The sequence below is a fragment of the Streptomyces sp. CA-288835 genome (genome assembly GCF_050936385.1).
GTDB lineage: Bacteria > Actinomycetota > Actinomycetes > Streptomycetales > Streptomycetaceae > Streptomyces.
In genome coordinates this window covers 3,364,030-3,589,380 of the sequence record NZ_JBNJMW010000001.1, presented here as the reverse complement: position 1 = coordinate 3,589,380, position 225,351 = coordinate 3,364,030, and the positions used below count along the sequence as shown (strand labels likewise).

The following is a 225,351-nucleotide window of genomic DNA, read 5'->3' as shown; positions in this document are numbered from 1 at the left end:
ACTGATCCAACTTAGGTCGGTTTATGTGTCGAATTGCTGCCGGGACACGCGCTTTGATCGACCTTGGCCATGCGTTCGATACGTCGCCGGTCCGGGGCGACACACGCCGTAGACTGGTGGATCGGTCCGCCCGGGTCTCCTCCAATCTCAGTTACGGGAAGTCGCAACGTGTCGCTCACGATCGGAATCGTCGGTCTGCCGAATGTCGGCAAGTCGACCCTGTTCAACGCCCTGACCAAGAACGACGTGCTGGCGGCCAACTACCCGTTCGCCACGATCGAGCCGAACGTCGGCGTGGTCGGCGTTCCCGATGCCCGGCTGGCGAAGCTGGCCGAGATCTTCGGGTCGCAGAAGGTCCTCCCCGCCACCGTCGACTTCGTCGACATCGCGGGCATCGTGCGCGGCGCGAGCGAGGGCGAGGGGCTGGGCAACAAGTTCCTGGCGAACATCCGCGAGTCCGACGCGATCTGCCAGGTCATCCGTGCCTTCAGGGACGAGGACGTCGTACACGTCGATGGCAAGATCTCGCCGAAGGACGACATCGAGACGATCAACACCGAGCTGATCCTCGCGGACCTGCAGACCATCGAGAAGGTCCTGCCGCGTCTGCAGAAGGAGTCGCGGATCAAGAAGGACGTGGCGCCGAAGGTGGCCGCGGTCGAGGCGGCCAAGGAGATCCTGGACGCCGGACAGACCCTCTTCGCCGCGGGCATCAAGCAGGACTCGGACCAGGAGGCCCTCCTCCACGACCTGCACCTGCTCACCGTCAAGCCGTTCCTGTACGTCTTCAATGTCGACGAGGACGAACTGACCGACGAGACCTTCAAGGCCGAGCAGCGCGCCCTGGTCGCCCCCGCCGAGGCGATCTTCCTCAACGCCAAGCTGGAGGCGGACCTCGCCGAACTCGACGAGGAGGACGCCCTGGAGCTCCTCCAGTCCGTCGGCGCCGAAGAACCCGGCCTCGCCACACTCGCCCGAGTCGGCTTCAACACCCTCGGCCTCCAGACCTACCTGACGGCCGGCCCGAAGGAATCCCGCGCCTGGACCATCAAGAAGGGCGCCACGGCCCCCGAGGCCGCCGGAGTCATCCACACCGACTTCCAGAAGGGCTTCATCAAGGCGGAGATCATCTCCTTCGAGGACCTGGTGGAAACGGGCTCGGTCGCCGAGGCGCGCGCCAAGGGGAAGGCGCGTATGGAGGGCAAGGATTATGTGATGCGGGACGGGGATGTGGTGGAGTTCCGGCACGGAGGAACCTCTGGAAGCGGGAAGAAGTAGTCCCCCGCAGCAGAGAACGATGGCTGACGATCCTCTGAACCTTGACGAGGCCGGCGAATGGGCTGGCCTGTGGTGGCTGCCGGACGACCCTGACGAGCAGGTCCCGGGCGTGCTCCGTACGACCCTGAGAGCGGCCTCTCCCTCTCGTTGATCGGCGCGTTCTAGGACCGCATCACGTCGAACCCTGCTCCTGGGGTGACCGCGTACCACGAGGGCACCAGGACGTGGGACGTCATCCCCGGCGCGGCCGAGCAGCGCGAGATCACCCTCCTCGGCTGCGTCCCCACCGGCGGGAAGCGGACCATGTTCGCGCGGGTGAAGAGCCCCGACAAGCAGACCGTGGCGGCGACGACAGCGATCATCGGCGCGCACGTCAGCGGCGAGGAAGACGCCGCATTCTCCGCGGCCGGGGTCTCGGTCGAAGACCTGGGGCTCTGGGCGGCATCGTCCGTGTTCGAGGGCTTCCTCGGTGCTCCCGACGGAAAGATCGACGGGACGAGCCGTTCGACCTGAGCGCGGCTCTGGAGACTGCCAGCCGGGTGCAGGACCTGATCGCCCTGGCGACGCACCGCGCGGCCGGCGTCATCTGGCTCCGGCTGGAGGTGGCCGGGACCGAGTCGGTCCTGCCGAACGGCCGGCCCGTGCCGCGCCGGCACGCGGCCGTGCTCTACTCGCCCGCCGCGCTTGGCCACCACGACGCAAAGGCCGCGGACCACCGCCGCGTCTTCTTCACCTGCGAGTCGCTCCCGTTCAAAGAGGTCGTGCCCCGCTGGTGCGAGGCGCACGGCCGCCTGCAGACGGCGACCAACATGATCTTGGGCCTGCGCTACGCGCCGACCAGCTTCGTCGAGAACAACCTCCTGACGGCGGTGGGCGCTGCCGAGGTGCTGCACCGCGGCCTGCGCATCGACGAGAAGCCGTTCCCCAAAGCGGAATTCAAGGAGATGCGCGAGGCGATGCTCGCGCAGGTGCCAGAAGAGCATCGCGACCGGTTCCGGGGTGCGATCCGCAGCAACCCGACGCTCCGGGACCGGCTCCACGCGCTCGCCGAGCGCCCCGACCAAGAAGCGATCGCGCTCCTCATGCCGGACCGGGGCCGGGGGCGGGATCAGGTAGTTCGCCGACGTGCAGGACATCGACGGCCGGGCCCTGGTCGTCGTACCAGGAAGCAAGCATGGGGGTACCTCCGTGGGCAGTCAGCTCTCGGCAGCGGCGGGCGCATGTGGATCGCTGTCGGTGCATGCGGTGTCGAATGCGGGCGGTTCCTCGCCGAGGGTCTCGCGCAGCCAGGTCCGTTCGGCGCGGCTTGTGGCGCGGGCGGTGAGCAGCATGCCCCGCCGGTAGGGGTCGGCGATCTCCTCGGCACGCAGGGGCCGCTCGTTGTCGTAGAAGAAGCTCGCCGGTTCTTCCAGGAACTCCAGCCGTCTGCGCAGCACCGCGTGCTGTTCGGCCACGTCGGGCAGGTGGGAGAGGAAGGCCAGGACGACGTAGAACCGGGTGAAGTCGGTGATCTCGTGGTCGGCGGGCTTGCGTAGGCGCTGAAGCATGTCGGCCCGTCCGGCCGCGGTCAGGCTGAGCACGTACCGGGCCGCCCCCGCGGCCGGGTCTGCGCGCCGCTCGATCAAGCCCGCCCTGGTCAGACGGTTGATCGCCGGATACAGGCTGCCGTCACTGACCGGCCGCGTATAGCCGGTCAGCTGTGAGACGCGGCGGCGCAGCTCGTGTCCGGGCAGGGGTCCCTCGGCGAGGAAGCCGAGTATCGCGAGTTCCAGCATGAGTCCATCTTCGCACGCGTAACATCGAATCGATGTGAACATCGATTCGATGTTACGCTCGCAAGTACCCGCTCAAACGTCTCTGGAGAGGCACAGCAAGATGCCATCGCAGTCCACCGAGTCAGTGATGAACCGTTTCGTCGAGTTCATCAACACGGGCAACGAGGATCTCGCCCGCGAGGTCATTTCTCCGGACGCGGCGTTCCACGCGCCAAGCCACCCGGAACCACTGCGGGGGCCCGATGGGTACTTGGAAGTCCTCGGGATGATGCGCGGCGGCTTCTCGGATGTGGAGTGGACGCTGGAGGAGACGGTCACCGAAGGCGAGACAGTGGCCGCGCGGTTCACCATGCGGGGAACCCACGACGGTGAATTCTTCGGGATCCCGGCGAGCGGCAACAAGATCTCGGTGCAGGCCATGAACTTCTATTACCTGGCCGACGGCCGGATCGTCGGCGAACGGGGCCAGCCCGATCTCCTCGGGGTGATGCAGCAGATCGGTGCCGTACCGGCGCCGTGAACCTCGTAGCGCCGAGTGAGCCTTCTGCTGCGCGGGATTGCCGCTGCCGGGAGGGGCCCGTACGGCGCGGTGGCAGAGGGCGAAGGCCCGCACCGGAGCGCGGGCGACCGGCGCGGGTTCACCGCAAGAGGCCGGTCTTCTTCTTGATCCGGCGTCTTCGCGCAGACAGCGCCCGTTCGGCGAGAGCCGGCCTGGTTTTCACATCACCGACCCCGCCCTGAAAACCTCAGTAACTGCGCCGGCAACCAGACGGGACACCAAGCAACGAAGGTCCGACAAGCCCAGTGGTCACACCTCTTCGGAATCGCTTTCGAGCTGGGTCGTCTGGGCCCGCAGCCATGCCGTCAGCCGGCGGACGCGTACGTCTTGCTCGGGTGGTTGACGACTGAGGAGGTGGTAGCTGGTGCCGTCGGGGACGAAACCGAAGGGTGCGACGAGTTGCCCTCGCTCCAGGTCGTCGCGGACGACGGCATACGGGGCGATCGCGACCCCGACGCCGGCCGCGGCAGCCTGGAGAGTCAGGTAGAAGTGCTCCAGGGTCTGCTGGGAGGCGGGCTCTGCTTTCATGCCGGTGATGCCTCGCCAGTCGTCCCACGCCTGCGGTCGTGTACCGGTGTGCAGAAGGGCTACCTCCGATATGCCGGCGCCGGTCAGGCGGGCAGCGAGATCGGGTCGGCAGACGGGTCCGATCCTCTCTGCGAACAAGCGGGTCCGGCTCACCTTTTCGGGAAACGGGAAGTCGTCTCGGCGGATCGCGAGGTCGATGTCGTCCCGCTCGAAGAAGACGGGGCCGCCGCCTGCGGACAGATGGACGGTGACGTCCGGCACGTTTGCGGCCAGATCGGGCAGCCGGGGAATGAGCCACCGCATCAGGAGTGTCGGTTCGCACGAGAGGGTGAGCGGTCCTGCGGGTGTGCGCTGTGCGATCTGCCGGGCGGCCGCATCGATCTGATCGAGTGCGTCTCTGACGACGGCCGCCAGCTGGCGCGCCTGCGGGGTCGGGCGCAGGGCGCGTGTCTGCCGCTCGAACAGCGATATCCCAAGGGACCGCTCCAGGTTCTGGACCTGTCGGCTCACCGCGCCGTGCGTCACATGCAGCTCCTGCGCCGCCGCGGTCATGCTCGCGTGCCGGACGGTCGCTTCGAAGGGCAGCAGAGTATTCAGAGGAGGTAGACCCGACCATCGCATACGTGAATTTTACTCACAGGTCTTGTGAGAATGAATCGCTTGTCCAGCTCTTTTGCCTGCCTGACTATAGATCCAGTCACGGAAACGCTGACCAAGGGAGAGGTGGGGCATGACATTCCGCAACGACGAGCGGTCGGGCATCGCCATCCTGGCGGATGACCTCACCAGTGCAGGGGACGGTGCCGCGCCGTTCCGCCGGGCCGGGCACGACGCCCGGATCCTGCTCTCCGCCACGGCAGGCGTGCCGGGGCACGCCGTGGGCGTGAGTGCGGTTGACCTCGGGAGCCGGGTGCTGGACGAGGAGGCTGCCGCTTCGCGTACGTGGCGGGCGGCCCGCCTGTTTGCCGGCTCTGAGTTGCTCTTCAAGACGGTGGATTCCACCTTGCGCGGTCATGTCGCGGCAGAGGTCCGGGCCGCATGGGCGGGATCGCGGAGGCGGACCGTCGTCATCGCCCCGGCCTTCCCCGCGGAGGGCAGAGTGACGGTGGAAGGGGTCCAGTACGTGCGGGGCGTACCGGTCCACGAGAGCGACTTCGCACGCGACCCGGTACACCCTGTGCGGTGCTCGGACCTCGCGACGCTGTTCCCGGAGGCCGTTGTGGCAGGGCCGGGCCGGGCGGCCGAGCTGCCCGAACTGATCGGCAACGGTGGCCTGATCGTCTACTCCGCCGCCGAAGACGGCGACCTCGACCGCCTGGTCGCAGCGGTGCCGCGACTCGACGACGTGCTGTGGGTCGGCTCCCCAGGGCTGGCGGCCGCCCTGGCCCGAAGGTGCGCACACGCTGCCGGCAGCGCTACTTCGGTGCCTGCGCCCGCCCGACGCCCACTGATCGTCGTCGGCAGTGCCAACCCGGCGACCCGGCGGCAGCTGGCCGCGCTCCGCGCCCGGGCGGATGTCCAAGGGATCACCGTCAGCGGCGATCCGGCCACGGCAGTGGAGACGCTGCGCGGCCTGACGGCCCCCGTCCTCACCCTGCAAACACCCGAAGAACGCCACACGCCACAGACCGCACAAGCACTCGCCCGCTCGCTGGCAGCAGTCGTCCAGGCTCTCACCGAAGAGCACACGATCGACGCGCTCATCGTCACCGGGGGAGAAACGGCCGCGACCGTGCTCCAGACCCTTGGTGCCACCGGCATCGGCCTGCTCGACGAACCCGAACCCGGCGTCGCCCGCGGAACGCTCCTCGGGCAGCTCCCCCTCCCCGTGCTGATCAAGGCGGGCGGCTTCGGCGACGACGCCACGCTCCTGCGCCTGTGCCACCTCATCCGACATCCCCTCGACCCAGGAGAGCACGCATGACCCCGATCGCCATCACCATGGGCGACCCCTGCGGAATCGGCCCCGAGATCACCCTCAAGGCGTGTGCCGATCCCCGGCGCACCGTGCCCGTCGTCGTCATCGGCGACGTGGGCGTCCTCGCCCGCGCCGACCGGGTCGCCGGAACACACCTCACCGTTCGCCCGATCGCATCCGTCGACCAGGCGGCGTTCGCGCCCGGCACGGTGGACGTCCTCACCGAGAACGGCCTTCCGGCCGACCTGCGCTGGGGCACACTCGACGCCCGCGCGGGAGCGGCGTCCTTCCAGTACGTCCGCCGCGGTATCCAGCTCGCGATGGCCCACGAGGTACGGGCCCTGGTGACCGCGCCGATCAACAAGGAAGCGCTGCGCATGTCCGGCGTGCCCTACCCCGGGCACACCGAGATCCTCGCCGACCTGTCCGGCACGAAGGACTACGCGATGATGATGGCCACCGACGAGCTGCGGACCGTCCTGGTCACCGTGCACCAGTCCCTGCGCACCGCGATCGACGCGATCACCACCGCACGCGAACTCGACATCATTCGCCTCACCCACCGCACGCTCCAGCGCGGCGGTCTGCCCGCCCCGCGCATCGCCGTCGCCGGCCTCAACCCCCACGCAGGGGAGAACGGCCTGTTCGGCCGCGAGGACCTGGACATCATCACCCCCGCCATCGAAGCCGCGCAGAGCGAAGGCATCCAGGCCAGTGGGCCCTGGCCCGCCGACACCGTCTTCATGCGAGCGCGCGCCGGGGCCTTCGACGCCGTGGTCGCCCAGTACCACGACCAGGGCCTCATCCCCGTCAAGTACCTCGGGATCGAACACGGCGTCAACATCACCATCGGCCTGCCGTTCGTCCGCACCAGCGTCGACCACGGCACCGCCTTCGACATCGCGGGTCTCGGCACGGCCGACCACACCAGCCTGCTCACCGCCCTGACTCACGCCGACCGCCTGTCCGCAGGGGCACCGGCCCGCCCCTGACCACCGACTCACACCCCGGAACCGAAAGCCGAAGGACACCGTGGACTTCATCTTCATGCTCACCCGCGACGACCGCACCGTCACCGACTGCCTCGAGGTCCTCGACACCATCAAGGACCTCGGCATCACCCACATCGGATTCAAGGACATCGGCGTCGACCGCGACACCCTCACCCAACTGCACGCCCGCATCAAGGACATGGGCGCCACCACCTACCTCGAAGTCGTCAGCACCGACCGGGACCAGGCCCTTGCCTCCGTACGGACAGCCACCGAACTCGGCGTCGACTGGCTGATGGGAGGGACCTGGATCAAGGAGACCCTCGATCTCCTGCAGGGCACGTCCATCGGCTACCTGCCCTTCGCCGGAGAACCCCTCGGGCACCCCACCCGCCTCGCCGGCGACCCGGACCGCATCGCCGACGACTGCCGACGAGCGGAAGCGGCGGGCTGCGCCGGCGTCGACCTTCTCGCCTATCGCGCCACCGATGCCGACCCACTCGACCTGGTCCGCGCCGCCCGCGCCGCCACCACCGGCCGCCTGGTCATCGCCGGCTCCATCACCAGCACCGACCAGATACAGGCACTCGCATCAGCCGGAGCCGACGCCTTCACCATCGGATCCGCCGCCTTCGACGGCTCTCTGCGGCCCCACGCAGGAACCATCCGATCCCAACTGGCCCCCGTGGTCGTCCTGTAGCGAGAGCCGCCCCCGGGAGCCCAGAAGAAGCGACCGAGCAAGGTCACGGGCGGGGTGAGGTCGAGTCACACGGCCATCGGCTGGATCTCTTGACTCCCCCCTGAGCCGCTGCCACTCTTTGTGCCAAATACCAGCACGGTGTACCACAATGTGGCACGGCGAAGGGGTCTGAGGGGTGGGGTGGGGGTGGATCCCCGCACCCGGGACGAATGCGAGCGTTGGGGCTCCAAGGGCGCGCCCCCTCCAAGTCGCCACCAGGCATCCTCACGCTCGGGACCCAGCTTGCGGCCCGGCGATACGAAAGGAAACCCCCGTGTCAGCTGCCAGGAAGCGTGTCGCCGTGGTCGGTGTGGGAACGATGGGCAGCCAGGCCGCTTGGCGGCTGGCGGCCCGGGGCGCGGAGGTCGTCGGCTACGACCGGTTCGCGCCTGGCCACGACCGCAGCGCCGCAGGCGGTGAGACCCGGGTCTTCCGCAGCGTGCAGACCCACGACAGCCGCTATGTGCCGCTCGTCCGGCACGCCGACCTTCTCTGGAAGCAGCTGCAGGCGGAGACCGGACGGGAACTGCGCCGCCTGACCGGAGCCCTGGTCATGGGGCCGGCCGACGACCCCGAGATGCGTACCGTCATGGACGGCATCGCCGAGCACGGCCTCGAACACGAGGTGATCGACGCCGAGGCGATGGCCAAGCGCTTCCCGCAGTTCCGCGTCGACGACGGAGACCTGGTGCTCCTCGACTCCCACGCGGGCTTCATCCGCCCCGAGCTGACGGTCCAGACCGCGGCCCGACGTGCCGAGGAACTGGGCGCCCAAATCCGCCGCTACACCCCGGTGCGGGAAGTCACTCCCGTCCCCGGGGGAGGCGTGGAGATCCGCACCGACACCGACACCGAGCGCTTCGACGCCGCCGTCGTCACCCCCGGCCCCTGGGCGGGCGACCTGCTGCCCGACCTGCCGTGGGAAGTGAACGTCTACCGCGCGATCAGCGCCTGGTTCCTGCCCCACGAGGACCACCCGGCAGACACCGAGCGTCCCGCCTTCATCCGCTGCGGCGACATCCCCTTCTACGGCATCCCGTCCCCAGACGGCCTGACCGTCAAGCTCGGTCTGCCCCAGCCCCACCACAAGCCCGTGGACGACCCGAACCGCCTGAACCGGACCGTCGCACCGGAGGAACTGAAGTCCTTCACCACGGTGGTGCGGCGCCACCTGCCCGGACTGAACCCCGATCCGGTACGCCTGTCCGTCTTCATGGAGGGCTACACCGACAGCACCAGGCCGCTGGTCGGCCCCCTGCCGGGCTGTGACGACATCGTCCTGCTGGCCGGTTTCTCCGGCCAGGGCTTCAAGCTCTCGCCCGCCATGGGCGACATCGCCGCGGACCTCGCCCTGGAAGGCCGCACCTCCCAGCCGATCGACTTCATCACCACAAACGGCCGCACCACGGCCTGAGCCCGAACGAGGAAAGCCATGACCCTGACCATCGGCGCGCTGAGGGCTGAGCCCGGCCAGAAGACCCGCGGGAGCCTGTCGGCCGACCTCGGCTCCACGACAGTGGAGGTGCCCCTGATCCTCGTCAACGGATCCCGACCCGGCCCCCGGGTGGTGATCACCGGTGGCGTCCACGGTGGCGAGTTCATCGGCGTCGACGCGGCCACCCGCCTGGCCGGGCTGCTGGAACCGGACGAGGTGGCCGGCCAGCTGGTGATCTGCCCCGTGGCCAACCCCCCGGCCGTCTACGGAGGCAGGCTCAACATCTCCCCGCTGGACGGCGTCAACATCAACCGCGTCTTTCCCGGGGACAAGGACGGCGGCCCCACCGACCGGATGGCGGCCTGGCTGTTCGAGTACGTGATCGACGGCGCCGACGCCTACGTGGACCTGCACAGCGGCGGCATCGACCAGCATCTGCTCGACTTCGTCGGCTACCGCCTGACCGGCGACGACGAGCTGGACGCGAAGAACAAGGCGATGGCCCACGCGGTCGGTTACGAGCGCGTCATCTTCGGCACCAGCCCGGCCGGCGGCAACAGCCACGCCGCGGCGAACCGGCAGGGCCTCCCCGCCATCCTCGTCGAGACCGGGCAACTCGGCGACCGCGACCCCGCCACCGTGCGCAGGCTGCTCGACGCCCTGTACCGGATCCTGCACCACCTCGGTGCCATCGAGGCGCCGCAGCACCTCGCACCGGTGACCGTGCAGCCGCGCGACTGGATCTGGACCGGCGAGGTCGAGTCTGCGGTCGCAGGCCTCTGGTACCCGGACGCGGCCACCGGTGACGAGGTGACCGAGGGACAGACCATCGGCCGCATCATCGATCCGGTCGACGGCGCCGAGCACAAGATCACCGCCATCGCCACCGGAAAGATCATCTACAACATGAACGGGCTCTCCGTCCGCCCCGGCACGCACCTCGCCGCCATCGCCACCCCCCACGACTGACGGGCCTCCTACCCGTCCGAACTCACCCTCTGATCTGTGTTTGTGCAGGTCAGAGGGTGATTCGCTCCCGGGTCCATGCGTTGTGGCGGAACGTTCAAGGTCTGGGTTCGTGAGATGCGGCGCAGTGCGGCTCGTGTTCTTCGGTGCCCAGGTGCCGTCTCGGGCTTCCTTCAGGGGGCTTCGCATCCCCAAGCGGTCGCCCGTGATGGGCACCACACAGGGTCGGGAGCTCCCCCCGTGCTCCCGACCCGTCCCGTCCCCCGTGGCCCGCCCCCCGTTGTAGATGGGTGCCGCATGCGTTCCCCCGTTTTGGACCGCACGCGGCGCCCATCTACTTTGTTTTACGGGCACTCCCTCAGCATGCCGAGGTGCCTTCGGCTTGTCAATCAGACTTTACGTACTCGCGCCGCTATCCTCCTCCGTAAACTTGGGTGCACAGTGAAGGCGCGCAGTGAAGGCGTGGCCGCGATGAGCGACCAGTGTTGTCGACGGTGTCAGCGGCAAGGGGTGATCGGGTGGAGAGCCGGAATCCGGCGAGCGGGCGCACCATCGCCCAGAAGCTCGACCACCTGATCGGCACGGTCCATCCCGCCGACCGGGGCCCGCTCAGCTATATGGAGATCGCCGAGGGGATCCGCACAAAGGCCGGGCCGGACGGGCCGACGGTGTCGCATGCCACGATCCAGAAGATCCGCAAGGGCGAGATCGTCGATCCGAAGGTCAGCACCCTCACCGTGATCGCGGGCTTCTTCGGCGTCCCCGTGACCTACTTCTTCGACGACGCGGTGGCCGAGCGGGTCGACGCCAAGCTCGCCCGGATCAAGGAACGGGTCGAGCTGACCCGGGCTCAGCGGGAGCTGGTGAAGATCCTTGAGGACAGTGACGTACGGGATGTCGCGCTGCGTATGAACGGCCTGTCGGCCGGCAGCATCCAGGCGATCCGCGGAGTCATCGATCAGGCACGCAAGCTGGAGGGGCTGCCGGAGCCGTCGCCCGGCCGCGGCACCCGGGATGCGAAGTCCTGAGGGACCATGCGCCCTGATCGGGCGCTCATACCGCAAGGACCCCCGAGGGTCTGGGGTCGGGCCTGGGGCCCGGGACCCCTGGCGCACGAGGGACGCGATGTCCTGAGGCCCGGGTCTCCTGGTACACGAGGGACGCGCGGTGCTGAGTGGTCGGCACGCTCCGTGCTGAGGTGCTAGTCGCCCGCGGCCGGAATGCGCCGGTGCGCGGGGTGGTCGCCTCGGTGTGACTTGAGCGTGTGCACACCATCGCTTAGGCTCGCGCGGACATCTGTTCGCTCCGTTTGGCGGACAACGCTTCGGCGGAATGTCATGGACACCCGGGACGTACGGCCAGCCAAGATCTGCTCGGCCAGCGAGGACCGCATGTACATCACGCGCCGCCGCGCCCGTTGCGAGGCCGCCGCCGACGTGGTCGCCATCCCGCGCCCCTTCGACCTCGACGCCCTGTGCGAGGGGATCGCCGCCCAGCGTGGCCGTCCGTTGCGCCTGGTCGCCCTGGAGGGCGCCCCGGACAGCAACATGCCCTGCGGGGTCTTGGTGGCCACCGAGAGAGCTGACCTCATCTTCTACGAGCCGGCGACCAGCGCCCTGCACAAGCTCCAGATCGTGCTGCACGAGCTCGCCCACCTGCTCCTCGGCCATGGCGGGCCGGACTCCGAACGGCCCGCGTACGCCACCCGGTTGCTGCCGGGCGCCACGGACGGCCAGGACGACGGGGGCGCCGGCGAGGACGAGGACGACGATCTCGGGATCGACCTCGACCAGGTGCTGCACATCCTCGGGCGCACGAGCTACAGCGACAACGAGGAGAAGGACGCCGAACTTCTCGCGACGATTCTCAGCCATCGCATCCTCGATCGCGAAGCCACCACGAACCCCGTGCTGGAACGGCTCGGCGATGCCCTCGGCCACCCCATCCGCACCTCCTCGGACACTCCCCGGGACCACAGGGACCACAGGGGCCACAGATCGTGAGGGCACGCGTATGACCACCGTGGTTCTGGTCCTGTTGTGGACGGTCGCCGTCTGGCGTGCCCCCTCGGCCGTACGGTCATCGAAACAGCGCACCCTGTGGATCGCCTTCGCTGCGCTGACGCTCGCCATGACCCTGCGCACTCCGGCCGTCATGGACGCCATCGACGGCGGCACCGGCATCAACAACCTGTCGACCCTGTTCAAGCACTACTTGGGCATCACGGCGGCGGGCGCCGTCCTGGAGTTCGTCTACGTCATATCCCGGCCCTACAGCCGCACCGGAGTACGGCGCCGGATGGCCGCCACCGGGGCGACCATGGCCGTCCTGACCGTGCTGTTCGCCTTCGTACCGCGCCGGACCGAGGCCGAGGACTTCTTCGACCGCGCCGCCGGGTCCGTCCCGGCCACCGCCTACTTGCTCGTCTGGTTCGCCTATCTGGGCACGGCGATGGCCATGGCCACCTGGCTCTTCTGGGGCTCCAGCCGGCACGCGGGCGCGGGCTGGCTGCGCACCGGCCTGCGGCTGCTCGGCGCGGGCACGGCGGCCGGGGTGGCGTACGCGCTGGCCCGCGCCGTCTACCTCGTACTGCGCCTCACCGAGGTGACCGGACCCGGCAGCGACGCGGACGCGAGCGCGGTCACGGACGTGATGAAGCACGCCGCCATCGGCCTGATCCTCGTCGGCAGCTCCGTACCGGCCGTCGGAGTGGCCTGGCGGGCGGCTCGGCACTGGCGGTACCTGCGCGCGCTGCGCCCCCTGTGGCAGGACCTGACCGAGGCCGTCCCCGAGGTCGTGCTGGGCGAAGAGCTGCGCCGCCGGGAGCTGCGGATGCGGCTGCACCGCCAGGTCGTCGAGATCCGCGATGCGATCCTCGCTCTCCAGCCGTACGTCTCGGCCGCCCAGCGGGACGCCGCCGAGGCCGCCGTGCCCGCGGGGCGGCGGGATCTCGCGGAGGCCTGCTGGATCGAGACCGCCCGCCACGCCAAGCTCGCCGACCGGGCCCCCGACGACGCCGTCCAGCGCCGTACCTTCGGCTCCGCGGGCGACGACGCCGACGACGCCGACCTCGATCTCGAAGCCGAGGCCCAGTGGCTGGAGCGGATCGAGGTGGCCCGGGCGGGCGACACCGTACGGGACTTCGTCCGTGCCCACAGCGCGTCCGGGCCCAGCGCGTCCGGGCCCAGCGCGTCCGGGCCCAGCGCGTCCGGGCCCAGCGCGGCCGGACACAGCCCGTCCGGACACAGCCCGTCCGGGCACAGCGCGCATGACAGCGATCTCGCCTCCCAGTAGAAAGTCCCCCAGTGACCAGCACACCAGCGACCAGCACCGAACCCGGTTCCGCCGCACCGCCGGAGTCCCGCGCCGCCCGGCTCGTCACCGACCACCTCGAGCCGAAGAACTGGATCCTCGCCGTCACCCTGCTCGTCGGCTGGCACACCGACGGACTGGCCGGCGTCGGCTGGGGGCTGTTCGGCGCGCTGTTCGCGGCCGTCATCCCGGTGCTCTTCATCAAGCTCGGTATCCGGCGCGGCACTTGGGCCGACCGTCACCTCGGCAAGCGGCAGCAGCGGCTCGTGGTCATGGTCTTCATCATCTGCTCGGTCTCCACCGGCACCCTGCTGATGAGCGTCCTGGACGCCCCCTCGGCCATGATCGCGCTCATCGCGGCGATGGTCAGCACACTGGTCGTCCTCATGGCCATCACCTTCACCTGGAAGATCTCCGTCCACGCCGCCGTCTCCTCCGGCAGCATCGCCATCCTCGCTCTCGACTACGGCCCCTGGCTGCTGGCCGTCTACCCTCTGGTCGCCCTGGTCGGCTGGTCCCGCATCGCACTGCGCGACCACACCCCGGCCCAGGTCGTGGCGGGAGCGGTGCTGGGCGCGGTGGTGGCGGGGGTGACGTTCGGGCTGCTGCGGTGACGGGGAGCATCACGGGAGGCGCAGTTTCGTGTCGAAGTCGCCCCCTGATCTGCAATTGTGCAGGTCAAGGGGCGATTTGCTGCCGGACTCCCGCGTGCGGGGCCCCGGCCGACGCGTGACCGCCAGCAGCGGCGGCCGGGACCGTGTCCTGCCCGGACGTCACACGGCGACCCTCGTCAGACCGAGGCGGCCCGGCTCTCCGTACTCGCGCGCAGATAGCCCGAGTTCGCCACCTGACCGAGGTAGGTCAGCCGGGTGTCCGTGGCCATGTGCTTGTCGTAGGCCTCTTTGATGCCGGGCCACTTGGGGTGCCCGAAGTCGTCGAGTACGACGATGCCGCCGGGCGCGATGATCTGCTCGGCCCATGCCAGGTCCGCGAGGACGCCGGGGGCGGAGTGGTCGCCGTCGATGATGATCACTCCGTAGGAGCGGTCGGAGAGCAGGGCGCGCACCTCGGGGTCCTCGGAGAAGCCCTGCTGGATGCGGGCCGCGGTTCCGGCCGTGCCCGCCAGCGCCAGATTGGTGCGCACCGCGGGCCCGCGCACGGGTGTGCCCGTCGGGTCGCCTCGCTCGGTGGTGCCAGGCTGGAGCTGCAGGCCGGCGAGCGGGTCGACGATCGTCAGGCTCGGGTCGCGGCCGGCGCGCTCCATCATCCGGATCAGGGCCGCGCCGAACATTCCGTACAAGGTCCCGATCTCCAGGATCTCGTCGTTCGGCGGGTCGAGCAGCGGTACGGCGGCGAGCTTGCCGCAGATGTTCATGGTGCCGCCGGCGATCCGGCCGACTCCGAGCGCCTCCAGGGCGATGAGCAACCGGAACGCCTGGGCGATATTGCGCTCCGCGTCGTCGCTGTCCCCGGTCATCAGCGCCAACTCGTCGATGCCGCGCTTGAGATGGACGTCGGCGGGGAGTCGCGACACTCCGCGCCCTGTGGCGTTGAACAGCAACTCGAGGGGCTCCTGGCGCCGGCGCAGCGCCGCCAGCTCGCGCTGCAGTTCCCCGTCGGGGTCCCTGATGGAGCGGCGGATTCGCCTCTCGATGCGCTGATCGATGAGGTCGGCGATCGGACGCAGGGTGCGCCTGGCGGCCTTGGTGGTGAGAAACCCTCGCATGGCTCTGTATCCCTCACAGATAGAGGAGGAGCACCGCGTACATGTGGGGGAACAGAAGGTGTGCACGCCTTCCCCGTACGACGATGGAGCGGGCGGCACAGTGGGAGCGTTCGAAGGACAGTAGAACGTAAAACGTCCACAGATCAAGCACCGCAAACAACGGCGTTCAGGCCAGGAAGAGCGGCGATGGCCCTCGGGCCACAAGAGGGTTACGGCATCAGGTCGTCAGGGTGGACGGGGACCGGAAGCTCCGTCCTCGTTGGGCAGCCGTAGTCATTCACCGGTCAGGTGACGCAGCGTCAGACCTGAGGCACTAGTCTCGCGGGATGCGCCTAATGACCTGGAACGTCTGGGGTCGGTTCGGGCCGTGGCGCGAGCGGGCTCCGCTCATTCTGGCGACCCTGGAGACGCTGCAAGCCGATGTCGTGTGCCTGCAGGAGACGTGGAGCACTCAAGAGGGAGGCCAGGCCGACGAGTTGGCAACGTCACTTGGTCTTCACGCGGTCTTCGGCCGGAGCCGGATGCCACAGCCCGAATCAGGTGACTCCGAGCATGTCCGGTTTGGCCTGGCGGTGCTCGGGCGGTGGCCCGTCCTCAGGCACCGGCTGCACCTCTTGCCCGACGGGCCCGACGGCAGCCCACCGGAACTCGGTGAACCCTCGGCCGCACTCGTGGTCACCTTCGACCACCCGGCCGGCCCGCTGCACGTCGTGACCGCCTGCCCCGACTGGCAGGCCGAACGTGAGAGTGCCCGGCTCGCCCAGAACCGCGCCCTGGCCGCACTCCTCACCGACCCGGCGCTCGACGGACCGCTGCCGGTCATTCTTGCCGCCGACCTCAACTCGCGGCCCGACACACCGGAGTTCCAGCCCCTGGCCCAGGCTCTCGTCGATGCCTGGGCCACCACACATCCCGGTGAGCCGGGTTACACCTTCACCACTGACAACCCGTTCGTCGGCCCCGACGAGTGGCTGGCCGATGGGCGGATCGATCACGTCCTTGCCCGCTCCGGAACCCCCGGCCATCCCCTCGCCTTCCGGGCCACGGCGCTGGCCGGCACCGGCGATCCGGCCCCGTCAGATCACTACGCCGTGGTAGCCGATCTCGACGGGTGACTACGGCGTGCCCGCGTGAACCGCACCGCGCACCGCGCGCCGCGCACGACGAACTGGCGCTGCAGCACGGCGAGTTGGTGCCACAGGGTCAGGACATCGTCGGCGCTGGATCCAGCCGTAGACGGCAGGCATACGACCCGACCCGTCAGGAATCGAATGCGTCCTCCCGAGTCTCAGGCAGGGCCAGCAGGCACACGAGGCTCAGCAGGCAGAGGCCGCCGGTGTAGAAGCCGAGCACCAGCGGGGAGTCCCACTGGCTGTTCAGCCAGGTGGCGATACTGGGGGCGAAGCCGCCGCCGAGGGTGTTGGCGAGGATGAAGGTGGCGGAGGCTCCGGTGTAGCGCAGGCGGGCGGGGAAGAGTTCGGCGAGGAAGGCCGCCATGGGGGAGAACATCAGGGCCAGCAGCATGAGGCCGATGGCGTACGCGCCGGTGATCAGCAGGGCGTTTCGTGAGCTCAGCGAGGCGTACATCGGGACGGCCCACAGCACGCTGCCGATGGCTCCCGTCAGCATGACGGGGCGGCGGCCTATCCGGTCGGCCAGTCTGGCAGCCGGGAGGGTGAGGGCGATTCCGGCTGCCGCGCCGATGCTCGCTGCGGTCAGCATGGTGTTCCGGGAGATGCCGAGTGCCTGAGGTGCGTACGACAGGCTGTAGACGATCGTCAGGTAGTAGACGGCCGAGCCGCCGATCGCCGCGCCGGTGCCGAGCAGGAGCCGACCGGGGTGCTGCTTGATGAGTGTGCCGAGCGGGAAGCGGGACACGGGTGCGGATGCCGTAGGGCCGGCCGCCGAGCTGAACACAGGTGACTCGGAGACCCTCGACCGGACCCACAGGCCGATCCCGAAGAGCACGACGCTGAGCAGGAACGGGATTCGCCAGGCGCCGTCCGCGAAGCCGTCCTGGCCCGCGATGTTGAGGGTGGGCAGGATGACGGCGGTGGAGAGGAGGAAGCCGAGCGAGGGGCCGACGTTCGGGATGGCCGCGTACAGCGCGCGGCGTCCGGGTGGCGCGTGCTCCGCGGCGAGCAGTACCGCACCGCCCCACTCGCCGCCCATGCTCACGCCCTGGAGCAGACGGAGCGTCACCAGCAGTACGGGAGCGAGGAGTCCGGCGGACTCGTACGTCGGGAGGAGTCCGACGCCGACCGTCGCCACTCCCATCAGCAGCAGCGAGAGGACCAGGGCCCGTCGGCGGCCCAGCCGGTCACCGATCGTGCCGAACAGTACGACGCCGAGGGGGCGGGAGAGGAAGGCCGCGGCGAACGTGAGGAACGCGGCCAGGGAGGAAGCGGTGGGGTTGTCGGAGGGGAAGAAGGCGGGTCCGAGGACGAGCGCTGCGGCGGTGCCGTACACGGCGAAGTCGTAGTACTCGATCGTGGTGCCGATCAGGCTCGCGACGGCGACCCGCGGCGCCTCGCCCTTCGCTGCCGCCGATGGTGCCGCGGCGGGTCTGGAGCCAGCGGACTCGGGAACGGTCTTCGACGTTGAATCGGGCATGGGGGGTTCACTTCCGGTACGCCCGGAGCGAGCGAACGGTCCGGGTTCCAGGGGGACGGCCTCGCATGCAACACGAACCAGAGTGCGCCTGTCACCCTAATCCGCGGAATTCAATTTCAACAAGGATGACGCCACGTCCGATTTACCGAACAGGGCCGCCGGGGTCTACGCGGGATGCACGGAAGAATAAGCGTCCATTGACTCGTGGCTGACACGTGGCATCAACAGATAAGGCCTCGATAGGTTGCGAGCAGAGTAGAGCGCGATAGGGCGCAGTGCGCATACGGCGCGCTGCGCCCACCTTCTGGGCATTTAGCGCACAAACCGCTACGAACACCACACCTCGGCGCCGTCAACCCCCTCATTCCTGTCAATTCACTGTCAATATTCTTGCGGCATGTGGCATAGAAATTCGTCGACGGTCACATCTTGCCAACCGGCGATCACCCGTGAATGCTTACGCGGGACCAAACTTGAAAGTTCTACGACCATCGTTTTTCGGACACCGGGGCCTCAAACGGGATGATGCTGTTCGACATTCCGAAGTGTTCAATCCAAGCCGCTGCCGGACCTTTTCCATGCAGCCTTTGGGCTGGGAAGGTGCATTATTCATGCTGAAAGCTGGCAAGCCATTGCGTCTGCGCAGACTGTCGCTGGCGGGTGATAGCCGGTACCTGTTCGTCCCGCTCGACCACAGCGTGTCGGACGGCCCGCTCGTACCCGCCGGCCAATGGGACGATCTGTTGCGGGCGCTGGTCGGCGGAGGGGCCGACGGGATCATCGTCCACAAGGGGCGGGCCCGGGCCCTCGCACCGGAGATCCTCAAGAGCTGCGCGCTCGTGGTGCACCTGAGCGCCAGTACCGCCTGCGCGGCCGATGTCGATGCCAAGGTGCTGGTCGGCGACGTCGAGGAGGCGCTGCGGCTCGGCGCGGACGCGGTCAGCGTCCATGTGAACATCGGCTCGGACACCGAGAGCCAGCAGCTCGCGGACCTCGGGGCGGTGGCCCGCTCCTGCGATAACTGGGGCATGCCGCTGATCGCGATGATCTACCCCCGGGGTCCCCGGATCGACAACCCGCGTGATCCCGCGCTCCTCGCCCATCTGGTCAACGTCGCCGCGGACTTGGGTGCCGACATGGTGAAAACCTCGGTCGCCCTGCCGCTCGACCGGATGGCCGAGGTGGTGGCCCACAGCCCCATCCCCGTCCTGGCGGCCGGAGGGCCCCCGGACGGCTCCGACCTCATCGAGTACGGCAAGGCGGTGATGGCCTCCGGCTGTCAGGGGCTGGCCGTCGGCCGCCGGATCTTTTCGACCCCCTCGCCCGCTTCTTTGGTGGCCGGGCTCGCGGCGGTCGTGCACGGCCGTGGCGGTGACGGCAGCACGCCGGGTGACAACGGGCAGGCGACGCGTCCACCAGACGGAACGACAAACGATGGCAGAGGCATGACTCACTATTCGACGATCGTGGCAGGTGTCGCATGAGGTTCGCGTGGATCGATCTCCGTGAAGTTCCACAGCCGCAGCTCCAAGCGGTGGTGGACGCGGCCGTCCACACCCGGATGGCCGGAGTCCTGGCCACCGATGCTGAACTGCTCGGGACGCTGCCTCCGACCATCACCCGGGTGCTGGTCTCCGCGGGTCCGGCTGCGGCCGGCGCGAAGAAGCCGAGTGACAAGAGCACCGGGGGCTCGAAGGATGCCAAGGGCGCCGACGGCGCCAAGGAGGCGAAGTCCTCGGCCGCCGACGCTTCCTCGGCTCCGGCCTCCTCCCCGGCCGCAGCCGGAATCGACGTACTGTTGCGGCAGTTCGGTACCCAGGAAGAGCTGGACGCGGTCGCGGCGGAGCACCGTGCCAGTGGCGCCGAGGGTGCGACCGTCGCCGGCTTCGTCGATGTACGGGACGACCGCACCCTGCAGCTCTCCTGCGCGGGTGCCATGGCGTTGCCGTACACCGTCATCCACTTCGCCGATCCGACCAAGATCCCGCTGGAGATCGTGCTCGCGGCGGCCGAGCCCGCCGAGGGCAAGCTGGTGACCGTCGTCGACGACCTGGAGGAAGCCGGGATCGTCTTCGACGTTCTTGAGCGTGGTTCGGACGGCGTTCTCTTCTCGCCTCGTAGCGCCGATGAAGTGTTCGCGCTGGCGCGGCTGCTGGAGGCCACCACACCCCAACTGGAGCTGTCCACGCTGACCGTGGAGAGCATCCGGCACGTCGGGCTCGGCGACCGGGTCTGCGTGGACACCTGCTCGCACTTCGATGAGGACGAGGGCATCCTCGTCGGCTCGTACTCCTCGGGGTTCGTGCTCTGCTGCAGCGAGACGCATCCGCTGCCGTACATGCCGACCAGGCCGTTCCGGGTCAACGCCGGTGCCCTGCACTCGTACACGCTGGGGCCCGACAACCGCACCAGCTATCTGAGCGAGGTCGGCTCCGGGATGGCGCTGCTGGCGGTCGGCGCCGACGGGCGGACGCGGCGGGTCGTGGTCGGCCGGGCCAAGCTCGAGTCCCGGCCGCTGCTCGAGATCCGTACCCATGCCGAGAACGGGCAACTGGTCAGCCTGACGGTGCAGGACGACTGGCATGTACGGGTGCTCGGCCCGGGCGGGAAGGTCCTCAACGTCACCGAGCTGCAGACCGGTGACGAGCTTCTCGGCTATCTGGCCCGGGACCAGCGCCATGTGGGCCTGCCCATCGGCGAGTTCTGCAAGGAGGTCTGATGGGCGCGCTCGTGGACCTCGTGGATGACGTGGACGACGAGATGGGCCCTTTCATCCAGCGGCTGTTCGACGCGCGGGACGACGGGCTGCCGTATCTGACGCATCAGCAGGAGACCGTCACCCGGGCCGAGTTGCGGGAACGGGTCGGCAAGCAGGCCGCCGTGTTCTCCGGATACGGCATCGGACCGGGCAGCACCGTGGGCCTGCGGACACCGCCCAGCTTCACCCAGGTCGAGGTGCTGCTCGCGTTGTGGCGGCTGGGTGCCCAGGTGCTGCTCTTCGACTTCCGGCTGAAACCGGCTGAGGTGGAGGCGCTCTGCGCGACCTGCCGGCCGCAGTTCATGGTCAGCGCCGGTGTCAACGTCCGGGCTACGTTCGGTTTCCGGCCCGACTACGAGGTCGTCACCGAGTGCTACGGCACCGGCCTGGCCGCCACCACCGGGCACCGGCTGGTGCAGTTCAGCTCGGGCTCCACCGGGCGGCCGAAGGTGATCGGCAGGACCGCGCGTTCGCTCGCCGCCGAGGTGGAACGGTTCGCCGCGATTCCCGGGATGCCGGGGGAGGGCGACCGGCTGCTGCTGCTCAGTTCGACCGCGCACAGCTTCGGTCTGATCGCCGGGCTGCTGCACTCGCTGGTGGCCGGGGTGTCCGTGGTGTTCGCGCCCAGGGTCTCGGCGCGCGACATCCTGCGCACGGCGGTGGACCACCGGATCACCGCCCTGTTCGGGGTGCCGATGCACTACGAACTGCTCGCAGCCGCCATCGATCCTCCCGAACTGCCGGAGCTACGGGTCGCGGTGTCGGGCGGCGAGTTGATGCCTCCGGCGGTTGCGGCACGGTTCGCCGAACGGTACGGGGTGGCTGTCGGCGAGTCTTACGGGACCACCGAGACCGGAGTGGTCGCCATGGACGTCGGCGGTACGTTGCGGCCGTCGGTCGGGCGAGCCGCGCCGGGGGTGGTGGTGCGGGAGCACAAGGGCGAGCTGGATGTCGCCCTTGAGGAGTCGCCGTACCTCTTCGACTCGGGCGGCAGCCAGTACGAGGACGGGTGGCTGCACACTCGGGACCGGGCCACGGTGGACGGCACCGGGGCGGTTCGGGTGCACGGGCGTGCGGACTCCCTCGTCGTGATCGGGGGGCTCAAGGTGGACCTCACCGAGGTCGAGAACGTGCTGCGTGACCATCCGGCGGTTGAGCAGGCGGTTCTGGTCCATGAGGACATGACCGAGGCGTTCGTTGCTGTGGCCGCGGGTCATGAGCCTCCCTCCGGGGAGGAGTTGCTGCGGTGGTGCCGGGAGCGGGTGGCGGACTACAAGCTGCCGCGGGTGGTGCGGGTTCTGGAGGCTTTGCCTCGTACGTCCAACGGGAAGCTGGTGCGCAACGCCGCAGCGCTGCGCTCCGCTGGGTGAGTTGGGGGTGTTGCGGTTGTTTGGTGTCCGCGGGCCCGTCGTGGCTGGTCGCGCAGTTCCCCGCGCCCCTACGGGGCACGTCCGTTGACGTCCGCATGAAGGGGCGCGCCCACGCGGCGGAGCCGCAAATGTCACGGCCCCGCGCCCCTAAAGGGCGCGCCCCCTGGCGCCCGCTTGAAGAGCTCACCCTTCGGGGCGCTCAACTCACTTACCTGAACCGTTCAATGGAGATTCTGATCATGAGTACCTCAACCTTGGAAGACGAGATCCGCGAGTTCGTTCTGACCTCTGTCATCGACGAGATGAACATCCTGACGAGCCGCGACGGCATCACCGACGAGAGTCCGGTGACCGTCGGTGGGCTGGATGTGGACTCGTTGAGTCTTATCGAGCTCACGCTGCGGCTGGAGTCGCGGTTCGGGGTGGAGATACCGGACACCGATATCGAATCCCTGGCCTCACTGACCCTCGGTGGACTTGTCGCCGAGGTCGTCCGGCGCGGTGCGAAGGCATGAGCGCGGGGGCCACGGCGAACGACGCGGACTCCTCGGTGTCCGCCATCACCATCGACACCGTCCGGGAGCTGTTGTCGGACCGCAAGATCTTCCCCGGGCTGCCCGACGACCTCGGCGAGGATGCCGAACTGGTCCTGGATTCCCTCGGGTTGGTGTGGCTGCTGCATGTGGTCGAGGAGCGCTACGGCCTGGTCGTGGAGCCCACCGACGAGGACATCGCCGGGCTGACCTCGCTCCGGCGGCTCACCGAGTTTCTGCGCGCCGCCCAGACGGACGGGGCGGAGGGAGGCGGCCGCGATGAGCGCTGAGGTAACGGTGACCGGATTCGGCGTCCGCACCGCGTTCGGTACGGGCGCCGAGGCCCTCCGGCGTGGGGTCTTCGCGGGCGTCCCCTCGTTCACGCCCACCACGAGGTTCGACACCGGCCCGTACCGTACGCCGATGGCGGCCGCCGCCCCGGACGGACCCGACGCGGTCGAGGACTGGGCGCTGCGGCACGCACTCGCCCAGTGCGGCGCGGAAGCCCTCGACATGGCCGGCCTGCGCCCGGGCACGGAGGCCGCGGTCCTGCTCGGCGTCGCCGGGGACCACACCAGCGTCACCCGCTACTGGCGAGCCGCCGCCGAGTCCTCGTCCCCAACGCCCTTGCCGGACGGGGAGGGTGAGCCGAAGGGTCCGGGCGGTGCGGACGGCCCGGAAGCCCCGGGCAGTGCGGACGGCTCGAATGGCCCAGACGTTGCGGACGGCTCGTACGGCGAGAACGGCACGTACGGCACAACGGCCCGGTACGCCGACGCCGTCCCCGCCCACCTCGCCGAGTTGCTGGCCGGAGGCCTCCACCTCACTGGCCCCCGCCTCACCTTCACCAACGCCTGTGTCGCCTCCGCCGCCGCGATCATCCACGCGTGCCGGCTGATCTCCTCCGGCCGGATCGATACGGCGGTCTGTGCGGGCGGATATCTGGTGGAGGAGGAGACCTTCGGCAAGTTCGACTCCGGTCGGGCGTTGTCGCGTGATGGCATGGTGCGCCCGTTCAGCGCCGACCGCACCGGCCTGCTGCTGGGCGACGGCGTGGCGGCCGTCGTGCTGGAGTCCGCCGAGCACGCCCGGCGGCGCGGTGCCCGGCCGCTGACGACCATCGCGGGCTGGGGCGCGGCCACCGACGCCCACCACATCGCCCAGCCGCACCCGGAGGGAGCCGGTCTGGCCCGCGCGGCGCGGCAGGCGTTGCGGCTCGCCGGCGACCCGGACGGCGCGACCCTCGGCTATGTCAACGCCCATGGCACCGGCACCAAGTACAACGACGGTGCCGAGACCCGAGGACTGCGGGCCGCCTTCCCGGAGCGTGTCGAGTCGATTCCGGTCAGCTCCACCAAGAGCACCACCGGCCACCTCCTGGAGGCGGCGGGCGTCGTGGAGTTCGTGATCACGATGCTGGCGCTGATGGACGGCGTATTGCCGCCGACGGCCGGATACGGCCGCCCGGACCCGGAGTGCGACCTGGACTACGTACCGAACCAGCCGCGCCAGGCCGACCTGCGCCGGGCCCTCAACATCAACGCCGCCTTCGGGGGCGCCAACACCGCACTCGTGCTGGAGCGGCCATGACGACCGAGAAGACGGTACTCCGCTCGCCCCTCGGCATCCTCGCGACCGCCACCGCCACCCATGGCACCGGTCGGTCCGAGCCCGACGAGGCCACCGGGGCCGATGCGGACATCCCGCTGCCGCGACTCCCCGGCTTCGTGGAGTCGGCCTTCAGCCCGCTGGCCTTCGACGTCAGCAGGCAGTGCCTCACCGAACGGCCCGGCGACGGCGCCCGTACGGCCGTGGTGCTGGCCACCTTGATGGGGGACACGACCACCGCGGACCTGGCCAGCCAGCGCATGGTGTCGGGGCGGGTCCACAACCCGCTGCTGTTCATGCAGGCCACCGCCAATGCCGTACTGGGCTATACGAGCCAGGAGTTCGGGATCACGGGGCAGACGTTCAGCCTCTCCACCCTCGACGACCCGGTGGCCGAACTGCTGGCCATGGCCGATCTGCTGCTGGAGGACCCGGAGTTGGACCGGGTCCTGGTGCTGGGCGTGGAGCTGGGCGGCAGCGAGCGTCTGGCCGCCATGTATCAGGAACTAGTCGCCGACAGCGGCCGCCCGGCCCCCGTCCCGGACCTGCCCGCGACCGCCGGCCTGGCGGCGGCGGTGCTGCTGGGCCGTCCCGGAGGCGAGGCACCGGTGTCGGTCCGGTCGGCCGAGGCGTACGACGCCGGCGGCACAGGGGCGGGCGCGCATCCCGGGAGCATCCAGGGCCTGTTCGACCTGGTCGCCGCCCACCGGCGACTGCTGCGGGACGGCGGCAGCCACCTCCTGGTGACCGAGCCCCGGTCGCCCGCATTCATCCTCACCGCCGCCACCGAGTAGGGAACGAGACGGAGAACCATGCTCATCAGTAGGCAGGAGCGGGCACGGATCTGCTCCGACACCGAACTCGGCGCCGGCAATGTGCTGCACCGTCTGAAGGCGTACGACCGCCCGCTCGACGAGCCCGTGCTGCGGACGGACGGCAGCTGGCAGGCACCGGACGGCAGCCGTCCCGACGTATTGACCCTGCGTCAGCTCTGCGAGGCCGTCGAGACGTACGCCGGCTGGTACGCCGCCCATGGCGTACGGCCCCGCGACCCGGTCGCCGTGCACTCCCACTCCAGTGCCGAGAACGCCGTGAACTACCTGGCTCTGACGTCCCTCGGTGCGATCCCGTCGCTCGTCAACGGCAACCTGCGCCCCGAGATCGCCCGCGAGTACGTGCGCCGTCAGGGTGCGGTGGGCGCGTTCACGGACGCCGAGCACCACTCCGTGCTGTCGGGCCCGGAGACGGGGCTCGGCTTCTGCGTGACCGCCGACGGGATCGGGCCGGAGTTCCGCGAGCGGCTGCCGATGTCGTACCCGTACCGGCACGACCCCACCGACCCGGTGATCATCTCGCACTCCTCCGGGACCACCGGCATGCCCAAGGGCGTGCCGCACAGCCACCGGACGCTGATGTACTCGCAGGTGCACCGGCTGCGCTACTCCACCGGAGCCGACATGGCGCGCACCCTGGTGGCGCTGCCGGGACCGCACAACGCCTCCATCGCGACCCTGCTGTACTGCCTGCTGCTGCGTGCGGACATCAAGCTGCTCTCCAGCCAGCGCGGCACCGAAGTGCTCGACGCCATCGAGGAGTTCCGGCCGAGCACGGTCCTGGCCTTCGCCGGAACCTTCGGTGAGATGGCCGGGGAGGACCTGGCGGCCCGTGATCTGTCGAGCGTCGAGGTGTGGTTCAACACTGGCGATGCGGCGCACGAGTCGCATATCCGGGCCCTGGTGCGGCACGGCGTTCGCGAGGAGATCAGCAGGGACGGCGGGGTTCTGCGCCGCAGTCGGGTCGAGGGTTCCGTCTTCATCGACGGGCTCGGCTCCTCCGAGGTCGGCCACTCGCTCTTCCACAACCGGCACACCAAGGACACCTCCGCGTACTCGCGCTGCATCGGCAAGCCGTTCAGCTTCGCCGAGGCCGCCGTACTCGCCGAGGACGGCACCCCGCTGCCGCCCGGGGAGATCGGCCGCCTCGGCCTGAAGTCGCCGACGATCACGCCCGGTTACTGGAACGACTCACTGACCTGGAACCGGATGCGGCTGGGCGGCTACTGGCTGCCCGGCGACCTCGCCTACCAGGACGAGGAGGGCAACTTCTACCACCTGGACAGGGCGACCGACGCCATCCGGACCCGCGCCGGAATCCTGTTCAGCACCCGCACCGAGGAGTTGCTGCTGCGGGAGCTGCCCGAACTGGCCGACTGCACCGTCGTCGGGGTCGCCCCCGAGGGCGTACGGGCGGACTGGGACGGCGACGGAGAGGCCGAGGCGTACGCGCTGCTCCAGCTCACGCACGACAACGCCAATGACGACGACCCCAGCGGCAATGACCGCGACGAGGCGTGGACCGAGCGCGTCAACGCGGTCCTGTCGGCCGCCGGCTTCCCCCCGGTGACCCGGGCTGTGCCGATGAAGCCCGAGGACGTGGCCAAGGGTGCCACCGGCAAGGTCCTCAAACGCGTGATGCGCGACCGCTTCGCCGCCAAGGAACTCACGGAGCACGCATGAGTACGGGGTCGGATGCCGGCGAAGTCAACCACCGCGCCCGGGCATCGGAGGCGTACCGGCTGTGGTGGCAGCACGACGCCAACTGGTATCAGGGCGTGGCCGAGCGGTTCGGGCAGCAGGCCGCGAACGAGATCAACGCCGAGGCGATGCGCAAGGTCGCCCTCAAGGTCGCCCAGCAGGTCGCACGCCGGAGCGGCCCGCTGTCCGGCACCGGTGACAGCGGCAAGGACCTGGAGGAACTGCGCCGCCGCTACGACGACTGCGGGGACCGCATGTTCCCGCCGGAACTACGCAACGCCTCCACCGAGGTGGAGGGCGACGACCTGATCGTGCTCACCCTGCGGCGGAACTTCGCCATCACCATGGTGCGGATGTCAGGTTCGCTGGAGGGCTACCAGTGCCCGTGCACCGACATCCACGCGGGCTGGTCCGAGGGACTCGGCGTGACCCTGACGGAGAACCGCGCCGAGAGCTGTCTGCGGGACGGGGACAAGGCGTGCCGCCTGCTGATGCGGGTCGCCACCCCTGTCGTCCCGCCCGTTACGGAGGATTGAGCAGTGCGTGTACTTGTCACCGGGGCCACCGGTGTGATCGGACATCCGCTGGTGGGCGCGTTGCGGGCGCGGGGCCATGAGGTGAGTGCGCTGGTGCGTCAGGGGTCCCGGGCACGGGCCCCGGAGGCGGACCAGGTCGTGGTCGCCGACGCCCTCGACCGCGAGGCCGTGTTGTCGGCGGTGTCGGACGCGCGGCCCGAGGTGGTCGTCCATCAGATGACGGCGTTGCGGTCGATGTACGACGACCCGCCGGGGGCCTTCGCACAGACCGGACGGCTGCGCACCGAGGGCACCGCGCACCTCGTCGAGGCGGCGCGGGCGGCCGGTGCGCGGCGGTTGGTCGCGCAGTCCATCGCCTTCGCCGCGGCCCCGGCTTCGGTTCCGGTCGTCGACGAGGATGTGCCGCTGTATGTGGACGCCCCCGACCCCGGCTGGGCATCCACCGTCCAAGCCGTCGCCGAGTTGGAGCGGCTGGTCCTGGGCAGTGGCCCGGACCTCGCGGGTGTCGTGCTGCGGTACGGCTCGCTGTACGGGCCCCGGACCGCGTACGCACGGAACGGCGGGACCGCGCAGGCGGTGCTGGCCGGGCGGTTCCCGTTGCCCGGGGACGGCGCCGGGATCATGTCGTTCCTGCATGTGGAGGACGCCGTGGCGGCGACGGTGGCGGCCATCGAGTCGGATGCCACCGGGGTGTTCCATGTGACGGACGACGACCCGGCCCCGGCCGCGCAATGGCTCCCGCACTACGCCCGCACGCTGGCCGGCCCGTCCCCTCGTACGATCCCGGCGGAACTCGCACCCCGGATGCTCGGCTGGTACATGACCCATCAACTCACCGCGGCGCACGGCGCGTCCAACGACCGGGCCCGTACGACGCTGGGCTGGAAGCCGCAGCGGCCCAGCTGGCGCGACGGGCTGGGCGGGGAATGACCGAGCCGGCACAGAGTGAGCCGGCACAGAGCGGGCCCGGTGACGCCCTCGTCATCTGTGTGATCGGTGCCGGTCCACGCGGGCTCTCGGTCCTGGAGCGGATCTGCGCCAACGCCGACGGCACCGCCAGGGCCACCCGTCCGGTCGTGGTCCACCTCGTCGACCCGTACCCGCCCGGCGCGGGCGCGGTATGGCGTACCGACCAGCCGGGCGAGCTGCTGATGAACACGGTCGCCTCCCAGGTGACCCTGTTCACCGATGACAGCGTGGACTGCGTGGGGCCGTCGGTGCCGGGGCCCAGCCTGTACGAGTGGGCGCGCATGGTCAGCCAGGGAGCGTTCGCCGAGGGCTGCCAGGACCGGGTCCTGGACGAGGCGCGGCGGCTCGGCCCGGACACCTACCCGACCCGGGCATTCCACGGCCACTACCTGAAGTGGGTGTTACGACACCTTCTGCGCACCGCAGCTCCCCGAGTGACGGTCCACACGCACCGGGCGACCGCGGTCGCGCTGGACGACGCCCCGGACGGGCGGCAGACGGTGACACTGGAGGACGGCGGCCTGCTGTCCGGGATGGACGCGGTGGTCCTGGCGCTCGGCCACGGGGAGCTGGCCCCGAGCCGGGAGGAACGGGAGCTGCGCTCCTTCGCCGACCGGCACGGCCTGCTCTATGTGGGTCCCGCCAACCCGGCCGACGCCGATCTGAGCGGCATCCCGCCGGGCACACGGGTGGCGCTGCGCGGCCTTGGGCTGAACTTCTTCGACCAACTGGCGCTGCTCACCGAGGGCCGCGGCGGCACGTTCAAGGAGAGCCAGTCCGGACTCGTGTACCTCCCGAGCGGCAACGAGCCGATCCTGTACGCCGGTTCGCGGCGCGGTGTGCCGTACCACGCCCGGGGCGAGAACGAGAAGGGCGCACTCGGCCGCCACCACCCCCGGTTCCTCACCCCGGAGGTCATCGCCGGGCTGCGGCGGACGGCGGACGGCGGGCAGCCCGTCACTTTTCGCCGTGACATCTGGCCGCTGATCGACCGGGAGGTCCGCACCGTCTACCACGAGGCGTGGATCCTGGCCGCCCACGGGCCCGGGGCCGCCGACGAGTTCGTACGATCCTGTCTTGCCGGAGCCAGTCTTGCGGGGGCCAGTCTTGCCGGGGCCGGGGAAGCGGCCCTGCTCGACCGGTACGCGGTGCCGCCCGGTGAGCGGTGGGACTGGCAGCGGATCGAGCGTCCGTACGGCGAGCGGACCTTCGCCGGCCGGGACGACTTCCGGCACTGGCTGCTGGACCACCTGCGGCGGGATGTCGCCGAGGCCCGGCTGGGCAATGTGAGCGGGCCGCTGAAGGCCGCGCTGGACGCCCTGCGGGATCTGCGCAACGAGATCCGGCTGGTGGTCGACCACGGCGGTGTCTCCGGTGAGTCGTACCGTGCCGAACTGGACGGCTGGTACACGCCGTTGAACGCGTTCACCTCGATCGGTCCGCCGGCCTTCCGGATCGAGCAGCTGATCGCGCTGATCGAGGCCGAGGTGCTGCACATGGTCGGTCCGCGGATGCGGGTACGGCCCTCGGCACGCGAAGGCGGTTTCCTCGTGGACGCGGAGCTGGTGTCCGCTCCTCCGGTGCTGGTGAGTGCACTGGTCGAGGCGCGGTTGCCCGTTGTCGATCTGCGGCGGAGCACGAATCCGCTGCTGCGGGGGCTGCTGACGGCCGGCCAGTGCGGCCCGTACCGGCTGACCGGCTGGGAGACGGGTGGACTCGCGGTGACAGGGAGCCCGCCCCGACTCGTGGACGCGGTGGGCCGGGCGCATCCGCGCCGGTTCGCCTTCGGGGTGCCGACGGAGGGCGTGCGCTGGGTGACGGCGGTCGGCATCAGGCCGGGCGTCGGCTCGGTGACGCTGGAGGACTCGGACGCGATCGCGCGGGCGGCTCTGCGGATGACGGGGAACGAAGTGGCGTCGCCCGCCAGTACTTTGACCGTACGTCAGACAACAGGCGCAGGGGGCCGAAGAGCGTGAACGGGATGTCCGTGGGCACCGATGCGGGCCTGCTCGCCCCGACCTGGGCGGGCACGCCCGTCGCGGCCGAGGTGACCGATGAGGCATGGCTGCAGGCGATGCTGGACGCCGAAGTGGCGCTGGCCCGGGCCCAGCACGCCGTCGGGCTGACGCCCGCCGCCGCGGTGGAGGCGATCGCCTCGGTGGCTCACGCGGACCGCCTCGACCTGGTCGCCCTGGCCCATGCGGCCCGGGCCGCGGCCAACCCGGTCGTCGCGCTGGTGAGCGCCTTCACCGAGGTGGTCGCCGCCAGGGACGTGGCAGCCGCCGAGTACGTACACCGCGGGTCGACCAGCCAGGACATCCTCGACTCGGCGGCCATGCTGGTCGCCCGCAGAGTGCTCGGCCTGATCGCCGCCGACCTGGAACGCACCGGCACCGCCCTGGCCGCGCTGGCCGACACCCACCGCCACACCGTCCTGGCCGGGCGCACCCTGGCCCAGCACGCGGTGCCCACCACCCTCGGCCTCAAGGCAGCGGGCTGGCTCCAACTCGTCGCCGACGCCCTGACCCGGGTCCGTACGGTCGCATCCGCGCTACCGGCCCAACTCGGCGGCGCGGCAGGCACCCTGGCCGCGTACCGCGAGTACGCGGCCTTGGACGGCGGGGTGGGTGAGGGCGGCGTGGAACTGCTCGCCCCCTTCGCCGAGGCACTGGGGCTGGCCGAACCGGTGCTGCCGTGGCACACCGTGCGCACTCCGATCGCCGAACTGGGCGCGGTACTTCAGCTGGTCACCGGAGCGCTCGGGAAGTTCGCGCTCGATGTGCAGACGCTGTCCCGTACCGAGATCGGCGAGGTGTCCGAGCCCGCGGCCGCGGGACGCGGGGCCTCTTCGGCGATGCCGCAGAAGCGGAACCCCGCGCTCGCCACGCTGATCGTGGCGGCGGCCCGTCAAGTGCCCGCCCATGCCCTCGTACTGGCCCAGTGCATGCTCGCCGAGGACGAGCGGCCCGCCGGGGCGTGGCACGCGGAGTGGCAGCCGCTGCGGGAGGCGCTGCGGCTGACGGGCGGGGCCACACACACGGCCGTCGAACTCGCGGAAGGGCTGATCGTCCACCCCGATCGAATGCTCGCCAATCTCGAACTGACCGGCGGCGCCATCGTCACCGAACGGCTGACGGTGGCGCTCGCCCCGGTGCTCGGCAAGGTACGGGCGAAGAAGCTGCTGACCGCCGCCTCGGCCGAGGCCGCCGACACCGGGCGCACGATCGGCGAGGTGCTGTCCGGCCATCCCGAGGTGACGGCCCGCTTCACCCCCGACCAGCTGTCCGAACTGCTCGACCCGGCCCGCTACACGGGCGCCGCCGACGCACTGGTCGACCGGGCGCTGCGCGGCTATGAGTCTCTCGAGTCTCCGTAGCGGGTGGCGATCGCGGCCGCGCGGTTGCGTAGGGACGTACGCAGCGACTGCGGGGACAAGGCCTCCGCGTCCATGCTGAGCTGCCACAGCGCCCATTCCGCGTGGCGGGAGTCCTGGAACGTCACCTCCAACCGCAGCCAGCCGTCCGCTTCGGGTTCTTCGGCGCGGACGGCCAGTGCGGTGTCCAGCAGTTCCTCCCGCCGCGCCGGATTCACCCGTACCAGCACGGTGATGTGGTCGCCGCCGGAGAGGAACCGCGCGGAGCGTTCCCGCCAGATCCGGTCCAGGTCGACCCGGTTCGGTCGCTCTGCCGCTTCGGGGAGTTCCTCGGCGCCCAGCACCCGCGACAGCCGGTACGTGCGGTCCTCGCCGGATCGCGTCGCCAGCAAGTAGGCCCGGTCGCGCACGGTGACCAGGCCGATCGGGTCCACCGTGCGCCACTGCGGGGTTTGGCCCGTGGCCGCGTAGTGGATGCGCAGTTTGTGTCCGGCGAGCACGGCGCGCCGTACCTCGATCATCGTGGTGTCGGGCACCTCCTCGGTGACCAGCCGACGCGAGAGCAGATCGGTCTCCGGGTCGACGAGAAAGCGCTGGGCCGCGTCGTTCGCGGTGGCCCTGTGGCTCTCGGGCAACGCGTCGACCACCTTCCGCATGGCCGAAGCGAGCGCCGAGCCGAGGCCGAACACCAACTCGCCGCGCCCCGATCCGGCCGTCAGCAGGGCAAGCGCCTCGTCGTGATTCAGACCCGTGAGCTCGGTCCGAAAACCGGGCGCCAACGCGAAACCGCCGTGCCGCCCGCGTTCGGCATAGACCGGGACACCGGCCGTGGACAGCGCCTCGATATCGCGCAGCACCGTACGGGTGGATACCTCCAGCTCACGGGCCAGCGTGTCCGCGGTCAGCCGACCGCGCTGACGCAGCAACAGCACCAGTGAGACCAACCGGTCAGCGCGCATGCGCGAACTTTATCCAAATACGTGACGGTGGATGTCATGTTTTGTTGCGAAGCTCGTTCCCACGACGTCGAAGCCGACGGCTACCGAGCCGATGGCCGCGTACGCACTCCCCCCACGCATCGAAACGAGCCGAAACGAATCGAATGGAGCTGACGTGGCAGTGGAACGAACGGCGGTCAACCCGGTGACCTGGTCGGTGGAGATGGGCTTCAACCAGGGCGAGATCGTCTCGGGGAACACCCGCACCCTGTACATCTCGGGCCAGACCGCGATGAACGCCGACGGCAAGCCCGAGCATGACGGCGACATGGCGGCGCAGTTGGCGCTGAGCATCGACAATCTGGAGGCCGTGCTCACCGAGGTCGGCATGTCTCTCGCGAACCTCGTCCGGCTCAACGTCTACACGACCGACGTCGATCTCCTTTTCCAGCACTACGGCGTGCTGACAGCGCGGTTGGGCGCCGCCGCGGTGGCGCCGCCCGGCACGTTGCTCGGGGTGACGCGGCTGGCGATCCCCACCCTGATGGTCGAGCTCGAGGGAACCGCCGTCGCGTGACGCGACTTCCGCCAACTGCCTTGCCGGGCCGCCGCTTTCTGTGAGTTCTGTGTGAGTCCTCGGCGGGGTGGGCGCCGTGGAGTGGTCTTTTCCGGCGGATGTGGCTCTCGGTTCCCATGGAGCGTTCAGACTCGTGCAGGTCGGGCCCAGACCGGTGGGTGAGTCTTCGGTGGTGCGTGCGGTGATCGCGCGCACCGCCGCACACCACCATCGGTTCTGGAGGCTTGATGATCGACGTTCGCGGGCTGACCAAACGGTACGGCGATGTCCTCGCCGTGGACGGGCTGACCTTCGCCGTCCGCCCGGGGGAGGTGACCGGATTTCTGGGGCCCAATGGGGCGGGGAAATCAACGACGTTACGCATGATCCTGGGCCTGGACGCCGCCAACTCCGGCACCGCCACCGTGAACGGACGGCCGTACGCCGAGCAGCCCGCGCCCTTGAAAGCGGTCGGGGCGCTCCTGGACCCGGGGGCGGTGCTGCCGAGCCGTACCGCGTACCACCACCTGCTGGCGCTCGCGGCCGGCAACGGCATCCCGCGCGGCCGGGTGGACGACGTACTCGCGGAAGTCGGCCTGGAGAAGGTGGGCCGGCGCAGGGCCGGGACGTTCTCGCTCGGGATGCGGCAGCGGCTCGGGATCGCCGCGGCCTTGCTGGGTGATCCGCCGGTGCTGGTCTTCGACGAGCCGCTCAACGGGCTCGACCCGGAGGGCATCGTGTGGATCCGTTCGCTCATGCGGCGGATGGCCGCCGAGGGGCGCGCCGTGCTGATGTCGAGCCACCTGATGAGCGAGATGGAACTGACCGCGGACCATCTCATCGTCATCGGCCGCGGCCGTCTGATCGCGGACATGACGATGAAGGCCTTCATCGAAGCGCACTCCGACCGCGAGGTCCTGGTCCGCAGCCCCCAGATCGCCGAGCTGCGCCGGATGCTGGCCATAGCCGTGAACGTACGCACGGACGGTCCGGACGGACTGCTGGTGACCGGTCTGGAACCGGCTGAGATCGGGGCGCTGGCCGCGGCGGGCGATGTGGAGTTGCACGAACTGACAGCACGTCAAGTGTCCTTGGAGCAGGCGTTTATGGACTTGACGCGCGACGCGCAGGAATTCCGGACGGAGAGGGCGGAGACGGCGGACTCGGCGGAGAAGCCGGAGACGGTGGAGAAGCCGGAGCAGGCGGAGACAGGGGCGGGCCGATGAGCCGGATTGCCACGCGGGTCCGGGTGAGGGTCACGCACACGCAGCTGAGGGCACGGGGCGGCGCGCTGGCGCGATGGCGACGGCCGCGCCGTTCACCCGCGGTCCCGAAGCCGACCGACCGGGCGTCGTTCCGGCACTGTCTGCTCGCCGAGTGGATCAAGATTCGTACGATGCGGTCGACTCTGTACGTGGTGCTGGGCACCCTCGCGTTCTGTGTGGGGCTCGCCGCGCTGAACGGCACGTCCGCCGGGACCGAGTACGCGGACATGGAGCCCGCGGACCAGGCCACCTTCGATCCCCTGGCCGTCAGTCTGCGCGGCTACCTGCTGGCGCAGATCGCGCTCGGTCTCCTCGGCGGTCTGGTGATCACCGCCGAGTACGGTGCCCGCACGATCGTCGGCACACTGACGTCCGTACCGCACCGGGGCCGGGTGCTGGCGGCCAAGGCCGTGGTGCTGGTGGGCGTGGCACTGCCGGTCGGGGTGCTGGTGTCGCTCGCCGGGTTTGTTGTCGGGCAGGCGTCGCTGGCCGGGGCGGACGCGCCGCATCTGGGACTGTCCGACGGGCTGGCGCAGCGCGGCATCTGGGGCGGCGGCCTGTACCTGGCGCTGGCCGCGCTGTTCGGGCTGGCGATCGGGACCGTGATCCGCAGTACGACCGCGACGGTGACGACGCTGTTCGGCGTGATGCTGATCGTGCAGGCGTTCGCGCCGGCGCTGCCTGGAGCGGTCGGTGACTGGGTGACGAAGTACTGGCCGCCCATTGCCGGGGGCCAGATCATCACCGGTTACCGTGATCCGGAACTGCTGGGGCCCTGGCCCGGGTTCATGGTCATGGCGGGGTGTGTGGCGGGTCTGCTGACGGCGGCGTTCATCGTCTTCCGCAAGCGGGACGCCTAGCCGGCGGGGAGAGCGGTAATGGACCTGCGGGTTGGTGGGGGCTGGCCGCGCCCACGCGGCGGAGCCGCAAATTGACACAGCCCCGCGGGGTGCCTCCGGCGGTGGGCGGCTGCGGGTTCGTTGTGGTTGCTCGCGCAGTTCCCCGCGCCCCTTACGGGGCGCTTAGTGGGCCGGTAGTTGGAAGAGTGGGGCGGGACGATCGGTCGGGGACGGGACGTATGACGACATCGCAACGGCTGCTGTTAGTGGAGGACGAGCCGACGCTGCGTGAGTTGCTGTCGGCGAGTCTGCGGCTTGCCGGGTTCGACGTGGTTTCGGCCGCGACCGGCACCGAGGCGCTGGACGCAGTCCGCGACCGGCGCCCCGACCTGATCGTCCTCGACGTGATGTTGCCCGACGTCGACGGATTCGAGGTCGTACGCCGGCTGCGTGAGCGGCACCCCGCTCCCGGAGCCGGCCACCCGCCGGTGCTATTCCTCACCGCACGCGACGCGGCCGAGGACCGGATCAGCGGGCTCAGGGCCGGCGGGGACGACTACGTCACCAAGCCGTTCAACCTCGAGGAACTCATCCTGCGTATCCAGGCCGTGTTACGCCGCACCAGCGGCCGCCACCCGGACGGCCGGCTGATCGTCGGCGACCTGGAACTGGACCCCGACAGCCACCAGGTGACGCAGGGCGGGCAGCCCGTGCAGCTGTCCCCGACCGAGTTCAACCTCCTGCGGGTGCTCATGGAGAACGCCGGGCAGGTGCTCTCGAAGCCCCAACTCCTCGAACTGGTCTGGCACTACGACTTCGGCGGCGACGACAGCATCGTCGCCTCCTACATCAGCTACCTGCGCCGCAAGATCGACGCGGGCGAACCGAAGCTGATCCACACGGTGCGCGGCACCGGCTACGTACTGCGCAGGCCCCGGCCGTGAGGGCATGGCGGTTACGCGGCCGGGGCGGACGGCTCTCGCTGCGCGGCCGACTGGTGATCATCTCCCTGTCGCTGCTCGTGGTGGCCCTGCTCGGCAGCAACGCCCTGCTCGTCGCCCTGCTCCAGCGCAGCCTGGTCCAGCAGTTGGACGACCGGCTGCACACCGCGGCCACTGTGGCGGCACGTCTGCCGAACGTGCCCGACCTGTCCGACACACCGGGCGATACGGCACCACAGGTGCGCGACACCGTGGAACGCGAACTGACCGGAGACGTCTACCTGGCCTACCTCGCCCCGGACGGACACGTACGGCGCATCCTTCGGCCGGCCACCGGCAGCGCACCCGAACTGCCGACGCTCGACGCGGCGGCGGTCGACGCACGCGGCGGACAGCCCTTCGAGGCCCCGGCCGAGAACGGCGGCGATGCCTGGCGAGTGATCGCCGCACCCTTGCGCGCGCCGGATGACGAGCGGCAGGGACAACGGGCAGGGGCCGCCCAAGGCAGCGGAAGCGTCGTCGTCGCCGGCTCACTCGCCCAGGTCAACGCTACGATCCGTCAACTCGGCGTCCGCGTACTGGTCATCGACTCCCTGGTGCTCGCGCTGCTCGGCGTGGTCGGCTGGTTCGCCGTACGTGCCGGGCTGCGTCCGCTGCGCCGGATCGAGACGACCGCCGCGGCCATCGCGGGCGGCGACCTCTCCAGTCGCGTCCCGACGCAGGCCTCGACCCGAACCGAGCTGGGCCGCCTGTCCGCCGCTCTCAACGGCATGCTGGACCGGATCGAGGAAGGCGACGCCGCACGGGCCGCCACCGCCGAACGCATGCGCCGCTTCACCGCGGACGCCAGCCATGAACTCCGTACGCCCCTCTTCGGCATCAAGGGCTTCACCGAGCTGTACCGGATGGGCGGCATGCCCGAACGTACCGACGTCGACGCCGCGATGAGCCGTATCGAGCGCGAGTCCGCCCGGCTCGTCCGGCTGGTCGAGGACCTGCTGCTGCTCGCCCGCCTCGACGAGGACGCCGCCGCCGCGGATCTGCCCCTCCGGCTCACCCCCATGGACCTGCGCACCCTGGCCGCCGACGCCCTGCACGACCTGCGGGCGCTCGACCCCGGGCGCCCGGTCTCCCTCACCGGCCCGGGTGGCGGCCCGCCCGGCGGCGCACCGGTCCTAGGCGACGAAGCGCGACTGCGCCAGGTGACCTCCAACCTCGTCGGCAACGCCATCGCCCACACCCCACCCGACACCCCGGTACGGATCGGCGTCGGCACCCAAGACGGCCTGGCGGTCCTTGAGTTGGCCGACGAAGGCCCCGGCATGTCACCCGAACAGTCCGCCCGCGCCTTCGACCGCTTCTACCGCGCGGACACCGCCCGAGGCCGAGCAGAGGGAGGCGGCGCGGGCCTCGGCCTCGCGATCGTCGATTCCCTGGTGACGGCCCACCACGGCCGGGTGGAGATCGACACGGCCCCGGGCGCGGGCGCCACGTTCCGCATCCTGCTGCCGCTGCATCCCTAGCGGGACGGCGATCTCGTGGCGCCAGGGCCTGTTCAGGTGACCAGGCCTTGGCGGTAGGCGTACACGACGGCTTGGACGCGGTCGCGGAGGTCGAGTTTGGTGAGGATGCGGGAGACGAAGGTCTTGACGGTCTCCGGGCTGATCACGAGAGCCGCGGCGATTTCGCTGTTGGAGAGGCCGTTGGCGATGAGGCGCAGGACCTCCAGCTCGCGGGGAGTGAGCGGGATGTCGTGCGAGGTGCCCTCGGCGGGGCGGATGCGGGCGGCGTACCTGCCCACGAGCCGGCGCGTCACCTCGGGGTCCAGCAGCGCCGCGCCCGTGCCCACCGTCCGGATCCCGTGGAGCAGTTGGGCGGGTGGTGCGTCCTTGAGCAGGAATCCGCTGGCCCCTGCGCGCAGCGCCTCGTAGACGTACTCGTCCAGGTTGAACGTGGTCACCACGAGCACCTTGACGGGGTGCGGCACTCCCGCACCGGCCAGCAGGCGGGTGGCTTCGATGCCGTCGAGTACCGGCATGCGTACGTCCATCACCACGACGTCCGGGTGCACCTGGCCGGCGAGGTCGACCGCGGCCTGCCCGTCTCCGCACTCGCCGGCCACCTCGAGGTCGGGCTGAGCGTCGATGATCGTCACCAGCCCGGTGCGGATCAGCACCTGGTCGTCGCAGACCAGGACCCGGATCGGCGCGGTCACGACGGGCTCCCCGCAGGTATACGCGCCCGTACGACGAAGCCACCGGCTGTCTGCCGGCCCGCGCTGAAGTCGCCACCCAGGACGTCGACCCGTTCGCGGAGACCGGCGAGGCCCCGCCCGCTGCCGCCGGGAGAGGCGGCCTGCGAGCCGGAACCGTCCGTACTGACCTCCACGGTGATCTCCCTTTCGGCGTGGCGCACCTGGACCGAAGTGCGGCTGCCGTGAGCGTATTTGAGGGCGTTGGTCAGGGCCTCCTGCACGACCCGGTAGGCCACGAGTTCGGCGCTGCCGGTCGATTCCGGCGGCGTGCCCTCCTCGGTGAACTCCACCGGCTGCCCGGCCCGGCGCGTCTGCTCCACGAGGGTGAGCAGTCGGCCGACGGCCGGCGTCCTGGCCTCGGCATGGTGGTCGCTGCCGTGGTCGGGGTTGAGCAGATCGAGCAGGTGCCGCAGGTCGGTGATGGCCCGTCGGCCGGTGTCGGTGACGTTGGTCAGGGTCTGGTCGAGGCGATCGGGCGCGGCGGTCAGGTAGCGCGCCGCCTCGGCCTGCACGACCATCGCCGTCACGTGATGGGTCACGACGTCGTGGAGCTCGCGGGCGATGCGGGTGCGTTCGGCGGTACGGGTGTCATCGGCGATACGGAGGCGGCGTTCGGCCTCCGCGACCCGGGTGGAGCGCAGCCATGACCCGATGCCCCACGCGAGGACCAGCGCCAGGTAGAACATCACGAACCCGCTCAGCGGCTCGCCCGAACCGAGCCGGGAGAGCGCGACCGCCAGCAGCACATACGCCGCTGAGAAGAGAAGCGCGGTGGTACGCCGGTGCCGTTCCAGATGGGCCCCCACGCTCAGCAGCGCGATGGGCAGCGCGGTGCCCGCGAGCGAGTGGTAGCCGCGGAGCTGGTCGACGGCGAAGCCGAGCGACACCAGGGCGAGACAGACGACCGGCCACCGCCGGCGCACGGCGAGCGGGAGGCATTCGAGGGCGATCGCCATGACGGCCAGCGCGTCGAAGGGACGGTCCGGCACGCCGCCGAGCTGCGTCCCGCGGGTGTAGAACGCGGGCAGGAGCGATGCGGCGAGGCACAGTACTCCGAGCAGGAGATCCCGGACCGTGACGTCGGACCGGCGCCACCAGTCCGGGACCCGTCGAAGGCTGATCATCGTGGGAGTTTAGCGGTGGCGTCGATCCGCTCGGCGCGCCGACGGCGGGGCACCACATGGCCACGCCGGTAGGCCAGCCACATGAACACGACCGTCGCCAGTACGCAGAACAGCACCGAGTACACACTTCCCTCCGGGCCGAAGTCGCCGCCGGTGAGCAGCGCCGGGCCCGACGTCGCGGAGTCCAGCAGACCCTGGGGGGTGTCGTTGCCCGAGACCTCGGTGCTGAAGATGCCGGACGCGGCGAAGTTCCAGCCGAAATGCAGGCCGATCGGCACCCACAGCCTGCGGGTGGCGACGTACGCGGCGGTGAGCATGCCGCCGGCCTCGATGGCGATGGCGGTGGCGCCCCACAGGCTGGCGTCAGGGTTGAGCAGGTGCGACAGACCGAACAGCGCACCGGTCAGCACCAGCGCGATCCACGTGCCGATGCGTTCTTCGGTGATACGGAACAGGACGCCGCGGAAGATGAGTTCCTCCGTCACCGCGGCGGCGGCCATGAAGCCGAACAGCCCCACCGCGCCCGTCACCGAGCCCAGGCCGTCGACCTCGTAGTACCCGGAGGTGAAGAGGTTCACCATGACGGCTCCGAACAGCGCGGCGCCGATCAGCGTTCCGCGGCCCATCGCGGACGCGGCCCCCTCCAGGGCCACCTCCGTGGACGGGCGGCGCTCGGTCCGCCGTACCACCCACCCGTAGACAAGCACCGCGAGCACGGCTGTCGGGACGCCGACGGCCAGCTGGAGCCACGGTTTGTCCTCCGCCGCGGCAAGCCCCTGACCACCGAGGAAAGCGACCGCCGCGACGGCCACGAGTTGCCAGACCAGCCTCATCAGAACTCCTACGCAAGATCCGCGACCGGAGTGCCGCGGGCTGCGCAGAACGCTATGGATTCGACGGCCCGGAATCGTCACCACTCGGTGGACACCTGCGCGTAGCTCGCACGGGGGACAGACCCCACGGACCGGCCTGCCGCCAACACGTCAGCGGGTGAGCAGCAACGCGTCGCCCACCGTCCGCTCGGTGCCGTCCGACGGCGAGTTGATCACCTCGCCGTTCACCACCGTGGTGACCGAACCGCCACCGTCGAGGGCCATGGCGTGCACCGCACCCAGCGACTTCATCAGCTCCGCCCCTTCGTTGAGCCCGAATCCGTCGCTGTAGCCGGGCTGGCGGCCGTCCGCGGCGACCAGGAGCACGCGGTCCTGCCGGTCGACGCCCAGGAGCATGCGTGGGTTGCGCTTGATGCCCCAGGTGTACGCGAACGACCGGTCGCCGATCCGCTCGATGCCGTCGGCTCCGTAGTTCACGGCGACCTTTCCGTCGCGCATCAGCTCGGGGCCGCCGTTGACGATGTCGTCCTCCGGGCCGAGTTCGAGTTGGCGGCCGCGCTCGTCCAGGATCCGCTGCCGCACCTTCAGTACGCTGCCCGGCTTCGCGTGCGTACGCAGCCAGGAGGCTCCTTCGCCGATGCCGGCCAGAACGCTGCCGCCATCCGGCACGGCACCGCCGCGCGGACGCACCTCCCGCACCCGGCCGCTCGCGTCGAGCACCGCCTCGATACCGTCACCGGCCGGGGTGCTCGCGCCCAACTCGTCGGTGAACTCGACGATTTCATCGGGATCGGTGCAGGTCACATCGTGCTGCGGCCGCTCGGTCGGGGAGTCGCCGCCGACGCCACCGCAGTTGCGGACCAGGCCGGGCACGCGGTTGACGCCATCCACGATCGCGGACGCCCCGCCCGCTCGGACGCCGATCTCCGTGCGGAGCTTCTTGAACTCCGGACGCAGCCCGTCGCCGCGCAGCACCGCCGCGATCCGGCCGTTGGTCGCCGCGCTCTGCAACTCCCCGTCGTACGCGGCAATCCCGGCCGAGGCGCCCGGTACGCCGTCCTTGCCCTCCATGACGAAGAAGCCCGCGTTGACGCCGAGCAGAGCGTCCTGGCCGACGGCCATATCGCTCACCTTCTCCCGCCCGGCGACACCCTTGCCATACGTGGCGTCCAGCGCACCGCCATAACGCTTCGGGTCGATGACCGCCACCTTGACCTCGGCGAGACCGGTACCGGGCACACCGTCAGCCCCGGTCCACTCACTGATCGCGTCGAACCCCGCACCCGCGAGCGCCTGCCCCTGCGCATCGGCCTCGGCCCGGGTGCCGTATTCGCCCACCCGGACCCGCACCCCGACCAGCCCTCTACGGTCCGAACCCCGCGGCCACTCCACCCGCTCACTACGAGCGCTGAACCCGGCCCCACGCAGTCGCTCCTCCAACGCCTCCGCGCCCTCCTCAGTGGCGAGATGAGCACCGTCGGCACGCACCGTGACCGTCCAGCGGTCCGCACCGGGACGCCCCGAGATCCTCCCCTGATACAGATCAACACCGGAGGCGAGCCGATTGTGCTGCCAGCCGGCAACCGGCCGAGGAACGGCGGTCGTGGAAGCCGCGATCGCGGCATCGTCGTACGGGTCGACGACACCACCGGGAGCGACAAGTCCCGCCGCGGCAACGGCAACCACCGACACCTTCACAGCAACTCTGAACGGACGGCGCACGAAGGCCACAAGCACTCCTAGGGTCGCGGACGAGCATCGCGTGCACAGCAACTCCTCGCGCAGCAAACGCCAGTTCCCGAGCGGCGATTGAACCCACAAGTGAATGCCAGAAGTCCGACCCGTGAAGGTGCCCCGGGCCAACCATGGGCAAGTTCGCCGTCCCGGACGAACCCGTCGCTGTCAGACCCTCGTGGAAAGATGGCCTTCATCGCGGCAGACGGCGGAGGAACTGCACAGGCACGGCACAAGAACGGGGCAAGTGGGGCGGCATGACACTCGGTGAGGGGGCGGACGGCGGCCCCGTGTTCGCGCCCGTGGGGCGGAAGGCGCGGCAGGTTCTGGCGCGGGGCGAGCGGCTGCATCGCGACGCTCGGGCCGTGCTCGACGACCACCGGCGGGCGGTCGAGGAGATCCGGGCCGCCCTCGCGCCGATCCAAGCCGAGCTCGTGGTCGAGGAGTTGGCGGGGATTCCCGTTTCGCGGCTGAAGGACGCCACCGAGGGGCGGTTGCGGATTGCGGCCCTGGAAGCGGCCGGGGTCGGGTCCGTGCGCGAGGTGTACGAGGCGAGCCGGTTCGAGTTGCGGCAGATTCCGGGGGTGGGGGCGCAGACCGCCGATCAGGCGCTCGCCGCGGCGCGGCAGATCGCCCGGGCGGTCGAGGAGACCGTGTCCGTACGGATCGATGTCGATCACCCGGAGCCCCGCACCACTGCCCTCGTGATCGCGCTGCGCCGGCTCGTCGAGGCGGGCCCCGAGCTGCGCCGCGCCGTGGACGCCGCTGAGCGACTCGACCGGAAGCTGAAGGTGCTGCTTCCGGCGGCCAGGCCCGCCGGTGGGCGGCTGCGGATGGCGCTGACCAGGAAGGCCCGGCGGGAGAGCGCACTCGTCGCGGTCGCGGAGCTGCATCAGCTGACGGCCGATTCCAGGGACGTACGACTGCTGCTGGCGCAGGCCTCCGCCGATCTGCTGCGCGAGTCAGCGTCCGAGGCCGAGGCGTGGGTCGACTTCGAGCTGCGTTCCACGGAGTACTACAGCCAGCTCGCCGAAGTCGCCGGCAGCGCTCCCGACGTGGCGGCCGCCGAGGGCTTCCTGCCGGCGGAGGTGGCCGAGCGGGTGCATGCGCAGGGCCTCGACGACACGCACCGCCGGGTCTCGCTGCGCGGCTACCAGTCCTTCGGCGCACGGTTCGCACTCGCACAGCGCCGGGTGGTGCTCGGCGACGAGATGGGCCTCGGTAAGACGGTCCAGGCCATCGCCGTACTCGCGCACCTGGCGGCGCACGGGCACAGCCACTTCCTGGTGGTCTGCCCGGCGAGCGTACTGATCAACTGGACCCGCGAGATCCGCTCACGCAGCACCCTGCGGGCGGTGCCCGTGCACGGTCCCGAGCGGCGGCACGCGTACGCGGAGTGGAGTGAGCGCGGCGGCGTCGCGGTCACCACCTTCGACGTGCTGCACAGCCTGCCCGCGCCGGACAGGGCGACCGCACCCCCGGCCGCACTCGTCGTCGACGAGGCCCATTACGTGAAGAATCCCGACGCCCGCCGTTCCCGCGCGGTCGCCGCCTGGACCGACCGGTGCGAACGGGTCCTGTTCCTCACGGGGACGCCGATGGAGAACCGCGTCCAGGAGTTCCGTACGCTCGTCCGCTACCTCCAGCCCGAGCTGGTGCCCCAGATCCAGGGAGGGGACGCGGTCGCGGGCCCGAACACCTTCCGCAAGTCCGTCGCCCCCGCCTATCTGCGCCGCAACCAGCAGGACGTACTCACCGAACTGCCCGCGCTGCTCCAGGTCGACGAGTGGGAGGAGTTCAGCGCCGCCGACCAGGAGGCGTACCGCGAGGCGGTCGCCGCCGGGAACTTCATGGCGATGCGCAGAGCCGCGTATGCGAACGCCGAGCAGTCCGCGAAGCTGCAACGCCTGCGCGAGCTGGTGGCCGAGGCCGCAGAGAATGGGCTCAAGGTGGTCGTGTTCTCGTACTTCCGCGACGTACTCGGTGTTGTCCAACAAGCCTTGGGGGAGGACGTGTTGGGACCGCTGGCCGGTGGCGTACCGGCCGTGCGCCGACAGCAGCTGGTCGACGAGTTCACGGCCGCCGCCGGCCACGCCGTGCTGCTCTGCCAGATAGAGGCCGGCGGCGTCGGCCTCAACCTCCAGGCGGCGTCCGTCGTGATCCTCTGCGAGCCGCAGGTCAAACCCACCCTGGAGCACCAGGCCGTGGCCCGCGCCCACCGTATGGGCCAGGTCCGCCCGGTCCAGGTGCACCGCCTCCTCGCCACGGACAGCGTCGACGACCGCCTGCTGCGCATCCTGGAGAACAAGTCCCGCCTCTTCGACGCGTACGCCCGCCGCAGCGACGTCGCCGAGGCGACCCCGGACGCCGTCGACGTCTCGGACGGCACCCTGGCCCGCCGCATAGTCGAGGAGGAGCAGCAGCGCCTGGCCGCCTAGGCGTTCCGCTGGATATGCCGTTCGTTTGCTGCGGGCCGGTGGGGGCTGGCCGCTCCCTCACTCGACCCGCTCAGCGGATCCTCAACTCCCCTGCCTCGCCCGGCTTATCGCCCTTCGGCGCGATCCGCACGTACCGCGCTTTCGTGCTCGGCTCGTACGGCCGCCACCGTGGCGGATGCCTGGGGGAGGGGGAGGAGCGCGGCGGCGAAAGAGGGGCGAGCGGACGGCGAAGGATCACCGTCCGACTCTGCGGCGGCGGACGCCCCGGCACGGCACGCGCGCCGGGAGCGTCCCACGTACGGAGGCCGGAGCGGTTCCGGGCCGCCGGGGTCAGCCGATGCGGTCGGCCGGGCCCACCTCCAGCCATGTGCTGTGATTCTCCCTTGAGAACGTGCCGCTCGACTCCAGCATGTGGCCGGTCTCCGGGTCGATGACGAAGCGGACGGTTTGCCAGAAGAAGGTCTGCTTGCCCCCGTCGGCAGGGGTGTAGATGACCTTCAGCGCTTTCGTGATCGCGGTGCCCGAGCGGCCCCTGCCGTCCTTGGCCCCCGGGGTCAGCGTCACCCCGGGGGTGTCCGCGATGACGCGGAAGAGCGCGGAACGCAGCTCTGGGCTCGCGGGCGACGACTCCAGCAGATGCACGACCTCGGAGAACCGCACCGCGGGGTCCTTCGCGAAGCGTGCTGCCAGCGCGTTCGGGTCGGTGGGCAGCTTGTCGAGTTCGGGCCAGATCAGGTGCCGGCCACCCACCCGCCACCTGGCGTGGTTCTCGGCCCACTGGCGCGCCTTGCCGTTCGCGCCCACGATCCAGGTGCGACCCGCACGGTCGACGTACCAGGTCTCCGCCCGCTTCTTGCCGCCCTTCACCGTCTCGGCATGGACCCTCCAGTACTTCGCCTGTGTCGCCGGGGCGTCTTCCGAGACCTCCGCCATGTCGTTCAGGAACGCCGAGGCCGCCGACGCTGTCGAAGCCGGCTTTCCGCCCACGTCCAGCACGGGGTAGGCGACGGTGCCGACGGCGATCGCGGCCACCGCCGCCGCGGCGATCAGAACGCGGCGGCGGCGTGTGATGCGGGAACGCCCGGGGGCGGCGCCCAGTTCTCCGAGGGGGCCGGGGGTGGTGAGGACGACCACCGGCCCGTCGGGCGGCGGCGCGAGCGCGGCCGTCGGTCCGTCCCGGCGCGCGGCGGCGGGTACGACCTCCGTGCCCGTCTCCGGGGCGTCCGGCACGACCGTGGTGTCCGAGGTGCGCGACAGCCGGGCGTCGCGCTCGGCCGCCTGCGCCAGCAGCGTCCGTACGGCCGTCGTCTTCTCCGCCGACGGGGGCGTCACCCGCCCCGCCAGGATCAGTTCGTCCGCTCCGGGAAAGTCGAGAAAGTCGTCGTGCTCGCTCATGCCAGGTCTCCAGTCAGCTTGAGAGGGGTGCCCGCGCGCATGCGGTTACGGGCCCGGTGGAGCCGGGAGCGGGCCGTCCCGGCGGGTATGCCGACCACGGCGGCGGCCTCCGTGGGCGTCAGCTGCTCCCAGGCGACCAGGAGGAGCAACTCCCGTTCGTCGGAGGGCAGTCGGGCGAGCCGGGCGCGCAGCCGGGGTGCCACGGCCGCCGCGTCGAGACGGTTGTCCACCGCCTCCCACGGGTCGTCGTGTCGGGCGGTCCCCGGCGGGCCGGGCCGGGCGGCCACGGCGCGTCGCCAGTGCGCGGACAGTACGTTTCTGGCCACTCCGAACAGCCACGCCCGCGCAGGCCCCCGGCCCGCGTCGAACCCGCGCCGCGTCGCGTACGCCTGAAGCCACAGCTCGGCGAGCAGATCGTCGGCGGCGCCGGGCGCACGGCGCGCGAAGTAACCGTGCAGTGCCGCCGAGTGACGTACCACCAGCGGTTCGAAGGCTGCCGGATCCCGCGCCGCGCGGGCCAGCAGCTCCTCGTCGTCCAGGTCCGTGGTCACGAGACCTCCGTCTCCGGACCGCCGGTCGGCGGTCTCACCCCTACTTGGCGGAACCCGCCGACAGCGTTCGCGTTCAGCTGGAAGGGCGGCATGCACCACCCCTGTTCGCGCCCCTCCCGCAGAAGCGATCCGGCAGTGGAGTCCTGTGCGCAGGTTAGGTGCGTCGTTTGGTGACGTTGTGTCATGACCGCCGGATGGCGCCTGAGTTACGTCCGTGCAGGGCCCTTGTGCAATTCCTGTGGAAGCCTCAATCTTTCGGCTGACGCACAGGGTTGTCACCGAACTTGGCATGACCCTGTCTTCTTTTGCGTGCCCGCACCAGCCCGCACCACCTGCGTGTGCTCCACCGGCACCACCCCCCACCAACGCGCCACCGATTGAGGAGGATCCCTCAGATGGCAGTGATGCGTCATGCCCGCCGAAGACTTGCCGGAATCGCCACCGGAATCAGCGCGACAGCCCTCGTCGCCGGCCTCGTCACCGCTCTCCCCGCCCAGGCCGCCGCGGCCCCCGTGGGTCCCGTCCAGTACGCGGGCGCACCCGGGACGATCGCGAACAGCTACATCGTGACCCTCGACGCGGACGCCGCGAAGGCCGGTTCCGCCGAGGGCAGGGCACTCGCCAAGGAGTACGGCGCGACCATCGAGCGTACGTACAAGAAGGCGCTGAACGGTTACGCCGTCGAGGCCACCGAGGCCGAGGCGAAGAGGTTCGCCGCCGACCCGGCCGTCGCCTCCGTCGTCCAGAACCGCACCTTCACCATCAGCGCGACCCAGCCCAACCCGCCCTCCTGGGGCCTGGACCGCATCGACCAGGCGGCCCGCCCGCTCAACCAGAGCTACACCTACGACGACACCGCCGGCGAGGGCGTCACCGCCTACGTCATCGACACCGGTGTCCGCATCTCCCACACCGACTTCGGCGGCCGGGCGGTCAACGGCTACGACGCCGTCGACAACGACAACACCGCCCAGGACGGCCACGGCCACGGCACGCACGTCGCCGGCACGGTCGGGGGCACCGCATACGGCGTCGCCAAGAAGGCGAAGATCGTCGGCGTGCGCGTGCTGAACAACTCCGGGCAGGGCACGACCGCGCAGGTCGTCGCGGGCATCGACTGGGTGACCAGCAACGCCGTCAAGCCGGCCGTCGCCAATATGAGCCTCGGCGGCCCCACGGACACCGCGATCGACGCCGCCGTACGCAACTCCATAGCCTCCGGCGTCACTTACGCCGTGGCGGCCGGCAACGAGTCGACGAACGCCTCGACCCGCTCGCCCGCCCGCGTCACCGAGGCGATCACCGTCGGCGCCACCACCAACACCGACGCCAAAGCCAGTTACTCCAACTTCGGCACCGTACTGGACGTCTTCGCGCCCGGCTCCTCCATCACCTCCACCTGGGCCACGAGCGACAGCGCGACGAACACCATCTCCGGTACGTCCATGGCGAGCCCGCACGTGGCCGGAGCAGCGGCCCTCTACCTGGCGGACAACCCCACCGCCACCCCGGCCGCCGTCCAGACCGCCCTGGTCAACTCCGCCACCACCGGAGTCGTCACCAGCCCCGGCACCGGCTCGCCCAACCGCCTCCTGAACGTCGGCAGCGGCGGCACCACCCCGCCGCCCACCGGCTCACGCTTCGAGAACGGCGGCGACTACGCGATCGCCGACAACGCCACCGTCGACTCACCGCTCACGGTCACCGGCGTCACGGGCAACGCACCCGCGGCCCTGAGCGTGCCCGTCAGCATCGTCCACACGTACATCGGCGACCTCCAGGTCCAGCTGATCGCCCCCGACGGCACCGCCTACACGCTGAAGGCCTACGGCGCGGGCGGCTCCGCCGACAACATCAACACCACGTACACCGTGAACGCCTCCTCGGAGACCGCGAACGGCACATGGAAGCTCCGGGTCAGCGACAACGCGGCGCAGGACACGGGCCGGATCGACTCATGGGCACTGCAGTTCTGAGCCCTGATCAGTAAAAACGCACCTGCAGTAGCCCATCATCAGTAACCCTCGTCCTCGCGGTACGGCTTCGGGTCCGTGACCCAGCCCGCCGCGAGGACGAGGCGTGAGCGGCGGTGGACGGCGAGGAAGCCGAAGGGGCGGTCGAAGCGTGCGCCGATCGTGGTGGTCACGTAGCGGGGTTCGGGCGGTGCGCAGCCGGGACGGGCCGCGATGGCCGTCACCGCCGCGGCGCGGAAGCCCAGCGCGCCGAACTTCGCCATGGTCGACTGCCGGGCCGACCCGATGGCCAGCGGAAAGCCGCTGATTCCGGGGAAGTGCCCGCGCGAGGTGTCGCGCGCCGTCGTGAGGCCGAACATCCGGTGCAGTTCCAGCAGATCGTGGTGCGCCGTCATGTCGTACGCCACGGTCGTCACGTCCAGCGTCGGCGGCAGGGGCCGCATACGGCGCACCTTCTCGACACGCACGCCGGGTCCCACGTCCCCGTACGGGAGTTGAGGCCCGGACACGACCGAGTGCGTGCCCTCGAGAATGCCCACACCAGCACCCAGCACCTGCCCCGGCGTCATCCGCTCCTCCCCGAGCAGCAGATGGACATCGATACCGGTGCTGCCCAGCACCTTCAGCTCGGTAAGGCACCCCTCCCGAGTCTCGGCCATGCCGACCCGGTCCAGCAGGACGCTGCTGCGGCGCAGCCCCAGGAACGTACGCCCGCGCCACGGCCCGGCCTGCGGCATCACCGGCCACTCCTCGAAGGGACGCAACCACTGCGTACGCATGGCCAGCGCACTCGCCAGGACCAGCTCGGTGTCCGGCGTCAGCACAACCGGCATACGCTCGATCAAGCCACCGGTCCGCTGCACCGCCCACGCGTCCAGGGCGTCACGATCAGCCCCCTCGTCCCCCGTGAGCACCCCGTGCGTCTGCGCCGGCAGCCCCTTCGCCCACGCCTCCCGCAACTCCAACGTCCGCTTGGTCCACAACCCAAGGGCCGAATCCAGCCCCCGCATCCCACCCAGGGCCCCCATCAACTCCCGCCCCGCGGCCGCCGCTTCCTCGGCAGGCAGCCCCATTGCCTCGGCCAACTCGCCGCGCGCCGCCCCACCCGCACCGTCCGCCAGAAAGGCGAGCAGCGGCCAGACCCCGACGGCCGAGAAAACCGTGCCGCCGCTCGCCGCCCCGGCCCACCGCGCCGTCAGCCCGTTGACCGCGCCGACCGTCGTCCCGGCCAGCACACCTGACGCGCTCGTCATCCGCGTTCCGCCCCCCCTCAGCCCCACACATACGATGCGCCTGTCGTACGTCAGTTCCCGCATCGCTCGGACGAGGAGCACGGTACTAGTGGCCATACCTCCGCCCCCTGGGCCCCAGCAGCCCCCAGGCGGCCAGTACCCGCCCCCACCGGGCCCGTACGGCGCTCAACCCGGCCCCGGACAGGGACCGTACGGCTATCAGCCCTGGGGCCAACACCCCCCGTACGCCCCCTTTCCCTCCCCTCCCGCTCCCCTCAACGGCTTCGCCATCGCCGCACTCGTGCTTGGCATCCTCTGCTTCCTCCCGCTGATAGGGCTGATCCTCGGTCTCATCGCACTGGCCCAGATCAGCAGGAAGGGCGAGCGCGGCAAAGGAATGGCGATCGCCGGCATGATCCTCTCCTCGCTCGGCACGGCCTTCCTCGTGTTCGCGTTCGCGAGCGGCGGGGCGGCCAAGTTCTGGGAGGGCTTCAAGGAGGGCGCACGCGGGGGCGCGACCTTCTCCGTTGACAAGGGCGAGTGCTTCGATACGCCGGGCGGCTCGTTGGAGGGCATGGCGTACGACGTCGAAAAGGTGCCGTGCGCGGGTAAGCACGATGGCGAGGTCTTCGCGAACTTCCAAATGGACAACGGCGATTACCCGGGAGACGCCGCCATCAACCAGGCCGCGGACGACAAGTGCTACACGCTGCAGCACGCGTACGCGATGGACTCCTGGGCCGTGCCGGAAAACGTCGCCATCTACTACTTCACCCCCACCCGCCAGAGCTGGGACCTGGGCGACCGCGAGATCAGCTGCCTGTTCGGCAACACGGACGCGCCGGCGGGCCTGACCGGCTCACTGCGCAACGACGAGACCACGCTCGACGCCGACCAGCTCGCGTACCTGAAGGCGGATCAGATCCACAACGAGGCGATGGAGTCGGCGCCCGCGGAGGCGTACCCCGAGGACGACCTGCCCGGTCACAAGCAGTGGGCGACACGCGTCTCCGGCGCCCTGACCGAACAGGTGGGCATGCTCCGCGCCCACGACTGGGACGCCGAAGCGCAGGGCCCGGTCACCGCGCTGGTCAAGGACCTCGACACGGCCCGGAAGGAATGGCAGCAGGCCGCCAAGGCCACCGACGCGGACACCTTCTACCTGCACTACGGGAAGGCCGCGAGCCTCACCGACCCTCAGCAGGCCGTCACCGCGCGCAAGGCCTTGGGCCTGGCCGCGGATCCGCCGAGCTACTACGAGGACGGAGAAGACGCCGGAGGCGGCGGCGCCGAGGTGTGACGCTCAGCCATATCGGAGAGAAAGCCCCTGGTAAAGACCCACCCCGCACCGCTTCATCACATCGAGTGATTCTCTGGCCTTTACTTGCTCAGTACAACCCTCGGTTGCCACCCTGTTGCTGTCTGTACAACCTGATGGGAGCGGCCAGTGGCATTCGGTGAGCAGCCGGCGTACCTCCGCGTCGCGGGTGATCTCCGCAAGAAGATCGTCGACGGCTCCCTGCCACCCCACACCCGGCTCCCGTCCCAGGCCAGAATCCGCCAGGAGTACGGGGTTTCGGACACGGTCGCCCTGGAGGCCCGCAAGGTGCTGATGGCCGAGGGCCTGGTCGAGGGCCGCTCGGGATCCGGTACGTACGTCCGCGCGCGCCCCGTGCCGCGCCGCATCGCCCGCTCCGGGTACCGGCCGGAGACCGGCGCCACGCCCTTCCGCCAGGAGCAGGCCGATGCCGAGGCGCGCGGGACATGGGAGTCGCACAGCCGGCAGGCCGAGGCGAGCGCCGCCATCGCCTCGCGGCTGGCCATCGCTCCGGGTGACCGCGTCATGTGCACGCAGTACGTGTTCCGGGACGCGGGGGAGCCGATCATGCTCTCCACGTCGTGGGAGCCGCTTGCCGTCACGGGCCGTACGCCCGTGATGCTCCCCGAGGAGGGGCCTCTCGGGGGCATGGGCGTGGCCGAACGCATGGCGGCGATCGACATCATTGTGGACAACGTCACGGAGGAAGTGGGCGCGCGGCCGGGTCTGGCCGAGGAACTCGCCGCCCTCGGCGGCGTTCCCGGCCACGTGGTGCTGGTCATCCAGCGGACGTTCTTTGCCTCCGGCCGACCGGTGGAGACGGCGGACTTGGTGGTACCGGCTGACCGGTACCGGGTGTCTTATCACCTGCCGGTTCGGTAGCTGGGCTACCTCACCGGCGGGTGGGGCGGGGAGCCTACGGGGGTGCTGGGTTCGGTTCATGGGCGACTGCGGGCCCGTGGGGGGTGGTCGCGCATTCCCCAGCCCCGCCCCTTCCCGAAACTGGGGGCTGCGCCCCCAGGCCCCCGCCTCCGGCGGGTGGGTGGGGCGCCTTCGGCGGGTGGGTGGGTTCTTGGGGTGGGCGGGGGGCCTGTCGCGGGTGGGTGGGGTGCCTACCGGGGTGGTGGGTGACAGTTGTGTCGCGGGTGCGGGTGCGTTGTGGCTGGTCGCGCAGTTCCCCGCGCCCCTAAAGGTAAAAGCCTGCGACTGCCCGCACCCCGACGAGCAAGCGAACCGGAAAAGCCCCGCCCCGGAAGGCGCCCGCACTCGAGCAGCCCGCGGCCGGGGAGGCGCCCGCACCCGGGCAGCCCGTGCCCGGGGAGGCGCCCGCACTCGAGCAGCCCGCGGCCGGGGAGGCGCCCGCGCCCCGGGCCAGCCCGCGGTCCGGAAAGGCCGCCCGGAGGGAGCCCGCGCCCCCATGGTCCTGCGGCCGCCCGCGGCGGCAAGGGGACGGGGCGGGGGTGTGCGCCCGCAGCGGCCGGCGCGCCAACACCGGCACCCTCTACCAGCCGACAGCAACGCGCGCCGGTCCGAGGACGGACACCCCCGACGCGGCCCCGACCCCCAACGCCCCACAGGCGCCCGGCGCCCACCCCAGGGGCGCGAGGAACTGCGCGAGCAACCACAACGGACCGGTAGCCGCCCAACCGCCGGAGGCACCCCGTGGGCGCGCCACCAGCCACAACGGAGCCGTCAGCCGACAACGAACCCAACCGCCCAACCGCCGGAGGCGACCCGCAATCCACGAACCCAATCTGTTAAAACCCATGCGCGCAGCGTGAAGGTTAGGCGTAGGCTCGGGCATATGCGGATTGCGGTTTCCTTAAGGGGCGGGTCAGAACGCGGAGCGCGACGCAGAGGGGGAGCGCGATGAGCGACAGCGGCACCAGCACCCTGCCCTGGCTCGTCGTGCGGCGCGACGACAACGGCAACCGCTACACCGTCAGCCGATGCGCCACCAGGATCGAGGCCGAGAAGATCGCAGACCGCCTCGACCGCCACGGCCAGAACCACAACAACAACCACCTGTACTTGATCGAGCGCATCGATCAGATCAACGGCGGCGACCCCCAGAACCGCCGAAACGGCACCCCGTAGGCACCCCATAAACTCCACCGCATGACGGAACGGACCGTGGTGGTAGGAGCCGCCGTACTGACCGAAGACGGCCGCCTCCTCGCCGCCCGCCGGAGCGCACCCCCGGACCTGGCCGGCCGCTGGGAACTCCCCGGCGGCAAGCTCGAACCCGGCGAAACCCCCGAGCACGCCCTCGTACGCGAGCTGCGCGAAGAACTCGGCGTAGAGGCGGAGCCAGTCGCCCGCATCCCGGGGGAGTGGCCCCTGAAGCCCCCGTACACCCTCCACGTCTGGACCGCCCGCCTGCTCCCCGGCTCCGCCGACCCCAAACCCCTTGAGGATCACGACGAGTTGCGCTGGCTGACCCAGGACGAGATCTGGGACGTCGACTGGCTGGATCAGGACGTACCGGCCGTCATGGAGGTAGCCCGCCACACCTGGGAAGCCCCCGCACGGGAGGCGTGAGCCGCGCCCCGAGGGGTACGCGGATGCCGCCACACCTGTGACATACACAACGCCGCACGCCGACGCGCGCAAGCGCAGGAGGCCGTGGCGCACGGGGCCGCTGGGCCCGCGCCGACACGCCACGGGGCCCCTCGCCCCGTACGTCACGCGGGCACGCACCTCGTACGTCACGCGGGCACGCACCCCGTACGCCACGCGGGCACGCGCCCCACCCGCCACGCGGGCACACGCCCGGCACGCGCAACAGACCCCCGCACGCCGTGCGCACCACAGCAAGCCCCACCACACGGTACTGCGCCCCGCATACCGGGTATGTCCCCATTAACCCCACGAAACCGGACTGCATCCGCTTCAAGCCCGGGAGTGATCCGCGTGATCCACACCGATGGCAAAGTTGCCGAGTGGACCTTCCCCGCGGATCCAGGCTCCGTAAAAACCGCCCGTTCCTTCGTGCGCAGCCAGCTGCACGCCTGGGGCCTCGATTCCCTGGGTGACGTGACCGCGCTGTTGGTCAGCGAGCTGGTCACCAACTCCCTGCAGCACGCCATGGGACCCATCGACGTACGCCTCGTACGTCCCACGGGCCCCCTCGACGGCCTGCTCGTGGAAGTGTCCGACCCCCTGCCGGACCTCCCGCACGAGCGCGCCGCGCACGCCGATGACGAGGGCGGACGCGGGCTCCACCTCGTGGCGTGCTCCTCGCGGCGCTGGGGAACCCGACCCGGAGCGACGGGCAAAACGGTGTGGTTCGAACTGGCCCCGCCGGGCTGAACTCGAGCCGCTCGCGAGCCGCTCGCGAGCCACTCGCGGGCCGAGCGGAAACGTTCTGCGAGCCGACGGGGACGGTGCGGAACTGTCCGGTCCTGAAGGCTTACAGAAGTCCGTGATTCGACGGGGTGCGCCCTGGTTAGAAGACTGGGAGTGTGTGTCGCGGCCGGTCCTAAATACATCGGGACCGTGCTGTGATCGTGAACACCGTGTTGTGCGGCGCCGTACTGCTGGATACTGCGGGCAGCCGCCCCCGGTGACCGATGCCGGACGCGGTGAGCTGGAGGGGACGGTTCGCGTGAGCGAGATACCAGCGAAGGCCACGGAGACTTCGGAGTCCAAGGAGTCGAGGGAGTCCAAGGAATCCATGGACTCCGGGGCTCCGGGGGGCGACGCGATGGCCGTCGGCGCGACGACCGCCGGCGCCATGGCCGCCGGTGCGTCGGCCGACGCACCGCTCGGTGGCGTCGACGGCGAGATCGACGGCGTGGTGTGGCAGAGCAGCCCACCCGGCTCGATCTACGACTACATCAAGGTCGCCTCGTTCTCGATAGGCCCCGACGGCCTCGTCGACCAGTGGAGTCTGCGCGCGGAGAAGCTGTTCGGCATCAAGTCCGAGCGGGCCGTGGGCATGGACCCCATCGAGGCCTTCGTCGACCCCGATCTGCGTGAGCGCGGCCAGCGGAAGATGGCCGAGATTCTCGACGGCCGGGAGTGGACGGGTGTCGTCCCCTTCCGGGTGCCGGACGACGCGGAGTCCGGTGCGGGCATGGAGGGACTCGCCGAGGTCTACGTCATGCCGACGCGCACGGAGGAGGGCGAGCGAGCCGCCCTGTGCATCGTCGTGGACGTCCGCACCCTGCGCGGAATCGAGACGGATCTCGCCGCCGCGCAGGCGGTTTTCGGCCAATCTCCGTTCGGCTTTCTGCTGATCGACACGGAGTTGAGGATCCGTCGGGCCAACGAGCGGTTCGCCATGGTCTTCGGCGGCACCGTGGACGACCACCGCGGACGCGGGGTCAGGGATTATCTGGTCCCCCACGAGGCCGAGCGGGTCTCCGCGACGCTCCGCCGCGTCCTGGAGACCGGCGAATCCGTCTCCGACATGCAGGTCACGGGCACCGTGCCCGGCTCCCCCGAGCGCCGGAACTGGTCCGTAAACCTCTATCGCGTGGAGAGCGGCGCGGGCCGGCCGATCGGTATCGCCTGGCTGGGTATCGATGTCACGGCGCGCCGCGCCGCCGCCCGTGAGGCCGCCGCCGCCCGGCGCAATCTCGCCCTTCTGAACGAGGCCGGTGCGCGCATCGGCAACTCCCTCGACCTGGAGACCACGGCCCGCGAACTCCTCGACGTGGCCGTCCCCGGCTTCTGCGACCTCGCCTCCGTCGACCTCTACCAGGGGCTGCTGGCCGGCGACGAGACCCCTCCCGGGCTCGCCGACGGCAGCGCCGAGCTGCGCCGGGTCGCCGTCGCCAGCGCCGTCTCCGACGCGCCCTTCATCGGCGGACCCGAGCCGGTGAACGTAGGCGCCGTGCACCACTTCGCGTTCAACTCGGAGTGCGCGGACGCCCTGCGCACCGCCCGCCCGAAGACCGTCCCGGGCGAGGAAGGTGGCCTGATCCAGTCCACGCTCGCCGTCCCGATGGTCGCGCACGACACGGTCGTCGGCCTGGTCCAGTTCTCGCGTACGAAGGGCAGCGAGCCGTTCGGGGAGCGGGACCGCGGGCTCGCGGTCGAGCTGGCCGCGCGCGCCGCCGTCTGTATCGACAACGCCCGCCTGTACCGGCGCGAGCACCAACGCGCGTTGATCCTCCAGCGCTCCCTGCTGCCCCCGGGCGACCCGGAGGCCTCAGGCCTGGACATCGCCTGCCGCTACCTTCCGGGGAACGCGGCGACCGAGGTGGGCGGCGACTGGTTCGACGTCATCGAACTCCCCGGCCACCGCACGGCGTTGGTCGTCGGCGACGTGATGGGCCGCGGACTGCGCGCCGCCGTCGCCATGGGTGAACTCCGTACGGCCGTACGCACCCTGGCGCTGCTCGACCTCGAACCCGCCGAGGTCCTCTCGGCACTGGACGAGATCGCCCGCGGCCTCGGCACACCCGGCGGCATCCAGCAGGCCACCCGTACCGCGGGCCGCCAGTCGCAGCGCGACGCCGACCTCTCCGAGGTGTACCTCGCGACCTGTGTGTACGCGGTCTACGACTCCGTCACGCGCCGCTGCACCTTCGCCAACGCGGGCCATCTGCCGCCCGTACTTGTGGAGCCTGGCGAGAACGCGCTGATGCTGGACGTGCCGCCGGGCATGCCGCTCGGCGTCGGCGGCGAGCCCTTCGAGGAGGTGGAAGTCGAGCTTCCCGAAGGTTCTCTTTTGGCGCTCTACACGGATGGACTGGTCGAATCGCGCGATCACCCGCTGGACGAGGGCCTGCAGGCGTTCGTGGGCGCCCTGACCGACGACCCGTCACCCGGCCCCCACTCGGCGGCGCGGCGCGCCAACACGTCCCGTTCCCTCGAGGACGTCTGCGACCACGTCCTCAACACCCTCGACACCCATCACGGCGAGGACGACATCGCGCTCCTGATGGCCCGTGTCCAGGGGCTGCCCGCCGAGTCCGTCGGCGACTGGACCCTGCCGCGCGAGCCGCGCAGTGTGGGCCGGGCTCGCGAGTACGCCCGTGGCCAGCTCCTGAGCTGGGACCTCGAACCCCTCGTCGACACGGCGGAGTTGCTGGTCAGCGAACTGGTGACCAACGCCCTGCGCTACGGCGAGGGCGAGATAAGGCTCCGGCTGCTGCTCGACCGCACCCTGGTCTGCGAGGTCTGGGACGCCGGCCTGGTCCAGCCCCGACGCCGCCGCGCCCGCGACACGGACGAGGGCGGCCGGGGCCTCCAGCTCGTCGGGCTGCTCAGCGCGGCGTGGGGCTCGCGCCGCACGCCGCGCGGCAAGACGGTCTGGTTCGAACTCCCCCTGCCGAACGGCGACACAGGCCTCGCCGACCCGGCGGAGGCCTTGCTGAGCCTGTTCTAGGAGCAGCTGAGCGGCCTCGGGGGAGTGGGGCACCCCACAGGGGGACACCCGCTTCCCCGAGGCCGCTCAGAGGTCCAGGAGTCAGTCCAAGAGGGCCTAGGAGGTACGCCTCCTGATCTTCGACCCCAGCCACACCAGAGGATCGTACTTGCGGTCAACCGCCCGTTCCTTCAAGGGAATCAGGGCGTTGTCCGTGATCTTGATGCCCTCGGGGCAGACCTCCGTGCAGCACTTGGTGATGTTGCAGTAGCCGAGCCCGTGTTCGTCCTGGGCGGTGGTCTTGCGGTCGAGGCCGCTCTCGGACGCCGCGTCCAGCGGGTGCATGTCCAGCTCCGCCACCCGCATCAGGAACCGGGGCCCAGCGAACGCCTGCTTGTTCTCCTCGTGGTCCCGCACGACATGGCAGGTGTCCTGGCACAGGAAACACTCGATGCACTTGCGGAACTCCTGCGAGCGGTCCACGTCCTCCTGCATCATCCGGTACTCGCCGGGACCGAGGTCGGCGGGCGGCACGAAGGACGGCACCTGCCGCGCCTTCGTGTAGTTGAAGCCGACGTCCGTGACGAGATCACGTACAACGGGAAACGCCCGCAAGGGAGTCACCGTGATCGTCTCCTCGCGCGAGAACACCGACATACGCGTCATGCACATCAGCCGCGGCCGGCCGTTGATCTCCGCCGAACACGAACCGCACTTGCCCGCCTTGCAGTTCCAGCGCACGGCCAGATCCGGGGTCTGGGTCGCCTGGAGGCGGTGGATGATGTCCAGCACCACCTCGCCGTCGTTGACTTCGATCTTGAAGTCCTCCAGGCCACCGCCCTCGGCGTCCCCGCGCCACACCTTGAAGCGGGCCTCATAGCTGCTCACTCGTACAGCTCCTCTTCGGCGAGGTACTTGACCAGCTCTTCCTTGTCGAAGAGGGCGAGCAGGTCCTGGCGGATGGGCTCGGTGGTCTCGCGGACGAGCCTGATCTGGCCGCGTACCGGATCCGTGGCCGCCAAGCCGCCCGTGGGATCGGTCAGCTGGCAGAGCAGGTTGATCCGCCGCCACTCCCGCTCCATCGTCGGATGGTCCTCACGGGTGTGGCCGCCGCGCGACTCCGTACGTTCCAGGGCGGCGCGCGCCACGCACTCGCTGACCAGCAGCATGTTGCGCAGGTCGAGCGCGAGATGCCAGCCGGGGTTGAACTGCCGGTGCCCCTCGACTCCGGCTCGCCGCGCCCGTACGCGCAGATCCGCCAGCTTCTTCAGCGCCGACTCCATCTCCGCCTCCCGGCGGATGATGCCGACGAGGTCGTTCATCGTCTGCTGGAGCTCCTGATGGAGGGTGTACGGGTTCTCCGGCGGCCGTCCGGCCTCCTCCGCACCCGCCTCGGGACCCTCCGCGGAGAACGGCCGCAGCGCCTCGGCCGCCGCCGCGTCGATCTGGCCGTCGTCCACCGCGGGCCGCTCGCCCAGACCGGTCGCGTACTGCGCCGCGTGCAGCCCGGCCCGCCGCCCGAAGACCAGCAGGTCGGAGAGCGAGTTGCCGCCGAGCCGGTTGGAGCCGTGCATACCGCCCGCGACCTCCCCGGACGCGAACAGCCCCGGCACCCCGCGCGCCGCCGCCGTGTCCGACTCGACCGCGATGCCGCCCATGACGTAATGGCAGGTCGGCCCGACCTCCATCGCCTCGGCGGTGATGTCGACGTCGGCGAGCTCCTTGAACTGGTGGTGCATCGACGGCAGCCGCCGTTTGATCACCTCGGCGGGCATCCGCGTCGACACGTCGAGGAAGACCCCGCCGTGCGGCGAACCACGGCCCGCCTTGACCTCCGCGTTGATGGCCCGCGCCACCTCGTCACGCGGCAGCAGCTCGGGCGGACGCCGGTTGTTGTCCGGGTCCTCGTACCAGCGGTCGCCCTCCTCCTCGGACTGCGCGTACTTCTCCTTGAACACGTCCGGGATGTAGTCGAACATGAACCGCTTGCCCTCGGAGTTCCGCAGCACCCCGCCGTCCCCGCGCACCGACTCGGTGACGAGGATGCCCTTCACGGACGGCGGCCAGACCATGCCCGTCGGGTGGAACTGCACGAACTCCATGTTGAGCAGCGGCGCCCCGGCAAGGAGCGCCAGCGCGTGCCCGTCCCCGGTGTACTCCCACGAGTTCGACGTCACCTTGAAGGACTTGCCGATGCCACCCGTGGCGATCACGACCGAGGGGGCTTCGAGAACGAAGAAACGGCCGGACTCCCGCTCGTAGCAGAAGGTCCCCGAGACCCGCTCCCCGTCCTTCAGGATCCGGGTGACCGTGCACTCCTGGTAGACCTTCAGCCGCGACTCGTAGTCCCCGGTCTCCTTGAAGTCCTCCTGCTGCAGGGACACGATCTTCTGCTGGAGCGTGCGGATCAGCTCCAGGCCCGTACGGTCGCCGACGTGCGCGAGCCGCGGGTATTCGTGCCCGCCGAAGTTGCGCTGGGAGATCCGCCCGTCCTTCGTACGGTCGAAGAGGGCGCCCCAGGTCTCCAGCTCCCAGACCCGGTCGGGGGCCTCCTGCGCGTGCAGCTCGGCCATCCGCCACTGGTTGAGGAACTTGCCGCCGCGCATGGTGTCGCGGAAGTGGACCTGCCAGTTGTCGCCGGAGTTGACGTTGCCCATGGCCGCCGCGATGCCGCCCTCGGCCATCACCGTGTGCGCCTTGCCGAACAGCGACTTGCAGATCACGGCCGTACGCGCGCCGCGCTCACGTGCCTCGATCGCGGCCCGCAGTCCTGCGCCGCCCGCGCCGACCACGACGACGTCCCACTCCTGCCGGTCAACTACGGGCATCAGAACAACCTCGGATCGTCAAAGGCACCGGACGCGACCAGATACACGTAGAAGTCGGCGAGCGCCACGCTCACCAGCGAGGCCCAGGCGAGCAGCATGTGCCGGGCGTTGAGCTTGCCGACCCACTGCCACATCCGGTAGCGCACGGGGTGCTTGGAGAAGTGCTTGAGCTGCCCGCCGACGATGTGCCGGCACGAGTGGCAGGAGAGGGTGTACGCCCAGATCAGCACGATGTTGACCAGGAAGACCAGGGTGCCGAGACCCATATGGCCCCACTCGTAGTGCTCGTCGCGGAAGGCGAGCACGGTGTCGTACGTGAGGATGCCGGCGACCAGGATCGCGGCGTAGAAGAAGTAGCGGTGGATGTTCTGCAGGATCAGCGGGAAGCGGGTCTCGCCGGTGTACTTCTTGTGCGGCTCGGCGACCGCGCAGGCCGGGGGTGAGGCCCAGAAGCCCCGGTAGTAGGCCTTGCGGTAGTAGTAGCAGGTCAGCCGGAAGCCCAGCGGGAAGATCAGGATCAGCAGGGCGGGGGACAGGCCCCACCAGCCGCCGAAGATCTCCCAGTTCGGGCCCGCCCGCATCGGCTCGCAGTTCTCCGCCAGACAGGGCGAGTAGAACGGCGAGACGTACGGCGCCGCGTAGTAGTCGGTGTTCGCGAACGCCCGCCACGTCGAGTAGACGATGAAAGCCAGCAGACCGGCCGCGGTGGCTGCGGGCTGCAGCCACCAGCGGTCCGTCCGCAGATGCGGGGCGGCGATCGCGGCGCGCGTGGGAGTTCTTACGCCGCCGCTGTTCAGTTCGGGTTCCGTACCAGTGGCCAAGGGGGTGGACTCCAGTCGGATCAGGGTGCGTGCCGGTCGCGGGCGCCGAGACCCTCGTCGTCCGAGTCCGTCCACAGAGTGCTGTCGTACGGGGTGTCGGGGATGGACACGAGGTCGGGACGCCGCGGTGTCTTGAGGCCGGGGGCGGCCTCGCGCAGCAGCGCCACACTCTCGCGCAGGTGGTCGGCGTCGGTGCGCACACGGCGCATCTCCAGACCGCCACCGATCTGCTGTTCCAGGCGCCCCACTGACCGGTACAGGTCGTCGAGAGCGCGCTGGACTGTTGTCAGGTCGTCTTGCACGGACATGGCGTGCCCTCACTTCCGCGGACCCTCCGGCCCAAGGCGGCAACGTTCATGCGCCTGCGAGTGTCGCGCGTCACATCGGCCCCTGTGAAGGGATCTGCATGGATTAACCGATCGTGTCGCGCATTCACGCCACACGCGCGCCCCCGCCGTCGGCAGTGCGCCCTTTGCTAGGCCGCATGGGTGAGCTTTCGCGTACCCATCGCCGTGGCGCCTCTGTGACTCGGGGGCCAGCCCCTTCAGTAGGGCAATAGATCTGATCAACTCCATAATACGGCCAAACGTGATCTAACTCACCAAACGCGACATTCCGCGTGTTCCGCCCAAGTGATCAACCCGTGCGTTCAGCCACGTGATCAGAACCGCCCCCGGAGGTATCAGTCATGTCCCACCACGGCGTCGGACCGCGCGCGGCCATGCGCTCGGTCGCGTTCCTCACGGCGGGCGTGCTCGCGGTGCCCTCTCTCGCCGCGTGCAGCGAGGAGGACCCGGCCACCCGGCGGCCCCTCGCCGGTCAGGACATCGCCCCCGCGGAACGCGACCGGATCGCCGACGGCGGCACCCTGCGCTGGGCCGTGGACACCGTCCCGGCGACCCTCAACACCTTCCAGGCGGACGCCGACGCCACCACCTCCCGGGTCGCCGGCGCGGTCCTGCCCTCGATGTACCGGATCGACCAGCGGGGCCGGCCCGAGCGCAACCCCGACTACCTGGAGTCCGCGGAGATCGTCGAGCGCGAGCCCCAGCAGGTCGTGCTCTACAAGCTCAACCAGCAGGCCGTCTGGAGCGACGGCCGTGAGATCGGCGCCGCCGACTTCGCCGCCCAGTGGCGCGCCCTGTCCGGCAAGGACACCGCGTACTGGACGGCTCGCAACGCCGGCTACGAACGTATCGAGAAGATCGAACGCGGCGACAGCGACCTCGAGGTACGGGTCACCTTCAGCAAGCCGTACGCGGACTGGCGCTCGCTCTTCTCGCCGCTGTACCCGAAGGACGTGATGGGCACCCCGGACACCTTCAACGACGGCGCCCGCCGCAAGCTGAAGGTCACCGCAGGCCCCTTCAAGATCGACAAGATCGCCCGCAAGGCCGGTTACGTCAGGCTGGAGCGCAACCCGCGCTGGTGGGGTCACAAGCCCAGGCTCTCCGAGCTGGTCCTGCGCGCCGTACCGCGCAACAAACGCGCCGCCGCGCTCGCCGCCGGCCGGCTCGACCTCGCCGAGATCGACCCCTCCGCGGCCCGGCGCATCACCACCGCCGCCGACGCCAAGGGCTCCGCCGGGGCACCCTTCGCCCACGGGCCCGACGCCGACCTCACCCCCGCCCAGGCGCTGCGCTCCTGGGCGATCGCGAACGGCTCCGACGAGGAGGCGGCCGACGAGGAGACCACCGCCCGCGAGCGGCGGAACAAGGCGCTCACGAAGTTCCGCGAGCAGCAGTCGGCCCTGCGTCGTTTCGAGGTCCGCAAGTCCCTGGAACCCGTCTACACGCAGCTCGCCCTCAATGGCGCCGAAGGCCCGCTCGCCGACGAACGCGTCCGCCGCGCCGTGGCCCGCGCCCTCGACCGCGACGAGCTCGCCAGGGTCGTACTCCAGCCCCTCGGCCTGCCCGCCGAACCCGTCGGCAGCCATCTCGCCCTCGCCGGACAGGCCGCGTACGCCGACAACAGCGGCGCCCTCGGCGAGCAGGACACGGAGGAGGCGCAGGCGCTGCTCGCGGACGCGGGCTGGAAACGGGGCGGGCCCCTCAAGGAGAAGAAGGGGGAGAAGGCGGCTAAGGGGGCCGGCAGCGAGGCCTCCGAGAATTCGGGGGACTCCGAGAAGTCCGATGACGATACGTACGTCGTGGGGGAGGACAACAAGCCCGGTGTGGCGTACGACCCGGCCTCCGGCGAGGCGTCGTACGACGAGGTTTCCGAAGGCTCCGATGGCTCTGAGGGTTCCGGCGACGACGGCAAGCCCGCCGAGTACGGCACCTCCGCCGTGCTCGCGCCCGCGCCCATCGCCCAGCTGCGTACGGCGCTCCTCGACCAGGCCGCCGCGCAGGACGAGAAGGCCGACGAGTCCGACCAGTCCGACGAGGAGAAGCAGGAGCTGGCGCAGGAAGGGAAGGTCAAGCGCGGCGGGGCGTCAGGGGCGTACGCGCCGAAGGGCACCGCCGCTCCCGCGGGTGCCGCGGCCGGGCCGCTCGCCAAGGACGGCAAGCCGCTGTCGCTGCGCTTCGTACTCCCCTCGGGGCCGGGCACGGAGTCGCTGCGGGCGGTCGGTGAGCGCATCGCGCGGATGCTGGACGACATCGGCATCCGTACGGAGATCTCCAAGGTCTCCGACGCGAGCTACTTCAAGGATCACATCGCCTCGGGCCAGTACGACCTGGCGCTCTACTCCTGGCCCGCGTCCGCCTTCCCCGCCACCGACGCCCGCCCCATCTACGCCAAGCCGGTACCGGCCGCGGACGGCTCCCTCAACGTCGAGCAGAACTACACCCGCGTCGGCACCGACCAGGTCGACCAGCTCTTCGACCAGGCCGCCGCCGAACTGGACGAGAGCAAGTCCCGCTCCCTGGTCCGCAAGGCGGACGCCCGCATCTGGGCCGCCGCCGGCTCGATCCCCCTCTACCAGCGCCCTCAGCTCGTAGCGGCCCGTAAGAACCTGGTCAACGCGGGTGCCTTCGGCTTCGAGACACCGGTGTACGAGGACATGGGCTACCTCAAGAAGGGCACAAAGCGGACGTCCTGAGTCGGCGCCCGACCCGTCCCCCACTTCCGCGTATGAGGGGCTGTGGGACCTGCTTCCCACAGCTCCCCTTACGATGGGGTAAGGCCGTGGCATGTTCCGCCCGGCAGGGCCCGCGTAAACAAGATCTGCGCGACGGCCGTTCACTCACCCCGGGAGAAGCGCCTCACTATGGCCACGCGCCACGACATTCGTAACGTCGCCATCGTCGCCCACGTCGACCACGGCAAGACCACCCTGGTCGACGCCATGCTCAAGCAGGCCGGCTCCTTCGCCGCGCATGCCGCCGAGTCGCTCGACGACCGCATGATGGACTCGAACGACCTGGAGCGTGAGAAGGGCATCACGATCCTCGCCAAGAACACGGCGGTGAAGTACCACCCGAAGGATGGCGGCGACGTCATCACCATCAACATCATCGACACCCCCGGCCACGCCGACTTCGGCGGCGAGGTCGAGCGCGGTCTGTCGATGGTCGACGCGGTGGTCCTGCTCGTCGACGCCTCCGAGGGCCCGCTCCCGCAGACCCGCTTCGTGCTGCGCAAGGCGCTGCAGGCCCGGCTGCCCGTCATCCTGTGCATCAACAAGACGGACCGCCCGGACTCCCGTATCGACGAGGTGGTGAACGAGGCGTACGACCTCTTCCTGGACCTCGACGCCGACGAGGACCAGATCGAGTTCCCCATCGTCTACGCGTGTGCACGCGACGGAGTCGCCTCGCTGACCAAGCCGGAGGACGGCACCGTCCCGGCGGACAGCGACAGCCTGGAGCCGTTCTTCTCCACGATCCTGGAGCACGTCCCGGCCCCGGTGTACGACGAGGAGGCCCCCCTTCAGGCGCACGTCACCAACCTGGACGCGGACAACTTCCTCGGCCGTATCGCGCTGCTCCGCGTCGAGCAGGGCGAGCTGCGCAAGGGCCAGACGGTCGCCTGGATCAAGCGGGACGGCAGCGTCAGCAGCGTACGCATCAGCGAGCTGATGATGACCGAGGCGCTGACCCGCAAGCCCGCCGAGAAGGCGGGCCCCGGTGACATCTGCGCCGTCGCCGGTATCCCCGACATCATGATCGGCGAGACCCTGGCCGACCCCGAGAACCCGGTCGCGCTGCCGCTGATCACGGTCGACGAGCCGGCCATCTCCATGACCATCGGTACGAACACCTCGCCGCTGGTCGGTCGTGGCGGCACCGGCAAGGGTGCCGACGCGAAGGCGGCCGTCAAGGACCGCAAGGTCACGGCCCGTCAGGTGAAGGACCGTCTGGACCGCGAGCTCGTCGGCAACGTCTCGCTGCGCGTGCTGGACACCGAGCGTCCGGACGCCTGGGAGGTGCAGGGCCGTGGTGAGCTCGCGCTCGCGATCCTCGTCGAGACCATGCGCCGGGAGGGCTACGAGCTGACGGTCGGCAAGCCGCAGGTCGTCACCAAGGAGGTCGACGGCAAGCTGCATGAGCCGGTCGAGCGCATGACGATCGACGTCCCCGAGGAGCACATGGGCGCGGTCACGCAGCTCATGGGCGTCCGCAAGGGCCGGATGGACAACATGTCCAACCACGGCTCGGGTTGGGTCCGCATGGAGTTCGTGGTGCCGTCCCGCGGCCTCATCGGCTTCCGTACGGAGTTCCTGACGAGCACGCGCGGCACGGGTATCGCGCACTCCATCCACGAGGGCCACGAGCCGTGGTTCGGCGCCCTCCAGACCCGTAACAACGGGTCGTTGGTCGCCGACCGCGCCGGCGCCGTCACCGCGTTCGCGATGACGAACCTTCAGGAGCGCGGCGTGCTCTTCGTGGAGCCGGGCACCGAGGTGTACGAGGGCATGATCGTCGGCGAGAACTCGCGCGCCGACGACATGGACGTGAACATCACCAAGGAGAAGAAGCTCACCAACATGCGGTCGTCCTCGGCCGATTCGTTCGAGGCGATCGTCCCGCCGCGCAAGCTCTCCCTGGAGCAGTCCCTGGAGTTCTGCCGCGACGACGAGTGCGTCGAGGTGACCCCGGAGGCCGCCCGCATCCGCAAGGTGAACCTGGACGGCCGGGAGCGGGCGCGGGCTGCCAGCCGGGCGAAGCACGGCTGACGCTCCTTCACCGAGGGCTGCTGAAAGGCCGGTTGACCCGGTTCTCCGCTGCGAGGAGAGCCGGGTTTCCGGCGTGCCCTCAAACCCCGTACGGCGGAGGTAGTGGCCTGATCACATGGGCGTGCTGTCCGCGCGCTGTCAGGGGGCGTTCGACTATCGGAGAGCGATCGATCAAGTTTCGGACATGTAAACAGAAAACACTCCCTGTATGTCCGTTATGGGGGAATCCCGTCTCACCTGTCAAGCGCGATGAGGTGTCAGTCTTCGCAATTTTTGCTCAAAATATTGACGGTAGGGAGATCCCTATGTCTTCCGGGCTTGACGCGCGTTGACTCCCTTGGCGAAAGTTCCCCCAAACCACAGAACCTGCCGGTATCTGTGCTGCGCTCAACTTTCCGTCCCCCGGGGGAAGAACACACATGACAAGTCCAACCAAGGCCGAGGGCTCCGGCCCGTCGGTCGCCTTGGACCCTGAGCTGGCGGCGACCACGGAGGTCGTCGTGCCCAAGAAGCTTGAGGGCCGTTCCCCCGGCCAGCTGATGTGGCAGCGCTTCAAGCGGGACCGTACCGGGATGTTCTGCGCCGGGGTAGTGATTTTCTACTTCGTGATCGCGCTGTGCGCCCCGCTGCTCACCGCGATCAGCGGCACCAACCCGTACACGCTGTACGGGCAGGACCCCACGTACGCGGACGACCCCGTACTGGACGACTTCGGGCTGCCGCTGGGCTACCTCGGCGGCGTCTCGGGGGACCACTGGTTCGGCGTCGAACCGCAGTACGGCCGCGACCTGTTCGCCATGCTCGTGTACGGGATGCGCACCTCGCTGTTCATGGCGCTGGGCGTGACCACGCTGCTGATGATCACCGGTGTCATCATCGGCATGGTCGGCGGCTACTTCGGCGGGCGGACCGACTACTGGCTCGGCCGGGTCACCGACTTCTTCCTCTCGTTCCCGCAGCAGTTGTTCTTCATCGCCTTCATGCCCGTCGTGACCTCGTTCTTCGTGGACCCGCGGGAGGAGACCCCCACGTACTTCCGCGCGGTGGCGATTCTGATCGTGCTGTGGCTGCTGGGCTGGATGGGTATGGCGCGCATCGTCCGCTCCACCGTGCTGTCGCTGCGTGAGCGGGAGTTCGTCGAGGCCGCCAAGGTGTCCGGCGCGTCGCCGGCGCGGATCGTCCGCAAGGAGATCCTGCCGAACATCGTCTCGCCGATCCTGATCCAGTTCACGTATCAGCTGCCCAGCACCATCCTCACCATCGCCTTCCTCTCCTTCGCCGGTGTCGGTTTCGTCGAGCCGACTCCGGACTGGGGACGGCTGTTCGCCGCCGGCGCCAAGGTCGCCGAGCAGGACCCGGCGTTCATGTTCTTCCCGGGTGTGGCGTTGGTGATCTTCATCCTGTGCTTCAACCTCCTCGGAGACTCCGTACGGGATGCCTTCGACCCCAAGTCCGGGCGCTGATCGTCCATTTGTGGGGGGTGAACTGCCGCCCCCTCGTCGGCCTACCAGCCGCGTCAGGCAGTACTCATGGATAACTAACGACAGGTAGGTGCATACGCCTCATGAAGTCGCTCACCTCGCGCAGAGCACGCGCCGTAGTGGTCGCGATCGCGGCCGGCTCACTCGCGCTGACCGGCTGCTCGGAGAACAAGGGCACGGACTCCAAAGAGAACACCAAGGACGACCAGAAGGCGGCGGCGGCGCAGGCGAAGCCGGTCACCTATGCCGATGCCGCGGCGTCGAACGGCCCCGCCGAGGAGGTGCCCGGAGCTAAGCCCGGCGGCACCATCCAGGTCTACCAGGAGCAGGGCCTGTCCCACCTGGACCCGGGGCAGATCTACGTGTCCGACGCCGGCCAGGTCTCCAACCTGATGTTCCGCGGTCTGACCAACTTCGAGGAAGACGGAAAGGGCGGCGTTGCCGTGGTCGGTGACCTCGCCACCGACTCCGGTCAGTCCTCCGACGACGGCAAGACCTGGACGTTCAAGCTCAAGGACGGCATCAAGGACGAGAACGGCAACGAGATCACCTCGGCCGACATCCGCCACACCATCGAGCGCACCTACGCCAAGTTCATCTTCGACGGACCGACCTACCTGCAGACCTGGCTGAGCGGCCCGACCTACCGCGAGGCCCTGCCCGACGGCGGCTTCGGCAACAAGCACCTGCCGGACGACGTCCTGGAGACGCCGGACGACAAGACGGTCGTCTTCCACTTCGACACGGCGCGTCCGGACCTGCCGCAGACGCTCGCCATGCCGGGCTACTCCATCGTTCCGGAGGAGACCGACACGAAGGAGAAGTACGACAAGGCCCCGGTCTCCCTCGGCCCGTACAAGATCGCTGAGTACAAGGTCGGCAAGTCCCTCAAGCTCGTCAAGAACGACGAGTGGGACCCGAAGACCGACTCCGTGCGCCACCAGTACGTGGACGGCTTCAACTTCGACTTCGGTGTCACCGAGTCGACCCAGACCAAGCGTCTGATCGCCGACCAGGGCGACGCGAAGAACGCCATCCAGCTCGCCGGCAGCGTCGAGTCCACCTCGATCCAGGACGTCATCAGCACCTCGTCCGTCAACCAGCGCACGATCAAGGGCTACCAGCCCTACGTGCAGGTGCTGAACTTCAACCTGGACCGGGTCAAGAACAAGAAGGTCCGCGACGCCATCACCTACGCGGCGAACTCCAAGTCGCTCATCGCCGGTGAGGGTGGTGCGTACGGCGGTGACGTCGCCCCGAACCTGTTCGCCCCGACCCTCCCGGGTTACGAGCCGAACTACGACCCGTTCGAGCGTCTGAAGAACCCCAGCGGCGACATCGAGAAGGCCAAGGAACTCCTGAAGGACGTCCCGGCCGCCGAGAAGAAGCTCGTCTTCGCCTACGCGAACAGCGAGCAGGGCCAGAAGCGCAAGGTCGCCATCGAGGACGCGCTGACCAAGGTCGGCATCGACGTCGTCGCCAAGGAGATCGACGCCGCGAGCTACTACGAGCAGATCGGCAAGGTCAAGAACCCGTACGACATCTACATCAGCGGCTGGGGTCAGGACTGGCCGTCGCCGGGCACGGTCGTCACGCCGGTCTACGACGGTGACCAGATCTCCGACGGTTCGCCGAACTACTCGCACATCAAGGACGCGAAGGTCCAGGAGCTGATCAAGAAGGCCCTGACCCAGGAGCCGACCGAGGCGGAGAAGACCTGGCAGGAAGCGCACCACCGCATCCTGGAGGAGATCAACCCCGCCGCTCCGCTGTGGTACACCAAGCAGCTCCAGCTCTACGGTTCGAACGTCGGCGGTGCCCGCTACAGCACCGAGTCGAGCTACATCGACGTCACCCGACTGTTCCTGAAGTCGTAACTCTCTACGGCTGATCGCGGGGGTGCGCACCAGGCGGAGCGCACCCTCGCGGTTCCGTGAAACCGCCCCTTCCGTCTCCGCAGAGAGCAGCCCCCCGCCATGCTTCAGTTCATCATCCGGCGCTTGGTCGGTGCCTTCGTCACCTTGTTCCTCATCGGTGCCGTCACCTTCTTCCTCTTCGTCGCCGCGCCATCCGACTACGCGTCTCTGGCCTGTGGCAGGGACTGCTCCCCAGCGAGACTCGAGGACATCCGCGAGGCGCTCGGCCTCAACCTGCCCATCGCCCAGCAGTTCTGGGACTTCATGTCCGGCATCGTGGTGGGCCGCGACTTCCCGGACGGCCACTGCCCGGCTCCGTGTCTGGGCCAGTCGTTCTACTCGGGCGACATGGTCTGGGACACGATCATGGACCGCTTCCCGCTGACCATCTCGCTGACGATCGGCGCCATGTGCGTGTTCCTGACCGTCGGCATCGGCGCGGGAATGATCTCGGCCTACCGGCGCGGATCGCTGGTCGACAAGGTCGCCACCGGTTCCTCCATGGTGCTCAGCTCGTTCCAGATCTACTTCCTCGGCCCCATCGTGCTGCTGATCTTCGTCTACAGCACCGGCTGGGTGGAGGACCCCAAGTACGTGCCGTTCACGGACAGTCCGCTCGGCTGGCTCGGCGGGCTGTGGATTCCCATGGCCGTGATGGCCACCATCTTCACCGCCCAGTACACGCGTATGGCGCGCGCCTCCCTCATCGAGCAGCTCGCCGAGGAGCACGTGCGCACCGCCCGGGCCAAGGGCATGCCGAAGCGCTACGTCTTCTTCCGCTACGCCTGGCGCGGTTCGCTCATCCCGATCGTCACCGTCCTCGGCATCGACCTCAGCTCGCTGCTCGGCGGCGGTGTGGTCACCGAACTGACCTTCTCGCTCCAGGGCATCGGACGCCTCGCAGTGGACGGCGCGGTCAACAAGGACCTCCCGCTGACGATGGGCGTCATGCTGGTCGGAGCCTTCGTCATCCTGATGCTGAACATCCTCGTCGACATCGTGTACGCCTGGATCGACCCGCGCGTCCGGCTCTCCTAGGAAGAACCAACCACCGTGACCACACTGACCAAGACCGAGGACGCCCCGGCCCCGACCGGGCCGGAGAGCTTTCTCTCGGTCCGCGATCTGAAGGTGCAGTTCTCCACCGAGGACGGCATCGTCAAGGCGGTCGACGGCCTCTCCTTCGACGTCGAGCGCGGCAAGACCCTGGGCATCGTGGGCGAGTCCGGCTCCGGCAAGTCCGTCACCAACCTGACGATCCTCGGCCTGCACAGCCCGCGGACCACGACCGTCGACGGCGAGATCGTCCTCGACGGCAAGGAGCTCGTCACCGCCACCGAGTCCGAGCTCGAGAAGCTCCGCGGCAACAAGATGGCGATGATCTTCCAGGACCCGCTGACGGCCCTGTCGCCGTACTACACCGTGGGCCGGCAGCTCTCCGAGCCGTTCATGAAGCACACCGGCGCCTCCAAGAAGGAGGCCAAGGAGCGGGCCATCGAGATGCTGACCAAGGTCGGCATCCCGCAGCCCAAGGTGCGCTTCGCCGACTATCCCCACCATTTCTCCGGCGGTATGCGCCAGCGCGCGATGATCGCCATGGCGCTGATGTGCGACCCCGACCTGCTGATCGCCGACGAGCCGACCACCGCGCTCGACGTGACCGTACAGGCGCAGATCCTCGACCTGCTCAAGGATCTGCAGCAGGAGTTCGGCACAGCGATCATCTTCATCACGCACGACCTGGGCGTCATCTCCAACATGGCCGACGACCTGCTGGTGATGTACGCGGGCCGGGCCGTGGAGCGGGGCAGCGTCCGCGAGGTCCTTCGCGAGCCGAAGCACCCCTACACCTGGGGTCTGCTCAGCTCCATGCCGCGCCTGGACGGCAACATCCACGAGATGCTGACGCCGATCCCCGGCACCCCGCCCTCGCTGCTCAACCCGCCCTCGGGCTGCCCGTTCCACCCGCGCTGTACCTTCACGGACAAGGTTGCGGGCAACCGCTGTACCGATGAGCGGCCGCCGCTGGCCGAAGGGCGCGCCGCCGCCTGCCATCTGACGGCGGAGCAGAAACAGACCATCTTCATCGACCAGATCCAGCCCCGGCTGCGCTAGGGAGAACCGAGACATGAGCGACAACCTCACCCTCCCCGCACAACAGGGCTCCACCGGGACATCGGCCGAAACGCTGCTCGAGGTCGAGGGTCTGACCAAGCACTTCCCGATCTACGGTGGCTTCCCGATCAAACGGAAAGTCGGCGCGGTCCAGGCCGTCGACGGGGTCGACCTGACCGTCGCCGTCGGCGAGAGCGTCGGCCTGGTCGGCGAGTCGGGCTGCGGCAAGTCGACCGCCGGCCGGCTCATCACCCGCCTCCTGGAGCCGACCGCCGGCAAGATCACGTATGCGGGCCGGGACATCACGCACGCCTCGCGCAAGCAGCTCGCGCCGGTACGGTCCGAGATCCAGATGATCTTCCAGGACCCGTACTCCTCGCTGAACCCGCGGCAGACCGTCGGCACCATCATCAAGTCGCCGATGGAGGTCAACGGCATCGATCCGGAGGGCGGCCGGGAGAAGCGCGTACGCGAACTCCTGGAACTCGTAGGCCTCAACCCCGAGCACTACAACCGCTTCCCGCACGAGTTCTCCGGCGGCCAGCGCCAGCGCATCGGCGTGGCCCGCGCCCTCGCCCTGAACCCGAAGCTGATCGTCGCGGACGAGCCGGTGTCGGCGCTGGACGTGTCGATCCAGGCGCAGGTGGTCAACCTCCTGCAGAAGGTCCAGAAGGAACTGGGCATCGCCTTCCTCTTCATCGCCCACGACCTTGCCGTCGTACGCCACTTCACGCAGCGCGTGGCGGTGATGTACCTCGGCAAGGTGGTGGAGGTCGGCGACCGAGACTCGATCTACAACCGCCCCCGGCACCCCTACACCCACGCCCTCCTCTCGGCGGTCCCCGAGGTCGCCACCCAGGACTCCGAGGACCGCGAACGCATCCGCCTCGCCGGCGACGTACCCTCCCCGATCCACCCCCCGTCCGGCTGCCGCTTCCGCACCCGCTGCTGGAAGGCCCAGGACAAGTGCGCCAGCGAGGAACCCCCGCTGATCCAGCTCTCCGGCAACCGAGGCGGCCACCTGACGGCCTGCCACTTCCCGGAGGAGCCGACGACGGAGGCACGGGACGAGGACGTGGTTCTGGACCCGGCCCTGAAGGCACTCGAGGAGGACGCCGCGGGGGACGCCTCCGCGAAGGTCACGAAGGCCTGACCCCCACGCATTCGTCGGGAGGCGGTGGCTAACGCACGAAAATGTGACAGTCCCTGGGGTGACTGTCACATTCCCGCGCGCACCACTGCCGCCCGGAGGGCGAGCCGTTCGCGCGCGAGGGCGCCCGCCGGGATGCGGTTCACCGTGTACTGGTACTGGCCGGTGTCCAGCGCAGAGTCATGTCGGGCAGGTTCTCCATGTTCCGGTGGCCATCGCTGGTGTCGACGACCGTGAAGCCGTGGAGGTCGTAGAACGCGCGGGCATCGGTGTTCTGCTGGAAGACGTGCAGGGACACCCCGTCAGGGCTGTGTCGTTTGATCTCGTCGAGCAGCAGCGTGCCAATGCCCTGGCGGCGGACGTCCGGTCGCAGATAGAGGTGCTCGAGCATGTCCCCCTCGAGAGCGGCATAGCCGAGGATCTCCCCATCACGCACCGCCACCCACGTCCGGCACGACTTGAGCAGGACATCCTCGATCCACCGGGCGACCTGGTCGTGACTGCGCTTCTGCGGCGGCAGGTACGGCATCGTCACCACCCGAGAGGCCATGTGGATACGAGCAATCAACCCCGCGTCCGCCGCCTCCGCGAGCCTGATCTCTGTCACGCCAACATCACTCACGGCGGGAACCTACAGGGCCAGCAGAGACTCAAGCCAACGGATAAACCGGTGGCCCAGCCCCGACCGAATATGTGATGCACGCCATGTTGGCTCGGCCCTAGGGTTTCGCCCATGCCGACAACTGCCTCGCCGCTGTCCGCGTATCCCCCCTTGAACGTGCAGGTACACACCCCCCGACTGTCCTTGCTCGGAGCGACAGATGAGCTCCTGGAGCGCCTGGTCCCAACGGTGCGCAAGGGCGTGGCCACGGGGCCGCCATGGCCCTTCGACGACCCGATGTCCCTCTATGAGGACAGCCCGGAACGCGAGTGGCGCTGGCTCCGGAGCGTCTGGTCGGGCCGAGGCCGTGTCAGTGCCGGCTTCTGGCGCCTCTACTTCGTCGTGGTCATCGACGGCGAGCCGGTGGGCATGCAGGACCTGATCGGCACCGACTTCGCCACGTTCGGAACCGTCTCCACATTCTCCTGGCTCAGCCCCGACGTGCGCGGCGGCGGCTTCGGCAAGGAGATGCGCCAGGCAGTGCTGCATCTGGCCTTCGAGGGGCTCGGGGCCCGCGAGGCGACCAGCGACGCGTTCGCCGACAACCACGCCTCGAACCATGTCTCCCAAGCCCTCGGCTACGTCCCGAACGGCGTCAGCTGGGACACCCGGCGGGGCGAGCCAGGAGAAATCAAATGCTGGAGGCTGACGCGCGACCAGTGGTTCGAGCGTCGACGCGACGACATCGAACTCGTCGCCGTTCCCGACTGCCTGCCAGCCCTTGGAATCGACCCGTCACCGCGGAACTGATCCGGTCTTGCCGTAGCGGCGAAGGGCGGAGGTCTCCACCGTCCAGGGGCCGAAGGGCACGGCGTCTCCGAAGATGTACGGGTCCTTGTGCTGGTAGCGGTTCTTGCATGGGCCCGAGTGCACCTCGATGGTGCCGGTGCGAGGGTCGACAATCATGTAGTGGGCGATGCCCATGGCGGGGTACTCGGTGAGCTTCTCGCCGTAGTCGTTGTTCGGGTTGGACGGCGAGACGATCTCGACGACCGCCAGCACCTGCGTCGCGTCGACGGCGAGACCCTCCTCGTCGAGTACGTCTTCGGGGATGACTACGGCGTCTGGTCGGCGCATGCGGCCGATGGCCGGGTGCTCGATCTCGGGGCCGTTCGCGCAGATGCAGCCGGGGTGGGTGTCCGGGAGTTGAGCGTTGAGCTGGTTGCGGATGCGGCGGACGGTGCCGTGACGGCGCTTCGACGTGCTCGTCATTGTGAGGAAGGGGCCAGAGGGGCCGATCTCCACAGTCCAGGAACCCTCAAGGTGCGCGGCGTACGCCGTGAGCTCCTCCGCGATGGCGCGCATCTTCGCGTAGTCCATGTCCTGAAGGTAGCGAGCAGGCGCTCGTGGCGTCATATCGGCGGGGTCGATGGCCGGGGGCGCGGCGCGGGTGAGGTTGGGCGCGCCCACGGTGGGTCCCAGCCTTCACTGCGTGAGGCTCCGGGCTTCGTTCAGCGCAGGTGATCGACGAAGGCGGTCCATGTCCTGTGGGAGAAGGCGAGTGTGGGGCCGGTGGGGCGCTTGCTGTCGCGGACGGGTATGAGGGCGGGGAGATTGTCCACGATCTCGACGCACTCGTTGTTGCCGCCGCTGTAGGTGCTGCTGCGCCACTTCGCACCCGACAGGTCCGGCGTGCTGTGGCGTGCGGGATTCATGCTCTGTGCTCCTTGGCCCGGCGTTGGATGATGGCGCGGGATTCCACCGGAGAGAGCGCGGACGTGCGAGCGGCATCGAACAGATCTTGGTAGCGGGCGACTTCTGCCTCCCGCTCCAGCCAGATGGAGCCGGTCGGGTTGTCCGCCAGCACCACGTCGAGCGCCGCCTCCTCGGGGAAGCCCAGAACCACGTACGGGCCGAACATACTCGCGTGCGCTCCGCGGGAGAACGGCAGGACCTGGATGGTCACGTTGGGATGCTCGGAGGTGGTCAGGAGGTGCTCCAACTGCGCCTGCATGACCCGGGGTCCACCGACCTGCTGGAGAAGGACGGCTTCTGACAGCACGGCCCAGAGATGCAAGGGAGACTCGCCAGTGAGTCGTTCCTGACGGGCGAGGCGTACCTGGACGAACTTCTCGATCTCGTCTGCCGTCTGCCACTGCTGCGAGGCCACCGTCACGGCACGGACGTACTCCGGGATTTGGAGCAGACCGGGAACAAGCTGCGCCTGAAACGTGCGGATCTCCCCGGCCATGGCTTCCAGCGCGATGTAGTCGCGGTACGTGTCAGCGAGAACGGAGCCGTACTGATTCCACCATCCCTGCCTGCGACGGCGGTTGGCCTTACGGGCCAGTGCACTCAGCCGCTCACGGAGCTCGGGGTCCGCCGCCTCGTAGGCATGCAGCATCGCGGTCAGGTCCGGAAGCCGGACCGCCACTCGACCGTTCTCGATCCGGCTGATCTTGCCCTTGGTGCAGTCGAGGGCCTCGGCTGCCTGAGTGGTGGTCAGCTGGGCCGCCTCTCGCAACCTACGTAGCTCGTCGCCAAGTTGGCGACCGAGCACGGTGGAGGGGTTCGGCGAGGTGCTCTTGGCAGGCATGCCAACACGTTTAGCAGAGTCGTGGATGCAGCCGGGCGGGATTAACTCGAAAGGTGGAAGATTGCTGCCATCTTATTTGGCAACGTTGCAGATTCGAGTGATGCGTATGCATCCTGCTGGGCATGGACATCGGCGTCCCACGGCTCAACTGGCCGTCTCTGTGGGGCTCCGGCCGCGCATCGACCCTCTGGGGGCTGTCATGACTGCACAGAACGAAGTCACCTTCCGGCTAACCCGTTGCCGTCGCAGCGTGCCCAGAACGCGGGCGCTGGCGCACGCAGTGCTCGGTGAATGGGGCATGAGTCAAGACGTCCTGGAAGTCGCGGAGTTGGTGCTCTCCGAGCTGGTGACCAACGCGCTCCGCGTGCCCGTACCGAGTGACCGACAGGTGGGCGTCCGGATCGCGCGACCGCTGGAGGACGGCCTGCTGCGGCTGGAGGTCAGCGACGCGGGCGCGGGCCGACCCGAAGTGCGGGCGCCCGGCGACGAGGAGACCGGCGGGCGTGGGCTGCTGCTCGTGGAGGCGTTGGCTCACCGCTGGGGCGTCGAGGAGCGCGCGGGCGGGATCGGGAAAACCGTATGGGTCGAGCTGAAGGCGCCGGACATCGTGCCCGAGCCCGTCGGGAGGGAGATCGCTGCGGCCATGGTGCGGCCTGGATATCGGCTGAGAGCGCGGGGTGAGTGGCGAGTCGTCGTCAGCGTACGGAGCGAACAGTGCGACGCGGGCTACTCCGCGGTGGTGCTGGGTCTGGACGAAGGCCCGGCGCTGCGCGTCCAGGCGGTAGAGCCGCTTGTCGTGCGGCAGTGCGAGGACGTCATGAGTGCGGCCATCCAGCTCGAGATCGCCCCGTGAGCGCGACTATGGTCGTAGGCGCGTACCTGGCCCGAGGAGGATCCATGAGTGCACGGCACGCCGAGACACCGCATGCATCACTGCCGCACCTCAGGACCGTGGCCGACATCCGCGCCGCGCTCCGGGACGGGCGAGGCTTCCCAGGCGACGCCGAGAGTTTTGAGGCCGACCTCGCTCGCGCCCTGGACACTTCCACGGCCACCGACCTCCACCAGGTCGCCGACGTCATCAAGACCTATGCCGGCAGCATCCGCGCATTCAGCGACCCCGAGTTCGACGATGCGCTACAGGAGGGGCTCGACCTCATCGCCGAGATCAAGAAAGGCAGCCAGGAGTGAGCCGAGCCATCGCCGTGATCACGGCCTCGGTGGCAAAACGCCTCCAGATGCTCGGTCTGGTCGCCCAGCAGGCTGTCGAAGAACTGCGGCGAGAGTTGGAGGACAACCCCAGGCTCGGCATACGGCGCGGCTCGGTGCAGGGCAACAGCGAGACGGTCGTGTACCGGACCCGACTCGAACCACGCGAGGACATGCCTGGACTGACCGTGGTGTACGTGTACGCGCCGCAGCCGCACCCGGCAGCGGTCGCCATCATCACCGTCACACCCGACGACACAGGGAGCGAGCCGCAAACCTGACGGAGGCCCTCGTAGCGTGTCGAACTCGCCCTCGCCCCGACCGGCACCGTGCACCTCCGTGAAATCGAAGCCCCCAGTACGGTCGCCGCCGCTGCTCCGTCCGCCCTCGTGCCGCTGCTTGTCGGGATCAAGTCCGGTGTGATTTCGCGGAGTTGATCCCTGCGATCAACCGCTCGAACTGTCGCCGACCAGTCCGCCGTAGCGTCACAACAGCGTGGGCTTGCCGTCCGGAAGTCCCGTAGGGAGTCGACCGGCGGAGCTGCCTCGGGTGTCGAAGCCGCCGTCGATGGCATCCAGGTAGGCGTCCATGGCGGCATCGTCCTCGGGGGCGGCGGCGAGCGAGATGTCGTCGGGCGGGCTCTCCTCGGCAGCGCGGCTGACCGCGTCCACCTCCGCGAACCGGGCCCGGACACGCCGGCACCGCGCCACCTCTGCGAGTGCCGCCGTGCGCAGGAATGCGGAGAGACCGAGACCGTAGTCGGCCGCGGCCTCGCGGATCGCGGCGTCCTCACCAGGACCGACGGTGATGGTGATGCGGTGTTTCGCCATGCTTCCACCGTAGGGCCCTCTCGCGAACGGCGTCTGTTCGGCGGTCGCACGCGTCCTCACGTACACGTCCGGAGAGGAGCGGGCCGAACCGGACCGATTAATCGTTCGACAGGGGCACGGCGACCGGGGAATGCTCGCCACGGCCACAACAAGCCGTCTGAAGGAGCCAGTTGAACCCCGTCATCCGCCACATCACCTTTGACTGCACCGGAGATCCGTACGATCTCGCGCTGTTCTGGAGCCAGTTGCTCGGGCGGCCGCTGGCCGACGACGACAAGCCCGGCGACCCGGAGGCGCTCATCGCGGATCCCTCCGGTGGTCCGGGCCTGCTGTTCGTCCGCGTGCCCGAACCGAAGACCGTCAAGAACCGGGTGCATTTCGACCTGCGTCCGCAGGGGCGCACCCGTGCGGAGGAGGTCGAGCGGGCGATCAGGCTCGGGGCCCGGCTGATCGCCGACCACACCCGGCCGGACGGCCGGGGCTGGGTGACACTCGCCGACCCCGAGGGCAACGAATTCTGTGTGGAGCGGGGCAAGTTGGGCTAGACGTGGCTGGTGCTGTGACCGAAAGGTTCACTGCCGACCGGTGGGCGTGTGCCCCTCTGCCGTTTGGATGTGACGTCGCTTCCAGCGAGTGCTGGGAGGCGCAGCTGCCTTGCAAAGGATGCCTTGCAAAGAAATCGTTGCAACGCATCCTTTGTAAGGCTATCTTTGTACGCATGAACGAGCCACAGGACCCGCAAGTCCACAGCCTCGACGCCCGCTCGCTGCGTGGACTCGCGCATCCACTGCGTATGCGGCTGCTGAACACGCTGCGGCGCAACGGACCGGCCACCGCGTCCCAACTGGCCGCGAAACTGGGCGAGTCCAGCGGTGCCACCAGCTACCACCTGCGTCAGCTCGCCGCATACGGCTTCGTCGAGGACGCGCCGGAGCACGGCAAGGGGCGCGAGCGGTGGTGGAAGGCGATCCACGCGAGCGTGCGCTTCGACGATGAGCTGCTCAAGAACCGTGACCCCGAAGTGCGCGGAGCCGCTGACCTGCTCTTCCACGAGCTCGCCAACCAGCACACCCAGGAGCTGGCGACCTGGATCGGCACCCGCGACGACTGGTCCGAAGCGTGGCAGCGCGCCACGGACATGAGCGACTGGACGCTGGAGCTCACACCCGAACTCGCCCTCGAACTCACCCGCAAGATGCACGACCTCGTGGAGAGCTACGGCGCGCTGGCCCCCGACGACGGCACCCCGGACGCCGAGCGGGTCCGCGTCCACACCCACGTCATCCCCACCCGCACGGACTGAGAGGCCGCCCGATGTATCCCGAGACCCACCTCGTCCTGCACCACGCCCGCGCAGCCGAGCTCCGTGCCGAAGCCGACGCGTACCGCCTCGCCGTCGCGGCCCGGCGTCCCGGGCGTCCCCGGGGGCTCCGTACCCGCCTCGGTTGGACCCTTGTGGAGGTCGGCCTGCGGTTGGCCGCCGCCCCCAAGGCGGCAGTCGCTGTTCCCTAGAAGCGCACCTTCAGGCCCCGTACAGTCGGCATAGCGGCACAAACCCGCATCAACTTCGTTAACACGTAAGCAACTTCACTGACCCGATACCGATATACGGACGCGTCAGTCTGAACAACGTACGGCCGTGCGGGTGCCGTAGACCGGCCGGGGCGCGCCATGTCTCCCCGGCCGGTCGCCTCTTTTTGCGCCTAAACCGGCGCCACTCTCGCGGACCTGGTTGGTGCTTCGTGGTGGTTCCTTAATTGATGGTTGCGGTGCTCGGCGGATTCTTGCAGCTCAGCCAAGCTTCAAAGCTCGGCGTAGGAAGTCCACCTGGAGCAGCAGCAAGTTCTCCGCCACCTGTTCCTGTGGCGTCATGTGCGTGACTCCGGAGAGGGGCAGCACCTCGTGCGGGCGGCCGGCGGCCAGCAGCGCCGAAGACAGGCGCAGGGTGTGGGCCACCACTACGTTGTCGTCGGCCATGCCGTGGATGATCATCATCGGGCGGGCGGGTTCGGCGGCGCCGACCAGGCCGTTGTCGTCGATCAGGGAGTTCGCGGCGTAGACCTCGGGCTGGCGGTTCGGGTCGCCGAGGTAGCGCTCCGTGTAGTGGGTGTCGTACAGGCGCTGGTCGGTGACCGGGGCGCCGACGACGGCCGTGTGAAAGACGTCCGGGCGGCGTAGCACCGCGAGGCCGGCGAGGTAGCCGCCGAATGACCAGCCGCGGATGGCGACCCGGTTGAGGTCCAAAGGGAAGCGTTCGGCGAGTGCCTGGAGCGCGTGGATCTGATCGTCCAGGACGATCGCGGCCATGTCGTCCTTGATCGCCTTCTCCCAGGCGGGCGAGCGGCCTGGCATCCCTCGCCCGTCCGCGACGATCACCGCGAAGCCCTGGTCGGCGAACCACTGCGAGGTGAGGTACGGGTTGTGCGCCGCCAGCACCCGCTGACCGTGCGGGCCGCCGTACGGGTCCATCAGGACCGGCAGCGGACCGCCGGTGTGGTCCGTTGGGAGCAGGACGGCGCACGGCACCCGGCGCTGACCCGCCTCCGTGAGGCTCACGCGCGGGCTCAGTCCGGGGTCTTCGGCGTACGAGGCCACAGTCGCCGCCGCCTTGCCCTCGTGCAGCACCCGCACCTGGGCGCCGGGGCGGTCGGGGACGGCCGAGACGAGCACCGTCACGGGGCCGGAACGCACCGCCGAGTGCACCCCGGGCTCTTGCGAAAGGCGTTCCACGCCAAGGTCGTTGACCCGGTAGACGTGGACCTCACCGATCTCGGGAGCGGCCGCCGCCTCGCCCGCCGACGCGGACACCAGCACATCGTCGTCCGAGACATCGAGCACCGCCCGTACGTGCAACTGCGGTCCCGTCAGCGGGCGTTCCCCCACCGCGAGCACCCGCGCCCCGCCCTCGTCGGCGATCCGCACGAGGTGCCCGCCGGGGCTCCAGCACGGTACGCCGGGGAAAAGATCCAGCCATTGTGGATCTTCGTCCGCGTGCACCATCCGGGTCGCCCCGGTGTCGGGATCCACGGCCAGATAGAGCTGGCTCCGCTGGTCCCGCGCCTGTACGAGGAGGAGCGGGGCCCCGGCCGCTGACCAGTGCACTCGTGCCAGATAGGGGTAGCGCGCCCGGTCCCACACGACCTCCGTACGCGCCCCGTCGAGCGCGAACACGAAGAGCCGTACGTCCGCGTTGTCGGTTCCGGCCGCCGGGTACGCGACCTGCTGCGGCGCCTGATCCGGCCGCGCGGGGTCGGCGATCCACCAGCGGCGTACGGGCGCGTCGTCGGCCCGCGCCACCAGCAGCCGGTCCGACTCGGGCGACCACCAGAAGCCGCGCGAACGGCCCATCTCCTCCGCTGCGATGAACTCGGCGAGGCCGTACGTCACCGTCTCCGACTCGGGTTCCGCCAGCGCCCGGTCGCCCTCGCCCTCGGCGCCTACGACGTGCAGGGCGCCCCCAGTGACGTACGCCACGAGCCGTCCGTCGGGGGACGGACGCGGGTCAAGTACCGGGCCGGGAACGGGCAGTTCACGTGCCGTACCGGCCCGCAGCTCGGCGGTGAAGAGCCGCCCGGACAACGCGAAGGACGCCAACTCCACGGCCGTGTCCGTGGCATAGCCGACGATGCCCGCGCCGCCCTCCCGGCTGCGCTCCCGGCGCGCTCTCTCCTCGGCCGAGAGCCGCTCGGTGGCGCCGCCCAGCAGCGCCTGCGGGTCGGCCGCGACGCGTTCCTCGCCGTCCGCCACATCGAGGACCCACAGCACATTCGCCCGGTCCGTACCCGAGCGGGACCGCAGGAACACGACCCGGGAACCGTCGGGCGCCACGGTGAAGGCGCGGGGAGCGCCGAGCGTGAAGCGCAGGGTGCGCGCCTGCCGGCGTGGAAAGGAGAGAGGCTCGGTGGTCATGCCCCGACCATATTGGCCATGCGCCCCCTTGTGCGGCCGTGCGCCGATCGATGCGCGCGGATGGATAGTTATGATCAATGGCGCTGCCTGGGTATGAACCCGCTGGCTGCCGTACTGACCTGTACTGACCCGACGCGTCCCTGGGAACCTTGGAGGTGAACCGCCGTGGCACTCTCGATTTCGGCGGTGGTGCTGCTGGCGATCATCGTCTTCCTGCTGGTCAAGAAATCGGGACTGAAGGCCGGTCACGCGGTCGTCTGCGTCCTGTTCGGCTTCTATCTGGCCAGCTCGACGATCGCGCCCACGATCAGCGAGGTGACGAACAACATCGCGGGCATGATCGGGGACATCAAGTTCTGAGCGGCCTCATGAGCCGCGTTTCATAGGCATGCGCCGGGGGCCCGTGGGCACGTGGGGGCTGGGTACGGCGGAGCCTCGTACGGACGGGCCATGGGAGCCTCGTACGGGCGGAACCGCTGAACCCCGTACGGCCGGGGCCCAGGGAGCCGTGTACCGCCGTGGCTCATAGGGTGGGCCCATGACGGAACTGCCCGGCCGCCGACTGCTCCTGGTGCATGCGCACCCGGACGACGAGTCGATCAACAACGGCGCGACCATGGCCCGGTACGCGGCCGAGGGCGCCCACGTCACCCTGGTGACCTGCACGCTGGGCGAGCGCGGCGAGGTCATTCCGCCCGAGCTCGCCCATCTGACGGGCGAGGCCCTCGGCAGCCACCGCCGCACGGAACTCGCGGCAGCTATGGACGCCCTCGACGTGTACGACTTCCGCTCCCTCGGCGGGCCCGGCCGCCACCAGGACTCCGGGATGATGGGCCTGCCCGACAACGACGACCCTCGCTGCTTCTGGCAGGCGGACCTCGACGAGGCCGCCGCTGAGCTCGTCGGGGTGATCCGCGAGGTACGGCCGCAGGTGCTGGTCACCTACGACCCCAACGGCGGTTACGGCCACCCCGACCACATCCAGACCCACCGGGTAGCGATACGCGCCGCGGATCTGGCGGCCGAGCCGGACTTCCGCCCGGACCTCGGCACGGCCTGGACCATCGCGAAGATCTACTGGAACCGCGTACCACGCTCCGTCGCCGAAGAGGCCTTCGCGCGCCTGAAGGACGTACTGGACGAACTGCCCTTTTCCGCCTCCGCCGCCGTCGATGACGTGCCCGGTGTGGTGGACGACACCCTGATCACGACGGAGATCGACGGCACGGCCTACGCCGCCGCCAAGGCCGCGGCGATGCGGGCACACGCCACGCAGATCGACGTCGTCGAGCCGTGGTTCGCGCTGTCGAATCAGCTCGCGCAGCCGATTTTCCTCGTGGAGTACTACGAGTTGGTGCGGGGTGAACTGGGTGGGGCGGCGTCCGGGGCGCCGGAGACAGACCTGTTTGCGGGGATTTCGGGAATTTCGGGGACTTCTGAGGTGAGTGTGCGATGAGTACGGCGAACAGGGCGAACAGATCGAGTGCGCGCAGCTCCGGCTCCGGTGGCGCGGGGAGCATGCTCGCGCAGCCGTTGGCGCTGCCCTCGGGGGTCCGAATTGCCGCCTACCTGGGGCTGTTTGCGCTGGGTGCGGTGATCGGGGCGGCCGGGGGCCTGGTCCAATCCGGCTGGTTCCCGGGCGGGTTGCTGCTCGCGCTCGCTGGGGCGGCCGGGCTCTTTCTGGGCGGGGCGCGGGCGCTCGGCAGCCGGGCCGGGGCGGTGGCGCCCGCGGCCGGGTGGATGGTCGCCGTCATCCTGCTCACCGCCAGCCGACCGGAGGGCGACTTCCTCTTCGCCGCGGGAGCCGGGTCCTACCTGTTCCTGCTCGGCGGGATGGCTGTGGCTGTGATGTGCGCCACCCTTGGCGCGGGGCGGCAACCACCTGGCTCCACCGCCCGACTTGGCAAGTGACGTACTACTTCGCCGCGGAACGAGCGTGGGGGTCCGGTGTGGGTTTCCTCAGCGGTCGCCGGATAAGCGCCAGAGGTGGCCAGTATGGTGGTGCGCGCCGCCGAGCCGCCCGAAACGAGGTTGAGGTCGAGTACACGGGCGGCGGAGCCAATCGGGAGAACCTGCCTTGAGTCGTGAAACTGACAGTTCGTCCTCCGGGCCCAACGGGCGCGGCGGAACCGCCTACCCGTCGGGTACGCCGCCGTACGGGACCCCCACGGGTTCCGAAGACGGTGCCGACGCGGGGCGTTCCGCCGGTGAACGGCCGGAGGAGGTCAAAACCGAGACCACGCTGACGACGCGGATCCGGATCAACATCCCTGGATCCAGGCCCATTCCGCCGGTCGTCGTGCGGACGCCCGTCGCTGACGCCGAGAAGTCCGACAGCGGCTCGAAGAGCACGAACGGTGCGAACGGGTCGGCCGGCTCGGCGGGTTCGGCCAGACCGGCTTCGGCCGCGGCCGATCCGGGGCCGAGCGCTTCCTCGGGTGCGCCCAAGTCCCCCGAGCCTGCACCCTCTTCCGGCTCCGGCGCCGCCGCCGAGGAGAAGACGAGCGACTGGTTCGCTCCTCGTAAGTCCGGTGCGCCCAAGGGCGGTCAGGGCGGTGGCTCGACCAACGGGGCGGGTGCCTCCGGCGGTTCGGCGGGTACGGGCTCGGGTGCCCCGGGCGCTACTGGCCCTCGTCCCGGGAGTGCGGGCACGCGTCCCGGTGGAGCGCCTCGGCCCGGTGGCGCGAACGGTACGAACGGTGCGGGGCTGCCCGGTGCGGGCGGCACCAGTGCTGTGGCGCCGGGTCATGGTGGCGGTACCGGGTCCTTCGACGTGTCCGGTGTGCTGGCGGCGGGGCCGCTGGGAGCCGGTAGCGGGAGTGGCTCCGGGAACGCGGAGGGTGCGAACGGGGCCGGTGACGACGCCTCGCGGCGCGATGATCTGCCGTACTTCTCCGAAGGCGGCCGGAGTGGCCAGGGCGGACCGGGCGGACCGGGCGGACCGGGCGGTCCCTCCGGGCCGACCGGTGGTCCGGTCACCGGGGACGGGCCGATGGCGGCGCCTGGCGGTGCCGGGCGGCCGGGGGGCCAGGGAGGCCCTGACAGTTTCGGCGGGCCTGGCGGGATCGGGGGTCAGGCAGGTTCCGGGAGCCATGGGGCTTTCGGTGGACCGAACGGCGCTGGCCGACCGGGCGGATCCGGCTCGTCGGCCGGTGACCCTGGGCGTCGTGGGGGGCCGGGTGGCCCTGGTTCCCTGAGCGGTCCGAGTGGGCCGGACGGGCCGAATGGTCCGGGCGGTTCCGGTGGACCCGGCAGTCCGGGGCGGCCTGGGGGTCCCGGTTCCCTGAGTGGACCGAGCGGCCCTGGTGGCCCGAACGGGCCTGGCGGATACGGTGCTCCGGCCGGTGGCCCTGGGGGTCAGGGTGGTCCCAGTTCCCTGAGCGGTATGAGCGGGCCTGGTGGCCCGAACGGTTCCGGCGGATCCGGTGGTCCGGGGCGGTCGGCGGGCGCCGGTGGCCCTGGTTCCTTGAGTGGGCCGAATGGTCCGGGCGACCCCAACGGGCCTGGTGGCCCGAACGGTCCTGGCGGCTCCGGCGGTCCGGGGCGGTCCGCGGGCGCCGGTGGCCCTGGTTCCCTGAGTGGGCCGAATGGTCCTGGTGATCCCAACGGTTCTGGTGGCCCGAACGGGCCCGGCGGATCCGGTGCCCCGGCCCGTGGCCTTGGAGGCCCGGGAACTCCCGGTTCCCCGGGTGGCCCCGGCGGCCCGGGCACCCCGAACGGCCCCGGCAGCGGCCCCGGCGCATCCGGCACCCCAACCGGCACCCCCGCCGCCCCCGGCGCCGGCATGAGCGACGACACCGCGATCCTCACCCCCCAAAAGCCCGCCCCCGAACCCCCCGGTTACGGCGGCGGCCCCGGCGAGAACGTCTCCGGGCACACGCTGACCAGCGGCATTCCCGTCGTACCGGCGCATCAGAACCCGTTCGGGCCCGGTGCGCCCTCCGACGGACCGATGCCGCACCAGCCCCCGAAGCTGCCCGAGCCGGTCTCGCCGACCGTGCCCGCGGCCTCGAAGCCGAAGAAGAAGGGGCGCAACAAGCTGGTGCTCCTGGGGGTCGGCGTGGTGGGCGTCGCCGGTATCGCGTACGGCGCCGGGTTGCTCATGAACCACTCCGATGTGCCCAAGAACACCACCGTGCTCGGCGTCGACATCGGCGGCGGCACCCGCGACGAGGCCGTCAAGAAGCTCGACGACGCCTTCGGGAAGAAGATGGACCAGCCGTTGAAGCTGTCCGTCGACGGCGAGACGGTGTCGCTGCAGCCGGACCAGGCGGGCCTCCAGTTCGACACCCAGGCCACCGTGCGGTCCGCGGCGGGCGCCGACTACAACCCCGTGTCGGTGATCGGTTCGCTGTTCGGCGGCGAGCGCGTCGTCGAACCGTCGATGCCCGTCGACGAGGAGAAGCTACGGGCCGCGCTGGAACGCGCCGCCGGCGGTGCCGGCACGGCGACCGAGGGCACGATCAAGTTCGAGGGGGGCAAGGCCGTCCCCGTGTACGGCAAGGCGGGCAAGGGCATCGCCATCGCCCAGTCGACGAAGGCCGTCGAGCAGGCGTACCGCACGCAGGTCGCGACCGGCGATCCGGGCACCGTTCAGGTTCCGACCACGACGAAGGAGCCCACGGTCACGAAGGCCGAAGTCGACCGGATGATGAAGGAGTTCGCGGAGCCGGCGATGTCCGAACGCGTCACCGTTCAGACCGACGCGGCGCACAGCATCCCGTTCGGCCCCGTGTCCCTGCCGAAGATCCTCGGCTTCAAGGCCGTCAACGGCAAGCTCGTGGAGACGTACGACCTCGAGGCGCTCAAGGCGGCGTACGGCAGCACCTTCGATGGTGTGACGATCGCGCGGGGCAACGGCCAGAAGACGGCGGTCACGCCCCAGGACGTCGTCTCCGCGCTGCGCCAGGCTCTGCGCGGCGAGACACCCGAGCAGCGCATCGGAGTCATCGAGACGAACCCGGACTGACCTCTGGTTGTCCGGGCGCGACCAGGCCCGCCGGAGGCCGCCGCGGTCGGCGTGAGAATCCGTGAACGCGTGAAGGCCCGTCCTGGGAGGACGGGCCTTCACGGGGTTCACGCGGTCATGGACGCCTGATGCAGTACAGGGCCACGTAGCCCCTGATGCCCTGATAGTTGATCGAGATCCAGAAGTATCCGTTGGTGTAGCCGCAGGCGTTGAAGGTTCCGCCCTCCGAGGCCCCACCGCACTCCGCCCCCGCGCCTCTGGGGAAGAGCCCGAGGGCGCGCGAGCTGGTGGACTTCGACTGCCGGATCCGTACGCTCTCCTTGGCAATGCAATTGATCGCCTGGACCGATTCCGCGTCCGACGGCGCCGCCTGCGCCGGTGCGGCGAAGGAGAGGCCGGCGACAGCGACCGTGGCGGTGGCGGCGCCGACGAGGAATTTGCGCATCACGATTCCCCCTTGTGACTGGTTGTGCCCGGCGGGTCGAGCCGAGCGGCGATCAAGATAGCCGCTTTGGCGCGTCCATGCCACCAGTTTTTGGCATGGGCATACATGGCCGGCCGTAGCGGCGACCCATGCGCCGACAGTCACACCGTTCAGTTGAGCATCGCGCGGGCCGCGCGGGCCTGTTGGCGTACCCGGGCCGCGGCCGGTTCGTCGGCGGGGGCCACGATGTCGGCGTACGCGTCGAGTTCGGTGGCGCCCGCCAGGAAGTCGCCGTGCTGGACGAGCAGTTGAGCGCGGTCGTAGCGGAGGCGGGCGGGGTGGGACGGGAGCAGTAGCGAGAGGTCCACGGCCCACAGGGCGACGTCGCCGCGTTCGGGGCGGGCGGCGGCCCAGGCGCGAATGTTGTTGAGGATGCGCAGGACGACGTCGAGCGGGTCGGCGGGGGTGAGCATCGACGGGTCGAGGGGCGCACCGGTGGCACCCGCGACGAGCAGCTCCGCATCCGAGCCGGTCAGTACGCGCCCGCCGTCGAAGGGGTCGGCCAGCACCTGGTCCTCGAAGTCAGTACCGGGCGCAGCTCCTTGACGGCCGAAGCCCACCACGAAGTGCCCGGGGAGGGCGACCCCGTACACATGCGCCCCCGCCCTGCGCGCCACCTCCATCCACACCACCGAGAGCAGGATGGGCAGCCCGCGCCGCCGCCGCAGCACCTCGTGCAGGAGCGAGGACTCCAGCCGCTGGTAGTCACCGGCCGTCCCGCGGAACCCGCAGTGTCCGCCGAGATGTTCGGCCAGCGCCGTGGCCCAGGCCTGGGGCCCGCCCGGCCGGAACGGCAACTCCCCGGCCAGCCGGTCCAGTTCGATCTGCGCGGCGTCCATCCCCGCCTCGTCGAGCGTCCCGTCCGCCTCGGCCCCGATGAGCAGGCACAGCGTCGCGAGATCGGGCCTTTCGGCCCGCGCCTCATCGGCGAACCGCCGCCGCCACGCGGCGCTCCGCTCCGGCCCGGGAGGATGAGGTCGACCCATAAGTGCCTCGTGCCCTTTCACACCGATCGCTACCGCCGCGCGGCTCCAACCACCAGTCTCACCGCACCGCCGACCTCCGTCGCGCTACGGCTGCCGGTAGTGGTGGTACGTGTGATGCGCCGCGAACCCCATCCCCGCGTACAGCGCCCGCGCCCCCGCGTTCTCCGTCTCCACCTGCAGCCAAGCCGCCGAGGCGCCCTCGGTCATCGCCTGCCGGGCCAGGGCGCCCATCACCATCGTGGCCAGTCCCTGGCGGCGGAGAGACGGATCCACCTCGACCGCGGCGAAGCCGGCCCAGCGGCCGTCGATCACACAGCGGCCGATCGCCGCCGGGGAACCCGGATCGTCGCCGGGCATCGTCGCGAACCACACCGAAGGCCCGCTGCCCAGCACCTTGAGGGCCACCTCGCTCATGCCCTTGCGCTGATAGCGGCCGAGCCACGCCTCGTCCGCCGTACGGGACAGGAGCACCGGACGCTCGGGCTCCGGAACGTCGCCGAGCGGGGCCAGCGCGCCCGTCCACAGCTCGGCGCTCACCTCTCGAGTCCAGCCCCGCTCCTCCAGCTGCGCACACAGCAACTCCTGCGTGCCCTCGGCGCCGGTCGCGGTCTGGACGTACGCGGGCAGACCACGGGCCGCGTACCAGTCCCGTACGAGCGACAGCGCCTCGTCGAGCGGTACGCCCGGGTCGCCGAGCGGCAGCACCGAGTTCGCCCGCCGCGTGAAGCCGGCTGCGGCCCGCAGCTCCCAGTCCCCGAGAGGTTCCCGCTCTACCGGCTGCCAGCCCCGCGAGGCGACCCGCGCCAGCTCCTCGTACGACGCTGAAGGGCCCCGGCGACGGGCAGGCGCCGACGGCACCACCTTGCCCGCGACCAGGGAGGATTCCGGAATACGGACGCGCTCCCCGGACCGTCGTGTGATCAGCAGCACACCGGCGTCCCATGATGTGAGAACGCCAACCGTGTCGGTGAACCTCTCACCCTTGGGGGCGTCTTCGTTCAGCTGCCGTACCGAGACACGTTTGCCCACGTCAGCAGGGGTGACACGGACTTCGAGCCGTATATGCGAGGAGAAATCCACAGCTCAGTACAACCCTCCTGTTCGGATCACGCCCGGGAACGGAGATACTAGGTGCGGGCATCGACGACGCCGCGCTCCCGCGCGCCAGGCGGCGGAGCCTGAGGAGGCCCGCCAGCGCCCTACCGAGGAGGAACGACAGCGTGACCTACGTCATCGCGCAGCCTTGTGTCGACGTCAAGGACAAGGCGTGCATCGAGGAGTGCCCGGTCGACTGCATCTACGAGGGCTCCAGGTCCTTGTACATCCACCCGGACGAATGCGTCGACTGCGGAGCCTGCGAACCGGTCTGCCCGGTCGAGGCGATCTTCTACGAGGACGACACTCCCGAAGAGTGGAAGGACTACTACAAGGCGAACGTCGAGTTCTTCGACGAACTCGGCTCGCCCGGCGGCGCCAGCAAGCTCGGCCTGATCGAGCGCGACCACCCCTTCATCGCAGCGCTGCCGCCGCAGAACCAGTAAGCGGCGCCCGCATCCGCGCCGCCTCGGTCCCGTACGCCCTGATCACCTTGATCGTCGTACGGGACCGAGGCGTTTGCCCAAGCGGCAAGAGCGGCCGAGCGCCCGGCCCAAGCAGAAAGTGAACCCCGTGTCCGCAGTCTCCGACCGGCTTCCCACCTTTCCCTGGGACAAGCTGGAGCCCTTCAAGGCGACGGCCGCCACCCATCCGGACGGCATCGTCGACCTGTCCGTCGGCACCCCGGTCGACCCGGTGCCCGAGCTGATCCAGAAAGCTCTGGTGGCCGCGGCCGACTCGCCCGGCTATCCCACGGTGTGGGGCACGCCGGAACTGCGGGACGCGATCACGGGCTGGTGCGAGCGGCGACTGGGCGCGCGCGGCCTTACCCACCGGGGCGCCCTACCGGTCGTCGGCTCGAAGGAACTGGTGGCCTGGCTGCCGACCCAGCTGGGCCTCGGCCCGGGGGACAGGGTGGCGTATCCGCGCCTCGCCTACCCGACGTACGAGGTCGGAGCCAGGCTGGCCCGCGCGGATTACGTCTCGTACGAGGACCCGACGGAACTGGACCCGGCCGGGCTGAAGCTCCTCTGGCTCAACTCCCCGTCGAACCCCACCGGCCGCGTCCTGTCCAAGGACGAGCTGACGCGGATCGTTGCCTGGGCGCGCGAGCACGGCATCCTCGTCTTCTCCGACGAGTGCTACCTCGAGCTGGGCTGGGAGGCCGACCCGGTCTCGGTCCTGCACCCGGACGTGTGCGGCGGCTCGTACGAGGGGCTCGTGTCCGTCCACTCGCTCTCGAAGCGGTCGAATCTCGCGGGCTACCGGGCCGCGTTCCTGGCCGGCGACGAGGCGGTCCTCGGCGACCTCCTCCAGATCCGCAAGCACGGCGGCATGATGACGCCCGCGCCGACCCAGGCCGCGGCGGTCGCCGCCCTGGGCGACGACGCGCACGTACGGGAACAGCGCGAGCGTTACGCGGCCCGCCGTACGGCCCTGCGCGAGGCCCTGCTGCGGCACGGTTTCCGCATCGAGCACAGCGAGGCGAGCCTGTACCTCTGGGTGACGCGGGACGAGTCCTGCTGGGACACGGTGGCGCACCTGGCGGAGCTGGGCATCCTGGTCGCACCGGGGGACTTCTACGGGCCGGCGGGCGAGAGGTTCGTCAGGGTGGCGCTGACGGCGACGGATGAGCGGGTACGGGCAGCCGTAGGGCGCCTGTAGGTCTCGTACGTACGGCGAAGGGGTCCAGGTGGCGTGCACCTGGACCCCTTCGCCGTACGTACGTGGTGTCAGCCGAGCGGCAGGTTCTGCGCCGGCAGCGTCTTCGGGCCAGGGAGGCTGCCCTTGGTGAGGCCATCGGCCTGCTTGACGGCCTTGCCCGTGGTCTTGACGGCCTTGCCGGTCGTCTTGTCCGCGCCCGGCACGGCCTGGTTGCCGGCGTCGCCCGCGAGGTCGGTGGCGGACTGCGTGGCACCGTCGACGGTGGTGCCCGCGTTGTCCAGCGAGGACACCCCGCCGAGGTCGGGGGCGGCGGGCAGCTGGGGCGCCGCGCTGGCGGAGCCGGCCGCACCGACCCCGGCAGCCGCTCCCGCTGCGACGAGCAGCGCGGTACGGGCGATCCGGCGGGTCAGGGGGAGGGACATGATGCTCCTTAGACGGGGAGAAAACAGTGAAGTGTGCGACCGGGCCCGGGAGTTGGCGGTGGCCGACTGGGTATCGGCTGACCGGCTGTAGTTGATCGTTCCGGGCTCGGACGCAGTGACTACCGCTCGAAGTCCGCGAAGGTTGCGGTGGCCCGACGTAAAGAGTTGGCAATGCGTCGCATTATCGGCTGCGGAGAAAACCGGGCAAAGAACACCCGGTGCGAAAGTCTGCTGAATCCTTACCGCCCTTGACTCCCAAGGGATTCGGTCGATTCGCGCGTGGGCGTACGAAGTCCCGTGCGCGCCGTGGACATGGCGCGCACGGTGTCCTCCGAACGGGTGAGGACGCGTACTACCGCCCCGTGACGACGCGGACTTCGTCCGTGGAGTTACGGGACTTCGAGGCCTCCGCGCGCCACTCGCTGCGGGTGTTCCCGGCGATCCAGACCCGGCCCGCGTGCGAGACCCGCTTGATGTGCAGCGCGGAGGCGTTGGCCACCGCCCAGTGCGCCAGTCCCCAGCCGCGCTGCCGCTGCCCGCCCTTGGTGGCCGGGGCGTCGGGCACGGGGATGGTCACGGTGCGGGGGTTCGCGGGACCGCCCGCGCCGGATGACGCATCAGAGGGAGTTGTGCCCGTCTTCGGCCCCAACTTCCGCTCCGCGCCCGCCGCTTGGAACATGTCCTGCCCGAAGTCCCGTACCAGCGCGGCGCGCACCGCATCCGGACCGACCTGCCGGCGTTGCTCGGGCCGCATGTCCGGGCGTCCCTCGCAGGTGAGCGTGCCCGCCGCGCGCCCCGTCAGCGCCGCGGCCAGCAGGCTGGCGTCCGTTTCATGCTTCGCGTACGCGTCCGGGAAGCCGCTGCGCTGTACGCGCTGGGCGGCGACGGTGAGCGGCAGTTCCGCGTAGTCCGGCACCTTGGCCAGGTGCTCGTAGAACTCGCTCGCCGCGTACGCCGGGTCCATGACCTGCGTTTCCGTGCCCCAGCCCTGCGAGGGCCGCTGCTGGAACAGGCCCAGCGAGTCCCGGTCGCCATGATCGATGTTGCGCAGGCCGGACTCCTGGAGCGCCGTCGCGAGGGCGATCGTGACGGCCCGCTCGGGCATGCCGCGATTGGTGCCGACCACCGAGATCGTCGCCGCGTTCACCGCCTGCTCCGCCGTGAACTCGTACTCGTACGACGCGCCGCCCCCTCTGTTCGAGACGACCGTGCAGCGGGGAGCACCCGTGCCCCCGGTGACGTACTGGAAGGTGAGGTACGCCGCGAGGGCGAGCAGCATCGCGAGCGCCGTTCCGAAACGCGGGAGGCGGCGGCGACGGACGTTACTGGTGGGTTCGCGCACGCTCATCAAGGTAGCGAAGGGCGCGGGGTCGGATGACCGGACTATGGACATTTGGTCAACAAGCTGTGGGGGATGTCTCAAAGCAGTCGACGTGAGGGCGGTCCGGGCCGTCGCGCTAGGGTCGACCGTATGGCTGACACCCCGCTTGACCTCACCGTTGACGCCGCCGGGCTCACCGCGCGGCTCGTCGACTTCCCCTCGGAGAGCGGCAGCGAGAAGCCCTTGGCGGACGCCGTCGAGAGCGCGCTGCGTGCCCTGCCGCATCTGACGGTCGACCGGTACGGCAACAACGTCGTCGCTCGTACGAACCTGGGGCGGGCCGAGCGCGTGATCCTCGCCGGGCACATCGACACGGTGCCGATCGCCGGCAACGTGCCCTCGCGCCTCGACGACGACGGCGTGCTGTGGGGCTGCGGCACCTGCGACATGAAGGCGGGTGTCGCCGTGCAGCTGCGGATCGCGGCCACCGTGCCCGAGCCCAATCGAGACCTCACATTCGTCTTCTACGACAACGAAGAGGTGGCCGCTCACCTGAACGGCCTGAAGCATGTGGCCGAGGCTCACCCGGACTGGCTGGAGGGCGACTTCGCGGTACTGCTGGAGCCCTCGGACGGACAGGTGGAGGGCGGTTGCCAGGGGACGCTCCGGGTGCTGCTGAAGACGCGCGGCGAGCGCGCCCACTCCGCGCGCAGCTGGATGGGCTCGAACGCGATCCACGCGGCCGCCCCGATCCTCGCCCGCCTGGCCTCGTACGAGCCGCGGTATCCGGTCATCGACGGGCTGGAGTACCGCGAGGGCCTCAACGCCGTCCGGATCGAGGGCGGGGTGGCGGGCAACGTCATCCCCGACGAGTGCGTGGTGACCGTCAACTTCCGTTACGCGCCCGACCGCAGCGAGGAGGAGGCGCTGGCCCACGTGCACGAGGTGTTCGCGGACTGCGGGGTCGAGGAGTTCGTCGTCGACGACCACAGTGGGGCCGCGCTGCCCGGTCTGTCCCACCCGGCGGCCGCCGCGTTCATGGAGGCGGTCGGCGGCACTCCGCAGCCCAAGTACGGCTGGACGGATGTCTCCCGCTTCAGCGCGCTGGGCGTCCCCGCCGTCAACTACGGCCCTGGGAACCCGCACTTGGCGCACAAGCGGGATGAACGGGTCGAAACGGGGAAGATTCTGGCAGGGGAGGAGCGGCTGCGGGCCTGGCTGACATCCTGACCCGTATCCAAATCCAAGGTCCTGTGCTTGAGGTCTTGTTTCTCAAGTCCCGTATCTCAGGTCCTGTATCCGAGGTCCTGTCCCGTACCTGAGGGCGGTTCATGGCGGACATGCCGACGTACCCCCTCCGTAACCCGCGTAGACCTACGCTGGGGTGGAACGACGTGCAAGCGGAGGGAGCGGACATGGCCACTGGCGACCCGGAGGGCAAGAAGCAGCCACCGGAGGAACAGCAGCTCGGCCCCGTGCTGCGCAGGCGCGGACAAGTGCAGGCGAGCACGACGGACCAGCGGCTGCTGGACGCGGGCGGGCCCTCGGACTGGGTGCACACCGACCCCTGGCGGGTGCTGCGCATCCAGTCGGAGTTCATCGAGGGCTTCGGCACGCTGGCCGAACTCCCGCCCGCGATCAGCGTGTTCGGCTCGGCCCGTACGCCGGCCGGGTCGCCGGAGTACGAGGCCGGGGTCGCGCTCGGCCGGGGCCTGGTGGAGGCCGGGTTCGCGGTCATCACGGGTGGTGGGCCGGGTGCCATGGAGGCCGCCAACAAGGGTGCGTGCGAGGCGAAGGGCATCTCGGTCGGGCTCGGCATCGAGCTGCCCTTCGAGCAGGGGCTGAACCCGTACGTCGACATCGGCCTCAACTTCCGCTACTTCTTCGTGCGCAAGATGATGTTCGTCAAGTACGCGCAGGGGTTCGTGGTGCTGCCCGGTGGCCTCGGCACGCTGGACGAGCTCTTCGAGGCGCTGACTCTGGTTCAGACCCAGAAGGTCACGCGCTTTCCCATCGTGCTCTTCGGTACGGAGTACTGGGGCGGGTTGGTGGACTGGCTCAAGAACACGCTGATCGCGCAGGGGAAGGCGTCGGAGCAGGATCTGCTGTTGTTCCATCTGACGGATGACGTGGATGAGGCGGTGGCGTTGGTCTCCAAGGAGGCGGGCAGGTAGGGCGAGGGGTTTTCTCGCCCCGGCCGCCCTTACCCGTCCCATACCAAGGGGCGCTGCCCCTGGACCCCGCTGGGGCTGCCGCCCCAGACCCCGCTATCGGCCTGAACGGCCTCGTCCTCAAACGCCGGACGGGCTGAAATGTGCTGGCCCGCCTCAGTTAGCTGAGCTGGGCAGAAGCGCCCCGTCAGGGGCGCGGGGAACTGCGCGACAAGCCACGACGACCCCGCAGCCGCGACACGCAGTGTCACTCCCACCCTGTGGCGGGGGCCTCGGGCGCAGCCCCGAGCGGGGTCCAGGGGCGGAGCCCCTGGTGGGGTTCGGGGCAACGCCCCGGGATGGGACGGGTAGGGGCGGCGGGGGCGAAGAACCCTCCCCGGCGTCACCCCGCCAGGGCTACGCCAGCCCCCGCCGGGCAACCGCCGGTGACCGGTGGCCGGCGATCGACGCGACCATGTCCAGGATCTGGCGGGTCTCCGCGACCTCGTGGACGCGGTACACCCGCGCCCCTAGCCACGCCGAGACGGCCGTCGTCGCCAGGGTCCCAAGGACCCGTTCCTTGACCGGCTTGTTCAGGGTCTCGCCGACAAAGTCCTTGTTGGAGAGGGAGACCAACACGGGCCACCCCGTGGAAACCATCTCGCCCAGCCGCCGCGTGGCCTCCAGACTGTGCCGAGTGTTTTTCCCGAAGTCATGCCCAGGATCGATGAGCACAGACTCCCGCGGCACCCCGAGCGAAACCGCCCGCTCAGCCAGCCCAAGGGTGACCCGCAAGATGTCGGCCATGACATCGTCGTACGCCACCCGATGCGGCCGCGTACGAGGCCGCGCACCCCCCGCGTGCGTACACACCAGCCCCACCCCGAACCGCCCGGCCACCTCCGCGAGCCGCGGATCGACCCCGCCCCACGCGTCGTTGAGCAGATCCGCGCCCGCCTCGCAGACCGCCTCGGCGACCTCGTGCCGCCAGGTGTCGACGCTGATGATCACGTCGGGGAACCGACGCCGCACCTCGGCGACGAAACCCACCGTGCGTCGCGCCTCCTCCTGGGCCGTCACCTCCTCCCCGGGACCGGCCTTGACCCCACCGATGTCGATGATGGCAGCACCCTCTGACATCGCCTCTTCCACGCGCGCGAGCGCCGGCTCGTCGCGGAAGGTGGCCCCTTGGTCGTAGAAGGAGTCGGGGGTCCGGTTCACGATCGCCATGATCACCGGCTCATGCGCGTCGAATTCGCGCCCGCCCAGCCTGAGCATCCCCTGTGACCTCTCCCAGTCGTTCGCAGTGGTCGCCGTTCCGCCACCTGGATCGGCCGCCTGTGACCTAGGGCCTGCCCAGCGGATCATGCCGGAGACGCGAGCTCTGGCACGCACATCTGCGGCGTTGTCGTCAATCGCCGACGCTCCGCGTCGACTCAATCCTCCGCCTTGCAGCTGCACGCACCAGAGCCCGCTCACCCGCGCTCATCAGGCACCGTAAGTCTCCTCCGACTTGATCCGCCGGGCAGACCCTAACTGTCAGAGTCGCATGGCACGATCGGAGCCTGACAGTTTCCGTGTCGACGTGTGCCGCGTCGGCAACAGCCGGTGGCAGCCGGTGACAGAGCGTGGGGGACCGCAGCGATGTTCATGTTCTTGTTCCTGGTCGTCGCCCTCGTCGTGGTCGTCGCCGCGGTGACCCTCTCCGTGGTGGGCGGCGGCGACAGCACCGCCCTGCCCGAGGCCCCGCCGGAGCGCCTTGTGGACCCGCTGCCCCTGGACCGCCCGGTGCATCGCGGCGACGTGGAGCTGCTGCGCTTCCCGGTGTCCGTCCGCGGCTACCGGATGGCGGACGTCGACGACGCCCTCGGCCGCCTCGCCGCCGAACTGGCCGAGCGCGACGCCCGGATCGCCGACCTGGAAGCCGCGCTGGCCGGAGCGAGAGCGGACCGGGACACCTCACTGGAGCAGCACCCGGAGGACGACCACCGGTGAGCGAGGCACTGAAGGGACCCGACGGAGCGCTGCGCTGCCCCTGGGCCCTGTCGACCGACGACTACGTGACGTACCACGACCAGGAGTGGGGCCGCCCGATCCACGGCGACGACGCGCTGTACGAGCGGCTGTGCCTGGAGGCCTTCCAGTCGGGCCTGTCCTGGATCACGATCCTGCGCCGCCGCGAGGGCTTCCGCGCCGCTTTCTCCGGCTTCAAGATCGCCGAGGTCGCCGCCTTCACGGACGCCGACAAAGAGCGGCTCCTCGCCGACCCCGGGATCATCCGCAACAGAGCCAAGATCGAGGCGACACTCTCCAACGCGCGCGTGCTCGCCGACTGGCCCTCCGGGGAGCTGGACGAGCTGATCTGGTCGTACGCACCGGACCGCGCCTCACGTCCCGCCCCGAAGACCCTCGCCGACGTCCCGGCGGTCACCGACGAGTCGACGGCCCTCTCCAAGGCCCTCAAAAAGCGAGGCATCCGCTTCGTGGGCCCGACGACCGCGTACGCCCTGATGCAGGCGTGCGGACTGGTCGACGATCACCTGGAGGCGTGCGTCGCACGCCTCCAGTAGGCGGTGTCGGTGCAGGTCACCGCCCCACGTAGGTCGGCTTCTCCTTGTTGACGAAGGCCTGCACCGCGATCGCGTGGTCCTCCGAGGAGCCCGCCCGCGTCTGCAGCTCGTCCTCCTTGTCCAAGGTCTCCGCCAAGGAGTGCGTCAGCCCGTATGCCACCGATTCCTTCAGCGCCGCGTAGGCCACCGTCGGCCCCTCGGCCAGCGTCCGCGCCACCTTCTCGGCCTCGGCACGCAGTTCGGCGGGCGGCACAAGCCGGTTCGCGATGCCCAGCTCGTACGCCTCCTGGGCCTTGATGCTCCGCGGGAAGAGCAGCAGATCGGCGGCGCGCCCGGGGCCCACGACCCGCGGCAGGGTCCACGAGATGCCGGAGTCCGCCGTCAGGGCCACCCCCGCGAACGAGGTATTGAAGGCCGCCGTGTCCGCCACGATCCGGTAGTCCGCCGCGAGCGCGAACCCGAAGCCCGCCCCGGCGGCCACCCCGTTCACCGCGGCGACCACGGGCTTCGGCGCTCCGGTAAGGGCCCGCACAATCGGGTTGTAGTGCTCCCGTACGGTGCTCATGGTCTGCCCCGAGCCGGCCTCCCGGTCGGCGGCCAGCAGCCCGATGTGCTCCTTGAGGTCCTGTCCGACGCAGAACGCCCGGTCACCGGCGGCGGTCAGCAGCACGGCCCGTACGGCGTCGTCGGTTGCCGCTGACTGGACCGCGTCCCGGAGGGCGACCTTGGTCTCGATGTTCAGCGCGTTCATCGCGTCGGGGCGGTTCAGCGTGATCGTCGCGAGTCCGTCGCTCACCTCGTAGAGCACGGTGTCGGCCATGGTGGATCCCCTCCGGTGTCGCGGCTTTTTCGTCGCCTTCGTAGCGTCTCGTAGTCGTCCGAGGACAGCATGGCGTAGATCATGAGCAGGGGCTGCGTTCAGAGATGTGACCTGCGTCAAAGAATTCCGGTGCCCGAAAGTCGAAGCGGTGGCGCAGTATCGCAGCCACATCGCCGAATTGAGTGGTTTTGCTCAAGCGCGTTGCGCAAGCGATGCCGACTGATGTTGGTCATCGGGTCCTGAGATGCGGGATAATGGCCTGGAAGCAATGTGTTCGATGCCGGTGACGCGTGTCCGGGAAGAAGGACGTGTGCCCTCGAAGGGGCCGTCGGCGACGATGAGCTGGTTTCAGGAAGGGGAACGAGCATGGCGGCCATGAAGCCGCGGACGGGTGATGGCCCGCTCGAGGTGACCAAGGAGGGGCGGGGCATCGTCATGCGCGTTCCGCTCGAAGGCGGCGGTCGGCTCGTCGTCGAGCTGACCCCTGACGAGGCCGACGCGCTCGGCGACGCCCTTAAGAAGGTCGTCGGCTGACGCGGGAGCGACAGAACGTTTTGAGCCGCCCCGGCGCCGCGATTGGTGCCGGGGCGCTGTCGTTCTAGGTCTACGACACGTAACCAGGTCTACGGCCCGTAACCAGGCCTACGGCGCCTGACGGCTCAGCGCTTGACCGCGCACAGCAGGCCGTCGCCGACCGGCAGCAGCGAGGGGACGAGGTCCTGGTTCTCGCGGACCGTGCGCAACAGCTCGCGCTGGCGCAGTACTTCTGTTGGCTGTGGGCCCGAGTCCACGGTCCGGCCGTTGGAGAAGACGCCCTCGAAACAGACAAGGCCGCCGGGGCGCAGCAGGCGCAACGATTCAGCGAGATAGTCGAGATATTCCAGGCGATCCCCGTCGCAGAAGACGAGGTCGTATCCGGAGTCCGCGAGGCGGGGCAGAACATCCAGGGCGCGGCCCGGAATGATGCGCGCGCGATTACTGGCGAAGCCGGCGGCGCGGAACGCCTGCCGGGCGAACTGCTGGCGCTCCGGTTCTGTGTCGACTGTGGTCAGTACACCGTCCGGCCGCATGCCGTGCAGCAGATGAATTCCGGAGACTCCGGTTCCGGTTCCGATCTCCGCCACCGACTTCGCGCCCACGGTGGCGGCGAGCAACCGCAGCGCGGCGCCGGTGCCGGGCGACACCGAGCGCAGCCCTGCCTCCCGGGCCCGGTCCCGGGCCCAGTGCAGCGCTTCGTCCTCGGCGACAAAGGCGTCGGCGAACGCCCAGCTCGTCTGCCGGTTGCCGCTAATGACCCTCTCCCGTCCCCGTGGTTGCCTGGGCGTGACTGTATCCGTTGGCGTCGGGAACCCGCAGATGGGACCGGGCGTTTAAAGGGGTGCGGAACGACGCGGGGGGTAGCCGATGGACAAGGACACCGAGCAAGTGCTGACGCAATCGCGGAAGCGCGTATCAATTTCTCGTAAAACCGCTTATCCGGAGCTAACGGGCGAGGTGGCTATGGTAGGGGCTCCACTGGACACCACCAGAGCCGACAGGGGAGGTGCGGCTGCGCCTGGGGATCGAGGAGGGGTGCTGAGGCGCCTGCTCAGATCCGCGGGTGAGCCGAAATCCGTGACCGACACCGCTGACAAGTACCGCGCTGCCGATTCCGCTCAGACCGCGACCTTCACGTCCGACGCGGACTCGCAGGCGTGGACTCCGCCCACCTGGGAGGAGATCGTCAGCATGCACAGTGGCCGGGTGTACCGGCTCGCCTACCGCCTGACGGGCAATCAGCACGATGCCGAGGACCTGACCCAGGAAGTCTTCGTCCGGGTCTTCCGCTCCCTGTCGACCTACACGCCCGGCACTTTCGAGGGCTGGCTGCACCGCATCACCACCAACCTCTTCCTGGACATGGTGCGCCGCAAGCAGCGCATCCGGTTCGACGCGCTCGGCGACGACGCGGCCGAGCGGCTGCCCAGCCGTGAGCCATCCCCGCAGCAGGTCTTCAACGACACGCACTTCGACGCGGACGTCCAGCAGGCGCTCGACACCCTCGCACCCGAATTCCGTGCCGCGGTCGTCCTGTGCGACATCGAGGGGCTTTCGTACGAGGAGATCGCCGCGACCTTGGGCGTCAAGCTCGGCACGGTCCGCAGCCGGATCCACCGCGGCCGCTCGCAGCTCCGCAAGGCCCTCGCCCACCGGTCGCCCGAGGCCCGCGCCGAGCGCCGTGGCCTGGTCGTCACCGGGGTGCCCGCTCTGGGAGGAGGGGGCGCGACCGCGTGAGTGGATCACGTCCTACGCCGGCAGAGCAGCACCTGGGAGACCGACTCTCCGCCCTGGTGGACGGGGAGCTCGGTCATGAGGCGCGTGAGCGCGTCCTGGCCCACCTCGCGACGTGCGCGAAGTGCAAGGCCGAGGCAGATGAGCAGCGACGACTGAAGAACGTATTCGCGGAAGCGGCTCCACCACCGCCCTCCGAGAGCTTCCTGGCCCGCCTCCAGGGGCTGCCCGGGGGAAGTGACGGGGACGGGGGCGGCTCCCGGCTGGGCGGAGGATCCTTCGGGTCGTCCGGTGCCTTCGGTGTGCGGCACGATTCGGGTTTCGGTGTGCGGCACGACCCGTTCGAGTATGTGCCGAGCGGTCCGCATGCCGCCGTGCTGCCCTCGGAGCAGCGCGGGTTCCGTATCCATGACATCAGCAGACGTGAGGCCGATCGTTCGGCCTCACGCGGGCTGCGCTTCGCGTTCGTGGCGGCCGGGGCCGTATCGCTGGCCGCGGTCGCGCTCGGCGGAGTGTCGACCGGTGTGCCCGACAGCACGGAGGCACGGGCCGGGTCCGGCTCGGGGAGCAATGTGACTCCGGCGCGTACGCCGGGCACGGGCGCGGCGACCACTCCCGAGCAGCGCCGCCGTGGCTTCGCGCCGCTGCTCGCCCAGGGACAGCGTTCCTTCACCGCGGAGCAGGTCGCGCCGACCGCGGTGTCCGCGCCGCTGCTGCCGGGAATGCCCCCGCCTGCCGCGCAGCAGGACGCGCGTCCACTGCACGCGCTGACCGCGCCGGTGGTGGGCGGTGCAGCCGCGATGTCCCCGCTCATACGTCCCCTTGAGACGCACCCGCCGGTCACGCTGGCCTCGTGGGCGACGACCTCTCAGTTCGCGATGCCCGGGCTTTCGGCCATCGTGCCGCTGCCCGAGTCGTCCGCCTCCCCCTCGCCTCCCACCGCCCGCTGAACCCGCCCTCTGCGCGGCGGCCGGCGAACCTGGTTGAATCCAGGGATGGGCCGCGCCCACCGGAGGGACCCGGGGCGCGGAGTCGACAATCCGCGGCGCCGCCGACGCGCCGTGCCGCGGGCCAGGTGTGGGGAGAGCATGGACGAGGGGAAGCACTCCGCTTCCGCGGGGGACGGGACGAATCCAGCCACGCCTGAAGGCGCCCCGACCCCAGTCGGGCACCCGGAGAACGCCACGAGCGGACTCCGCCGGGAGAACACCGAGGGCGACTTCGAACTGGAACGGCCTGCGGGCGCCGCGCCTGTACGTGGCGCGGGCGACGGTGAGCCGTCGGGGGCGCTGTACGGGGTGGGTGGCGCGCCGGAGGGTGGTCCGGTGTCTGGTGGCCCTGCGTCTGGTGAGCGGGCCAAGCCCCTGCACGATCCGGATCCGTACAGCACGCCTCCGTACGGGGAGCCCGGGCCCTACGCGCCCGCGCCGCCGGTCCAGCATCCGGGGACGACTCCCGCGCAGGGCACGGCCGTTCCGGCGCCGACACCGGGGCACGGCACCGGCACGCATGGGGCGACCACCGGCCATGGTGTGCCGGGACAGGCGGCGGCTCCGCCGCAGAACGGTTCCGTCGGCCCGGCGGTTCCGGCGCACGGCGTCGGAACGCCTGGCGCGGGCCCTAACGTCCACGGCACCGGCGCGCCCGGAGCGGCTCCTGCCGTCCATGGGGGCGGAGTGCCTGGAGCGGGCCCAGCCCATGGCGCCGGCACACCCGGCACGACCACCCGGCATGGCGTGCCCGGACAGGCGGCGGCTCCGCCGCAGAACGGTTCCGTCGGCCCGGCGGCTTCGACGCACGGCGTCGGCGCGCCTGGCGCGGGCCCTGGCGTCCACGGCGGCGCGCCCGGAGCGGGCGCCACTGCCCACGGAACCGGCACGCCTGGCGCAGGCCCTAACGTCCACGGCACCGGCGCGCCCGGAGCGGCTCCCGCGGTCCAGGGCGCCAGTGCGCTCGGAGTAAGCCCAGCCCACGGCGCCCACATACCTGCACCCGCCCCCGCACCCCTACCTGCCCCTGCAGCGCCCGTACCTCACCCGGCCCAGGCCCCTGACCACCACCCGAGCCCGAGCTCGGCCTCGGGCACCCAAGCCCAATCCCCGCAATCCCTCCAAGCCCCAGCCCAAGTGCCCCTACCCGCGCAAGCCTCCCAACCCCCGAGCACCCCCTGGCAGCACTACGACCCCTGGGCCGCCGCCCCCCTCCAGCAGAACGGCGCCCCCGTCGACAGCAAGAGCAGTCGGCGTAAGCGCGTCCGGCGGTTGCTGGTCCTCGGAGCCGTACTCATCGCGCTGGTGGCCGGAGGCCTCGGCGGCGCGGTGGGGGCGTATCTCGAGCGGAATGGGGGGATCGAGGACGTCGAGTTGCCGCAGGCCGGGACGGAGGCCAAGGGGCGGGCGCCGGACAGTGTGGCCGGGATCGCGGCCAGTGCGCTGCCCAGCGTGGTGACCCTGCATGTGAGCGGGTCGGACGCGCAGGGCACGGGCACCGGCTTTGTGCTCGACGAGCGCGGGCACATCCTCACCAACCACCATGTCGTGGATGCCGCCGGAGCGAGCGGCGACATCTCCGTGACGTTCAGCGGGGGCCAGAGCGCCAAGGCGAAGCTGGTCGGAGGCGACACGGGTTACGACCTCGCCGTGGTGAAGGTGAGCGGCGTCAGCGGCCTCAAGCCCCTGCCGCTCGGCAACTCCGACAACGTCCAGGTCGGCGACCCGGTGGTGGCCATAGGCGCACCCTTCGACCTCGAGAACACCGTGACCTCCGGAATCATCAGCGCCAAGGAACGGCCGATCACCGCCGGCGGCCAGTCGGGCGACCGCAGCGACGTCTCGTACGTCGACGCCCTGCAGACCGACGCCCCGATCAACCCCGGCAACTCGGGCGGCCCCCTCGTCGACTCCAAGGCCCGCGTCATCGGCATCAACAGCGCCATCCGCTCCGCCGACAGCGGCTCCGACCTGGAGAGCGGCCAGGCAGGATCGATCGGCCTGGGCTTCGCCATCCCCATCAACCAAGGCAAGCGAGTTGCCGAGGAGCTGATCAACACCGGCAAGGCCACGCACCCGGTGATCGGTGTCACGCTCGACATGGACTACGCGGGCGACGGCGCCCGCGTCGGCACCAAGGGTGGCGAGGGCGGTGCGCCGGTCACCAAGGGCGGCCCCGGCGACCGGGCCGGCATCAAGGCGGGCGACGTGATCACCGAGGTCGACGGCCGACCCGTCCGCTCCGGCGAGGAGCTCATCGTCAAGACCCGCGCCCACCGCCCCGGCGACCGCCTGGAACTGACCGTCGAGCGCGACGGCAAGGAGCGGAAGATCAGCCTCGTCCTCGGCTCCGCCGACGGCGACTGAGCGGGAACTGATCGACAGCGAACGGAGTGACAGAGGGGACAACAGCAGACGGGAACCAACAGGAACCCATCACAAACTGACAGGAACGGCAGGAGTAAGACGCCGGGACAGTACCGGACAGACAGGAACGGCGGGTACCGTGGATCCGGCCCGGACCACGGAAGAATCCCGCCGAGGCCGAGGACATCCCAAGGAGCTGCAAGGTGTTCAATGACATAGGAGCCCTCGAGCTGGTGGCGCTCGTTGTCCTTGCCGTGCTCGTCTTCGGCCCGGAGAAGCTCCCGAAGATGATCCAGGACGTCACGCGCACGATTCGCAAGATCCGCGAGTTCTCGGAGAGCGCCAAGGCGGACATCCGTGAGGAACTGGGCCCCGAGTTCAAGGACTTCGAGTTCGAGGACCTCAACCCCAAGACGTTCATCCGCAAGCAGCTGGACAACGACGACCTGGGGCTCAAGGAGATCCGTAACGGCTTCGACCTGAAGAAGGAGATGGCCGAGGTCACGGACGCCGTCCACGGCCGCGACTCAGAGTCCGCCGCCTCCTCCACCTCGCCGTCCTCCGGCGGCACCGTCGACATGACGAAGAAGCGCGAGCAGCTCGAACCGGCCGAGCGCCCCCCGTTCGACGCGGACGCGACCTGAGGCGTACGGGCCTCAAGCTGAGGCGTACGGGCCTCCAGGCGCACGCGTACGTACCTGACGTGTACGCGCCCGAGGCGCACGCCCCCTCAGCCGTTTGCTCCCGAGCTACAAGAACCCCGTACCACTGAGTTCTCCCTGCTCACAGCGGCGCGAGCAGACGCGTACCCGAGCCACCCGCCGACCGGTTTCACAGCTCGCTGTCAGCGTGTGGCTATCCTGCCTAGTTGTTGTGCGGACCGGAGGGACGCCCGATGGGGGGCGGGCCGTTTCGGTCCGACGAGAGCGAGGAGGCGTCCGGGCAATGGAGACGACAAGTCGGGTAGGCGCGCAGGCGTCGGACGCGGAGGGCGGACAACCCGTCCCCTCCGCCCGGCGCACGGTCGACGGCTACCTGCTGGCGCCCTTCCCGTGGTACGGCCTCGACGAGGCCTTCACGGGACCGCGCTGGCTGATGAAGGTCGGCACCTCGGCCGATGGTGCCGTGGAGCACGGCTCGATCGGGCACGGCGACGAGCCGTCCGTACGCAGTGAGTCCACGACGGACGACAAGGAGCGCTTCGCGGTGGTGGTCACCGTCGCGTCCAGCCCCGTGCGGCGCAGCGCCGACGGCACCGGGCTCCTGGAGGCCACCTCGGTGTCCTCCGCGGCCTGGCTCGCGGGCGTGGGACTGCTGAACTGCACGTGGCCCGGCCAGATGGACCACACTCTGCGCGACGACTGGCTGGACCAGCAGACCGAGACGGCGTGGGTCCTCGCGGACGACCTGACGGGCCCGGACTGGTCCAGCCTTTCGCTCCCCGTGGACGGGGTCCCGGCGTCCTTCCACTACCGCGAGTCCGAGTTCGGCTGGGTCCTCGCGGGCTCCACGCAGCAGGGCGTCCACCTGGGCGCGTACGGGCGAGGCATGAGCGCGTACGGCCTGGGCTTCTCGGTGGTCAAGGACATCACCGCGTACGTCTAGACAGTACGAGGGTGGGGGCGCCGTCTCGCGAGACGGCGCCCCCACCCTCGTAACGACGTCAGAACTTGTTGCGCGGGGTGATCCCCAGCGACATGCCCGACAGCCCGCGCTGGCGTCCCCCCAGCTTGCCCGCGATCGAGCGCAGGGCCGTGCCCGCCGGGGAGTCGGGGTCGGTCAGGACGACCGGCTTGCCCTCGTCGCCGCCCTCGCGGAGGCGGACGTCGATCGGGATGCTGCCCAGCACGGGAACCGTCGCGCCGGTCGTCCGGGTCAGGCCGTCGGCGACCGCCTGGCCGCCGCCCGTGCCGAAGACGTCGACCATCTCGCCGCAGTGCGGGCAGGGCAGACCGGACATGTTCTCCACCACGCCCACGATCTTCTGATGGGTCTGGACGGCGATGGAGCCGGCCCGCTCGGCGACCTCCGCGGCGGCCTGCTGGGGCGTCGTCACGATCAGGATCTCGGCGTTCGGCACCAGCTGCGCGACCGAGATCGCGATGTCGCCCGTGCCCGGCGGGAGGTCCATGAGAAGGACGTCCAGGTCGCCCCAGTACACGTCCGCCAGGAACTGCTGAAGTGCGCGGTGGAGCATCGGGCCGCGCCAGACGACCGGTGCGTTGCCCGGGGTGAACATGCCGATCGAGATGACCTTCACGCCGTTCGCGGACGGCGGCATGATCATGTTCTCGACCTGGGTGGGATGCCCGTCGGCGCCCAGCATGCGGGGCACGGAGTGGCCGTAGATGTCGGCGTCCACGACACCGACCTTGAGGCCGTCGGCCGCCATCGCCGCCGCCAGGTTCACGGTCACGGACGACTTGCCGACGCCGCCCTTGCCGGAGGCGACCGCGTACACGCGCGTCAGCGAGCCCGGCTTGGCGAAGGGGACCTCCCGCTCGGCCTGCCCGCCGCGCAGCGCGGACGCCAGCTCGCGGCGCTGCTCGTCGCTCATCACGTCCAGCGTGACGTCGACGCGCGTGACGCCGTCGACCGCCTCGACCGCACTCGTCACGTTGTCCGTGATCGTCTGGCGCATGGGACAGCCGGAGACGGTCAGGTACACGGTGACCGCGACCGTGCCATCCGCCCCGATCTCCACCGATTTGACCATCCCCAGTTCGGTGATGGGTCGCTGGATCTCGGGGTCGTTCACCGTCGCCAGCGCTGCGCGCACCGCGTCTTCCGTAGCCATACGACCGATGGTACGGCGCTTCCGCCCACCCCAGGAAAGCCTGTCAGCGGTCGCTTACGTCACGTCCGCGCGGGTGTTCCGCCGGGAATACGACCCGTCCGTCGGGCCATCGCTCCTCCAGCTCCCTGACCAGGTCCTCGAGTTCGGAGCGGATCCAGTCGCGGGTGGCGACCTCACCGAGGCCGGTGCGCAGCGCGGCGATCTCGCGGGTCAGATACTCGGTGTCCGCGATCGACCGCTCGTTCTGCTTGCGGTCCTGTTCGAGATTGACCCGGTCGCGGTCGGCCTGCCGGTTCTGGGCGAGCAGGATCAGCGGGGCGGCGTACGAGGCCTGGAGCGAGAGCATCAGGGTCAGGAAGATGAACGGGAACTCGTCGAAACGCAGGCCGTTGGGCGCCGCGACGTTCCACAGCACCCACACGATGACGACGACGGTCATCCAGACGAGGAACCGCCCGGTGCCGATGAACCGCGCGATCCGCTCCGACAGCTTCCCGAAGGCCTCCGGGTCCCACTCGGGCACCAGCCTGCGGCGCGGCGGCAGCGGCTGGTCGAGCCGGATGCGCGGGCGGGCGGTAACACCCATGGGGACCCGCTCGCGGGGGTCGCGCTCAGGAGCCATGCGAGACCCCCTGAGCTGCCTCCACATCCAGGTGGAACTCCGTCTCGCGCCAGTCCTCCGGCAGCATGTGGTCCAGTACGTCGTCCACGGTCACCGCGCCGAGCAGCGAGCCGCTCTCGTCGACCACGGGCGCCGCGACCATGTCGTACGTCGCGAAGAAGCCGGCCACCACCTGCAGCGCGTCCGCCGGCCGGAGCGCCTGGAGATCATCGTCGAGAAGCGCGCTGACCAGCGTGTACGGGGGGTCGCGCAGCAGCCGCTGGAAGTGCACCGTGCCGAGGTACTTGCCGGTCGGCGTCTCGTCGGGCGGGCGGCACACATACACCTGGGCGGCCAGCGCGGGGGAGAGGTCGGGGTTGCGGACCCGGGCCAGCGCGTCGGCGACCGTCGCGTCCGGCTGCAGCACGATCGGCTCGGTGGTCATCAGACCGCCCGCCGTCCGCTCCTCGTACGCCATCAGCCGCCGTACGTCCGCCGCCTCGTCCGGGCGCATCAGCGTGAGCAGCCGCTCCTTGTCCTCCTCCGGCAGCTCGGCCAGCAGGTCGGCCGCGTCGTCGGGGTCCATCGCCTCCAGGACATCGGCGGCCCGCTCCTCCTTGAGCTTGCCGAGGATCTCGATCTGGTCGTCCTCGGGCAGCTCTTCGAGAACGTCGGCGAGCCGGTCGTCGTCGAGAGCCGCGGCCACCTCCGCACGCCGCTTGGCCGACAGATGGTGCAGTACGTTCGCGAGGTCGGCCGGACGCAACTGCTCGAAGGTGGCGAGGAGACTCTCGGCGCCCTGCCCCTGCTCCTCGAGCGAGAACCCGGTCACGGCGGACCACTCGACGGTCAGCGTCTCTCCCTTGGACCGCCGGAAGGTGCCCCCCTTCCCCTTGCGTACGAAGACCCGGTCGATCTCCCAGTCGCGGCGGGCCGGCAACTGCTGGACCGACACATCCAGGACCGTCACCTCCTCACCGGTCTCCACGAGATGTACGCGCCGGTCGAGCAGTTCCCCGATGACGAGCCGCTCGGTGGGCCGCTGCTCGAAGCGCCGTACGTTCAGGACGCCGGTGGTGATGACCTGGCCCGACTCGATGCCGGTCACCCGCGTCATCGGCAGGAAGATACGGCGGCGCGTCGACAACTCGACGACGAGGCCGAGCAGCCGGGGCGGGCGCTGCCCGACCCGCAGCATGGCGACGAGATCGCGCACCCGTCCCACCTGGTCGCCGTTCGGGTCGAAGACGGCGACACCGGAGAGGTGCGAGACGAAGATCCGGGGAGCGCCAGCGGCCATGCCGCACACCTCCTCCCTGCTCACCGATCTCTTATCGATATATCCGTATTTGCGGGCTTCAGGCTAGCCCGTACCGACTGGACCCGCCCCGGCGGCGGACCCGTACGGACTGCCTCCGGAGTGCGTGGACGGCACAGGTACGCTGCCGTACGCCGCCCAGGACTCCCGAACGAGAGGTGCCCCCACCCGTGACCGCATTTCCCCAGGGCCGTAGCCACCGGGCCGCACTCATCAGCGCGATGTGCGCACTGGTCGTGACGGGGACAGGACTGACGGGGTGCGGCGCCGAGGACCCGAACGCGGGCACCAACGGGGTCGGCAAGCTCCCCGCCGACGAGATCCAGGCCAGGACGAACAAGGCGGCCCGGGGCGCCAACGCGGTCCACCTCTCCGGCTCGGTCGTCAGCAATGGCCGTACGTACAAGCTCGACATGCGCCTCAAGGCCGACGGCGGCACCGGTTCCGTCACCACACAGGACACGACCTTCCGCTTGCTGCGGGTCGGCGAGCACCTGTTCCTGAAGGCCGACGCGGGCTTCTGGGCGGACGAGGACGGCAAGGGCGCCGAGGACAGCGGAGGCAAGGACAGCGACGCGGACGCGGAGGCCGCCGAAAAGCTCGACGGCAAGTACGTGAAGGTCCCGCAGGGCGACCCCGCCTACCAGCGCTTCACCGGCTTCACCGACAAGGACGTACTCCTCGACGGCCTCCTCACCCTCCACGGCACCCTGGCCACGGACGGCCACCACGAACGCTTCGGCATCCGCACCATCCGCATCACCGGCGACAAGGGCTCAGGCGGCACCCTGGACGTCTCCCTGGAGGGCAAGCCCTACCCCCTACTCCTGGCCCGAGCAGGCAACGCGGGAACGATCCGCCTGACGGACTGGGGCAAGGACTTCCCCCTGGAGGAACCGGCGAAGAACGAGATGGTGGATTACGGGCAGCAACTGCCGGAGTCGTAAGGGTTCACGAGCGCCCCTTTAGGGGCGCGGGGAACTGCGCGAGCAACCACAACGAACCCGCACGTTGCACACACGCCCCAGCCCTCTCAGGGGCGCGGGGCTGTATCAATTTGCGGCTCCGCCGCGCGGGCGCGACCAGCCGCGACGAACCCGCACCTTAAAGACCGCCCCGCCAGCGCAGCTACCGCCGCTTCTTGCGGAACAACAGCCGATGCAGCCCCGCCGGGACCGGCTGCCGCGTAGTCGCCGGCGAAGGCGCCGGCACAGCCGCAAGCGACCCGTCCGGCAACGGCGCCGTACCCCCCGTCGGCTCCAAGCGGAGCACCCGGCACTCCCGAGCCCACCGCTCAGTCATAGCCTCACCGTCCGGCGCATTCAGCCGCTTGCCCTTGAGCTCGCCGACCGCGGCCTCCCACTCGGCGGACCGTGGAGCGAGCTCCACGACCTTGGCCACCCAGGAAACCAACCGCCCGCCCTTGTCCTTGCTGCGCACGGTCACCACCGCCTCGCCCCCATCGACGAGCCCCGGCAACGGCTGCTCCCCGCCCCCGTCGCCGACCAGGCACACCGCACCGTCGAACCACACATGCCACAGCGCCCGTTCCGGCAGCGGCGACCCACCACCCCGCACCCACACCAGCGCGGACTTCTTGGTGGCCTCCTCGACGAGGGCCTGGCCGAGCAGCTCATCCGTCATGGCAGCAAGGGTATCCAGCCCACTCAGACCAGTCCGGCCCGCTCACAGCGTCCGGGCCCGCTCACAGCCACCCGTTGCGCTTCAACGTGCGGTGGATCGTGAAACAGATCCCCACCGTGATGCCCAGCACCAGCGGGTACCCGAACTTCCAGCGCAGCTCCGGCATGTAGTCGAAGTTCATGCCGTAGACGCCACACACCATCGTCGGTACGGCGATGATCGCCGCCCACGACGTGATCTTGCGCATGTCCTCGTTCTGCGCGACCGAGGCCTGCGCGAGATTGGCCTGGAGGATCGAGTTGAGCAACTCGTCGAACCCGACGACCTGCTCCTGGACCCGGGCGAGGTGGTCGGCGACATCACGGAAGTACTTCTGGATGTCGGGGTCAACGAGCCGCATCGGCCGCTCGCTCAGCAGCTGCATGGGCCGCATCAGCGGGGACACCGCCCGCTTGAACTCCAGTACCTCACGCTTGAGCTGGTAGATCCGCGCCGAGTCGACACCGCGCGCGGTCCCGCCCTTGCGCCCCGGCGAGAACACCGCCGTCTCGACCTCGTCGATGTCGTCCTGCACGGCGTCCGCGACCGCGATGTACCCGTCGACGACATGGTCGGCGATCGCGTGCAGCACGGCCGACGGTCCCTTGGCGAGCAGCTCGGGGTCGTCCTGCAGCCGGTGCCGCAGCGCCCGCAGCGAGCCCTGCCCGCCGTGCCGCACCGTGATGAAGAAGTCCCGGCCGGTGAAACACATCACCTCGCCGGTCTCCACGATCTCGCTGGTGGCGGTGAGTTCGTCGTGCTCGACGTAGTGGATGGTCTTGAAGACGGTGAACAGCGTCTCGTCGTAGCGCTCCAGCTTGGGCCGCTGGTGGGCGTGCACCGCGTCCTCGACGGCGAGCGGGTGCAGCCCGAACTCGCTGGCGATGACAGCGAATTCGTCCTCCGTGGGCTCGTGAAGACCGATCCAGGCGAAGCCGCCGTCACGGCGCACCTGGAGCATCGCCTCGTGCGGCGTGAGGGTGACGGGGAACGGAACGCGGGCGCCGTCGCGGTAGATGGCGCAGTCCACGACAGCCGAGTTCGTCCCGGCCTCGCGTGTGCTGTCGTACGGGCCGCCGTCCTTGCGCAGCGAGGGGCGGACCGCGGCGCGCAGGTCTCGGATCATCGACATGGCAGGCTCCTTCGCGTAGAAGCCGCCGGCAACGGTTGGAACTGCCCGGAATGGGGACGTCCTGACTGGGGTCTCCGGCCTGTGAAAACCGGGGATGTTTGGCACGTCCGCAAAGCGGGGAGCACCGCACCGTCGCGGTGGCAGCTTCGCTACTGATACAGATCAGACAGATCAGGCAAAAACGAAGTGCTCTTCCGTCGTGCACCGACACGCATGACGCGAGTACGGGAGGCGGCAGCCAGTAGAGCTCGGATTGTGAGAACTCAGCAGCCGGAAGAGCGGGTAGTACTACACGGTCGACTTCGATCCATGGAGCCCCACCTCCTCCGGCCGGTCCCCCGTAGGGGAGATCCATCCCCCGTGGGGGAGTGTGTCCGTGCGTCGGGACTCGAGAGCGACGCTTCTGCGTGCTGCCCCGACCAGCGGCCAAGACTATCAGCCCACCGGCCTGTCAAGCCGCCGCTTCGCCTTTGTCGCTCCCGGAAACCAGGGCAGAAGTCCCCAAAAAGGCGCAGCCTATGCTCACCGTATGGCTGATGTTCTTCCTTTGGTGGAGGCCCGGTTGCGTACCGCGCTGGGCGAACCGGACGCGCGCGCAGCGGTCACCTTCCTCGGCACGGACCGCATCGAGGTGCTCCGTTTCAGCGGCGGATCCGCCGGGGCAAAGCTCGTGCGCTACGCCACGCTCGGCATGTCCGCCCAGCCGATGACGGACCCCACGGCGGCCCTCGCCGACCCGGTCAAGGGCCCGCGCGCCGAGCTGGTCCTCTCCGTACGCGCCGACGTCGCCGACACCGACAAGGTGCTCCGCCCGCTTGCCGTACTGGCCGCGTCTCCGCAGGTCGAGGGCCTGGTCGTGGCCCCCGGAGCCTCGCTCGACGTCGGCGAACCCCTGTGGCCGGGCGCCCCGTTCACCTCCGTACTGGTCGCCGAGCCGGGCGGTCTCGTCGAGGACCTGGAGCTGGACGAGCCCCTCGATCCCGTACGTTTCCTGCCGCTGCTTCCGATGACGCCGAACGAAGCGGCGTGGAAGCGGGTGCACGGCGCGGCGGCCCTCCAGGAACGCTGGCTCACGGGCGGAACCGACCTGCGCGATCCGTCACGCAAGTCCGTGTCTCTCGACTGAACCCAACCTTTCGCTGGAATCGTCCAGTTGGGAATGTCACACTCGTTCAATCGGCGGCGACGGGGCTCGCCGGACGGGTGATCGTCCTTGACGCGGCGACAGCCGGGGAGGACCGTTGGGGCCTATGAGGGGCGAACCCAGTTGCCCGAAGTGTGGTGGCCGGGTCAGGGCTCCCGGACTCTTTGCCGACTCCTGGCAGTGTGATGTGCACGGTCCCGTGCACCCACTGCAGCCCGTGATCCCGCCCAGCGTCGAGGCCCTCAGCGTCGTGGTGCACCGTGCGCGCGTACCGGTGTGGATGCCCTGGCCGCTGCCCGTCGGCTGGCTCTTCACGGGTGCGGCCTTCGCGGGCGACGACCGCAGCGGCGGCCGTGCCACCGCCGTGGCCTGCTCGGGCCCGGGCCCGCTCGGCGGCGTAGGAGAGCTGGTGCTCGTCGCCGAGGAGCTCGGCGTGGGACTCGGCGCGCGGTACGCGGGAATCGACGGCCCGGACCCCGGCCCGTACATGAACGTCGAGAAGCCGGCCCAGGCGAAGGTCCTCGCGGCGGGCCGTCCGACCCCCCTCTGGCTGGTCTCCGGTACCCCCGACGACCGCGCCGTCTTCGCCGGAGAGGCGCGCGGCCTGTGGTTGTGGGCGGTCGTCTGGCCCGAGCAGTCGGGCCTGTTGATGTACGACGAACTGGTACTGACCGACCTGCGGGACGCGGGCGCGGAGGTGGACCTGCTGCCGTGCGGGGCGCTGTCGCCGCGCATCCTGGAGCCGTAGGGGCTCAGGGCGGGGACGCGCGCGGTTCTCGTTACCCTTGAGTGCCCCTTCCGCCTGGTCAGATCCTGGAGTCCTCGTACGTGCGCATCGATCTGCACACCCACTCCACCGCTTCCGACGGTACGGACACGCCCGCCGAGCTGGTGCGCAATGCCGCCGCGGCCGGTCTGGACGTCGTCGCGCTGACCGACCACGACACCACCCGCGGACACGCCGAGGCCATCGCCGCGGTCCCGGAAGGCCTCACCCTCGTCACCGGAGCCGAACTCTCCTGCCGCCTCGACGGCGTGAGTCTGCACATGCTGGCGTACCTCTTCGATCCCGAGGAACCCGACCTGCTGCGCGAGCGTGAGCTCGTACGCGACGACCGGGTGCCGCGGGCCCACGGCATGATCCGTAAGCTCCAGGAGCTGGGCGTGCCGGTGACCTGGGAGCAGGTGGCGCGGATCGCGGGCGACGGATCCGTGGGGCGGCCGCACATCGCGACCGCGCTGGTCGAGCTGGGCGTCGTGCCCAGCGTCTCCGACGCCTTCACACCCGACTGGCTCGCCGACGGCGGCCGGGCCTACGTCGAGAAGCACGAGACGGACCCCTTCGAGGCGATCCGGCTGGTCAAGGCCGCGGGCGGCGTGACCGTCTTCGCCCATCCCGCCGCTTCGAAGCGGGGCCAGACCGTGCCGGAATCCGCGATCGCCGAGCTCACGGCGGCCGGACTCGACGGTATCGAGGTCGACCACATGGACCACGACCCGGCGACCCGGGCCCGACTCCGCGGCCTGGCGGCCGACTTGGGGCTGCTGACGACGGGCTCCAGCGACTATCACGGCAGCCGCAAGACGTGTGTACTCGGGGAGTCCACCACGGACCCCGAGATCTACGGGGAGATCACGCGACGGGCCACGGGGGCGTTCCCGGTGCCCGGTGCGGGCGGGGCCGCGGGAGCCTGACCCTCTCCTGTCCCGGGGGCTCTGCCCCTGCCCGTCGCACCCCTTCCCACACCAAGGCTCACCGTGTTCGACCTCGCCGTCTTCGGCTCACTCTTCCTCACCCTCTTCGTCATCATGGATCCCCCTGGGATCACCCCGATCTTTCTCGCGCTGACGTCCGGACGGCCGGCGCGGGTGCAGAAGCGGATGGCGTTCCAGGCCGTCTGCGTGGCCGGCGGTGTGATCACCGTGTTCGGGCTGCTCGGGCACCAGATCCTGAACTACCTCCATGTGTCCGTGCCCGCGCTGATGATCGCGGGCGGTCTGCTGCTCCTGCTGATCGCCCTCGACCTGCTCACCGGCAAGACGGACGAGCCCAAGCAGACCAAGGACGTCAACGCCGCCCTCGTACCCCTGGGCATACCGCTGCTCGCGGGACCGGGCGCGATCGTGTCCGTCATCCTCGCGGTGCAGAAGGCCGACGGCGTCGCGGCGCAGACGGCGGTGTGGACGGCGATCCTCGCCATCCATGTCGTGCTGTGGGTGGTGATGCGGTACTCACTGCTGATCATCCGCGTCATCAAGGACGGCGGCGTCGTCCTGGTGACCCGGCTCGCGGGCATGATGCTCTCCGCGATCGCCGTGCAGCAGATCATCAACGGAGTCACGCAGGTGATCCAGTCGAGCTGAGCGGAGCCGGACATGCAGAACCCCGTACGGCATCGATGCCGTACGGGGTTCTGAAGTGTGCTGTCGGGCGTCCGCGCGTTACGAGGCGGGGGCTTCGGCCGGGCGGATCAGGATGCGCTGGCCGATGGCGGCGGCCTGCTGCACGATCCGGTTGACGGAGGCGGCGTCCACGACGGTCGTGTCCACGGCCGTGCCGTCGACGTCGTCGAGGCGCATGATTTCGAAGCGCATATGGCTTCTCCCTTCGTCTGGTCATCCTCCTGAAGGAGAACTACTGGTAGGTGGAACATGGGGCGTCTGTGCCACGGGTTCCACAACGAGTCAACGGGATGCCAGTGACAAACATTCCCTACGCTAAATAAATTTTTCGCACGCCTAATTACTTGGTGGTACTGGACCGCTTGTGTTCACACAGTGACGTCCTGCGACAATGAGGCGCATATGAATGACGACTTCGCGGGAACCGACGCTCTGGCCGCCCTCGGTGCGCGCCTGGACCGCACGAACGAGCTGCTCCAGCGCGTGCTCGCCGAGGTGGCCAAGACGCCGTCGACCCATGCGATCTTCGTCGACGCCGGTTATCTGTACGCGGCCGCCGGGCGGCTCGTCGCCGGTACGGAGGACCGCCGGGCCTTCGATCTGGACGCCGAAGGCCTCATCGAGGCGCTCATCGACAGGGCGCGCACGATCTTCGCGGACAGCAGGCTGCTGCGCGTCTACTGGTACGACGGCGCGCGTCGCCGCATCCACACGGCGGAACAGCAGTCCATCGCCGAGCTGCCCGACGTCAAGGTGCGGCTGGGCAACCTCAACGCCAACAACCAGCAGAAGGGCGTCGACTCCCTGATCCGCAGCGACCTGGAGTCACTGGCCAGGCATCGCGCCATCAGCGATGCCGCCCTCATCGGAGGCGACGAGGACCTGGTCTCCGCGGTCGAGGCGGCGCAGGGGTACGGCGCGCGGGTCCACCTCTGGGGCATCGAGGCACCGGAGGGACGCAACCAGGCGGAGCCGCTGCTCTGGGAGGTCGACAGCCAGCGGACCTTCGACCTGGAGTTCTTCAAGCCGTACGTGTCCCGCCGGACCGCCGCCTCCTACGAAGCCTCGGCGGGGGCGCGGCCCACACGGGAGGACGTGCGCTTCGTGGGTGCCCAGGTCGCCGCGCAGTGGCTGGGCGCGCGGGGGCGGGAGGCACTGGCGGATCTGCTGCCCGGGCATCCGTATCTGCCCGGGCCCGTCGACCAGGACCTCCTTGTCGAGGCGGAGGGCCTGCTGCAGTACTCGCTACGCGGCCAGGCGGATCTGCGTCGGGCCTTGCGGGACGGGTTCTGGGGGCACTTGCAGGCGCAGTACTGAGGCCTTACCTGGTTTGGTCGGTCTGCTTCCAGAAGGCGGCCAGGGCTTCGGCCGTTTCCAGGGGGCGGTCCGTGTTGGGGGAGTGCTCGGCTCCGCGTACGACCGTGCGGTGGGCCTTGAGGCGTACGGCCATGTCGTCGAGGAGCGGCACAGGCCAGGTGCCGTCCTCCTCGCCCGACAGGACGTGAAAGGGGATCGGTACGGCGGCCAGCTCGGCGACGCGGTCCGGTTCCGAGCACAACTGACGCCCCGCCGCGATGAGTTGAGCAGGGCTGTTGCCGAGCCAGCGTTGCCTGAGCACTTCAAGGTCTTCGAGTCCGGCGTCCAGGTCCTGCTGGTCGGCCGCGTCCTCCGGGGGCTCCAGCGCCTGGATCGCGTCCCACACCTGCGCCATGTCCATCACGGCGAGCGCGTCCCGCAACAGCTTGACCCGCAGCTGCTGCGAAGCGGAGATCTCGGCCGGCCCCGAGGCGATGAGCGTGAGCGAGCGGAAGCGGGTGGGGTCCAGCAGTACGGCTGCCCGGGCGACCTGTCCGCCGAACGAGTGCCCGACGAGGTGCACGCGTTCCTGCGGCGTCTCGGTGACCGCTTCGACCTGGGCGAGTACGTCTCGCGCCAACTCGCCCTGCGCGTACGGGGCTTCGTCGTCTCTGGGGCCCGGCGACTCGTACTGGCCGCGTCCGTCCACGGCGACGGTCCGGTAGCCGGCCGCGGCCAGGGGTTCGTGCAGGGAGATGAAGTCCTCCTTGCTGCCGGTGAACCCTGGCAGCAGCAGCGCGGTTCCCTTCGCTTCGACGCCGGATGCCACAGGGGCGTCGATCACGGCGAACTCACCGCGCGCGGTGCCGAGCCGATACGCACGGGCGCCGGGCGGGGGGACAAAGGTGGCGGGCCTGCTCATGAGGAGGAGGCTAGCCAAGGAAGCTGTCGGGCGGGGTGCGGGGCCGCGTGACTTTCCCCGCTACCGGAATGGCAACGGCCCGGCCCCAAGTGCTGGGGCCGGGCCGTCGGAGAGAGACTTAGCTCTCGGTCGCCTCGGTGGCTGCTGCCGCCTTCTTGCGGGTGCGGCGGCGGGGCGCCGCCTCCGGCGCGTCGGCCTCGGCGGGCGCGGCCGCCGCCTTACGGGTACGCCGGGGCTTGGTCGGCGCCTCGTCGTCCGTGACGGGCTCGGCCGCCTGAGCCGGGATACCGACCTCCGCAGCCTTACGCGTACGGCGGCGGGGCTTCGCCTCGGTCGCCTCGACGGTGTCCACGGCTGCCTCAGCAGCGGCCGTGGTCTTGCGGGCCCGACGCGGCTTCGCTTCCGTCGCCTCGACGGTGTCCGCAGCGGCTTCGGCGGAGGCCGTGGTCTTGCGCGTACGACGCGGCTTGGTCTCCGCCACCTCGACCGCTGTGCCCTCGGCCGTGTCCAGCGCGGCCTGTGCCGCCTTGCGGGTACGGCGGCGCGGCGTGGCCGCCGGCTCCTCCGTCGCGGTCGCCTGGGCGGGGATGCCTGCCTCGGCGACTTCGGCAACCTTGCGCGTACGGCGCCGGGGCTTCGCCTCGGTCACCTCGGCGGTGTCCACCACTGCCTCGGCCGTCGCCTTACGGGTCCGGCGCGGCTTGGTCTCCGCCACCTCGACGACCGTGCCGTCCGCCGTGTCCACGGCGGTTTCGGCGGCCTTGCGGGTACGACGGCGGGGCTGGGCCTCGGTCGGCTCGGCCACCTCGGTCGCCGTGGTCGCGCCTTCGGTGGTTTCCGCGGCCTTGCGGGTGCGGCGGCGAGGCTTGGTCACAGTCGCCTCAGCGGCCTGCGTGGCCTCCTCGACGACGGTGGCCGCCGACTCGACGGTCTCCACGGCCTGCGCGGTCTCCGCCGTCTTGCGCGTACGACGCCGACGTGTCTTCGGCTCGGCCGACTCCACAAGCTCAGCTGCCGGCTCGGTGACCTCCGGCGCGGTGCCCTCCGCCGTGGCGACGGCCGTCTCGGCCGACTCTCCGGCACGCGTCCGGCGACGGCGACGCGGGCTGCGCGCCTCGTCGGCCGGAGCCTCAGCGGTGGCCGCCGAGTCCGTACCGTCGACCGGCGCACCGTTGCGCATACGGCGACGTCGACGCGGCGTACGCGCCGGGCGCTCACGCTCGCGTTCGCGGTCGCGGTCACGCCCGCGCTCGGGAGCCGCGGAACGGCCACCGCGACCGCGTGCGCCACGCCCGCCGGTCTCGCCGAGGTCCTCGACCTCTTCGGCCGCGAGCCCGGCGCGGGTGCGGTCGGCGCGCGGCAGGACGCCCTTCGTGCCCGCCGGGATGCTCAGCTCCTCGAAGAGGTGCGGGGACGTGGAGTACGTCTCCGGCGGATCGTTGAAGCCAAGCGCCAGCGCCTTGTTGATGAGCTGCCAGCGCGGGATGTCGTCCCAGTCGACGAGCGTGATCGCGATGCCCTTGGCACCCGCGCGGCCCGTACGGCCGATGCGGTGCAGGTACGTTTTCTCGTCCTCGGGGGACTGGTAGTTGATGACGTGCGTCACGCCCTCGACGTCGATGCCGCGTGCGGCCACGTCGGTGCAGACGAGCACATCCACCTTGCCGTTGCGGAACGCCCGCAGCGCCTGCTCACGCGCGCCCTGACCGAGGTCGCCGTGGACCGCGCCGGAGGCGAAACCGCGCTGCTGCAGTTGGTCGGCGAGGTCCGCCGCCGTCCGCTTCGTACGGCAGAAGACCATCGCGAGCCCGCGGCCGTCGGCCTGGAGTATGCGCGAGACCAGCTCGGGCTTGTCCATGTTGTGCGCGCGGTAGATGAACTGCGCGGTGTTCCGGACCGTCTGGCCCTCGTCGTCCGGCGCCGTGGCGCGGATGTGCGTGGGCTGCGACATATAGCGGCGCGCGAGACCGATGACCGCGCCCGGCATGGTCGCCGAGAACAGCATCGTCTGGCGGCGGGCCGGCAGCATGTTGATGATCTTCTCGACGTCGGGCAGGAAGCCCAGGTCGAGCATCTCGTCGGCCTCGTCGAGGACGAGCGCGCGGACATGCTTGAGGTTGAGCTTCTTCTGGCCCGCGAGGTCGAGGAGACGGCCCGGGGTGCCGACGACGACGTCGATGCCCTTCTTGAGGGCCTCGACCTGCGGCTCGTACGCCCGGCCGCCGTAGATGGCGAGAACGCGTACGTTACGGACCTTGCCCGCGGTGAGCAGGTCATTCGTGACCTGGGTGCACAGCTCGCGGGTGGGGACCACGACGAGTGCCTGCGGGGCGTCGGTGAGCTGTTCGGGCTGGGCCCGGCCCGCCTCGACGTCTGCGGGAACGGTGACGCGCTCGAGGAGCGGAAGGCCGAAGCCCAGCGTCTTGCCGGTGCCGGTCTTGGCCTGGCCGATGACGTCGGTCCCCGAAAGGGCGACGGGGAGCGTCATCTCCTGGATGGGAAAGGGGTTGATGATGCCGACGGCTTCGAGCGCCTCGGCTGTCTCGGAAAGGATTCCGAGCTCTCGGAAAGTAGTAGTCAGGGTGCTGCCTCTTCTGTGTACGCGACACGAGGCGAGCGCGGGGGTCGTTGAACCGTGCCGGGGACGTCGGCCGCTTGAAAGGCGGGCCTTGGTGGCACGGGACCACTGCCGACGCTCGAGCGCTCTTGCCGCTGAGGGTCTCTCCGGACGCCGTACGCACTGTGCCGTACGGACGAGGAGAGCTGTCGGGTCGGAGCCGATCGGGCCACCGACCGGGCATCCTCATTCATATGGCCCGTTGAGATACGTAGATCAGCTCAGCGGGCTCATTACCACCATACCCCGGAATCGCGCATATGCGATGGTCGATTTGGTCACGTAGTGGTCGTCACACTGGCTGACCAGGGACTTACGCCTCGCTGTGAGCGGGCTATTGTGCGCTTTATGACGACGCCCGACAACACCGCCGACACTGCCGCCGACAGCTCCGCCGAACACACCGGAGTCGCCGCCCAGGACTGGACGAAGGCCTCCGTCGATCCCCAGTACCGCGCCGCGGTCGTCGACCTGCTCGGAGCGCTCGCGTACGGGGAGCTGGCGGCGTTCGAGCGGCTCGCGGAGGACGCCAAGCTGGCTCCGACGCTCGCCGACAAGGCGGAGCTGGCGAAGATGGCCTCGGCGGAGTTCCACCACTTCGAGCAGTTGCGGGACCGGCTCGCCGCGATCGGGGCGGAGCCGACGGAGGCGATGGAGCCGTTCGTCGCGGCGCTCGACGGCTTCCACCGGCAGACGGCGCCGTCGGACTGGCTGGAAGGCCTGGTCAAGGCGTACGTCGGCGACTCGATCGCCAGCGACTTCTACCGCGAGGTCGCGGCACGGCTCGACTCCGATACACGGGCGCTGGTCCTCTCCGTACTCGACGACACGGGCCACGCGAGCTTCGCCGTCGAGAAGGTACGCGCCGCGATCGACGCGGACCCGCGCGTGGGCGGACGGCTTGCGCTGTGGGCGCGGCGGCTGATGGGCGAGGCGCTGTCCCAGTCCCAGCGGGTGGTCGCCGACCGGGACGCGCTGTCGACGATGCTCGTCGGCGGGGTCGCGGACGGGTTCGATCTCGCGGAGGTGGGGCGGATGTTCTCGCGGATCACGGAGGCGCACACGAAGCGGATGGCTGCGTTGGGGCTGGCCGCCTGAGCACCGGGTTCGACTGCGGGTGCGTGGGGGCTGGTCGCGCAGTTCCCCGCGCCCCTGACGGGGCGCGCCTCAGCTGGCGTCCGTTGGGTCGGAGCCGTCAGGATCCCTGTCTACACCGTCGCCGAGTGGCGGCGGAGTCTTCCCGCCGGGCGGAGGAGCAGGGAGACGGACGCCGTGGCTACGGTCGCGGCGCCGATGAGGGTGAGCAGTAGGTCTCCGCTGAGCGCGCTGTTGGTGAGGAACGCGCCGAAGAGGCCGCCGGCGGCTCCCGTTGACAGGACGAGGCGTCGGGCGGGCAGGCGGTGTGACAGGCGGTGCATGGCCAGCCAGGCGACTGCCAGACCGAGGATCACGGAGCCGAGCGCTTCCAAGAACATGGGTGGGGTCCCTCCCGCACGGCCGTGTGCATTTCGGTCGTAGCCCGTCTTACCCGTGGCCCCCGGAAGGCAATCCTTCCCTGTGGGTGATCTGTGCTCCGTCTGAGGGGATCGCATGAGAGCGCATGAGCCTGAAGAGTGCGGGTCCGCGCAAGGGCCGACATGAACAAGGGCCCCATGGCTTCAAGCCACGGGGCCCTGTCGCGACGTAACTACAGCGCGCCGAAGCCCACCTTGCGCGGGGCCGGCTCGCCGATCTCGACGTACGCCAGTCGGTCGGCCGGGACCAGGACCTTGCGGCCGTGGTCGTCCACGAGGCTCAGCAGCTGCGACTTGCCGGCCAGCGCTTCGGACACCGCCCGCTCGACCTCCTCGGCGGTCTGACCGCTCTCCAGAACGATCTCGCGAGGCGCGTGCTGCACGCCGATCTTGACCTCCACGGCTATGTCCCTCCGACGGTCACTGATGTGCGCGTTCGTCCGCGCCGTACGCAGCACACATTAGCCCGGTGAGGGGACACACACGCTGCGTCCAAGAACGCCAGGAGCGAACAGCGGACGGGAACAAAGGATGGCCCCCGCCGCTCGCGGGACGTCAGTGGTGCTCGCTGCCGTGCAGCGGGAAGCCGGCGATGCCGCGCCAGGCCAGCGAGGTCAGCAACTGCACCGCCTGGTCGCGCGGCACACTGCGGTCGCTGTGCAGCCAGGAGCGCGCCACCACCTGTGCGAGTCCGCCCAGACCCGAGGCGAGCAGCATCGACTCGGCCCTCGAGAGGCCGGTGTCCTCCGCGATGACGTCGCAGATCGCCTCCGCGCACTCGAATGTGACCTTGTCCACGCGCTCCCGCACCGCGGGCTCGTTCGTCAGGTCCGACTCGAAGACCAGCCGGAATGCGCCGCCGTCGTCCTCGACGTACGCGAAGTACGCGTCCATCGTGGCCCGTACGCGCTGCTTGTTGTCGGTCGTCGAGGCCAGGGCGCCTCGCACCGCCTGCAGCAGGGACTCACAGTGCTGGTCCAGCAGGGCCAGGTAGAGGTCGAGCTTTCCCGGAAAGTGCTGGTAGAGCACCGGCTTGCTGACTCCCGCGCGCTCGGCGATGTCGTCCATCGCGGCCGCGTGATATCCCTGCGCGACGAACACTTCCTGGGCTGCGCCGAGGAGCTGGTTACGTCGGGCACGGCGCGGCAGGCGTGTGCCCCGCGGGCGTGCCGCCTCTGTCTGCTCGATGGCTGTCACGCCGCCTCCCAAAATCGTCCACGTGCGGTGTGCGCCGCGCGGCCATCGTACTTTTCGGTAACCGTGCTGTGCGCGGTGCGAAGGCAGAATTTCACGGACCGGACGCCGCTGAAAACCGGGCAGAGCACATCAAATACGAGCATGCCGGGCAGGTCAGTACGCGGTGACCGCCTCCGAGCGGTCACCGGTCATCGTGCCGTATCCGCCTCGCCGGTGGTCGTCGGCGTCTTCGGCGTATTCGGCGTCTTCACCGGTAGTCGTCCTCGTCGAGTTCGACGATCCTTGCCTGCTCCGCGCGGTCCGCCTCGTTCGCGTCGGCCAGGTTGCCCGCGTTTGAGCCGGTCAGTGGCTCGTCACGGTGGGGTGCGAGCTCCGCGTGCTGTTCGGCGGCGTCGGCCTCGGGGGCCTCCACGTCGAATTCGGTGGATTCAGTGGTCGTGGAATCGGCTTCGTCGAGAGTCTCGGGGTCGGTGGGGTCGACGGTCATGGAGTCCTCTTCCCGAGCGGTGCGAGTGCCTGCTTGCACAAGTACGTGTGCCCTCGATCAGGAAGCGTATGAGAGCGCGGATCGAGTCGCTACGCGATCCCAGGGCGATCCGTCGCGATACAGCCGGGTTCACGGAATTCGATGGGGACTTGTGATGGCGAACACACGATCCACCACGTGATCGTCTCGTAACATTGCTCCATGTCTTCGACCGAACTGCCGTCCGTCCTCGCCACCTCTGTCGCGCCGAAAGTCGGTGCCGTCAGGGTGGCGGCGGGGGAGCGGCTGCGTTCGGTCGGGTTGCCCGGGATCACGCTGACGATCCGGTCGAGACCACCGGCCCGCGAGGGGCTGCCGTCCGCGCTGTATGTGCATGGGCTGGGCGGTTCCTCGCAGAACTGGTCGGCGCTGATGCCCCTCCTGGACGGCCTCGTGGACAGCGAGGCCGTTGATCTGCCGGGCTTCGGCGACTCACCGCCACCGGACGACGGCGACTACTCGGTGACCGGGCACGCGCGCGCGGTCATCCGCTATCTCGACTCGGCCGAGCGCGGTCCCGTGCACCTCATCGGGAACTCGATGGGCGGCGCGGTCACGACGCGCGTCGCGGCCGTACGTCCCGATCTCGTCCGGACGCTCACACTGGTGTCGCCCGCGCTGCCCGAGGTCCTGGTGCAGCGCTCGGCGGTGCCGACGGCGCTGCTGGCGCTGCCCGGGGTCGCGAACGCCTTCACCCGCTTCACCAAGGACTGGTCCGCCGAGCAGCGCGTACGAGGCGTCATGGCGCTCTGTTACGGCGATCCGACCATCGTGACCCCCGAAGCGTTCCGCAACGCGGTCGAGGAGATGGAGCGGCGGCTCGCCCTCCCGTACTTCTGGGACGCCATGGCGCGCTCGGCCCGCGGCATCGTGAACGCGTACACGCTGGGTGGCCAGCACCGGTTGTGGCGTCAGGCCGAGCGGGTGCTCGCGCCGACGCTGCTCATCTACGGCGGCCGTGATCAGCTCGTCTCGTTCCGCATGGCCCAGCGCGCGGCCCGGGCCTTCCGCGATTCCCGGCTGCTCACGCTGCCGGACGCGGGGCATGTGGCGATGATGGAGTACGCCGAGACCGTGGCCACCGCCATCCGGGAACTTCTGGCGGACACCGGCGAGTTGGCCGACGCCGACAGCGCGACGACCGGCACCATGAAGACCGGAACAACGAAGAGTGCGGGGAGCTGAGGCGGCGCGTGGGACGTCACAGCCGACGTGGGTCGGCCCGTAAGGGCGACACCGCCGACATCCCCGTGGTCGCGGGAGGCCGCCCGGAGCCGGCCACCGGCCGCCGCCGCGCTCCCTCCGGACCGCAACCCCAGCCGCAGCCGCCACCGACGAGGGGCGGCGGTCCCGGCACTCCGGCGGGTGGGGTACCTCGGCTGCCTGACGGGTGGGTGCCGCGCCCGGATGCGCAGGGGGTTCCGCGGTTCCCTGACGGGACGCCTGCGGGTGGAGTTCCGCGGTATGCGGACGGCACTCCGGCTCGTGGGGCTCCGCAGTACGCGGACGGCACTCCGGCGCATGGGGTTCACCGGCTGCCGGACGGTACGCCAGCTCATGGCGTACCTCGGTTTTCTGACGGTACGCCGGCTCATGGCGCCCCGCGGCTTCCTGACGGGACCCCCGCTCATGGCGTTCCGAGGTACCCCGATGGCACGCCTGCTCACGGTGTCCCCCAAGTCCGTGGTGCGCATCCCGAGCAGCGGGAATCCGGCGGTGGCTGGGGGGTGTTCAGCGGGGCGCCCGGGTACGGCGCGCCTCAGGGTGCGTACCCGGGGAGACCGGGCGCATCGCAGGCCGCGGGGCCCGGGCCCGCCATACCGCAGCAGCGGCAGGCGCCGCATTCTGCGCAGGGTCCCCGCCAGGACTACGTCGACGCCTTCGAGCGGGACGACGACGTCTTCGCGTCGCGTACCGGCGACCAGGCGCTCCGCTCGGGCCCGTACAACTCCGCCGTCGACTCCACCGACCGGTACCTCGACCCCGCGGAAACCGAGCACAAGGCGCCCTCGGAGCCCTATCTGCCGGATGCGCCCTCGGAGCCGTATCTGCCGGAGAAGGCCAAGGGCGGCAAGGGCTGGACCTTCACCGGGGTCGCGGCCGCCGCCGTCACCACCGTGCTCGCCGTTGTCGTGGCCGGGCAGGTGGTCACCGACGGGCGTGAGGACACCTCCGCGCGCCCGCCGGCCGCGGGCGGCGCGGACCGCGAAGCCAAGGACGCCGCGGCGCGCGGCGACACCAGGCCGACGCCTCCGTCCGAGGTGGAGGGCGCGACTCCGCCGTCGTACGCGCAATTGATGGCGAAGAAGTACCCGCTGGCCGCGAAGCTCAAGGGCGGCGGGGAATTCGAGGCGATCCGCGGTATCGACCAGGCGCCTGGCACGGGACAGAAGATCACCTACCGCGTCGACATCGAGAAGGGCCTCGGCCTCGACGGCATCCTCTTCGCGCAGGCCGTGCACAAGACCCTGAATGACGAACGGAGTTGGGCCCACGACGGGGCCCGTACCTTCGAGCGGATCTCCACCGGGCAGCCCGACTTCGTCATCACGCTGGCCAGCCCCGGCACCACGGCGGTCTGGTGCGCCAAATCGGGCCTGGACACCACCGTGGACAACGTCTCCTGCGACTCCGCGGCCACCGACCGCGTGATGATCAACGCGTATCGCTGGGCCCAGGGCGCCCAGACGTACGGCGACAAGATGTACGCGTACCGGCAGATGCTGATCAACCACGAGATCGGCCACCGGCTCGGCTACGGCCATGTGACCTGCGACAAGGACGGCGAACTCGCGCCCGTCATGCAACAGCAGAGCAAGTTCCTCGAGCACGACGGCATCCGGTGCCGGGCCAACCCCTGGCCGTTTCCCGGGGCTTGAGACGCTTGCGGCACGTACGCGATTGATCTCTTAGCGCGACGAAACGCGATCCGTACGGGAAAGTTACGACCGTTCACCCCTTTTGGTGGCGCGATGGACAACCGTCCATCGCGCCACGGTCATGTCCGCGTACGTTCGTCCCGCTGTGAGTCGCCGGGCAACGGCGGCTCCCCATACGGAAGATCAGGGGTGCACTCGTGCGCATCGGACTGCTTACGGAGGGTGGCTATCCATATCTGAGCGGTGACGCCAGGCTCTGGTGCGACCGGCTCGTACGCGGGCTCGGGCAGCACGAATTCGACGTCTACGCGCTCAGCAGGAGCGAGCGACAGCGGGACGAGGGCTTCGTCGAGCTGCCGCCCCAGGTCGGCCGCGTGCGCACGGCGCCGTTATGGAACGCGGGTGATGACGGCGTGGCGTATGGCCGCCGGGCGCGGCGGCGGTTCGCCGAGTGCTACGGGGAGTTGGCGGCGGCCGTCTGTGCGGGGAATGCCGTCATGGGGGGCACCGTCGGGTCGGCCTCCGGGGATGGCTCATTGGATGTGGCGGACCGTTTCGGCAGTGCGTTGTACGGGCTTGCCGAACTCGTCCGGGATGAGGGCGGCGGCCTGACCGGGGCCCTGCGTTCCGAAACCGCCGTACGCGCCCTCGAGAGCGCCTGCCGCGCGCCCGGCGCACTGCGCACGGCGCGCGGGGCGCGCGTACCGGATGTGCTCACCGTCGCCGATCGGATCGAGCGCACCCTGCGCCCCCTGTCGCTCGACTGGTACCACGAGCAGGACGGACTCGGCTCCGTCGACCTGTGCCACGCCACGTCCGGGGGAGCCGCGGCCCTGCCCGGGTTGCTGGCGCGGCACTTCTGGGGCGTGCCGCTGCTGGTCACGGAGTACGGCGTGCGGTTGCGGGCGCACTACTTGGACTCGCGCGAGGAGTCGGGGCCGGTGCGGGCGCTGCTCGCGGCGTTCCATGGCCGGCTCGCGGCCGAGATGTACCGGCAGGCCGCCCTCATCACGCCCGGCAACACGCACGCCCGCCGCTGGCAGGAGCGCTGCGGTGCCGACCGCGCCAAGCTCCGTACGGTCTATCCGGGCATGGAGGCGTCGCCCTTCTCGGAGGTGGGCGAGCGAGCGGACTGTGCCGATCCGGACACGCTGGTCTGGGTCGGGCGGATCGACCCCGACAAGGACCTCGTCTCGCTGCTGCACGCCTTCGCGGCGGTCCGCAAGGAACGGCCGAACGCGCGGCTGCGGATCATCGGCGCGCCTGTCGAGGGGCCGGCTGGGGCCGCGTATCGGGCGGACTGCAAGATGCTGGCCGCGCGGCTCTTCCCCGATGAGGAGGTGGGAGGCGTACGCGGCATCGGTGGCAGTCCGGGGGCGCCGGGGTCGTCTGTGTCGTTCGAGGAGATCGGCGGGCCGGAGGTGCCGAGCCTCGCGGAGGCGTACGCGGCCGGGGCCGTGGTTGTGCTGTCGAGCGTCGTCGAGGGCTTCCCGAACAGCCTTGTCGAGGCGATGTTCTGCGGGCGCGCCACGGTGTCTACGGACGTCGGCGCGGTCGTGGAGGTCATTGGCGGTACGGGTCTGGTGGTGCCGCCGCGCAATCCGCGGGCGCTCGCCGAGGCGTGCGTCGCCCTGCTGCGCGATCCCGCGCGCCGTGCACTCCTCGGCGCGGCGGCACGCGCGCGTGCCCTCGAACTGTTCACCGTCGAGCAGAACATCGCGGCGTTTCATGGCATTTACCTGGAGATCGTCTCGCACTGCCCGGTCCGCCGAGCCGCCACCGATGAACCGCTGCCCTTCGCGGTACCGGCCGAGGCCCATGTGCGGGCTCGCTGGGCCGAGTCCGGAGCCCGGGACGCGTTGGTGAGCGGTCCGCGGTGGGCCGTGGGGGCTGCGGGGACTGTGGCGAGGTTCGAGGCGGCGGGCGCGCGGCCGGGACCCGGGCCTGCGGGGACAGCGAGGTCCGAGGCGGCGGGCGCTCTGCCGGAATCCGGGGCTGCGGGTGCTCGGCTGGGTTCCGGGGCGGCGGGTGCTGCGGCGAAGTCCGGGGCGGCGGGCACGCGGCCGGGATCCGGGTCTGCGGGTGCTCTGCCGGGATCCGGGGCTGCGAGCGCTTGCCCTGAGTCCGGGGCGGCGAGCGCCGGTTCCGGCGCGGCTCAGGCGCCGGTTCCCGCTGGGAAGGGGACGCGATGAGCGGGCGCCAGCGCGACGTGGACCTGCCGGGGGCGCCCAGCGGTGCCGCTGTGCGGGATGTGGTCGCTTCCGACGAGGAGTGGCTGGTGACGGCTGGAGCGCCGAGCGCCCCGGATGTCCCGGGTGCGCGGGGTTCGTCGGACGAGTCCGGCGGCCGGGTCGCCGTGGACCCCGTGAAAGCGCTGATGCACCGTCACCGCGAGCTGTGCGACCGGGCCGTGGATCCGCTGGAGATCGCGGCCGGCTTGGAGGCGCACGGGGTGACTGACCGAACCGTGGCCCGCTTCCGGCACCGTGACGTGTTCTCGCTGGCCGAGGAGATCTACGCGCGCGTGCCCCGCGACGGCGAGACCAGTCCAGGGGTGCCTGCCGTCAAACTCCCCAAGGCGCAAGCAAGTTGGGCCGTCCTCGCCCTGCTGCCGGGCGCCGTATGCGCGGCGGCGGTGACCGGGCTGCGCCTCACCGAGGCCCGGCCGCACCTCGCCGCCACGGTCGCCGTCCTGGGCGTACTCGCCATCGCCCTGAGCCTGCGCCTGGCCCTTGGCCGCGGCCCTCTGCACACCCCGCACGCGTGGCGCACGACAAAGGGCACGCGCGCGTGGACGTGCTGGCTCCTCGCATACGCCCTCCTCGGTGACGGCCTGCTCGGCTCCGCCCTCACGGGTGGCCCGCACGGCTGGCCGAACGGTGACCTCGACAGTCCCTGGCCCGTACCCCTCGCGTCGCTGACGGCCCTCACCCTGTCCTGCGCCCCGGCGGCCTGGTGCGCCCACCTCTTCGCCGTACGCGCCCGGCGCAGACTGGCCGCCGGCCGAACTCTCAAGGAGTTCGCCGCCTCCGTACGCCCCCTGCTCTTGGGCGTGTTCGGGCTGTTCCTCTGCGCCCTGGGCGGACTGCTCGCACTGTGCGGGACGCTGCTGGACGAGCCCGCAGATCCCGCCGCGTACGCCGGAATCGGCGCCCTCGGCGCGCTCCTGCTGCTCGCCCGGCTGCTCACCGTGCACGGCTTCCGGCACGCCCCGGCCGTCGTACTGGCCGCCGCCGGTGCGGCCGAGGTGACGGCTGTGGCGAGCGTCTTCGCGGGCCGCCTGCCCGGCTGCTCGTTCCTCGCCGTTCCCATCGAGACCGTGGTCGGCGCATGGGGGCCCGGTGTTGTGCCGACCCTCGCATGCGGGGCCGCGGCGCTCGTACTCCTGGTCCACGCGACCAGGACCCTCGCCCGGGCCTCGGCCCACGCGCACCACGGTGGGACGCCGTGAACTGCACGCCGAGCCCGCCACCCGGCCTCCGTGCCGAGCCCGGCCCTCCCGCGGGGCCGACACCACGGGCCTCCCTGACGAACCATCGCACCACCCTTGAAGGAGACACGAGATGATCACCCTCCGTATCGGAGAATCCACCCCGGGAGCCGCCCGATGAGGGTGCTGCTGATCGGAGCCAACGGATTTCTGGGCCGGTACGTCGCCGACCGACTCCTCGCCGACCCGGCCGTGCAGCTCACCGCGCTCGGCCGGGGCGACGACGCGGATGTGCGGTTCGACCTCTCCAGCGGCAGCCCGGGCGCACTGACCCGCTTCCTGGACGCGGTGCACCCCGGCGTCGTCATCAACTGCGCTGGCGCCACCCGAGGCGGCGCCCGCGAACTGACCCGGCACAACACCGTCGCCGTCGCCACCATCTGCGAGGCCCTGCGCCGCAGCGGCTGCGGTGCGCGCCTCGTACAGATCGGCTGCGGCGCGGAGTACGGCCCCAGCCAGCCCGGTTCCTGCACGGCCGAGGACGCGACGCCGCGCCCCGGCGGCCCGTACGGCGTCAGCAAGCTCGCCGGAACCGAACTCGTCCTGGGCTCCGGCCTGGACGCCGTCGTCCTGCGGGTCTTCTCGCCCGCCGGGCCCGGGACACCCGCCGGCTCGCCCCTCGGCCGCCTCGCCGAGGCCATGCGCCGCGCCATGCAGTCCGGCGACGGCGAACTGAAGGTGGGCGGACTCGGCATCCAGCGCGACTTCATCGACGTACGCGATGTCGCGCGCGCCGTCCATGCCGCCTCCCTCTCCGCCGCACAGGGCGTCATCAACATCGGCTCCGGACGTGCCGTACGCCTCCGGGACGCCGCCGCCGTCCTCGCGCGCGTGGCCGGCTACGGCGGTGCGCTGCACGAACTCGACGCCCCGCCCGGAATCGTCAGGCCGTCCATCGGCCACCCCCGCTCCGAATCCGAGCACACGGCCCCGGCCGCGTACCCCTATCCCGACGGCTGCGGCAGCTGGCAGCAGGCCGATGTGCGCACCGCACGCGACCGGCTCGGCTGGCGGCCCCGGATCCACCTCGAAGAGTCCCTCGCCGATATCTGGATGGAGGCGGCATGCCGCATCTGACCCGCACCGCGGTAGGCACCGCGAGCACCGACATACGCTTAGGCTTCGGCGTCCCCGGCTATGCACACCCCCTCGTCGCCCCTCTCGAATGGGGCCAACTCACCCGCCCCGGCACCCCCTTGCACTGGGTCGTCCTCAACGTCGCCGACGGTCCCGGCATCCGGCCCGACCCGCACTGCCTCGCCGCGGCGGGGCGACTGCGCAACGCGGGCGTCCGGGTCCTGGGACACCTCGATGTGAGATACGGCGCACGCACCTTCGGTGAGCTGATATCGGACGCGCACCGGTATCTCGACTGGTACCGCGTCGACGGCTTCTATCTGGACCGCTGTCCCACGGACCGGACAACGCTCCCCGAGATGAGCCGTACGGCTACAACCCTGCGCGCCTTCCTCGGCGAGGGCCATATAGTCCTCGGACACGGCTCCCACCCGCATCCCGGATATGCCGAATTCGCCGACCAGTTGGTGACCTTCTGCGGCCCCTGGAGCGAATACCGCTGGTCGCAGGTGGCGGAGTGGACCGCCGACCACCCGCCCCAGCGCTTCTGCCACTTCGTGCACAGCGTGCCCCGCGGGCATCTCGACGAGGCGCTGCGCATAGCTCGCTGGCAGGGCGCCTCGACGATCTACTTCACCGACCGCACGGACCGCGGCGGCCGGGTCGACCCCTGGGCGACCATGCCCGGCTACTGGGACGAAATCGTCTCGCGGGTCGGAACGGGTGTCTCGGAATGAAGAGGGGCGTGGCAGTGTTACGCGAAGAACAACCGTAGTGATTGACCGACCAACGGAGTCCCCGTGTCGCTGCCACCCCTGGTCGAGCCCGCTTCTGAGCTCACCGTAGACGAGGTCCGCAGGTACTCCCGCCACCTGATCATCCCCGACGTGGGGATGGACGGGCAGAAGCGGCTGAAGAACGCCAAGGTGCTCGCCGTAGGCGCCGGCGGCCTGGGCTCGCCGGCCCTCATGTACCTGGCCGCGGCGGGCGTCGGCACGCTCGGCATCGTGGAGTTCGACGAGGTCGACGAGTCGAACCTGCAGCGTCAGATCATCCACAGCCAGGCGGACATCGGCCGCTCCAAGGCCGAGTCGGCCCGCGACAGCGTGCTCGGCATCAACCCGTACGTGAACGTGGTCCTCCACGAAGAGCGGCTCGAGGCCGAGAACGTGATGGACATCTTCAGCCAGTACGACCTGATCGTCGACGGCACCGACAACTTCGCGACCCGCTACCTGGTCAACGACGCGTGCGTGCTCCTCAACAAGCCGTACGTCTGGGGCTCGATCTACCGCTTCGACGGCCAGGCCTCCGTCTTCTGGTCCGAGCACGGCCCCTGCTACCGCTGCCTCTACCCGGAGCCCCCGCCGCCGGGCATGGTCCCCTCCTGCGCCGAGGGCGGCGTCCTCGGTGTGCTGTGCGCGTCCATCGGCTCCATTCAGGTCACTGAGGCGATCAAGGTCCTCACCGGCACCGGCGAACCGCTGGTCGGCCGCCTGATGATCTACGACGCTCTGGAGATGCAGTACCGCCAGGTCAAGGTCCGCAAGGACCCCAACTGCGCGGTCTGCGGCGAGAACCCCACCGTCACCGAGCTCATCGACTACGAGGCCTTCTGCGGCGTCGTCTCCGAGGAGGCCCAGGAGGCGGCCGCCGGCTCGACGATCACTCCCAAGCAGCTCAAGGAGTGGATCGACAACGACGAGAAGATCGAGATCATCGACGTCCGCGAGATCAACGAGTACGAGATCGTCTCGATCCCCGGCGCCAAGCTGATCCCGAAGAACGAGTTCCTCATGGGCACCGCCCTGGAGACCCTGCCGCAGGACAAGAAGATCGTCCTGCATTGCAAGACGGGTGTCCGCAGTGCGGAAGTCCTCGCCGTGCTCAAGTCCGCCGGTTTCTCCGACGCGGTGCACGTCGGTGGCGGCGTGATCGGCTGGGTCAACCAGATCGAGCCCGAGAAGCCGGTGTACTAGACGCTGGCTCAGGCTGTACGGAAAGGGGTCCGGCACCGGGTGTGCCGGGCCCCTTCCTGTTGTTTTAGCTTCTGTAGCCGGGGCTACGACTCGCAGACCTTCCCGTCCTCCGGCACCTTCCCGTCCAGCAGGTACGCGTTCACCGTGCCGTCCACGCAGGAGCTGCTCCCGTACGCCCCATGCCCCTCGCCCTTCCAAGTGAGCTCGATACCAACGTCCTTGCCCAGTTCGTCCGCCATCTTGCGGGCACCCTCGTACGGTGTCGCCGGGTCGCCGGTGTTGCCCACGACCAGGACGGGATCCGCTCCGGGCGCGCTGACCTCCGGGGTCTCGTGCTGACCGGCCACCGGCCAGTTGTGGCACCAGCCGGCCGTGTCCCAGCCCATGAACTCGCCGAACACGGGCGAGATCTTCCGGAACTGAGGGAGCAGCTTCTTGGTCTCCTCGGGCGTCGGCCGCTCCTTGTCGTCCAAGCACGATATGACCCGTTGTGAATGCGTCGTCGTGCCGTAACGGCCTGTCGCGTCACGCTCGTTGTAATTGTCGGCGAGGGCCAGCAGCTCCGAACCGTCACCCTGCTCCGCCGCATCCAGTGCGCTGGTGAGGCCGGCCCAGGTCTGCTCGCTGTAGAGCGGCAGCACGATGCCGGTGAGGGCCAGCGTCTGAGTGAGCTTGCGGCCGCTCGATGTCGGCAGCGGCTCGGCGTCGATCCTCTTCAACAGGTCAGCGATCTTCTGGGAGCCCTCTTCGGGGTCCTGGCCGGTGGACTTGAGGTAGTTGTCCAGGGCGCGCTGGAAACCGCGCGTCTGGTTCTTGGCATGGCCGACCGTGCCCGCGCTCGGGTCGACGACCGCGTCCAGCACCAGTCGGCCCACGTTCTTGGGGAACAAGTGGGCGTAGACACCGCCCAGTTCAGTGCCGTACGAGATGCCGAAGTAGTGCAGCTTCTGGTCGCCCAGCACGTGCCGCATCAGGTCCATGTCGCGGGCTGTGTCGGTCGTCGAGACATGTGCCATGAGGGGGCCCGCCGCCTCCTCGCAGCCCTTACCGAAGTCGGCGGAGTCCTTGAGGTACGAGGCCTCCTCGGCCGCGGTGTCCGGCGTGGAGTCGACCGACTCGGCGGCTTGGATCTCCTTGTCGCTGCGACAGCGCACGCCCTCGCTGGCCGCGACTCCGCGCGGGTCGAAGCTCACCAGGTCGTACCGCTCCTGCAGTTTGGACGTCAGCGCCGCGTACGACGGCATCGTGGAGATACCCGAGCCACCGGGGCCGCCGAAGTTGAACAGCAGCGAGCCGATGCGAGAGTCCTCGTCTGTCGCCTTAGCGCGGATCAGAGCTATACCGATCGTCTCGCCCGTCGGCTTCTCCCAGTCCAGCGGGACTTTGAGCGTCGAGCACTGCCAGTCTTCGCCCGGCGCGGGGCCGTCCGAAGTGGCCTTGCAGCTGCCCCAGTCGAGCTTCTGTGAGGTGAGCGAGGCCGGAAGCTCCCCCGTCGGGCCTGACGGCGCCGCGGTCGGTGGGGCGCTGGCCTTTCCGTCGTCTTTGCCCTCGTCGGACGAGCCGCCACCGCACCCCGCCGCAAGCCCGGTGACCAGCACCGCGGCAGCGGCCAGTGCCGTGGATCGTACGAAACGCACCATGTGCCCCTTACCCCCTCGCAAGTCATCCGCACGAGCCGCGAATGACGGTCCGGCAATAGTAGGCAGACCGCGATTCAAGCCGCGTAAGCCTGTGGATAACCCTGTGACCTGCGTTTTTAGGAGCAAACCAGCCCAGTCGACGGAACTCTGCCGTCCAGCAGATAGCCGTTCACGGCGTCACGCACGCACTTGTTCCCGCTGCCGTACGCACCATGCCCCTGGCCTCGATACGTCAACTCGACGCCGACGCCCTTGCCCAGCTCGTCCGCCATCCTGCGGGCGCCCTCGTACGGGGTGGCAGGGTCGCCGGTGTTGCCGATCACCAGGATCGGTGCCGATCCGGGGGCGCTCACGTCCGGGTCGTCGGCGGCTCCCGACACGGGCCAGTCCGTGCAGCCGAGCAGACTCCACGCCACATAGTCGCCGAACAGGGGAGAGGCCGCGCGGAACTGCGGAAGCTTCGCCTCTACTTCGGCGGTGGTGTAACGCGCCTTGTTGTCCGCGCAGTTGATGGAGACGTTGGCGGCGACGCTGTTGCTGTATTCGCCGTTCTCGTTCCGTCCGTTCAGCGCGTCGGACAGCAGCATCAGAACCGTGCCGTCACCGGCGTACGCCTGCTGGAGCCCATCAGTGAGGTACTGCCAGTAATCCCGAGAGTAGAGCGCCTGCAGGATGCCGCTGGCGGCGATGGACTGGGTCAGCTCGCGCGGGAAGACGCCCGGGACCGGCCGGCTGTCGAGGTCCTTGAGCAGTCGGGCGATCCGGTCCTTGACGTTCTGTGCGGTGTCGCCGATCGGGCATGCGTCCTGCTTCGAGGCGCAGTCCTCGGCGAAGTTGTCGAGCGCGAGCTGGAATCCCTTGGCCTGCCCGAGCGAACCCTCCTCCGGGTTCCGCGTCGGGTCCACGACTGCGTCGAAGACGGCCCGTCCCACGTTCTTGGGGAACAAGTGGGCGTAGACACCGCCCAGTTCGGTGCCGTACGAGATGCCGAAGTAATGCAGCCGGTCATCGTCGAGGACCTGCCGCATCAGGTCCAGATCGCGGGCCGCGTCGGTGGTGCGCACGTGCGGAAGGAGACTTCCGGAGTTCTTCTCGCAGGCCGAGTTAAACGCTTTCGTGTCTTCCAGGAGCGCTCTCTCCTCGGGGGCGTTGTCGGGGGTGGCGTCCTGCTGGAGGTACTCGTCGAGCCGTTCATCACTCTGGCACTCCACGCCCGCGCTGCCGCCGACCCCGCGCGGGTCGAAGCTGACCAGGTCGTAGCGGGTGCGCAGGTGCGCGAACTCCTTGGCGAACGCGGGCAGGGTGGCCACTCCCGAGGACCCGGGGCCGCCGAAGTTGAAGATCAGTGAGCCGATCCGATTCGCTCTGGTGCCGCTGGTCTCCGCCCGGATCAGCGCGAGCCCGATCGTGGCTCCTTCGGGCTCGTCCCAGTCGAGGGGCACCTTCAGCGTCGCGCACTGCCACTTGTCGCCGTTCGGCAGAGCGGACGGGGCCTCTCCGCCTCCCTGGGCCTTGGACGGTGCCGGGCAGTCCTTCCAGCTCAGCTCCTGCGCTGCCAGGTCCTCGTCCTTGTCGCCGGAGCCACTGTCACACCCGGCGAGTGTCACGGACAGCACAAGGACGGCGGCCAGGGCAGCGGCGCGCAGCCGGGAAGGATTCGGCATGCTCCCATCCTGAGGCCGCGGGGGACGAGGCGCTCGGGGCGCAGGCTGTGCGGGTGAGCGGATGGATGTGCCGTCCAGGGTCGTCGGTGACGAGCGACATGCCTAGGGCACGATGCGCCGGGCAGGCCCTATAGCGCGCCCTTACGTGTCAGATGGTTGAAGAACAGCCACCCGGGCAGCACCGGCAGCCACAGCGTGAGCAGCCGGTAGAGCAGCACCGCGGGCGCCGCGACCTCCTTGGGCAGACCGACGGCGATCAGGCCGAACGTGAGGGTCGCCTCGACCGCGCCCACGCCACCGGGCGTCGGGGCGGCTGAGCCCAGCGCGTTGCCGGCGAGGAAGACGACGGCGACGCTGGCGAGGCTGAGCGTGGGCGTGTTCTCGCTGCCGAACGCCCGGATCGACGCGTCCAGGCACATCACGAAGCAAGCCGTCAGCAGCACCATGCCGCCGATACCGGTGATGAGCTTCTGCGGTCGCTGGAGCACGTCGAGCATGCGGGGCACGACACCCGCGAAAAGCGACCGCACGCGCGTGACGACGAATTTCCGCAGGAACGGAATCGAGGTCATCACCAGCACCAGCACCGCGACCGTCAACAGACCTGCGATCACCGTGCGCGACGGCGACAGCGATGGTGTCTTCTCCGTGCCCGTCAGATAACCGAAGGCGAGCAGCAGCAGGATGTGGCTGCCCAGGCCGAACAGCTGTGAGGCGCCGACGCTCGCGACCGCCAGGCCCGGCCGCACTCCCGCGCGCTGCAGGAAGCGCGTGTTGAGGGCGACACCGCCCACCGCCGCGGGCGCCACGATCTTCACGAAGGACCCGGCGACCTGCGCCGCGACGGTCCGTAGGAAGGGCACCCGCTCGGGCACGAAGCCCAGCAGGCTCATGGCTGCCGCGAAGTAGCTCAGCGCCGAGAAGAGCACGGCCGCGGCGACCCAGCCCCAATCGGCATTGTCGAAGATCGTGCCGAACTCGAAGTGCGTGAGCTGCGACAGCAGGAAGTACGCGCCGATGGCACCGGCGATGAAGCTGATCAGCGTGCGCGGCCGGATGCGCTCAAGGCGGGCCGGCTCGACCGGCGCCTGCGGCCTGATCAGCAGCACCTGGTGGCGGATCTGGGTGAGCAGATCCTCCTCGCGTGCCTCCTCCAGAGCCTCGTCGATCGCCCGCTTCTCAGAGCGCTTCTCGGCCCGTACGGCCTTCTTGTCGGGCTTTTCGAGTACGACGGGCCCGGTGGCTTCCTCAGCCTCCTCGTGTGCGCGCCCCGGCCTGGCATGCCGAGAGGCCTCCAGCACGGCCTCACGCTCCCGCTGAGCCCGCTCCCGGGCCAGTTTTCGCAGCGTCGCACGTGTGGCGCGCGTCAGCGCGATGGGCTGCAGCATCGGCAGGCAGTCGGCGACCGTGTCGGGGCCGAGCACCTCGACCGCCGAGGCCACCGCACGCTCCGCGCCGACCCGCAGCGCCAGCGTGGTCACCAGCTGGGCGATGTCCATGCGCAGCAGCAGCTCACCAGCCGCGATCTCGCCGCCGCGCAGATCGGTGAGGATCACCGTGCCGGAACGATCCACCCGAATCGCGTCGCCGGCCAGCCTGCGGTGCGCGATGCGCCGCGACTGCAACGCCTGCACCTGATGCCAGGTGTCGCGCAGCAGCTCGTCGGTGATCTCCTCGTCCGGCAGCGAGTCCAGGGTGCGCCCGCCCGTGTGCTCGTAGACGAGCATCACGGCGTCCGGGCCCAGTTCGGAGGTGGCGATCAGCTTGGGCGCGTTGGCTCCGGCCGCGATCGCCGCGTACGCGAGAAGCGCCTCCTGCTCCAGCGCCTGGCGCAGCGACTGGAGGCTGCGGCGCGTGGTGATGCCCCGCAGCGTCAGACGCCGCCACACGCGGTAGAAGAAGCCCTGCGCCTGCTGCTCACGGTCGACCACCGTGACGTCCAGCGGCCGGCCGTCCTCCAGCGTCACGAAGTACCGCCGCCCCCGGTCGCCGCCTTCGGCGGACTCCGGTGTCTCCTCGCGGGAGGCGCTCACCGGGTGGAAGCCGACATGCCGCAGGCCCGCCATCAGCGTCCGCCCCGTGGGCCGAACGTTCGGTGAGCCGACCGCGTACAGCGTCCCGTACGCCACGCTCCAGCCGATCAGCACCGTCAGGATGATCGAGAAGGGTGTCGTGTAGCCGGTGACCAGCATGGAGAAGGCGTCGAGCAGCAGTACCACCCACAGCACCGCACGCCAGCGTGGCCGCCGTGCCATGCCGACCGCTGTCATGTATGCGATGACCGGTGCGAGATAGCCGTGCACCGGGTCGGTGAGCGCGTGGATGTCTTGCGGCAAGGGCTGCGTGAGCGCCTTCTTGATCGAGTCCGGGGCGGCCTCGGCGACCCACAGATCGGTGGCGAGCGTCACCCCGTGCGCGAGGACGGCGGCCAGGACACCATCGGCGATACGCAGTCCGTCCCGCTTGATCAGCCGCTCGATGGCGAAGGCGACCGGCACCAGGAGGATCGCGATGCTCGACGCGAGACCCGCGACCTCGCTCAGCAGGTCGGGCGCCTCGTCGGTGCCCTTGTTGATGTCCTGGGCGAGTCCTGACGTCGTGCCGTGCGCGAACGCGGCGATCCCCAGCACCACCGCGACCGCGAGGATGCCCACCAGGAGGCGCATCAGATCGGAGGGACGGTGCACGCGCGCGGGGAGCAGTGGTTCGTCCCCCTCGACCGCTTCGGAGTGGGCGTCGTCGGCTTCGGGGTCCGGGGCGTCGGCGGCCGGGACGTCCTTCTTCTTGTTCGCGTTGTTCGCGTCCGAGGTGCGTTCGCCCTTCTTGTGCGCGTCCGAGGTGTGCTCGTCCGGCTCGTCGACGGTGTCCGGGCGCGACGAAACCTCAGCGGTGCCCTTCGCGTCTTCGGCGTGCGCACCCTGCTGTTTCATCGTCTCTTCTTGATCTCGTATCACCGGTCACCGCCCGCATGATGGTGGCACGCCCCACCGACACGGAGGGGCATCAGGGGGCAGTGCGGGGGCGCACAGTCTGCCCGAAGTGCCGCTCCCGGGCGAGGTTTACGCCTGGTCACCGCCCCGTCACGTTGTCGGTGGGGTGCGGCAGGATGGGGCGGATGAGCGAGGAGAGCCTTCCGGCGGACGCCCTGCCGGACTACGCGGAACGAGTCCTTGAGGTCGCCGAGCTGATCCCGCCCGGCCGCGTCATGACGTACGGGGACATCGCCGAGTGGCTCGGGGAAGGGGGGCCGCGTCAGGTCGGCCGCGTGATGGCCCTCTACGGAGGAGCCGTTCCGTGGTGGCGGGTCATACGCGCGGACGGCGTACTGCTCCAAGGGCACGAACTGCAAGCCCTCGGCCACTACCAGGCGGAGGGCACGCCTCTGAAGGAGGCGAGCAGAGCCTCCGAGGGCCACCTGCCGCGCGTCGACATGAAGCGAGCGCGGTGGGACGGCGAGCATCGCGCAGAACATCACACTTGACAGCTTCCGCCATCGGACGCCCAAACGGGGGATCAGCAGCCTGTACGGGGGAAATTGGGCACGTCCGTGGCATGGCGTACGTTCGTGATGCGGGGGGCAGAAGCGCCCTGAGGGATGGGAGGGAAGAAGCGGAAGCCCTCCTTCCGCTGTTCTCGCGGGCGTAGCGTCAACGGCGCGCATCCCCCTCACCACGCGGCCACCGCCGCCCACCCGCGGCAGTAAGCCAACCAGCACACCCACCAGGACCGGCGAACCACGTGAGCTCCTCTTCCTCCACCAGGCGCCTGTCGCACCACCAGGGGCGGCAGGGGAACCGTGGCGCTTACCGACTGGTGCGTACCCCACCGGTCCAGGTGGATCCCCCTCTGCTTGACGCAGCGCAGCGGGCGGTGGTTGACCACAAGGGGGGCCCGCTGCTCGTTCTCGCAGGTCCGGGCACCGGAAAGACGACAACACTCGTGGAGTCCGTGGCCGCCCGGATCGGGCGCGGCACGGACCCCGAGCGGATCCTGGTGCTGACGTTCAGCCGCAAGGCCGCCGTCGAGTTGCGTGACCGCATGGCGCTGCGCATAGGAGCGGCCCGCGCGCCCCAGGCGACGACGTTCCACTCCTTCTGCTACGCCCTGGTCCGCGCCCACCAGGACAGCAACCTGTTCGTGGAGCCGCTGCGGCTGCTCTCCGGCCCCGAACAGGACGTGGCCGTGCGGGAACTCCTCGCCGGCCAGCCCGACCTCGAGCGGCTCGGCCTCGCCCATGTGCGCTGGCCGGACGAGCTGCGCGCCTGTCTGACGACGCGCGGCTTCGCCGACGAGGTCCGCGCGGTGCTCGCCCGCAGCCGCGAACTGGGGCTGGGTCCAGACGCGCTGGACTCGTTCGCCTCCCGCATCGGGCGCCCGGACTGGCGCGCCGCGGCAACCTTCCTCGCCGAGTATCTCGACGTTCTCGATATGCAAGGAGTGCTCGATTACGCGGAACTGGTGCACCGCGCGGTGCTGCTCACCCGCCGCCCCGAGGTCGCCGCACGGCTCGCCGCGCAGTACGACGCCGTCTTCGTCGACGAGTACCAGGACACCGATCCGGCGCAGGTACGGCTCCTGCACGGGCTCGCGGGCAATCGAGAGGGGCAGCCCGCAGGGCTTCCGCAGAAGGGCGGTGGTGGGCGAGGGGCCGGCCGCACCCTTGTCGCCTTCGGCGACCCCGACCAGTCGATCTACGCGTTCCGGGGCGCCGACGTGAACGGCATCCTGGAGTTCCCGGAGGCATTCCCGCGCGCGGACGGCACTCCCGCGCCGGTCGAGGTCCTGAGGACGTCACGCCGGTCGGGCGCCGGGCTGCTGGCCGCCACGCGCCTGGTGACTCGCCGCATGCCTCTGACCCGCCTCCCGGCGGAGAAGGTCCGCGCCCACAGGGAGCTGACTCCCGTAGGGGACGGTGGCCGCGTCGAGGTCTACACGTACCCGACCCCCGGCACAGAGGTGGACAACATCGCCGACATCCTTCGCCGCGCCCACCTGGAGGACGGCGTGCCCTGGGGCGAGATGGCCGTCCTGGTACGCGCCGGGCACCGCACCATCCCGACCGTCCGCCGCACCCTCACCGCGGCCGGCGTCCCCCTCGACATAGACGGCGATGACCTCCCCCTGCGCCATGAACCAGCGGTGGCGCCCCTGCTGACGGCTCTCAAGGCGGTGGCCGAGGCGGCACTTCGGGACGGAGCCGGGGCAAGCGAGCGGGCCGGAGCCACAGCCGAGGCGGGCGCCGACGGAGACGGGGCTGTTGTGGGAAATGACACCCCCGCGCGCGCGGACACCGTCACCGCTGCTCCCACCGACGATGCCCCGGAGCCGGAGCCGGAGCCGGAGCCGGAGCCGGAGCCGGAGCCGGAGCCGGAGCCGGAGCCGGAGCCCGGGGCTGGGCCTGGGGCCGCCGTCGCTTCGGAAGCGCCCTGGCTCGACACCGAGACCGCGCTCACCCTCCTCGCCTCCCCGCTGGCCGGTATGGACGCCGCCGATCTGCGCCGCCTGGGCCGTGCGCTGCGCGAGGAGGAGCGCGCCGGGGGCAACCTCGTCCCGCCGCCCTCGGACGAGTTGCTGGCACGGGCACTGGCCGAGCCGGAGCGGCTGGTCGCACACGACCCCTCGTACGCGCGCGGAGCCCAGCGTCTGGGCGCCCTCCTGCGCAAGGCCCGTGAGCGCCTCGCCGGCGGCGGCACGGCCGAAGAGGCGCTCTGGGAGCTGTGGGACGGCACACCGTGGCCTCAGCGCCTGGAGCGGGCCGCCCGGCGCGGCGGCGCGGCAGGGCGCAACGCGGACCGCGACCTCGACGCCGTGTGCGCGCTGTTCGCGACGGCTGCACGCTCCGAGGAACGCACGGGTGACCGCGGCGCCCTCAACTTCCTGGAGGAGATCGAGGCCGAGGACATCGCCGCCGACACGCTCAGCCGCAGGGCCGTACGCCCCGAGGCCGTACGCCTGATGACGGCTCACCGTTCCAAGGGCCTTGAATGGCGCCTGGTCGTCGTCGCGGGCGTACAGGAGGGACTGTGGCCGGACCTGCGCCGCAGAGGCTCCCTCCTGGAGGCCGACCGCATCGGACGCGACGGCCTCGCCGAACCGCTCACCCCCGGAGCACTGCTCTCCGAAGAACGCCGCTTGTTCTACGTGGCCGCTACGCGCGCGCGTGAACGTCTCGTCGTCACCGCCGTGAAGGCCCCCGCCGACGACGGCGACCAGCCGTCCCGTTTCCTCACCGAACTCGGCGTCGAACCCAAGGACGTCACCGGCCGGCCCCGCCGTCCTCTGTCGGTCGCCGCCCTGGTCGCCGAGCTGCGCGCCACGATCGTCGACCCCCGCGTCTCGGACACTCTCAGGGAGGCCGCAGCCCGCCGTCTGGCCCGGCTCGCCGCGCTCGGCGACGAGGACGGCCGCCCTCTCGTGCCGTCCGCGCACCCCTACCGCTGGTGGGGCATGTACGAGCCGACCGAGAGCAAGGTCCCGCTGCGCGACCGCGACCAGCCCGTCGTGCTCTCCGGGAGCGCCCTCGACCAACTCGCCAACACCTGCGCCCTCCAGTGGTTCCTCGGCCGCGAGGTGAAGGCCGACGCCCCCGCGACCGCCGCCCAGGGCTTCGGCAATGTGGTGCACGTCCTGGCCGACGAGGTCGCCTCCGGACGCAGTCCCGCCGACCTCGCCGTCCTCATGGAGCGCCTCGACTCCGTGTGGAACGCGCTCGCCTTCGACGCGCCCTGGAAGTCGGCGCAGGAGAAGGAGCACGCGCGCGTGGCGCTCGAACGCTTCCTGAAGTGGCATGTGCTGGACCGTGCGGGCCGTACGCCGGTGGCCAGCGAGCACGACTTCGACGTCACCCTCGAAGCGGGCTCCTACGAAGTGCGCATCCGCGGCTCCATGGACCGCGTCGAGCGGGACACCGAAGGCCGCGCCTACGTAGTCGACTTCAAGACCGGCAAACAGGCACCGACCGCCGCCGACGTGGCCCACCATCCCCAACTCGCCGTCTACCAGCTCGCCGTACGCGAGGGCGCCGTCGACGAGGCCTTCGCAGGCGAGCGCCCCGAGCCTGGCGGCGCCGAACTCGTCCAGCTCCGCCAGGGCGCCCCCAGGAAGGACGGCGGCGAGACCCTGCCCAAGGTGCAGGCCCAAGAGCCCCTCTCCGGGGAGTGGATCGGCGACCTCCTCGCCACCGCCGCGGGCAAGGTCCTCGACGAGCGGTTCACACCGACCACAGGACAGCACTGCACGCACTGCGCATTCCGGGCATCGTGCAGCGCACGTCCCGAGGGACGCCACGTGGTCGAGTAAGCCCGCACCCTCAGGCGCCGCGTCGTCAAGCGAGAGCGGGAGTGACAAAGCGCACCACGTGTGCTGACCAGCGCATCCTCCGGCCCGGCGGCCGATGCGCACCCCGCTGTCAGTGGCCGCGGCTAGCCTCTCTGAGGTGCCCGCACGTATCACCGATCCCGAGCAGCTCAAGGAGCTCCTCGGCATCCCGTTCACCCCGGAGCAGACGGCCTGCATCACCGCACCGCCCGCCCCGCAGGTGATCGTGGCCGGAGCCGGCTCCGGCAAGACCACGGTGATGGCCGCGCGCGTGGTGTGGCTGGTCGGCACCGGGCAAGTAGCCCCCGAACAGGTCCTCGGCCTGACATTCACCAACAAGGCGGCCGGCGAACTGGCCGAGCGCGTACGCAAGGCCCTGATCAGGGCAGGCGTCACCGACCCCGATGTGATCGACCCGGACAATCCGCCTGGCGAGCCCGTCATCTCCACGTACCACGCCTTCGCGGGCCGCCTCCTGACCGACCACGGCCTGCGCATCGGCCTCGAACCCACCGCCCGCCTCCTCGCCGACGCCACCCGCTACCAGCTCGCCGCCCGCGTCCTGCGCGAGGCCCCAGGGCCCTACCCGGCGCTCACCCGCTCCTTCCCCGACCTGGTCAGCGACCTCCTCGCGCTCGACTCCGAACTCGCCGAACACCTCGTACAGCCCGAGCAGCTGCGCGCGTACGACGCCGCGTTGCTGCGCGATCTGGAGAGCGCCAAACTCACCAACGCCGACCTGCGCAAGGTCCCGGAGACGGCAGCCGCACGCCGCGAACTGGCCGAACTGGTGGGCCACTACAGGGCGGCCAAGCGTGAACGCGACCTCCTCGACTTCGGAGACCAGATCGCCCTCTCCGCGACGCTCGCCCGCACCCGGCCCGAGGTCGGCGACATCCTGCGCGACGAGTTCCGGGTGGTCCTGCTCGACGAGTACCAGGACACGTCGGTCGCCCAACGCATCCTCCTGGCGGGCCTGTTCGGCGGCGGCACCGGCCATCCCGTGACGGCCGTCGGCGACCCCTGCCAGGCGATCTACGGCTGGCGCGGCGCTTCCGTCGCCAACCTCGACGACTTCCCCGAGCACTTCGCGCACGCCGACGGCCGCCCCGCGACCCGCCAGGCTCTCAGCGAGAACCGCCGCAGCGGCGGCCGGCTCCTCGACCTCGCCAACGGCCTCGCGGAGCCCCTGCGCGCCCGGCACACGGGCGTGGAGGCCCTTCGCCCCGCCCCCGGTGCCGAACGCGACGGCATGGTGCGCTGCGCGCTGCTGCGCACCCACGCCGAGGAACTGGACTGGCTCGCCGACTCCATCGCCCATCTCGTACGCACCGGAAAGGCGCCCGGCGAGATCGCCGTCCTGTGCCGCACCGCGACCGACTTCGCCGAGATCCAGGGCGCACTCGTCGCCCGCGACATCCCCGTCGAGGTCGTCGGTCTCTCCGGGCTGTTGCACCTCCCTGAAGTCGCCGACCTCGTCGCCGTCTGCGAGGTCCTCCAAGACCCGGGGGCCAACGCCTCCCTGGTCCGCCTCCTCACCGGCCCGCGCTGGCGCATCGGCGCCCGCGACCTCGCCCTCCTAGGGCGCCGCGCCCGGCTTCTCGTGTCCCACGCGCGCGTGGGCGCCGACGACGACCCGGACCGCAGGCTCGCCGCGGCCGTCGAGGGCGTCGACCCGGCCGAGGTGATTTCGCTCGCGGACGCCCTCGACACCTTCCTGGAGACTCCGTTGGGGGGCGACGGGGACGACGACGGGCTGCCCTTCTCGCCGGACGCCCGCGTGCGGTTCGCCCGGCTTGCCACCGAACTGCGCGACCTGCGCCGCTCGCTGGCCGACCCCCTGATGGACGTCCTACACCGCGTCCTCGCCACCACCGGCCTGGAGGTGGAACTCTCCGCGTCCCCGCACGCCCTGGCCGCCCGCCGCCGGGAGACCCTCTCCAACTTCCTCGACATCGCAGCCTCCTTCGCCGCCAACGACAACGAGGCCACCCTCCTCGCCTTCCTGGGCTTCCTGCGCACAGCCGCCCAATACGAGAAGGGCCTCGACAACGCCCTTCCAGGCGGCGAGAACACCGTCAAGGTGCTCACCGCCCACAAATCCAAGGGCCTGGAGTGGGACGTCGTCGCGGTCCCCGGACTGGTCACCGGCACGTTCCCCAGCACCCAGGGCCGCGAGAAATGGACCGCCCAGGGCAAGGTCCTGCCCCACGAACTACGCGGCGACGCCGACACACTGCCCGACATCGACGCCTGGGACTCCAGAAGCATGAAGGCCTTCCACGAGGCCATGAAGGACCACCAGCACACCGAGGAACTCCGCCTCGGCTACGTCACATTCACCCGCCCCCGCTCCCTGCTCCTCGGCTCCGGCCACTGGTGGGGCCCCTCCCAGAAGAAGCCCCGCGGACCGTCCGGCTTCCTGCAGGCCCTGTACGAGCACTGCGCGGCCGGACACGGCGAGATCGAGGCCTGGGCGGACGAACCCGAAGAGGGCGAGGAGAACCCGGCGCTTCACGAGGCCACCGGCGATCACGCCTGGCCTCTCCCGCTGGACGACGCGGCACTGGCCCGCCGACGAGCAGCCGCGGCAACGGTGCTGACCTACCTGGAGTCCGAGCACTCCCACGAGGCCGCCCACCCGTCGGCGCACGACGCCCAAGCCCCGTACGATGATCCGGACTGGCCCCCTCCGCCCGAGGAGGACGAACCCCCTTACGGGGACGGTGACTTCACCGGCGAGGCTCCGTATACCGATGACACTCCATACGCGGACGAGGCTCCGTACGACGACGAGGCCATCCCTGAAGACACCGCATTCGCGGACGGACTCTACGGAGAAGCGGACCGACTCTACGGAGAAGCCGAATTCGCGGACGAGCCCCCGGGCACCCCGGCGTCACGGCCCCAGAACCGACCCAGGATCCCGCGCCCCACGCCTGCCCCCGACGCCCGCCCGCACCCAAATGAGACCGCGCCCCTCATCCCCGAGGAAGCCCGCACCATCGCCTCCTGGGACCGCGACCTGGACGCGCTCACTGGAGAACTCCTGCGCGCCCGCGCGGGCGTCACGCACGTGCCCCTGCCGATCTCCCTGACCGCTTCCCAGATGCTGCGCCTGGCCGCCGACCCGGATGCCTTCGCCCAGGAACTCGCGCGCCCCATGCCGCGCGCCCCGCAGCGCGCCGCGCGCCGCGGCACCCGCTTCCACGCCTGGATGGAGTCCCGCTTCGAAGAACTGCGGCTGCCCATGCTGGAGCCGGAGGAACTGCCCGGAAGCGAAGCGGAGATCGCGGACGAACGCGACCTGGAGGCACTCAAGGACGCCTTCGAACGCACCCCGTACGCCCACCGCACGCCCTACCGCGTAGAAGCCCCCTTCCAGCTCGAGATCGCCGGACGCGTCGTACGAGGCCGTATCGACGCCGTCTACAAGGAAGGCGACGGCGACGAGACGACGTACGAGATCGTCGACTGGAAGACCAACCGCAGCCACACGGCCGACCCCCTCCAGCTCGCCCTCTACCGGCTCGCCTGGGCCGAGCAGCACGGAGTACCCCTGGAGTCCGTCAAGGCCGCCTTCCTGTACGTGCGTGGCGGCGAAATCGTACGGCCCGAGAATCTGCCGGACCGGGCCGCACTGGAGCGGCTGCTCCTGGAGGAGCCGTCCTCGGACGAACCGCCGGACCAGCATGTCAGTGCGGGCGGATAGGCTCGCCGACATGAGCAAGATTTCGGACAGCGCCGTCCGCCCGTACATCGAGAACCACCGCGCCGCCCTACTCGGCGACCCCACCGAGTGGCTGCGCATCCCGTCGGCCCGGCCCGAGCGCACGGCGGACATACGACGCAGCGCCGACAGGCTTGCCGCGAAACTCCGGGCGACCGGCATTCCGACCGCCGAGAGCGGCGCGGGCCCCTCCGCAGACCTCCGGGACGTCCTCGCCGCACCCATGCCCTGTGGAGCGGCCTAGCTGGACAACAGGCGCGATGCACACTGAAAGAGCCCGCCGAACGCCGCCGAGTCCTGCCGCACGTCCCACTGAAATACCCGTTCCACCGGGGGAGTTGGAAGCACCCGTGACCACCTGGACCGATCACACCGCCGACCGTCCCATCTCGCTCACCGCCCCGAGCGGCATCGACCGGGCCGCCCACCACCGGCTCGACGAGGCCTGGCTCGCCGCGGCATGGAGCCACCCCACAACCCGCGCGTTCGTGGTCTCCGGCGGCCAGGTCCTCATCGACGAGACGGAGGACGGCAGCACCGAACTCGTGATGACCCCCTCCTTCGAAGCCCCCCTCACCGAGGCACACCGCTACTTCCTGGGCACCGACGACGACGGCGTCAGCTACTTCGCACTCCAGAAGGACACGCTCCCCGGCCGCATGGACCAGTCCGCCCGCCCCGCCGGACTGCGCGAGGCAGGCCTGCTCCTGTCGCCCCGCGACACAGGACTCATGGTGCACGCCGTCGCCCTGGAGAACTGGCAGCGCCTGCACCGCTTCTGCTCCCGCTGCGGCGAACGCACCGTGATCGCCGCAGCCGGCCACATCCGCCGCTGCCCCGCCTGCGGCGCCGAGCACTACCCGCGCACCGACCCGGCCGTGATCATGGCCGTCACGGACGACGACGACCGCATCCTGCTCGGCCGCCAAGTGCACTGGCCCGAGGGACGGTTCTCCACCCTCGCCGGCTTCGTCGAGCCCGGCGAGTCCATAGAGCAGTCGGTACGCCGCGAGGTACTGGAAGAGGCCGGCGTCACCGTCGGCGAGGTCGAGTACATCGCCAGCCAGCCCTGGCCCTTCCCGTCCAGCCTCATGCTGGGCTTCATGGCCCGCGCCACCTCGGCGGACATCGACGTGGACGGCGATGAGATCCACGAAGCCCGCTGGTTCTCCCGCGAAGAGCTACGGGCCGCCTTCGAGTCCGGGGAGGTGCTCCCTCCCTACGGCATCTCGATTGCGGCCCGCCTCATCGAGCTCTGGTACGGAAAGCCCCTGCCGAAACCGGGCACGGCCCTCTAGGCCTATCCGGAATCAGACGCCGAGCGCCTGCTTCACCTGGGCAAGACTGGGGTTGGTCATCACAACCTCGGCGGCACCGCTGGAGGGCACCACCTGGACCGTCGGGACCGTCTGGTTTCCGCCATTCGCCTTCTCGACGAACGCCGCGGACGCGGGGTCCTGCTCGATGTTGATCTCGGTGTACGCGATGCCCTCACGGTCCAGCTGCTTCTTCAGCCGCTGGCAGTAACCACACCACGTCGTGCTGTACATCGTCACAGTGCCCTGCATGTCTCGCGCGCTCCTCTGATGGTTCGGGGATCAGGTCGTCCAGAGAGGGAACGCACGCGACCGGAGCGCCATTCCCGCCCGGGGTATGCCCCGCAACGTGACGCCTGCCGCATTAGTACGACTATCAAGGCCTGCCTGTGGACAACCGGCACAGCCGTCATCGGCGACCTGGCAGCATGGCCGTGTGACAGCAGCAACGCACTCCACCCTCTTCCCGCAGGCACCGGACTCTGCCGACGCGGTGCTCGAAGGCCTCGACCCCGAGCAGCGCGAAGTCGCCACCGCCCTGCACGGGCCGGTGTGCGTACTCGCAGGAGCCGGCACCGGCAAAACCCGGGCGATCACCCATCGCATCGCCTACGGAGTGCGCGCCGGGATTCTCCAACCCTCCAGCGTGCTGGCCGTCACCTTCACCAACCGTGCCGCCGGCGAGATGCGCGGCCGGCTCCGCCAGCTCGGCGCCTCCGGAGTGCAGGCACGCACCTTCCACTCCGCCGCCCTACGCCAACTCCAGTACTTCTGGCCCAAGGCGGTCGGCGGCAGCCTGCCACGGCTCGTCGACCGGAAGATCCAGCTCGTCGCCGACGCCGCAGCCGCCTGCGGAGTCCGCCTCGACCGGGGCGAACTGCGCGATCTCACAGCCGAGATCGAATGGTCCAAGGTCACCCAGACCATCCCCGCCGACTATGCGGCGACGGCCGCCAAGACCGGCCGGGAAACCCCGCGCCGCCCCAGTGAGATCGCCCAGCTCTACGCCGCGTACGAGGACGTCAAACGCGACCGCGGCGTCATCGATTTCGAAGACGTCCTCCTGCTGACTGTCGGCATTCTCCAGGACCGGCACGACATCGCCAACGAAGTCCGCGCCCAATACCAGCACTTCGTGGTCGACGAGTACCAGGACGTCAGCCCGCTCCAACAGCGCCTCCTGGAACTATGGCTCGGCGAGCGCGACAGCCTCTGCGTCGTCGGCGACGCCAGCCAGACGATCTACTCGTTCACCGGTGCAACCCCGGACCACCTCCTGGACTTCCGCACCCGCCACCCCAGCGCCACCGTCGTCAAACTGGTCCGCGACTACCGCTCCTCGCCCCAGGTCGTCCACCTCGCCAACGGACTGCTCGCCCAGGCCCGCGGCCGCGCCGCCGAACACCGACTGGAGCTGATCTCCCAGCGCGACCCGGGCCCCGAGCCGGTCTACACCGAGTACACCGACGAGCCCGCCGAGGCCGAGGGCGCCGCCCGACGCATCCGCGACCTCATCGCCTCCGGAGTCCCAGCGAGCGAGATCGCCATCCTCTTCCGTACGAACGCCCAGTCAGAGACCTACGAACAGGCCCTCGCCGACGCCGGGGTGCCCTACCAACTGCGCGGCGCCGAGCGGTTCTTCGACCGCCCGGAAGTGAAGAGAGCCATCCACCGCCTGCGCGCCTCAGGCCGCTTCGGAAGCAATGACGCCCTCCTGGACGACGCCGAGGACCTGCCTGGGCAGGTACGAGCCGTGCTGTCGGGCGAGGGCTGGACCAGCGAGCCGCCCGCAGGATCCGGCGCCGTCCGCGAGCGCTGGGAGTCGCTGGCCGCCCTGGTCCACCTCGCGCAGGACTTCGCCGCCGCCAAGCCCGCCGCCACACTCGGCGACCTCGTCGCGGAACTCGACGAGCGGACCGCCGCCCAGCACGCCCCGACCGTCCAAGGAGTCACTCTCGCCTCCCTCCACTCCGCCAAGGGCCTGGAGTGGGACGTCGTCCTTCTCGTCGGTGTCGCCGAAGGCATGATGCCGATCTCGTACGCAAAGACCGAGGAACAGATCGAGGAGGAGCGCCGCCTTCTCTACGTCGGCGTCACCCGAGCCAGACAACACCTCTCCATCTCCTGGGCGCTGTCCCGCTCGCCCGGAAGCCGCCCCAACCGCCGCCCCAGCCACTTCCTCGACGGACTGCGCCCCGGCTCCTCCGCCGCCCCGAACCGCGGCGGTGCAGGCGGCGCCGGCGGCTCCGGTGGTATCGAGCACGGTGTCGCCGGCGGCGTAGAAGGCGTAGTGCGGCGGGTGACCCGTCAGCCCGCCCGCTGCCGGGTCTGCGGTCGCACCCTCACCGACGCCGGTGAGATGAAACTGATGCGCTGCGACGACTGCCCCTCCGACATGGACGAGGGACTGTACGAGCGGCTGCGCGACTGGCGAGCGGCCCAAGCACAGCGCAGCGGCCAACCGGACTTCTGCGTCTTCACGGACAAGACACTGATGGCCATCGCAGAAGCGGTACCGGCCACTCCGGCTGAACTTGCCCGCATCCCAGGGGTCCGCGCCCGCAAGCTCAACCGCTACGGAACCGAAGTTCTGGCCATCTGTGCAGGTCAAGAGCTTGAAGAGGGAGACGATGACGACTGACGCAAACTCGTCGAGAAAATAGTTTGCGCATGCCCCAGGAATCCCCATAGGTTCTTAAGCACGGAAGCGGCGGCCTTCTCCAAGGCCCTGGTTCCGTGCTGTACTTAATAACCGTCGGACCGGCTCACCCCGGTCCCCCAAGACGCCGAGAGGAGGCGAATCCAGTGATCAGCATCAGCACCAGCTCCATCAGCACCGTCAAAATGACCGATCGCTCGGTCGCCTCCACGTGCCTGCTCGACGTCTCGAACCTGGGCACCGGTCTGTCCGGCATTCCTGCCGTCCGGCCGGCGTCCGCCGTGTCTCTCGCGGGTCTTCCCGTCCGTGAGGGCAATGAGCGACCGATGAAGGCACTGGAAGCAGTAGAGGCGCAGGCGCAGGCCTATGCCTTTGCGGCCGCCGGTGCCGGAGCCGCCAAGCAGACGCACCACACGATGTGGGCCTTCCGTGGGCCTGAACCCTGGAGTGATCCAGCCTGATCGGCGATCAGGCCGGCGCCTTCAGGGCCGCGGAACCCCACCCGGGATCCGCGGCCCTTCTGTTTGTCCCCGACCAGGGACGACAGAGCGAAGGAGCCTCGGGACAAGAAAAGAACCCGGTACCAGCCGCCAACCGGCCAACCCGGCCGGCACGACCAGACGAGGAAGACGAACCGTGCAACTCGAAGCGCACGCCCCGTCCGTACCGCCTTCCGAAACGATCCCCCCGCCCGGCCCCACGGAGGACTCCACCTTGACTCCGCTCACTGCGCTCACTGCGCTCACCGCGCTCGACGACGCCATCGAGAACCTCGGCGTACCCGTCCCCTGCCGCTCCAACGACCCGGAGGTCTTCTTCGCCGAGTCTCCGGCAGATGTCGAGTACGCCAAGTCCCTCTGCCGCACCTGCCCGCTGATCGAGGCCTGCCTCGTCGGCGCCAAGGAGCGGCGTGAGCCCTGGGGCGTCTGGGGTGGCGAGCTCTTCGTCCAGGGTGTCGTTGTCGCCCGGAAGCGGCCGCGTGGCCGCCCGCGCAAGAACCCGGTCGCGGCATGACCACCACAGGAACGATCGATCGCCCCCTGACGCACGACCCCAAGGATCAGGCCCCGATGAAGCCGTCCAACAGCGAGCCCGCCGGCTCCGCGATTCCAGACTTCACCACCACCGGCGCGAACGACTCGCGTCAGAACAGGACCCGAGAGATGCAACTCATCCAAGAAGCCCTGGCTCGTGCGCATATGCACGAGCGGCAGCGCACCGCCGAGGCCGAGCGCCGGGCGATCCGCCTGGCGACGGCCCGCCGGATGCAGCGCCGCGCCGAGCGCGCGTCGCTGCGCGCTCGCCGCGCCCTGGCCATGGCGGTCATGCAGTAAGGCTGCGTTGACGCGACAGCCGAAGCAGCAGCAACGGCTTCGGCGTCGGCAATGGCAGTAGAGGTCAACCGCTGATCGCGGGGGTCGGTCCGAACGGACCGGCCCCCGCGGTGTGTTGTGCTTCCCTGGGGGCCCCTCCCCCCCGCCCCCTCCCCACCCCTGTCAATCCCCGCCCCACGCACCTACACGCAACAGCCCCCGCCCGACGCCCGACCCTCACGCCTCGGCCGCCGACTCCCCCTCCTCCAGGGCTGCTGCGTCCTCCGGCACGAAGCCCGGCAGCCACTCCTCGAGTTCCTCTCGGAGCCGTACCGTGGCACCCAGTTGGCACAGCACGCCGATGGTGCTCAATGTCACACGGTGTATCAGCAGATACGCCGGAGGGAGGTTGAGCTGCTTGCCGAGCTGGTACGCGGGGGAGCGGGGGTCGCCGATTCGGGCGGCCTGGCTGCGCATCCAGCCTCGAGTGAAGGTGAACTCGTCGACCTTGGCCGGCTCGATGATGGGGAGCAGGTAGTCCAGGACGGCGTCCGGGTCGAGCTCTATCGACTCCTTGACGAAGCCCTCCTCGCAGAGCAGCTCGTAGACCGCTTCGGCCTCGCCGTCGAGGGTCATCCGCAGTGAGTCGCCGATGGTCGCCGGCAGGCCGCCGGGGAGGCGGTCCACCGTGCCGAAGTCCAGTACGCCCAGACGCCAGCCGTCCATACCGTCCTTGCCGTCGGCGTCGCCGGACTCGTCGGGCAGGAGGCGGAAGTTGCCGGGGTGCGGGTCGGCGTGCAGCAGGCCGGTGCGGGCCGGGCCGGAGAAGAGGAAGCGGGCGAGGAGTTGTCCTGCACGGTCCCGCTGCTCCTGCGTACCGTCGGTGATCACCTCTGACAGGGGGATCCCGTCGATCCACTCGGTGACCAGCACCTGCTCGCACTGGTGGACCACGGCCGGCACCAGTACGTCCGGGTCGTCCGCGAACTCCTCCGCGTGCGCCCGCTGGGCCTGGGCCTCCAGGCCGTAGTCGAGTTCCTCGGACACCCGGTCGCGCAGCTCCGCGATGAGCGGTTTGACGTCCATCCCAGGAATCAGCGGGCCCAGGAGCCGGGCGAAACGGCTGAGTTGGTTCAGGTCGGAGAGCAGTGCTTCGCCCGCCCCCGGGTACTGCACCTTGACGGCGACCTCCCGGCCGTCGTGCCACACCGCGCGGTGCACCTGTCCGATAGAGGCCGCCGCGGACGGTTTGTCCTCGAATTCCACGAACAGGTCGTGCCAGTTCTCGCCCAGCCGTTCCTCGAGCACGGTGTGCACCGTGCGGGTCGGCATCGGTGGCGCGGCCTCCTGGAGCTTTGTGAGTGCAGCGCGATACGGCCCCGCGACCTCCTCGGGCAGCGCCGACTCGAAGACGGACAGTGCCTGCCCGAACTTCATCGCGCCGCCCTTGAGCTCGCCGAGCACCTTGAACAGCTGCTCCGCCGTGCGCTGTTGCAGTTCGCGGCCCACGATCTCCGCCGACTTCCCGCCGATCCGTTTGCCGATGCCCCATGTGGCCCGCCCGGCGAAGCCGAGCGGTAGGGCGGCGAGCTTGGCGGTCCGGGTGACCGCCTTCCGGGGAAGATCAGACATGCGCCCTCCAAGTACCGGACAGCCGAGCCGCTTGCGGCTGTTGCCCGGCCATTGTCTCTTGCGGCCTCTCGTCCTCCGAGGTCTGCTCCCCCATAGCTTTCTCCGCAGTCCCGCACGAGCATGCCGGATGTGGCCACACGGGGCGTCTCTGCCAGTCGAAACCGGGCACCGACGCCTCCCAGCGAGCGTCCGCGCTGGACGGCAACTCGCCGTCCAGGAAAGCGAGTGCGTGCCCCGCGGCCAGCCCGGCGACCGTGGCCGACAGCGTCAGATCGCATGCCTGCACCTGGCGAGGCTGCCCGGAGCGCCACTGTGCGACCAGGCGCGGCCAGCTCGGGTCGCGGTCGGTGCGGGCCCGGTCCAGACAGCCCGCGCAGGCCGTGTCGCCGGGCAGGACCAGCGGGCCGACGACTCCTGTGCCCTCCACGACCCCGGCGTACAGATGCGGTGTCCCGGATGCGATCAGCGGCTCGGCGATGGCCGGGTCAGGGGCGTGGACGGCCAGGCCGTCCCGTGGCGCGAGGATCACCAGGGAGAGTCCCGGCTCCTGTTCGTCGGGCGGTGACTGTGCGCCGCCGCGCCGTGGTGGGCGGCTCGGAGCCGCCCGGCGTACGGCCCTGCGTGCCGCCTCTTCCCTGCGCTCGCCGATGGAGTCGACGGGCAGACCGCCCGGGGCGACGTCCCAGGGCTCGACAGAGCCGCCGTCGCGTACGCCGACATGGCCTACGCCGGCGCCCGCCAGCGCGCACGCCAGGGTCACACCCACCCGGCCCGCGCCCCACACCTGTACGCGCAGGGAACTGCGGGCCGCCAGCCGGCGCATGCCCTCGCCCGGGCTGGGCGCGACCAGTGACAGGGAGGCGAGGTCGGCCCGTAGCCGGTCCAAGGCCGCTTTCTTCTCGCGCAGGGCGTCCGCGTCCGGGCCGCCGCCCGTCGCGTCGTCCAGCAGTCCCGCCCGGGCCAGCCGCTCCACGAGCCCGTCGACATGGGCGTCGGGCAGACCCATGCGCTTGCCTTCGTCGCGGAGGAGAGGAAGCCCGCGTGTCCCGTCGAGCAGGGTCAGCAAGCTGCTCGTCGCCGTGTCCATCGGGCCGAGCACCATGGCATGTGCCGGTGCCATCCCGAACTGCACGGTGTTCAGATCGCGCCAGGCGCGCCGAAGTGCGGGTTTCACCATCGGATGCATGACAGACCCCCGTACGTCCCCGTTGTGCCGGTGGTGCTCGTCCTGCTCCGCCGGTCGATTGGTTGCCAGCATGCACGCATCGGCTGTTGGGTGCGGAAAGTTATCCACAGGCTGGGGGTATTCGTCGTACAAATCAGGCGTACGGAGTAGGGGCAAACCGGGCGCGCAGGGCGCGGATCGGCATCGAACCGTCCCGGAGGCGGGACTTCCAGCATGCGCAACGGGTACCGTCGGGGCGTGTCCGCCGACCCACTGAACCGCGGAAAACCACAGCGCAGCACGACGAGCGAGCCGCAAAGCGGCCCGGGGACGAGCGCGATCGAGGTCCGCCGGAGCACTCGCCGACGCAGAACGGTCTCCGCGTACCGCGAGGGCGATCGTACCGTCGTGCTGATCCCCGCCCGGATGTCCGAGGCGGAGGAGCAGCGCTGGGTGGGCGTCATGCTCGACAAGCTCGCCGCCCAGGAGAACAAGCGGGTACTCGGCGACGCGGAACTCTCCGAGCGTGCCGCCCGGCTCTCCGACCTGTACTTCGACGGCCTCGCCCGGCCCTCCTCGGTTCGCTGGGTCACCAACCAGAACACCCGCTGGGGCTCCTGCACCCCGGCAGAGGGCAGCATCCGCCTGTCGCACCGCTTGCAGGGCATGCCCGAGTACGTCGTCGATTACGTCCTCGTCCACGAACTCGCGCATCTGCTGGTGCCCGGCCATGGGCCAGGCTTCTGGCAGCTCCTCGAGGCCTATCCGCGTACCGAACGGGCCCGCGGCTATCTCGAAGGGGTGGTCGCCGTCGACCGGCTGCCCCATCTGCCCGCCGCGCGCGAGGAGTAGGGCCCGGCGCCGCGACTGTGCTGGTACGGGCCGGAAGCACGGATTGTGTACCGGGTCTGTACCGGCTTCGTCCGCGGCCGGATTTTGCCGTTAGCCTGACGCGCGACGCACTCGCATCGGGATGGGGGACGGTCGTTACGCATGGCCAGGGAATTCCAACGCGGCCACAAGGCCAAGATCAGTGACCTCACCGCGGGCACCGATCTGTACGTAGGCGTGCAGATCACCGGCCCCGGACTGACCTTCGACATCAGCTGCTTCGGTCTGGACGCCGATGAACGGCTTTCGGACGACAGGTACTTCGTCTTCTTCAACCAGCCGAAGTCTCCTGAAGAGTCCATTCAGCTCCTGGGAGCGCAGGCGGGCGACACGGAGTCCTTCCGCGTCACGCTCGACAGGATCCCGCCGCAGATCCAGAGGCTGTCGTTCACGGCGACGCTAGACGGCGCCGGGAAGTTGTCGCAGATCGCCCCCGGATATCTCCGTATCGTCGCGGGCGGCGAGGAGGTGGCCCGGTACTCCTTCGACGGCGGGGAGTTCTCCACCGAACGAGCCGTGATGCTGGGCGACTTCTATCTCAAGGACGTATGGCGTTTCGCAGCCGTCGGACAGGGCTTCGACGGCGGACTCGACGCGCTGCTGAAGAACTTCGGCGGCGAGGTCGCCGAGGAGGAGCCTGCGGCCGCACCGCAGCCGCAGGCAGGCGCGCCGTCCTTCGCACCGCCCGCACAGGCCACCGCGCCGCCCGCGTTCGGCGCCCCGTCGGGCCCTGCCACGCCGGCCCCGGTTCCCGCGCCGCAGCCCGCCCAGGGTTTCGCGCCGCCCCCGGCAGCCACCCCGCCGCAGGCCCCGGCACCTCCGGAGCCCCCGCCGGTGCACGCCGCGCCGACCATCGCCGCGCCCATGACCCCGCCCGGCGGCGCTCCCGTACCGCCCCCGGCGCCCGCTCCCGCCCCGTACGGGCAGCCGCCGGCCCCGAGCGCGCCTCTGCCGCCCGGCTACGGACAGCCTCAAGCACCTCAAGCACCTCAAGCACCGCAGGCCCCGGCTCCGCCGCCCGGCTATGGTCAGCCGACCCCGCCTCCGGGGTACGGCCAGCAGCCGCCGTTCGGCCAGGTCCCGGGACAGCCCGGTGCGCCGGGTGCTCCGGGCGCGCCTGCCGGGTACGCGGTGCCGCAGGGCGCTCCCCAGGGCGGTGCCGGTGTCGCCGCGGCGCTGCAGCCGTACAAGGAGGCGCCCACCGGCCAGCGCTGGACCCAGCAGAACAAGAAGATGGTCCGTGTCGACCTCGGCATGGGCGGGGACCAGCCCGTGCTCGCCCGCCAGGGCAGCATGGTGCTCTACCAGGGCAAGGTCGACTTCAGCTACAAGAGCGCCGGGTTCTCCGGCCGGATCGTGGGCAACGCGACCGGCCAGGAGATGCAGCTGATGCGCTGTTCGGGCAAGGGCCAGGTGTTCCTCGCCGAGAAGTCCGCCATGCTGCACCCCATCGAGCTGCAGGGCGACGCCATCTGCGTCTCCGCGGAGAACGTTCTCGCGTTCGACGAGACACTCCAGTACGAGGTTCGCCGCATCGAAGGACACGGCATCCCCGGAGGCGCGCTGTTCACGATGCAGTTCCAGGGGACCGGCACGATCATTGTCAAGACTCAGGGAGCGCCCGTGGTGCTGCCGGTCACGCCGACGACGTTCGCCGACTGCAACGCCGTCGTCGCCTGGTCCGCCGCCTCCCAGGTGATCGTCTCCAGCCAGGTGCGGATGCGCCGCAACGCCTACCCGGGCGACACCGGAGAGAGCGTGAACCTCCAATTCCGCGGCGCGCCCGGCAATTTCATCGTCATCCAGCCGTACGAGGTCTGAGGGAGCCCGTCCTATGAACCAGCAGCTCGCGGGCTTCGCCCCGGCACCCGTTGCCGCACGCATGGAGAACCACGGCAACCACATGCTCAAGGTCGCCATGCAGAGCGGAAGCGACCTCCTCGCGCGCGTGGGGTCGATGGTCGCCTACGAAGGCTTCGTCCAGTACGAGCCCAATCCGCCGGCCGTGCGCCAGATCGCACGCGACTGGGCCACCGGTGAGGGCGCGCCCCTGATGAAGTGCTCCGGAGACGGTCTGCTCTATCTGGCCGACTACGGAGCGAACGTGGTCGTCATCAACCTCAACGGCGACGGAATCTCCGTCAACGCCACCAACCTGCTCGCCTTCGACGCACACCTCCAGTGGGGCGTCGAACGCGTCAAGGGACTGGCGAAATTCGCCGGACAAGGCCTGTGGAACACCAAGATCTCCGGGCAGGGCTGGGTCGCGCTGACCTCCCGGGGCAAGCCCATCGTCGTCGACTGCGGCGGCGGGGAGGACGAGACGTACGTCGACCCGGACGCGCTCGTCGCCTGGTCCCCGAACCTCAAGGTGAAGGGCAAGCGCACCTTCAAGGCGGGGTCGCTGATCGGGCGGGGCAGCGGAGAAGCGTTCCAGATGGCCTTCTCCGGCCAGGGCATCGTCGTCGTCCAGCCCAGCGAGGACAGCACCGACCGCCTCCGACTCCGGGGCTGAGGGGGAGCCACACATCATGCAGAGCCCGCTTTTCGCCTACAACGAGCAGCAGTCCCAGGAGCGCTACAGCCTGCAGAACAAGCAGATGCTGCGCGTCGCCCTGGAGGGCCACGACGACGTGCTCGCCCGCAAGGGCACCATGGTCGCCTACCAGGGGCTGGTGGAGTTCGACGCCGAGTTCCAGAGTTCCGGTCAGCGGCGCTCCCGCGCACAGACGGGAGAGGGCCTCGACCTGATGCGCTGCCATGGACAGGGCACCGTCTATCTGGCCAACCTCGCCCAGCACATCCATGTGGTGGACGTGGACCAGGACGGCCTCACTGTGGACAGCAGCTACGTCCTTGCCATGGACTCCTCGCTGCACCACGAGGTGATCGCCGTGGACAGCCAGTACGGCATCTCCGGCTCCGGCAAGTACCAGCTCAACATCTCCGGGCGGGGCAAGGCCGCCCTGATGACCTCGGGGATGCCGCTGATGATGCAGGTCACCCCCGACCGCTTCGTCAACTGCGACGCCGACGCCATCGTCGCCTGGTCGACGAGTCTGCGTGTACAGATGCAGGCCCAGACACACTCCTCCGGAGTGTTCCGGCGCCGCGGCAACACCGGTGAGGGCTGGGAGCTCAGCTTCATGGGCCAGGGTTTCGTACTCGTCCAGCCCAGCGAGCTGCTGCCGCCGCAGAACGCGACGATCGGCTCCGGCCTCGGCGCCCAGTACGGGGTGGGCCAGCAGGGGGCCCGGGGGCAGAACCAGGGCAACGTCTGGAGTTGAGCCTCCCAGGAGGCAGTTGTAAGGGGCGGCCGCCATTGCGGCCGCCCCTTACCGTTTCAGAGCCTGGCCCGTGTGGCCTCGAGCAGTCGCACCACGGAGTCGTCCGCCACGTTCGCCACCTCGTCGTACGCGAACCAGCGCAGGTCGAGCGACTCGTCGCTGATCTCCTGGACCGCGGCGACCGGCGCCAGCACTGCGTACTGCACGTCGAAGTGACAGTGGCACGGCGGCGGGATCGGATGCCGGTCGAGTCGTACGGGCCCGCCCGGGAGCAGCGTCAGACCAGTGATGCCCGACTCCTCCCCGGCCTCACGCAGGGCCGCAGCCTCCACAGTCGCGTCCTGGGGCTCGCAATGGCCGCCCATCTGGAGCCACATGCGCAGCTTCTTGTGCAGCGTCAGCAGCACACGCCGCTGCTCCGGATCGATGACCAGGGCACTCGCCGTGATGTGTCCGGCCCCGCAGGCCTTCCATATGCCGTCCGGATGAGCCTGAAGGTGATCCAGATACGCCTGGCGCAGCTCTTCCTGGCCCTCGTAGCTCTTCAGTACGAGGACCGCGTCGTCATGGAGGCTCACTCGGCGCCGTCGCCCTTTTCGTCGTCCTTCTTGTCCTCGTCCTTCGTGAGGTTCGGCTTCTCGGCGGAGCCGCCCGCGGCCTCCCCGAGCATCTTGTCGAGCTCGGAGAAGTCCATGTGCTCGCGGTGCACGAAGCCGTCCGGGTCGTCCAGATCGGAGGCGGTCGGCAGCATGTCCGGGTGCGCCCACAGGGCGTCCCGGCCGTCGACACCGCGTGCGTCCGTGAGCGAGGCCCACAGCCGCGAGGCGTCCCGCAGCCGGCGCGGGCGCAGCTCAAGGCCGATCAGCGTGGCGAAGGTCTGCTCGGCAGGACCGCCCGACGCGCGGCGGCGTCGCAGCGTCTCACGCAGCGCGTCCGCGGACGACAGACGCGGCTTCGCCGCCGCGTGCACGACCGCGTCCACCCATCCCTCGACGAGCGCCAGCGCCGTCTCCAGACGGGCCAGCGCCGCCTTCTGCGCAGGCGTGTCCTCCGGCTGGAACATGCCCTGCTGGAGCGCGTCCTGAAGCTGCTCCGGGTTCGACGGGTCGAGCTGGCCGACCACGTCCTCCAGCTTGGCCGTGTCGACCTTGATCCCGCGCGCGTAGCCCTCGACCGCCCCGAACAGGTGCGAACGCAGCCATGGCACATGCGCGAACAGGCGCTGGTGGGCGGCCTCACGCAGGGCGAGATACAGCCGCACCTCCTCCTTCGGTACGCCGAGGTCCTTGCCGAACGCCTCGATGTTCACCGGAAGCAGCGCGGCCCGGCCGGCCGGGCCGAGCGGCAGGCCGATGTCGGTCGAGCCGAACACCTCGCCCGCGAGCACGCCGACGGCCTGCCCGATCTGCGTACCGAACATGGCGCCGCCCATGGAGCGCATCATCCCGATGAGCGGGCCCGCCATGGCCTGCATCTCCTCGGGAAGCACATCTCCCATGGCCGCGCCGACGCGCTCGGCGACCGGGTCGACGAGCTCCTTCCACACCGGAAGGGTCGCCTCCACCCACTCCGCGCGACTCCACGCCACCGCGGAGCCGGCGCCGGACGGCAGGGACGTCGCGTCGTCCAGCCACAGGTCGGCCAGGCGCACCGCCTCCTCGACTCCCGAGCGTTCGCCGGGGCCGACACTGGAGTCCTTGCTGCCGTCAGGGGCGCCCTGGGACACCGTCTGACGGGCGATCTGCTTGGCCATGTCCCAGTTCACCGGGCCGCCCTCGTACGAGAGCATCTGGCCCAGCTGCTGGAACGCGGCGCCCAGATCATTGGGGTTCATGGAACCGAACATCGCGGCGAGCGGGTTGTCGGCGCCGGGTCCGCCGGCTCCGGGGAACCCGAAACCGAACGGGTTGGCCGGTCCCTGGCCACCACCGCTCTGCTGGTCCTTCTTCTTGCCCTCGTCGCCGTCGTCCGGCTCCTCCGGCGGAAGGCCGAATCCGAATGGGGTGTCACTCACGGGATTCCTCGGCTGTTAAGGCCGCCGGTTCTCTCCGACGGCACGGCTGCCCGACAACACCACCCAGCGTAGACACCGCGGCCGGTTCGGGCCTCGATGCTTCGCCGACTCCTGGGCTGCGGCAGGATGGATGCCACCTGGTTCGTACGCGTCACGCGCGTCCTTACTGAAGACAACCGCTGGAGACGCCCGGTGAGTTCCCCAGATCCACAGGTTCGCGCAGCGCGAAACCCCTCAACCAGTCCGACCGTACGTGGTCCCGTAGTCGCGGTCACCGGTGCCGCCGACGGCATCGGCGCCCTGCTCACCGAGCGGCTCGCCGCCAGCGACGAGATCAAGCAGGTCATCGCCATCGACGAGCGGCGCGGTGAGTGCGCGGACGCCCAGTGGCACATCCTCGATGTACGCGACCCGGTGATCGCCGAAAAGCTGCGCGGCGCGGACGTCGTGGTGCACCTGGCGCTCGACCTCGACCTGGAGACCGACGCGGCGGCGCGCACCGCGTACAACGTGCGGGGCACCCAGACCGTGCTCACCGCCGCCGCGGCCGCCGGGGTGCATCGGGTGGTGCTGTGCACCTCGGCGATGGTCTACGGAGCGCTGCCCGAAAACGAACTGCCCCTCTCCGAAGACGCCGAACTGCGCGCCACCGCGGAGGCCACAGGAGTCGGCGACCTCATGGAGGTCGAGCGGCTCGCGAAGCGGGCGCCCCGCGCGCATCCCGGCCTCAACGTCACCGTCGTACGCCCCGCCGTGCTCGTCGGAGGCACCGACACCGCCCTCACGCGCTACTTCGAGTCGCCCCGGCTGCTCGTCGTCGCCGGGTCCCGGCCCGCCTGGCAGTTCTGCCACGTCGAGGACCTGTGCAGTGCCCTGGAGTACGCCGTCCTGGAGAAGGTCGACGGGGAGCTGGCCGTGGGCTGCGACGGCTGGCTGGAGCAGGAGGAGGTCGAGGAACTGAGCGGGATCCGCCGGATGGAACTGCCCTCGGCCGTCGCCCTGGGCGCCGCCGCCCGGCTCCACAGGATCGGGCTCACACCCTCGCCGGCCGGAGACCTCGCCTACACGATGTACCCCTGGGTGGTCAGCGGGAGCCGGCTCCACGACGCCGGATGGCGCCCGCAGTGGACCAACGAAGAGGTCCTCGCCGAACTCCTGGAGGAGGTCGCCGGGCGACACACGGTGGCCGGACGCCGCCTCGGCCGCAAGGACGCCACGGCCGCCGGAGCCGCGGGCGCGACTGTCGCGCTGCTCGGTACGGCCGCAGTGGTCCGCCGGGTGCGGAAGGCCCGACGGCGCATCTGACGCACGTACACGCACCAAGGCCGTATGCCCGGAGGAACTGTGTTCCGCGTTGTCAGTGGCGTGGTGCACGATTGGGCGTATGGCAACCATGAGTGATCACCCCGGTGAGCAGGGGGCGCAGGATCCCGTCAAGCTGTTGGCGATCAGGGAAACCGCCCTCTCCGTGGACGAGGTCTTCCGAGCCGTCGGGGACGACGCCTCCGGAGGGACCGCGCTGTTTGTCGGGACCGTCAGGAACCACGACGGGGGAGCGGACGTCGACGCGCTCGGGTACTCCTGCCATCCCAGTGCCGAGGCGGAGATGCGGCGTATAGCCGAAAAGGTGGTGGCCGAGTATCCGGTGCGGGCGCTTGCGGCCGTTCACCGGGTGGGGGACCTCAGGGTCGGGGACCTTGCCGTCGTCGTCGCCGTGTCCTGCCCCCATCGCGGCGAGGCCTTCGAGGCCTGTCGCAAGCTGATCGACGACCTTAAGCACGAAGTGCCCATCTGGAAGCACCAGAAGTTCTCGGACGGTACGGAGGAATGGGTGGGTGCCTGCTGACGGGTGCGCCTGCCGACCCGTGCGCACGCGCGCGTTCCGGTTGCGTAACCGCACCCCCGCCGTGAGCGTTGGACACGGGCAAGGTTAATCTGCTGATCAGTCAGTTGCGGTTGCTTCACGGGGTTGGGAGGTCGGCATGGCGGCGCTCGCCTGGTTGCTGATTCCGTTTTTGGCCGCGATCGGTGCCGGACTGTGGGGCACCTGGGTGGGTCGTAACCGCAGGGCCATCGGGGACGGCACCGAACTCGCGGGCTATATGCGCTTCCGCGAGGCCATGGAGAAGCCGCACCTGGCGAAGCAGCCGGGCCAGGAGCGAGACATGGAGAAGTCACCCACGGACGCCTGACCACCTGCACCGAGGGCGCCTGGGATGTCTGCACCCAGGCCCCTTGAGGCCCCGTACGGGCGGCCCCGACGGTGCACTGACAGGGTGGTCCCGTACTGTCGTTCCATGCCACGCCGCACCGCGACGATGCTCGCCTCCACCCTGATGCTGATCGCGCTCCTGTGCGCAGGGGTCTTCATCAATGTGCCGTACTCGGAGATGTCACCCGGTCCGACGGTGAACACGCTGGGCGAGCACGACGGTGAGCCGGTGCTCCAGATTTCCGGCCGCAAGACCTATCCGGCGGACGGCAACCTCAACATGACGACGGTCCGCGTCACGAGCGCCGACTACAAGATGAACCTCGTCGAGGCCGTGTACGGCTGGCTGGCACACGACAACAAGGTGGTCCCGCACGACACGCTCTACCCCGACGGCAAGACGGAGGAGCAGTCGACGCAGGAGAACGCCGAGGAGTTCAGCCAGTCCCAGGAAACCGCCAAGGTCGCCGCCCTCAAGGAGCGGAACATCCCGGTGAAGTCCTGGACCATCGTCTCCTCCGTGCTCAAGGACAGCCCGGCTGAGGGCAAGCTGCACGCGGGCGATGTGATCAAGGCCGTGGACGGTACGCCGGTCAAGGCGTACGACGAGGTGGCGAAGCTCGTCACGAAGCACAAGCCGGGCGAGAAGGTCGTCTTCACCATCGTGCCCGCCAAGGAGCAGGCCGCCGCCGAGAAGGAGAAGCGGACGGCGACGAAGACCGAGAACATCACCATCACCACGACGAAGTCGGACGACGACGGCGAGGAGCGCGCGATCGTCGGCATCGCGGCCGGGACCGACCACACCTTTCCGTTCACCATCGACATCAAACTCGCCGACGTCGGCGGCCCGAGCGCCGGCCTGATGTTCGCCCTCGGCATCGTCGACAAGCTCACCCCGGGCGACCTCACCGGCGGCAAGTTCGTGGCCGGCACCGGCACCATCGACGACAACGGCAAGGTCGGCCCCATCGGCGGCATCGAAATGAAGACCGTCGGAGCCCGCGCCCAGGGCGCCGAGTACTTCCTGACGCCCAAGGACAACTGCGCGGCAGCCGCCCGGGACATCCCCGACGGGCTCACCCTCGTCAAGGTCGACACCCTCGACGACGCGATGAACGCCCTCAAGGACATCCGCGGCGGCAACACCGACAACCTGCCCCAGTGCACGAAGAGCTGAGCCGGCTCATGCAGTACTGCGTCAAGATCTACGAGTGCTACTCGGCGAACGTCGCCGCCAGCGCCTCCGCCAGCCCCGGCACCAGGTCGGAGCCGGTGAGGACCTCGGTCGCCGAGTCCTTCTCGCGCAGCCGCAGCGCCGACTCCCGCTTCCCGCCGCGCAGCACCCCGACGGTCATCCGGACCTCCTGGCGCTCGGGATGCTCGGCGACCCACTTCGCCAGACGCTTCTCGTCGAGACCTTCCGGAACGGACGCCTCCGCGGACGGCGGCAGCATCAGCCGCTCCACGGACAGCGCGCAGCCGGCCACCGCGTCCGGCCATGCGATGGTGCCGAGAAACTCGTCCAGCGGGCTGCCCGCGGGGAGTTCCTCCTGTTCGATGGGGGTAAGAGCGCCGTCGGGTGCGTCATCGGGGAGACCGAGACGCGTCGCGAGACCTGGTTCCTCGGAGCGCAGCTGAGCGGTGTCGACCAGCGCGAAGAGCCGTGCGGGCTGGTCCCAGCCGAGCCCGGAGACGTACTCGTCGATTTCGAGGACGGCACGGGTCAGCGGGCCGGCCGCCATGGGGGTGCCTGTGGAGGCGGTGTTGGACATGGTCACAATCCTGCCTCGTTCGCACCCCGAACCGGGAACCGAGTAAAGCATCAGTAAGTTGCATAGATGTGGCCCTGCGTTCGCAGGGGCCGAAGACCAAGACCGAACTTCGAGGTGCACACCTTGGCTTTCCAGATGCCGGACCGCGGCGGAGGCCCGACGGGGCCACGGATCAGAGTGGGCCGACCGTCCCGGCGCGTCCGGACGCTGCTCATGACACTGGGCGTACTGGCCGTCCTGGCCATGGCGTTCGTCATGTTCGCGGGGTTCTGGACGGACTGGCTCTGGTATCGATCGGTCAAGTACTCCTCAGTCTTCACGACCACCCTGTGGACCAAGATCGGACTGTTCTTCGTCTTCGGGGTGCTGATGGCCCTGGCCGTCGGCGTGAACATCTGGCTGGCCCACCGGCTCAGGCCACCGCTGAGCGCCATGTCGATGGAGCAGCAGAGCCTGGACCGCTACCGCATGGGCGTGGCCCCGTACAAGAAGTGGATCCTGCTCGGGATCACCGCCCTCGTCGGGCTGATCGCGGGCGCCTCCGCGTCAGGCCAGTGGCGTACGTGGCTGATGTGGGTGAACGGAGTGCCCTTCAACCAGAAGGACCCCCAGTTCCACCTCGACGTCTCCTTCTACGCCTTCGACCTGCCCTGGTACCGCTTCCTGCTGGGCTTCGGCTTCGCCGCCACGATCCTCGGCGTGATCGCCGCCGCGCTGACCCACTACCTGTACGGCGGCCTCAGGATCACCAGCCCCGGCGCGCGTGCCACGGCTGCGGCCACGGGTCATCTCTCCGTGCTGCTCGGCCTGTTCGTCGCCCTGAAGGCGGTCGCGTACTGGCTCGACCGGTACGGGCTCGCCGTGAAGTCGAGCGACTTCAAGGCCACGGACAACTGGACGGGCCTCAGGTACGTCGACGCCAACGCATACCTGCCGGCCAAGACCATCCTGTTCTGCATCGCCGTGATCTGCGCGCTCCTGTTCTTCGCCACGCTGTGGCGGCGCACCTGGCAGCTGCCGCTGATCGGCTTCGGCCTTCTGGTTCTCTCCGCGGTGCTGATCGGCGGGCTGTACCCGGCGATCGTGCAGCAGTTCCAGGTCAAGCCGAACGAGCAGGCCAAGGAGACCTCGTACATCGAGAAGAACATCGAGGCCACACGCAAGGCGTACGGCATCGACGGCGTGAAGATCGATGACATCTCGGGCACCGGCACTGGCGGCGACGCCAAGCAGCAGCGTACTCAGGCCGATTCGGTCGCGAGTTACCGGCTGAACGACCCGAACGTGGTCTCGCCGACGTTCCAGCAGCTGGAACAAGAGCGGAAGTACTACCAGTTCCCGAAGACGCTGGACATCGACCGGTACAACGGCCAGGACACGATCATCGGTCTCCGTGAGCTGAACCTCAGCCGCGTGGACAAGAAGAACTGGATCAACCAGCACTTCATCTACACGCACGGATACGGCGCGATCGCGGCCAAGGGCACACAGATCCAGCCGGGTTCCGAAGGCTCGCCGGACTTCACCGAGCAGGGCATGCCCACCACCGGCACCTTCAACAAGGGCTACGAGCAGCGCATTTACTTCGGCGAGAAGACCACCCAGTACTCGATCGTGGGCGGGCCCCAGAAGGAGCTCGACTACGAGGAGGCGGGCGGCCAGAAGACGTACCAGTACAAGGGCAACGGCGGCATCGACCTGTCGAACCCGCTGAACCGCGCAGCGTACGCGGCGAGGTTCAGCGAGCCTCAGATGCTGTACTCCGGTGCCATCGGCGAGGGTTCGAAGATCCTCTACGACCGCACGCCCAAGGAGCGCGTCGAGGCGGTCGCGCCCTGGCTGACCATCGACGGCGACGCCTACCCCACCGTCATCGGCAAGCGGGTCGTATGGGTGGTCGACGCGTACACCACCACGAACGGCTATCCCTACGCCTCGCGCACCACACTCGGCGACACCACCACGGACGCACTGACCAACGAGGACAGCCAGCGCGCGGTCGTCGCCCAGCAGAACCAGGTCAACTACATCCGTAACTCGGTGAAGGCGACCGTCGACGCGTACGACGGATCGGTCAACCTCTACACGTGGGACGAGAAGGACCCGGTCCTGAAGACGTGGAAGAAGGCGTTCCCGGACACGGTGAAGGCGAAGGCCGACATCCCGGCCGAGCTGAAGGAGCATCTGCGCTACCCGCAGGACCTGTTCAAGGTGCAGCGTGAGCAACTGGGCATCTACCACGTCACCAACGCCGACCAGTTCTACAACGCGAGTGACGTGTGGCAGGTGCCGAACGACCCGACGAACCGTCAGGACAGCGTCGCCGTACCGCCGTACTACCTCTCGCTGAAGATGCCCGGCGACGACCAGCAACGGTTCTCGCTGACCACCACCTTCACCCCGAGCGGACGGCCGAACCTGGCCGCGTACATGGCGGTGGACGCCGATGCGAGCAGCGACGGGTACGGCACGATGCGGCTGCTCAGAGTCACCGGCGAGTCCGAGGTGGACGGACCGGTGCAGTGGCAGAGCAAGTTGAGTTCGATCCCAGCGGTCCAGGAGTTCACACGGAACGCGGAGACGTCGAAGTCGAACATGATCTTCGGCAATCTGCTCGCGGTGCCCATGGACGCAGGATTCCTGTACGTCGAACCCATCTATGTGCAGGGCAGCAGCGCCGAGTACCCGCTGCTGAAGAAGGTCGCGGTGTCGTACGGAGGCACCACCGCCTTCGAGGACACCCTCGCCCAAGCGCTGGACAAGGTCTTCGGGGTACAGGACACGACCCCGCAGCCGCCACCGGACGAGGGCGAGGACACCACCGAGCCACCACCGGCGGCGGGTGATCAGACCGTCCAAGAGGCGGTCGCCGACGCCCAGAAGGCATACGAGGCCAGTCAGGAAGCCCTGAAGAAGGGCGACTGGGAGGCATACGGCCGGGCGCAGCAGGACCTCGAGGAAGCGCTGCAAAGGGCCGCGGAAGCTCGGTCCCAGCCCGACAACGCCGGTGGTGAGGGCGCGGACAACGGCGGCGGCGACACCGAAGGGAGCGGCGCAAGCGGCTGACCGACAGCCGCCGCTGACTGAGCGAAAGACCCACCCCGCGCCGTGATACGGTTGCCGAACAACGGCGCGGGGTGGAGCAGCTCGGTAGCTCGCTGGGCTCATAACCCAGAGGTCGCAGGTTCAAATCCTGTCCCCGCTACTGAAGACGAAGGGCCCGAATCCTCAAGGGATTCGGGCCCTTCGCCATGTGTGGGTCGTGTGTGTGTTCGCCCATTCGACCAGGACTGCCCCAACAAAGGGCGCTCCATGCGGGGAGACTTGAGAAATCTGTGTTTGACTTGTCTCTCTGTGGGCATGTCGACAAAACGCTGAAGTGACCTCACTGGCTGCGGTATACCAGGTGTACCCAGGTTGCAGGTGGTGCGACGATGGACGTTATGGGGGACAAGGCAACTCTGTTGGAGACAGGGCGACATGTGCAGCCCTCCGACCGGGACGAGACCGGGGAGGCTGCGGAGGAGGCACGTCATCGGCTCGCCGCCGAAGCCGGCGACGTCGAAGCGATGAGCGTCCTCGGAAGCCTGCTGCTGCGCCGCGGCGATCTCGACGGAGCCGAGCCTCAGCTGCGTGCTGCCACCGCCGCCGGTGACCGTGCCGCCGCCAACAACCTGGGTGTCCTCCTGCACCAGCGCGGATACGCCGACGAGGCCGCCGGCTGGTGGCGGATCGCCGCCGTCGCCGGATCGGCCGCCGCCGCGCACGCACTCGGCCGCCACCACCGTGAGCGCGGGGACGAGCCCGCCGCCGAGTACTGGCTGCGCCAGTCCGCCGAACAGGGCCACGTCCTCGGTGCGTACGCGCTCGCCGATCTCCTCGAGCACCGTGGTGACGGTGCCTCCGAGGCATGGATGCGGGCCGCCGCTGAGCGGGGTCACCGGGAGGCGGCGTACCGGCTTGCCCGCGCCCTGGACCGGCGGGCTGCCGCCGGCGATTCCGCACGGGTCCCCGCACAGTCCACGAAGCAGAGCGGCACCGACAAGCCCGCCGATCCAGCAGACAAGGCTGACAAGGGTGCCGGGTTGTCCGTGATGGCCGAGGCTGAGCAGTGGTACCGGCAGGCCGCCGCGCGCGGGCACCGCAGGGCCGCGCTGCATCTCGGCGTGATTTTGGAGAAGCGCGGGAAGCTGAAGGAGGCCGGGCGCTGGTATCTGACGTCCGCCAAGGACGGCGAGGCGCGCGCCGCTTGCGCGCTCGGGTTCCTGCTGCGGGACGCGGGCGACACCGACAGTGCCGCCGTGTGGTGGCTGCGCGCTGCCCAGGACGGTGACGGGAACGCCGCCAACGCCCTGGGCGCGCTGCACGCCGAGCGCGGCGAGACGCAGACCGCCGAGCGCTGGTACCGCGCCGCGATGGACGCAGGTGATGTGAACGGCGCGTACAACCTCGCGCTGCTCTGCGCCGAGCAGGGGCGGACCGGGCAGGCCGAGCAGTGGTACCGGCGTGCGGCGTACGCGGGGCACCGCGAGGCGGCCAACGCGCTGGCGATCCTGCTGCTTCAGGTCGGCGACGCGGCCGGGGCCGAGCCCTGGTTCTCCAAGGCCGCGGAGGCCGGCAGCGTCGACGCCGCGTTCAACCTCGGGATCCTGCACGCCGGGCGGGGCGAGGACGCCGCGGCCCTCAAGTGGTACGAGCGGGCCGCTGCCGCCGGGCACACCGAGGCCGCGCTCCAGGTCGGGATCGCGCGGCTGCGGGACGGCGACGAGCAGGAGGCCGAGCGGCATCTGCGTTGCGCCGCGGGCGGAGGCAGCGCGGAGGCGGCGTACCGGCTGGCCGCCGTGCTCGATGCCCGGCGCCCGCTCGCGTCCGCGCATGAGTTGGGGGAGCCGGCGACCGAGAAGAGCGAGTGCGAGGAGTGGTACGAGCGGGCTGCCTCCCAGGGGCACCGGCGGGCCCAGGTGCGGGTCGGGATGCTGGCGTCCGCACGTGGGGACGTGGTCGAGGCGGCCCGGTGGTACCGGGAGGCGGCCGAGGCCGGGTCTCGGAACGGGGCGTTCAATCTTGGGCTGTTGCTTGCCCGGGAGGGGAGTGAGCCGGAGGCCGCCCTGTGGTGGACTCGGGCCGCTGATGCGGGGCATGGGCGGGCGGCTTTGCGGCTTGCCCTCGTCTACGCGCGTCGGGGTGAGCTTGCGGAGGGGCAGCGGTGGGCTGATCGGGCGGTGGCCCTGGGGCCTGACGAGGTGTCTGAGCGGGCGGCTCGACTGCGGGACGCCTTGAAGGAGGAGCTGTCCGCGTAGAGCTCCTCAGGAGGAACTGTTCGCCTTGGGGTGCGCTGGACTTTGGGGTTCGTGGGCGGGTGCAGGCCGGTGGCCCGTCTGTGCCCACCCGTTCCGCCCTGCGGAACGACTGCCCACAGACGGGCACACTCAAAGCGATTTGCGCTGGTCGGCGGTGTTGACGTAGTGTTCAGTTCATCGCCGCGGGGTGGAGCAGCTCGGTAGCTCGCTGGGCTCATAACCCAGAGGTCGCAGGTTCAAATCCTGTCCCCGCTACTGAAGGCCGGAGGGCCGGGATCCGAAAGGGTTCCGGCCCTCCGGTCTGTTTACGAGCGAGTGCGGCTACGGCCGGTGGCCCACCGCCTCCCCATACAGCGCGCGGTCGACCAGGCGGGACTCCGGGAGAGGGTCCCCCTCCGAGACACCTGCTGCGCGGTACGCGGACTGGAGGCGGTTCGTCGTCCCGGCGCGGATCTCCCAGTCCATGCGGAGGGAGGGCGTCGACTCCAGGACCGTACGGTCCGTCTTCATGAGCTTGGCCAGCTCGGCCACGAAGACCGGGTCCTTCTTGTAGTCGTCGGCGAAGTACGTGTTGATCGTGCGGATGTACGCCCGCAGCAGCGCGACCCCCGCGTCCACGTCCTCGGTCAGCAGGTTCGGGCCGAACAGCATGCCGCCCAGGGGTTCGCCGGCCGGCTGGCCCCCGAGGAAGGCGAAGCGGTCGTCGCCGTCGACCTTGCGCCAGACCGGGTCGAGGAGCCAGGCGGAGTCGACGCCGCCGTTCTGCAGAGCGGTGAGGACGTCGGCCGAGCCGAGCGCCTGGAACTGGACCTCGTCGAGGCCGCCGCCGTGCTTCTTCAGGGCCTTGTTCATCGGGTACGCGATGACCGACCCCTTGCCGATCATCGTGCCGAGCTTGCGGTCGGCCATGGGGACGTGCGACGCGCTCTCGCCGTCCTTCAGCCGCACCCACAGGCCGCTCTTCGACTTCGGGTCGGGCGAGAAGTTCCCGGCGACCCACTTGATGTCGAAGCCGCTGTTGACGCCGTTGATCACGGCGGCCTCGGGAGCGGCCCACTGCGCGTCGATGTCACCCTTCGCGAGCAGCGGCAGCGCGTCCGGCGTCGGCAGCACCTTCAGCGTGACGTCCAGGCCCTCCTTCTTGAACTCACCCTTCGCCACCGCCACTTGAAGCGGAGCCACATATTCCGCACTGAGTGTGCCCGTCGCGATCGTCAGCTTCCGGCGCTCGGTCAGAGGCTGTGGGGCCGGGGTGCCCTCGGCGCAGCGCGCGGGGGCGCGGTCGGCCGCCAGGTCCGCCGGATCCGTCCAGCTCCCCTCCCCACAGCCGGACACCGCCTTGATGGTGCGCGGCTCGGACGCCCCCGCGCCCTCCCCGGAGTCCTGGGCGGCACACCCCGCCGAAACCAACAGCGCACCCGCGGCCAGCACGGCACCGTATGCGAAACGCCTCATGACTGCCCCCGTCCCCGGTCGCGCGGCGCCCACGGAGTGAGCAACCGCCCCAGAATCCGCACCAGTTCGGAAAACACGACGCCGAGTACGGCGACGCAGACGATCCCGACGAACATCACGTCGTTCTGGAAGAGAGCCCGCGAGTCGAAGATCAGATGGCCCAAACCGTTCGCCGCGGCGATCTGCTCCGAGGCGACGATGACCAGCACCGCCACCCCCGCCGCGATCCGCGCACCCACCAGCACCGCGGGCAGCGAGGCCGGAAGCAGCACATGCCGGAACATCTGCCAGGACGAGGCCCCGAAGACCTGCCCCGCGTCCCGATACCCGGCCGGTATCGACATCACGGCCGACATCGTGGAGATCCACACGAAGAAGAAGACGGTGGCCGCCACGAGCGCCACCTGCGGTCCCTCGCCGAGCCCGAACATGTTCAGGAAGATCGGCAGCAGCGCGAGCTTCGGTACGACGTACAGCGCGTCCAGAAGCGGCTCAAGTGCCGCGCGTACGAGGGAGAGCGAGCCCATCAGCAGGCCCAGCGCATAGCCCGAGGCCGTGCCGATCGCGTATCCGGCGAGTACGCGCTTGAGGGTGGCCCACACATCCGGCCACAGGTCGCCGGCTGCCGCGCGGTCCCAGCCGTCGGCCAGGATCGTGGTGGGCGCCGGGTAGACCCGGTCGTCGATCCAGGCCTGGGCCGCGGCCAGTTGCCACAGCAGGACCAGCAGCAGGGGCACTGCGAGGGCGAGGGACAGCTCCAGGGTGCGGCGCCTGCGGTGGGTGCGTACGGGGTGCAGTTCCTGCGGGCCCGGGCGGCGGACCAGTACGGCTGCCGCATCGGTACGTTCCTTGCGTACGGCCGTGTTCATGCGGGCACCGCCTCCGGGCGCAGCAGCTGCCACAACTCGCTCTTCAGGGCGGTGAATTCGGGGGCCGAGCGGACCTCGCCGGAGCGCGGGCGCGGGAACGGCGGGCGGCGTTCGGCGATGAACCGGCCCGGGCGCGCCGACATGACCAGGACACGGTCGCCGAGGACGATCGCCTCCTCCAGGCTGTGGGTGATGAAGAGGGTGGTTGTGCGGGTCGTCTGGGTGAGTTCCAGGAGCTCGTCCTGGAGGATCATGCGCAGCTGGGCGTCGAGTGCGGCGAACGGCTCGTCCATCAGCAGGATTTCGGGCTCCACGGCCAGCGCGCGGGCGATCGCCACGCGCTGGCGCATCCCGCCGGAGAGCGTGGCGGGGTACGCGGAGGCGAAGTCCGCGAGGCCCAGGCGCTCAAGCCAGTCACGGGCGCGGGCGTTCGCCTCGCGGCGCGGGACGCGCTGGATGTCCAGGCCGAAGCGGACGTTCGCGAGGACGGTCTTCCAGTCGTAGATGCCGTAGTCCTGGAAGATCATGGCGGCCGGGCGGGAACTGGTGGTGCGGATCGCCAACTCGCCCGTGCTGGGGCGCAACAGGCCCGAGGCGATCCGCAGGAGCGTGGACTTTCCGCAGCCGGACGGGCCGACGATGCAGACGAACTCGCCGGGAGCGACGGTCAGGTCCAGCGGGCCCAGGGCATCCACGGCCGAAGGGCCCCGGCCGAAGGTCCGGCTCAGATCAGTGGCTTGGAGTTTCGGGTGCGGCTCTCCCACGGTGTCTCCTCGCGGAGTGCGGTACGGACTGGTGGGTGCCGTCGACGATATGACGGTCCGTCAGATTCGGGAAGTCCGCGCGCAGCAGAAAGCCCCGGCTCCCATGGGGTGCCGGGGCTTCGAGGAGTCGTCCGTAAGGATCGAGTCGTTCGTATGGATCAGGCCGCCGCGCAGTTCGGGCACACGCCCCTGTACGTCACCTCGACCGCCGAGACCGTGAAGCCGAAGCGCTCGGTGTCGGGGAGGTCGGAGAGGGGGTCGCCGCTCGGGTGGACGTCGCGGATCGCGCCGCACTGGGCGCAGACCAGGTGGTGGTGCGGACGATGCGCGTTCGGGTCGTACCGCTTGGCGCGCTTGTCCGTGGCGACTTCCATCACCTCGCCGAGCGAGACCAGCTCACCCAGCGTGTTGTAGACGGTCGCGCGGGAGATCTCGGGCAGCTTGGCGACCGCGCGCGCATGGACCTCGTCGGCCGTCAGATGGACGTGGTCGCCGTCGAGGACCTCGGCCACGACGCGGCGCTGCGCGGTCATGCGCCAGCCGCGTCCGCGCAGTCGTTCCAACAGGTCACTCATAAAGCGCAGTCTAACAGCCGGTGAAGCCAATCCCGAACGGGTGTGATTTTGGAGCACTACTCGACTTGGACGTTATCCAGAGTGGCGACGCGAGCGGGCCGGATTCCCTGATGGCGCTCCGGCCCGCTCTGCCGCTCAAGCCGGTGCGTGCTGCCGTAGCGGAGCCCAGCAGCGGATGATGTCGCGGACGGAGACGATGCCGATGGGCTCCTCATGGTCGAGGACGATCAGATGCCGGAAGCCGCCGTGCGTCATGGCGTGCGCCGCTTCCTCCAGCGTCCAGGACGGCGCGGCGAACACGACGTCGGTGGTGGTGTGGGCGTGTGCCCGTTCGGCGTCCGGGCTCTGGCCCAGGCCGACGGAGTTGAGGATGTCGCGCTCGGTGAGGATGCCGAGGCCGGTGCCGTCGGGGTCGAGGACCACGGCCGCGCCGACGCGTCGTGCGGACATCAGCGCGGCGGCCTGCCGGAGGGTGTGATCGGGTCCGATGGTGAGGACCACCGTGCTCATGGCGTCGCGGACGAGCATGGACGGAGCCACCTCCTACGAATCCGTTCGTTAACGGATTCACAAGTTCACAAGTGGGGGGACTCTCAGAGTCGCAGTTAAAAGGGGAGTCAACAAGAGGGCGTGTACGAGCGCTTTTGGGGGCGCTGTCTTCCGGTGAGCGCCGGTGGCCTCAACCGGCCTCGGATCGGGCTCAGTAGCGGTGGTTCAGGTAGCCCAGCAACTCGTCGTGCAGGAGGCCGTTCGACGCGGCGGCGTTCCCGCTGTGCGGGCCCGGGCGGCCGTCGAGGCCGGTGAAGCTGCCGCCCGCCTCGGTCACGATGATCGCGTTCGCCGCCATGTCCCACAGCGACAGTTCCGGCTCCGCGCAGATGTCGACCGAGCCCTCGGCGACCATCATGTACGGCCAGAAGTCGCCGTACGCGCGCGTGCGCCACACCTCGCGGGTCAGGTCCAGGAAGCCGTCCAGCAGGCTCCGCTCCTCCCAGCCGCCCAGCGAGGAGTACGCGAAGGAGGCGTCCGACATCCGCGAGACCCGCGAGACGTGCAGCCGGGTCGCGGAGGACAGACTGCGCCCGTTGAACGCGCCGTGCCCCTTCGCAGCCCACCAGCGGCGGCCCAGCGCGGGCGCGGAGACGACACCGACGACGGGCTGGTAGCCGCCCTCGCCTGCCTCCATCAGGGCGATCAGAGTCGCCCACACCGGCACCCCGCGTACGTAGTTCTTGGTGCCGTCGATCGGGTCGATCACCCAGCGGCGCGGGCCCGTGCCCTCGACTCCGTACTCCTCGCCGAGGACCGCGTCCCGCGGGCGGGCCCGCTGCAGGTGGCCGCGGATCAGCTCCTCGGCGGCCTTGTCGGCCTCGCTCACCGGCGTCAGGTCAGGCTTGGTCTCGACCTTGAGGTCGAGCGCCTTGAATCGGTCCATGGTCGCGGCGTCGGCGGCGTTCGCCAGGACGTGGGCGAGGCGCAGGTCATCGCGGTAGTCGGGCATGGCTGCACCGTATCTGCCCACTTCGGCCGGGGGCCATACCGTCCAGGTGGTCGGCACAGGACCTCCCCGCCGGTGCGGTGATCACGTCCTCCGCGCGCACGGCAGCGACGTACGCCCCCTCGATGCCGCCGCGAACCCTTGACAGTGCGCCCATCCGCGTCAACTCTGAGCGGCAGAGCCGATCGCCCCAGGGAGGCGCTGATGCCTGCAGCCCGGGAATCCCTCCTCGACGCCGCCTATACGTCGCTTGCGCGCCGTCCGTGGTCCGCGGTGCGGATGGTCGATGTGGCCGCCGTGGCCGGGGTCTCCCGGCAGACCCTCTACAACGAGTTCGGCAGCAAGGAAGGGCTCGCGCGGGCCCTCGTACGGCGGGAGGCCGACGCCTATCTCGCCGGCGTGGAGCGCGCTCTGGTGAGCCACGGCGAGCCGCGCGAGCGGCTGGCGGCGATCGCAGAGTGGACCGCTTCGGCGGCTCGCGGGAACCCGCTGGTGCGGGCGGTGCTCACCGGGTGCTGGAGCGAGCGGCTGCCGTCGCCGACCCTGTCCGCCGTGCCGTCCTCCTCCCCGGTGCCAGCGCAGCGTCGGGCCGATGGGCCGCTGCCGTCGCCGGGGGACTTCGTACAGGTGGTACGGGACCGGGCGGTTGCTTCGCTTACGGCGGTGGGGGCGACGAAGTCGGAGACGGCGGAGCTGGCGCGGGCCTGTGAGCTGGTGGTTCGGCTGGGGTTGTCTTGTGTGCTGGCTCCAGCCGGGGAGGGGGGTACGGTCGGCCTGGTTCGGGACGCCCTCGCAACCGTGCGGGTGGTGAGTTGAGTGGCGCTCAGTGCGACGAGCCCGACAGCTGCAGGCCGATCACTCCCACGATCACCAGCGTGATCGAGACGATCTTCAGGGTGGAGACCAGGTCGCCCAGGAAGATCATGCCGTAGATCGCGGTGCCGGCCGCGCCGATGCCCGTCCAGACCGCGTACGCGGGGCCGACGTCGAGCTTCTTCAGGGAGAGGGTGAGGAGGCCGAAGCTGCCCAGGGCGAAGATGGCGAAGGCGACTGTCGGCCAGAGCCTCGTGAAGCCGTGTGAGAGTTTCAGGCAGACGGCGAAGCCCGTCTCCAAGAGACCGGCGACGACAACCAGCAGCCACGCCATGTGATGCCCTCCCACGCTCCGTGACCGCTTCGTCTGGCTTAAGGTCCCGCTTGGTGCGATTATGCCTTTACCGTCGTGGCGGCGATGCAAACAAAACTGAGGTCACCGGCGATCAGTCGCCGTTCGCCGCCGTCAGTCGCCCTCGCGCCGCTCACGCGTAGCGAGCAGCCGCCGCAGCGAGTAGAGCCGGGCCGGATCCGCGTGGCCCTCGGCCACCCACTCGTCCAGCGCGCAGTCCGGTTCGTCGTGGCTGCACGCGCGCGGGCAGCCCTCGGTCCCGGGCTCCAGGTCCGGGAACGCGTGGATGACCCGGGACGGGTCCACGTGGTGCAGCCCGAAGGACCGTACGCCCGGAGTGTCGATCAACCAGCCGTCATCATCCGGCAACGGCAGGGCGAGCGCCGATGTCGTCGTGTGTCGTCCACGGCCCGTCACCGCGTTCACGACGCCCGTCGAACGCCGCCGCTCCTTGGCCACGAGCGCGTTGACCAGTGTCGTCTTGCCGACTCCCGAGTGCCCGACGAACGCCGTGATCTTGCCGTCCAACTGCTTGCGCACCCGGTCCACGGCCTCCCCGCTCTCCAGTTCCGCACGGCTGGTCACGACGTACGGCACCCCCAACGCCCCGTACAGCTCAAGGAGTTCGTCCGGCGGGGCGAGGTCCGACTTGGTGAGCACGAGCAGCGGGTCGAGTCCGCCGGCGTACGCGGCGACCAGGCAGCGGTCGATCAGGCGTGGGCGCGGCTCGGGGTCGGCGAGGGCGGTGACGATCGCCAGCTGGTCGGCGTTGGCGACGACCACGCGCTCGTACGGATCGTCGTCGTCGGCGGTGCGGCGCAGCACCGAGGTACGCGGCTCGATGCGGACGATGCGGGCCAGCGTGTCCTTCTTGCCGGTGAGGTCGCCGACGATGGCCACCCGGTCGCCGACGACCGCCGCCTTGCGGCCCAGTTCGCGGGCCTTCATGGCGTACACCACCCGGTCCTCGACGAGGCAGGTCAGCCGGCCCCGGTCGACCGTGAGGACCATGCCTTCGGCGGCGTCCTCGTGCTTGGGCCGGATGTTCGTACGCGGCCTGCTGCCCTTGCGGCCCGGGCGGGTGCGGATGTCGTCCTCGTCGGTGTGCTTGCCGTAGCGGCGCATGGTCCGTGTCCGCCCGTCAGTTCCCGAGCATTCCGGTCCACAGGTCGGGGAAGTCCGGCAGGGTCTTCGCCGTCGTCGCCACGTTCTCGATCTGGACGTCCGGCACGGCGAGACCGAGGACCGCGCCCGCGGTGGCCATGCGGTGGTCGTCGTAGGTGTGGAAGACGCCGCCGTGCAGCGGACGCGGGCGGATGTGCAGTCCGTCGGCGGTCTCGGTGACGTCGCCGCCCAGCTCGTTGATCTCCTTGGTGAGCGCGGCAAGGCGGTCCGTCTCGTGCAGGCGCAGATGCGCCACGCCCCGCAGGGTGGACGGCGAGTCGGCGAGGGCGGCCACCGCCGCGATGCCGGGGGTCAGCTCGCCGACCTCGCCGAGGTCCACCTCGATGCCGTGGATAGCGCCGGAACCGGTGAACTCCAGGCCCCGGTCGGTCAGTTCGCAGGAACCGCCCATCTCGGTGAAGATCTCCCGCAGCCTGTCACCGGGCTGGGTGGTGTGCACGGGCCAGTCCGGGACGACGACCCGGCCGCCGGTGACCAGGGCCGCCGCCAGGAACGGCTGGGCGTTCGACAGGTCGGGCTCGACCGTCAGATCGCGGCCGAGCAGCGCGCCGGGCGTGACCCGCCAGACGTTCGGCTCGCCGCCCGACTCCGGGGTGTCCACCTGGGCGCCGACCGACCGCAGCATGTCGACCGTCATCCGGATGTGCGGCATGGAGGGCAGCGTCGAGCCGGTGTGCCGTACCTCGACGCCCTGGTTGAAGCGCGGACCGGACAGGAGAAGCGCTGAGACGAACTGGCTGGACGAGGACGCGTCGATCTCCACAGGCCCGCCCTCCAGGGCCCCGCCGCCGTGCACGGTCAGCGGCAGCGCGCCACGGCCGTCGTCGTCGATACGGGCACCGAGGGCGCGCAGCGCGTCGATCACGCCGTTCAGGGGACGCTCGTACGAACGCGGGTCGCCGTCGAAGCGGATGGGGCCGTCGGCGAGCGTGGCGACCGGCGGAAGGAAGCGCATCACCGTGCCGGCGTTGCCGACATCGACCGTGGCCGGGCCGTGCAGGCCCGAGGGGATGACACGCCAGGCCTCGCCGGAGCCGTCCGGGCCCACGCCCTCCTCGATGCCGACGCCCATGGCACGCAGGGCGTCGGCCATCAGCACGGTGTCGCGGGAGCGCAGGGGGCGGCGCAGCCAGCCGGGCTCGGCCGCGAGAGCGGCCAGCACCAGGGCCCGGTTGGTGACCGACTTGGACCCGGGCACGTGGACCGTCGCGTCGACGGCTCCGCTCGCGTGCGGGGCGGGCCAGAGGGCGGTGTTCTCGGGGTTCGGGGCCATGAACCCACTCTATAAGCAGGGGCTCGGTCGGTTGTCTGACGACTGCGGGTGCGTTGTGGCTGGTCGCGCCCCATTGGGGGGCGCGCCGTGCGTCAGACCTGCAGAAGCCACCTGCCCCCTCCTATCAGGGAGCACAGCGACACCGCGTGGAACAGGAACAGCCACATTCCGGCCGGGACATGGGTCAGCCGGGACAGCTGGTCCGCGTCCGAGTCGCCCGCATTGCCCCGGCTGCGCTTGGCCTGGAGTTCGAAGGCCGGGCGTACGCCGCCAAGGAGCAGGAACCAGACCACCGCGTACGCGAACGCCGCCTGCACCTGAGGGCCCGTCAGCCAGGACACCGCCACGAACGTGCCGCCGGTGAGGAGCACCGTGAGGGCGCCGTACGCGTTGCGGATCATCACCAGCATCGCCACCAGGAGCAGCGTGGCCAGCCACAGGAGCGCGGTGATGTGACCCGCGGCGAGCAGCGCGGCGCCGCCGAGGCCCAGCAGCGGGGGAGCGGTGTAGCCGGCCGCCGCGGTGAGGATCATGCCGAGACCGGTCGGCTTGCCGCGGCTGACCGTGAGGCCGCTGGTGTCGGAGTGCAGCCGTATACCGCTGAGACTGCGGCCGGTGAGCAGCGCGACCAGACCGTGGCCGCCCTCGTGGGCGATGGTGATGGCGTTGCGCGAGAGCCGCCACAGGCCGTGCGGGACGATCACGGCGAGAGCGGCGACCATGGTGGCGCCGACCACCCAGAGGTCGGGGTCGGGCTGGCTGCCGAACACCTCGTCCCAGAGGGTGGCCAGGGAGGTGGCTGCGATGGCGTCCATTGTGTGCGGGAGTCTCCTCGTCGTCGCGCCAAGTCTGGCAGTGTGGCACGTATGTGCGGACGTTATGCGTCGAGTCGTAGGCCCGAGGATCTCGCAGGAATCTTTGAAGTCGAGAAGTGGGAGCCGGAGGAACAGTTCGAACCCGACTACAACGTGGCCCCCACCAAGGACGTCTACGCGGTACTCGACCGTCCTCTAAAGGACGCCGAAGACCCGAAGCCGGTTCGCCAGCTGCGCCGGCTCAAGTGGGGCCTGGTGCCGTCCTGGTCGAAGACCCCCGAGGGCGGCGCCCGGATGATCAACGCGCGCGCGGAGACCGTGCACGAGAAGCCCTCGTACCGGCGGGCCTTCTCCTCCCGGCGCTGCATCATCCCCGCGGACGGCTATTACGAGTGGGTGACCGGCAAGGCCGAGCGCGATCTGGAGGCCGAGGGCAAGAAGAAACGGCCGCGCAAGCAGCCGTACTTCGTGCTGCCCGCCGACGGTTCCGTCTTCGCGATGGCCGGGCTGTACGAGTTCTGGCGGGACAAGACGCTGCCCGACGACCATCCGCAGTCCTGGTGGGTGACCTGCTCCGTCATCACGACCGAGGCGGAGAAGTCGCCCCTCGCGGTGGCCCCGGCCGACGGCCCGCACGTTCTGGCCGACATTCACCCCCGTATGCCCCTGATGCTCACCCCCGACCGCTGGGACTCCTGGCTCGACCCGTCCCGCACGGACGTCGAGGACCTGCGCTCCCTGCTCGAGCCGCCCCCGCCGGGCCTGATGCGCGCCTACCCCGTCTCCACGGCGGTCAGCAACGTACGCAACAACGGCCCCGAGCTGCTCAAAGAGCTGGAGGGGCCCGAAGAGGGCACACTCTTCTGACGTGACGCAGAGCAATGAACTCGTAGAACTTGTGGAGACGGACGCGGGTACGGCCCGTGTCACCTGGCACAGGGCGAAGCAGGCGCGGCTGGTGCTCGCCGCGAGCCACGGGGCCGGCGGCGGTATCGAGGCGCGGGATCTGCGCGCCCTCGCCGCCGAGCTCCCCGCGCACGGCGTGACCGTCGCCCTCGTCGAGCAGCCCTGGCGGGTGGCGGGCAAGAAGCTGGCGCCCGCGCCGAAGACGCTCGACGTGGGCTGGCGCGGAATCTGGCCGACCCTCGCCGGAGGCGGCCTGCCGGTCGTGGCGGGCGGTCGCAGCGCGGGCGCCCGCGTGGCCTGTCGTACGGCCAGGGAACTGGGCGCCGCCGCAGTCCTCGCCCTCAGCTTCCCGCTGCACCCGCCGGGCAAGCCGGAGAAGTCGCGCGCCGACGAGCTGCTCGGGGCCGGTGTGCCCACGCTCGTCGTCCAGGGCGGCAACGACCCGTTCGGGAAGCCGGAGGAGTTCCCGGAAGGTCCGTACGACCTCGTGGAGGTGCCGTACGGCGATCACGGTTTCGCCGTGCCCAAGCGTGCCGAGATCGGTCAGGAGCAGGCGCTGGGGATCCTCACCGAGGGGGTCGTGAAGTGGCTTGCGTCACTCGCATAGGCCCGCGCAACGGGGCGGGAATGATGCGGTAGCGGCCTCTGTTGAGAGCGGCAGTAGTACTCACACCGAGTACTTACCGTTCGTAGGAGAGGAAGTCCGCCGCATGGGTTCGACCATCTGCCCGAACCGTCCCGGTGCAACTGACCTGGACTGGTCCGTCCTGCATGCGGCAAAGACCGTCCCCGTACGGGCGGCCGGGGGACCCAATCGGCGCGCCGCCCAGACCACAGGTCGTCTATCCTCCGATTCGAGTGGGACCGGTTTCGGTTCGACGACATCGTTTGAGGAGGTGGGTCCGGTCACTGGGACCGACGCAGGGACCGACTACGGCCAGGCGGAGCAGCCCGAGGGCCGGGGCAGCGGTACGGAGTCGACCGCCGAGCGCAACGCGCGCTTCGAGCGGGACGCCATGGAATTCCTCGACCAGATGTACTCGGCCGCGCTGCGCATGACGCGCAACCCGGCCGATGCCGAGGACCTGGTGCAGGAGACGTACGCGAAGGCGTACGCGTCCTTCCACCAGTTCCGCGAGGGCACCAACCTGAAGGCCTGGCTGTACCGGATCCTCACGAACACCTTCATCAACTCGTACCGCAAGAAGCAGCGCGAGCCTCAGCGCAGTGCGGCCGAGGAGATCGAGGACTGGCAGCTGGCGCGTGCCGAGTCGCACATGTCGACGGGTCTGCGCTCCGCCGAGTCGCAGGCGCTCGACCACCTGCCCGACTCGGACGTGAAGGAAGCGCTCCAGGCGATCCCCGAGGAGTTCCGCATCGCCGTCTATCTGGCGGACGTTGAGGGCTTTGCGTACAAGGAGATCGCCGACATCATGGGGACACCCATCGGTACGGTGATGTCCCGGCTGCACCGGGGCCGCCGCCAACTGCGCGGCATGCTCGAGGACTACGCGCGTGAGCGCGGACTGGTCCCGGCCGGCGTCGGAGAGTCGAACGAAGCGAAAGGCTCGGGCTCATGAGCTGCGGAGACCCGCACGAGACGGACTGCAGTGAGGTCCTCGATCATCTCTACGAGTTCCTCGACAGCGAGATTCCGCCCGCCGATCGCGACAAGTACAAGCAGCACTTCCGGGAGTGCTCGCCGTGCCTGGAGAAGTACGGGCTCGAAGAGGCCGTGAAGAAGCTGGTCAAGCGGTGCTGCGGCCATGACGACGTGCCGACCGATCTTCGGTCGAAGGTCATGGGCCGTATCGAGATGATCCGCTCCGGCGAGACCGTCCCCGACCACGATGTGACGGCCGCGCCCCGGGTGACGCCGCAGGAGTCCTGACCTCCCGCCCCGTCACGTACATACGCGTACACCGTGACCCCCGAGGGATCACGGTGTACGTCAGCGGGTCTGGTCGCGCGGCCCGTTCAGACCTCCAGGCCGTTCTCGATCCGCTTCAGGCCGTGCCGGGCCAGCGCCAGGTTGCTGCGGGACCGGTCGAGCGCCAGGTAGAGGAAGAGCGTTCCCTTGCTGCTGGTGAGTGGCCGGATCAGGTGGTACTGCTTGCCCAGCGTGATCAGGATGTCCTCGATCACGTCGTCCATGGCCAGTGAGGCCAGGGTGCGCATCTTGGACCGTACGACTTCGGTGTTGCCGGCCGCCGCGAGCTCCAGGTCGAGGCCTTGGCCGCCGCCCAGCGTGCCGAGCGACATGCCGCTTTCGTAGTCGACGAGGGCCACGCCGATCGCGCCCTCCACCGCCATGGCTTCCTTCAGCGCGGTGTCGATGTTCATGCCGTTGCCCCAATTCCTCGGTGCTGCTGACCGGTCGGTGTCCGGCCAACTACGATCGGCTGCAAGCGCTTACGGGTCGTAAGCGGTCAACTTCGTGGCGAGTTATGGAAGTTGACAGTCAAAGTACTGTGCGGCCCAGGGAGGTGGAGGGGGAATGGGGGAAAAAGGTACGGCGCTCCAGGCTTCCCTGGACCGGCTCCTCGATTCCCCGGGAGTCACCGGCGTCGCCCTTATCGACGCGGTCACCGGTCTGACGTACGGCACCGCGGGAGACATCGCCGAGGCGGGTGACGGGCCGGAGGTCTCCGAGTTCGCCGCCCTCATCGCCGAACGGCTGGGCGCGGCAGGTGCCGACGGGGAGTTGGAGAGCGTGGTCACCACCAGCACGAAACGTCATCAGGTGCTGTTCTCCGTGGTACGACCCGGGGGTGATCCGCTGATCCTCGCGGCCGGCCTCGACCGGGACCGGGCCAATATGGCGCTGGCCCTGCGCAGTCTGGGCGACCGGGCCGCGGAGGTACTGGCGTGACGGCGCCCACGGCACGCAATGTGCCCGCACTGCTGCAGGGCCTTCGCGCGGAGAGCTTCACCGGAACGGTGCGCGTCTCCGGCACACCAGGCGGATCGATTCACCTGCGGAACGGGCTGGTGGGCGCGATCGAGACACCGGGCGCTCCGACCGCCACATCGACGCTGCTCACCTCGAGGCGGATCGGTGACGAGGACTGGCTGGCCGCCTGCGCCGCGGAGCCCGACGCGGACCGGCTGGGCGGACACCTGGTGGCCGAGGGCCTGATCGGCGCCGCCGAACTCGAAGTCGTCTGCACCGCGGCCGTGTTCGACGCGGCATTCGCCATGGCGCTGAGTCCGCGGGGCAGTTGGGAGTTGGGCGACCGGGAGCCCGTACTCCTCGCGGAGCCGGGCGTCGAGCCACGACGGCTGACCGAGGAGGCCTCCCGGCGCGTGGCGCTGCTGTCGCGTCTGTGGGGGCCGCCGGGCGAGCTGACACGTGTCCGGCCCTCCCCGGTCGCCGGTGCAGGGACGCGTGGCTCCGACGGGTGGCTCGCACGTCGGCACCGGGACGTGCTCGACACCGTTAACGGACGTCGTACGCCACGAGACATCGCCTTCGCGCTGGGCCGCGGACTGTACGCGGTGATGCTCGACCTGATCCGCATGGAGGCCTTGGGCATCGTCCAGTGGGGGAGCAGGACGACCGCCGACGGTCGGCCGAGCACCGCGCCTCGTGTGCCGCGGGCCGAGCCGACCAATGCCGTACGGAGCACTGCCGTACGGCCCCCCGAGGCCGCGCCGCTGCCGAAGCGTAGACCCGGCGCGTCCCCCGCACAGGACGTCGGACAGAAGAAGAAAGGAGGGTAGTGAGCAGCGACGACGACCGAGCGGCACAGCCCCGGGAACGCGAAGAAGCCGCGCCCCCGGACGAGCAAGAGCACAAGCGCGAAGAAGAAACAGAGCAAGAGCAAGAGCAAGAACGCGGACAAGAGCCAGAACAAGAGCAAGTACGCGGACAAGGATCAGAGCAAGAAGCGCAAGATCAAGAACCGGAGCAGGAGCAAGAACGCGAACGAGGCAGCGCCTCTACGAGCGCCCGTCCTCCGCCGGATGCCGATGCCGAAGCCGGTTCTTCACCCGCGCCCCCACCGTTGCCCGTACGCCGACCGCTGCCCAGACGCGATGCCGCACCGGCCGCGCCCGCACTCCCGCCTGCTCTCTTGTCGATGCTCACGGCCGAGGAACTGGCCGCCGAGGCGCCTTCTGTCGACATGCTGCGGCGCGTCCGCCGGGCGCTGCGGGACCTCCCGGATACCGACTGAAATCCCCGGCGGGAATCTCCGGCCGACTCCGCCGAGTACGCCTCGAACATATCAGCACCGCATATGCCAGGACCCAAGGAGCACCAACCATGACCGAAAACCCATCACCCGATTCCCTGACCGGCATTCTGACCTCGCTGCGTGAAAGGGTGATGGGGGTCTCCGAGAGCGTCCTGTCCACGGTGGACGGCCTCCTCGTCGTCGCGGACATCGACACCGTTCACCCCGAGTCCGTCGCCGCCCTTGCCGCCGCGACCCTCGGTGTGGGACGTCGCATGGCCGATACCGCCGGGGTCGGTGCGCTCCGCGAGGTGGTGGCCCGCTGCGGTTCGGGTCACGTCATCGTCGTCGCCGTCGGCGACCGTGCCCTGCTCACGGTCAAGGGCGACGACGGGCTCGATCTCGCCGCGTTCCAGCGCGAGTCACCGGCCACAGTTGAACAGCTGACCAAAGCGCTCGCCTCCGACGTGTCGCGTTGAGCGGTCTGACCCCCGTCCTGGCTGGGTAACCCCTGGGTAATGAGCGCCCGTCCGGCCGTACGTGGTTGGATGCGAGGAAGAGGACAACAGGGGGCACAGTCCAGCCCGAGGCTGCACGCTCTTCGACGAACTGGCAGGCGGGAATGAGGATCTTCGGCAAGGGACGGCACCGGCCCTCCGCCTCATGGCGGCAGGCCACCGACCGCGCGTTCACGCTGATAGGCGACGGCCGGTACGAGGACGCGGGAGCGCTGCTCACGCGTGCGGCGGACCTGGAGCCCTGGCTGTCCGAGTCCTGGTTCAACCTCGCTCTGCTGCACAAGTTCCGGCACGACTGGGAACAGGCGCGGGCCGCGGGCCTCAGGGCCGTGGCACTGCTCGACCGGGCGACCGGGGCGCCCGACTGGTGGAACGTGGGCATCGCGGCCACCGCCCTGCAGGACTGGCCCCTCGCCCGGCGGGCCTGGCAGGCGTACGGGCTGAAGGTGCCCGGAGGCACCACTCGGCCGAAGCCCGGGGGAGGCGCCACCGCCTCCGGAGAACCGGTGGGGATGGAGCTGGGCAGCGCGGCCGTACGGCTGTCGCCCGAGGGCGAGGCCGAGGTCGTATGGGGGCGCCGGCTGGACCCGGCCCGGATCGAGGTGCTGTCCATTCCGCTGCCGTCCTCCGGGCGGCGCTGGGGTGAGGTCGTCCTGCACGACGGGGTACCGCACGGCGAGCGGACCACGGCCGCCGGGCACGCGTATCCCGTGTTCGACGAGATCGAGCTGTGGGCGCCCTCACCGGTCCCCACCTGGGTCGTACTCCTGGAAGCGGAGACCGAGGACGACCGGGACGCCCTGGAGCGGCTCGCGGCCGACGCCGGCTTCGCCGCCGAGGACTGGTCGTCCTCCGTGCGGCTGCTGTGCCGTATGTGCTCGGAGTCCCGGATGCCGTCCGACGAGGGCGACGGCGAGCATCTGGATCCGCACGATCACAGTGAGCCGGGGCATCCGGGGCCGCTCGGGCATCGCACGGACGGGCAGCTGTGGATGCCGGAGCGGGAGTGCGGGCTTGCGGCCCCTGCCTCGCTGGTGCGGGGTTTGTTGGACGGGTGGGTTGCGGACAGTCCGGACACCCGGGACTGGCGGGATCTCGAAGAGGTTTGTTAGGGGTTCCAAGGACCGTTGTCGGCCGCGGGCCGTGTGTGGCTGGTCGCGCCCACGCGGCGGAGCCGCATGTAGGCACAGTCCCGCGCCCCTTCGGGGCGCGTATGGCGCCGTAGGCTGTACCCGAACTTTTTCTTGAGGATCCCAGGAAGGCATACGTCGGTCATGGCGCAGCAGGACACCGATCAGCAGCACGCGGGCGTGCTCCCCGTGGACGACGACGGCTTCGTCATCGACACCGAGGACTGCGAGGAGCGCGAGGCGGCGTACCGCGAGCGCGGCACCTCGCGGCCCATCACGGTCGTCGGGAACCCCGTGCTGCACAAGGAGTGCAAGGACGTCACCGACTTCGGCGACGAACTGGCCAAGCTGGTCGACGACATGTTCGCCAGCCAGCGCACCGCCGAGGGCGTGGGCCTGGCCGCCAACCAGATCGGCGTCGACCTGAAGGTCTTCGTCTACGACTGCGGGGACGACGAGGGCAAGCGCCACGTCGGCGTGGTCTGCAACCCGAAGCTCGTCGAACTGCCCGCCGACCAGCGCCAGTTGGACGAGAGCAACGAAGGCTGCCTGTCCGTGCCCACCGCGTACGCGCCGCTCGCCCGCCCCGACTACGCCGAGGTCACCGGGCAGGACGAGAAGGGCAACCCGATCAAGGTGCGCGGCACGGGCTACTTCGCCCGCTGCCTCCAGCACGAGACGGACCACCTGTACGGCTACCTCTACATCGACCGGCTCTCCAAGCGTGAACGCAAGGACGCGCTGCGACAGATGGCCGAGAACGAGCCGCGCTATCCGGTCGTGGCCAACGACTGACCGTCCGCGTCCGCTGTCGGTGCCCTGCCGTCCGCCTTGTGAACGATGGCCGAACGGCCGGGGCAGGAAATGACAGTTGGGGTCAACGCGTCCCCATGCATCCCTCTGCCAACGAAGCCTGGTCGGAAATCCCTTCCGACCAGGCTTCGTTCGTATGTCCGTCGGACGTTCGATCCCGTTTGTTCTTCATAGAACCAAAATGAGTCACGCAAGAGGGCGTTCTCGGCACCATGGGGTAGTGAGGGGAGCAGATCTGTTCCCTAACAGTCGGTTTTCGTGCTTCATGGAAGGGCGGGGATACGCAAACGACACATGCCCAGCGCAGCGAATGGGGCATATGTCAACAGGCGGCTGAGAGGGGTTTGTTCGTGCCTGCTTTCTCACAGAGCACCGCAACAACGCACACCCGGGTCGCGGTTCCACCGGCGCTCACTCTCCCGGTGATCGAGACCGAGTTTCCCCGGCAACTCCATCCGTATTGGCCCAGGCTTCAGAAGAACACCAGGGCCTGGCTACTGGAAAAGCGCCTGATGTCGCCCGACAAGGTCGCGGCTTACGCCGATGAACTGCGCTACACGGACCTGATGGCCGGCTACTACATCGGTGCGCCGGACGACGTACTCCAGGCGATCGCGGACTACAGCGCGTGGTTCTTCGTCTGGGACGACCGGCACGACCGTGACGTGATCCACAAAAGGCCGCTGGCCTGGCGACGCCTCAAACACCAGCTGCACGCGGCCCTTGACTCTCCTCAGGACCATCTGCATCACCGGGATCCCGTGGTCGCGGGGTTCGCGGACAGCATGGTGCGGCTGTATTCGTTCCTGAGCAGGCGGTGGAACGCCCGCTTCGCGCGGCATTTCCACGCCGTCATCGAGGCGTACGACCGGGAATTCCGCAATCGTACGACGGGAATCGTGCCCACCGTCGAGGAATATCTCACTCTGCGGCGGCTGACCTTCGCGCACTGGATCTGGCTCGATCTGCTGGAACCGAGCGCGGAGTACGAACTCCCCAGGGCCGTACTGAAGAATCCCGCATACCGGCGGGCGGCCTTGCTGTGCCAGGAATTCGCCGCCTGGTACAACGATCTGTGCTCACTCCCCAAGGAAATAGCGGGAGATGAAGTCCATAATCTCGGAATCAGCCTCATTCACCATGAAGGGCTGACACTGACCGAGGCCGTCACAGAAGTAAGGCGACGAGTCCAGGGCACCATCACCGAATTTCTTCGGGTGGAAAAGGAGGTATTGCGGTACGCGGACCGGCTCGACGACGGATCCGCGCGCGGCGCCGCATTAGCGGCCGCCGTGAGGGCGTGTCTGCGCAATATGCGGAACTGGTTCAGTTCCGTGTACTGGTTCCACCACGAGTCCGGCCGATACCGGGTGGACAGCTGGGACGACCGCTCCACACCCCCCTACGTCAACAATGAAGCGGCAGGTGAGAAATGACCGTCGAGTCCGTGAAACCCGCGCCCACTGAGGCGCGTGAGCCGCTGGAACCCCCACTCGTCCGAGGCGGGCTGCCCGTTCTCGGCCACAGCTGGAAGATGGCGCGCGACCCGCTGGGATTCCTCACCCGGCTGCGCGACCACGGCGAGGTCGTACGGATCAGGCTGGGCCCGAAGGCGCTGTACGCAGTCACCACCCCGGAGCTCACCGGAGCCCTGGCGCTCAACGCCGACTTCGGGATCGGGGGCCCGCTGTGGGACACCCTGGACGTCCTGCTCGGCAAGGGAGTCGCGACCACCGACGGCGCCGTGCACCGGCGCCAGCGGCTGACGATGCAGCCGTCGTTCCGCAAGGATGCGATCGCCCGGTACGAGCAGGTGATGGCCGAGGAGGCGCACGCCCTCGCCGAACGCCTGCGGCCGGGCGACAAGGTCAACATGACGGCGGAGGCGTTCCGCATCACCGCCCGCGTCATGGCCCGCTGCATGCTGCGGATCGAGGAGACCGACCAATTGGCCGAGCGCGTGCACACCGCGCTCAGCACGATCTTCGAGGGCATGTTCCGGCGGATGGTCCTCTCGTTCGGCCCGTTCTACCGGCTGCCGATTCCGTCCCACCGCGAATTCGACCGTGCGCTGGCCGAAATGCACCGGCTCGCCGACGAAGTCGTCGCCGAGCGCCGGCCCGCCGTGGACAGGCCCGAGTGTTTGCTGACGGCTCTGCTCGAGGCGAAGGACGAGAATGGCGAACCGATAAGTGATCAGGAGGTGCACGACCAAGTCGTCCAGGTTCTCGTGGCGGGCACGGAAACGACCGGGGCCACGTTGGCGTGGATCTTGGACTTGCTCGCCGAGCATCCGGAACACGCGGAGCGAGTGAGCGAAGAAGTGAAATCCGTGGTGGGTGATCGCACAGTCACGTTCGGCGATATCAGGAAGCTGACCCACACGAACAATGTCATCACCGAGGCGATTCGCCTGCGGCCCGCGGTCTGGATTCTGATGCGCCGGGCACAGACCGAAACCGAACTCGGCGGGTATCGCATTCCGGCCGGTGCGGACGTCGTCTATAGTCCGCTGGCCATCCAGCGCGATCCGAGGTCGTACGAGCGCCATCTGGAGTTCGACCCCGACCGCTGGCATCCGGAACGCGCCAAGGACGTCCCGAAGTACGCCATGGCTCCGTTCAGCGTCGGCAGCCACAAGTGCCCGGGGGACCACTTCGCGATGGCCCAACTCGCCATCGTACTGGCGACGTTGATCCCGAAGCTGCGCTTGGACTACGCGCCCGGGGCGGACCGCTCGACCCGGCTGGGCATCACGCTGCGGCCGAGGCGGCTGATGATGCAGGCCGTACCACGCTGAACCCGCGTACCGGCGGGCGCACGTTCAGGCGACCTCGGGCTCCTTGTCCTGCGGGCCCCTGAACGTGCGCCGGTACGCCTGCGGGGTCGTCCCCAGCGACCGTACGAACTGATGGCGCAGCGCGGCCGCGGTCCCGAACCCCGTACGACCCGCGATCGCGTCCATCGTCTCGTCCGTCGCCTCCAGCAACTGCTGGGCCAGCAGCACCCGTTGGCGCAGCAGCCAGCGGTACGGCGTGGTACCGGTCTCCTGCTGGAAACGGCGCGCGAAGGTGCGCGGCGACATGTGCGCACGGCCTGCGAGCTGCTCGACGGTCATCTCCTCGTCGAGGTGGCGCTCCATCCACACCAGCACCGCGCCGACCGTGTCGCACCGGGACAGGGGCAGCGGCCGCTCGACGAACTGGGCCTGGCCGCCGTCCCGGTGCGGCGGCACGACCATCCGCCGGGCGATCTTGTTCGCCACCTCCGTGCCCTGTTCCTTGCGGACGATGTGCAGACAGGCGTCGATACCGGCGGCGGTACCGGCCGAGGTGATCACCGGGTCCTCGTCGACGTACAGCACATCGGGCTCGACGGTCGCTCGCGGATAGCGGCGACGGAGCTCGTCCGCGTGCCGCCAGTGCACCGTGCAGCGCCGCCCGTCGAGCAGTCCGGCCGCGCCGAGGATGAAGACGCCGGAGCAGACGCTGAGCACGCGCGCGCCGCGGTCGGTGGCCCGGCGCAGGGCGTCGAGCAGCTCGGGCGGGTACGCGCGATCCATGAAGTCGCTCCCGGCCGGTACGGCGATCAGGTCCGCCTCTTCGAGCCGGTCGAGCCCGTACGGCGTGGAGACTGTGAACCCGGCGACATGGGTGCTGAGCGCCGGGCCCTCCGCCGAGACGACCGCGAAGTCGTACACGGGCAGGCCCTCGTCGCTGCGGTCGAGGCCGAACACTTCGCAGAGGACGCCGAGTTCAAAGGGATGCACACCGTCGAGCAGGACCGCTGCCACGTTGCTCAGCATGATCCACCTCGCATGGATGCGCAGGTCAACGGAGACTTCGGCCGGGGGTCCGGGGGGTGTCCCCCGGGATGGCACAGCAGCATGCCGCCAGTATGTCGGAAGCGTGGCAGGAAATCGAGGGTGTACGGCAGTCCTGCCACTGACGGTAAGGAGCAATCGGCGCGACAGTGGTGTCCATGGATACGACACGCATGGAAGCACTCATCGGAATGGTCACCGTCCTCGCGATCCTGGTCCTGCTCGTCCTCCCCGCCGCGATCGGAATCGCGCGCGACCGGCGCATCGACCGTCAGCTCAGGGAGGCCGAGCAGGAACGCCCGGAGGATCAGAAGTCCTCGTCGAAGCCGACGGTCCCCTCCACCGCCACCTGGTACGCCGAGGGCCGCCGCTCAAAGAAGTTGGTCAGCTCCTGAACGCCCTGCAACTCCATGAAGGAGAAGGGGTTTTCGGAGCCGTAGACGGGCGCCAGTCCGAGGCGTACGAGTCGCTGGTCGGCGACGCACTCCAAGTACTGGCGCATCGAGTCGGTGTTCATGCCCGGGAGACCGTCGCCGCACAGGTCGCGCGCGAACTGCAGCTCGGCCTCGACGGCCTCCCGGATCATGTCGGTGATCTGCCGGTCCAGTTCCTCGTCGAAGAGTTCAGGCTCCTCCTTGCGGACGGTGTCGACCACGTCGAAGGCGAAGTTCATGTGCATCGTCTCGTCTCGGAACACCCAGTTGGTGCCCGTTGCCAGGCCGTGCAGCAGGCCGCGGCTGCGGAACCAGTAGACGTACGCGAAGGCACCGTAGAAGAAGAGCCCTTCGATGCAGGCGGCGAAGCAGATGAGATTGAGCAGGAAGCGGCAGCGGTCGGCCTTGGTCTCCAGCCGGTCGATCTTCTCCACCCCGTCTGTTCCATCAAGTGCAGCCATCCACTTGAAGCAGAACTCCGCCTTCGCGCGGATGGACGGGATGTTCTCGACCGCGTCGAATGCGGCGGCGCGGTCCTCCGGGTCGGGGAGGTACGTGTCGAGCAGCGTCAAGTAGAACTGGACGTGCACGGCCTCCTCGAAGAGCTGGCGGCTCAAGTAGAGCCGTGCTTCGGGGGAGTTGATGTGCTTGTAGAGGGTGAGCACCAGGTTGTTCGCGACGATCGAGTCGCCTGTCGCAAAGAACGCGACGAGTCGGCCGATGAGGTGCTGCTCGCCGGGTGACAGTTTCGCGAGGTCGGTCACGTCCGAGTGGAGGTCGACCTCCTCCACGGTCCAGGTGTTCTTGATGGCGTCCCGGTAGCGCTCGTAGAAGTCGGGGTAGCGCATGGGGCGCAGGGTCAGCTCGAAGCCCGGGTCGAGGAGATTCTGGGTTCGGGTGGTGCTGGTCACTGGCAGGCCTCGCAGGACTCGGGGTTTTCGAGGGAGCAGGCGACGGCGTCGGGGTCCGGGTCTGCCTGCTGTACGGGGATGGGGGCGGCCGCGGCCGTGGAGGAACCGGCCGCGCGGGCGATGCGGGTCGCCGGGCGGGAGCGCAGGTAGTACGTCGTCTTCAGGCCCGACTTCCAGGCGTACGCGTACATCGAGGAGAGCTTGCCGATGGTCGGCGTCTCCAGGAAGAGGTTCACGGACTGGGACTGATCCAGGAACGGGGTGCGGGCGGCGGCCATGTCGATCAGGCCGCGCTGCGGGATCTCCCACGCCGTGCGGTAGAGCCGTCGTACGTCCTCGGGGATCCAGGTGAAGTCCTGCACCGAGCCGTTCGCCTCGCGCAGTGCCTCGCGGGTGCGGGCGTCCCAAACACACAGCGCCTTAAGCTCGTTGACCAGGTACGAGTTGACCTGGAGGAACTCGCCCGACAAGGTCTCGCGCTTGAAGAGGTTGGAAACCTGCGGCTCGATGCACTCGTAGACGCCGGCGATGGAGGCGATCGTGGCGGTGGGCGCGATGGCGAGGAGGAGGGAGTTGCGCAGGCCGGTGGTGGCGATGCGCTCGCGGAGGGCCGACCAGCGCTCGGGCCAGGTGAGTTCGACGTCGTAGTGGTCGGGGTGCAGTACGCCCCGGGCCGTACGGGTCTTCTCCCAGGCCGGGAGAGGGCCGCTGCGCTCGGCGAGGTCGGCGGAGGCTTCGTACGCGGCGAGCATGATGCGCTCGGCGATGCGGGTGGAGAGGGCCTTTGCCTCGGCCGAGTCGAAGGGAAGCCGCAGCTTGAAGAAGACGTCCTGGAGGCCCATCGCGCCGAGGCCCACCGGCCGCCACTTCGCGTTCGACCGGCCTGCCTGCTCGGTCGGGTAGAAGTTGATGTCGACGACGCGGTCGAGGAAGGTGACGGCGGTACGGACGGTGGAATCGAGCCGTTCCCAGTCGAGATCATCGGTCGATGTATCGACAAAGGCACCCAGATTGACGGAACCCAAGTTGCAGACCGCGGTCTCCCCGTCGTCCGTCACCTCCAGGATCTCCGTGCAGAGGTTGGAGGAGTGGACGGTGTGGCCGGGCAGGGCGGTCTGGTTGGCGGTGCGGTTGGCGGTGTCCTTGAAGGTCATCCAGCCGTTGCCGGTCTGGGCGAGGGTGCGCATCATGCGGCCGTACAGCTCGCGGGCGGGGATGGTCTTCCTGGCGAGACCGTCCGCCTCCGCCTTGCGATAGGCGGTGTCGAACTCCTCGCCCCACAGGTCGACCAGTTCGGGCACGTCGGAGGGCGAGAAGAGCGACCACAGGCCGTCCTCGTCGACCCGCCGCATGAACTCGTCCGGGATCCAGTGCGCGAGGTTCAGGTTGTGCGTACGGCGGGCGTCCTCACCGGTGTTGTCGCGCAGCTCAAGGAACTCCTCGATGTCGGAGTGCCAGGTCTCCAGGTAGACGGCCGCGGCACCTTTGCGCCGGCCGCCCTGGTTCACGGCGGCGACCGAGGCGTCGAGGGTCTTCAGGAACGGGACGATGCCGTTGGAGTGCCCGTTCGTACCGCGGATCAGCGCACCGCGGGAACGGATCCGGGAGTACGCGATGCCGATGCCGCCCGCGTGCTTCGAGAGCCGGGCGACCTGGTGGTAGCGCTCGTAGATCGAGTCCAGCTCGTCCTTCGGGGAGTCGAGGAGGTAGCAGGACGACATCTGGGGGTGGCGCGTACCGGAGTTGAAGAGGGTGGGGGAGGAGGGCAGGTACTCGAGGCGGCTCATCAGGCGGTAGAGCGCGGCGACTTCGTCGACGGACCGGGCGCTGTCGTCTTCGGCCAGTCCGCTCGCCACGCGCAGCATGAAGTGCTGTGGCGTCTCGATGACGTTCCGGGTGATCGGGTGCCGCAGGAGGTATCGGCTGTGGAGCGTACGGAGCCCGAAGTAGCCGAAGCGGTCGTCGCCTTCGGGGTCGATGAGCGCGTCGAGGCGAGCCGCGTGGATCCGTACGAACTCGGCGGTGCGGTCGGCGATCAGGCCCTCGCGGTGCCCGGCCACGACCGACTCGGAGAAGGACCGCACGCCCTGCGAGGCGGCCTCGGCCGCGATGCCGATGGCCAGCAGCCGGGCAGCCAGCGTCGAATAGGCGGGGTCCTCGGAGATCAGGCCCGCGGCCGCCTCGGTGGCCAGCTCACGCAGCTCCGCCACGTCCGCACGGGCGGACCGGACGCGCAACGCCGCGGCGGCGACCCGTCCGGGGTCGGTGTCGGGGAGGTCGGCGGTGAGGTCGGTCAGGGTCCGCAGCAAATCAGAGGGGCGGCCCGAAGGGCCTCCGTTGAGGGCGGTGGTGGGAGACGGGCGGGCGGTTCCTGGTCCGTCGGCCTCGGCCCTGTCCTGCTGCTGGTCCAGGGGCGCGTTCGCTGAGACCGGATCGGCCGGCGCGATGGTCACGTGGGGCTCTCCCTCGCTCGGTAAGGGGCCAGCGTGGAGAGGGGGTTCGGGGGCACACGGGCGTACGCGCACTGTGGCAGCGGGACGCCGCGTCCACCGGCCCACTCCGCGAGGCCCGGACGTCATGGTCACCCGGGCCGCACCGGCCTGGGCACGCTGCCGGCAGGTCCTCGGACTGACGCTCGCGCACGGCCCGTCCCGGGGACAGACATGCACAAGTACACCGTTGCGGGACAGTTCCGGATTCGCACCGGATTCCGCTGCGGCGGCAGCGAGGATGAGCATACATGTTGTGTTGGGCTTGGGGAGTGCACCCCACATGTTGTGTTGGTGTGGCGGAGCCTCGGTGGGACGCGCGGGCGCGGGGCGTTGCGTTACGGTGCCTCCATGAGGCCGGAGACCATCAGCTTCCGCCCGGACGACGAGACGTATAGCGAGCTGGAAGAGCTGGCTGCTGCCTGGCGCGTCACTCCGGCGGAGGCGATCGGAACGGCTGTGCACGAGGCGTACGTGCGTGAGCAATACCGGCGCGCCGCCGCCGAGTTGGACGAGTGGCGCAACGACCCTGCCTATCAGGCGGAGGTCGCTGACGCGCGAGTGGAGGTTGAAGACTCGCGCGTGTGGTGACGGCTTCTACAGCTCCAACTCGTAGGCCAGCAGGTTCAGGTCGTCGAGGTGGGGGATCGGGTTCCAGTCGCGTTCTGGAGTGCGGGTGAAGCCGAGGCGTTCGTAGATGCGGTGGGCTGCGTGCATGGCGCGCTGGGTCGACAGGACGATGCCTACGCAGCCTTCGGCCCGTGCGCGGTCCATGCAGGCGCGTACGAGGGCCTCTCCGATGCCCCGGCCGCGAGCCTCCGGGGCGACGGCGAGCATCCGTATCTCGGCCTCGCCGGGTTCCGCGATGTCGGCCATCGGTCCGCCGGAGGGTACGAAGGTCACGCCGCCCAGCACGCGACCGTGCTCGACGGCGACCAGCACCTCGGCCGCGGCGGCGCGCTTGGCGACGTTCCGCAGCTCGCCGAGGTACTCGTCGCTCTCTCCGAAGTCGAGCAGACCGTCCCCGAGATAGGCCTGCGCGGTGATCTCACCGAGGGTTTCGTACTCCTCCGGGGCTGCTTGCCTGATCGCGATGTCCATGCGGTGCAGTGTGCATCACGGGTGTGACAGCGGCTTGTGGTTTTCCCTGCGCTGGGGCTCAGTACGGGCTCACCGTGCGGGGATCTCGGTACGGGGACTCAGCGCGGGGGTTCAGTGAGGGATCTCAGCCCACACCCGGCCACTGCTGCAGCGTCGCCACGAAGTCCTTCACGAAGTCGCGGGGTCCCGGGCCCAGCGCGACGCTGCCCGTGATGGACAGGCGGGCGGTGAGGGTGGGGGAGTCGGCGTAGTAGACGCGGTGGGCGCCCGCGGGGGCGAACACGGTCTTGCCGCGGGTGAGTTCGCTCGCCGACTCGACGATGACCGCGCCCTCCGCGGCCGTGATGAACGACTCGTCCGCGCACACGCCCACCGCGAGCGGATCGTGCAGCGGGCAGGCGTCGCCGCCGCCGTGGAGGCGGTACGCGTCCATGTACACCCGCAGCAGGCGGGCGGCCAGGGCCGTGCCCGTGCCCGCCGCCTCCAAGACGGCCAGGTCGGCGGGGCGGAGGAGCCAGCGGAGCGAGGCGTCCAGGTCGACCATCGTGAACGGGATGCCGGACGAGACGACCACCTCGGCGGCGTCCGGGTCGGCCCAGATGTTGAACTCGGCGACCGGGGTGATGTTTCCGGGTACTTGCGCGGCGCCGCCCATGAACACGAACTTCTTGACGCGGTGGGCGAAGGCCGGGTCCTCGAGGAGGGCGATCGCCACGTTGGTGAGCGGGCCGGTGGCGCAGACGGTGAGGTCGCCCTCGTACTCGCGGGACAGTCGTAGCAGCGCCTGCGCCGAGGACTCCGTCAGGTGCGGGGCCGTGGAGTCGGGCAGTGTCTCGTTGCCCAAGCCTGCCTTGCCGTGGAAGGCGGACGCGGACGTGTAGGGGAGGCGGGTCAGGGGGCGGCCGGCGCCTCGGTGGACCGGTATGTCGGCGTCGATGCGCATTGCTCGGGCGAGGGCTCGGGCGTTTCGGTAAGTCTGCTCGGCGGGGAGGTTGCCTCCCACGGAGGTGTAGGCCTTCAGGTCCCACAGCCCTGTACCGAGGAGGTACTGGAGGGCCAGGGCGTCGTCTATGCCGGGGTCACTGTCGAGGACGATCGGTGAGGGAGGGGGCACGGTGACCAGCGTAGCGGCGGGCGGTTGTGCCGCTGGGGGGAGTTCGCCCCCGCCGCCCCTACCCGTCCCATACCAAGGGGCTCCGCCCCTGGACCCCGTTGGGGGCTTCGCCCCCAGACCCCCCATCGGCCTGGCGGCCTCGTCCTCAAACGCCGGACGGGCTGAAATCAGCCCGTCCGGCGTTTGAGGACCGGGGTCTGGGGCGGAGCCCCAGGGACGGGAATGGGTAGGGGCGGCGGGGGCGAAACACCCCCCGGCCCCACCCCCTTAGTGCCCCACCCCCTTAGTGCCCCGCCCCCGCCGTAGCCGGCGGCAGCTCCACCTGCACCCCCGCATCCCCCGCATCCGCCGTGTAATCCCCCGGCGACGTCTCGTCGACACCATCAGGCGCCTTCGCCGCGCGCAGCACGAACGTCAGGATCACCGTCACCACCACGTTCAGGACGAACGCCGTCAGCCCGATGTACCCCATCTCCCCGAGCCCCGGAATCTCCGCGTTGGAGCCGCCGAAGTGCTTCTGGGTCGGCGAGGCGACCCCGTACGCGGCCACCGTGCCGTACACCATCCCGACCACCCAGCCCGCGAGCAGCGCCCAGCGGTGGAACCAGCGGGTGAACAGGCCGCCGACCAGGGCGGGGAAGGTCTGGAGGATCCAAATGCCGCCCAGGAGCTGGAAGTTGATCGCGACCGTCTTGTCCATGGTCAGGACGAAGGCGAGCGCGCCCACCTTCACAAGCAGCGAGACGAGTTTCGAAACCTTCGTCTCCTGAGCCGCGGTCGCGTCGGGCTTGATGAAGTCCTTGTAGATGTTGCGGGTGAAGAGGTTCGCCGCCGCGATGGACATGATCGCCGCCGGTACGAGCGCACCGATGCCGATCGCCGCGAAGGCGACTCCCGCGAACCAGTCGGGGAACATCGTCTCGAAGAGCTGGGGGATCGCCAGCTGCCCGTTCTCCACCTTGATCCCGGCCGCGATCGCCATGAAGCCGAGCAGCGCGAGCAGCCCCAGCATCAGGGAGTACAGCGGCAGAATCGTGGTGTTGCGGCGGATCACCTCACGGCTGCGCGAGGACAGCGTCGCCGTGATCGAGTGCGGGTACATGAACAGCGCGAGCGCGGAGCCCAACGCCAGCGTGGCGTACGTCCATTGGCCCGCCTCGGCCGGGACCAATGCGCCGCGCGGCGCCCCTGTCGCCTCGTTGGTCTGGCTGTACGCGTCGCTGGCCGCGGCGAAGATGTCGTCGAAGCCGCCCAGCTTGATCGGGATGTAGATGATGGCCACCGCGATCACGATGTAGATCAGGGTGTCCTTCACGAACGCGATCAGCGCGGGGGCGCGAAGACCCGACGAGTACGTGTACGCGGCCAGCACGCCGAAGGCGATGAGCAGCGGCAGGTCCTTGATGAACCAGTTCGTGTTCTCGCCGCCGCCGACGCCCATCACGTCGAGGACCGCCTGGATGCCGACCAGTTGGAGCGCGATGTACGGCATCGTGGCGAGGATGCCGGTCACGGCCACCGCCAGCGACAGGCTCTTCGAGCCGAACCGCCCGCGCACGAAGTCCGAGGTCGTCACATACCCGTGCTTGTGCGACACCGACCACAGCCGCGGCAGGAAGGTGAAGATCAGGGGGTAGATGAGGATCGTGTACGGCACGGCGAAGAAGCCGGCCGCGCCCGCCGCGTAGATCGCCGCCGGGACCGCCACGAACGTATAGGCCGTGTAGAGGTCGCCGCCGAGCAGGAACCAGGTGACCCAGGTGCCGAACGACCGTCCGCCCAGGCCCCATTCGTCCAGGCTGTTCTCGTTCTCGGCCTTGCGCCAGCGCGAGGCCAGGAAGCCCATGACCGTGACGGCCAGGAAGAAGAAGATGAAGACGGCGAGTGCGACGCCGTTCACGCCGTCCTTCATGCCGACGCACCCCCGTTCTGGGAGGCCTCGGACCGGTCGGCCTTGCGGGCGCGCTGGTCACGCTGCCACAGCTGGTACGCGATCATCGTGAGCGCCGTGGAGATGAGCACCCAGGCCATCTGGTACCAGTAGAAGAACGGGATGCCGATGAACGTGGGATCCGTCTTGGCGTACGAGCCCACCCAGAGCATCGCCACGAACGGCGCGAACAGGCAGAGGCCGATCACCACACGCACCGGTGTCACCACCGGTGGATTCACTTCTGACGCACTTGGCGCATCCGGCGCATCTGTCGTTTCTGACATATCGCGGCTCCGTCCCCTCACTGATCACCTGATGCAAGCGCAGGAAATCTAAGGGACAGTTCCGCCTCATGGAACCCCCGTCCGGAATACGGAAATAAATGTGCGCATTCCGTGGCGACTACGTGTGATCAGCAGCAGCGGAACCCCTGCCGTGGATCCGACTCCTGCCGCTCCGTGCGCTCCCGCTCGAACTCGCGGCGGGACGGCACGAGCGCGTCCGGATGCGCCGTGCGGACATGGGTGACATAGCGGTCGTACGCGGACTCGTCGGTCAACTCCCGTACGTACCACCGCACCGACCTAAGAACCCGGAGCAGCCCCGACAGCATCACGTTCCTCCTCTTTCTCCTCGCGGGTCGGGATCAGCCCGGCCGGGGCGACGATCTTCGACTCCACGTACGGTGCCTCGCTGAGTGTGGACAGCGCGGGGCGGCGTACATGCCTGATGCATACCCTGGCAGCGTCCACGATCACGATCACTATGAGCAGCGCGAGAACCGCCGAAAGGACGCCGTCCACGGTGGAGTTGGTGACGACGGTACGCATGTCGTCCATGGTCTTGGCCGGCGCGAGCACCTCGCCGCGGTCGATCGCGTCCTGGTAGACCGAGCGCTGCTTGAAGAAGCCGACGCGCGGATCGCTGGAGAACACCTTCTGCCAGCTCGCCGTCAGCGTCACCGTGGCATCCCAGGCGAGCGGAATCCCGGTGACCCAGGCCCATTTGAGGCGCCCGGACTTCACCAGCAGCGTCGTACAGACGGCCAGCGCGACCGCCGCGAGCAGCTGGTTGGAGATGCCGAAGATCGGGAACAGCTGGTTGATGCCGCCGAGCGGTTCATGGACGCCAACCCACAGGAAATAGCCCCACAGGCCGCAGACGATGGCGCTGGTGATGACGAGCCCGGGCTTCCAACTCACGTTCTTGAAGGGCTTGTAGACGTTGCCCAGGGTGTCCTGGAGCATGAAGCGGCCCACGCGGGTGCCCGCGTCGAGCGCGGTCAGGATGAACAGCGCCTCGAACATGATCGCGAAGTGGTACCAGAACGCGCGCAGACTGTCCCCGGTGATCTGGGAGAAGATGTCCGAGATACCGATCGCGAGCGTGGGCGCACCGCCGGTCCGCGACAGCAGGGACGCCTCCTCGACGTTCCGCGCCGCCGCCGCCAGGTCCTCCGGGGATATCTGGTAGCCCCAACTCCCCACCACCTGCGAGGCGTTCTGAACCGTGTCGCCGATGACACCGGCGGGCGCGTTCATCGCGAAGTACAGACCCGGGTCGATGACCGACGCCGCGATCAGCGCCATGACCGCGACCGACGACTCCATGAGCATGGAGCCGTACCCGATCATCCGGACCTGCGTCTCCTTCTGGATCATCTTCGGCGTCGTACCGGAGGAGATGAGGGAGTGGAAGCCGGACAGCGCCCCGCAGGCGATGGTGATGAAGACGAACGGGAAGAGTGAGCCCGCGAAGACCGGACCGTCGCCGCGGGAGGCGAAGTCCGTGACCGCGTCCATCTTCAGCGTCGGCAGGGCGACGATGACGCCGAGCGCGAGCAGGAAGATGGTGCCGATCTTCATGAAGGTGGAGAGGTAGTCGCGCGGCGCAAGGAGCATCCACACGGGCAGGATCGAGGCGATGAAGCCGTACGCCACCAGCCAGATCACGAGTGTGGAGGGCGCCAGAGTGAACGCGTCGGCCCACGAAGACTCCGCGACCCACCGGCCGGAGACCAGCGCGAGCAGCAGCAGCGCGATGCCGATCAGCGAGACCTCGGTGACCCGCCCCGGCCGCAGCACCCGCAGGTAGAAGCCCATCAGCAGGGCGATCGGGACCGTCATCGCGATGGAGAAGGTGCCCCAGGGCGATTCGGCAAGTGCGTTGACGATGACCAGGGCCAGTACCCCGAGCAGGATGATCATGATGGCGAAGGCGGCGAGCAGGGCGGCCGCGCCGCCGAACGGGCCGATCTCCTCGCGCGCCATCTGCCCGAGCGACCTGCCGTCGCGGCGCGTGGAGAAGAACAGGACCACCATGTCCTGTACGGCGCCCGCGAAGATCACGCCGGCGACGATCCAGATGGTGCCGGGCAAGTACCCCATCTGTGCGGCCAGTACGGGCCCCACCAGCGGGCCCGCGCCGGCGATCGCCGCGAAGTGATGGCCGAGCAGCACACGCCGGTCGGTCGGATGGAAGTCGATGCCGTTGTTGAGCCGCTCAGCGGGCGTGGCCCGGGTCTTGTCGACCTTGAGGACCTTGTTCGCGAGGAACTTCGAGTAGAAGCGATAGGCGATGGCGTACGAGCCGAGAGCCGCCGCCACCATCCACGCGGCCGACACCTCCTCGCCTCGCGAGAGCGCCAGTACGGCCCAGCCCGCCGCGCCCACCAGCGCGACGAGCGTCCAGATGACGATGGATCGAGTTTTCGCGGTGCGCACCGGGTCGTCCTCCCGTCCATGCGATGACGGGGAGGACCGTAAAGGAGGTGAGGGAACAGCGCCACACCGCGTGCACCAGTAGTTTTACGTCGTACGAACTGACGTGCCCCGCAGGGACTTTGAGGGTCCTACTCCTGAGGCCGCTTCAGCCTAGCCACGAACTTGTACCGATCCCCCCGGTACACCGATCGCACCCACTCCACCGGCTGCCCGTCCTTGTCCAGCGAATGCCGGGACAGCATCAGCATGGGCAGGCCCACGTCCGTGCCGAGGAGGCCGGCCTCGCGTGGGGTGGCCAGAGAGGTCTCGATGGTCTCCTCGGCTTCGGCGAGATGGACGTCGTACACCTCGGCCAACGCCGTATACAGCGACGTGTACTTGACGAGTGACCTGCGCAGCGCCGGGAAGCGCTTCGCGGACAGATGCGTCGTCTCGATCGCCATCGGCTCGCCGTTGGCCATGCGCAGTCGCTCGATGCGCAGCACCCGGCCGCCCGCCGAGATGTCGAGCAGTTCGGCCAGGGTGTCGTCGGCGGTGATGTAGCCGATGTCCAGGAGTTGCGAGGTGGGTTCGAGGCCCTGGGCCCTCATGTCCTCGGTGTACGAGGTGAGTTGGAGCGCCTGGGAGACCTTCGGCTTGGCGACGAACGTGCCCTTGCCCTGGATGCGTTCGAGCCGCCCCTCGACGACGAGTTCCTGGAGTGCCTGACGGACGGTGGTGCGCGAGGTGTCGAAATCCGCGGCGAGGGTGCGCTCGGGCGGTACGGACGTTCCGGGCGGCAGCGTCTCCGTCATGTCGAGCAGGTGCTTCTTGAGGCGGTAGTACTTGGGCACACGCGCGGTACGGATGGGGGACCCACCCTCGTTCTCCGCACTGCTCACGTCGGTGCTCATCCTCATGCCTTCCCGGCTCCTGGTGCCGATGCGGCCGACGTACGCGTCGGCACGGCTCACATCGTGGCACGGCCTGTCGTGCGAGTGTCCCCCGCACGCTCCGTGATCTCCCCTATATACCGTTCACCATTACCTCTGGTCTAGTCCACCACGTTTAAGTGGTCCACTCGGGGCTAGCGAGCCCACCTGCTCTTTTTGCCACTTTCCTGCTTAAAGGTTCTTGAATATGTAGTTCTCGTAACGGACGTCCGGACGGGCCTGTTCGCCGTTGACACCCCTCTAGGTCTAGGCCAATCTTCGGCTACTGGTCTACACCACTGGTGGCCAGGCGAGGAGGGGTGACATGAAGCGCAAGCTCATCGCGGCCGTCGGTGTCGCGGGCATGATGGTCTCCATCGCGGCGTGCGGAGGCGGCGGCAGCAAGGCGGCCGAGGATCCCAAGGACCGCAAGGGCGAGTTGACGGTCTGGCTGATGGTGGACGCCCAGACGAGCTGGCCGGAGCTGGTGAAGCAGGCCAACACCGAGTTCAACGCGAAGTACCCGGGCGTCAAGGTCAACGTCCAGTACCAGCAGTGGGGCGACAAGACCAAGAAGCTCGACGCCGCCCTGTCCGGCGACAAGTTCCCCGACGTGGTCGAGCTCGGCAACACCGAGACCATGACGTACATCCTCAACGGGGCTCTCGGCGAGATCGACGAGAAGAAGTACGACAACTCCGACACCTGGATCGACGGCCTGAAGGACACCTGCTCCTACGAGGGCAAGATGTACTGCGTGCCCTACTACGCCGGTGCACGCGTGGCCATCTACAACAAGGACATGTTCAAGGCCGCCACCGGCAAGGCCACCCTCCCCGAGACCGAGGCCGAGCTGACCGAGGCGCTGGACCAGGTCGAGGCCGAGTACGGCAAGAAGGACAAGGCGTTCTCGCCGCTCTACCTGCCGGGCCGCTACTGGTACGCCGCCATGTCGTACGTCGCCGCGTACGGCGGCCAGATCGCCGAGTACGACGAGGGCGGCAAGAAGTGGAAGGCCACGCTCTCCTCGCCCGAGGCGCAGAAGGGCATCCAGCACTACGTCGACCTGGTCAAGAAGTACAACAACGGCGACCAGACCAAGGACGAGCAGGACCACGCCAACGTCATGGCCAACAAGAAGACGGCCCTGATCTACGGCAACGGCTGGGAGTCCGGCAGCGTCATCGACCCGGCCGCCAACGGCAACCCCAAGCTGAAGGACAAGATCGTCACCGCCGGCATGCCCGGCCCGAACGGCAAGGCGCTGCCCAGCTTCATCGGCGGCTCCGACCTGGCCACCGTCTCCAAGTCCGAGAACCAGGACCTGGCACAGGACTGGATCTCGATCTTCACCAGCGAGAAGTCGGAGGCGGCGCTCGCCGAGAAGGACATCCTGCCGAACAACACCAAGCAGCTGGAACCGCTGAAGGCCAAGCCGGAGACGGCTCCGATCGCGAATGCCGTGCCGGACGCCTGGTTCACGCCCATCGCGCCGGGCTGGGCCGCGGTCGAGAAGAAGGAAACGCTCGAGCTGATGCTGCTCGACATCCTCAAGGGCACGTCGGTCGCGGAGGCCACCAAGGCCGCCGACGCGGAGATCGACGAGCTGATCAACGAGGCCTCCTGACGCCTTGATCCTGCGGGGACGGCGGGCCAATCCCCCAAGTCCGCCGTCCCCGCACCCCGGTTCCGGTCCGAACGGAAGGCCAGCACAGTGAGTGCCGCCGAAATGAAAGCACCCGCCCCTCCGGTGTCCGTCCCTCCGCAGCCCGCGCACCGCGACACCCCGCCGGCGCCGGCCCGGAGAGCGCCGAGGAAGCGGGCGGGCGCCTATCTGCCGTACGCCCTGATAGCCCCGACGGTCGTGGCGATCGCCGCGGTGTTCGTCTGGCCGCTCGTCAAGACGGTGATCATGTCCTTCCAGGACGTGGGCCGCCGGGAGCTGTGGACGGGCCAGGCGGCCGAGTGGGTCGGCTTCGAGCAGTTCACCAACATCCTCGGCGACAGCGAGTTCTGGGACGTCGTCTGGCGCACGGTGCTGTTCATGGTCGCCTGCGTCGTCACCACCATGGGCGCCGGGCTGCTCCTCGCCCAGGCCATGCAGCGGATGAGTACGTGGATCCGGCTCGCCCTGACCGCGGCGCTGGTCGCCGCCTGGGCCATGCCGCTGCTGGTGGCGACCTCGATCTTCCGCTGGTTCGCCGACTCCGACTACGGCGTCGTCAACATGGTGCTGACGAAGTATCTGGGCCTGGACTTCCGCGGCCACAACTGGTGGCTCGACCCCAAGCAGGGCTTCCTGATCATCGCCGCGGTCGTCATCTGGGGCGCCATCCCGTTCGTCACCATCACCCTCTACGCCGCCCTCACCCAGGTACCCAGGGAACTGGAGGAGGCGGCGGCGCTGGACGGCGCGGGCGCGCTCGGCGTATTCCGCTACGTCACCTGGCCCGTCATCAAGCCGGTCTTCCAGATGGTCGCCACGCTCTCGGTGATCTGGGACTTCAACGTCTTCGGCCAGGTCTTCCTGATGCGCGGCAATGAACCGGAGCCCGAGTACAGCCTGTTGGGCATCTACTCGTTCGAGAAGGCCTTCGAGTCCAACTCCTTCAGCCAGGGCGCGGCCATCTCGCTCATCACGGTGCTGCTGCTCTCCGGTGTGGCCGTGTACTACCTGCGCCAACTGCTCAAGATCGGAGAGGTCGAGTGAGCGCCACGACGTCCACGCGCCCGGGGCGGCTTGCCCGCCTGGGGTCCAGTACGGCCCCCCGCCCGGACCGCAAGAAGAACAGCCGGCACGTCTACAACCTCGTGGGCATCATCGCCCTGCTCGTGATGGCCTTCCCGGTCTACTGGCTGGTCGTCAGCGCACTGCGGCCCAACCACGAGATCCGCAGCTACGACCAGACGCTGTGGCCGTCCTCGGTCTCCTTCGACAACTTCAAGCGGGCGATCGACGCTCCGAACTTCGGCTCGGCGATCCAGTCCAGCCTGATCATCTGTGTCACCGCCGTGGTCGGGGCGATGGTGCTGTCGACGATCGCGGCCTTCGCGATCGGACGGTTCCACTTCACCGGCCGCAAGGCGTTCATGATCACGCTTCTGGTGATCCAGCTGCTGCCGCCGACCGCGATGCTCATCCCCATCTACATCCAGCTCAACGGCCTGGGCGCGCTCAACGAGTACTGGGGCGTCATCGTCATCTACCTGGTCTCCGCACTGCCCTTCGCCACCTGGATGATCCGCGGCTTCGTCATCAACATCCCCAAGGAGCTGGAGGAGTCGGCGATGGTCGACGGCTGCAGCCGGATGGGCGCCTTCTGGCGCGTCATCTTCCCGCTGCTCGCTCCGGGCCTCGCCGCCGCCTCGATCTTCTCGCTCATCAACGCGTGGAACGAGTACCTGCTCGCCTACGTGGTGCTCCAGGACAACGACAAATACACGCTGAACGTGTGGCTGATGAACTTCACCACGTCCCGCGGCGTCGACTACGGCGCACTGATGGCCGCCTCGACACTCATCGCTCTCCCGGTGGTCGTCTTCTTCATGCTCGTCCAGAAGAAGATGGCCTCGGGGCTTACTTCCGGCGCCGTGAAGGGATAACGCCACCGATGACGACACTCACCGATGGAACCTCCACTCTGACCCGCGACGCCCTGGCCGTCCTGCAGCCCGGCTTCACAGGCACCACCGCTCCTGACTGGCTGCTCCGGCGGCTGGGGGAGGGTCTTGCCTCGGTCGGCCTCTTCGGCCGGAACATCGCCTCACCCGATCAACTCGCCTCCCTGACCGCCCAGTTGCGCACCGAGCGCGACGACGTCCTGGTCGCCATCGACGAGGAGGGCGGTGACGTCACGCGCCTTGAGGTGCGTACGGGCTCGTCGTTCCCGGGCAACCACGCGCTGGGCGCGGTGGACGACGTCGCGCTGACCCGGGAGGTCGCCGCCGAACTCGGCCGCCGCCTGGCCGTCTGCGGCGTCAACCTCAACTGGGCCCCGTCCGCCGACATCAACTCCGACCCCGGCAACCCGGTCATCGGCGTACGCTCCTTCGGCGCCGACGCGTCCCTGGTGGCCCGGCACACGGCCGCGTACGTCTCCGGCCTTCAGTCCGCCGGAGTCGCCGCCTGCGCGAAGCACTTCCCGGGCCACGGCGACACGGCGGTCGACTCGCACCACGCGCTGCCGCGCATCGACGCGGAGCTGCCGGTCCTTCAGACCCGGGAGCTGGCCCCGTTCCGTGCGGCCATCGAGGCGGGCACGCGCGCGGTGATGACCGCGCACATCCTGGTCCCGGCCCTGGACCCGGACCGCCCCGCGACCCTCTCGCCCCGCATCCTGACCGGGCTGCTGCGCGAGGAACTGGGCTACGACGGCCTCATCGTCACCGACGGCATGGAAATGCGCGCCATCTCCGGCACGTACGGCATCGAACGCGGCAGCGTCCTCGCGATCGCCGCCGGCGCCGACGCCATCTGTGTGGGCGGGGGGCTCGCGGACGACGAGACGGTACTGCGACTGCGGGACGCGCTGGTCGCGGCCGTACGGTCGGGCGAGCTGGCCGAGGAACGGCTGGCCGACGCGGCAGCGCGCGTACGGGCGCTGGCGGCCTGGACGGCTTCGTCGGAGAAGCCGGGACCTGGGCGGGGAGCGGCTTCTGCGTCGGGCTCACCTTCGGGGCCGAGTGCCCTGTCGGCCGGGCACTCCGGGAGCACGCACCGTGCCGACGTCGGCCTGATCGCGGCGCGACGTGCGCTGACCGTGACGCGCGCGGAACACTTCACGCGGGTCACCGAGGCGCCGTACGTCGCCGCCTTCACCCCCGTCGCCAACTTCGCCGTCGGCGACGAGACCCCGTGGGGCGTCGCCGCCGAACTGCGGCGCCTGCTGCCGGGTACGGAGACGGGGAGCTTCGCGGGGGAGCGGGCCGGGGCCGAAGCGCTCGCGGCCGCGGGAGGCCGGCGGATCGTCGCCGTGGTGCGTGACGCCCACCGCCACGCGTGGATGGCCGCGGCCCTGGAGACCGTCCTCGCCGCCCGCCCCGACACGATCGTGGTCGAGATGGGCGTACCCCAGTCGCCACCGCGGGGCGCGCTGCACATCGCCACCCACGGCGCGGCCCGCGTCTGCGGCCGCGCGGCGGCCGAGGTCATCGCCGGCTTGTAGGCGGGCGGTTGGCACGGCGATTCGTCGAAGCGGGTTGTAAGGCTGCCTTCAAATGTAGTACTTCTTATACATGAGCGAGCAGGTGCACAACAGGCTGGCCATGGTGCGCGCCGAACGGAAGGTGTCGCGCCAGAGCCTGGCCGAGGCAGTGGGAGCCCACTACCAGACCATCGGCTACATCGAGCGGGGGCAGTACAACCCGAGCCTCGACCTGGCACTGAAGATCTCGAAGTTCTTCAATCTGCCGGTCGAGGCCCTGTTCTCCCTCGAACCGTTCCGGCCGCTCACGGACGAGGTCTACGGGAGGAACCAGCCATGACGACAGCGCGGATGAGCCGCTACGACCGGAGCATGCTGCGGCTCATGAACGACCGCCGCGGCCAGGCCTTGTACGCCACGGCGGCGCGCCGACGTCTGACCGTCGCCGTGCACATCACGCTCACCGTGGCCATCGGCGGACTGATGACCCACATGTTCCTCGCAGAGGGCGAACCGCTGTGGCCCGTCGCCGCGATGGCGGTGCTGCTGCTTCCCTGGATGGTCGCGACCGGCATCATCAACGGTGCCACCCGAGGCCTTCTGGAGCTGCGCGAACACGTACTGGACGAGCGGCAGTCGGCGGAACGCAGCCGCGTCGTGACCCGGGCCCACCGGATGACGACCCTGCTCCTGGCCGCGGCGGCGACAGCCCTGCTGATCACGGGCGGTGTCAACGGCGACGCCCCGAAGGCCTACGCCGCACCCCTCCTCATCGCCGTCCTCGTCGTCCACTGGATCATGCCGCTGTGGGTGGCCGGCCTATGGGCCCAGGACGAGCCGGCCGAGGAGGAAGAGCCGGTGGCCTAAGGGCCGGAAACCCCGCCGAGACTGTGCCCCCGCAGACGCCCATGAGCGCCCTGCGGGGGCTCTTCATGCGCCTATATGCCTTGCCATCCCGGCTTGTTGGCGTAGGTGTGCCGGAAGTAGTCGGCGAGCTTCAGCTTGGCCGCGGCGGCCTCGTCGACGACGACCGTCGCGTGCGGGTGGAGCTGCAACGCCGAGGCGGGGCACACCGCGGCGACCGGCCCCTCCACCGTCGCCGCCACCGCGTCCGCCTTGCCCTCGCCGGTGGCGAGCAGCACCAGGTGCCGGGCGTCCAGAATGGTGCCGATGCCCTGCGTGATGACGTGATGCGGAACCTGCTCGATGTCCCCGTCGAAGAAGCGCGCGTTGTCGATGCGGGTCTGTTCGGTCAGCGTCTTGATGCGCGTACGCGAGGCGAGCGACGAACAGGGCTCGTTGAAGCCGATATGCCCGTCGGTTCCTATGCCGAGCAACTGGAGATCGACGCCGCCCGCGTCTTCGAGCGCCTTGTCGTACGCCTCGCAGGCCGCCCGTACGTCCGACGCCGTCCCGTCCGGCCCCATGAAGGCCTTGGCTTCCAGCCCGAGCGGCTCCAGCACCTGCCGCCGCAGCACGGAACGGTACGACTCCGGATGCTCGGCCGGCAGCCCCACATACTCGTCGAGCTGCGCGATCCGGGCTCGCGAGACATCGACGGCTCCGGCACGCACCTTCGCCGCCAGCGCCTCGTAAACGGGCAACGGCGTCGACCCGGTGGCCACCCCGAGCAGGGCGTCGGGCTTGCGCCTGAGCAGCTCCGCCATGGCCTCGGCGATGAGCTCGCCACCCGCCGCGGCGTCAGGAACGATGACAACTTCCACGCTGGGCCTGCCGTTCTGAAGGATCCGAAGGAGATCTGAAAGAGGGGGGACTCAACGACGTCTGTGGTTTAGACCAATCTAGCAGAACCGCAATCCGCTCCCACTCCTGAGCCGTACGGGGTTAGGGTGCGGGGTGGATGCTGCGCGCGAGGTTGTTGGATAAAGACACAGCAACAAACATCCGCCAACGCGTAGACATGGCGGAGTGGTCTAGTCCACAATTGCAGAGACAAAGCTTGAAAGCGCAACGGAACGATCAAGCAGTCTGACCGACCAAGCCTCCGTCTTCCCCGCACAGGAAGGCGGACCGAGGAACCGGGGCTCTCTGCCCTGACTGCGCCGGCTCCTCATCCTTCGGCCGACCGGGACCGCACACCCCACGGCCGTTGCTGCTCCGGGCTGCGGTGCCGGGAGGGTTGAGGGTCCCTCTCAGGCGCCGCGGCCCGCGGGTGCTGCATCATTCCGGGGGCGACCCCCGGACCCCCCAGCCGTTTGCTCGCCGAGCCATGTTTTCGGGCCATGTCCGAGTGCCCAGGTACGCTCGCACTCGTGCCCTCCATGAACGACCTCGTCCGCCAGCACACCGCCCTCGGTGACTCCGATCTCGAGTGGCTCCACCTGCTGGTCTCGGAGTGGCAGCTTCTCTCCGACCTCTCCTTCGCCGACCTCGTCCTGTGGGTTCCCACCCGCGACGGCACCCGGTACGTCTCGGTCGCCCAGATGCGCCCCAACACCGGCCCCACCTCGTACCAGGACGACATGGTCGGCCACCTCGTCCCCCGCGGCCGCCGCCCCATGCTGGACGCCGCCCACGACGAGGGCCGGATCGTGCGCGAGGGCGACCCGGAGTGGCGCGAGGAGGTTCCCGTACGGGTCGAGTCCATCCCCGTGAGCAGGGAGGGCCGCGTCCTGGGTGTCATCGCCCGCAACACCAACCTGCTCACCGTGCGCACCCCTTCACGCCTCGAACTGACCTATCTCCAGAGCGCTTCCGACCTCGCGCAGATGATCGCGGCGGGTTCCTTCCCGTTCCCGAACCAGCAGGTCGACATGGACGCCTCGCCCCGGGTGGGCGACGGCCTGATCCGGCTGGACGCGGAGGGCGTCGTCCAGTACGCCTCGCCGAACGCGCTGTCCGCGTACCACCGCCTCGGCCTCGCCGCCGACCTCGTCGGCCACCACCTCGGCAAGACCACCGCCGAACTCGCCCCGTCCCGCGGCCCGGTGGACGAGGCCCTGGCCAAGGTCGCCAGCGGCTGGGCGCCCCGCGAGTTCGAGATCGAGAGCGACGACGGGGTGATCCAGCTCCGCGCGATCCCGCTCAAGCCCAAGGGCACGCGGGTCGGTTCACTCGTACTCCTGCGGGATGTCACCGAACTCCGGCGCCGCGAGCGCGAGTTGATCACGAAGGACGCGACCATCCGGGAGATCCACCACCGGGTGAAGAACAACCTCCAGACGGTCGCCGCCCTGCTACGGCTCCAGGCCCGCCGCATCGATTCCGACAAGGGCCGAGAAGCCCTCGAGGAAGCGGTACGCCGCGTCGGATCGATCGCGATCGTGCATGAGACGCTCTCTCAGAACCTGGACGAGCGCGTGGAGTTCGACGAGATCGCCGACCGCGTCCTCGCCATGGTGGCCGAGATCTCACCGGGCAAGGTGACGGGCCGGCGCACCGGTCGCTTCGGCATCCTCGACGCCGAGGTCGCGACCCCGCTCTCCATGGTCCTCACAGAGGTCCTGCAGAACGCCCTGGAACACGGCTTCCGCGAAGGCGACCGCGGCACAGTAGAGGTCTCGGCAGTCCGCGGCGGCACCACCAAACAGACCCGCCTCTTGGTAACAGTCCAGGACGACGGCATAGGCCTCCCCCCAGGCTTCGACCCCAAACGCTCGGGCAACTTGGGCCTACAGATCGTAAGAACCCTGGTGGAGGGCGAGTTGGGCGGAACCTTCGACATGGTCCAGGCCCCGGACCGAGGCACGCAAGTGATCCTGGACATCCCGGTCCGATCACACTGAGCGCTCCGCTGGAAGCGCAGTGATGAGGCTGCGGGCCGGCGGGGGCTGGTCGCGCAGTTCCCCGCGCCCCTTACGGGGCGCGGGGCTGTGTCGATGTGTGGCTCCGCCGCGTGGGGCGCAGCGCCCTAAGGAGCGCGGTAGCGCTCTAGGGGCGCGGGGCTGTGACATTTGCGGCTCCGCCGCGGGGCGCGACCAGCCACAACGAATCCGCAGCTTAAAAACCACCCCTCCAACGGAGCCCAAACACAGCAATGCGCCTTGGATCACTCCGTGATCCAAGGCGCATTGCTCATTCGCGTACGCATCGGCGGGTACTGCGCGCTGCGGCTCGGGGGCGGGAGATGCGTACTCGCCGTACGCGCCGCCAAGCTCAGGCTGTTGCGGGGTGGGTTGTCAGGCGGAGGCCTGACGGGCCCGGTTGCGGGCGGCGCGGCGCTTCATGGCGCGGCGCTCGTCCTCGCTGAGACCACCCCAGACGCCGGAGTCCTGGCCGGACTCGAGCGCCCACTGCAGGCACTGCTCCATGACGGGGCAGCGGCGGCAGACGGCCTTGGCTTCCTCGATCTGCAGCAGCGCAGGACCGGTGTTGCCGATGGGGAAGAAGAGCTCGGGGTCTTCCTCGCGGCAAACGGCGTTGTGACGCCAGTCCATGGCTGCTACCTCTCCTTGGTATTACATGCGGGTTTGCTTGTGAATGTGAACGCTTTCACGAATCCCTCAACAAGTGAAGGGCCGACTACCAGACGGACTGGTGTCGTCCTTGAAGTGAGGAGGGGTTCTGGCTCTCTGTGGGGCCGATTCTGCGGGCCGCCCCGAGCGCCACGTAGAGACTCGCAAACCTCAGCGGCGGATACAACCCCTTCTGGAAAGTTTTTTTTGATTCCTCGGTGTCGACTAGGTCACAGCCGTACTTCCATGGGGTGGATCCTGGCCTAAACGTTCGAGTGAAAGGACTTTAGCCCCTTCTGCTCACACAATCACACGCAGTGCACGGCGAACGCCTGTGAACGTCACGCTCGTACGCAGCCCTAGATGGTCGCCGTCCATCTGAAGGGGGAGTGGCACCTTCGAATGCAAGGTGAAGTCCGTCAGGTCGTGCAGGGAGAGGGCGTGCTTTCCATGGGGCCCCCGCTCGGGGGACGAAGTGAGCAACTGCGTGGCATATCGGGCGACCGCCGCCGTGGACATCCGGCTGAGACCCAGTACGTCGAGGCCGGTTTCGAACGAGGCCTTAGGTGACGCATACACCGGGCGATTGCCGAGATACGTCCAAGGCGAGGTATTGCAGACGATCGACATCACCAAGTCGGACACAGGATCCTCACCGGACCGCTCCAGGGTGATCATGCCGTGCCGCCGATGGGGCTCGTCCAGGAACTGGCGCATCGCCTGGCGCAGATAAAGGGCGTGCGTGGAGCGCTTGCCGCGCTCACGCTGCTGCTCGACCCGTCCTATGACGCCCGCGTCGAAGCCGAAGCCCGCGCAGAACGTGAACCAGCGGGACGGCACCGCCTCGTCGTCCGTGCCCGGAGTGCCGGCCGCGATGCCGAGGCCGACCGTGCGTTCCGTGCCGTCGCGCAGCGCGTCGAGCAGGGCGCCGGTGGCTTCCACGGGCTCGTTGGGCAGGCCCAGGGCGCGGGCGAAGACGTTGGTGGAGCCGCCGGGGACCACGGCGAGGCGGGGCAGACGGTCCGGATCGGGGCCCTGGTGCAGCAGGCCGTTCACGACCTCGTTGACCGTGCCGTCGCCGCCGAGGGCCACGACCAGCTCTATGTCCTTGCTCTCCGCCGCCTGCCGGCCGAGGTCCTTGGCGTGCCCGCGGTACTCGGTGGTGACCGCCTCGAGCTTCATCTCGCTCGCCAGGGCGTGGATCAGGACGTCACGCGTGCGTGCGCTGGTGGTAGTAGCTGCCGGATTGACCACGAGAAGTGCACGCATGCGATGCAGCGTACCTACCTGGTGGTACCCGGCCCATACCGAGGGGGGATCAGGCGGTCGGGGGAGGAGGGCCGAGGGCTACCCTGCAGGAGTGAGCGCTGCGAAGACCCCCACCCCGGACGCATCGGACGCACCCGAGACGGGCCCCCGCCCCGGGCGGCTGACCGCCGCGGCGGCGCTGGCCGCTCTTGAAGGGCTCGCGCTGGTCGCGGCCGGCGTCTACATCCTGGTGATGGGGCTGGCCGGCGAACCGGACGACCGGCAGCAGGCCGTCACCGGAGGGGTCACGCTGATCGTGCTCGCGCTGCTGCCGCTGCTGGCCGCGCGCGGGCTGCTCAGGCAGCGCAGCTGGAGCCGGGGGCCCGCGATCATCACGCAGATCATGGCGCTGCCGGTGGCCTGGACGCTCCTCCAGGCCGACAGTCTGGCCATCCCGGGGGGCATCGCCCTGGCCGTCGTCGCGGTCGCCGCGCTGGTGTTCCTGCTGAACCCGGAGACGACCCGGGCCCTCGGCATCCGCGGACCCGGGAACGCGCAGAACCAGAAGTAACCGGCGCATTCAGCCTCGTACGAGATCAGGTCCGTACGACCGCCCTTAGTGGGGCGCCTACTCCTCGACGAGCAGCTTTTCCCGCAGCTGGGCCAGTGTTCTGGCCAGGAGGCGGGAGACGTGCATCTGGGAGATGCCTACCTCCTGGGCGATCTGCGACTGGGTCATGTTCGCGAAGAAGCGCAGCAGCAGGATCCGCTTCTCGCGCGGGGGCAGGTCCTCCAGGAGGGGCTTCAGGGACTCGCGGTACTCGACGCCCTCCAGGGCCTCGTCCTCGGCGCCGAGGGTGTCGGCGACCGCGGGGGACTCGTCGTCCGTGTCGGGGACGTCCAGGGAGAGCGTGGAGTATGCGTTGGCGGACTCCAGGCCCTCCAGGACCTCCTCCTCCGAGATGGCCAGCTTCTCGGCCAGCTCATGCACGGTGGGGGAGCGGCCGTGCTGCTGCGAGAGCTCCGCGGTCGCCGTGGTGAGCGCCAGGCGCAGCTCCTGAAGCCGGCGCGGGACGCGCACCGCCCAGCCCTTGTCGCGGAAGTGCCGCTTGATCTCGCCGACCACCGTCGGCGTCGCGTACGTGGAGAACTCGACGCCGCGCTCCGGGTCGAAGCGGTCGACCGACTTGATCAGGCCGATGGTGGCGACCTGTGTGAGGTCGTCCAGCGGCTCCCCGCGGTTGCGGAAGCGGCGCGCGAGATGCTCGACGAGCGGGAGATGCATCCGGACCAGCTGGTTGCGCAGCTCCGCGTACTCCGGGCTGCCGTCCGGCAGTTTGCGCAGCTCGATGAACTTGGCCCGAGCCCCGCTGCGGTCGTGGGGATCGTGCTGGACGTGCTGTACGCCCGTGGCGCCTTCGGCGGCGCCGCCCGCGTTCCGCTCATGCTGCTCGTGCTGCTCGCTCATAGTCCCGCCCGTCACCCGCAGCCGCCCTTCCGGGGGCGCTCCCCCAGACTCCGTCCCGGGAGATCCCCCTGGAACCCCGATCAGAGGCGCCCCGGCCGCCGAGGAGTCGTCCTCCGGGTGCGGCCGGGCCTGCTGCTCGGGGATGCCGTCGGCACCCTCCGCCGCCATGCGCCGGGGCCCGCTCAGGCCGCCGGCGCCCTCAGCGGGAAGTTCTCGTGTGCCGCGCTCTTCGTCCCGCACCGGCCCGTCCCCATTCCTCACGCCGGCCCGGGTCCCGCGCCGCGCTGTTTGTAGAGGCTGATCGAAACGGTCTTGTCGTCGGCGACCGAAGAGGACACCTTGCCCGCGAGGGCCGACAGCACGGTCCAGGCGAACGTGTCCCGCGAAGGCGCGTGGCCGTCGGTGGTCGGGGCCGAGACCGTCACCTCCAGCGAGTCGTCGATCAGGCGGAAGACACAGCTGAGGACGGAACCGGGCACGGCCTGCTGCAGCAGGATCGCGCACGCCTCGTCGACCGCGATGCGCAGGTCCTCGATCTCGTCGAGGGTGAAGTCCAAACGCGCCGCGAGTCCGGCCGTGGCCGTACGCAGCACCGACAGGTAGGCACCCGCAGCCGGCAGCCGGACTTCGACGAAGTCCTGGGTCGCGGGCTCGCCTGCGAACTGGGACACCCTCACCTCCAAGGTGGTACAAGCTCTATCAGGGGCCGAGGGTCGCCCCTCGGGGTAACGCGCTACGTGGTTCAGCGGTGACGCTACCGCGCTCTCAGGTTTCCTGTCCCCATGACCCCAACCCGTTGTCGTCACTCATAGTAAACACAGTTATACGCACAGTGGCTAGGGGTCTGCGGGCCCAATTGGGAAGAGCGTGCGCCGGGTTGACGTACCCAGGCGTCAGACCGTCGAATCTTACGGATCCTTCGGTCACACGATGACGTGGTCGACGAAACACCATCGCCAGCTCTCACCGGGCTCGAGCGAGCGCATCATCGGGTGTCCCGTCTCCTTGTGGTGCTCCGTCGCATGCCGCATCGGCGACGTGTCGCAGCAGCCTACGTGACCGCAGTCCAGACACAGCCGAAGCTGCACCGGGTGCGTGCCCGCGGCACGGCACTCGATGCAGGTCTCGCTGAGCGGTCCGGGTTCCGGACGCGGCAGCGAAGCGGTGTGCGTGCACTGTTTCATGATTGCCAGGTTACGACGGGCGCGGCGAAAACAGCTCAAGAACGAAGGCAGGCCGAAACCGATGCATGTGATGCCTCTGTTGCTGCTGATCGCGGGCTGTGCCGCGGTGGCCGGTGTGGCCCGCCGCACCCCGGTCCCGCCGCCGCTGCTGCTCGTCACGATGGGCCTGGCCGTTTCGTACGTCCCCTGGGTGCCCGAGTACGAACTCGACCCCGAGGTGGTGCTGCCGCTGCTGCTGCCTCCGCTGCTCTACACGGCGGCAACGGACAGCTCGTATCTCGATCTGCGGGCGCACATACGGCCCGTGGCGCTGCTGTCGGTGGGGTACGTGCTGTTCGCGACGCTCGTCGTCGGCTGGGCCGCGTATCTGATCGTGCCGGACCTGCCGCTCACCGCCGCCCTGGTGCTCGGCGCGGTGGTGGCGCCGCCGGACGCGGTGGCGGCGACGGCGGTCGCCCGCCGGGTCGGGCTGCCCTCGCGGCTCACCACGATCCTGCAAGGCGAGTCCCTGGTGAACGACGCGACCGCGATCACCGCCTTCAAGGTGGCGCTCGCCGCCGCCGTCGGGGAGGGCGCGTCCTGGGCGGGCGGCATCGGCGAGTTCCTGCTCGCGGCGCTCGGCGGGATCGGGATCGGGCTCCTGTTGATGGTGCCGATCCACTGGCTGCGTACGCATCTCAAGGAGGCGCTGCTGCAAAACACGCTCTCCTTGTTGATCCCTTTCTTCGCATACGCGGTCGCCGAGCAGGTGCACGCCTCCGGAGTGCTCGCCGTGGTCGTCGTCGCGCTCTATCTCGGGCACCGCTCTTGGCAGGTCGATTTCGCCACTCGGCTGCAGGAGGAGGCGGTGTGGAAGATGGTCGCGTTCATCCTGGAGTCGGCGGTTTTCGCGTTGATCGGTCTGCAACTGCCGATCGTTCTGCAGGGGCTCGGGGAGTACGAGGGTGTCCGTGCCCTCTGGTACGCGGTGGCCCTCTTCCTGGTGGTCGTCGCGGCCCGCTTCGTATGGGTGTATCCGGCGACGTTCCTGCCGCGCATGCTGTTCCGGCGAGTCCGGGAGCGGGAGGAGGACCCCAGCTGGAAGGGGCCCTTCATCGTCGGCTGGGCCGGAATGCGGGGTGTCGTCTCGCTCGCCATCGCGTTCTCGATCCCGCTGACCATGCACGGCGGCGAGAAGTTCCCCGGCCGGAATCTCATTCTCTTCCTGACCTTCACGACCGTCATCGGGACGCTGGTCGTGCAGGGGCTGACGCTGCCCCCGCTGATCAAGTGGCTGAAGCTGCCCGGACGCGACGCACAGGCGGAGACGCTCGCGGAGGCGAACGCCCAGGCGCAGGCCTCCCGGGTCGCAGAGCAGCGCCTGGACGCACTCCTCGACGACGAGCGCAACGCCCTGCCGCCGCCACTCGCCGAGCGCCTCCGCTCGGTGCTGGAGCGCCGCCGCAACGCCGTGTGGGAGCGGCTCGGCTCGGTGAACCCGGTGACCGGGGAGACCGTGGACGACACATACCGCCGCCTGGCGCGCGAGATGATCGGCGCCGAACGGGAGGTGTTCGTGAAGCTGCGCGACGGTCGCTATATCGACGACGAGATGCTGCGGACGCTGCTGCGGCGGCTGGATCTGGAGGAGGCGGCTGCCTACCGGGAGTCGGCGACCTGAGGTGATGGCCGACTGCGGGGTGATGGCCGGTTACGGCGTAATGAGCGGTTACGGGGTGAAGGGCGCACCCGTGATCACGGCTGCGACGGTCGTGCCGGGCGGGAAGGCGCCTTCCTCCGTGAGGGTCAGGAGTCCGTACAGCATCTTCGCGACATAGAGGCGCTCGACGGGCAGGCCGTGGCGCTGCTCGAAGTCGGCGGCGAAGGCGTCGAGTTCGGGGATGGTGCGGGCGTAGCCGCCGCAGTGGAAGCGGTCGTCGAGGGACCAGTCGCCGCGCGGACCGCCGAAAGCGCGGTGCTGGAGGGTGCGTATCTCCGTGTCGAGGAAGCCGCCCTTGAGGACGGGGATGCCCAGGGCGCGCTGGCCGGGGCCGAGTCCCGCGGCCAGCCCGGCGAGGGTGCCGCCTGTGCCGCAGGCCAGCGCGACGACGTCGGCCTGGCCGCGCAGCTCCTCACCGAGGGCCCGACAGCCGCGTACGGCAAGGGAGTTGCTGCCGCCCTCGGGGACCACGTACGCGTCCTCGGCGCCCGCCTCGCTGAGGATGGCGGCCAGTGTTGCCGGCTCGGTCTTGTAACGGTAAGTCGACCTGTCGATGAAGTGCAGGCGCATTCCGTCGGCGGCGCAGCGGGCGAGGGAGGAGTTCAGGGGGCGTTCGGCCAGCTCCTGGCCGCGTATCACGCCGATGGTGGGCACGCCCAGGAGGCGGCCCGCGGCGGCCGTGGCGCGCAGGTGGTTCGAGTAGGCGCCGCCGAAGGTGAGGACCGTACGGCCCGCCGCGGCGCGCAGGTTCGGGGCCAGTTTGCGCCACTTGTTGCCCACCAGATGCGGGTGGATCAGGTCGTCCCGCTTGAGGAGCAGACGTATGCCGTGACGCGCGAAGCGCTCGTCCACGACGGCCTGGAGCGGCGACGGCAGCCGCGGCCGCAGGAGGTCGAGGTCGAGCGCTTCGGGGGGCACTGGGGTGCTCGTCAGTTCTTGCTCGTCAGTTCAGGCGGTCGCGGATGCGCGCGCGCATGGAGGACATGGTGAAGCCACGGGGGTCGACCTTGCCCGGCTGCCATTCGAGATGGCCGATCACCGAGCGTTCATTCCAGCCGTGGTGGCGGCAGACCGCCGCCGCGGCCCGCTCGATCGCCTCCAACTGGGCCGCCGGCCACGGGTCTTCGCCGTCGCCGAGGTTCTCGCACTCGAAGCCGTAGAAATGGCGGTTGCCGTCGGTGTTCGCCTCGTTGTCCCGGGGGAGGCTCCGCTCGGCGATGACCGCGCGCAGTACGTCGTCGTCGCCGAGGCCCGCGTGGTTGGCGCGGCCGTAGCCGACGAGGTGGACTCGGCCGTCCTTGGTGATGACGCCGTGGCACAGCGGTCCCGGCAGCCCGCTGTAGCCGTCGCGGCAGATCTCGACCGTACGCTTGCTGCCCCGGGTCACCGTGTGGTGGATCATCACGCCATGGACCGGGCCCCAAGGGCCCTTGTGATTGCGATTGTGATGCTCCCAGTCGCCTACTTCGACGACGGTGCACCCTTCGTCCCGCAGTCTCTGCAGGAATCTGCCCGCGGACATGGGTGAGGCCATGACCGCCTCCTTACATGGGGGCGCGACGGCCACCCATCGCGACCGCCTCGTACCGCCGCTTTTACCCGGAACTCCCCACCGGGGACCACTTGTTCGCACAGCTTGCGAGCCGAATCGGTCAGCTTGACCGTTATTCGACCGTTCATGGCCGGCGGTACGGGCGGTTCGCGTCAGGAGCGCAGTACTCCGTCGCCATGCGTCGCGATGTGGCTCTCCAGAGCCTGGAGAGCGCGCTGCGTCGCGTCGGGAGAGCCCGTGCCATGCCGCTCGGCGTAGTAGGCCGCGCCGAGACTCTTGAGCAGATCGCCGCCCGCCCGCTGCGCCTGCACTTCGTCGATCTTGTGCTTGCCCTGTGTGATGCCGCGCTGCGCTTGTTCCTTGGCGCGGTCCAGGAAGCCTGCCATTGCTGTCTCCTCGTCGCTCGTCCGTCACCGGTTCAACGCCCGGCCCGATCTTGGCGTTCCCGCCCGGAAATGTCCGTGAATCCGGTCGGCGAAGGCCCCGGCCGACAGCCCTACGGTGTGCCCCTCAATCGAAGATCCAATCCTGATCATTTCGAGCGGGCCACCCGAGTGAGGATGCGGATACGGTTCGCATAGGCTGCAACGGATAGGTGGAGACGGGCAGTTGAGCTGGAGGTACGGGGCAATGGGCGTGGCGATTCGCAGAGCCGGGGAAGGCGATCGGGAGGCCGTTACGCGGCTTCTGGACGACGCTTTTCAGAACGACCCGGTGAGCAGCTGGGTCTTCCCCGACGCGGACGACCGTCGCCGTACGCACCACCTGCTGATGGGAGCCTTCCTCGGCATCGTGCTGGAAGAGGGCTATGTGGATGTCACCGAGGACGGTTCGGCCTGCGCACTGTGGCTGCCGACGCCCGCGGAGGCCCACGAGGACGACGACGAGGACGGGCCTGCGCAGCTGCGTGAGGCAGTCGATCCCGGCAATGAACGGATCGAGCAGATCGCCCGGCTGACGGCCGGGATACACCCGGCGGGCACGGCACACGAGTACCTGTGGATGATCGGCGTGGCTCCGGAGCGGCAGGGCGAGGGCCTCGGTACGGCGCTCATCCAGCACGTACTCGACCGCTGCGACCGCGAGCAACTGCCCGCGTACCTGGAGGCGAGCAGCGCCCGCAGCCGCCCCCTGTACGAACGCCTCGGCTTCACCTTCATGGGCAGCACGCTCGACCTGCCGGACGGTCCGCCCATGTGGCCGATGTGGCGCGATCCGGCTCCGCGCTTCTGACGGGACGCGCCCGGCACGCCCACCCTTAACGCTGCCCGGACACTGAGCCGGACCCGGACCCTGCGTCGGCCCCCGACCTTGCGTCGGACTCCGGCACGATCGTCGCCACGATCCGTTCCACCAGGCCGTCCGGGACACTGACGCCGGGGAGTACGCCCTCCAGTACTCCCGGCAGGGTCAGGTGCTCCAGGAGCAGGCCGAGCATGGCGAGGTACAGCACGGTTACGGTCTCGTCGCCGCCGGGGAGCCCCGCGTCGCGGTGGAAGTCCATGGCGTACTCGAGGTCCGCACGGACCGTCTTCGTGAATGAGGCCCGCAGCTCCGGGCGCCGGGTGGCCTCCAGGCGCATCTCCATGAGCGCCAGATAGCCCGTACGGTCCGCCTGCGCCCGCGCCATGAGGTCGTGCATGAACGCCGTGACCAGCGCACGGTCCTTCGGTGCCTTCATCAGCTCGGCCAGGACCACCGGATCCGGTGCGAGCCGCTCGTGCAGCCGTATGTCGATCTGGCGCAGCAGGTCGTCGCGGCTGCTGAAGTAGTTCGAGGCGGTGCCCACCGGCACCCCGGCCTCGGCGTCCACCGCGCGGAACGTCAGCCCGCGCGCCCCCTCGCGCGCCAGCACCTCCACACCGGCGTCGACCAGGGCGGCCCTGCGCTCCGGGTTTCTGACCATGCGGAATCCTCTCTCCCAGTTGACTTCCGTGCCGGAAATCCCTTGCAACCACTACAAGTGAAGCACTATGAATGGAGTGGTTCAGTCGACGGCAGTCACCCTACGGAAAGAGACCAACTTGCGAAAGCTCACGTACTTCATCGCCTGCTCGATCGACGGCTTCATCGGCGCCCCGAGCGGCGAGGCGGATTTCTTCACGCGGTTCGTCGACGAGGAGTACATGGAGTGGTTCTGGAACGAGTACCCGGAGGCACTGCCGACCCACGTCCGCCGTGCGCTCGGCATCGATGACCGGGAGAACAAGAAGTTCGACACGATCATCCAGGGCCGGGGCAGCTACGACCTGGCCCTGGCGATCGATGTCACCAGCCCGTACGCCCATATGAGGGAGTTCGTCGCCTCGCGCACCCTCAAGGAGTCGCCCGACCCGAACGTCGAGATCATCTCGGACGACGTCGTCGGCAAGGTCCGCGAACTCAAGCAGGAGGACAGCGAGTTCGGCATCTACCTCTGCGGAGGTTCGAAGATCGCGGGTGAGCTGATCGACGAGGTGGACGAGCTCGTCATCAAGACGTATCCGCTGGTCCTCGGCTCCGGAATGCCGATGTTCGGCTCCGCCTTCGCGCTCACCGAGTTCACGCTCGACACGGTGCGCAGCTTCAAGAACGGCGTCCTCGTCCGGACGTACCAGCGCAAGCGGTAACCCGAGTACGTCGCTCATCTGTCGGCCCCGGCCATACCGCAATACCCTGAATGCATGGCCAGTGATGAGTACGTCTGTCCCGTTTGCGGCCACTCTGTCGACCAGGTCGTGCGCCGGCACAAGACCCTGGGCGTGTTCGTGCCCCTGTGGCGTCCCGGCCCGTGCAAGAACCCCAAGTGCGAGGCGTACGAGGGGGAAGAGGGCGAGTCGGAGCCCGTACTCACGACGGAGTCCGGACCGGCGGTCGAGAAGACCGAGCAGCAGGACTCCTGACGCTCATCACGCGCGCCTGAAGAAAACTTCCGCGAGCCTGTAGAGAAGCGCGGGCCGGCTCCGACGTCCCCTGTGAGAACCGCCCACCACGGGCGGTCCGAGCCGAAGGAGCGGACTCATGAAGTACCTGGTGATGGTGCAGGGCACGCAGGCGGACTACGAGACCCAGGCGGGCAAGCCCACCGGCGGTGCCCCGGTCTGGAGCAAGGAAGACATCCAGGCCATGTACGAGCACATGGGGGCGATCAACAACGATCTCTCCGAGACCGGCGAGTTCATCGACGCCCAGGGGCTCGCCGAGCCGGCCCAGACCCGCCTGGTCGGCAAGGGCCCGGACGGCAAGCCCGTGATCACCGACGGGCCGTACGGCGAGACCAAGGAAGTGATCGCCGGTTACTGGCTCCTGGAGTGCGAGAGCCTGGAGCGAGTCACGGAGATCGCCGAGCGCGTCATCTCGTGCCCCGTCCCCGAGGGCGCGAACGTGTACCCCGTCGTCATCCGGCCCGTCGGCGACGGCGGAGGCGATTGCTGAGCAGGGGAGACGCTTGAGACGTACGACCGAGGTCGAGGACCTGCTGCGCCTGCATGCGCCGCAGGTCCTCGGCGCGCTGGTCCGCCGGTACGGGCACTTCGACGCCGCCGAGGACGCCGTACAGGAGGCGCTGCTGGCCGCGGCCGGGCAGTGGCCCGAGTCGGGGATTCCCGACAATCCGCGGGGCTGGCTGATCAGGGTCGCCTCGCGGCGGCTCACGGATGCGTTGCGCAGTGAGGAGGCGCGGCGGCTGCGGGAGGAGAAGGCGGCGGCGCTCACTCCGCGCGACGCCTTCACCGCGCCGCCGCCCGGGGCCTCTCGCGCGCCCTCCGAGGACGACACGCTGACCCTGCTCTTCCTCTGCTGCCACCCGGATCTGCCTCAGGCCGGCCAGATCGCGCTGACGCTGCGGGCCGTCGGCGGGCTGACGACGGCCGAGATCGCCCGCGCGCATCTGGTGCCCGAGGCGACGATGGCGCAGCGGATCAGCCGGGCCAAGCAGAAGGTGAAGGGCGCGCGGTTCGGCCGGCCGGAGAACTGGGAGGCGCGGCTGCCCGCGGTTCTGCACGTCCTGTACCTGATCTTCAACGAGGGGTACACGGCCACCTCCGGAGCCTCCCTCCAGCGGGCCGAACTCGCGGGCGAGGCCATCCGGCTGACCCGTACGGTGCACCGGCTGCTGCCCGGTGACTGCGAGGTGACCGGCCTGCTCGCGCTGATGCTCCTCACCGACGCCCGCCGGGCCGCGCGCACCGGCCCGTACGGCGAACTGATTCCGCTCGACGAGCAGGACCGGGGGCTGTGGGACAAGGCGGAGATCGAGGAGGGCGTGGCCCTGGTGACGTGGGCCCTCACTCAACGCCGCCCGGGCCCCTACCAGTTGAGGGCCGCGATCGCCGCCGTGCACGATGAGGCGGACTCGCCTGACAGTACCGACTGGGCCGAGATCCTCGGGCTCTACGACGTCCTCGTCCACCTCGTGCCCAGCCCCGTCGAACGGCTCAACCGTGCCGTGGCCGTCGCGATGGTTCACGGCCCGCGTGCTGGACTCGCCGAACTGGACGCGCTCGCGCCCGAGTTGACGTCAGGGCATCGGCTCGACGCGGTTCGCGCCCACCTCCTGGAGCGCGCCGGTGATCCCGAGGGTGCCCGCGCCGCCTATGAGTCGGCTGCCGCCAAGACCCTGAGCCTGCCCGAACAGCGCTATCTCCGGGGCCGTGCGGCCCGCCTCGGCGACATCACTTAGCGTGTCGCTCATGCCCGAGCTTCTGCACATCACCGAACGCTCCCTCTGGGACGCGGCCCGCGCGACCGGCACGTACGAGATGTCGACGCGTGGTCGCACCCTCCAGGAGGAGGGCTTCATCCACTGCTCGACCCGTGCACAGCTGCCGCGCGTCGCCGCCTTTTTGTACGGGGCGTACGAGGGGCCCGATGACCTTGTGGTGCTGGTCATCGACCCTGAACGGCTCGGCGTGCCGGTGAGGTACGAGGCTCCGGAGGCGGGCGGGGAGGAGTTTCCGCATGTCTACGGGGCTATACCGGTGGCGGCGGTTACCGCGGTGGAGCCGGGCGCTCCGCTATGAGAACCGGTTTGACGCTGCGGGTTCGTTGTGGCTGGTCGCGCAGTTCCCCGCGCCCCTGAAAGGTAGGCCTGCGGCCTCCTTTCAGGGGCGCGTACCGCACCGGCGGGCGCGTCCGCACTGGACCTCCCCAAGGCCGCTCAGGCGGGCAGGCCCCCGGTCGCCGGGTCCCGTGCCGTTAGGCAATACGTACCGCCCGCCGGGTCTCGCATCACCAGCCACCCCGCGCCGCGGTTTACGAACGTGGCGCCCAGGCTCTCGTGCCAGGTGCGGGTCGCGTCCATGTCGGAGCAGGACAGGTCCAAGTGGGCCGACGTGGGGCGGGCCTCGTCCAGGCGTTGGAGGAGGAGGCGGACGGGGAGGCCGGGGGACTCCACGATGTGGAACTCCGGGCGGGAGCCCGGGTACGCGTTCCAGCCGGTGAGGGCGGGCCAGAAGGTGACGTCACGGTCGTACGCCGGTGGGGACAGGTCGATGCAGACCTGGTCGAGGCGGCTTGTCGAGCCGTCGGGGGCCTGGGTCGCCGGTGGTCGGACCGACTCGCCGTGCCAGGGGACCACGCAGAACAGCTGGCCGCCGGGGGAGCGGAGTACGGCCCCGCCTTGGAGGTCGGCGACCATCTGTGCGCCGAGTCGCAGCGCCGACTCCACCAGTG

The 225,351-nt window shown here is 69.7% G+C and carries 214 protein-coding genes, 2 tRNA genes, 1 pseudogene and 1 riboswitch (1 of these 218 only partly in view); of the genes and pseudogenes, 133 read left to right on the top strand and 84 right to left on the bottom strand.

The features are described from left to right. Positions 1–168 precede the first annotated feature (168 nt). The 3 genes and pseudogenes from ychF to ACQEVY_RS16055 form a co-directional block, all read left to right on the top strand. Entirely contained in the window at positions 169–1,278 is a 1,110-nt protein-coding gene (gene ychF, locus ACQEVY_RS16065; protein ID WP_328768924.1) for a redox-regulated ATPase YchF, read from the top strand. A 195-nt stretch (positions 1,279–1,473) separates the two neighbouring features. Continuing rightward, complete coding sequence (locus tag ACQEVY_RS16060) at positions 1,474–1,791, top strand: hypothetical protein (RefSeq protein WP_432948969.1); 318 nt, start codon at positions 1,474–1,476, stop codon at positions 1,789–1,791. A gap of 26 nt (positions 1,792–1,817) precedes the next feature. Then, a pseudogene (locus ACQEVY_RS16055) lies at positions 1,818–2,333 on the top strand (HEPN domain-containing protein); the annotation flags it as partial. Between the two features lie 141 nt (positions 2,334–2,474). On the opposite strand, the gene ACQEVY_RS16050 reads toward ACQEVY_RS16055, so the two are convergent. Continuing rightward, positions 2,475–3,053: a PadR family transcriptional regulator gene (locus ACQEVY_RS16050; protein WP_432948967.1), complete on the bottom strand. Its 579-nt coding sequence runs from the start codon at positions 3,051–3,053 to the stop codon at positions 2,475–2,477. A gap of 127 nt (positions 3,054–3,180) precedes the next feature. On the opposite strand from ACQEVY_RS16050, the gene ACQEVY_RS16045 reads away from it, so the two are divergent. After that, positions 3,181–3,573, top strand: a complete 393-nt coding sequence (locus tag ACQEVY_RS16045) for an ester cyclase (protein WP_432948965.1) — start codon at positions 3,181–3,183, stop codon at positions 3,571–3,573. A gap of 288 nt (positions 3,574–3,861) precedes the next feature. On the opposite strand, the gene ACQEVY_RS16040 is transcribed toward ACQEVY_RS16045, so the two are convergent. Beyond that, the gene (locus ACQEVY_RS16040) at positions 3,862–4,761 is read right to left on the bottom strand and encodes a LysR substrate-binding domain-containing protein (RefSeq protein ID WP_432948963.1); all 900 of its coding nucleotides are present in this window, start codon (positions 4,759–4,761) and stop codon (positions 3,862–3,864) included. Between the two features lie 109 nt (positions 4,762–4,870). Here ACQEVY_RS16040 and ACQEVY_RS16035 point away from each other — a divergent pair, with 109 nt between their 5' ends. The 9 genes from ACQEVY_RS16035 (at position 4,871) to ACQEVY_RS15995 (ending at position 14,116) form a co-directional block, all read left to right on the top strand. Next, positions 4,871–6,064 (top strand): four-carbon acid sugar kinase family protein, encoded by a 1,194-nt coding sequence (locus ACQEVY_RS16035; RefSeq protein ID WP_432948961.1) that lies wholly within the window; start codon positions 4,871–4,873, stop codon positions 6,062–6,064. Next, a complete protein-coding gene (gene pdxA / locus ACQEVY_RS16030) occupies positions 6,061–7,050 on the top strand; it encodes a 4-hydroxythreonine-4-phosphate dehydrogenase PdxA (RefSeq protein ID WP_432948959.1) in 990 nt (329 codons plus the stop codon). The genes ACQEVY_RS16035 and pdxA overlap by 4 nt, the downstream gene beginning before the upstream one ends. 40 nt (positions 7,051–7,090) lie before the next feature. After that, positions 7,091–7,750, top strand: a complete 660-nt coding sequence (locus ACQEVY_RS16025) for a HisA/HisF-related TIM barrel protein (RefSeq protein ID WP_432948957.1) — start codon at positions 7,091–7,093, stop codon at positions 7,748–7,750. Between the two features lie 313 nt (positions 7,751–8,063). After that, positions 8,064–9,203 (top strand): N-methyl-L-tryptophan oxidase, encoded by a 1,140-nt coding sequence (gene solA / locus ACQEVY_RS16020; protein ID WP_432948955.1) that lies wholly within the window; start codon positions 8,064–8,066, stop codon positions 9,201–9,203. 18 nt (positions 9,204–9,221) lie between these two features. Further along, positions 9,222–10,193 carry a succinylglutamate desuccinylase/aspartoacylase family protein gene (locus tag ACQEVY_RS16015; RefSeq protein WP_432948953.1) on the top strand — a complete coding sequence of 324 codons (972 nt, stop codon included), beginning with the start codon at positions 9,222–9,224 and terminating at the stop codon, positions 10,191–10,193. Positions 10,194–10,708: 515 nt separating this feature from the next. Next, entirely contained in the window at positions 10,709–11,218 is a 510-nt protein-coding gene (locus ACQEVY_RS16010) for an XRE family transcriptional regulator (RefSeq protein ID WP_432948951.1), read from the top strand. 309 nt (positions 11,219–11,527) lie between these two features. Continuing rightward, a complete protein-coding gene (locus ACQEVY_RS16005) occupies positions 11,528–12,193 on the top strand; it encodes a hypothetical protein (RefSeq protein WP_432948949.1) in 666 nt (221 codons plus the stop codon). 10 nt (positions 12,194–12,203) lie between these two features. Then, positions 12,204–13,484, top strand: coding sequence for an MAB_1171c family putative transporter (locus ACQEVY_RS16000; protein ID WP_432948947.1), 1,281 nt, complete (start codon positions 12,204–12,206; stop codon positions 13,482–13,484). A gap of 11 nt (positions 13,485–13,495) precedes the next feature. Further along, the gene (locus tag ACQEVY_RS15995; RefSeq protein ID WP_432948945.1) at positions 13,496–14,116 is read left to right on the top strand and encodes a hypothetical protein; all 621 of its coding nucleotides are present in this window, start codon (positions 13,496–13,498) and stop codon (positions 14,114–14,116) included. A 176-nt stretch (positions 14,117–14,292) separates the two neighbouring features. Here the strand turns inward: ACQEVY_RS15995 and ACQEVY_RS15990 are convergent, their stop codons facing one another. After that, positions 14,293–15,228, bottom strand: coding sequence for a class I SAM-dependent methyltransferase (locus tag ACQEVY_RS15990; RefSeq protein WP_432948943.1), 936 nt, complete (start codon positions 15,226–15,228; stop codon positions 14,293–14,295). Positions 15,229–15,554: 326 nt separating this feature from the next. On the opposite strand from ACQEVY_RS15990, the gene ACQEVY_RS15985 reads away from it, so the two are divergent. After that, a complete protein-coding gene (locus tag ACQEVY_RS15985) occupies positions 15,555–16,343 on the top strand; it encodes an endonuclease/exonuclease/phosphatase family protein (protein WP_432948941.1) in 789 nt (262 codons plus the stop codon). A gap of 145 nt (positions 16,344–16,488) precedes the next feature. On the opposite strand, the gene ACQEVY_RS15980 is transcribed toward ACQEVY_RS15985, so the two are convergent. Further along, positions 16,489–17,841, bottom strand: coding sequence for an MFS transporter (locus ACQEVY_RS15980; protein ID WP_432948939.1), 1,353 nt, complete (start codon positions 17,839–17,841; stop codon positions 16,489–16,491). A 611-nt stretch (positions 17,842–18,452) separates the two neighbouring features. On the opposite strand from ACQEVY_RS15980, the gene ACQEVY_RS15975 reads away from it, so the two are divergent. The 12 genes from ACQEVY_RS15975 (at position 18,453) to ACQEVY_RS15920 (ending at position 31,525) form a co-directional block, all read left to right on the top strand. Next, positions 18,453–19,325, top strand: a complete 873-nt coding sequence (locus ACQEVY_RS15975) for a 2-amino-3,7-dideoxy-D-threo-hept-6-ulosonate synthase (RefSeq protein WP_432948937.1) — start codon at positions 18,453–18,455, stop codon at positions 19,323–19,325. Further along, entirely contained in the window at positions 19,322–20,560 is a 1,239-nt protein-coding gene (locus ACQEVY_RS15970; protein ID WP_432948935.1) for a 3-dehydroquinate synthase II family protein, read from the top strand. Before ACQEVY_RS15975 ends, ACQEVY_RS15970 begins: the two co-directional genes overlap by 4 nt. Further along, entirely contained in the window at positions 20,560–21,969 is a 1,410-nt protein-coding gene (locus ACQEVY_RS15965; protein WP_432948933.1) for a class I adenylate-forming enzyme family protein, read from the top strand. Before ACQEVY_RS15970 ends, ACQEVY_RS15965 begins: the two co-directional genes overlap by 1 nt. A gap of 239 nt (positions 21,970–22,208) precedes the next feature. Then, complete coding sequence (locus ACQEVY_RS15960) at positions 22,209–22,484, top strand: acyl carrier protein (RefSeq protein ID WP_235990185.1); 276 nt, start codon at positions 22,209–22,211, stop codon at positions 22,482–22,484. Then, positions 22,481–22,792 (top strand): acyl carrier protein, encoded by a 312-nt coding sequence (locus tag ACQEVY_RS15955; RefSeq protein ID WP_432948931.1) that lies wholly within the window; start codon positions 22,481–22,483, stop codon positions 22,790–22,792. The genes ACQEVY_RS15960 and ACQEVY_RS15955 overlap by 4 nt, the downstream gene beginning before the upstream one ends. After that, entirely contained in the window at positions 22,782–24,092 is a 1,311-nt protein-coding gene (locus ACQEVY_RS15950) for a beta-ketoacyl-[acyl-carrier-protein] synthase family protein (RefSeq protein ID WP_432948929.1), read from the top strand. Before ACQEVY_RS15955 ends, ACQEVY_RS15950 begins: the two co-directional genes overlap by 11 nt. Continuing rightward, positions 24,089–24,904, top strand: coding sequence for a hypothetical protein (locus tag ACQEVY_RS15945; protein ID WP_432948927.1), 816 nt, complete (start codon positions 24,089–24,091; stop codon positions 24,902–24,904). Before ACQEVY_RS15950 ends, ACQEVY_RS15945 begins: the two co-directional genes overlap by 4 nt. 18 nt (positions 24,905–24,922) lie before the next feature. Then, positions 24,923–26,626, top strand: a complete 1,704-nt coding sequence (locus ACQEVY_RS15940; protein WP_432948925.1) for an AMP-binding protein — start codon at positions 24,923–24,925, stop codon at positions 26,624–26,626. Continuing rightward, positions 26,623–27,180 (top strand): hypothetical protein, encoded by a 558-nt coding sequence (locus ACQEVY_RS15935; protein WP_432948923.1) that lies wholly within the window; start codon positions 26,623–26,625, stop codon positions 27,178–27,180. The genes ACQEVY_RS15940 and ACQEVY_RS15935 overlap by 4 nt, the downstream gene beginning before the upstream one ends. 3 nt (positions 27,181–27,183) lie before the next feature. Then, positions 27,184–28,110 (top strand): NAD-dependent epimerase/dehydratase family protein, encoded by a 927-nt coding sequence (locus tag ACQEVY_RS15930; RefSeq protein WP_432948921.1) that lies wholly within the window; start codon positions 27,184–27,186, stop codon positions 28,108–28,110. Beyond that, the gene (locus ACQEVY_RS15925; protein WP_432948919.1) at positions 28,107–30,125 is read left to right on the top strand and encodes an FAD/NAD(P)-binding protein; all 2,019 of its coding nucleotides are present in this window, start codon (positions 28,107–28,109) and stop codon (positions 30,123–30,125) included. The genes ACQEVY_RS15930 and ACQEVY_RS15925 overlap by 4 nt, the downstream gene beginning before the upstream one ends. 5 nt (positions 30,126–30,130) lie before the next feature. After that, entirely contained in the window at positions 30,131–31,525 is a 1,395-nt protein-coding gene (locus ACQEVY_RS15920) for a class-II fumarase/aspartase family protein (protein WP_432948917.1), read from the top strand. Here the strand turns inward: ACQEVY_RS15920 and ACQEVY_RS15915 are convergent. After that, on the bottom strand, positions 31,501–32,481 hold the full coding sequence (locus ACQEVY_RS15915) for a helix-turn-helix transcriptional regulator (RefSeq protein ID WP_432948915.1): 981 nt from the start codon (positions 32,479–32,481) through the stop codon (positions 31,501–31,503). The genes ACQEVY_RS15920 and ACQEVY_RS15915 overlap by 25 nt on opposite strands. A 160-nt stretch (positions 32,482–32,641) precedes the next feature. Between ACQEVY_RS15915 and ACQEVY_RS15910 the strand changes: the two genes are divergently transcribed. From ACQEVY_RS15910 to ACQEVY_RS15890, 5 genes are all read left to right on the top strand, one after another. Beyond that, positions 32,642–33,037: a RidA family protein gene (locus ACQEVY_RS15910; RefSeq protein WP_432955239.1), complete on the top strand. Its 396-nt coding sequence runs from the start codon at positions 32,642–32,644 to the stop codon at positions 33,035–33,037. 227 nt (positions 33,038–33,264) lie between these two features. Beyond that, a complete protein-coding gene (locus ACQEVY_RS15905; protein ID WP_432948913.1) occupies positions 33,265–34,242 on the top strand; it encodes an ABC transporter ATP-binding protein in 978 nt (325 codons plus the stop codon). Beyond that, positions 34,239–35,141 carry an ABC transporter permease gene (locus tag ACQEVY_RS15900; RefSeq protein WP_432948911.1) on the top strand — a complete coding sequence of 301 codons (903 nt, stop codon included), beginning with the start codon at positions 34,239–34,241 and terminating at the stop codon, positions 35,139–35,141. Before ACQEVY_RS15905 ends, ACQEVY_RS15900 begins: the two co-directional genes overlap by 4 nt. Before the next feature lie 218 nt (positions 35,142–35,359). Continuing rightward, positions 35,360–36,064 (top strand): response regulator transcription factor, encoded by a 705-nt coding sequence (locus ACQEVY_RS15895; RefSeq protein WP_432948909.1) that lies wholly within the window; start codon positions 35,360–35,362, stop codon positions 36,062–36,064. After that, the gene (locus ACQEVY_RS15890; RefSeq protein ID WP_432948907.1) at positions 36,061–37,584 is read left to right on the top strand and encodes a sensor histidine kinase; all 1,524 of its coding nucleotides are present in this window, start codon (positions 36,061–36,063) and stop codon (positions 37,582–37,584) included. Before ACQEVY_RS15895 ends, ACQEVY_RS15890 begins: the two co-directional genes overlap by 4 nt. 32 nt (positions 37,585–37,616) lie before the next feature. Here ACQEVY_RS15890 and ACQEVY_RS15885 read toward each other — a convergent pair whose 3' ends face one another. From ACQEVY_RS15885 to ACQEVY_RS15870, 4 genes are all read right to left on the bottom strand, one after another. Then, positions 37,617–38,276 (bottom strand): response regulator, encoded by a 660-nt coding sequence (locus ACQEVY_RS15885; RefSeq protein ID WP_432948905.1) that lies wholly within the window; start codon positions 38,274–38,276, stop codon positions 37,617–37,619. Next, positions 38,273–39,439 carry a sensor histidine kinase gene (locus ACQEVY_RS15880; RefSeq protein ID WP_432948903.1) on the bottom strand — a complete coding sequence of 389 codons (1,167 nt, stop codon included), beginning with the start codon at positions 39,437–39,439 and terminating at the stop codon, positions 38,273–38,275. Before ACQEVY_RS15880 ends, ACQEVY_RS15885 begins: the two co-directional genes overlap by 4 nt. Beyond that, positions 39,436–40,272 carry a lysostaphin resistance A-like protein gene (locus tag ACQEVY_RS15875; protein WP_432948901.1) on the bottom strand — a complete coding sequence of 279 codons (837 nt, stop codon included), beginning with the start codon at positions 40,270–40,272 and terminating at the stop codon, positions 39,436–39,438. Before ACQEVY_RS15875 ends, ACQEVY_RS15880 begins: the two co-directional genes overlap by 4 nt. Before the next feature lie 150 nt (positions 40,273–40,422). Further along, entirely contained in the window at positions 40,423–41,958 is a 1,536-nt protein-coding gene (locus ACQEVY_RS15870; protein ID WP_432948899.1) for a phosphodiester glycosidase family protein, read from the bottom strand. 305 nt (positions 41,959–42,263) lie between these two features. Here ACQEVY_RS15870 and ACQEVY_RS15865 point away from each other — a divergent pair, with 305 nt between their 5' ends. Then, a complete protein-coding gene (locus ACQEVY_RS15865; RefSeq protein ID WP_432948897.1) occupies positions 42,264–44,444 on the top strand; it encodes a DEAD/DEAH box helicase in 2,181 nt (726 codons plus the stop codon). 330 nt (positions 44,445–44,774) lie between these two features. Here the strand turns inward: ACQEVY_RS15865 and ACQEVY_RS15860 are convergent, their stop codons facing one another. Together ACQEVY_RS15860 and ACQEVY_RS15855 are read right to left on the bottom strand one after the other, a co-directional pair. Then, a complete protein-coding gene (locus tag ACQEVY_RS15860; protein ID WP_432948895.1) occupies positions 44,775–45,839 on the bottom strand; it encodes a CU044_5270 family protein in 1,065 nt (354 codons plus the stop codon). Beyond that, positions 45,836–46,390, bottom strand: coding sequence for an RNA polymerase sigma factor (locus ACQEVY_RS15855; RefSeq protein WP_432948893.1), 555 nt, complete (start codon positions 46,388–46,390; stop codon positions 45,836–45,838). The genes ACQEVY_RS15860 and ACQEVY_RS15855 overlap by 4 nt, the downstream gene beginning before the upstream one ends. A 395-nt stretch (positions 46,391–46,785) precedes the next feature. Between ACQEVY_RS15855 and ACQEVY_RS15850 the strand changes: the two genes are divergently transcribed. Continuing rightward, on the top strand, positions 46,786–48,366 hold the full coding sequence (locus ACQEVY_RS15850; protein WP_432948891.1) for a S8 family peptidase: 1,581 nt from the start codon (positions 46,786–46,788) through the stop codon (positions 48,364–48,366). Positions 48,367–48,404: 38 nt separating this feature from the next. Here the strand turns inward: ACQEVY_RS15850 and ACQEVY_RS15845 are convergent, their stop codons facing one another. Then, on the bottom strand, positions 48,405–49,616 hold the full coding sequence (locus tag ACQEVY_RS15845; protein ID WP_432948889.1) for a serpin family protein: 1,212 nt from the start codon (positions 49,614–49,616) through the stop codon (positions 48,405–48,407). A 34-nt stretch (positions 49,617–49,650) separates the two neighbouring features. Here ACQEVY_RS15845 and ACQEVY_RS15840 point away from each other — a divergent pair, with 34 nt between their 5' ends. From ACQEVY_RS15840 to ACQEVY_RS15815, 6 genes are all read left to right on the top strand, one after another. After that, positions 49,651–50,895, top strand: coding sequence for a DUF4190 domain-containing protein (locus tag ACQEVY_RS15840; RefSeq protein ID WP_432948887.1), 1,245 nt, complete (start codon positions 49,651–49,653; stop codon positions 50,893–50,895). A gap of 147 nt (positions 50,896–51,042) precedes the next feature. Beyond that, complete coding sequence (locus ACQEVY_RS15835) at positions 51,043–51,795, top strand: GntR family transcriptional regulator (RefSeq protein ID WP_432948885.1); 753 nt, start codon at positions 51,043–51,045, stop codon at positions 51,793–51,795. 987 nt (positions 51,796–52,782) lie between these two features. Further along, positions 52,783–53,010 (top strand): SPOR domain-containing protein, encoded by a 228-nt coding sequence (locus ACQEVY_RS15830; protein ID WP_432948883.1) that lies wholly within the window; start codon positions 52,783–52,785, stop codon positions 53,008–53,010. 21 nt (positions 53,011–53,031) lie between these two features. Then, positions 53,032–53,454 (top strand): (deoxy)nucleoside triphosphate pyrophosphohydrolase, encoded by a 423-nt coding sequence (locus tag ACQEVY_RS15825; protein WP_432948881.1) that lies wholly within the window; start codon positions 53,032–53,034, stop codon positions 53,452–53,454. A 312-nt stretch (positions 53,455–53,766) separates the two neighbouring features. After that, the gene (locus tag ACQEVY_RS15820) at positions 53,767–54,225 is read left to right on the top strand and encodes an ATP-binding protein (RefSeq protein ID WP_432948879.1); all 459 of its coding nucleotides are present in this window, start codon (positions 53,767–53,769) and stop codon (positions 54,223–54,225) included. A 295-nt stretch (positions 54,226–54,520) separates the two neighbouring features. Beyond that, positions 54,521–57,253 carry a SpoIIE family protein phosphatase gene (locus tag ACQEVY_RS15815; RefSeq protein ID WP_432948877.1) on the top strand — a complete coding sequence of 911 codons (2,733 nt, stop codon included), beginning with the start codon at positions 54,521–54,523 and terminating at the stop codon, positions 57,251–57,253. 96 nt (positions 57,254–57,349) lie between these two features. On the opposite strand, the gene ACQEVY_RS15810 is transcribed toward ACQEVY_RS15815, so the two are convergent. From ACQEVY_RS15810 to ACQEVY_RS15795, 4 genes are read right to left on the bottom strand one after another with little or no spacing between them, the layout of a single operon-like run. Then, complete coding sequence (locus tag ACQEVY_RS15810) at positions 57,350–58,120, bottom strand: succinate dehydrogenase/fumarate reductase iron-sulfur subunit (protein WP_432948875.1); 771 nt, start codon at positions 58,118–58,120, stop codon at positions 57,350–57,352. Further along, on the bottom strand, positions 58,117–60,060 hold the full coding sequence (locus ACQEVY_RS15805) for a fumarate reductase/succinate dehydrogenase flavoprotein subunit (protein WP_432948873.1): 1,944 nt from the start codon (positions 60,058–60,060) through the stop codon (positions 58,117–58,119). The genes ACQEVY_RS15810 and ACQEVY_RS15805 overlap by 4 nt, the downstream gene beginning before the upstream one ends. After that, complete coding sequence (locus ACQEVY_RS15800; protein WP_165342439.1) at positions 60,060–60,881, bottom strand: hypothetical protein; 822 nt, start codon at positions 60,879–60,881, stop codon at positions 60,060–60,062. The genes ACQEVY_RS15805 and ACQEVY_RS15800 overlap by 1 nt, the downstream gene beginning before the upstream one ends. Positions 60,882–60,901: 20 nt before the next feature. After that, the gene (locus tag ACQEVY_RS15795; protein ID WP_328768868.1) at positions 60,902–61,189 is read right to left on the bottom strand and encodes a hypothetical protein; all 288 of its coding nucleotides are present in this window, start codon (positions 61,187–61,189) and stop codon (positions 60,902–60,904) included. Positions 61,190–61,569: 380 nt separating this feature from the next. Here ACQEVY_RS15795 and ACQEVY_RS15790 point away from each other — a divergent pair, with 380 nt between their 5' ends. The 7 genes from ACQEVY_RS15790 to ACQEVY_RS15760 all read left to right on the top strand — a co-directional run bounded on the left by ACQEVY_RS15790 (position 61,570) and on the right by ACQEVY_RS15760 (position 72,665). Next, positions 61,570–63,924, top strand: coding sequence for an ABC transporter family substrate-binding protein (locus tag ACQEVY_RS15790; RefSeq protein WP_432948870.1), 2,355 nt, complete (start codon positions 61,570–61,572; stop codon positions 63,922–63,924). Between the two features lie 168 nt (positions 63,925–64,092). Further along, positions 64,093–66,000: a translational GTPase TypA gene (gene typA / locus ACQEVY_RS15785; RefSeq protein ID WP_432948868.1), complete on the top strand. Its 1,908-nt coding sequence runs from the start codon at positions 64,093–64,095 to the stop codon at positions 65,998–66,000. A 419-nt stretch (positions 66,001–66,419) separates the two neighbouring features. After that, the gene (locus ACQEVY_RS15780) at positions 66,420–67,463 is read left to right on the top strand and encodes an ABC transporter permease (protein WP_432948866.1); all 1,044 of its coding nucleotides are present in this window, start codon (positions 66,420–66,422) and stop codon (positions 67,461–67,463) included. 101 nt (positions 67,464–67,564) lie between these two features. Continuing rightward, positions 67,565–69,358 carry an ABC transporter substrate-binding protein gene (locus ACQEVY_RS15775; protein ID WP_432948864.1) on the top strand — a complete coding sequence of 598 codons (1,794 nt, stop codon included), beginning with the start codon at positions 67,565–67,567 and terminating at the stop codon, positions 69,356–69,358. A 99-nt stretch (positions 69,359–69,457) separates the two neighbouring features. Continuing rightward, positions 69,458–70,435 carry an ABC transporter permease gene (locus ACQEVY_RS15770; RefSeq protein WP_432948862.1) on the top strand — a complete coding sequence of 326 codons (978 nt, stop codon included), beginning with the start codon at positions 69,458–69,460 and terminating at the stop codon, positions 70,433–70,435. Between the two features lie 15 nt (positions 70,436–70,450). Further along, complete coding sequence (locus ACQEVY_RS15765) at positions 70,451–71,512, top strand: ABC transporter ATP-binding protein (protein WP_432948860.1); 1,062 nt, start codon at positions 70,451–70,453, stop codon at positions 71,510–71,512. Between the two features lie 13 nt (positions 71,513–71,525). Next, on the top strand, positions 71,526–72,665 hold the full coding sequence (locus ACQEVY_RS15760; protein ID WP_432948858.1) for an ABC transporter ATP-binding protein: 1,140 nt from the start codon (positions 71,526–71,528) through the stop codon (positions 72,663–72,665). Positions 72,666–72,804: 139 nt separating this feature from the next. On the opposite strand, the gene ACQEVY_RS15755 is transcribed toward ACQEVY_RS15760, so the two are convergent. Further along, positions 72,805–73,284 (bottom strand): N-acetyltransferase family protein, encoded by a 480-nt coding sequence (locus ACQEVY_RS15755; RefSeq protein ID WP_432948856.1) that lies wholly within the window; start codon positions 73,282–73,284, stop codon positions 72,805–72,807. Between the two features lie 111 nt (positions 73,285–73,395). Here ACQEVY_RS15755 and ACQEVY_RS15750 point away from each other — a divergent pair, with 111 nt between their 5' ends. Continuing rightward, on the top strand, positions 73,396–74,073 hold the full coding sequence (locus ACQEVY_RS15750; RefSeq protein ID WP_432948854.1) for a GNAT family N-acetyltransferase: 678 nt from the start codon (positions 73,396–73,398) through the stop codon (positions 74,071–74,073). Here ACQEVY_RS15750 and ACQEVY_RS15745 read toward each other — a convergent pair. The 3 genes from ACQEVY_RS15745 to ACQEVY_RS15735 all read right to left on the bottom strand — a co-directional run bounded on the left by ACQEVY_RS15745 (position 74,059) and on the right by ACQEVY_RS15735 (position 75,859). Beyond that, the gene (locus tag ACQEVY_RS15745) at positions 74,059–74,643 is read right to left on the bottom strand and encodes a Uma2 family endonuclease (protein WP_432955238.1); all 585 of its coding nucleotides are present in this window, start codon (positions 74,641–74,643) and stop codon (positions 74,059–74,061) included. The two genes, ACQEVY_RS15750 and ACQEVY_RS15745, sit on opposite strands and share 15 nt — an antisense overlap. Before the next feature lie 131 nt (positions 74,644–74,774). Next, the gene (locus ACQEVY_RS15740; protein ID WP_432948852.1) at positions 74,775–74,978 is read right to left on the bottom strand and encodes a DUF397 domain-containing protein; all 204 of its coding nucleotides are present in this window, start codon (positions 74,976–74,978) and stop codon (positions 74,775–74,777) included. Beyond that, the gene (locus ACQEVY_RS15735; protein WP_432948850.1) at positions 74,975–75,859 is read right to left on the bottom strand and encodes a helix-turn-helix domain-containing protein; all 885 of its coding nucleotides are present in this window, start codon (positions 75,857–75,859) and stop codon (positions 74,975–74,977) included. The genes ACQEVY_RS15740 and ACQEVY_RS15735 overlap by 4 nt, the downstream gene beginning before the upstream one ends. Before the next feature lie 199 nt (positions 75,860–76,058). Between ACQEVY_RS15735 and ACQEVY_RS15730 the strand changes: the two genes are divergently transcribed. Genes ACQEVY_RS15730 through ACQEVY_RS15720 form a run of 3 tightly spaced genes read left to right on the top strand, consistent with a single transcriptional unit; the run spans position 76,059 to position 77,349 of the window. Next, positions 76,059–76,712 (top strand): ATP-binding protein, encoded by a 654-nt coding sequence (locus tag ACQEVY_RS15730; protein ID WP_432948848.1) that lies wholly within the window; start codon positions 76,059–76,061, stop codon positions 76,710–76,712. Positions 76,713–76,756: 44 nt separating this feature from the next. Further along, positions 76,757–77,050 (top strand): DUF6247 family protein, encoded by a 294-nt coding sequence (locus tag ACQEVY_RS15725; protein WP_432948846.1) that lies wholly within the window; start codon positions 76,757–76,759, stop codon positions 77,048–77,050. Continuing rightward, complete coding sequence (locus tag ACQEVY_RS15720) at positions 77,047–77,349, top strand: hypothetical protein (protein ID WP_432948844.1); 303 nt, start codon at positions 77,047–77,049, stop codon at positions 77,347–77,349. The genes ACQEVY_RS15725 and ACQEVY_RS15720 overlap by 4 nt, the downstream gene beginning before the upstream one ends. A 204-nt stretch (positions 77,350–77,553) precedes the next feature. Here ACQEVY_RS15720 and ACQEVY_RS15715 read toward each other — a convergent pair whose 3' ends face one another. After that, positions 77,554–77,898, bottom strand: a complete 345-nt coding sequence (locus ACQEVY_RS15715) for a hypothetical protein (RefSeq protein ID WP_432948842.1) — start codon at positions 77,896–77,898, stop codon at positions 77,554–77,556. Positions 77,899–78,068: 170 nt separating this feature from the next. Here ACQEVY_RS15715 and ACQEVY_RS15710 point away from each other — a divergent pair, with 170 nt between their 5' ends. From ACQEVY_RS15710 to ACQEVY_RS15700, 3 genes are all read left to right on the top strand, one after another. Continuing rightward, the gene (locus ACQEVY_RS15710) at positions 78,069–78,443 is read left to right on the top strand and encodes a VOC family protein (RefSeq protein ID WP_432948840.1); all 375 of its coding nucleotides are present in this window, start codon (positions 78,069–78,071) and stop codon (positions 78,441–78,443) included. Positions 78,444–78,616: 173 nt separating this feature from the next. Beyond that, on the top strand, positions 78,617–79,201 hold the full coding sequence (locus ACQEVY_RS15705; RefSeq protein WP_432948838.1) for an ArsR/SmtB family transcription factor: 585 nt from the start codon (positions 78,617–78,619) through the stop codon (positions 79,199–79,201). Positions 79,202–79,212: 11 nt separating this feature from the next. After that, positions 79,213–79,410, top strand: a complete 198-nt coding sequence (locus ACQEVY_RS15700) for a hypothetical protein (protein WP_432948836.1) — start codon at positions 79,213–79,215, stop codon at positions 79,408–79,410. 279 nt (positions 79,411–79,689) lie between these two features. Here ACQEVY_RS15700 and ACQEVY_RS15695 read toward each other — a convergent pair whose 3' ends face one another. Beyond that, the gene (locus tag ACQEVY_RS15695) at positions 79,690–81,807 is read right to left on the bottom strand and encodes a prolyl oligopeptidase family serine peptidase (RefSeq protein ID WP_432948834.1); all 2,118 of its coding nucleotides are present in this window, start codon (positions 81,805–81,807) and stop codon (positions 79,690–79,692) included. Positions 81,808–81,972: 165 nt separating this feature from the next. On the opposite strand from ACQEVY_RS15695, the gene ACQEVY_RS15690 reads away from it, so the two are divergent. The 3 genes from ACQEVY_RS15690 to ACQEVY_RS15680 all read left to right on the top strand — a co-directional run bounded on the left by ACQEVY_RS15690 (position 81,973) and on the right by ACQEVY_RS15680 (position 83,718). Beyond that, positions 81,973–82,167: a hypothetical protein gene (locus tag ACQEVY_RS15690; RefSeq protein WP_165342426.1), complete on the top strand. Its 195-nt coding sequence runs from the start codon at positions 81,973–81,975 to the stop codon at positions 82,165–82,167. Positions 82,168–82,345: 178 nt separating this feature from the next. Beyond that, positions 82,346–83,263: an N-acetyl-1-D-myo-inositol-2-amino-2-deoxy-alpha-D-glucopyranoside deacetylase gene (mshB, locus tag ACQEVY_RS15685; RefSeq protein ID WP_432948832.1), complete on the top strand. Its 918-nt coding sequence runs from the start codon at positions 82,346–82,348 to the stop codon at positions 83,261–83,263. Next, on the top strand, positions 83,260–83,718 hold the full coding sequence (locus tag ACQEVY_RS15680) for a DUF6113 family protein (protein WP_432948831.1): 459 nt from the start codon (positions 83,260–83,262) through the stop codon (positions 83,716–83,718). Before mshB ends, ACQEVY_RS15680 begins: the two co-directional genes overlap by 4 nt. A gap of 222 nt (positions 83,719–83,940) precedes the next feature. Here the strand turns inward: ACQEVY_RS15680 and ACQEVY_RS15675 are convergent, their stop codons facing one another. Beyond that, on the bottom strand, positions 83,941–84,348 hold the full coding sequence (locus ACQEVY_RS15675; protein WP_432955669.1) for a hypothetical protein: 408 nt from the start codon (positions 84,346–84,348) through the stop codon (positions 83,941–83,943). 340 nt (positions 84,349–84,688) lie between these two features. On the opposite strand from ACQEVY_RS15675, the gene ACQEVY_RS15670 reads away from it, so the two are divergent. Beyond that, complete coding sequence (locus ACQEVY_RS15670; protein ID WP_432955237.1) at positions 84,689–86,776, top strand: hypothetical protein; 2,088 nt, start codon at positions 84,689–84,691, stop codon at positions 86,774–86,776. Between the two features lie 115 nt (positions 86,777–86,891). On the opposite strand, the gene ACQEVY_RS15665 is transcribed toward ACQEVY_RS15670, so the two are convergent. From ACQEVY_RS15665 to ACQEVY_RS15655, 3 genes are all read right to left on the bottom strand, one after another. After that, positions 86,892–87,224, bottom strand: a complete 333-nt coding sequence (locus ACQEVY_RS15665) for a hypothetical protein (RefSeq protein WP_432948829.1) — start codon at positions 87,222–87,224, stop codon at positions 86,892–86,894. A 146-nt stretch (positions 87,225–87,370) separates the two neighbouring features. Next, the gene (locus tag ACQEVY_RS15660) at positions 87,371–88,246 is read right to left on the bottom strand and encodes a tetratricopeptide repeat protein (protein WP_432948827.1); all 876 of its coding nucleotides are present in this window, start codon (positions 88,244–88,246) and stop codon (positions 87,371–87,373) included. A gap of 84 nt (positions 88,247–88,330) precedes the next feature. Beyond that, positions 88,331–89,326: a GNAT family N-acetyltransferase gene (locus tag ACQEVY_RS15655; RefSeq protein ID WP_432948825.1), complete on the bottom strand. Its 996-nt coding sequence runs from the start codon at positions 89,324–89,326 to the stop codon at positions 88,331–88,333. Between the two features lie 140 nt (positions 89,327–89,466). Here ACQEVY_RS15655 and fdxA point away from each other — a divergent pair, with 140 nt between their 5' ends. After that, entirely contained in the window at positions 89,467–89,787 is a 321-nt protein-coding gene (gene fdxA, locus ACQEVY_RS15650; protein WP_018089397.1) for a ferredoxin, read from the top strand. 127 nt (positions 89,788–89,914) lie between these two features. Next, positions 89,915–91,006 (top strand): bifunctional succinyldiaminopimelate transaminase/glutamate-prephenate aminotransferase, encoded by a 1,092-nt coding sequence (locus ACQEVY_RS15645; protein ID WP_432948823.1) that lies wholly within the window; start codon positions 89,915–89,917, stop codon positions 91,004–91,006. A gap of 68 nt (positions 91,007–91,074) precedes the next feature. Here ACQEVY_RS15645 and ACQEVY_RS15640 read toward each other — a convergent pair whose 3' ends face one another. Beyond that, complete coding sequence (locus ACQEVY_RS15640; protein ID WP_432948821.1) at positions 91,075–91,428, bottom strand: ATP-binding protein; 354 nt, start codon at positions 91,426–91,428, stop codon at positions 91,075–91,077. A 352-nt stretch (positions 91,429–91,780) separates the two neighbouring features. Continuing rightward, positions 91,781–92,776: a heavy metal transporter gene (locus ACQEVY_RS15635; protein WP_432948819.1), complete on the bottom strand. Its 996-nt coding sequence runs from the start codon at positions 92,774–92,776 to the stop codon at positions 91,781–91,783. A 123-nt stretch (positions 92,777–92,899) separates the two neighbouring features. Between ACQEVY_RS15635 and dapE the strand changes: the two genes are divergently transcribed. Both dapE and ACQEVY_RS15625 read left to right on the top strand, forming a co-directional pair. Further along, positions 92,900–93,979 (top strand): succinyl-diaminopimelate desuccinylase, encoded by a 1,080-nt coding sequence (gene dapE / locus ACQEVY_RS15630; protein WP_432948817.1) that lies wholly within the window; start codon positions 92,900–92,902, stop codon positions 93,977–93,979. A 185-nt stretch (positions 93,980–94,164) separates the two neighbouring features. Next, complete coding sequence (locus tag ACQEVY_RS15625; protein WP_328768841.1) at positions 94,165–94,923, top strand: TIGR00730 family Rossman fold protein; 759 nt, start codon at positions 94,165–94,167, stop codon at positions 94,921–94,923. Between the two features lie 393 nt (positions 94,924–95,316). Here the strand turns inward: ACQEVY_RS15625 and folP are convergent, their stop codons facing one another. Further along, positions 95,317–96,177, bottom strand: a complete 861-nt coding sequence (folP, locus tag ACQEVY_RS15620; RefSeq protein ID WP_432948815.1) for a dihydropteroate synthase — start codon at positions 96,175–96,177, stop codon at positions 95,317–95,319. 366 nt (positions 96,178–96,543) lie between these two features. On the opposite strand from folP, the gene ACQEVY_RS15615 reads away from it, so the two are divergent. Continuing rightward, positions 96,544–96,894: a DivIVA domain-containing protein gene (locus ACQEVY_RS15615; protein WP_432948813.1), complete on the top strand. Its 351-nt coding sequence runs from the start codon at positions 96,544–96,546 to the stop codon at positions 96,892–96,894. After that, complete coding sequence (locus ACQEVY_RS15610) at positions 96,891–97,469, top strand: DNA-3-methyladenine glycosylase I (protein WP_432948811.1); 579 nt, start codon at positions 96,891–96,893, stop codon at positions 97,467–97,469. The genes ACQEVY_RS15615 and ACQEVY_RS15610 overlap by 4 nt, the downstream gene beginning before the upstream one ends. A 16-nt stretch (positions 97,470–97,485) precedes the next feature. Here the strand turns inward: ACQEVY_RS15610 and ACQEVY_RS15605 are convergent, their stop codons facing one another. Beyond that, the gene (locus tag ACQEVY_RS15605) at positions 97,486–98,289 is read right to left on the bottom strand and encodes an enoyl-CoA hydratase/isomerase family protein (protein ID WP_432948809.1); all 804 of its coding nucleotides are present in this window, start codon (positions 98,287–98,289) and stop codon (positions 97,486–97,488) included. A gap of 366 nt (positions 98,290–98,655) precedes the next feature. On the opposite strand from ACQEVY_RS15605, the gene ACQEVY_RS15600 reads away from it, so the two are divergent. After that, a complete protein-coding gene (locus ACQEVY_RS15600) occupies positions 98,656–98,823 on the top strand; it encodes a DUF3117 domain-containing protein (protein ID WP_003966491.1) in 168 nt (55 codons plus the stop codon). Positions 98,824–98,948: 125 nt separating this feature from the next. On the opposite strand, the gene ACQEVY_RS15595 is transcribed toward ACQEVY_RS15600, so the two are convergent. Continuing rightward, positions 98,949–99,647 carry an O-methyltransferase gene (locus ACQEVY_RS15595; RefSeq protein WP_432955235.1) on the bottom strand — a complete coding sequence of 233 codons (699 nt, stop codon included), beginning with the start codon at positions 99,645–99,647 and terminating at the stop codon, positions 98,949–98,951. A 214-nt stretch (positions 99,648–99,861) separates the two neighbouring features. Between ACQEVY_RS15595 and sigE the strand changes: the two genes are divergently transcribed. The 5 genes from sigE (at position 99,862) to ACQEVY_RS15570 (ending at position 105,521) form a co-directional block, all read left to right on the top strand. Next, a complete protein-coding gene (gene sigE / locus ACQEVY_RS15590; RefSeq protein ID WP_165341134.1) occupies positions 99,862–100,563 on the top strand; it encodes an RNA polymerase sigma factor SigE in 702 nt (233 codons plus the stop codon). Next, positions 100,560–101,510: an anti-sigma factor family protein gene (locus ACQEVY_RS15585; protein ID WP_432948806.1), complete on the top strand. Its 951-nt coding sequence runs from the start codon at positions 100,560–100,562 to the stop codon at positions 101,508–101,510. The genes sigE and ACQEVY_RS15585 overlap by 4 nt, the downstream gene beginning before the upstream one ends. A gap of 786 nt (positions 101,511–102,296) precedes the next feature. Next, the gene (locus ACQEVY_RS15580) at positions 102,297–103,916 is read left to right on the top strand and encodes a S1C family serine protease (RefSeq protein ID WP_432955233.1); all 1,620 of its coding nucleotides are present in this window, start codon (positions 102,297–102,299) and stop codon (positions 103,914–103,916) included. A 203-nt stretch (positions 103,917–104,119) separates the two neighbouring features. Then, positions 104,120–104,560, top strand: coding sequence for a sec-independent translocase (locus ACQEVY_RS15575; protein WP_432948804.1), 441 nt, complete (start codon positions 104,120–104,122; stop codon positions 104,558–104,560). A 301-nt stretch (positions 104,561–104,861) separates the two neighbouring features. Then, complete coding sequence (locus ACQEVY_RS15570) at positions 104,862–105,521, top strand: hypothetical protein (RefSeq protein ID WP_432948802.1); 660 nt, start codon at positions 104,862–104,864, stop codon at positions 105,519–105,521. A gap of 58 nt (positions 105,522–105,579) precedes the next feature. Here ACQEVY_RS15570 and ACQEVY_RS15565 read toward each other — a convergent pair whose 3' ends face one another. Genes ACQEVY_RS15565 through ACQEVY_RS15555 form a run of 3 tightly spaced genes read right to left on the bottom strand, consistent with a single transcriptional unit; the run spans position 105,580 to position 108,614 of the window. Continuing rightward, complete coding sequence (locus tag ACQEVY_RS15565; RefSeq protein WP_432948800.1) at positions 105,580–106,713, bottom strand: Mrp/NBP35 family ATP-binding protein; 1,134 nt, start codon at positions 106,711–106,713, stop codon at positions 105,580–105,582. A 43-nt stretch (positions 106,714–106,756) separates the two neighbouring features. After that, on the bottom strand, positions 106,757–107,335 hold the full coding sequence (locus ACQEVY_RS15560) for a DUF1003 domain-containing protein (protein ID WP_432948798.1): 579 nt from the start codon (positions 107,333–107,335) through the stop codon (positions 106,757–106,759). Further along, entirely contained in the window at positions 107,325–108,614 is a 1,290-nt protein-coding gene (locus ACQEVY_RS15555) for a magnesium transporter MgtE N-terminal domain-containing protein (RefSeq protein WP_432948796.1), read from the bottom strand. Before ACQEVY_RS15555 ends, ACQEVY_RS15560 begins: the two co-directional genes overlap by 11 nt. Before the next feature lie 188 nt (positions 108,615–108,802). Between ACQEVY_RS15555 and ACQEVY_RS15550 the strand changes: the two genes are divergently transcribed. Continuing rightward, positions 108,803–109,579, top strand: coding sequence for a hypothetical protein (locus ACQEVY_RS15550; RefSeq protein WP_432948794.1), 777 nt, complete (start codon positions 108,803–108,805; stop codon positions 109,577–109,579). A 181-nt stretch (positions 109,580–109,760) separates the two neighbouring features. Here ACQEVY_RS15550 and ACQEVY_RS15545 read toward each other — a convergent pair whose 3' ends face one another. Beyond that, on the bottom strand, positions 109,761–110,276 hold the full coding sequence (locus tag ACQEVY_RS15545; RefSeq protein WP_432948792.1) for a hypothetical protein: 516 nt from the start codon (positions 110,274–110,276) through the stop codon (positions 109,761–109,763). A 61-nt stretch (positions 110,277–110,337) separates the two neighbouring features. Beyond that, positions 110,338–111,447, bottom strand: coding sequence for a magnesium and cobalt transport protein CorA (locus ACQEVY_RS15540; protein ID WP_432948790.1), 1,110 nt, complete (start codon positions 111,445–111,447; stop codon positions 110,338–110,340). 529 nt (positions 111,448–111,976) lie between these two features. Here ACQEVY_RS15540 and ACQEVY_RS15535 point away from each other — a divergent pair. The 4 genes from ACQEVY_RS15535 to ACQEVY_RS15520 all read left to right on the top strand — a co-directional run bounded on the left by ACQEVY_RS15535 (position 111,977) and on the right by ACQEVY_RS15520 (position 114,955). Beyond that, positions 111,977–112,573: a suppressor of fused domain protein gene (locus ACQEVY_RS15535; protein WP_432948788.1), complete on the top strand. Its 597-nt coding sequence runs from the start codon at positions 111,977–111,979 to the stop codon at positions 112,571–112,573. 124 nt (positions 112,574–112,697) lie between these two features. Continuing rightward, positions 112,698–113,339 (top strand): DUF6758 family protein, encoded by a 642-nt coding sequence (locus tag ACQEVY_RS15530; RefSeq protein ID WP_328768823.1) that lies wholly within the window; start codon positions 112,698–112,700, stop codon positions 113,337–113,339. A gap of 80 nt (positions 113,340–113,419) precedes the next feature. Further along, positions 113,420–114,286, top strand: a complete 867-nt coding sequence (locus ACQEVY_RS15525; RefSeq protein ID WP_432955231.1) for a PHP domain-containing protein — start codon at positions 113,420–113,422, stop codon at positions 114,284–114,286. Between the two features lie 63 nt (positions 114,287–114,349). Further along, entirely contained in the window at positions 114,350–114,955 is a 606-nt protein-coding gene (locus ACQEVY_RS15520; RefSeq protein ID WP_033319977.1) for a MarC family protein, read from the top strand. Between the two features lie 78 nt (positions 114,956–115,033). On the opposite strand, the gene ACQEVY_RS15515 is transcribed toward ACQEVY_RS15520, so the two are convergent. Beyond that, complete coding sequence (locus tag ACQEVY_RS15515; protein ID WP_328768821.1) at positions 115,034–115,186, bottom strand: hypothetical protein; 153 nt, start codon at positions 115,184–115,186, stop codon at positions 115,034–115,036. Between the two features lie 210 nt (positions 115,187–115,396). On the opposite strand from ACQEVY_RS15515, the gene ACQEVY_RS15510 reads away from it, so the two are divergent. Then, on the top strand, positions 115,397–116,311 hold the full coding sequence (locus tag ACQEVY_RS15510; RefSeq protein ID WP_328768820.1) for an NYN domain-containing protein: 915 nt from the start codon (positions 115,397–115,399) through the stop codon (positions 116,309–116,311). A 4-nt stretch (positions 116,312–116,315) separates the two neighbouring features. Here ACQEVY_RS15510 and ACQEVY_RS15505 read toward each other — a convergent pair whose 3' ends face one another. Both ACQEVY_RS15505 and ACQEVY_RS15500 read right to left on the bottom strand, forming a co-directional pair. Beyond that, positions 116,316–117,212 (bottom strand): alpha/beta fold hydrolase, encoded by an 897-nt coding sequence (locus ACQEVY_RS15505; protein WP_432948785.1) that lies wholly within the window; start codon positions 117,210–117,212, stop codon positions 116,316–116,318. 118 nt (positions 117,213–117,330) lie between these two features. After that, the gene (locus tag ACQEVY_RS15500; protein WP_432948783.1) at positions 117,331–119,700 is read right to left on the bottom strand and encodes a DEAD/DEAH box helicase; all 2,370 of its coding nucleotides are present in this window, start codon (positions 119,698–119,700) and stop codon (positions 117,331–117,333) included. Positions 119,701–120,168: 468 nt separating this feature from the next. Here ACQEVY_RS15500 and ACQEVY_RS15495 point away from each other — a divergent pair, with 468 nt between their 5' ends. Next, on the top strand, positions 120,169–120,927 hold the full coding sequence (locus tag ACQEVY_RS15495) for a ferritin-like fold-containing protein (protein WP_328768817.1): 759 nt from the start codon (positions 120,169–120,171) through the stop codon (positions 120,925–120,927). A 110-nt stretch (positions 120,928–121,037) separates the two neighbouring features. Here the strand turns inward: ACQEVY_RS15495 and ACQEVY_RS15490 are convergent, their stop codons facing one another. From ACQEVY_RS15490 to ACQEVY_RS15475, 4 genes are all read right to left on the bottom strand, one after another. Continuing rightward, entirely contained in the window at positions 121,038–121,304 is a 267-nt protein-coding gene (locus ACQEVY_RS15490) for a hypothetical protein (protein WP_432948781.1), read from the bottom strand. Positions 121,305–121,516: 212 nt separating this feature from the next. After that, positions 121,517–121,744 (bottom strand): DUF3107 domain-containing protein, encoded by a 228-nt coding sequence (locus ACQEVY_RS15485; protein WP_033319983.1) that lies wholly within the window; start codon positions 121,742–121,744, stop codon positions 121,517–121,519. Positions 121,745–121,898: 154 nt separating this feature from the next. Beyond that, the gene (locus ACQEVY_RS15480) at positions 121,899–122,540 is read right to left on the bottom strand and encodes a TetR/AcrR family transcriptional regulator (RefSeq protein WP_165341618.1); all 642 of its coding nucleotides are present in this window, start codon (positions 122,538–122,540) and stop codon (positions 121,899–121,901) included. A 247-nt stretch (positions 122,541–122,787) separates the two neighbouring features. Continuing rightward, a complete protein-coding gene (locus tag ACQEVY_RS15475; RefSeq protein ID WP_432948779.1) occupies positions 122,788–123,027 on the bottom strand; it encodes a hypothetical protein in 240 nt (79 codons plus the stop codon). A gap of 201 nt (positions 123,028–123,228) precedes the next feature. Here ACQEVY_RS15475 and ACQEVY_RS15470 point away from each other — a divergent pair, with 201 nt between their 5' ends. The 7 genes from ACQEVY_RS15470 (at position 123,229) to moeZ (ending at position 132,491) form a co-directional block, all read left to right on the top strand. Beyond that, positions 123,229–124,251 carry an alpha/beta fold hydrolase gene (locus ACQEVY_RS15470; protein ID WP_432948777.1) on the top strand — a complete coding sequence of 341 codons (1,023 nt, stop codon included), beginning with the start codon at positions 123,229–123,231 and terminating at the stop codon, positions 124,249–124,251. An 8-nt stretch (positions 124,252–124,259) separates the two neighbouring features. Next, complete coding sequence (locus ACQEVY_RS15465) at positions 124,260–125,945, top strand: DUF3152 domain-containing protein (protein ID WP_432948775.1); 1,686 nt, start codon at positions 124,260–124,262, stop codon at positions 125,943–125,945. A 197-nt stretch (positions 125,946–126,142) separates the two neighbouring features. Continuing rightward, positions 126,143–128,137 (top strand): DUF3492 domain-containing protein, encoded by a 1,995-nt coding sequence (locus tag ACQEVY_RS15460; protein WP_432948773.1) that lies wholly within the window; start codon positions 126,143–126,145, stop codon positions 128,135–128,137. Next, positions 128,134–129,396 carry a hypothetical protein gene (locus tag ACQEVY_RS15455; RefSeq protein ID WP_432948771.1) on the top strand — a complete coding sequence of 421 codons (1,263 nt, stop codon included), beginning with the start codon at positions 128,134–128,136 and terminating at the stop codon, positions 129,394–129,396. Before ACQEVY_RS15460 ends, ACQEVY_RS15455 begins: the two co-directional genes overlap by 4 nt. Positions 129,397–129,552: 156 nt before the next feature. After that, positions 129,553–130,512, top strand: a complete 960-nt coding sequence (locus ACQEVY_RS15450; protein WP_432948769.1) for an NAD-dependent epimerase/dehydratase family protein — start codon at positions 129,553–129,555, stop codon at positions 130,510–130,512. After that, a complete protein-coding gene (locus ACQEVY_RS15445; RefSeq protein ID WP_432948767.1) occupies positions 130,500–131,249 on the top strand; it encodes a spherulation-specific family 4 protein in 750 nt (249 codons plus the stop codon). Before ACQEVY_RS15450 ends, ACQEVY_RS15445 begins: the two co-directional genes overlap by 13 nt. A 63-nt stretch (positions 131,250–131,312) precedes the next feature. Further along, the gene (moeZ, locus tag ACQEVY_RS15440; RefSeq protein WP_432948765.1) at positions 131,313–132,491 is read left to right on the top strand and encodes an adenylyltransferase/sulfurtransferase MoeZ; all 1,179 of its coding nucleotides are present in this window, start codon (positions 131,313–131,315) and stop codon (positions 132,489–132,491) included. A gap of 83 nt (positions 132,492–132,574) precedes the next feature. Here the strand turns inward: moeZ and ACQEVY_RS15435 are convergent, their stop codons facing one another. From ACQEVY_RS15435 to ACQEVY_RS15425, 3 genes are all read right to left on the bottom strand, one after another. After that, positions 132,575–134,131, bottom strand: a complete 1,557-nt coding sequence (locus ACQEVY_RS15435; RefSeq protein WP_432948763.1) for an alpha/beta hydrolase — start codon at positions 134,129–134,131, stop codon at positions 132,575–132,577. Between the two features lie 116 nt (positions 134,132–134,247). Next, the gene (locus tag ACQEVY_RS15430; RefSeq protein ID WP_432948761.1) at positions 134,248–135,795 is read right to left on the bottom strand and encodes an alpha/beta hydrolase; all 1,548 of its coding nucleotides are present in this window, start codon (positions 135,793–135,795) and stop codon (positions 134,248–134,250) included. 128 nt (positions 135,796–135,923) lie between these two features. Then, positions 135,924–138,725 carry a lysylphosphatidylglycerol synthase domain-containing protein gene (locus tag ACQEVY_RS15425; protein WP_432948759.1) on the bottom strand — a complete coding sequence of 934 codons (2,802 nt, stop codon included), beginning with the start codon at positions 138,723–138,725 and terminating at the stop codon, positions 135,924–135,926. 185 nt (positions 138,726–138,910) lie between these two features. On the opposite strand from ACQEVY_RS15425, the gene ACQEVY_RS15420 reads away from it, so the two are divergent. The 5 genes from ACQEVY_RS15420 (at position 138,911) to nudC (ending at position 148,140) form a co-directional block, all read left to right on the top strand. Continuing rightward, entirely contained in the window at positions 138,911–139,276 is a 366-nt protein-coding gene (locus ACQEVY_RS15420; protein WP_432948758.1) for an MGMT family protein, read from the top strand. A gap of 257 nt (positions 139,277–139,533) precedes the next feature. Continuing rightward, a complete protein-coding gene (locus ACQEVY_RS15415; RefSeq protein WP_432948757.1) occupies positions 139,534–143,094 on the top strand; it encodes an ATP-dependent helicase in 3,561 nt (1,186 codons plus the stop codon). A 136-nt stretch (positions 143,095–143,230) separates the two neighbouring features. Beyond that, positions 143,231–146,824: a UvrD-helicase domain-containing protein gene (locus ACQEVY_RS15410; RefSeq protein ID WP_432948755.1), complete on the top strand. Its 3,594-nt coding sequence runs from the start codon at positions 143,231–143,233 to the stop codon at positions 146,822–146,824. Positions 146,825–146,834: 10 nt separating this feature from the next. Further along, positions 146,835–147,086 (top strand): hypothetical protein, encoded by a 252-nt coding sequence (locus tag ACQEVY_RS15405; protein WP_432948753.1) that lies wholly within the window; start codon positions 146,835–146,837, stop codon positions 147,084–147,086. A 106-nt stretch (positions 147,087–147,192) separates the two neighbouring features. Further along, positions 147,193–148,140 (top strand): NAD(+) diphosphatase, encoded by a 948-nt coding sequence (gene nudC / locus ACQEVY_RS15400; RefSeq protein WP_432948751.1) that lies wholly within the window; start codon positions 147,193–147,195, stop codon positions 148,138–148,140. 12 nt (positions 148,141–148,152) lie between these two features. On the opposite strand, the gene ACQEVY_RS15395 is transcribed toward nudC, so the two are convergent. After that, the gene (locus ACQEVY_RS15395; RefSeq protein WP_328768796.1) at positions 148,153–148,410 is read right to left on the bottom strand and encodes a mycoredoxin; all 258 of its coding nucleotides are present in this window, start codon (positions 148,408–148,410) and stop codon (positions 148,153–148,155) included. An 85-nt stretch (positions 148,411–148,495) separates the two neighbouring features. Here ACQEVY_RS15395 and ACQEVY_RS15390 point away from each other — a divergent pair, with 85 nt between their 5' ends. From ACQEVY_RS15390 to ACQEVY_RS15375, 4 genes are all read left to right on the top strand, one after another. Beyond that, positions 148,496–150,799, top strand: coding sequence for an ATP-dependent DNA helicase UvrD2 (locus ACQEVY_RS15390; RefSeq protein WP_432948749.1), 2,304 nt, complete (start codon positions 148,496–148,498; stop codon positions 150,797–150,799). 164 nt (positions 150,800–150,963) lie between these two features. Next, complete coding sequence (locus tag ACQEVY_RS15385) at positions 150,964–151,278, top strand: hypothetical protein (RefSeq protein WP_432948747.1); 315 nt, start codon at positions 150,964–150,966, stop codon at positions 151,276–151,278. Between the two features lie 175 nt (positions 151,279–151,453). Continuing rightward, the gene (locus tag ACQEVY_RS15380; RefSeq protein ID WP_432948745.1) at positions 151,454–151,831 is read left to right on the top strand and encodes a WhiB family transcriptional regulator; all 378 of its coding nucleotides are present in this window, start codon (positions 151,454–151,456) and stop codon (positions 151,829–151,831) included. Then, positions 151,828–152,151, top strand: a complete 324-nt coding sequence (locus ACQEVY_RS15375) for a hypothetical protein (RefSeq protein WP_328768792.1) — start codon at positions 151,828–151,830, stop codon at positions 152,149–152,151. The genes ACQEVY_RS15380 and ACQEVY_RS15375 overlap by 4 nt, the downstream gene beginning before the upstream one ends. A gap of 216 nt (positions 152,152–152,367) precedes the next feature. On the opposite strand, the gene ACQEVY_RS15370 is transcribed toward ACQEVY_RS15375, so the two are convergent. Both ACQEVY_RS15370 and ACQEVY_RS15365 read right to left on the bottom strand, forming a co-directional pair. Next, the gene (locus ACQEVY_RS15370) at positions 152,368–153,762 is read right to left on the bottom strand and encodes an ABC1 kinase family protein (protein ID WP_432948743.1); all 1,395 of its coding nucleotides are present in this window, start codon (positions 153,760–153,762) and stop codon (positions 152,368–152,370) included. Continuing rightward, on the bottom strand, positions 153,755–154,948 hold the full coding sequence (locus ACQEVY_RS15365; RefSeq protein WP_432955230.1) for a TOMM precursor leader peptide-binding protein: 1,194 nt from the start codon (positions 154,946–154,948) through the stop codon (positions 153,755–153,757). The genes ACQEVY_RS15370 and ACQEVY_RS15365 overlap by 8 nt, the downstream gene beginning before the upstream one ends. Positions 154,949–155,185: 237 nt before the next feature. On the opposite strand from ACQEVY_RS15365, the gene ACQEVY_RS15360 reads away from it, so the two are divergent. The 4 genes from ACQEVY_RS15360 (at position 155,186) to ACQEVY_RS15345 (ending at position 159,105) form a co-directional block, all read left to right on the top strand. Further along, on the top strand, positions 155,186–155,779 hold the full coding sequence (locus ACQEVY_RS15360; RefSeq protein ID WP_432948741.1) for a M48 metallopeptidase family protein: 594 nt from the start codon (positions 155,186–155,188) through the stop codon (positions 155,777–155,779). A gap of 141 nt (positions 155,780–155,920) precedes the next feature. After that, entirely contained in the window at positions 155,921–157,639 is a 1,719-nt protein-coding gene (locus tag ACQEVY_RS15355) for a TerD family protein (RefSeq protein ID WP_432948739.1), read from the top strand. Between the two features lie 13 nt (positions 157,640–157,652). Beyond that, positions 157,653–158,333 (top strand): AIM24 family protein, encoded by a 681-nt coding sequence (locus ACQEVY_RS15350; RefSeq protein ID WP_033320007.1) that lies wholly within the window; start codon positions 157,653–157,655, stop codon positions 158,331–158,333. Between the two features lie 16 nt (positions 158,334–158,349). Further along, the gene (locus ACQEVY_RS15345; RefSeq protein WP_432948737.1) at positions 158,350–159,105 is read left to right on the top strand and encodes an AIM24 family protein; all 756 of its coding nucleotides are present in this window, start codon (positions 158,350–158,352) and stop codon (positions 159,103–159,105) included. Between the two features lie 56 nt (positions 159,106–159,161). On the opposite strand, the gene ACQEVY_RS15340 is transcribed toward ACQEVY_RS15345, so the two are convergent. Together ACQEVY_RS15340 and ACQEVY_RS15335 are read right to left on the bottom strand one after the other, a co-directional pair. Continuing rightward, positions 159,162–159,683, bottom strand: a complete 522-nt coding sequence (locus ACQEVY_RS15340) for an NUDIX hydrolase (protein ID WP_432948735.1) — start codon at positions 159,681–159,683, stop codon at positions 159,162–159,164. Further along, the gene (locus tag ACQEVY_RS15335; protein WP_432948733.1) at positions 159,680–161,119 is read right to left on the bottom strand and encodes a zinc-dependent metalloprotease; all 1,440 of its coding nucleotides are present in this window, start codon (positions 161,117–161,119) and stop codon (positions 159,680–159,682) included. The genes ACQEVY_RS15340 and ACQEVY_RS15335 overlap by 4 nt, the downstream gene beginning before the upstream one ends. A gap of 192 nt (positions 161,120–161,311) precedes the next feature. On the opposite strand from ACQEVY_RS15335, the gene ACQEVY_RS15330 reads away from it, so the two are divergent. The 4 genes from ACQEVY_RS15330 to ACQEVY_RS15315 all read left to right on the top strand — a co-directional run bounded on the left by ACQEVY_RS15330 (position 161,312) and on the right by ACQEVY_RS15315 (position 164,511). Further along, a complete protein-coding gene (locus ACQEVY_RS15330) occupies positions 161,312–162,424 on the top strand; it encodes an SDR family oxidoreductase (RefSeq protein WP_432948731.1) in 1,113 nt (370 codons plus the stop codon). Between the two features lie 79 nt (positions 162,425–162,503). Next, a complete protein-coding gene (locus ACQEVY_RS15325) occupies positions 162,504–162,965 on the top strand; it encodes a molybdenum cofactor biosynthesis protein MoaE (RefSeq protein ID WP_165341104.1) in 462 nt (153 codons plus the stop codon). Positions 162,966–163,101: 136 nt separating this feature from the next. Continuing rightward, entirely contained in the window at positions 163,102–163,311 is a 210-nt protein-coding gene (locus ACQEVY_RS15320) for a hypothetical protein (protein WP_432948729.1), read from the top strand. A gap of 105 nt (positions 163,312–163,416) precedes the next feature. Beyond that, the gene (locus ACQEVY_RS15315; protein ID WP_432948727.1) at positions 163,417–164,511 is read left to right on the top strand and encodes a YlbL family protein; all 1,095 of its coding nucleotides are present in this window, start codon (positions 163,417–163,419) and stop codon (positions 164,509–164,511) included. Between the two features lie 37 nt (positions 164,512–164,548). Here the strand turns inward: ACQEVY_RS15315 and ACQEVY_RS15310 are convergent, their stop codons facing one another. Then, positions 164,549–165,106 (bottom strand): PPA1309 family protein, encoded by a 558-nt coding sequence (locus ACQEVY_RS15310; RefSeq protein ID WP_432948725.1) that lies wholly within the window; start codon positions 165,104–165,106, stop codon positions 164,549–164,551. 135 nt (positions 165,107–165,241) lie between these two features. Here ACQEVY_RS15310 and ACQEVY_RS15305 point away from each other — a divergent pair, with 135 nt between their 5' ends. The 4 genes from ACQEVY_RS15305 to ACQEVY_RS15290 all read left to right on the top strand — a co-directional run bounded on the left by ACQEVY_RS15305 (position 165,242) and on the right by ACQEVY_RS15290 (position 170,661). After that, on the top strand, positions 165,242–168,172 hold the full coding sequence (locus ACQEVY_RS15305; protein ID WP_432955228.1) for a UPF0182 family membrane protein: 2,931 nt from the start codon (positions 165,242–165,244) through the stop codon (positions 168,170–168,172). Positions 168,173–168,237: 65 nt separating this feature from the next. Then, positions 168,238–168,311: transfer RNA gene (locus ACQEVY_RS15300), tRNA-Met, on the top strand. Between the two features lie 229 nt (positions 168,312–168,540). Then, a complete protein-coding gene (locus ACQEVY_RS15295; RefSeq protein WP_432948723.1) occupies positions 168,541–170,406 on the top strand; it encodes a tetratricopeptide repeat protein in 1,866 nt (621 codons plus the stop codon). 181 nt (positions 170,407–170,587) lie between these two features. Next, positions 170,588–170,661, top strand: a tRNA-Met gene (locus ACQEVY_RS15290). Positions 170,662–170,727: 66 nt separating this feature from the next. Here ACQEVY_RS15290 and ACQEVY_RS15285 read toward each other — a convergent pair. From ACQEVY_RS15285 to hisN, 6 genes are all read right to left on the bottom strand, one after another. Continuing rightward, the gene (locus tag ACQEVY_RS15285; protein WP_432948721.1) at positions 170,728–171,861 is read right to left on the bottom strand and encodes an ABC transporter substrate-binding protein; all 1,134 of its coding nucleotides are present in this window, start codon (positions 171,859–171,861) and stop codon (positions 170,728–170,730) included. After that, the gene (locus ACQEVY_RS15280) at positions 171,858–172,730 is read right to left on the bottom strand and encodes an ABC transporter permease (RefSeq protein WP_165341110.1); all 873 of its coding nucleotides are present in this window, start codon (positions 172,728–172,730) and stop codon (positions 171,858–171,860) included. The genes ACQEVY_RS15285 and ACQEVY_RS15280 overlap by 4 nt, the downstream gene beginning before the upstream one ends. After that, positions 172,727–173,494, bottom strand: coding sequence for an ABC transporter ATP-binding protein (locus ACQEVY_RS15275; RefSeq protein WP_432948718.1), 768 nt, complete (start codon positions 173,492–173,494; stop codon positions 172,727–172,729). Before ACQEVY_RS15275 ends, ACQEVY_RS15280 begins: the two co-directional genes overlap by 4 nt. Positions 173,495–173,652: 158 nt before the next feature. After that, positions 173,653–174,069, bottom strand: a complete 417-nt coding sequence (locus ACQEVY_RS15270; RefSeq protein WP_328768775.1) for a Fur family transcriptional regulator — start codon at positions 174,067–174,069, stop codon at positions 173,653–173,655. A gap of 135 nt (positions 174,070–174,204) precedes the next feature. Further along, complete coding sequence (locus tag ACQEVY_RS15265) at positions 174,205–174,597, bottom strand: CBS domain-containing protein (RefSeq protein ID WP_432948716.1); 393 nt, start codon at positions 174,595–174,597, stop codon at positions 174,205–174,207. A gap of 172 nt (positions 174,598–174,769) precedes the next feature. Continuing rightward, positions 174,770–175,570, bottom strand: a complete 801-nt coding sequence (hisN, locus tag ACQEVY_RS15260; RefSeq protein ID WP_328768773.1) for a histidinol-phosphatase — start codon at positions 175,568–175,570, stop codon at positions 174,770–174,772. A gap of 198 nt (positions 175,571–175,768) precedes the next feature. On the opposite strand from hisN, the gene ACQEVY_RS15255 reads away from it, so the two are divergent. Next, positions 175,769–176,383, top strand: coding sequence for a TetR/AcrR family transcriptional regulator (locus ACQEVY_RS15255; RefSeq protein ID WP_432955226.1), 615 nt, complete (start codon positions 175,769–175,771; stop codon positions 176,381–176,383). A gap of 7 nt (positions 176,384–176,390) precedes the next feature. On the opposite strand, the gene ACQEVY_RS15250 is transcribed toward ACQEVY_RS15255, so the two are convergent. From ACQEVY_RS15250 to ACQEVY_RS15235, 4 genes are all read right to left on the bottom strand, one after another. Further along, positions 176,391–176,714 (bottom strand): DMT family transporter, encoded by a 324-nt coding sequence (locus ACQEVY_RS15250; RefSeq protein ID WP_328768771.1) that lies wholly within the window; start codon positions 176,712–176,714, stop codon positions 176,391–176,393. A gap of 132 nt (positions 176,715–176,846) precedes the next feature. Next, the gene (gene rsgA, locus ACQEVY_RS15245) at positions 176,847–177,857 is read right to left on the bottom strand and encodes a ribosome small subunit-dependent GTPase A (RefSeq protein ID WP_432948713.1); all 1,011 of its coding nucleotides are present in this window, start codon (positions 177,855–177,857) and stop codon (positions 176,847–176,849) included. A gap of 16 nt (positions 177,858–177,873) precedes the next feature. Continuing rightward, on the bottom strand, positions 177,874–179,190 hold the full coding sequence (gene aroA / locus ACQEVY_RS15240) for a 3-phosphoshikimate 1-carboxyvinyltransferase (RefSeq protein ID WP_432948711.1): 1,317 nt from the start codon (positions 179,188–179,190) through the stop codon (positions 177,874–177,876). Between the two features lie 92 nt (positions 179,191–179,282). Then, positions 179,283–180,005: a M50 family metallopeptidase gene (locus tag ACQEVY_RS15235; RefSeq protein WP_432948709.1), complete on the bottom strand. Its 723-nt coding sequence runs from the start codon at positions 180,003–180,005 to the stop codon at positions 179,283–179,285. 51 nt (positions 180,006–180,056) lie between these two features. On the opposite strand from ACQEVY_RS15235, the gene ACQEVY_RS15230 reads away from it, so the two are divergent. The 4 genes from ACQEVY_RS15230 to rsrA all read left to right on the top strand — a co-directional run bounded on the left by ACQEVY_RS15230 (position 180,057) and on the right by rsrA (position 182,802). Then, positions 180,057–180,872, top strand: a complete 816-nt coding sequence (locus ACQEVY_RS15230) for an SOS response-associated peptidase (protein ID WP_432948707.1) — start codon at positions 180,057–180,059, stop codon at positions 180,870–180,872. A gap of 1 nt (position 180,873) precedes the next feature. Next, positions 180,874–181,518 carry an alpha/beta hydrolase family protein gene (locus ACQEVY_RS15225; protein WP_432948705.1) on the top strand — a complete coding sequence of 215 codons (645 nt, stop codon included), beginning with the start codon at positions 180,874–180,876 and terminating at the stop codon, positions 181,516–181,518. A gap of 289 nt (positions 181,519–181,807) precedes the next feature. Continuing rightward, positions 181,808–182,491, top strand: a complete 684-nt coding sequence (gene sigR / locus ACQEVY_RS15220) for an RNA polymerase sigma factor SigR (protein WP_328768765.1) — start codon at positions 181,808–181,810, stop codon at positions 182,489–182,491. Beyond that, positions 182,488–182,802 carry a mycothiol system anti-sigma-R factor gene (gene rsrA / locus ACQEVY_RS15215; protein ID WP_432948703.1) on the top strand — a complete coding sequence of 105 codons (315 nt, stop codon included), beginning with the start codon at positions 182,488–182,490 and terminating at the stop codon, positions 182,800–182,802. The genes sigR and rsrA overlap by 4 nt, the downstream gene beginning before the upstream one ends. A gap of 86 nt (positions 182,803–182,888) precedes the next feature. Here rsrA and ACQEVY_RS15210 read toward each other — a convergent pair whose 3' ends face one another. Then, entirely contained in the window at positions 182,889–183,254 is a 366-nt protein-coding gene (locus ACQEVY_RS15210; RefSeq protein WP_432948701.1) for a hypothetical protein, read from the bottom strand. 154 nt (positions 183,255–183,408) lie between these two features. On the opposite strand from ACQEVY_RS15210, the gene ACQEVY_RS15205 reads away from it, so the two are divergent. From ACQEVY_RS15205 to ACQEVY_RS15175, 7 genes are all read left to right on the top strand, one after another. After that, positions 183,409–183,783 (top strand): hypothetical protein, encoded by a 375-nt coding sequence (locus ACQEVY_RS15205; protein ID WP_328768762.1) that lies wholly within the window; start codon positions 183,409–183,411, stop codon positions 183,781–183,783. Beyond that, complete coding sequence (locus ACQEVY_RS15200; RefSeq protein ID WP_432948699.1) at positions 183,780–184,634, top strand: DUF4388 domain-containing protein; 855 nt, start codon at positions 183,780–183,782, stop codon at positions 184,632–184,634. The genes ACQEVY_RS15205 and ACQEVY_RS15200 overlap by 4 nt, the downstream gene beginning before the upstream one ends. 544 nt (positions 184,635–185,178) lie before the next feature. Next, positions 185,179–185,568, top strand: a complete 390-nt coding sequence (locus ACQEVY_RS15195) for a roadblock/LC7 domain-containing protein (protein ID WP_432948697.1) — start codon at positions 185,179–185,181, stop codon at positions 185,566–185,568. A gap of 143 nt (positions 185,569–185,711) precedes the next feature. Continuing rightward, positions 185,712–186,719 carry a tetratricopeptide repeat protein gene (locus tag ACQEVY_RS15190; RefSeq protein WP_328768758.1) on the top strand — a complete coding sequence of 336 codons (1,008 nt, stop codon included), beginning with the start codon at positions 185,712–185,714 and terminating at the stop codon, positions 186,717–186,719. Positions 186,720–186,881: 162 nt separating this feature from the next. Next, on the top strand, positions 186,882–187,532 hold the full coding sequence (gene def, locus ACQEVY_RS15185) for a peptide deformylase (protein ID WP_432948695.1): 651 nt from the start codon (positions 186,882–186,884) through the stop codon (positions 187,530–187,532). A gap of 368 nt (positions 187,533–187,900) precedes the next feature. Further along, entirely contained in the window at positions 187,901–188,986 is a 1,086-nt protein-coding gene (cyc1, locus tag ACQEVY_RS15180) for an epi-isozizaene synthase (protein ID WP_432948693.1), read from the top strand. Beyond that, entirely contained in the window at positions 188,983–190,350 is a 1,368-nt protein-coding gene (locus ACQEVY_RS15175; RefSeq protein WP_432948691.1) for a cytochrome P450, read from the top strand. Before cyc1 ends, ACQEVY_RS15175 begins: the two co-directional genes overlap by 4 nt. Positions 190,351–190,374: 24 nt before the next feature. Here ACQEVY_RS15175 and ACQEVY_RS15170 read toward each other — a convergent pair whose 3' ends face one another. After that, a complete protein-coding gene (locus ACQEVY_RS15170; protein ID WP_432948689.1) occupies positions 190,375–191,355 on the bottom strand; it encodes a helix-turn-helix domain-containing protein in 981 nt (326 codons plus the stop codon). A gap of 176 nt (positions 191,356–191,531) precedes the next feature. Between ACQEVY_RS15170 and ACQEVY_RS15165 the strand changes: the two genes are divergently transcribed. Next, entirely contained in the window at positions 191,532–191,768 is a 237-nt protein-coding gene (locus ACQEVY_RS15165; protein ID WP_432948687.1) for a hypothetical protein, read from the top strand. Here ACQEVY_RS15165 and ACQEVY_RS15160 read toward each other — a convergent pair. Together ACQEVY_RS15160 and ACQEVY_RS15155 are read right to left on the bottom strand one after the other, a co-directional pair. Next, positions 191,681–192,718: a ribonucleotide-diphosphate reductase subunit beta gene (locus ACQEVY_RS15160; RefSeq protein ID WP_432948685.1), complete on the bottom strand. Its 1,038-nt coding sequence runs from the start codon at positions 192,716–192,718 to the stop codon at positions 191,681–191,683. The genes ACQEVY_RS15165 and ACQEVY_RS15160 overlap by 88 nt on opposite strands. Further along, the gene (locus ACQEVY_RS15155; RefSeq protein ID WP_432948683.1) at positions 192,715–195,171 is read right to left on the bottom strand and encodes a ribonucleoside-diphosphate reductase subunit alpha; all 2,457 of its coding nucleotides are present in this window, start codon (positions 195,169–195,171) and stop codon (positions 192,715–192,717) included. The genes ACQEVY_RS15160 and ACQEVY_RS15155 overlap by 4 nt, the downstream gene beginning before the upstream one ends. Before the next feature lie 144 nt (positions 195,172–195,315). Continuing rightward, a riboswitch (cobalamin riboswitch) is annotated at positions 195,316–195,456 on the bottom strand. A gap of 102 nt (positions 195,457–195,558) precedes the next feature. On the opposite strand from ACQEVY_RS15155, the gene ACQEVY_RS15150 reads away from it, so the two are divergent. Beyond that, positions 195,559–195,798, top strand: a complete 240-nt coding sequence (locus ACQEVY_RS15150) for a hypothetical protein (RefSeq protein ID WP_432948681.1) — start codon at positions 195,559–195,561, stop codon at positions 195,796–195,798. A gap of 6 nt (positions 195,799–195,804) precedes the next feature. On the opposite strand, the gene ACQEVY_RS15145 is transcribed toward ACQEVY_RS15150, so the two are convergent. The 7 genes from ACQEVY_RS15145 to ACQEVY_RS15115 form a co-directional block, all read right to left on the bottom strand. Then, complete coding sequence (locus tag ACQEVY_RS15145; protein WP_432948679.1) at positions 195,805–196,308, bottom strand: GNAT family N-acetyltransferase; 504 nt, start codon at positions 196,306–196,308, stop codon at positions 195,805–195,807. Between the two features lie 124 nt (positions 196,309–196,432). Beyond that, positions 196,433–197,422 carry a nucleoside hydrolase gene (locus ACQEVY_RS15140; protein WP_432948677.1) on the bottom strand — a complete coding sequence of 330 codons (990 nt, stop codon included), beginning with the start codon at positions 197,420–197,422 and terminating at the stop codon, positions 196,433–196,435. A 283-nt stretch (positions 197,423–197,705) separates the two neighbouring features. Next, the gene (gene mctP / locus ACQEVY_RS15135) at positions 197,706–199,334 is read right to left on the bottom strand and encodes a monocarboxylate uptake permease MctP (protein WP_432948675.1); all 1,629 of its coding nucleotides are present in this window, start codon (positions 199,332–199,334) and stop codon (positions 197,706–197,708) included. Then, the gene (locus tag ACQEVY_RS15130; protein ID WP_432948673.1) at positions 199,331–199,639 is read right to left on the bottom strand and encodes a DUF3311 domain-containing protein; all 309 of its coding nucleotides are present in this window, start codon (positions 199,637–199,639) and stop codon (positions 199,331–199,333) included. The genes mctP and ACQEVY_RS15130 overlap by 4 nt, the downstream gene beginning before the upstream one ends. Positions 199,640–199,767: 128 nt before the next feature. Next, positions 199,768–199,968 carry a CstA-like transporter-associated (seleno)protein gene (locus ACQEVY_RS15125; protein WP_189320768.1) on the bottom strand — a complete coding sequence of 67 codons (201 nt, stop codon included), beginning with the start codon at positions 199,966–199,968 and terminating at the stop codon, positions 199,768–199,770. Beyond that, positions 199,940–202,078 (bottom strand): carbon starvation CstA family protein, encoded by a 2,139-nt coding sequence (locus tag ACQEVY_RS15120; RefSeq protein ID WP_432948671.1) that lies wholly within the window; start codon positions 202,076–202,078, stop codon positions 199,940–199,942. The genes ACQEVY_RS15125 and ACQEVY_RS15120 overlap by 29 nt, the downstream gene beginning before the upstream one ends. Before the next feature lie 128 nt (positions 202,079–202,206). Next, positions 202,207–202,971, bottom strand: a complete 765-nt coding sequence (locus tag ACQEVY_RS15115; protein WP_432955224.1) for a GntR family transcriptional regulator — start codon at positions 202,969–202,971, stop codon at positions 202,207–202,209. 343 nt (positions 202,972–203,314) lie between these two features. Between ACQEVY_RS15115 and ACQEVY_RS15110 the strand changes: the two genes are divergently transcribed. The 6 genes from ACQEVY_RS15110 to ACQEVY_RS15085 all read left to right on the top strand — a co-directional run bounded on the left by ACQEVY_RS15110 (position 203,315) and on the right by ACQEVY_RS15085 (position 209,000). Beyond that, positions 203,315–204,616 carry a sugar ABC transporter substrate-binding protein gene (locus tag ACQEVY_RS15110; RefSeq protein WP_432948669.1) on the top strand — a complete coding sequence of 434 codons (1,302 nt, stop codon included), beginning with the start codon at positions 203,315–203,317 and terminating at the stop codon, positions 204,614–204,616. Positions 204,617–204,703: 87 nt separating this feature from the next. Continuing rightward, a complete protein-coding gene (locus ACQEVY_RS15105) occupies positions 204,704–205,699 on the top strand; it encodes a carbohydrate ABC transporter permease (RefSeq protein WP_432948667.1) in 996 nt (331 codons plus the stop codon). 38 nt (positions 205,700–205,737) lie between these two features. Beyond that, positions 205,738–206,592: a carbohydrate ABC transporter permease gene (locus ACQEVY_RS15100; RefSeq protein WP_432955223.1), complete on the top strand. Its 855-nt coding sequence runs from the start codon at positions 205,738–205,740 to the stop codon at positions 206,590–206,592. Between the two features lie 8 nt (positions 206,593–206,600). Beyond that, entirely contained in the window at positions 206,601–208,154 is a 1,554-nt protein-coding gene (locus ACQEVY_RS15095; RefSeq protein ID WP_432948665.1) for a glycoside hydrolase family 3 protein, read from the top strand. Between the two features lie 70 nt (positions 208,155–208,224). Continuing rightward, on the top strand, positions 208,225–208,473 hold the full coding sequence (locus tag ACQEVY_RS15090; protein ID WP_059416565.1) for a helix-turn-helix transcriptional regulator: 249 nt from the start codon (positions 208,225–208,227) through the stop codon (positions 208,471–208,473). Next, positions 208,470–209,000 (top strand): hypothetical protein, encoded by a 531-nt coding sequence (locus ACQEVY_RS15085; protein ID WP_432948663.1) that lies wholly within the window; start codon positions 208,470–208,472, stop codon positions 208,998–209,000. The genes ACQEVY_RS15090 and ACQEVY_RS15085 overlap by 4 nt, the downstream gene beginning before the upstream one ends. A 71-nt stretch (positions 209,001–209,071) precedes the next feature. Here the strand turns inward: ACQEVY_RS15085 and nagB are convergent, their stop codons facing one another. After that, on the bottom strand, positions 209,072–209,857 hold the full coding sequence (gene nagB, locus ACQEVY_RS15080; RefSeq protein ID WP_432948661.1) for a glucosamine-6-phosphate deaminase: 786 nt from the start codon (positions 209,855–209,857) through the stop codon (positions 209,072–209,074). 558 nt (positions 209,858–210,415) lie between these two features. Here nagB and ACQEVY_RS15075 point away from each other — a divergent pair. Continuing rightward, the gene (locus ACQEVY_RS15075) at positions 210,416–211,879 is read left to right on the top strand and encodes a sensor histidine kinase (protein ID WP_432955221.1); all 1,464 of its coding nucleotides are present in this window, start codon (positions 210,416–210,418) and stop codon (positions 211,877–211,879) included. A gap of 393 nt (positions 211,880–212,272) precedes the next feature. On the opposite strand, the gene ACQEVY_RS15070 is transcribed toward ACQEVY_RS15075, so the two are convergent. Both ACQEVY_RS15070 and ACQEVY_RS15065 read right to left on the bottom strand, forming a co-directional pair. Beyond that, on the bottom strand, positions 212,273–212,530 hold the full coding sequence (locus ACQEVY_RS15070) for a WhiB family transcriptional regulator (RefSeq protein ID WP_016639615.1): 258 nt from the start codon (positions 212,528–212,530) through the stop codon (positions 212,273–212,275). A gap of 318 nt (positions 212,531–212,848) precedes the next feature. Continuing rightward, a complete protein-coding gene (locus ACQEVY_RS15065; protein ID WP_432948657.1) occupies positions 212,849–213,817 on the bottom strand; it encodes a diacylglycerol/lipid kinase family protein in 969 nt (322 codons plus the stop codon). 91 nt (positions 213,818–213,908) lie between these two features. On the opposite strand from ACQEVY_RS15065, the gene ACQEVY_RS15060 reads away from it, so the two are divergent. Further along, positions 213,909–214,367, top strand: a complete 459-nt coding sequence (locus ACQEVY_RS15060; RefSeq protein ID WP_432948655.1) for a hypothetical protein — start codon at positions 213,909–213,911, stop codon at positions 214,365–214,367. Positions 214,368–214,424: 57 nt separating this feature from the next. Here ACQEVY_RS15060 and ACQEVY_RS15055 read toward each other — a convergent pair whose 3' ends face one another. The 3 genes from ACQEVY_RS15055 to ACQEVY_RS15045 all read right to left on the bottom strand — a co-directional run bounded on the left by ACQEVY_RS15055 (position 214,425) and on the right by ACQEVY_RS15045 (position 216,448). Continuing rightward, positions 214,425–215,525: an RNA polymerase sigma factor SigF gene (locus tag ACQEVY_RS15055; RefSeq protein WP_432948653.1), complete on the bottom strand. Its 1,101-nt coding sequence runs from the start codon at positions 215,523–215,525 to the stop codon at positions 214,425–214,427. Then, positions 215,522–215,935: an anti-sigma regulatory factor gene (locus tag ACQEVY_RS15050; protein WP_328768733.1), complete on the bottom strand. Its 414-nt coding sequence runs from the start codon at positions 215,933–215,935 to the stop codon at positions 215,522–215,524. Before ACQEVY_RS15050 ends, ACQEVY_RS15055 begins: the two co-directional genes overlap by 4 nt. Positions 215,936–216,187: 252 nt before the next feature. Further along, positions 216,188–216,448: a UBP-type zinc finger domain-containing protein gene (locus ACQEVY_RS15045; protein ID WP_386339127.1), complete on the bottom strand. Its 261-nt coding sequence runs from the start codon at positions 216,446–216,448 to the stop codon at positions 216,188–216,190. A gap of 61 nt (positions 216,449–216,509) precedes the next feature. Here ACQEVY_RS15045 and ACQEVY_RS15040 point away from each other — a divergent pair, with 61 nt between their 5' ends. After that, positions 216,510–218,108: a Na+/H+ antiporter gene (locus ACQEVY_RS15040; RefSeq protein WP_432948650.1), complete on the top strand. Its 1,599-nt coding sequence runs from the start codon at positions 216,510–216,512 to the stop codon at positions 218,106–218,108. 48 nt (positions 218,109–218,156) lie between these two features. Here ACQEVY_RS15040 and ACQEVY_RS15035 read toward each other — a convergent pair whose 3' ends face one another. From ACQEVY_RS15035 to ACQEVY_RS15025, 3 genes are all read right to left on the bottom strand, one after another. Next, entirely contained in the window at positions 218,157–219,065 is a 909-nt protein-coding gene (locus tag ACQEVY_RS15035) for a 1-aminocyclopropane-1-carboxylate deaminase/D-cysteine desulfhydrase (protein ID WP_432948648.1), read from the bottom strand. A gap of 25 nt (positions 219,066–219,090) precedes the next feature. Next, positions 219,091–219,681: an N-acetylmuramoyl-L-alanine amidase gene (locus ACQEVY_RS15030; protein ID WP_432948646.1), complete on the bottom strand. Its 591-nt coding sequence runs from the start codon at positions 219,679–219,681 to the stop codon at positions 219,091–219,093. A gap of 170 nt (positions 219,682–219,851) precedes the next feature. Then, a complete protein-coding gene (locus ACQEVY_RS15025; protein ID WP_432948644.1) occupies positions 219,852–220,085 on the bottom strand; it encodes a hypothetical protein in 234 nt (77 codons plus the stop codon). Between the two features lie 244 nt (positions 220,086–220,329). Here ACQEVY_RS15025 and ACQEVY_RS15020 point away from each other — a divergent pair, with 244 nt between their 5' ends. Then, positions 220,330–220,932, top strand: a complete 603-nt coding sequence (locus ACQEVY_RS15020) for a GNAT family N-acetyltransferase (RefSeq protein WP_432948642.1) — start codon at positions 220,330–220,332, stop codon at positions 220,930–220,932. Between the two features lie 25 nt (positions 220,933–220,957). Here ACQEVY_RS15020 and ACQEVY_RS15015 read toward each other — a convergent pair whose 3' ends face one another. Next, positions 220,958–221,605, bottom strand: a complete 648-nt coding sequence (locus ACQEVY_RS15015; RefSeq protein WP_432948640.1) for a TetR/AcrR family transcriptional regulator — start codon at positions 221,603–221,605, stop codon at positions 220,958–220,960. A gap of 118 nt (positions 221,606–221,723) precedes the next feature. Here ACQEVY_RS15015 and ACQEVY_RS15010 point away from each other — a divergent pair, with 118 nt between their 5' ends. The 5 genes from ACQEVY_RS15010 to ACQEVY_RS14990 all read left to right on the top strand — a co-directional run bounded on the left by ACQEVY_RS15010 (position 221,724) and on the right by ACQEVY_RS14990 (position 224,699). Further along, positions 221,724–222,308, top strand: a complete 585-nt coding sequence (locus tag ACQEVY_RS15010) for a dihydrofolate reductase family protein (RefSeq protein ID WP_432948638.1) — start codon at positions 221,724–221,726, stop codon at positions 222,306–222,308. A 54-nt stretch (positions 222,309–222,362) separates the two neighbouring features. Then, positions 222,363–222,581 carry a hypothetical protein gene (locus ACQEVY_RS15005; RefSeq protein WP_432948636.1) on the top strand — a complete coding sequence of 73 codons (219 nt, stop codon included), beginning with the start codon at positions 222,363–222,365 and terminating at the stop codon, positions 222,579–222,581. 118 nt (positions 222,582–222,699) lie between these two features. Then, positions 222,700–223,113, top strand: a complete 414-nt coding sequence (locus ACQEVY_RS15000) for a YciI family protein (protein ID WP_432948634.1) — start codon at positions 222,700–222,702, stop codon at positions 223,111–223,113. A gap of 13 nt (positions 223,114–223,126) precedes the next feature. Then, positions 223,127–224,359: an RNA polymerase sigma factor gene (locus tag ACQEVY_RS14995; RefSeq protein ID WP_432948632.1), complete on the top strand. Its 1,233-nt coding sequence runs from the start codon at positions 223,127–223,129 to the stop codon at positions 224,357–224,359. Positions 224,360–224,369: 10 nt separating this feature from the next. Then, positions 224,370–224,699, top strand: a complete 330-nt coding sequence (locus ACQEVY_RS14990; RefSeq protein WP_432948630.1) for a DUF952 domain-containing protein — start codon at positions 224,370–224,372, stop codon at positions 224,697–224,699. Positions 224,700–224,836: 137 nt separating this feature from the next. Here ACQEVY_RS14990 and ACQEVY_RS14985 read toward each other — a convergent pair whose 3' ends face one another. Beyond that, positions 224,837–225,351: the 3' portion of a VOC family protein gene (locus ACQEVY_RS14985; RefSeq protein ID WP_432948628.1), read on the bottom strand. The gene runs 238 nt beyond the window's last position; 515 of the gene's 753 nt are visible here — the last part of the coding sequence; the start codon falls outside the window, past its right edge; the stop codon is at positions 224,837–224,839.

What these genes read in the sequence shown, in the direction of transcription:
- ACQEVY_RS16050 (WP_432948967.1), bottom strand. Translation starts at nt 3,053, where the DNA reads ATGCTGGAACTCGCGATACTCGGCTTCCTCGCCGAGGGACCCCTGCCC.
- ACQEVY_RS16045 (WP_432948965.1), top strand. Translation starts at nt 3,181, where the DNA reads ATGAACCGTTTCGTCGAGTTCATCAACACGGGCAACGAGGATCTCGCC.
- ACQEVY_RS16040 (WP_432948963.1), bottom strand. Translation starts at nt 4,761, where the DNA reads ATGCGATGGTCGGGTCTACCTCCTCTGAATACTCTGCTGCCCTTCGAA.
- ACQEVY_RS16035 (WP_432948961.1), top strand. Translation starts at nt 4,871, where the DNA reads ATGACATTCCGCAACGACGAGCGGTCGGGCATCGCCATCCTGGCGGAT.
- pdxA (WP_432948959.1), top strand. Translation starts at nt 6,061, where the DNA reads ATGACCCCGATCGCCATCACCATGGGCGACCCCTGCGGAATCGGCCCC.
- ACQEVY_RS16015 (WP_432948953.1), top strand. Translation starts at nt 9,222, where the DNA reads ATGACCCTGACCATCGGCGCGCTGAGGGCTGAGCCCGGCCAGAAGACC.
- ACQEVY_RS16005 (WP_432948949.1), top strand. Translation starts at nt 11,528, where the DNA reads ATGGACACCCGGGACGTACGGCCAGCCAAGATCTGCTCGGCCAGCGAG.
- ACQEVY_RS16000 (WP_432948947.1), top strand. Translation starts at nt 12,204, where the DNA reads ATGACCACCGTGGTTCTGGTCCTGTTGTGGACGGTCGCCGTCTGGCGT.
- ACQEVY_RS15990 (WP_432948943.1), bottom strand. Translation starts at nt 15,228, where the DNA reads ATGCGAGGGTTTCTCACCACCAAGGCCGCCAGGCGCACCCTGCGTCCG.
- ACQEVY_RS15985 (WP_432948941.1), top strand. Translation starts at nt 15,555, where the DNA reads ATGCGCCTAATGACCTGGAACGTCTGGGGTCGGTTCGGGCCGTGGCGC.
- ACQEVY_RS15980 (WP_432948939.1), bottom strand. Translation starts at nt 17,841, where the DNA reads ATGCCCGATTCAACGTCGAAGACCGTTCCCGAGTCCGCTGGCTCCAGA.
- ACQEVY_RS15975 (WP_432948937.1), top strand. Translation starts at nt 18,453, where the DNA reads ATGCTGAAAGCTGGCAAGCCATTGCGTCTGCGCAGACTGTCGCTGGCG.
- ACQEVY_RS15970 (WP_432948935.1), top strand. Translation starts at nt 19,322, where the DNA reads ATGAGGTTCGCGTGGATCGATCTCCGTGAAGTTCCACAGCCGCAGCTC.
- ACQEVY_RS15965 (WP_432948933.1), top strand. Translation starts at nt 20,560, where the DNA reads ATGGGCGCGCTCGTGGACCTCGTGGATGACGTGGACGACGAGATGGGC.
- ACQEVY_RS15960 (WP_235990185.1), top strand. Translation starts at nt 22,209, where the DNA reads ATGAGTACCTCAACCTTGGAAGACGAGATCCGCGAGTTCGTTCTGACC.
- ACQEVY_RS15955 (WP_432948931.1), top strand. Translation starts at nt 22,481, where the DNA reads ATGAGCGCGGGGGCCACGGCGAACGACGCGGACTCCTCGGTGTCCGCC.
- ACQEVY_RS15950 (WP_432948929.1), top strand. Translation starts at nt 22,782, where the DNA reads ATGAGCGCTGAGGTAACGGTGACCGGATTCGGCGTCCGCACCGCGTTC.
- ACQEVY_RS15945 (WP_432948927.1), top strand. Translation starts at nt 24,089, where the DNA reads ATGACGACCGAGAAGACGGTACTCCGCTCGCCCCTCGGCATCCTCGCG.
- ACQEVY_RS15940 (WP_432948925.1), top strand. Translation starts at nt 24,923, where the DNA reads ATGCTCATCAGTAGGCAGGAGCGGGCACGGATCTGCTCCGACACCGAA.
- ACQEVY_RS15935 (WP_432948923.1), top strand. Translation starts at nt 26,623, where the DNA reads ATGAGTACGGGGTCGGATGCCGGCGAAGTCAACCACCGCGCCCGGGCA.
- ACQEVY_RS15925 (WP_432948919.1), top strand. Translation starts at nt 28,107, where the DNA reads ATGACCGAGCCGGCACAGAGTGAGCCGGCACAGAGCGGGCCCGGTGAC.
- ACQEVY_RS15920 (WP_432948917.1), top strand. Translation starts at nt 30,131, where the DNA reads ATGTCCGTGGGCACCGATGCGGGCCTGCTCGCCCCGACCTGGGCGGGC.
- ACQEVY_RS15915 (WP_432948915.1), bottom strand. Translation starts at nt 32,481, where the DNA reads ATGCGCGCTGACCGGTTGGTCTCACTGGTGCTGTTGCTGCGTCAGCGC.
- ACQEVY_RS15905 (WP_432948913.1), top strand. Translation starts at nt 33,265, where the DNA reads ATGATCGACGTTCGCGGGCTGACCAAACGGTACGGCGATGTCCTCGCC.
- ACQEVY_RS15900 (WP_432948911.1), top strand. Translation starts at nt 34,239, where the DNA reads ATGAGCCGGATTGCCACGCGGGTCCGGGTGAGGGTCACGCACACGCAG.
- ACQEVY_RS15895 (WP_432948909.1), top strand. Translation starts at nt 35,360, where the DNA reads ATGACGACATCGCAACGGCTGCTGTTAGTGGAGGACGAGCCGACGCTG.
- ACQEVY_RS15880 (WP_432948903.1), bottom strand. Translation starts at nt 39,439, where the DNA reads ATGATCAGCCTTCGACGGGTCCCGGACTGGTGGCGCCGGTCCGACGTC.
- ACQEVY_RS15875 (WP_432948901.1), bottom strand. Translation starts at nt 40,272, where the DNA reads ATGAGGCTGGTCTGGCAACTCGTGGCCGTCGCGGCGGTCGCTTTCCTC.
- ACQEVY_RS15865 (WP_432948897.1), top strand. Translation starts at nt 42,264, where the DNA reads ATGACACTCGGTGAGGGGGCGGACGGCGGCCCCGTGTTCGCGCCCGTG.
- ACQEVY_RS15860 (WP_432948895.1), bottom strand. Translation starts at nt 45,839, where the DNA reads ATGAGCGAGCACGACGACTTTCTCGACTTTCCCGGAGCGGACGAACTG.
- ACQEVY_RS15850 (WP_432948891.1), top strand. Translation starts at nt 46,786, where the DNA reads ATGGCAGTGATGCGTCATGCCCGCCGAAGACTTGCCGGAATCGCCACC.
- ACQEVY_RS15845 (WP_432948889.1), bottom strand. Translation starts at nt 49,616, where the DNA reads ATGACGAGCGCGTCAGGTGTGCTGGCCGGGACGACGGTCGGCGCGGTC.
- ACQEVY_RS15840 (WP_432948887.1), top strand. Translation starts at nt 49,651, where the DNA reads ATGCGCCTGTCGTACGTCAGTTCCCGCATCGCTCGGACGAGGAGCACG.
- ACQEVY_RS15830 (WP_432948883.1), top strand. Translation starts at nt 52,783, where the DNA reads ATGAGCGACAGCGGCACCAGCACCCTGCCCTGGCTCGTCGTGCGGCGC.
- ACQEVY_RS15825 (WP_432948881.1), top strand. Translation starts at nt 53,032, where the DNA reads ATGACGGAACGGACCGTGGTGGTAGGAGCCGCCGTACTGACCGAAGAC.
- ACQEVY_RS15820 (WP_432948879.1), top strand. Translation starts at nt 53,767, where the DNA reads ATGTCCCCATTAACCCCACGAAACCGGACTGCATCCGCTTCAAGCCCG.
- ACQEVY_RS15805 (WP_432948873.1), bottom strand. Translation starts at nt 60,060, where the DNA reads ATGCCCGTAGTTGACCGGCAGGAGTGGGACGTCGTCGTGGTCGGCGCG.
- ACQEVY_RS15795 (WP_328768868.1), bottom strand. Translation starts at nt 61,189, where the DNA reads ATGTCCGTGCAAGACGACCTGACAACAGTCCAGCGCGCTCTCGACGAC.
- ACQEVY_RS15790 (WP_432948870.1), top strand. Translation starts at nt 61,570, where the DNA reads ATGTCCCACCACGGCGTCGGACCGCGCGCGGCCATGCGCTCGGTCGCG.
- typA (WP_432948868.1), top strand. Translation starts at nt 64,093, where the DNA reads ATGGCCACGCGCCACGACATTCGTAACGTCGCCATCGTCGCCCACGTC.
- ACQEVY_RS15780 (WP_432948866.1), top strand. Translation starts at nt 66,420, where the DNA reads ATGACAAGTCCAACCAAGGCCGAGGGCTCCGGCCCGTCGGTCGCCTTG.
- ACQEVY_RS15775 (WP_432948864.1), top strand. Translation starts at nt 67,565, where the DNA reads ATGAAGTCGCTCACCTCGCGCAGAGCACGCGCCGTAGTGGTCGCGATC.
- ACQEVY_RS15770 (WP_432948862.1), top strand. Translation starts at nt 69,458, where the DNA reads ATGCTTCAGTTCATCATCCGGCGCTTGGTCGGTGCCTTCGTCACCTTG.
- ACQEVY_RS15760 (WP_432948858.1), top strand. Translation starts at nt 71,526, where the DNA reads ATGAGCGACAACCTCACCCTCCCCGCACAACAGGGCTCCACCGGGACA.
- ACQEVY_RS15750 (WP_432948854.1), top strand. Translation starts at nt 73,396, where the DNA reads ATGCCGACAACTGCCTCGCCGCTGTCCGCGTATCCCCCCTTGAACGTG.
- ACQEVY_RS15745 (WP_432955238.1), bottom strand. Translation starts at nt 74,643, where the DNA reads ATGGACTACGCGAAGATGCGCGCCATCGCGGAGGAGCTCACGGCGTAC.
- ACQEVY_RS15740 (WP_432948852.1), bottom strand. Translation starts at nt 74,978, where the DNA reads ATGAATCCCGCACGCCACAGCACGCCGGACCTGTCGGGTGCGAAGTGG.
- ACQEVY_RS15735 (WP_432948850.1), bottom strand. Translation starts at nt 75,859, where the DNA reads ATGCCTGCCAAGAGCACCTCGCCGAACCCCTCCACCGTGCTCGGTCGC.
- ACQEVY_RS15730 (WP_432948848.1), top strand. Translation starts at nt 76,059, where the DNA reads ATGACTGCACAGAACGAAGTCACCTTCCGGCTAACCCGTTGCCGTCGC.
- ACQEVY_RS15725 (WP_432948846.1), top strand. Translation starts at nt 76,757, where the DNA reads ATGAGTGCACGGCACGCCGAGACACCGCATGCATCACTGCCGCACCTC.
- ACQEVY_RS15715 (WP_432948842.1), bottom strand. Translation starts at nt 77,898, where the DNA reads ATGGCGAAACACCGCATCACCATCACCGTCGGTCCTGGTGAGGACGCC.
- ACQEVY_RS15705 (WP_432948838.1), top strand. Translation starts at nt 78,617, where the DNA reads ATGAACGAGCCACAGGACCCGCAAGTCCACAGCCTCGACGCCCGCTCG.
- ACQEVY_RS15700 (WP_432948836.1), top strand. Translation starts at nt 79,213, where the DNA reads ATGTATCCCGAGACCCACCTCGTCCTGCACCACGCCCGCGCAGCCGAG.
- ACQEVY_RS15695 (WP_432948834.1), bottom strand. Translation starts at nt 81,807, where the DNA reads ATGACCACCGAGCCTCTCTCCTTTCCACGCCGGCAGGCGCGCACCCTG.
- mshB (WP_432948832.1), top strand. Translation starts at nt 82,346, where the DNA reads ATGACGGAACTGCCCGGCCGCCGACTGCTCCTGGTGCATGCGCACCCG.
- ACQEVY_RS15680 (WP_432948831.1), top strand. Translation starts at nt 83,260, where the DNA reads ATGAGTACGGCGAACAGGGCGAACAGATCGAGTGCGCGCAGCTCCGGC.
- ACQEVY_RS15660 (WP_432948827.1), bottom strand. Translation starts at nt 88,246, where the DNA reads ATGGGTCGACCTCATCCTCCCGGGCCGGAGCGGAGCGCCGCGTGGCGG.
- ACQEVY_RS15640 (WP_432948821.1), bottom strand. Translation starts at nt 91,428, where the DNA reads ATGTCCCTCCCCCTGACCCGCCGGATCGCCCGTACCGCGCTGCTCGTC.
- ACQEVY_RS15635 (WP_432948819.1), bottom strand. Translation starts at nt 92,776, where the DNA reads ATGAGCGTGCGCGAACCCACCAGTAACGTCCGTCGCCGCCGCCTCCCG.
- dapE (WP_432948817.1), top strand. Translation starts at nt 92,900, where the DNA reads ATGGCTGACACCCCGCTTGACCTCACCGTTGACGCCGCCGGGCTCACC.
- ACQEVY_RS15625 (WP_328768841.1), top strand. Translation starts at nt 94,165, where the DNA reads ATGGCCACTGGCGACCCGGAGGGCAAGAAGCAGCCACCGGAGGAACAG.
- folP (WP_432948815.1), bottom strand. Translation starts at nt 96,177, where the DNA reads ATGCTCAGGCTGGGCGGGCGCGAATTCGACGCGCATGAGCCGGTGATC.
- ACQEVY_RS15615 (WP_432948813.1), top strand. Translation starts at nt 96,544, where the DNA reads ATGTTCATGTTCTTGTTCCTGGTCGTCGCCCTCGTCGTGGTCGTCGCC.
- ACQEVY_RS15605 (WP_432948809.1), bottom strand. Translation starts at nt 98,289, where the DNA reads ATGGCCGACACCGTGCTCTACGAGGTGAGCGACGGACTCGCGACGATC.
- ACQEVY_RS15600 (WP_003966491.1), top strand. Translation starts at nt 98,656, where the DNA reads ATGGCGGCCATGAAGCCGCGGACGGGTGATGGCCCGCTCGAGGTGACC.
- ACQEVY_RS15570 (WP_432948802.1), top strand. Translation starts at nt 104,862, where the DNA reads ATGGAGACGACAAGTCGGGTAGGCGCGCAGGCGTCGGACGCGGAGGGC.
- ACQEVY_RS15565 (WP_432948800.1), bottom strand. Translation starts at nt 106,713, where the DNA reads ATGGCTACGGAAGACGCGGTGCGCGCAGCGCTGGCGACGGTGAACGAC.
- ACQEVY_RS15560 (WP_432948798.1), bottom strand. Translation starts at nt 107,335, where the DNA reads ATGGCTCCTGAGCGCGACCCCCGCGAGCGGGTCCCCATGGGTGTTACC.
- ACQEVY_RS15555 (WP_432948796.1), bottom strand. Translation starts at nt 108,614, where the DNA reads ATGGCCGCTGGCGCTCCCCGGATCTTCGTCTCGCACCTCTCCGGTGTC.
- ACQEVY_RS15545 (WP_432948792.1), bottom strand. Translation starts at nt 110,276, where the DNA reads ATGACGGATGAGCTGCTCGGCCAGGCCCTCGTCGAGGAGGCCACCAAG.
- ACQEVY_RS15540 (WP_432948790.1), bottom strand. Translation starts at nt 111,447, where the DNA reads ATGTCGATGATCCGAGACCTGCGCGCCGCGGTCCGCCCCTCGCTGCGC.
- ACQEVY_RS15535 (WP_432948788.1), top strand. Translation starts at nt 111,977, where the DNA reads ATGGCTGATGTTCTTCCTTTGGTGGAGGCCCGGTTGCGTACCGCGCTG.
- ACQEVY_RS15530 (WP_328768823.1), top strand. Translation starts at nt 112,698, where the DNA reads ATGAGGGGCGAACCCAGTTGCCCGAAGTGTGGTGGCCGGGTCAGGGCT.
- ACQEVY_RS15515 (WP_328768821.1), bottom strand. Translation starts at nt 115,186, where the DNA reads ATGCGCTTCGAAATCATGCGCCTCGACGACGTCGACGGCACGGCCGTG.
- ACQEVY_RS15510 (WP_328768820.1), top strand. Translation starts at nt 115,397, where the DNA reads ATGAATGACGACTTCGCGGGAACCGACGCTCTGGCCGCCCTCGGTGCG.
- ACQEVY_RS15505 (WP_432948785.1), bottom strand. Translation starts at nt 117,212, where the DNA reads ATGAGCAGGCCCGCCACCTTTGTCCCCCCGCCCGGCGCCCGTGCGTAT.
- ACQEVY_RS15500 (WP_432948783.1), bottom strand. Translation starts at nt 119,700, where the DNA reads ATGACGCTCCCCGTCGCCCTTTCGGGGACCGACGTCATCGGCCAGGCC.
- ACQEVY_RS15490 (WP_432948781.1), bottom strand. Translation starts at nt 121,304, where the DNA reads ATGTTCTTGGAAGCGCTCGGCTCCGTGATCCTCGGTCTGGCAGTCGCC.
- ACQEVY_RS15475 (WP_432948779.1), bottom strand. Translation starts at nt 123,027, where the DNA reads ATGACCGTCGACCCCACCGACCCCGAGACTCTCGACGAAGCCGATTCC.
- ACQEVY_RS15470 (WP_432948777.1), top strand. Translation starts at nt 123,229, where the DNA reads ATGTCTTCGACCGAACTGCCGTCCGTCCTCGCCACCTCTGTCGCGCCG.
- ACQEVY_RS15455 (WP_432948771.1), top strand. Translation starts at nt 128,134, where the DNA reads ATGAGCGGGCGCCAGCGCGACGTGGACCTGCCGGGGGCGCCCAGCGGT.
- ACQEVY_RS15450 (WP_432948769.1), top strand. Translation starts at nt 129,553, where the DNA reads ATGAGGGTGCTGCTGATCGGAGCCAACGGATTTCTGGGCCGGTACGTC.
- ACQEVY_RS15445 (WP_432948767.1), top strand. Translation starts at nt 130,500, where the DNA reads ATGCCGCATCTGACCCGCACCGCGGTAGGCACCGCGAGCACCGACATA.
- ACQEVY_RS15435 (WP_432948763.1), bottom strand. Translation starts at nt 134,131, where the DNA reads ATGGTGCGTTTCGTACGATCCACGGCACTGGCCGCTGCCGCGGTGCTG.
- ACQEVY_RS15430 (WP_432948761.1), bottom strand. Translation starts at nt 135,795, where the DNA reads ATGCCGAATCCTTCCCGGCTGCGCGCCGCTGCCCTGGCCGCCGTCCTT.
- ACQEVY_RS15425 (WP_432948759.1), bottom strand. Translation starts at nt 138,725, where the DNA reads ATGAAACAGCAGGGTGCGCACGCCGAAGACGCGAAGGGCACCGCTGAG.
- ACQEVY_RS15420 (WP_432948758.1), top strand. Translation starts at nt 138,911, where the DNA reads ATGAGCGAGGAGAGCCTTCCGGCGGACGCCCTGCCGGACTACGCGGAA.
- ACQEVY_RS15405 (WP_432948753.1), top strand. Translation starts at nt 146,835, where the DNA reads ATGAGCAAGATTTCGGACAGCGCCGTCCGCCCGTACATCGAGAACCAC.
- ACQEVY_RS15395 (WP_328768796.1), bottom strand. Translation starts at nt 148,410, where the DNA reads ATGCAGGGCACTGTGACGATGTACAGCACGACGTGGTGTGGTTACTGC.
- ACQEVY_RS15390 (WP_432948749.1), top strand. Translation starts at nt 148,496, where the DNA reads ATGCCCCGCAACGTGACGCCTGCCGCATTAGTACGACTATCAAGGCCT.
- ACQEVY_RS15375 (WP_328768792.1), top strand. Translation starts at nt 151,828, where the DNA reads ATGACCACCACAGGAACGATCGATCGCCCCCTGACGCACGACCCCAAG.
- ACQEVY_RS15370 (WP_432948743.1), bottom strand. Translation starts at nt 153,762, where the DNA reads ATGTCTGATCTTCCCCGGAAGGCGGTCACCCGGACCGCCAAGCTCGCC.
- ACQEVY_RS15365 (WP_432955230.1), bottom strand. Translation starts at nt 154,948, where the DNA reads ATGCATCCGATGGTGAAACCCGCACTTCGGCGCGCCTGGCGCGATCTG.
- ACQEVY_RS15355 (WP_432948739.1), top strand. Translation starts at nt 155,921, where the DNA reads ATGGCCAGGGAATTCCAACGCGGCCACAAGGCCAAGATCAGTGACCTC.
- ACQEVY_RS15350 (WP_033320007.1), top strand. Translation starts at nt 157,653, where the DNA reads ATGAACCAGCAGCTCGCGGGCTTCGCCCCGGCACCCGTTGCCGCACGC.
- ACQEVY_RS15345 (WP_432948737.1), top strand. Translation starts at nt 158,350, where the DNA reads ATGCAGAGCCCGCTTTTCGCCTACAACGAGCAGCAGTCCCAGGAGCGC.
- ACQEVY_RS15325 (WP_165341104.1), top strand. Translation starts at nt 162,504, where the DNA reads ATGGCAACCATGAGTGATCACCCCGGTGAGCAGGGGGCGCAGGATCCC.
- ACQEVY_RS15320 (WP_432948729.1), top strand. Translation starts at nt 163,102, where the DNA reads ATGGCGGCGCTCGCCTGGTTGCTGATTCCGTTTTTGGCCGCGATCGGT.
- ACQEVY_RS15315 (WP_432948727.1), top strand. Translation starts at nt 163,417, where the DNA reads ATGCCACGCCGCACCGCGACGATGCTCGCCTCCACCCTGATGCTGATC.
- ACQEVY_RS15310 (WP_432948725.1), bottom strand. Translation starts at nt 165,106, where the DNA reads ATGTCCAACACCGCCTCCACAGGCACCCCCATGGCGGCCGGCCCGCTG.
- ACQEVY_RS15305 (WP_432955228.1), top strand. Translation starts at nt 165,242, where the DNA reads ATGCCGGACCGCGGCGGAGGCCCGACGGGGCCACGGATCAGAGTGGGC.
- ACQEVY_RS15295 (WP_432948723.1), top strand. Translation starts at nt 168,541, where the DNA reads ATGGACGTTATGGGGGACAAGGCAACTCTGTTGGAGACAGGGCGACAT.
- ACQEVY_RS15285 (WP_432948721.1), bottom strand. Translation starts at nt 171,861, where the DNA reads ATGAGGCGTTTCGCATACGGTGCCGTGCTGGCCGCGGGTGCGCTGTTG.
- ACQEVY_RS15280 (WP_165341110.1), bottom strand. Translation starts at nt 172,730, where the DNA reads ATGAACACGGCCGTACGCAAGGAACGTACCGATGCGGCAGCCGTACTG.
- ACQEVY_RS15270 (WP_328768775.1), bottom strand. Translation starts at nt 174,069, where the DNA reads ATGAGTGACCTGTTGGAACGACTGCGCGGACGCGGCTGGCGCATGACC.
- ACQEVY_RS15265 (WP_432948716.1), bottom strand. Translation starts at nt 174,597, where the DNA reads ATGCTCGTCCGCGACGCCATGAGCACGGTGGTCCTCACCATCGGACCC.
- hisN (WP_328768773.1), bottom strand. Translation starts at nt 175,570, where the DNA reads ATGCCCGACTACCGCGATGACCTGCGCCTCGCCCACGTCCTGGCGAAC.
- ACQEVY_RS15250 (WP_328768771.1), bottom strand. Translation starts at nt 176,714, where the DNA reads ATGGCGTGGCTGCTGGTTGTCGTCGCCGGTCTCTTGGAGACGGGCTTC.
- rsgA (WP_432948713.1), bottom strand. Translation starts at nt 177,857, where the DNA reads ATGCGCCGCTACGGCAAGCACACCGACGAGGACGACATCCGCACCCGC.
- aroA (WP_432948711.1), bottom strand. Translation starts at nt 179,190, where the DNA reads ATGGCCCCGAACCCCGAGAACACCGCCCTCTGGCCCGCCCCGCACGCG.
- ACQEVY_RS15235 (WP_432948709.1), bottom strand. Translation starts at nt 180,005, where the DNA reads ATGGACGCCATCGCAGCCACCTCCCTGGCCACCCTCTGGGACGAGGTG.
- ACQEVY_RS15230 (WP_432948707.1), top strand. Translation starts at nt 180,057, where the DNA reads ATGTGCGGACGTTATGCGTCGAGTCGTAGGCCCGAGGATCTCGCAGGA.
- rsrA (WP_432948703.1), top strand. Translation starts at nt 182,488, where the DNA reads ATGAGCTGCGGAGACCCGCACGAGACGGACTGCAGTGAGGTCCTCGAT.
- ACQEVY_RS15210 (WP_432948701.1), bottom strand. Translation starts at nt 183,254, where the DNA reads ATGAACATCGACACCGCGCTGAAGGAAGCCATGGCGGTGGAGGGCGCG.
- ACQEVY_RS15205 (WP_328768762.1), top strand. Translation starts at nt 183,409, where the DNA reads ATGGGGGAAAAAGGTACGGCGCTCCAGGCTTCCCTGGACCGGCTCCTC.
- ACQEVY_RS15195 (WP_432948697.1), top strand. Translation starts at nt 185,179, where the DNA reads ATGACCGAAAACCCATCACCCGATTCCCTGACCGGCATTCTGACCTCG.
- ACQEVY_RS15190 (WP_328768758.1), top strand. Translation starts at nt 185,712, where the DNA reads ATGAGGATCTTCGGCAAGGGACGGCACCGGCCCTCCGCCTCATGGCGG.
- def (WP_432948695.1), top strand. Translation starts at nt 186,882, where the DNA reads ATGGCGCAGCAGGACACCGATCAGCAGCACGCGGGCGTGCTCCCCGTG.
- ACQEVY_RS15175 (WP_432948691.1), top strand. Translation starts at nt 188,983, where the DNA reads ATGACCGTCGAGTCCGTGAAACCCGCGCCCACTGAGGCGCGTGAGCCG.
- ACQEVY_RS15170 (WP_432948689.1), bottom strand. Translation starts at nt 191,355, where the DNA reads ATGCTGAGCAACGTGGCAGCGGTCCTGCTCGACGGTGTGCATCCCTTT.
- ACQEVY_RS15165 (WP_432948687.1), top strand. Translation starts at nt 191,532, where the DNA reads ATGGATACGACACGCATGGAAGCACTCATCGGAATGGTCACCGTCCTC.
- ACQEVY_RS15150 (WP_432948681.1), top strand. Translation starts at nt 195,559, where the DNA reads ATGAGGCCGGAGACCATCAGCTTCCGCCCGGACGACGAGACGTATAGC.
- ACQEVY_RS15145 (WP_432948679.1), bottom strand. Translation starts at nt 196,308, where the DNA reads ATGGACATCGCGATCAGGCAAGCAGCCCCGGAGGAGTACGAAACCCTC.
- mctP (WP_432948675.1), bottom strand. Translation starts at nt 199,334, where the DNA reads ATGAAGGACGGCGTGAACGGCGTCGCACTCGCCGTCTTCATCTTCTTC.
- ACQEVY_RS15130 (WP_432948673.1), bottom strand. Translation starts at nt 199,639, where the DNA reads ATGTCAGAAACGACAGATGCGCCGGATGCGCCAAGTGCGTCAGAAGTG.
- ACQEVY_RS15125 (WP_189320768.1), bottom strand. Translation starts at nt 199,968, where the DNA reads ATGCTGTCGGGGCTGCTCCGGGTTCTTAGGTCGGTGCGGTGGTACGTA.
- ACQEVY_RS15115 (WP_432955224.1), bottom strand. Translation starts at nt 202,971, where the DNA reads ATGAGCACCGACGTGAGCAGTGCGGAGAACGAGGGTGGGTCCCCCATC.
- ACQEVY_RS15110 (WP_432948669.1), top strand. Translation starts at nt 203,315, where the DNA reads ATGAAGCGCAAGCTCATCGCGGCCGTCGGTGTCGCGGGCATGATGGTC.
- ACQEVY_RS15095 (WP_432948665.1), top strand. Translation starts at nt 206,601, where the DNA reads ATGACGACACTCACCGATGGAACCTCCACTCTGACCCGCGACGCCCTG.
- ACQEVY_RS15090 (WP_059416565.1), top strand. Translation starts at nt 208,225, where the DNA reads ATGAGCGAGCAGGTGCACAACAGGCTGGCCATGGTGCGCGCCGAACGG.
- ACQEVY_RS15085 (WP_432948663.1), top strand. Translation starts at nt 208,470, where the DNA reads ATGACGACAGCGCGGATGAGCCGCTACGACCGGAGCATGCTGCGGCTC.
- ACQEVY_RS15075 (WP_432955221.1), top strand. Translation starts at nt 210,416, where the DNA reads ATGAACGACCTCGTCCGCCAGCACACCGCCCTCGGTGACTCCGATCTC.
- ACQEVY_RS15070 (WP_016639615.1), bottom strand. Translation starts at nt 212,530, where the DNA reads ATGGACTGGCGTCACAACGCCGTTTGCCGCGAGGAAGACCCCGAGCTC.
- ACQEVY_RS15065 (WP_432948657.1), bottom strand. Translation starts at nt 213,817, where the DNA reads ATGCGTGCACTTCTCGTGGTCAATCCGGCAGCTACTACCACCAGCGCA.
- ACQEVY_RS15045 (WP_386339127.1), bottom strand. Translation starts at nt 216,448, where the DNA reads ATGAAACAGTGCACGCACACCGCTTCGCTGCCGCGTCCGGAACCCGGA.
- ACQEVY_RS15040 (WP_432948650.1), top strand. Translation starts at nt 216,510, where the DNA reads ATGCATGTGATGCCTCTGTTGCTGCTGATCGCGGGCTGTGCCGCGGTG.
- ACQEVY_RS15030 (WP_432948646.1), bottom strand. Translation starts at nt 219,681, where the DNA reads ATGGCCTCACCCATGTCCGCGGGCAGATTCCTGCAGAGACTGCGGGAC.
- ACQEVY_RS15025 (WP_432948644.1), bottom strand. Translation starts at nt 220,085, where the DNA reads ATGGCAGGCTTCCTGGACCGCGCCAAGGAACAAGCGCAGCGCGGCATC.
- ACQEVY_RS15020 (WP_432948642.1), top strand. Translation starts at nt 220,330, where the DNA reads ATGGGCGTGGCGATTCGCAGAGCCGGGGAAGGCGATCGGGAGGCCGTT.
- ACQEVY_RS15015 (WP_432948640.1), bottom strand. Translation starts at nt 221,605, where the DNA reads ATGGTCAGAAACCCGGAGCGCAGGGCCGCCCTGGTCGACGCCGGTGTG.
- ACQEVY_RS15005 (WP_432948636.1), top strand. Translation starts at nt 222,363, where the DNA reads ATGGCCAGTGATGAGTACGTCTGTCCCGTTTGCGGCCACTCTGTCGAC.
- ACQEVY_RS15000 (WP_432948634.1), top strand. Translation starts at nt 222,700, where the DNA reads ATGAAGTACCTGGTGATGGTGCAGGGCACGCAGGCGGACTACGAGACC.
- ACQEVY_RS14990 (WP_432948630.1), top strand. Translation starts at nt 224,370, where the DNA reads ATGCCCGAGCTTCTGCACATCACCGAACGCTCCCTCTGGGACGCGGCC.